A 230686-nucleotide genomic window follows, 5' to 3' on the forward strand; every position below is an offset into this window, starting at 1 on the left:
CCAGAGCCAAAAACCAGACCGTTGCGCCAATCCCTCAGCGCGCCCGCCTAAACCTCAACCTCAGATGCCCCCAGTCTCTCCTGAGCGTCCCCGCCGCTCCCGCAGCGCCCCACCGCCTCACCAGCGCCGGTGAAGGGGTATTTACGGATTAGGTCTGGAACCTGCAACCCCCATTTTGAAAAAACTTTGAATTTCCAGGTAGAAACTTATTTATCTTAACAAAAACAACAGACTAACTTCAAAAATCGCATCGAAAACCCACCAAACAGAGCGTCACAGTAGAGGATGGATACCTCTTTCACAGGAATCGTACCCAATGCTTGGTAGGCGTTCATGACTGGCAAAGAAAACGCCGCCCAAGTTTCCCTGGGCGGCGTCGTTTTGTGAGTGGTGGTCGTCTTAATTATTTCAGGTCGAACCGGTCCGCGTTCATCACCTTGGTCCAAGCGGACACAAAGTCGGTGGTGAACTTGGCTTCGGCCCCGGCCTGACCATAGACCTCGGCCAGCGCCCGCAGTTGCGAGTTCGAGCCAAAGACCAGATCGACACGGGTCCCGGTCCACTTGACCTCACCGCTGGCGCGGTCGCGGCCTTCATAGACGCCCTTGCCTGCGGGCTTCCATTCGGTGCTCATGTCCAACAAGTTGGTGAAGAAGTCGGTGCTGAGCGTACCGACCCGGTCTGTGAACACGCCATGCTTGGTATCGCCGAAATTGGCGCCAATCACGCGCAGCCCACCAACCAGTGCGGTCATTTCAGGCGCGGACAAGGTTAATAGTTGCGCTTTGTCGACCAGCAACTCTTCGGGTGAAACGGTATAGTCACCTTTCAGATAGTTGCGGAAGCCATCAGCGATGGGCTCCATCACCGCAAAGCTATCGACATCCGTCTGGTCCTGCGACGCATCAGTGCGGCCCGGAGTAAACGGAACCTCGACATCCTGACCGCCAGCCTTGGCCGCCTGTTCGATACCTACGGCGCCGGCCAGAACGATCACATCCGCCAGCGAGACCTTTTTGCCGCCCGACTGCGCATCGTTGAACGCGGCCTGAACACCCTCGAGCGCGGACAGCGCCTTGGACAATTTCATCGGCTCGTTCACATCCCAGTCTTTCTGCGGCGCAAGACGGATACGGGCACCATTGGCACCGCCACGCTTGTCCGACCCGCGGAAGGTCGAGGCCGAGGCCCAAGCGGTCGAAACCAGTTCCGACACCGACAGACCGGTTGCCGCGATCTTGGCTTTCAGGTTCGCCACATCCGCATCATCCACCAGATCATGATCTATGGCGGGGACGTTGTCCTGCCAGATCAGCTCCTCGGTCGGAGCTTCTTCACCGATATAGGCCGCGCGGGGGCCCATGTCGCGGTGGGTCAGCTTGAACCAGGCGCGGGCGAACGCATCTGCGAATTCTTCGGGGTTCTCATGGAAGCGCTTCGAGATCGGGCCATAGATCGGGTCCATGCGCATCGCCATGTCGGCGGTGGTCATCATGGTTTTGACCTTTTTCGACGGGTCATGGGCCTGCGGGGCCATGTCTTCTTCTTTGACGCCGACCGGCTCCCAGATCCATGCGCCCGAGGGGCTTTTGGTCAGGTTCCAGTCATATCCGAACAGCAGGTCGAAATAGCCGTTGTCCCATTGGATCGGGTTCGCGGTCCATGCGCCTTCGATTCCCGAGGTTGTGGTGTCGTCACCTTTGCCCGAGCCAAACTTGTTGATCCAGCCAAAGCCCATTTCCTCGATCGCGGCAGCTTCGGGTTCGGGGCCAACCAGACCGGGATCGCCCGCGCCATGCGCTTTGCCAAAGGTATGACCACCCGCAACCAGAGCCACGGTTTCCTCGTCATTCATCGCCATCCGACCAAAGGTGTCGCGGATGTCACGGCCCGAGGCCAGCACGTTCGGCTCACCATCGGGGCCTTCTGGGTTCACATAGATCAGGCCCATCTGCACAGCGGCCAGCGGGTTTTCCAGATCGCGTTCACCGGAATAGCGGCTGTTCGGGTTGTCGGTGGGGGCCAGCCATTCGGTCTCAGTGCCCCAATAGATGTCTTCCTCGGGGGCCCAGATGTCTTCGCGGCCACCGGCAAAGCCAAAGGTCTTGCCGCCCATGGATTCGATGGCGCAGTTGCCCGCAAGGATCATCAGGTCAGCCCATGAAATCTGGTTGCCGTATTTCTGCTTGATCGGCCACAGAAGACGGCGCGCCTTATCGAGGTTGCCGTTATCCGGCCAGCTGTTCAGCGGGGCAAACCGCTGGTTCCCGGTCGAAGCACCACCCCGGCCATCCGCCGTCCGGTATGTCCCGGCGCTGTGCCACGCCATACGAATGAACAATCCGCCGTAATGACCATAATCCGCTGGCCACCAGTCCTGCGAATCCGTCATCAGCGCATACAGGTCTTCTTTCAGCGCCTTCATGTCCAGTTTCTTGAACTCTTCAGCGTAGTTGAAATCGGCATCCATCGGGTTCGAGGCCGGTCCGTGCTGATGCAGGATCGACAGGTTCAGCTGGTTCGGCCACCAGTCCCGGTTAGACCGGGTTCCTGCGCCGTGCATGACAGGGCATCCGCCTGCTTTGGGGTTATCACTTCCGTCCATGTCGATCTCCATTCCTGGCAAAATTCCGGCGCAGGTGCGCCGCTAAAAACTCGGTCGATCAAGAGCACATATAGATGACACTTTTATCCATCCTAAAAGCATGACGAAAAATCGCGCAGTCGTGATGGGCAGTAGCGACTCGGTAGGTCTTGTCTAGAACCGTTCTAGCAAAGACAATCCATGCGAATAAGTTTTGTTTATGGATGATTGTGATAACTAAAAGCTATCACAATTCAATCATTCCGCGCGCATCAGAGACGTCAGCCCGACCCGGTAGTCTGGATAAAGCAGCTTTACCCCCAACTCATCCTTGATCCTGTCGTTTCTGACCCGCTTGTTCTCGTTGTAAAAACTGCGGGCCATCGGGGTTAGGTCGGCCTTGTCAAAAGGAACGGCGGGGGGCAGAGGCAATCCCTGCAACTCAGCCGCATAGGCAATGACATCCTGTGGTGGAACCGGTTCATCATCGCAGACATTATATATGGCGCCGGGATTTGGCGCGGCCATCGACGCCGCCAATACCTGCGCGATATCGGCCACGTGAATGCGCGAAAAGACCTGACCCGGCTTTATGATCCGCCGCATCCCAACGCGTTTCAGCTTGGAGAACGGACCGCGACCGGGGCCATAGATCCCCGCCAGCCGGAAAATATGCGTGGGCAGACCCGGAATGGTCAGCCATTGCTGTTCCGCCTGCACCCGCCATCTGCCCCTTTGGGCCGTGGGTGTTGCAGGGGTAGTCTCATCTACCCAATCACCCTGATGATCGCCGTAGACGGCTGTGGTCGACAAGTAACCGACCCATTTGAACTGCGCAGCGCGCTCGGAGACTTCGTCCTTCAAGGCCGCCAGAACCGGGTCACCTTCGGCATTGGGCGCTGTCGAAATCAGCAGATGCGTCACCCCGTCCAAATCAACTTGCTGTCCGGGCCAAACAACCGGCTCTGCCCGCGAGGCCCGCAGGGTTGGTGATTGCGCGGGGTCACGGGTGGTTCCGACGATGCGCCAGCCGGCAGGAGCCAAAAGCCGCGACAATTCCTGAGCGGAATAGCCATGGCCGAATGAATAGAGAAAACCAGTCATGCCGCCATTGATGATCCCCAAATCAGCCGGATGCAAGCGCGGGCGACGGGATACTTGATTCGAATCCCACAATGGGCCTTTCTTTTAGGCATGAGCGATAAAACCCCTGATCTGCATGCGGCCTATGCGCTGGAAACGCCGGACGACAACCGGCGGCTTTATGCGGAATGGGCCGGGGATTATGACACAGGCTTTGCCACGCGTGAGGATTATCAGCTCCACATCCACACGGCGCGCGCCTTTGTAGGGGCGGGAGGACAGGGCCCGGTGCTGGATGTGGGCGCTGGGACCGGTCTGTGCGGTGATGTCCTGGTCGGGCTGGGCGTCGGTCCCATCGACGCCACCGATATCAGCGCCCAGATGCTGGATCAGGCCATGCGCAAAGACATCTACCGCGATGCAATCGAGGCCGACCTGAACGAGGGCATCCCTGTGCCGCGCGAAAGCTACTCGGGCATCGTGTCATCGGGCACCTTCACCCACGGCCACCTCGGCCCCGAGGCGCTGTTGCCCTTGCTGCGCGTCGCGCGCCACGGTGCGCAATTCGCCCTGTCGATCAACGCCCAACATTATGAGGCACTTGGCTTTGCCGAGGCGCTTCACAAGCTGTCTCAGGGACAGATCAGAAACCTGTCTCTGCCCGAAGTACGTATCTATGGCGACCTCGCCGTTGGTCCCAACAAGGACGACACGGCGCTCATCGCCTTGTTCGAGCGGATTTAGCGCCCTTTCCAGACCGGGTCGCGTTTCTCGGCAAAGGCGCAAGCGCCTTCCAGATTGTCCTCGGACCCATACAGAACATCCACGGTCGGCAATTGCCGCCGTGTGATCCGGTTCATAATGTCCTGAAACTTTGAATCCTCGGCCTCGCGCACGATCTCTTTGATCGCGGCGTAGACCAGGGGCGGCCCGCTGGCCAATAAACGCGCCAGTTCCCAAGCGCGGTCCATTAATTGATCACCGCGCACAATCTCGTTGATCAAGCCCCATGCCTTGGCCTCGCCCGGATCGAACCAGCGTCCGGTCAGCAGCAGTTCCATCGCGATATGATAGGGGATGCGTTTGGGCAGTTTGACACTGGCGGCATCCGCAACGGTGCCGGATCGGATTTCGGGCAGGGCAAAGCTGGCGTGATCTGCGGCGATGATCATGTCCGCGCTCAGCGCCAGTTCCAGCCCGCCACCGCAGGCAATACCGTTCACGGCGGCAATCACCGGCTTGTTCATATCGCGCAGCTCTTGCAACCCGCCGAAGCCGCCCACGCCATAATCGCCATCCACCGCGTCGCCATCCGCCGCAGCCTTCAGATCCCAGCCGGGGCAAAAGAACTTGTCGCCGCCGCCGGTGATGATTGCCACGCGCAGGTCCGGATCATCGCGGAAATCCCGAAAGACCTCGCCCATCACCCGACTGGTCGCCAGATCAATCGCATTCGCTTTGGGACGGTCCAGAGTGACCTGCAATATCGCGCCCTCGCGCTGGGTTTTGATCGGGTTCATGTGCGTACCTTTCGGATCAGAGCATCCACCGCCACAGCACCTTTAGGGCCGCAGATAAGCGGATTGATTTCAACTTCGCTGACATGAGTTGCATTGGCAATAACATAGGCCTGAACAGCCTCGACCGTGTCCAAAATCGCGTTCATGTCAGCTGCGGGTTTGCCGCGATAGCCAGCCAACAACGGCGCACAGGCCAGCCTGCCCAGCGCCTTTTCAACTACATTCCGAGGCGACGGGATCAGCAGAGACACCGAGTCCCGTAGGATTTCCGTCAATACCCCGCCCGCGCCTAAGGTCAGAACATATCCATGGGCCGGATCGCAGGTTACACCGACCAGCAACTCTGCCACGCCTTCGGCGGCCATTTCCTCGATCAGAACCTCAGAGGTGCCGATCTGGGCCGCGACGGCCCGTAGATCGCCCGCGCTGACCCCTAACTGAACCGCCCCGTGGTCCGACTTATGGGCCAGTCCAACGCCCTTGACGGCGAAAGGGCCCGCCATGTCACCTGCACAGGCGGCATCGGCCTGCATCACCCGCCTTTTCGGAGTGGGCACGCCGAAGGCTGCAAGCTGGTCCTTGGACTCCGCCTCGGTCAGCGTGACGTTTGGATTGGCAGTACTGGGAAGGACCACCGGATCAGAGTCCTGACCTGCAGACCGCGCCGCCGCTTCGACAGCCGACAGTGCCTCATGCAGCCCAGCGAAGGGAATAACCCCGCCATCCATCAGTCGCTGCGCGACGTCCTCGGGCATCAACTCGGGCAGAGTTGCGGTCACTGCAAAGGGCCGCCCGGTTTGTGCCACGCAATTCAACGCGGCCTGCGTTGCACAGGTCCAATCGGTTTGATCAGTGTGCGGATAGTCCACAATGGCCATAGTCAGAGCCTGTTCTGGCCCCATCATCGCCGACCAGGCGCGCGTCATCGCCTGCGTGTCGCGCCAGATATAGGTGTGGTAGTCCAGCGGGTTCGCCAGCGCCACCATCGGCCCCAATGCCGCGCGCAGATCGGTGCGTTGCGTATCCGTCAACGGCGGAAAGTGCAGATCACGCCCCTCGGCCATATCGGCGGCCAGACTGGCCTCGCCCCCCGAGCAGCTGATCGTACCCAGCCCGTTGCTGTCCAGACGCCCAGCAACATGCAACAGCTTGAGGCATTCCAGAAAGCTGGGGATGTCATCCAAGCGGGCAATCCCCAACCGATCCAGAAACGCCTGAGCACCCGCGTCCTGCCCCGCCAGCGAGGCCGTATGCGAAATCGTTGCCGCCTGGGCATGGACCGACCGGCCCATCTTCAGCGCAACAATCGGGACACCGCGCTGACGAGCCTTTTTAGCCAGCGCCTCCCATTTGCGCAGATCGCCAAACCCTTCGATATGCACGCCGATGGCCGTAATGCGGTCGTCATCCAACAACGCCGAGGCAATCTGGGCCTGATGCGTCTGCGCCTGATTTCCACAGGTCAGCATGAAGGCCAACGGCAAAGCGCGGCGCTGCATGGTCATGTTGATGGCAATGTTCGAGCTTTGCGTCAGGATCGCCACCCCGCGATCCACAGGCCGCATGCCGTGCTGATCAGGCCAGACAGCCACACGATCCAGGCCATTGACGAAACCGTAACAATTCGGCCCAAAAATCGGCATGTCCCCTGCGGCGGCGATCAACTGATCCTGAAGGCCCGCGCCTGAATGGTCTTCAGCCTGTGCCTCGGTATAGCCCGAAGCGAAACAGACCGCACCGCCCGTCCCCATCGCAGACAGAATCCTGACAGCCTCAATTGTGGCGTGGCGGTTGATGCCGACAAAGGCCATGTCGGGCACATCAGGCAACGACTCGAGTGTCGGGTAAGCACTTTCCCCCGCGACATCAGTTGCTTTGGGGTGCACAGGCCAAATTTCGCCCTCGAATCCAAACTTGCGTGCCTGCTCGATAACAGACGTACACCACGCGCCACCGCCGATCACGGCGATGGTCTTTGGGTTCAGCGCTCGGGCCAGCGCTGTCGTCATGCGCCCAGCGCCCGCAAGAGATCGCGGCTGATGATGTGGCGCTGAATCTCGCTGGTGCCGTCCCAGATGCGTTCGACACGCGCGTCACGCCAGAATCGCTCCAGCGGGTAGTCATCCATCAGACCCATCCCGCCATGCACCTGAATCGCCGCATCCGTCACCCGGGCCAGCATTTCCGAGGCGTACAGTTTGGCCGAGGCAATCTCGCGGTTGGCGGGCAGCCCCTTGTCCAGACGATCGGCGGCTGCAAGGGTCAGCAGATCGGCGGCATCAATCTCGGTGATCATGTCTGCAATCTGGAATGAGACGCCCTGAAACTTGCCGATCTTCTGGCCGAATTGCTCACGCGTGGCGGCATAGTCCAGCGCATAGTCGAACGCTCGGCGCGCACGCCCAACCGACATTGCGGCAACGGTGATCCGGGTGGCGTAAAGCCAGGTGTTCATCACCTCGAACCCGCCATCGACCTCGCCCAGAACCTGTGCATCCGGCAAGCGGCAATCGTCGAAGTCCAGCACCATGTTCTTGTAGCCGCGATGGCTGACCGACTTGTACCCATCCCGGATTGTGAAGCCGGGTGTGCCGCGATCGACCAGAAAGGCAGTGATGCGTTTCTTGGGACCTTTCGGCGTCTGATCTTCGCCGGTTGCGATGAAGACAATGATGAAATCCGCATGTTCCGCGCCCGAGATGAAATGCTTGGTGCCATTGACCACCCAGTCGCCCCCATCGCGCACGGCGGCGCATTTCATCCCCCGCACGTCCGAGCCCGCACCCGGTTCAGTCATCGCCAGCGCGTCCATTTTTTCACCCCGGACGGCAGGCATCAGGTAACGGTCGACCTGATCGCCCTCGCACGCCATCAGGATGTTTTGCGGACGTCCGAAGAAATGGTTCAGCGCCATCGATCCCCGGCCCAGTTCGCGTTCGACCAGTGCAAATTCCAGATGGTTCAGCCCGGCACAGCCGACGCTTTCGGGGAAGTTGCAGGCATAAAAGCCCAACTCGATCGTCTTGCGTTTGATCTCGGCGGCGATCTCGTGCGGAACCTCGCCGGTGCGCTCGACCAGCTCTTCATGCGGGTAGATTTCGTTTTCGACAAAGCTGCGAACGGTCGCGGCGATCATCTCTTGTTCGTCGGACAGGCCATATTGCATCTGGGGTCTCCACATCTGGGGTTGCGGATATCCTGACGTGGCTTGCCAATCTGAATATGCAAAAATAGACCTATATCATGCAAAAATGGATCAAATCCCCCGCTGCGCCGCAGCAATTCGGAGTGCTTCTGTTCGACGGCTTTTCCAACCACTGCCTTGCGAATGCGGTCGAACCCTTGCGGGCGGCGAATTCCATCGCGGGGCGCAAGCTGTATGACTGGCAATTTCTGTCACTGGATCGCGCTCCCGTCACGTCATCTTCGGGGCTGCAAGTCGCACCGCACGACATCTTGCAGAATGCACGCGGCGATACTTTACTGGTCATGCCCTCTTACGGGTATCGGGCCCATGGCGGGTGGCGGACGCTGGCGGGGTTGCGGTCCGCAGCGAGGCGCTACAGCATACTGGCCGGGCTGGATACCGGAAGCTGGTTGTTGGCGTTGGCCGGATTACTGGACGGGCACCGCGCCACAATCCATTGGGAGGAGCTGGACGGTTTCACCGAACGATTCCCCGAAATTGACGCACAGCGCGAACGCTACGTGATCGACGGCGACCGCATTACCTGTTCTGGTGCGATGGCGGCGTTTGATCTGGTGTTGCACCTGATTGGGCAAGATCACGGGCAGGCTTTGGCGCTGGAGGTCGCGCAGCTTTTCATGACTCGCGATTCCGCCAGGTCTCATTCCGGCGGGGCGGGTGCGACCAGCAGCTATGTGAACAAAGCGCTGGCCCTGATGCAGGAACATCTGGAAATGCCTTTGCCTATCCCCGAGATCGCCCGCCGGGTTGGACGATCGCAAAAGGCGCTGTCCGTGCGAATGCAAACCGAACTGGGCGCAGGCCCCGCACAGGTCTATCGCCGCCTGCGCCTGAACCTGGCCCGGAAACTGGCAGCCGAGACCGACCTGACTATCGCCGAGATCGCCCTGCGCGCAGGCTATGACGACCCAAGCGCCCTGACCCGAGCCTTTCGGACCGAGTTCGGGACCACCCCGCGCGCAATGCGATCCGGCTAGGTATACATCTGCTTTTTATAGGCCCGCGTCCGCGTCGTCGCCTCGGCAGACCCGTCGTGATAGGTGCCAAACCACTTGTCGAAGGGGATTTCCGAGGTGCCGTAGTTGCACTCGAAATACCGGTGATGAAGCTGGTGGAAAAAGTCCCCCGCACGGGCCGCTTCAGTTTCTCCGGCTTTCAGCTTTTCAAACCCTGAATGGGACAGAACCGGGCTGATCTGCTGAAAATACGTGTGAAACAGAAGATGCAGAGGGTGGGACGGCACGATCAGATGGATGAAATAGGTCGTGAAATACAGCAGGTTTTCATACCAATGGTTCGATATCCCCGACCACGGGCCGATATTGACGTTGCGATGATGCACGGCGTGGACGTGTTTATAGAGCTTTGGGTGATGCTCCAGCCGATGCACCCAATAGAAATGCAGGCCAGACCACATCGGGATGAACAACATCCAGACGATAAACCAAATCGGCGCGCTGGCCCAAGTGACTGTCGGCACATATCCGTTGGCCATCGCCCAATAGATCACCCATTGATACACGGTTGCCACGGTCATGGCGCTGCCCAGCGTCCACCAGATATTGTCCCAGACCTGATTGCGGAAGGTGAAATTGCCGTTGTCTCTGGTCAGGTCGCGACGGTCGAACTTTTTGTACATGCCCTGCCCCTTGCGCATGTAAAGCCACCAATGCAGCCCGCCCGCCACCAAGATCTGAGGCACCATGTTCAGCAGCCAAATGCGGAACATCCACCCCGGAGCAAAGCTCTTCATTGACTCTAACCCAGGGAAAAAAACGACATAGGCAATGACCGCCAGCCCCATACACAGGGTCAGTGAGGAAATCTGCAACCAAGCTCCACTGTACCACTTCAGCACAGAGGCGGGGCGCGGAGGCCACGCGAACAGCGGGTTCAAACCCACAGGGCCTTCGGGGTGATAGTACCAGCGGGCGGCTTCGGGGTCTTGTGCAGAATCAGTCATGGCAATTCCCTTTAGCTGGCGTAATCCGAACCCTCTGCATCCAGCAGAGCCTTGATTTCCCGCAGATGCGCCTCGGCCTGATCGGGGTAGTCGTCCAGTTCCCGCGCGGTCTTTTCCGCAATCTCATCGGACAAGACACGCAGGGGCTGGCCGGTCTGCAGCGCGCGGATATAGGTCTCGGCCGCACGCTCGAAGTAATAGAGGCGATTGAACGCATCCGCCGGATCGCTGCCCGTCACCAACACGCCATGGTTGCCCATGATCATGACCTTCTTCTTCGGGTCCGACAGCATTGCGGCGCAGCGCTCACCTTCGCTTTCAAAGGCCAGCCCGCCGAATTCCTGGTCCACCACATAGCGGTTGTAGAAGGTGGCAGTGTTCTGGTCGATCGGCGGTAGAGTGCTGTCGGCCAACGAGGCCAGAACGGTTGCAAAGATCGAATGCACATGCATCACACAGCGCGCATGCGGGCAATGGCGGTGGATCGAGCCATGCAGACCCCAAGCGGTCGGGTCGGGCGCGCCGGGCTGATCCATAACGTCGGGATCATTGGCATCCAGCAGCAGAAGGTTCGACGCCTTGATCCGTGCGAAATGCATCTGATTGGCGTTCATCAGGAACTGCGTTCCGCCCTCGTTGACCGCCAAACTGAAGTGGTTGGCCACGGCCTCGTGCATGTTCAGGCGTTCAGTCCAGCGGAAGGTAGCAGCCAGGTCGACCCGCTCGGGCCAGTGGTCGATATTGGGACGCAATTCGGTGACGGTCATGGCGGGCTCCTCCATCTGGTTTCTCAAGAAGGTGGCGACGCAAGGCAGATTTGACCAACGAAAAATTCTCACCTATTCCATAAGCTGAACTAATGGTGAGATTATGCCAATGCAGACATCGCTTCCTCCGCTGGGTTGGCTGCGTACGTTCGAGGCCGCCGCGCGACACTTGTCGTTCACCGGTGCGGCGCGTGATCTGAACATGACGCAAAGCGCGGTCAGTCAGCAGATAAAATCGCTTGAGGGTTATCTGGGCCAACCTCTGTTTCTGCGCCGTCCTCGCGCGCTAGAGCTGACCGAGGCCGGAATCACCTATCTGCCCGTGGTGCGTGAGGCGTTTCGCACGCTGGTGCGTGGCACGCAGGCCGTCACCGGCGCGCAGCAGAACGCGGTTCAGGTTCAAAGCAACATCACTTTTGCCGTGAACTGGTTGGGACCGCGCCTGCCCCGGTTCCGGGCTGCGCACCCGGATGTGCAATTGAACATCTTCACCGAACTCTGGGAGCCGCGCGAAATGGCCGAGGGCGCTGCGGTCGAAATCCGCTATTCCCTGCGCCCGTCCGACACGGTGCGCACCGAGTTACTGCGCACCGATCACTATTACCCGGTCTGCGCGCCGGGCTATGAAGTGCGGCTGGAAGATATTCAGGAACAACCCCTGTTTGATTGCTCTAACCTGTTGTCGAATTGGCAGAATTGGATCACGGAACAGGGTCTAAATTGGGAAAATTCACCCATAACCTATTCAACAACCTATCTGGTTAGCCTGTCTGTTGCGATGGCCGGGGGTGGGTATTGCCTGACCCATGACACCATAGCTCGCGACCTGATCGAGCGCGGACAACTGGTGGCTCCGTTTGAGTATCGTGCGGAGATGCCCGAGGCTTATTACCTGCTACTGTCGCCTCAGGCCGAGGAAACGCCGGGTGCCGTCCTGTTCGCCGATTGGGTAAGGCGGGAAATTGCCCGCGATCTGGCGGGGTAGGCGCTCCCGCCCATCGTCAGGGGCGCTTTCGCGCCCCCTCCGTTGGTTGGGCCGGGCAGCGCTGACGCGCTGCGTGACGGTTTGATGATAGATGTTCGGCAGGGGTTGCACCTTCGGACACATTCAGAAAAGTTGAGCCATGGAATATACGCCTTTCCCAAGTTGGCCCGATACCGCCCCCCGATTGATCGCTGTTGCCGCTGGACGTGATCCAGCCGACATGGTCGTGCGCGGCGGGATCTGGGTGAACGTACACACGCGCGAAGCGCTGCCGGATCATGACATCGCGATCGCAGACGGGCGCATCGCCTATGTGGGACTGGATGCCTCGCATTGCATCGGCCCAAAGACGCAGATCATCGAGGCCAATGGGCGCTATATGCTGCCGGGTCTGTGCGACGCGCATATGCATATCGAATCAGGGATGCTGACCCCGGCGGAGTTTGCCCGCGCGGTGATGCCTCATGGTACGACGTCAATGTTCACCGACCCGCATGAGATTGCCAATGTGCTGGGACTGGATGGCGTGCGGATGATGCATGACGAGGCGATGATGCAACCGGTCAACATCTTCACCCAGATGCCCTCTTGCGCGCCGTCGGCCCCAGGGCTTGAAACAACGGGCTATGAGATCACCCCCGAAGACGTGGCCGAGGCTATGAAATGGCCCGGCATCATCGGGTTGGGTGAGATGATGAATTTCCCCGGTGTGATTCACGGCGACCCTAAGATGCTGGCCGAGATCGCGGCGACTCAGAATGCGGGCAAAACCGTGGGAGGACACTATGCATCGCCCGATTTAGGGCCTGATTTTGCGGCTTATGTTGCCGGCGGCCCCGCTGACGACCACGAGGGAACTTGCGAAGCCGACGCCATAGCTCGGGTGCGGCAGGGGATGCGGTCTATGATGCGGCTGGGCTCGGCCTGGTATGACGTGGAAAGACAGATCACGGCGGTGACCGAGAAAGGGTTAGACCCGCGCGGCTTTATTCTGTGCACGGATGATTGCCACTCGGGCACATTGGTAAATGAGGGGCATATGAACCGCGTGGTGCGCCACGCGATTGCCTGCGGATGTGACCCGCTGATCGCACTGCAAATGGCGACGATCAACACAGCCACCCATTTCGGGCTGGAACGCGAGATCGGGTCAATCACACCGGGCCGGCGGGCGGATATTATCCTCAGTTCTGATTTGCGCGAGCTTCCAATTGAGGTGGTGATCGCCCGCGGCCAGATCGTCGCCGAAAATGGCGCGATCACCGTGGACTGCCCACATCTGAACTGGCCGGACAGCGCGCGAAATACGGTGCATCTGGGCCATGTGCTGGCTGATACGGATTTTGAAATCAAAGCCCCCGAGGGCGCCAACCGTGTGCGGGCCAACGTGATCGGTGTGGTGGAAAATCAGGCCCCGACCAAGGCGTTGAAGGCGGAATTACCCATCATCGGTGGGCTGGTCGAGGGCGAAGGCGACGTTTGCCAGATCGCGTTGGTCGAACGCCACCGCGCGACCGGTGGGGTCACGAACGCGTTTGTCTCGGGTTTTGGGTATCAGGGGCGCATGGCCATGGCGTCAACCGTAGCGCATGACAGCCACCACATGATCGTGGTGGGGACCGACCGCGAACAGATGGCACTGGCGGCGAACCGTCTGGCCGAGGTGGGCGGCGGTATCACCCTGTTCCGCGACGGCGAGGAATTGGCGCTGGTGGAACTGCCCATCGCTGGCCTGATGTCCGACAGTCCCGCCGCCGATGTGGCCGCCAAGGCGGACCGGATGGTTCAGGCGATGCAGGACTGTGGCTGTCAGTTGAACAACGCGTATATGCAGCACTCGCTGCTGGCCCTCGTCGTGATCCCCGAACTGCGGATTTCCGACCTTGGGCTGGTGGATGTGCGGAAATTTGAAAAGATCGACCTTTTGGAACCCCTCGCATGACAATAATAAGAACACCCGACGTCCCAAGCCCCGAGAAGTTCACCGACCCTGCCGCCGCTGTGGCGCGTTTGGAAGAGCTGTACGAAAAGGCCACAAGTTTTCTATGTGAAAACTTCGCCAAAGCGATGGAGGCAGGCACTCCGACCGAGCGATTCAGAGCCTATTACCCAGAGATTCGAATCAAAACGACCTCATACGCGCATGTGGACAGCCGTCTGAGCTTTGGTCACGTCTCGGAACCCGGCACCCATGCCACCACGGTCACACGGCCCGATCTATTCCGGGCCTATCTGACCCAACAAATTGCCCTGCTGATCAAAAACCATGACCAACCAGTGACGATTGGTGCCTCGGATACACCCATCCCGGTGCATTTCGCCGTGGCCAATAACCCTGACCTTGTGGTGCCGCATCAGGGCGCGGCGGGGTTCACCCTGCGCGATGTGTTCGACGTGCCCGACCTGACGACCACCAATGACGATATCGTCAACGGGGTGCATGACCACGAAACCGAGATTGGCCCGCTGGCGCTGTTCACCGCCCAGCGCGTGGATTATTCGCTGGCCCGTCTGGCGCATTACACTGCCACCGATCCCAGCCATTTCCAAAACCATGTGCTGTTCACCAACTACCAGTTCTACGTGTCCGAGTTCGAGAACTACGCCCGCGAACAACTGGCCGACCCGGAAAGCGGCTATACCAGCTTTGTGTCGACCGGGAATGCGCAGATCACCTCGGCCGATGGCGTTTTGGAGCAGCCTCTGAAGCTGCCTCAGATGCCGACCTACCACCTGAAACGCGCCGATGGGTCGGGGATCACGTTGGTCAATATCGGGGTGGGGCCATCCAACGCAAAAACCGCGACCGACCATATCGCAGTTCTGCGGCCGCATGCGTGGCTGATGGTTGGCCATTGCGCCGGCTTGCGCAACACGCAGGCGCTGGGGGATTTCGTGCTAGCCCATGCCTATCTACGTGAAGACAAGGTGCTGGACGATGACCTGCCCGTCTGGGTGCCGATCCCGCCCCTAGCCGAAGTGCAGGTAGCGTTGGAACGCGCCGTGGCCGAAGTGACAGAACTGGACGGCTACGAGCTAAAGCGCGTCATGCGCACCGGCACCGTCGCCTCGGTCGACAACCGCAACTGGGAACTGCGCGACCAGTCCGGCCCGGTGCAGCGCCTCAGCCAGTCTCGCGCGATTGCGCTGGATATGGAAAGCGCCACGATCGCCGCCAATGGATATCGGTTCCGGGTGCCCTATGGCACTTTGCTCTGTGTCTCGGACAAACCGCTGCACGGGGAATTGAAGCTTCCGGGCATGGCCTCGGACTTCTATACCACACAGGTCAGCCGCCATTTGGCGATCGGAATTCGCGCGATGGAACACCTGCGAGGCATGCCGCTTGAGCGTCTGCACAGCCGGAAATTGCGTTCTTTTGACGAAACAGCCTTTCTCTGAAGCAAAAAAGCAACGTTTTCCCCCTATTTTTAGGGTTTTTCGCGCTACTATTCGTTGTGTTCAGCCACAATATCCCGTTACAGTTACGCGGTGAGGCCCAAGACATCGGGCACGTTAAGGAGACCAAGAAATGGCAAAGCCTATGACAAAGACTCAGCTGGTTGCTGCTCTCGCTGAGGAAATGGGGACTGACAAGAAAGCCGCGAACGCCGCGCTGGAGGCCATGACCGGCCTGATCACACGCGAAGTTTCGGCCGGCGGCGCAGTGACCCTGCCCGGCGTTGGCAAAATCTACTGCCGCGAACGCCCCGAGCGCATGGTGCGCAACCCCGCCACCGGCGAGCAGTTCAAGAAAGAGGCCGACAAGGTGGTTAAAATGACCATTGCGAAGGCACTGAAGGACAGCGTCAACGGCTGATCTCAGCTGTCGCAAACATACGATCAAGGGCCGCCGTTTGGGGGCCCTTTTTCTTGGGGATCAGTGCAAACTTAATAGCACTTCCAGATCACGACGGCTGAGCCGGTTCATCAAGGCCCGATCGTCTGCAGACAGTTTTGCTTCCTTACGAATATACGTTTCAAGGTACGTCGCGATCTCACTGGTTGGGCGATAGTACAGATCAGGCGAAGATTGGCTGAGTTCATCCACAAGCCGAAACAGCAGCTTTTTCTGCCGCTCCGAATCCAGGTCTTTTCGCTTCTCTTGCAACATAACGGGCTTCGCCTTTGTTGTGGTCACTTATGATCTAGCGGGCCGAAAAGTAACTCCAACTCCGGTAAGAATAAAATTGTGCGCCCCGCGTGTGGTGCCCTTATGAGATTCCTAGTTACTACGGCCAGACGGTACATCTTGCGACCCTTACTGATTTAAGGAACAGTGCGCGAAACCAACAAAGGGGATGGGCGATGGATCTGCGCGCCATGGCCATGGGGCTGACATTTGCACTGATCTGGTCGTCGGCCTTTACTTCGGCGCGGATCATCGTGATGGACGCATCACCGCTGTTTTCGCTGGCATTGCGCTTTTTGATTTCCGGGTTGATCGGCGTCGCCATTGCGCGCGCAATGGGACAGAGCTGGCGGCTGACGCCGCAACAATGGTACGCGACCATCCTGTTTGGAATCTGCCAAAATGCCCTGTATTTGGGTCTGAATTTCTACGCAATGCAAACGATTGAGGCGTCGGTTGCCGCCATCATCGCCTCGACCATGCCGCTGCTGGTGGCACTGGCAAGCTGGCTCTTTCTGGGTGATCGACTGCGACCGCTAGGCGTGATTGGCCTGCTCGCCGGGTTTGCTGGCGTCGCTCTGATCATGAGCAGCCGCATCAGCGCGGGCGTTGATATGGTCGGCGTGACGCTCTGCGGTGTTGGGGCCTTGGCGCTGACCTTCGCCACCTTGGCGGTGCGGGGGGCGACCTCAGGCGGGAATTTCATGATGGTCGTGGGTTTGCAGATGCTGGTTGGTTCAGCCGTTCTGTTCGTCGCGGCTCCCCTGTTCGAGGTGATCCATATCCACCTCACCGTTCCGCTGGTGCTGGCTTTCACCTACACAACCCTGTTCCCCGGCTTGTTGGCCACGCTGATATGGTTCCTTCTGCTGGATCGGATCGGGGCGACTCGTGCAGCCACCTTCCATTTCCTCAACCCCGTATTCGGCGTGACCATCGCCGCGATTCTTCTTGGTGAGAAACTGGGCCCGCTGGATGCTGTCGGCGTTTTGATCACCACCGCTGGAATCCTGGCGGTGCAACTGTCGCGACAGCCTGCTCAGGGCAGCAAAGCCTCGACCTGAGACAGCACTGGCCGGGAATCGGGGCGCGTGGTCGCGCCATAGGTCGCTATAACTTCGCCTTCGGGATCCAGAAGGATTTTGTTGAAGTTCCAACTGGGCTCAAATCCTGTCTGCGCCGCAACCTGTTGATAGAAAGGATGCGCTTTTGCGCCTCGAACCGGGGTGATGTCGGTCATCGGCAGGGTCAGGTTATAGTTGAAATCGCAAAATTCCTTGACCTCTTCCGCCGATCCCAATTCCTGATTGAAGGAATCCGACGGTACCGCCAGCACGACCAGTCCGCGCGGACCATAGTCTTCGTGGACCTGCTGCAGCGCGTTGTATTGCCCAGTAAAGCCGCAATGCGAGGCCGTGTTCACCACCAAAACCGGCTGCCCGCGCCAGTCCGCGATCGACAGGGTACCGCCGTCGATGGACGGAAACTCTCCGCTCAACGGCGCAGCCTGCACGGTGCGCCCGGTCAGAATCAAAGCGGTCAACAGCAAGATGCGGAACATGGTGAACCCTCCTCTAACCAAGTATACGCGCCAAATCGTCCCCCGGATCAACGCACGAGGGCGCGAGGCGCATGAAACAGGCTTTGATTTCTGCGCCCCAACCCCCAAATAATGGTGCAACTCAACCGACCGGAGGATCCATGACCCAATACACCAAATCCCCCGAGGCCATCGCTGCCCTCTCGCCCGAAGAATACCATGTCACGCAGAACAGCGGGACCGAGCGTCCGGGCACCGGCAAGCTGCTGAACAACAAGGAACCGGGGATTTATGTGGATATCGTCTCGGGCGAGCCGCTGTTCGCTTCGACTCACAAATACGAATCCGGCTGCGGCTGGCCTAGTTTCACCAAGCCCATCGTGCATGAACATGTAGAAGAGTTCCGGGATACCACCCACGGCATGATTCGCACCGAGGTGCGTTCAAAACACGGCGACAGCCATCTAGGCCACGTCTTCCCCGACGGCCCGCGTGAACATGGCGGGCTGCGCTATTGCATCAACTCAGCCTCCTTGCGGTTTGTCCATCGCGATGACATGGAGGCCGAAGGCTATGCCGACTATCTGATCCATGTGGAGGAAATCCAATGACCGAAGAACGCGCTGTCCTAGCAGGAGGTTGTTTCTGGGGAATGCAGGACCTGATCCGCAAGCTACCGGGCGTGTCCCGCACCAGTGTCGGCTATACTGGCGGCGATGTCCCCAACGCCACCTATCGCAACCACGGCACCCATGCCGAAGGGATCGAGATTTTCTTTGACCCCACGCAGATCAGCTATCGTGACCTGCTGGAGTTCTTTTTTCAGATCCACGATCCGACTACGGTAAACCGTCAGGGCAATGACCGCGGGATGAGCTATCGTTCGGCCATCTACTACGTCGATGACGCACAGAAACAGGTGGCGTTGGACACGATTGCCGATGTGAACGCCAGCGGTTTGTGGCCCGGCAAGGTCGTGACCGAGTTGGAGCCCGTCGGTGATTTCTGGGACGCCGAGCCCGAGCATCAGGACTATCTGGAGCGTATCCCCAACGGCTATACCTGCCATTTCCCGCGCCCCGATTGGGTTCTGCCCAAACGCGACGCGGCGGAATAAGCGATCAGCCGGCGGCGACCCTTGGGCGGCCGCTGGCTTCGACCGTGATCATGGCCTCGACAAAGACCTCCTGCGCCTCGACGCGGGCTGTGCGGATGTCGCGGTCAACGATCACGCGGATATCCTCGGCCCCGGCGTCGCGTACCGCGCCCTCAGCCTCGGATCGCAGTACGGATTCTAGCAGCGACAACGCCGCCTCGGAATCGTTGAAATCCTGCGGTCCGTCCTCAAGATGCACCCGGAACTTGCCCTCGGAAGGCGACGTGACCGTCCCCGCCCGGCGCAAGGTCAGGCGACCGACGACCGCGCCGATGGCATTCGCCACGCCAGTATGTTCGGGCAAGATCATCTTGCAATGCAAACGGTCCCCCACCGCCGGGTAATAGCTGGGGGCCGAGGCACCCAGCCCGATCACATCCACATTCAGCGCCGCATCCAAAGCCAGCAGGCCCCGGTGTCGGGCCAAGCCCTTGCGCGTTAGAATGTGCCGAGCCAGATCCGTCGGGGGAATGCCAAAATCCTCGACTTCTTCGGCAAAAGCAGTCTCTAACAAAGTCAAAGACGTTTGTTCCGTCAACTGATCCACGATCATCTGCGCCAAAACCTCGGGGTTTTTCGCCAGCACATCGCCTGACCCAACCCGTTTGCGCGACACCAATTCCAGCGCCTTGCATGCTGCCTCGGCATCCCAGGCGTCCAGCCGCCCCAGAACGTGGCTGGCATCCGACGGCGTCACGCCCGAGACCTGAACGATCCCGCGATCCACCAGCCGCGTCAGGGCGCCATTCTCCATCCGTGTGCGCAATAGGTCGCTCAGCGGCAAAACCTGATCGCCAAGACGGTCCAATAACACCTCTTCCCGTGCACCCAGCCCTTCGGCGTGGATACCGGGCACGCGGCGGGCAAACCGCGTGTCATGTTCACCTACCGTGGTCGCGCGCAGTTGCTTGTCCAACTCAGCATGCACCACATCCGGGGCCTCGGCCGCGATCAGCGACACTGGCAATACCCTACGCGGCCCAAGGACCACGCCGCCTCCCAGCCCCTCGGTCACCACATGGACCTGACTGTCGCCGCCCAGACCATGGGTGCGCATCGCTACCGCCTCGACCATGGTGCGAAAGCCACCGACGCGCGCACCATTGGGATCAATTGCGGGCTTACTGTCGCGGATCACGGCGATGTCCGTGGTCGTCCCGCCAATATCCGACACCAGCGCATTCTCGGCCCCCGTCAACCAACTGGCCCCTACGATCGAGGCCGCAGGCCCGCTGAGGATCGTCTCAATCGGGCGTTCTCGCGCTTGCTCGGCGCTCATCAACGCGCCGTCGCCGCGGACCACCATCATCGGCGCGGTAATTCCCAACGTCAGTAACTGATCCTGCGCCCGTCCGATCAGCCGATCAATCATCCCGATCAGCCGTGCATTTAATACCGCCGTCACTGCCCGTTTCGGCCCGTTTAACTTGGCCGACAGGTGATGAGAACATGTGACCGGAGCCCCTGTCCGCTCGGCTATAATCCGCGCCGCTTCCAGCTCATGCGCAGGGTTGCGCGTGGCAAACTGCGCGGCCACGGCAAAGCCGGATATGCCTTTATGAGAGTCTAAAAACGTTTCCAACGCGGCTACATCCAGCGGAGCAGCCTCACCCCCCGCATGGCTATGACCCCCGGCAATCACCAGTGCCGGATCACCCTTCAACGCGTCGCGCAACCCGTGCCGATCCAGATCGCCCTCTTTGAACCCGATATAGACCAACGCCACGCGCCCGCCCTGCCCCTCGACCAGAGCATTGGTGGCCAAAGTGGTCGACAAAGATGCCATCGAGATCTGCTCGGGGCCAACCGCCGCCTGTTCCAACACAGCCGAAATCGCTTTGCCCACGCCGATTGCCAAGTCTGCCCGCGTGGTCAGCGACTTGGCCGAGGCGATCACCTCAGCTTCATCCCGGATCAGCACCGCATCCGTATAGGTTCCGCCCGTATCAACCCCCAAAGCCAGCGCCATCGGGTTCTCCTTCCTGTTCGCTAAATTGGGTGTAGCGGTTTGGACCGACACGTCCAGCCTGTTTGCGGCACTTAGGGCAGTTGTTGTACCGCCCAGCGCGCGGCATCAGCCACGGCTGGATCAGGATCATCCACCAACCCCTGCGCCACCGGCTTCAACGCGGGCAAACCGGAATTCCCAATCGCATACAGCACGTTGCGCGCAAACCGATCCCGCCCGATCCGTTTTATGGGCGAGCCCGAGAACTTGACCCGAAACGCCGCATCATCCAACCCCGCCAGTTCAGCCAGAGGCGGGGCAACCAAATCATCCCGCGCCGCATAGCGAATATCGCTGGCCGCCACGGCAAACTTGTTCCACGGACAGGCCGCCAGACAATCATCGCATCCGTAAATCCGATTGCCCAACATGCCGCGCAACTCTTCGTCCACCGGCCCCTTATGTTCGATGGTCAGATAGGAAATACACCGCCGCGCATCCAACTTGTACGGCGCAGGAAACGCATCCGTTGGACAGGCATCCAAACAAGCGCGACACGATCCGCAATGATCCACCTCGGCCATATCCGCAGACAGGTCCAATGTGGTGAAAACAGAGCCTATAAAGGTCCAATTTCCCCAATCGCGGCTGACCAGATTGGTGTGCTTCCCCTGCCAACCCAACCCCGCCGCATGGCCCAGGGCCTTCTCAGGCACCGGCGCGGTATCCACGAACACCTTCACCTCGCCGCCACCTTCGGCAATCAACCACCGCGCCAACCGCTTGAGGCGTTTTTTCACCAGATCATGGTAATCCTTGTTCTGCGCATAGACCGAAATCGCACCCCGATCGGGATGGCCCAAAACCTCGGTCGGATCATGTTCAGGCGTATAGCTCTCGGCCAGCATGATCACCGACCGCGCCTCGGGCCACAAAGCCGACGGATCGCCCCGCCAATGGGTCCGTTCGGCCATCCACCCCATCTGTCCGTGATACCCGGAATCCAAAAACGCCTGCAACCGCGCGGGCACTTCCGGCACATCCCACGGCCGACAAATCCGACAGGACACAAACCCCTCACTCAATGCCTGAGCGACCACCTTGTCCTTTAAATCCGATCCGCTCTTCATCTGGCTAAAATATCCTCGGGGGGAATCGCGCCCCGGCGCGATGCGGGGCAGACAGCCCCCCTGCCACCCTATCAGAAATCCAGATCCGCGTAATGCGGCGGAGGCCGAAACCCCGGCACCTGATCCGCCAGTATAGACCGAAACGCAGGCCGAGATTTGATCTTGGCGTACCAATCCTTAACCGCCGCCGAACGGTTCCAATCCACGTCCGAGATATAGTCCAGCGCCGACAAATGCGCCGCGGCCGCGAAATCGGCCAATGTCATCTGGTCGCCCGCCAACCAACGCCGGTGATCTAGCAGCCATGCCATGTAGTCCAGATGATACTTGATGGCCTTGGCGCCCTCTTTGACATTCTTGCTGTCCGGGTATCCCTGGCCGGTCATCTTCTTGTTGACCCGCTCGTACAACAGTTTCGATGTCACCTCGTGATGAAACTTGTCGTCAAACCAGCCGACTAGCCGCCGGACTTCATACCGGGCTTCCGGTGTTTTCGGCATCAAAGCGGGCTCGGGGCGCGTTTCCTCGATGTACTCGCAAATGGCGCTGCTTTCCGCCATGACATGCCCGTCCAACCGCAAAACCGGAACTTTACCCGCCGGATTGCGGCGCAGGAAATCCGGGTCTTGCTCCCAGTATTTCTCTTCGACCAGTTCGACCTCAATCTTCTTTTCCGCCAGTGACAGACGGACCTTGCGGCAGTACGGGGACAGGGGAACGTGAAACAGACGCGCCATGAGCTTCCAATCGAACCAGTGAATACCCCTCAGCTTTAGCCCCGAGAGGGTTCGGTTTTCAATCCTCGAAACAATCCGCGCGACCATCTGCGCGGATGGTGGCCGCCCCGTCCAGAATCGCAGCCGCTCGTCTGCGGGTGCGTACCGACGGGTCGGTTACCGACCGATTTCGCGGGGATGGCAGGATCGCCGCAATCCGCGCCGCCTGAACCGAGGACAGTTTGGACGCCGGAACGTTGAAATTACGCTGTGCCGCTGCCTCAACCCCGAATACGCCATTTCCGGTCTCGGCGACGTTCAAATAGACTTCAAGAATACGTTGTTTGCTCCAGAAAATTTCGACGACCGGCGTCATCGAAGTTTCAAGCGCCTTGCGCACCCAGCTGCGCCCTTGCCACAAAAAGACATTCTTCACCACTTGCTGCGTAATCGTCGACGCACCTCGGGCACCACCCCCTTCAATCGCGTCACGAATAGCTTCGACATCAAACCCCCAATGGCGGCAGAAATTGGCGTCCTCAGCCGCTACGACTGACCGCGCCATGATCGGCGAAATCTGTTCGATGGGAACCCAGTCACGCTCGACCTTGCCCAATCTGCGCCATTCGGACCAGATCGTATGGGTCACCGGAGGGTTGACTACCGAATAGAGTGCAATCAGCGCTACGACAAACGTGGCAATCGCCAATAGCCCACGCGTGACCCAGCGGCGAATCCGCATCACGAAGTTGGGTTTGGCTTTTGACGCCTTCTTTTTCTTACCGCTTGTCTTGCGGACTGCTTTCTTTGCCATGCCACAGCTATACGACGTGTAGGTCTTGTTTGAAATGTCTGTTGTAGAGGTCCCGGCATAAGAAAACCCGCGTACCGTGGTGGTACGCGGGTTTTGCAATTTGACTGATTGGCGGCTTATTCTGCCGGAACGGCTTCTATCTCATTGGTCAGAGGATGGCCGAGCTTGTTCAGCATCTCTTTCGGGCAGACCTGCAGGAAATTGGCCTTTTCCACATCCCAATGTTGCAGGATATCAGCGGCCTTGCGGCTGAAGGTCTCAGACTGATGAGTTTCGATCAGCGTTTTCAGCTGGTCTTCCCAATGGTCCACCGTAACCGGGCAGGTCACCAGCGTTTCCATGTTCATCAGAGCCTGTGCCTTGCCTTCGGGATCGTACAGGTACGCCATGCCGCCGGTCATGCCCGCGCCAAAGTTGGCACCAATGTCGCCCAGAATCACGGCGACACCGCCGGTCATGTATTCGCACCCGTTCGAGCCACAGCCCTCGATCACCACTTTGGCGCCCGAGTTCCGAACCGCGAACCGTTCGCCTGCGCGGCCTGCTGCGAACAGGTGGCCATCGGTGGCGCCATACAGAACAGTATTGCCGATGATCGTGTTGTCATCTGCCTTAAGCGGGCTGACCTGCGGTGGGCGCACAACGATCATGCCACCGGAAAGGCCCTTGCCAACATAGTCGTTAGCATCGCCAGACACTTCCAGCTTGAGCCCCGGAGCCGCAAACGCCCCCAGCGACTGACCGGCCGAGCCCTGCAATTTCACATGCAGGTGGTCGTCCTGGAACGTGTTCCGCATCCCGAAATTCTGCACGATATGGCTGGACACCCGAGTACCAACCGTCCGGTGCGTGTTCTGAATCGCGTAGGACAGCTGCATCTTCTCGCCGTCTTTCAGGAACCGCGCCGCATCGCGCACGATCTCGGCATCCAGTGTATCGGGCACTGCGTTGCGATCCTTGTCGCGGTTATAGACGATGTCATGTGCGCCATCGACGGTAATCAGCAGCGGATTCAGGTCCAGATCGTCCAGATGCGCCGAACCCCGGCTAACCTGCGCCAGCAGATCGGCCCGGCCGATGATTTCGTCAATCGAGCGCGCACCGAGGCTAGCCAGCAGTTCGCGCACTTCCTGAGCGTAGAAGGTGATCAGATTGACGACCTTGTCGGCATTGCCGGTGAATTTGGCGCGCAGGGATTCGTCCTGCGTACACACACCAACCGGGCAGGTGTTCGACTGGCACTGACGTACCATGATACAGCCCATCGCGATCAGGGCAGCGGTGCCGATGCCGTATTCCTCGGCCCCCATCATCGCAGCCATCACGATATCGCGCCCGGTGCGCAGCCCGCCATCGGTCCGCAGAGTCACGCGATCTCGCAGGTTGTTCATCGCCAGAACCTGATGCGCCTCGGTCAGGCCCATCTCCCACGGAAGACCGGCGTATTTGATCGAAGTTGCAGGCGACGCGCCCGTGCCGCCATTGTGACCCGAAATAAGGATAATATCGGCTTTCGCCTTGGCCACACCGGCGGCAATCGTGCCCACGCCCGAGGACGCAACCAGCTTGACCGTCACCTTACAGCGCGGGTTGATCTGTTTCAGGTCATAGATCAGCTGCGCCAGATCCTCGATCGAGTAGATGTCGTGGTGCGGCGGCGGCGATATCAGGGTCACGCCTTTGGTCGAATGGCGCAGACGCGCGATCAGGTCGGTGACCTTCATGCCCGGCAGCTGACCACCTTCGCCGGGTTTCGCACCCTGGGCGACCTTGATCTCAAGCTCCTCACACTGGTTCAGGTATTCGGCTGTCACACCAAACCGGCCCGAGGCCACCTGTTTGATCTTGGCAGACGGGTTGTCGCCATTGGGCTCGGGCACGAAATGCGCCGGATCTTCGCCACCTTCACCCGAGTCAGATTTCGCGCCAATCCGGTTCATCGCCACATTCAGCGTTTTGTGCGCCTCGGGGCTCAGCGCACCCAGCGACATGCCCGGCGTGACAAAGCGCTTGCGGATCGAGGTGATCGACTCGACCTCTTCAATCGGCACCGGTTTGCCCAGCGGTTTGAAATCCATCAGATCGCGCAGGTGGATCGGCGGGTTCGACTGCATCTTGGCCGAGTATTGCTTCCACAGCTCGTAAGATGCGCGGTTACAGGCCATCTGCATCATGTGCATCGAGGTCGCTTCCCACGCGTGGGTCTCACCCGATTTGCGCGCCTTGTAGAAACCACCGATCGGAAGCACGTCCAGACCGCTGTCCCAGCCCTTGGCATGGATTTCCTCGGCCTTGGTCTGAATACCGGTCACACCGATACCGGAAATCCGGCTGGTCATGCCGGGGAAATACTCAGCCACCATCGCACGGCTAAGGCCCACGGCCTCAAAGTTCAAACCGCCGCGATAGGAGGAGATCACCGAAATACCCATCTTGGCCATGATCTTCAGCAGGCCTTGGTCGATTGCCTCCCGATACCGTGCGACGTTTTCGGTCAGCGTGCCATCCAGCAAGCCGCGATCAATGCGGTCGGCCAGCGAATCCTCAGCCAGATAAGCGTTCACGACGGTCGCGCCGCAGCCAATCAGAACCGCAAAATAATGCGGATCAACGCATTCGGCCGAGCGCACGTTCAGCGAACAGAAGGTCCGCAGCCCCTGACGGGTCAGATGCGAGTGCACCGCGCTGGTCGCGAGAATCATCGGCATCGCCACGCGACCTGCGCCCGAACCCATGTCGGACAGCACCAGATGCCCCGCGCCCGAGCGCACGGCCTCTTCTGCCTCGGCTCTAACACGGGTCAAAGCGGCGCTTAACGCGCCCCGACCGGGTTCAAAGCTACAATCTATTTCCGCCAGCGGCGAACCGAGATTTTCTACCAGCTTGTCCCATTGGGTGTTGCCGACAAAGGGGCTGTCCAGCGTGATGATCTCGGTCTGGCTGCTGTCTTCGTCCAGCACGTTTTTCAGGTTACCGAACCGGGTTTTCAGCGACATGACGCGGTATTCGCGCAGACTGTCGATCGGCGGGTTAGTCACCTGGCTAAAGTTCTGGCGGAAGAAATGGCTGAGCGGGCGGTATTGCTTGGACAAAACCGCCGATGGCGTGTCATCGCCCATCGAGGCCAGGGACTCTTTGCCGTCTTCAGCCATGGGGGCAAGGATTTGCTCCAGCTCTTCAACAGAATAACCGGCTGCGATCTGGCGCCTGCGCAGTTCCTCTCCGCTGAACTTCGCGGTTTCGGTCACGCCTGACAGGCTTTCATTCAGATCGTTGATCTTGCCAACCCATTCGCCAAAGGGCAGGGCACGGGCCAGTTTGTCCTTGATCTGCGTGTCGCGGTACAGCTTGCCACGCTTCATATCCACGGCCAGCATCTGACCCGGACCCAGCGCGCCTTTTTCCGTCACCGATGCCTCATCAATCGGCACCATCCCGGCCTCCGACCCGGCGATAACCAATCCATCACCCGTCACAACGTAGCGCATCGGGCGCAAACCATTCCGGTCGAGCCCGGCGCAGACCCAACGGCCATCTGTCATGGCCAACGCGGCAGGGCCGTCCCATGGCTCCATCACCGAGTTGCAGTAGGAATACATGTCGCGCCATGCCTGCGGCAGCTCAACCGCCTGCTTGGACCAGCTCTCTGGCACCAGCATGGTTTTTGCCATCGGAGCAGACCGGCCTGCACGCACCAGAACCTCGAAAACCGAGTCTAATGCGGCCGAATCCGACGATCCACCTGCGATGATCGGCTTGATATCCTCGGCATAGTCACCAAAGGTCGAGGACGCCATGCGAATCTCATGGCTCTTCATCCAGTTGATGTTGCCCTTCAGCGTGTTGATCTCACCATTGTGCGCCAGCATGCGGAAGGGCTGGGCCAGCCACCACTGCGGGAAAGTATTGGTCGAATAGCGCTGGTGATAAATCGCAAAGGCGGATTCGAAACGCTCGTCAATCAAGTCGGGATAGAAAACCGCTACCTGCTCGGCCAGCATCATTCCTTTATAGATAATCGAACGGCACGACAGCGACGCCAGATACAGGCCGGAAATTCCTGCCGCCAACGCCGCCTTTTCGATCCGGCGACGGATCACGTAGAGCTCGCGCTCAAAAGTGTCTTCGTCCACACCTTTGGAGTTCGAGATCAGGATCTGCTCGATTTCGGGCCGGGTCGCATTGGCCTTTTCACCCAGGCAGGTCACATCGACCGGCACGTGACGCCAGCCATAGATGTAGTAACCCATGCGCAGCACTTCGGTTTCCACGATGGTTCGGCACTGTTCCTGCGCACCAAAGTCCGTACGGGGCAAGAAGACCTGACCGACCGCGATCAGCTCATCCAGATTGGGTTCGTGGCCGGTGCGGCGGATCTGATCATAGAAGAAGGGTACAGGGATCTGCACATGGATACCCGCGCCATCTCCGGTCTTGCCATCGGCATCCACAGCGCCCCGGTGCCAGATCGCCTTGAGCGCATCAATCCCCGCGTCGACCACCTTGCGCGACGGCTTACCGTCGACAGACACGACAAGGCCGACACCGCAGGATGAATGTTCTTCCTCCTCGGTATAGAGACCGTTTTCGGCCATCCACTGACGTTTGGCTTCTTCGGCGCGCACCCAATCGGCATCGTATTTGGTCATTGGCTGTCTCCTTCTTCCGAGGGGGCGTACATGGCCTCGACCTCGGCTTTGGTCATTTGCTTGCGTTCACCTGCGAACGCGTATCCTTCGGGCTTTTTGTCGAAGTAAAGTTCAAGTTTCAGCGCGTGGCCTGTATCCTGAAACAGGCCTGCCGCGATTTGCGTGTGTCCGTGCATTTCACCTGGAAGCGTGATCCGGTACCACAGCGCCGAGCCGCAGTCAGCGCAGAAGGCGCGCTCGGCCCAATCGGACGAGGTGAAGGTCTTGACCGGCCCAAGCGCGGCGTAGCCTTCTTCGGCCTGAAAAGTAACCAGCATCGAACTTGTCCAGCGTCGGCATTGGTCGCAATGGCACGCGCCCAGCGCATCGCGCGCGGGCGTAGCGGTCACCGTGACCGCGCCACACATGCATTGGCCTTGCAACTCGGGCATTTCGAGGCTCCTGATCGCTGGGTTTATTCGGCTGCAACCGCAGCCTTGGTGTTGAACCGGTCAATGATTGCATCGGCGCAATCGCGCCCGTCGCGGATCGCCCACACGACCAGAGAGGCCCCACGCACGATGTCACCGATGGCATAGACGCCGTCCATCTCGGTCTCGCCGGTCTGGAAGGCCGCCTTGACGGTACCCCAGCGTGTCACGGGCAGGTCGGGCTGGCCGAACAGGCTGGGCAGGTCTTCGGGCTCAAATCCCAGCGCCTTGATCACCAGATCGGCGTCTTCGACATAGTCCGCGCCTTCGATCACCTCGGGGGCCTGACGGCCGGTTGCGTCGGGCTGGCCCAAGCGCATCTTCTGCACCATCACACCTGTGACGTTGTCGTCGCCGGTAAAGCCCTTGGGCGCGCTGAGCCACTCAAACACCACGCCTTCTTCTTCGGCGTTCTGAGTCTCGCGCTGCGAACCAGGCATGTTCGCGCGGTCGCGGCGATACAGGCATTTGACCGATGTCGCCCCTTGACGGATCGAGGTTCGCACACAGTCCATCGCGGTGTCGCCGCCGCCAATTACGACAACCTTTTTGCCAGCCGCGTTCAGGCGACCATTGTCGAAGTCTTCAACCGCGTCGCCGAAGCTTTTGCGGTTCGAGGCCGTCAGGAAGTCAATCGCCTTCTCGATCCCGGCCAAACCGCTGCCCGGCATGGACAGGTCACGCGACTTGTAAACGCCAGTGGCGATGATCACTGCGTCGTGCTTCCCACGAATTTCTTCGAATTTCGTGGCGTCGACGTCGCAATTCAGTTCAAATGTCACGCCACCATCTGCCAGCAGATCGTTGCGACGCTGCACGATGTCCTTTTCCAGTTTGAAACCCGGAATACCATACATCAACAAACCACCGGCGCGGTCATAGCGGTCATAGACCGTTACCTGAATACCGGCGCGGCGCAGCATGTCGGCAGCCGCCAGACCACCAGGACCCGCACCGATGATGCCGACGCTTTCGCTGCGCTCGGTGCCCGGAACAACGGGCTTAACCCAACCTTTGTCCCATGCGGTATCGGTGATGTATTTCTCGATCGTACCAATGGTCACGGTGCCATGGCCGGACTGTTCAATCACGCAATTGCCTTCACACAGACGGTCCTGCGGGCAGATACGGCCACAGATCTCGGGGAAGGTGTTGGTAGCCTGACTGGTCTGATAGGCCTCTTCCAAGCGCCCGGTTGCGGTCAGGCGCAGCCAATCGGGGATGTTGTTGTGCAGCGGGCAGTGGGACTGACAATAAGGCACACCGCATTGGCTGCAGCGGCTGGCCTGCTCTTCCGCCTTGGCCGAGGCGAATTCGGCGTAAATCTCGTCAAAGTCTTCCTTGCGCGTGTCTGCGGCACGCTTTTCGGGCATGGCGCGATCGACTTGCACAAATTTCAGCATCGGTTGCTTGGCCACGGGTCAGACTCCATGAATTGGCTTGGTCGAGCTTCCATAAAAGATGCAAGATCAGATGAAAAGTCATAAATGCTGACCTATTTAGTAATTTCCAAAGCAAAATTTCCAATGATGTCCAAAAACTTTGAAAAAATAGATCCGATTCGGACCTATAAGTGTCCTTTCCTTTTCAACGCAGCACTTATACCCATGAATCGCATAAAACACGTGGCAATGGCACGGGCAGGTTCATGAGTCTTTTTCAGCTGATTCTTGTGGCAATCATTCAGGGCGTCACCGAATTCCTGCCGATCTCATCCTCGGGCCACCTGATTCTTCTGCCCAGCCTGACCGGCCTGCAAGATCAGGGTTTGGCCATAGACGTAGCGGTTCATGTGGGAACTTTGGGTGCCGTGGTCCTGTATTTCTGGCCCGACGTAAAGTCCGCGGCGGCGGGGCTGCCCCGCGCGCTGCGCGGTAAGACGGACACTGAACAAGCGCGACTGGCCTTGGGGCTGATCGTTTCGACCATCCCGACCGTAATCCTTGGGGCGGTCCTGTTTCAAAGCGGACTCAGCCAATCCCTGCGCTCGATGGCGGTAATCGGATGGACCATGCTGGGCTTTGGGCTGTTGCTTTATTGGATGGATCAGAAAGGCCCGCAGACAAAAGAAGCCAAGGACTGGGGACTGAAAGATGCAGCCATCATGGGGCTGTGGCAGATGCTGGCGCTGATCCCCGGCACGTCGCGGTCCGGCATCACAATCACCGGCGCACGGCATCTTGGGTATACGCGGGAAGACGGCGCACGGATCGCAATGCTGATGTCGATCCCGACGATCCTGGCCTCGGGCATCCTGCTGTCGATCGATGTGATCAAAGAGGCCGACCTGCGGCTGGCCATCGACGGCGCCATCGCTGCCCTTTTTGCCTTTGCCGCCGCCTTGCTGGCGCTATCCCTGATGATGCGCCTGCTGCGCAGTGTCAGCTTTACGCCTTACGTGATCTACCGCGTTTGTCTGGGCGTGATCCTGCTGATCATCGCCTACAGCTAATCAGGTGCGCAGATTGTTGGCCGATCTCTGGATCTCGTCATACTGACCCGAGGGGCGGAACTTCCACAGATAGTCCGGAAGAACCGATTCCAGCGTGGCGGGTTCAATCCCCAGATCGGCAAAACCCTTGGCTCCGTCCGACACGACATTGTCGCGCCGCAGGTTCTTTAGCTGATCGCGAGTCAGGATGTTGTTCGGGAACAACTGGAAACTGACGAACTTCACAATATCAAGAACTCCGGCCATGATCCGGGCCAAAAAGAACGGCATCCCCAGAATGATGCGGCGGCGATGGATCACATCAAGCATCTGCTGCATGAGCGCGCGGAAAGATTTCACCTCGGGCCCGCCCAGCTCATAGGTGCCAGCCTTAGCTTGTCCCAAAACGCCCTGCACAGCGGCTTTGGCCACATCATCCACATACACCGGCTGGAATTTCGTCTCAGCGCCCACCAGCGGCAGGAATGGCCCCATGCGGGTCATCCCGGCAAAGCGGTTGAAGAACTGATCCTCGGTCCCGAAAATGACCGAGGGGCGCAAGATCACGGCACCGGGCATATGTTCCTGTACGCCGGCTTCACCCTGTGCCTTTGTCTGCGCATATTCGCTGTCCGAGTCCGCATCCGCGCCGATGGCCGAGATATGGACCATCGTCGCGATCCCCTGCTTGTCCGCAATCCGTGCGATCCGTTCGGCACCTTCGGCCTGAACGGCGTCAAACGCGTTCTTGCCCAGCTCGTTCAGCACACCCACGCAGTTCACCACCGCATCCGCGCCCTGCATAGCCGCTGCGACCGAGGCATCGTCGCGGATATTGCAAAGAATAGGTTCGACCTGCCCGACCACGCCATAGGGTTTGACAAACATCGCCTCGTTCGGACGGCGCACCGCTACCCGAACACGCCACCCTTCGCCTGCCATGCGCCGCGCGACATACCGGCCGACAAACCCAGATCCGCCATAAATCGTGACCAGTTTTGACATAGAAGGGCTCCTGTTTTTAGGTCCAGATCCGATCTACCGCCCAAAAGGTCGCGGAACAAGGCGCAATAACGCCGCGTGCAAGGGAAAAACCCCACCATTCTCAGGGGTGTTCCGTATGCGGTCAAAAAACTTTCAAAAAACTTCCCGAATCCGGTTGACGCCCCTCGCCAGTGGGCTTAAACGCCCCTCCACGACACCTGCCCAGGTGGCGGAATTGGTAGACGCGCTAGCTTCAGGTGCTAGTGTCCGTATGGACGTGGAGGTTCGAGTCCTCTCCTGGGCACCATCTCTGCCGAAAACTCGCTGTTTTGTCCGGACGCAAATGTCCGTTCTTGCAACATGCTGTACCATCAGTCTGTTTCGACGAGCGCTTTCATTTCGCTGTTCCGCTTTTTTGCTTGCTTCTGAACGCGTTGAATAAACGTTGGTAACAGGTTCGGACCTTGTTGCGATCTGTATGACTCACTGGCTTCGTCGCCAATTAGTTCAGCGTATTTTACCCATGTGCGAAAACTGAAAACATCCCTCAGACTGAGAAACGTTTTCGAGTTCGTCTTCCGCAAGGATGTCGGGAGCTTCAAGTTTTTGAAATAGCGCGTCTCTTTCGCAACCCAATCATCTGGTACCTTGAACTCACTGAATGCTTCAGCTTCGTTGAATTTAAAATCCGGGTATTCCTGCACGAACTCGGAGCATCCGTGCGAAATTTTTGTACGAATCCCCTTTACCCCGTTCCGAATTTTGAGGCTTTCGAAAGCTACCATGCAGTCCTTAGCTTCTTCGATGCTCTGGCAATAAATATACCCTTTATAGGGGTATTTGATGCCATCTCTCAGCTCAATCATGCACTTCCTTGCATTGTCGTTCGGCAGATTGAGCAAAAGCAAAAGGAAATAGGTCTGGAACATCTCGTCTAGATTTGAAGGCAAGATTTGCACTTTGTAGCAATCGTGACAAAGCCGCGATATCAACTTGGTTTCTTTGAAGAACTTGATCCTCGTATCGCAGTGCGTTTGTTGGCCTTTGATTGTCATGACCCGGCCCGAAAACGCCTGAGCAATCGGGACGGCAGTAGCCATGCCTGCAGAAGACAAGACAGACATCCAATGATGATAACTTTCGCAAATTTGCGAGCGATCCAGCATGTCCTGACGCCAATCTGGACCTAGGTCTTCATTTATCCGGGCCTGCGTCGCGCCAAAGGTACCGCTTGCATTCTCGGAATTTTCCCAAAGGTCCAAAAGAGTAACGAGACGCCTGATGGCAGGACCGTCTTTGGGATTAATCAAAACCCTGTCTTCAAGCTTCCTGACCTGAGGGCCAATCGACATCCCACACCTCCTGCCTGCGGAAATCTCCTACAGGCATGGTGATCGCCTTGATCCGCATTGCGGTCAACTCATTTGCTCACGGACGCAAACAATAGATCCCCCCAAGCTTAAAAGGTCAGGACACCTCCCGTTCCGCCACGACCTCGGCAAATCCGGTGAAGAACTTGCCCCACAGTTTTTTGGCTGTCCCTGCAATCAAACGGCTGCCCAATCTGGCGGCTCATTTTCTTTTGACTTGATGCAGCGCAGCACTCCTGCAACCTATACGGTATGGTGCCACTGATTTGTTGCGAGTTGTTATGAAATCTTTGATCTATTCTTTGGCCTTGTTGCCGACACTTCTACATGCTGAAACTTTTACCATTGAAACCAATGTTAGCGCCGTGACTGTGTACCCGGAAGGGGCTCAGATCACCAGAACAGGCGCATTCGATGTGCCAGTGGGCCGTCATCGACTGGTTCTGTTGGGCACACCGAAAAGCGACGATGTAGGCCACCAAATCGCGACAATGCAGTTTCGCGCAGATGGATTAAGTCAGACGGCTCTGATCTCACGCTACGCAGACGTGCCCTGGCGCGACTATGTCGGCGAGGCCGTCAAAAAGGTAGAAGAACGTATCGAAGACATAGAATCTCGAATCCAATCGGTCGAGGATCAGGCTGACACCGCCCGATTGAAGGCCCAAGCTGCCGGTCACACGATTGCGTTCCTCACCAATCTGGGGCGTAACGTAGGTTCGGCCGAGTCGGATCCCGAAAACCTGCGCAGCATTGCCCGCATGGTTGGCGACGAAACCCTTGATGCTGAAAACACCGCGCAGGCAGCAGAACTTGAGGCGCGAGAAACTGAAACCCAACTGGCAGAGCTTGAGGCCGAGTTGGAAACGGCGCACGCTGATCTGGCCGCGCTTGTGCCGGAAGCGGATGAACGTATCTTTATCGCCGTAGATGTTATTGCCGAAGAAGATACAAACGGAACACTATCGCTGTCATATCTCAACTATGAAACTGCATCATGGCAACCGGCTTATGTCTTTGATCTGAAAACCGGAAATACCCCGAAGGTGCTGATCAAACGCAGCGTCTTTGTGGCTCAAACGACTGGTGAAGACTGGAACGACATCACCCTGAGCGTTTCCACACTGCAACCCGACGATCAAAGCACTGCGTCTAGGATTCGAACCAAACGCCGCTCTATCCGTGAAAAGCCCAAAACGCTGGAAGAACCGGTCGTAGAGGCCCCGGTTGTGGTCGAAGAAACCGCGAGAAGTTGGAACCCGAGCGCCGCGTCAGTCCAAGGAACGGGCACGACCTATACGCTGCCAGTGCCGATCTCGATTTCCAGTGGATACGGGGCCGCCGAACTGGAACTGGATAGCATGTCTCAACCTGTAGAACTTTTTGCCTTGGCCAACCCCAGCCGGGACGACACGGCCTATCGCACTGCGCGTTTCACGAATCCGTATGCACAAAACCTAATCTCCTCGGAATATGCCAGATGGCATGTCGATGGCGTTCTGGTCGCAATCGATGCCAGCCCCGAAATCGGACCTCGTGAAGAGGTGGAATTGGGATTTGGTCCTCTTTATGCTCTGACTTTGAAGCACCAAATCCTGGGACGGCGCAGTGGTGACGTTGGGTTGATATCACGCTCGAACGAAAGAGTTGAACGCGCTCAAATTCACATCGAGAATCTCTCGGACCAAACTTGGCCCCTACGTCTGCTCGAGAGCGTCCGCTTTTCCGAACAGGATGATCTGAATATCACCTGGAGCGCAAATCCCAGCCCTGCCGAAGAAAATGTCGATAACCGGCGGGGAGTTCTGGCGTGGGAAATGGAGTTGGCCCCCGGACAGGCAGAAACCATTCAAATCGAGACAGAACTAAACTAGCCCGAGGGTATGATCCTACGGTGATTCAATTGCACAAAAAGAGAAGGGCCTGACCGGCCCTTCACATCGCATTGCGCCTATCGAAAATCAAACAACCACGAACTTCTTTTCATGCGGGTCATAGCATTGCAGCCCGCCCTCTCCGATATCGGTCCACAGACCGTGCAGGCTCAGTGATCCGTCCTCGACTGCTGACGCAATGAACGGAAAGGTCAGCAGGTTTTCCAGCGAGGCAACAACCGCATGCCGCTCGAATTGGCGTGCCTGGTCCGTGCTGTCCTCGATATCGGCCACCAGATCGTATTTCGGCTTGAGGATGTCCATCCAGCGCCCGACAAAGCTGTCTTTGGCTTCAAGCTGCGGGGCCTGGCCCTTGCACATGTCGATACAGCCCTGAACGCCGCCACATTGCGAATGGCCCAACACGATCAGATGCGCCACTTTCAGCGCGGTCACGGCGTATTCGATGGCGGCGCTGGTGCCGTGGTGATCTCCGTCCGGGGCGTATGGGGGGACGAGGTTGGCGATGTTACGGTGAATGAAGAAATCGCCCTGATCCGCGCCGAACATCGACGTCACGTGCACCCGGCTGTCGCAACACGAAATAACCATCGCGCGCGGGCGCTGACCCTCGGTTGCGAGGCGCCGGTACCAGACCTGATTTTCGGAATAGGTGGTGGCTTTCCAGCCGTGATACCGTTTGACCAGATAGCTCGGCAGAGGTTTGGCGCGTTCCATTCTTACGTCCTTAGTCTTGTGTCTGACGAGTGCTGTAACCCGAATTCACCGAAAATTCGAGCCATTATCCCGCAGCACTGCAAGGTTTTGCAAAGGAATTTCACGCCACAGTAGGGCCACACCGTGGGGGTGCAAGGAATTGGGGTGAATGTGGTGGAAAAGATAATCACGCTTGAACACAAGGAATCCGTCCGCTTGGACCCGGAGCGTCTGAACGGATTGTGCGGACAGTTGGGGGATCAGAATGCATTGGACGTGTTGTGTCGCACGGTCGAGGAACTGGCCGTGCGCCTGTCAAATTGCGAACGCTACTGGCGGCGGCGCGATTGGGTGAGCTTGCGCAAATGCGCGCGTTCTCTGGTGGCGATTTCCGAACAGGTTGGGATGACCGCTTTGGCGCGCGTAGCAGGGGACGTGGCGCATAATGTTGATGTCGGCGATGCCGTGGCCACGGGGTCAACGCTGTCGCGCCTGATCCGCGTGGGTGAAAAATCGCTGACCGTGATCTGGGACCAGCAGGATCTTTCGGTCTGACGGGGCTTGCGGACGGATCGTGGGTGACTAGGCTGGGCGCAATTCGAACCAGTTGAGATCGCCATGACCCTGTCTTTTGCCCCCGCCTCTGACCCGTCCCTGCCGCTGCATGTGATCGCGCAGTCCGATCTGGAAAGCTGGATTTCGGATCAGCCCGGTTCCGTGGCGACTTGGGTGGAACACAGCGGGTTCACAGCCGGTTTGGGTCAAACGCTATTGATCCCTGATGCAGACGGTGCGCCGTCCATGGCGCTGGCCGGCTACGGCAAACCAGCAGGACGGGCGCGCAAACGGTTCCCACTGGCCGCAGCGGCCGAAGCGTTGCCCAAAGGCACGTATCGCATAGCCTCGGGGGTATCGGATGATGTGCTTGAGACTGAATGCCTGGGATGGTTGCTGACCGGATACAGTTTCGACCGCTATGCCAGCCAATCCACTGCCAAAGCGCGCCTCGTCGCACCGGCTGGTGTGAATCCCGCCCGATTGGAGGTTCTTGCCAAGGCCGAGGCGTTGATCCGCGATTTGGTCAACACCCCCGCCTCGGATATGGGGCCGGATCAGTTGCAGGCCGCATCTGAAGCGCTGGCGCAGGAATTCGGTGCATCCTGTTCGGTGATTGCAGGCGATGATCTGTTGGAACAGAATTTTCCCATGATCCACACGGTGGGCCGTGCCGCCGCGCAGGCGCCTCGGCTGATCGAGATGAACTGGGGCAACGCCGGGCCAAAACTGACTCTGGTCGGTAAGGGTGTCTGTTTCGATACTGGCGGGTTGAACCTGAAGCCCGGTGCCTCGATGGGGTTGATGAAAAAGGATATGGGCGGGGCAGCCAACGTGCTAGGGCTGGCGCGGATGATCATGGCGCTGAACCTGCCGCTGCAACTGCGTGTTCTGATCCCAGCGGTTGAGAATTCGGTGGCTGGGAACGCTTTTCGACCCGGCGATATCCTGACCTCGCGCAAGGGTCTGACGGTCGAGATCAATAATACCGATGCCGAAGGGCGTCTTGTTCTGGCGGACGCGCTGGCGCTAGCGGATGAGGGGAAACCAGACCTTGTTATTTCGATGGCGACGCTGACCGGGGCGGCGCGTGTGGCTGTTGGTGCTGATCTGGCGCCCTTCTACACCGACAGCGACAAGGCTGCCGACGCCTTGACCCACGCGGCGCGCGCAGCAGCCGACCCAGTCTGGCGGATGCCCTTCCATGAGCCTTACGAAGGCATGATCGAACCCGGCATCGCCGATCTGGACAACGCCCCTGCGGGTGGATTTGCCGGGTCGATCACTGCCGCCCTGTTCCTGCGCCGTTTTGCGGTCGACAGTCCCTATATACACTTCGACATCTATTCGTGGCAGCGCAGCAAAGAACCCGGACGCAGCAAGGGCGGGCTGGGTCAAGGCCCACGTGCCCTTTTGACCGCCCTGCCCGAGATGCTGGGCCTATGACCCAACACCGCATCATACAGCCGGTCGTCGATCTGATGCGCAGCCCAGATGGGCCCCGGGATCGGCAACTTTTGTATGGGGATACTGTCGCGGTCACTGATACAGTAGAGGGTTGGAGCCGGATCACATCAGACAAGGACGGTTATCCGGGCTGGGTCCGGTCGGGCCAGCTTGGCCCGGACACCCCCGCAACCCATTGGATTACCGCCCCGGCCACCCATTCTTATACCCAAGCGGATATGAAAAGCCCGGACATCGCGTCACTGAGCTTCGGCGGCAGGATAGCCGCCCGGTCCGAAGTGAACGGGTTTCTGGAAACCGAACTTGGTTTCATTCCCGCCGTTCACGCCAAACCCATCGGCGTCACCCTGACCGACCCAGTCGCCGTGGCCGAGCTGTTTCTGGGCACACCGTATCTGTGGGGCGGCAACAGCCGAAGCGGGCTGGATTGCTCGGGCCTTGTGCAGGCCGGATTGCTGGCCTGCGGGATGCCTTGCCCGGGTGATAGCGGAGATCAAGAGCGCGCGGTCGGGCAAACTCTGCAAGACGGCACCCCGCCTCAACGTGGTGATCTATTGTTCTGGAAGGGCCATGTTGCATGGGTCTATGCCGAGGACATGCTTCTGCACGCCAATGCCTTCCACATGGATGTGACCTTTGAGCCGATGGCGCAGGCCGTTGCGCGGATCAAAGATCAGGGTGACGGACCGGTGACCAGTCACAAAAGGCTCTAATCAAGGTCAACCGAGCGGATCAGCTTGCGTTCTAGAACCCGCAGCACGGTACGCAAATCCTGACCGCGCTTCAGGATGCGGCCATCCATGCCGACCACCGAATACATCCCCTGTTTCTGCCGCAAACGCGGGTGCTTTTCTACCCGGTATATCGGGTGTTCGGCCGTGCGGCGAAAGATCGAAAACACGGCCATATCGCGGAGGTTGGAAATGCCGTAGTCCCGCCATTCTCCGGCGGCGACCATCCGACCATAGACGGACAGGATATGAGACATCTCGTGGCGGTTGAAAGCGACGGGCATCTGGGCCGAGTTACCAGAGAACCGGCTGGGAGGCTGCATGTTCATACTCCAAGCCTTGCCGGAAAACGCGCCTGAATCAAGCCCACGCACGACAGGGTGTGGCAATTTTGAAGCGCCCTAGCGTCTGCGACCCACTTGCCGGCAAATCAAAATGACCGGTAGCAGTCCCACAGCCAGAATGACTAGCGACGGCACCGCAGCCCCCTCAAGCCGTTCGTCCGAGGCCAGCCGATAGGCCTGCACCGCCAGTGTGTCGAAGTTGAACGGGCGCATGATCAGGGTCGCGGGCAGCTCTTTCATCACGTCCACAAACACGATCAGCAGCGCGGTCAGCAGCGATGGTGTCAGAATCGGCAAGTGCACGCGGCGCAACGTGCCCAGCGGGCTTTGCCCCAAGGACCGAGAGGCCGCGTCCATATTGGCGTGGACTGTGCTTTGACCGCCCTCATAGGCACTTAGCGCAGCGGCCAGGAACCGGACCATATAGGCCGCAACCAGCAGCCAGATCGAGCCGGTGACAAGCAACCCGGTCGAGATATCGAAAGTCTGCCGCATCCACGCATCCAGAGCATTGTCGAAACTGGCAAAGGGCACGATCAGTCCGACGGCGATAACTCCGCCGGGCACCGCATAGCCCAGCCGCGCCATATACCCTGTGCTAGAGGATACCCGACCAGGCCGAAGCCGTTGAAAGAACCCAACGCAGATCGCAGCAAAAACCGTCACGACCGCAGCCGTCCCTGCCAAAATCAGCGAGTTTTGAATGAACCCGATATAGCGCCGTGACAGCAGGTTTTGTTCCGATTCCGTCCCCATCTGCACCAGAATGAACACAGGCAGCAGGAACCCCAGCAACACCGGGATGATGCACAGCGTGAACGCCGCTGCCGCCTGCCATCCCTTTAATTGGGCCGAGGGCAGCGCGGCGTGGTTTTTGCCCGCCTGATAATATTTCGCTTTGCCGCGTTGCATCCGTTCAGCCACGGCCATGACCAGCGCAAAACCCAGCAGGCACAAAGCCAGTTGCGCGGCGGCAGCACGGTCTCCGATAGAAAACCAACTCGTGTAAATGCCAGTGGCAAAGGTCTGCACGCCAAAATAGGCGACGGTGCCGAAATCTGCGATGGTCTCCATGATCGCCAGCAACACGCCCCCTGCAATCGCCGGGCGCGCCATTGGCAACGACACGCGCCAGAATGCGCCCCAAGGGCTGTTACCCAGCGCGCGGGCCGCCAGAAAGGCAGTGGCGCTTTGCTGCAAAAAAGCCGCGCGAGCCAGCAGATAGACATACGGGTACAGCACGAGGATCAGCATAACCGCCGCGCCTTCGGTCGAGCGGATCTCGGGGAACCAATAGTCGCGCGGACCCCAGCCGGTCATGTCGCGCAGGGTGGTCTGAACGATACCGGGGTGGTCCAAAATAAACGTATAGGCATAGGCCAGAACATAGGCCGGAAAAGCCAGCGGCAGCACCAGAGCGATTTCCAGAAACCGAACTCCGGGAAAGCGCGTCATCGTTACCAGCCACGCCGCACCGACACCGATGGCAAACGTCCCCATCGCCACCAAAACAACCAGCACCGCAGTGGTCAGCGCATAGCCCGGCAAGACCGTGTCCATCAGGTGCGAGATCGTGTCCGTCCCGCCCGTCACCGCCGCCAGAACAACTGCGAGCATAGGCAGCAGACAGGCCGCCGCCACCAGACAGGCTACTGTCGCCACCAACCGGGTGCCCAACGCGCCGCGATTGCGCGTTCCATGTTCTGAGAATTCGACGTCGGCCATGATCCCGGCTTGTTACTGGCTAAGGCGCAGGTTTCGTCATTAATCGACCAAAACGGTCAGAAACACCAGTGGGCAGGGATACAAATCTGCGGCACATACTGCCGCAGACCTGCTTGGCCTCATTCGTAAACGCGCTGATCCTCGATCACCAACCCGTCCTTGGGCAGCGATCCCGGCGCGACGACCTCGATCGCGCCCTTCAGTTTCAGCAGCTCGACAACCGATTTAGCGTAGGCCATGTCATCGCCACCGGGGCTTTCGATCTGAACGGTCATCATGTCCATCTCACCCTGGCGGGCGGCAATGACGCGGGCTTTGACGATCTCGGCATGTTTATCGACCAGCGCGGCCACCTGTTCGGGGCGCACAAACATACCCTTGATCTTGGTGGTCTGATCGGCGCGGCCCATCCAGCCCTTGATCCGCGCATTCGTGCGTCCGCAAGATGAATGGCCGGGCATGATCGCCGATAGATCGCCCGTCGCGAAACGGATCAGCGGATAGTCGGGGTTCAAAGAGGTCACAACGACCTCACCCACTTCACCCTCTGCCACTGGGGTACCGGTGCCGGGGGTCACGATCTCGACAATGACATGTTCGTCGATGATCATCCCCTCCATGGCGGGGCTTTCGTAGGCGATGTTACCCAGATCGGCGGTCGCATAGCATTGCAGGCACGAGATTCCACGATCCGCGTATTCCTGCCGCAGTGACGGGAACAAGGCCCCGCCGCCTACGACGGCGGTAGTGAACCGAAGCTGGACGCCCATCTCATCCGCCTTGTCCAGTATGACCTTCAGATAGTCCGGCGTCCCGGCATAGGCGGTGCAGCCTACATCACGCGCTGCTGTCACCTGCAACTCGGTCTGGCCGGTGCCTGCGGGCAAAACAGCCGCCCCGACCGCGCGCGCGCCGCTTTCAAAGATCATACCCGCGGGCGTCAGGTGATAGCCAAAGCAATTCTGAACGATATCGCCCGGCCCTACACCAGCAGCGTGCAGGAACCTGCCCATACGCCACCAGTCGGGATCGGTGCTACCCGGTTCATAGATCGGACCCGGAGACTGAAACACATGGTGAAAATGCCGCGCAGGTTTGACCGTGAACCCCCCGAACGGTGGACGCGCAGCCTGCGCCTGCGCCAGATGGGATTTGCGCAGAACCGGTAGTTTGGGCAAGTCCTCAACCGATGTGACACCATCTGTCTCCACATCCGCAAGATGCGTTTGAAAACCGGGGGCAGACAGGGCCCGTGCAAGTTGTTTTTGTAGCGCCTCGGCCTGATCGGCGGCGCGTTTGTCGGCTGATCGGGTTTCGAGTGCGTCGAAATAGGTCATCGCCAGATCCTCCATCCGCTTACAGCCACCTCTTGCGGCGGCGATAGGACCGCACATCGCGGAAGCTTTTGCGGCCCTCATCCGACATACCGAGGTAGAATTCCTTCACATCCGGGTTTTCGCGCAGTTCCGCCGCCGGGCCATCCATCACCACACGACCCGATTCCAAGATGTAGCCGTAATGCGCAAACCGCAGCGCCACGTTGGTGTTCTGTTCGGCCAACAGGAAGGACACACCCTCTTTCTCGTTCAGGTCCTTCACGATTCCGAAAATCTCTTCGACCAGCTGCGGGGCCAGACCCATCGAGGGTTCGTCCAGCAGGATTGTCTCGGGCCGCGACATCAATGCGCGCCCCATGGCGACCATCTGTTGCTCACCGCCCGAAGTATATCCGGCTTGGGATTTGCGGCGTTCGGCCAGCCGTGGGAAATAGGAATAGACAAGCTCAAGGTCTTTCTGGATCGCCGCCGCACCGTCCTTGCGGGTATAGGCACCGGTCAGCAGGTTTTCCTCAACCGTCAGGTGTTCGAAGCAATGGCGGCCTTCCATCACCTGGATGACACCCTTTTCAACCAAATCCGCCGGATCGCTTTCATGCACGCTGGTGCCTCGATACTTGATCGTGCCTTTCGTCACCTCGCCGCGTTCGGAATGCAGCAGGTTCGACACCGCCTTGAGCGTCGTCGTCTTGCCTGCCCCGTTTCCACCCAGCAGCGCGGTAATACCGCCCTTGGGCACGGTCAGGCTCACGCCTTTGAGGACGAGGATCACGTGGTTGTAGATCACCTCGATATTGTTGACCTCAAGCAGGGTTTCGGTCTGCACTTCGGTGTTTTGAGCCGCATCCAGCATCAGCGCGTGTCCTCAAGCCTTGTGTTTAGGTCGGGACGGCGAGAGCCCGCCGTCCCGTGTTTCAGATCACCGGATCAGCAGCGCGAACCGATGTTGTTTTCCGACGCATATGCACCCGAATCCTCGTTGATCAGCGGACCGATCACGTCGCCATCGGTGGCTTTGAACTCGGAAATCAGGCTCCAGGTCTTGTTGGTCGCATCCCACTGGGTCACACCGACCAGAGCGTCGCCGCCGTGGTTTTCACACGAAACCGAGAAGGTCGGGCCAAAGTTTGGCAGGCCCAGTTCGGTCATTTTGGCTTCGGTGATTTCCAGCGCTTCCATGCCGTCGCGCATCATCGCAGGGGTGATGTCAGCGGTGCCGTGGATTTCCTGCGCTTTCTTGGCAGCTTCGGCAGCCAGCATTGCGGCATAAAGACCACGGTTGTACAGAACCGTACCCACCTGATCGCCCGCGCCAGCGGCTTTACCGGCATCGACGACATATTTCTGCAGGTCATCAAAGACCGGGAAATCGGTGCCCACATTGTGGAAGGTCAGCGCCTTGTAGCCATTCGCAGCTTCACCCGCTGGCAGCACGTCGTTTTCCGAGCCCGACCACCAGATGCCGATGAAGTTTTCCATCGGGTAACGGATGTTGGCAGCTTCCTGCACCGCCACCTGGTTCATCACGCCCCAGCCCCACATCAGGACGAAATCGGGACGATCACGGCGGATTTGCAGCCACTGCGACTTCTGCTCCTGACCAGGATGATCCACAGGCAGGGCAACCAGCTCGAACCCGTGCTTGGCAGACAGCTCTTCCAGTGTGCGGATCGGCTCCTTGCCGTAGGCCGAGTTGTGGTAGACCAGCGCGATTTTCTTGCCGCTCAAGTCGCCATTGTTTGTATCCAGCAGGTAGTTGATCGCGCCCGAGGCCCCATCCCAGTAGTTCGCAGGATAGTTGAACGTATGGCTGAACACATCGCCGTTTTTGGCCGAGGTGCGCCCATACCCCATCGTGTGCATCGGAATGCCATCTGCGGTGGTTTTGGGGATCAGCTGATAGGTGATACCAGTCGACAGCGGCTGATACACCAGCGAGCCTTCGCCCTTGGTGGATTCATAGCATTCCACACCTTTTTCGGTGTTATAGCCGGTTTCGCATTCGATCACCTTGGTCGCCACGCCACCAATACCGCCATCGCGTTCATTCAGCAGGGTAAAGTAATCAGCATAGCCATCCGCGAACGGGATACCGCCCGCCGCATAAGGCCCGGTCCGATAGCTGAGCGACGGGAATACGAGGTCGGCCATAACCGGACCTGCCGCCATTGCGGCGCCGAGCGCCATGGTTGCCAGTTTCAATTTCATCGGGTGTCTCCTCCCTTGGTTGGTCCGATGGTGAGTTCGGGCTTTGCACCCGTTATCTGATTGGGCCGGACCGCTTAGTGCGGGAACGGCCAGAGTCTGAGTTTCTCTTTGGCCACGCGCCACAGCTGCGCCAGCCCATGCGGTTCAAGGATCAGGAACATGATGATCAGCGCGCCAACGATGACGAGATTCAAATGAGCCACGATATCGGTGGGCCAGCCCAGCATGTCCGCGCCGACGACCTTCAGGACAACGGGCAACAGCACAAGGAACGCAGCCCCGGCAAAAGATCCAAAGATGGATCCCAGTCCACCGATAATGATCATGAACAGCACCAGGAACGATTTCTGAATACCGAAGACTTCGCCGACCTCGACCGCGCCCAGATAAACCGCAAAGAACAACGCACCCGAAATACCCACAAAGAACGAGCTGACAGCAAAAGCCGTCAGCTTAGCCCGAAGTGGATTCACACCAATGATCTCGGCCGCGATGTCCATGTCCCGGATCGCCATCCATTTACGTCCTGTGGTACCACGCGTCAGGTTGCGAGCGACGACGGCGCAGACCGCTAGGAAGATCAGGCAAAACAGATAGGTTGCCCATGCAGGCGCATTCGGGCCGGTAATGATGATACCAAACACATCGCGTTCCGGCGCATTAATCTGCCCCGAGGCCGAATAGTTGTAGAACCACGGCACCCTGTTGAACAGCCAGACAAGGAAGAACTGCGCCGCCAAAGTCGCCACGGCCAGATAGAACCCTTTGATCCTAAGGCTTGGAAGGCCAAACAGCACACCGACCAACGCGGTGATACCTCCGGCAAGGATGACATGGATGAACATGCTGACATCCGGGAAGGCCGTCATCAGCTTATAGCAAGCATAGGCCCCTACAGCCATGAACCCGCCGGTGCCCAGCGAAACCTGCCCGCAATAGCCCACCAGAATGTTCAGTCCGATCGCCGCAATCGCATAGATCAGAAACGGCAGCAGCAGCGCATTTGCCCAATAGTCGTTGATGATGAACGGGATGATCCCAAACGCCACGGCAAGCACCACATAGTACCGATACCGGTCGAACTTGATCGGGAAGGTCTGGCTGTCATCCACGTAAGAGACTTTGAAATCTCCGGCCTCACGATAGAACATGTCTTACTTTCCCCATTCTTCCTGCGCCCGGTTGCGGGCTGCGGCATCCAGTTGGTTCGATCCCTTGGCATATCCCGTCGCCTCGGACGCACGGACCAGCTTGAGGTAAGCCAGGATGCCCATGACTAGTCCGGCAAAAGCCAGGATCGCTGCGATTGTCACCTGCCCGTCCGTCAGATCATCCGACGTCAGAGCGATATATCCAAAGGCCCAGAACCCGGCCCATGCGATCACGTTGGTGATGGCGAGGAACTTTTGCATCGCTACACCCTCTCGATGATCTTCTCACCGAACAGACCCTGCGGCCGGAACACGAGGAAGATCAGCGCCAGCACATAGGCAAACCAGTTCTCGGTCGCACCGCCCACAAGCGGGCCGATGGCAAATTCGAACAGTTTCTCGCCCACACCGATGATCAACCCTCCGACAATCGCTCCGGGGATCGAGGTGAACCCGCCCAGCATCAGCACCGGCAGCGCCTTGAGCGCGATCAGCGATAGCGAGAACTGCACACCCGATTTCGTACCCCACATGATGCCTGCGACAAGGGCCACGAACCCGGCGACCGACCAAACCATCACCCAGATGAAATTCAGCGAAATCCCCACGGACAGCGCCGCCTGGTGGTCATCGGCCACCGCACGCATCGCCCGGCCCTGCTTGGTGTACTGGCTGAACGCCACCAGCGCCGCCACCAGCAACGCCGCGATAACTGTTGCAACAATGTCCAGATTGTCGATGAAGAAGCCGTAGCCGAAGATGTTGAATGTGCTCTCATCAATCCACAGGTTGATGCCCTGCGGCAGGCCCACATCCAGCGTCTTGATTTCAGAGCCCCACATCAGATCGGCCACACCTTCCAGCAGATAAGCCAGGCCGATCGTCGCCATGAACAGGATGATCGGCTCCTGACCCACCAGATGGCGCATCACAAAGCGCTGCACCGCCCAGGCCAGCAACACCATCACCGCCATGGTCAGAATAATCGCCAGCAGCGCAGGCACGTTCCAGCCAAAATAGTGGATATGCGTGCCGAACATGGCATTGATCAGATGCGCAAACGGCACCTGACCTTTCATGATCCCCACCAGAGTCATTGCCGCAAACAGTGCCATAACCCCTTGGGCATAGTTAAAAATCCCCGATGCCTTGTAAATCAGCACAAAGCCCAGCGCGACCAGCGCATAAAGGACCCCGGCCATCAGGCCATTCAGAATGACCTCCATCGCAAATACCAACTGATCAGGCATGTCCGCCCCCTCTCATGTCTGTCAGATGTCTAGTCATGGCTCACCCCCAGATAGGCGTCGATGACCTCTTGGTTGTTGCGCACCTCATCGGGTGTGCCGTCACCGATCTTGCGGCCATAATCCATCACCACCACGCGGTCACTCAGGTCCATCACAACGCCCATGTCGTGTTCGATCAGCGCGATGGTGGTGCCAAACTCGTCATTCACGTCCAGGATAAAGCGGCTCATGTCCTCTTTCTCTTCAACGTTCATGCCCGCCATCGGCTCATCCAGCAGCAGCAGCTTTGGCTCCGCCGCCAAGGCTCGCGCCAGTTCGACCCGTTTCTTCAGACCGTAGGGCAGGCGGGACACAGGCGTCTTGCGGATGTGTTGGATTTCCAAGAAATCGATAATCTTCTCGACCGCCTCGCGATTTTCCGTCTCTTCCGCCTCGGCTTTGCCCTTCCACCAAGCCTGCTGAAAAATATTGGTCTTCATGAAGCCCAAACGCCCGGTCATCACATTGTCCAAAACGCTCATCCCCTCGAACAGAGCGATGTTCTGGAACGTCCGCGCGATGCCCTGCTGCGCCACCTCAAAGGGTCGCATCTGTGGGCGTTTTGATCCGTGAAACCAAACCTCACCCTCCTGCGGGACATAGAACCCCGAAATCACGTTCAGCATCGAGGACTTGCCCGCCCCGTTCGGTCCGATAATGGCCCGGATCTCACCCTCGCGAATGTCGAACGAGATGTCCTTGATCGCCACCACACCGCCAAAGCGCAGGGTGATGTTCTTCATCTCCATCACCACACCGCCGATCTTGCGGCCGTCTTCGGTGACATATCCTTCGGAACTATCCAGCATCAGATCCTCCCTGAGCTGCGAAAAAACGGGACGGCGGGCGGGGCGATGACCGTCAGGTCGAGCGGCGCTCGAACGGCCCTCATTCCGCCGCCACCTTGTGCGAGGTCGCAGCAACAACCGGCGCGTCCACAATTTCCAGCGTGGCCGAGATCGACCCCTTACGCCCGTCCTCATAGGTTACTTCAGTCGTAGTCGAAACGCTGGATGATCCGTCATAAAGCGCATCAATGATGTCGTGGAACTTCTCCTCGACAAACCCGCGGCGCACCTTTCGGGTCCGGGTCATTTCACCATCATCCGCATCCAACTCTTTGTGCAGGACCACAAAGCGATGCACCTGACAGCCCGACAGCATCTCATCTGCCGCAACCGACTTGTTGACCTCTTCCACATGCGACTTAATCGTCTCTAACACACGGGGATGACTGGTCAGTTCCTGATAGGACCCATAAGCCACATTGTTGCGCTCAGCCCAGTTACCCACCGCTGTCAGGTCGATATTAATAAAGGCCACGCAGCGATCCTTGCCATTACCAAACAGAACAACCTCCAGAATATCGGGATAGAACTTCAGTTTGTTCTCGACATATTTCGGCGCAAACATCGACCCGTCGGCCATTTTGCCCACGTCCTTGGCACGGTCGATGATCCGCAAATGGCCGGACCCTTCCTCGATGAACCCGGCATCCCCGGTTGCCACCCAACCCTCGGCATCCTTGGTCGAGGCGGTCGAATCCGGGTTATTGTAATACTCGACAAACACACCGGGCGAGCGATAGTGAATCTCGCCCTTATCGTCGATCTTCAACTCGACATCCGGCGCAGGAACACCAACCGTATCCGCGCGCACCTCACCGTCCGGCTGTACGGTGATAAAGACGGTGGCTTCGGTCTGACCATAAAGCTGTTTCAGATTGATCCCCAGCGAGCGGTAGAAATCAAAAATCTCAGGCCCAATGGCTTCACCCGCCGTATAGCCGACGCGGAACCGGCCATAACCCAGCGTATCCTTCAACGGACCATAAACCAGCATGTTGCCCAGCGCGTATTTCACCTTGTCGCCAAACCCGACCGGCTTACCATCCAGCAACAGACCGCCCACTTTCTTGGCGTGATCCATGAAGTGTCGGAACATGCGTTGCTTCAGCTTGCCCGCATCCTCCATCCGGATCATCACATTGGTCAGCTGCGTCTCAAACACGCGCGGCGGGGCAAAGAAATAGGTCGGCCCTATCTCGCGCAGGTCGGTCATCATCGTGTCGGCGCTTTCGGGGCAGTTCACGCAGAAGCCGCACCAATAAGCCTGACCGATGGAAAAGATGAAATCGCCCACCCACGCCATCGGCAGGTAGGACAGAATATCTTCGTTGCGGGTCAGATGGTCGAACTCTGCCGAGTTCTTGGCGCTTTCGATCACATTGCGGTTCGACAGCACCACGCCCTTGGGCTTGCCCGTCGTGCCCGAGGTATAGAGCATCACGCAGGTATCGTCATAGGTGATCGCCGCGATGCGTTTGTCCAGTTCTGCATCGAACCGTGCGTGACCGGCGCTGCCCTCGGCCATGATGTCGTCCAGTGCGTTCATCTGGGAGTGGTCGTATTTCCGCATCCCCCGCTTGTCGGTGTAGAGGATATGCTTGACCTGATGCAGCCCCTGCTGAATCTCGATGACCTTGTCGACCTGCTCCTGATCACCGCAGACGACGTATTTCGCGCCGCAATGTTCCAGAACATAGGCCATCTCTTCCGCGACCGAGTCCTGATACAAAGGCACCGGCACCGCGCCCACCATCTGCGCGGCGACCATCGACCAGTAGTGCGCCGGGCGGTTGCGGCCGATGACGGCGATATGGTCGCCCTTCTCGACGCCGATCTCCAGAAATCCCAACGCCAGCTTGCGCACCTCGGCGGCGGTCTCAGCCCAGGACCAGCATTGCCAGATCCCGAATTCCTTTTCCCGGTAGGCCGGGGCATCCCCGAACTGCGTCGCATTGCGATGTAACAGCGCCGGAAGGGAAACCAACCCTTCAGCGCCCGATTGCGTCTGAGCCAATCTTTCTCTCCTCCCCACCCGACCCCTCCCTTGGGTCGGAAATGGCGGGTTCGGGATGGTGCCCGAACGCCAATGCCCCACGAAGGGACAGGCGGAGGATCAGCGGCAAGTTTTGCCTGATGTTTTCTCAATTCTTACGAATTGTAACAGGGGTGGAAGGGTGATGGATTGGATGGATCGCCGGAGCACATCAGTCAAAATGTCGTCACCAAGCCACGATATTTCCGCGCATTTTGATAATGAGCTATTTCAGCGTACCCTGTTTCTTACTGCTTCAGTTGATGGCCAACACGGTTGGCCACAGTTTCGTAGGGGGGAAACACATGTCTATCCGAAAAGCCGCAAGAGAATTCTTTGAGGCCTGCGATACAGGCAAAGGCTGGGACGCCTGCAAAAACTTTTGCCATGAGGGCGCGACGTTTTCAGCACAAGCCGACGCATTGGCCGACGTCACTTCCCTGGAAGGTTACACAGACTGGATGAAAAACCTGCTGACTCCGATCCCGGATGGTCATTATGAGCTCAAATCATTTTCTGTTGATGAAGAGCGTGGAATTGCAAGCATATTTGCCGTGTTCCATGGAACTCATTCCGTAGATGGCCCAGTGCCTGCTACGGGAAAAACTCTGGCCGCGGAATACGTCTATGCCATTGAGTTTGACGGTGACAAAATCAAACACATGACCAAGATATGGAATGATGCGCATTCCTTGAAACAGCTCGGCTGGGCCTAATACTTTAGGATCAGGGGTACAGGTCACAAATCACGCAATTCCGACCACCGCGTGCTCTCTTTTGGCCACAGGGGGCATGCGCCCTGCCGCGACACTACAACCAATCCCGCAGAATCGGGATCAACGGCACATCAGCTGCGGGCATAGGATAGTTCCGCAGATCACTAGCGCGGACCCATTTCAGCGCCTGACCTTCTTTTGATTGTGGTATCCCCTCCCATTTCCGGCAAGCGAACAGCGGCATCAACAGGTGGAAATCGTCATAGCTGTGGCTGGCAAAGGTCAGCGGTGCTAGGCAGGAGGCCCAGGTGTTGATGCCCAGTTCTTCCTCCAGCTCGCGGATCAGGGCGACCTCGGGGGTTTCGCAGGGTTCGACCTTGCCGCCGGGGAATTCCCACAGACCGGCCATGGACTTCCCCTCGGGGCGCTGCGCCAGCAGCACCCGGCCTTCGACGTCGATCAGGGCGACGGCCGACACCAAAACGGTCTTCATGAACGATAATCCGCGTTGATCTCGATATAGCCGTGCGTCAGGTCGCAGGTCCAAACGGTGGATGCGCCTTCATCCAGCCCCAGATCGACCGCGATCACCAGATCCTGACCTTTCATATAGGCGGCAGCGTCTTCCTCGCGGTAGTCGGGGCTGACCCAGCCTTTCTCAGCCACCAGAATATCGCCGAAAGAGATGCTCAGAAGGTCGCGATCCGCAGCCGCTCCGGATTTGCCGATGGCCATGACCACGCGGCCCCAGTTCGGGTCTTCGCCCGCAATCGCCGTTTTCACCAGCGGCGAGTTGGCAATCGCCAACCCATGCACCTTGGCATCCGCGTCCGTGGCTGCTCCGGTCACACGAATTTCTACGAATTTCGTGGCGCCTTCACCGTCGCGCACCACCTGCTGCGCAAGGTCCAGCATCACCGTTTCAAGCGCCTGCGCAAACGCTGCATTGCCTGTGGCATCCACGCCCGAGGCCCCGGTGGCGCAAAGCAGCAGCGTGTCCGAGGTCGAAGTATCGCTGTCCACCGTGATGCAGTTGAAGGTGCGGTCGGTCTGCGCGCCCAGCATCGCTTGTAGCGCCGATTGTTCGACTTGCGCATCGGTGAAGATGTAAACCAGCATCGTCGCCATATCCGGCGCGATCATGCCTGAACCCTTGGCGATCCCAGCAATAGAGACTGTTTTGTCGTCAATCTCGACCTGTGCGCTTGCCCCCTTGGGGAAGGTGTCGGTCGTCATGATCGCCCGCGCGGCGTCTTCAATGGCGTGGCGGCTGAGACCCATTTTAAGCGTCTCAAGCTGCGATACGATGCGACCATGGGGCAGCGGCTCGCCGATCACGCCGGTGGACGATGTAAATACCCGCTCGACCCCGACGCCGGTGGCTTTGGACACGGCCTGCGTCACTTCGGCCACAGAGGTCTGGCCGTAGTGCCCGGTGAATGCATTGGCATTGCCCGAGTTCACCAAAATAGCCGCCGGACCATCGCTGGCCCCACCGATCTTGTCCTGACAATCCAGCACCGGGGCCGCGCGGGTGGCGGAACGCGTGAACACCCCCGCCACCGAGGTACCGGGATCCAGCACCGCCAGCATCACATCGGTGCGGCCCTGGTAGCGCACACCCGCCTCAACAGTGGCAAAGCGCACGCCGTCAATTGCGGGCAGGTCGGGGAATGCCGCCGGAGCCAGAGGCGAAACTTTGGTAATCGTTGCCACGGACGGTTACTCCTGAAGCAGTTCGATCTGACGCAGTGCCTCGGGTCCGACACCCTCGGTCGTGGGGCGCTCGATCTCGGCCTGCTGGGTCAGCTCGTCGATGCGCGCCTGAATGATCTCCTGCTGAAGACCTTGGGACAGTTCGGCGCGGACAGCCTCAATATCCGGGGCTTCGGTTTTGCGCTTGTCGTTCAGGGTGACAACGTGCCAGCCGAACTGAGTTTTCACAGGGTCCGAAACCTGGCCCTTTTCCAGACTGACAACGGCAGCCTCGAAGGCAGGCACCATGCGACCCGGGCCGAACCAACCCAACTCACCCCCATTCGGGCCGGACGGGCCGGTGGATTTCTCGCGCGCCAGTTGCGCGAAATCAGCACCGTCATCAAGCTGAGCCTTGATTTCATTCGCTTCTTCTTCGGTTTCGACCAGAATGTGGCTGGCGTTATATTCATCCGCGCCCTGGAAATCAGCATATTGCGCATCATAGGCGGCCTGGATCGCCTCATCCGTCAGATTTTCCTCGATCAACGCATTCACAGTCTGCACCGCACGCAGAGATCGGGTTTCATTCTCGATGCCCAGTGCGTTCAGCCGGGTCAGCGCGTCCTGCTGTTGGCCCAGCAATTGCTGCTGGATCAACTGATCGACAATCAGATCATAAAGAACATCGTCTTCGATCTGCTGATATTGCTCGGGCAAGGCTGCGGCAGTAGCGATGATGTGACCCAATGTGATCTCTTCCCCGTTCACACGGGCCACGACCGCGCTGGGATCGGGCTGGGTTTCGGCGGCCAGTGGCAGGGCCAGCACGGCAGTCAGGGCCAGCGATGGCAGAAAAGTGAGGCCTTTGGGCATGGATTCATCCTATTTTCTAGCCGCGACGGGGCGCAGCGTTGACACTGTGGAACCTGCCGCTTACATCGCTTTGAAGCCTTGGACAGGGCCGCCTTTCACCCCCCGTATCTATGGGTTGCGCGCAAGGTGGGCAAGCCTGTCGCAACCAAGACAAGAACAGATCCGCTGGAGTGAACATGCTGGGACTCGGAACGCTCGCCAAAAAGGTGTTCGGAACACCGAACGACCGCAAGATCAAGGCGACCCGCCCCCTGATCGACCAGATCAACGCGCTGGAACCCGAGTTCGAGAAATTGTCGGATGACGGTCTGAAGGAAAAGACCGAGGAATTGCGTAAACGGGCGTTGGACGGCGAGAGCCTGGATGACCTGCTGCCCGAAGCCTTTGCCAACGTACGCGAAGGCGCCAAGCGTGCGCTGGGTCTGCGTGCCTTTGACGTGCAGTTGATGGGCGGCGCGTTTCTGCATCAGGGCAACATCTCGGAAATGAAAACGGGTGAGGGCAAGACGCTGGTCGCCACGTTCCCCGCCTATCTGAACGCTCTGACCGGCAAGGGCGTGCATGTGGTCACCGTTAACGAATACCTGGCCAAACGTGACGCCGACTGGATGGGCAAGGTGTTTGGCGCGTTGGGGATGACCACAGGTGTGATCTGGTCCGGCCAGCCGGATGCGGAAAAGAAAGCCGCTTATTCCTGCGACATCACCTATGCCACCAATAATGAGCTGGGCTTCGACTATCTGCGCGACAACATGAAGGCCGATCTGGCAGATATCTATCAGAAATACCACAATTTCGCGATTGTGGACGAGGTCGACTCGATCCTGATTGACGAGGCGCGCACGCCGCTGATCATCTCGGGCCCGTCGCAGGACCGGTCTGACATGTATACTACGATCGACGGGCTGATCCCTTCGTTGCAGGACGACCACTATTCGCTGGACGAGAAATCGCGGAACGTGACCTTCACCGATGAAGGCAACGAGTTTCTTGAAGAACAACTGATCGCAGCCAGACTGATCCCCGAGGGCCATTCGCTGTATGATCCCGAAAGCACCACGGTCGTTCACCACGTGAACCAAGGTCTGCGGGCGCACAAACTGTTCCAGCGCGACAAGGACTATATCGTGCGCGACGGCAATGTCGTTCTGATCGACGAATTCACCGGGCGCATGATGCCGGGTCGCCGTCTGTCGGAAGGTCTGCACCAGGCCATCGAGGCCAAGGAAGGTGTACAGATCCAGCCTGAGAACGTGACGCTGGCCAGCGTGACCTTCCAGAACTATTTCCGCCTTTATGACAAGTTGGGCGGCATGACCGGCACTGCCCTGACCGAGGCCGAAGAATTCCAAGAAATCTATGGCCTGGGCGTGGTCGAGGTTCCGACCAACAAGCCAATTGCACGTGTAGACGAAGATGATCAGGTCTATCGCACTGGTGCCGAGAAATACGGCGCGATGATCGAAGAAACCAAAGAAGCGCAGGAAAAGGGCCAACCAGTTCTGCTGGGCACCACCTCGATCGAGAAATCCGAACTGCTCAGCCAGATGCTGACCAAAGAAGGCATCCAGCACAACGTTCTAAACGCCCGCCAACACGAGCAAGAGGCGCAGATCGTCGCCGATGCGGGCCGTCTGGGCGCAGTCACCATCGCCACCAATATGGCCGGTCGCGGAACCGACATCCAGTTGGGCGGCAATGTGGAAATGAAAGTGCTGAAGGCGCTGGCCGAAAACCCCGAGGCCGACCCCGCCGAACTGCGCGCGGCCGAAGAAGCAACTCACGCCGAGGAAAAAGAAAAGGTTCTGGCCGCTGGTGGTCTGTTTGTTATGGCATCAGAACGCCACGAAAGCCGCCGCATCGATAACCAGCTGCGCGGCCGTTCGGGCCGTCAGGGTGATCCGGGCCGCACAGTATTTTACCTCAGCCTCGAAGACGACCTGATGCGCATCTTTGGCTCGGAACGTCTGGACAAAGTTCTACACACCCTGGGCATGCAAGAGGGCGAGGCCATCGTTCATCCCTGGGTCAACAAATCGCTGGAGCGGGCGCAATCCAAGGTCGAAGGTCGCAACTTTGACATGCGCAAGAACGTTCTGAAATTTGATGACGTGATGAACGACCAGCGGAAAGTGGTGTTCAGCCAACGGCGCGAGATCATGTCTGCCGATGACCTCTCGGACGTAGTGTCGGACATGCGCGAACAGGTCATCGACGATCTGATCGACGAATACATGCCGCCTAAATCCTATGCTGATCAGTGGGACACCGATGGATTGCACGAGGCGATCAAGGACAAGCTGACCATCGACGCGCCCGTACAGGATTGGGCCGCCGAAGAAGGCGTGGATGACGAACAGGTGCGCGAGCGTTTGGTCAAGGCCGCCGACGAGATGATGGCGCAAAAGGCGGCCGCTTTTGGCCCCGAGAACATGCGCAACATCGAAAAGCAGGTTCTGCTGAACACCATCGACAGCAAATGGCGTGAACACCTGCTGACACTGGAGCATCTGCGCTCGGTCGTTGGGTTCCGGGGCTATGCCCAGCGCGATCCGCTGAACGAGTATAAGAACGAAAGCTTCCAGCTGTTTGAAAGCATGTTGGACAGTTTGCGCGAAACCGTGACTCAGCAATTGTCGCGCGTGCGCCCTCTGACCGAGGAAGAACAGCGCGAGATGTTGGCGCAGATGCAGGCCCAACGGGCCCAAGCGCAGCAGGCGGTCGATCAGGCCGCAGGCCAGGCCGAAGCTGTGGCCGAGGCCGAAGCCTCGGGTGATGCGCGACCCGGTTTCGATGAAAACGATCCAAGCACATGGGGCAACCCGTCACGCAACGACAGATGCCCCTGCGGTTCGGGCAAGAAGTTCAAACATTGCCACGGACGCCTGACCTGACATCACCTTAGTTCAGACACAATTAACCCGCGTCACGGCCACATATTGGCCGTGATTGACCCGCAGGGTGCGACTCGCTCCTTCAACTGGGGAGGGTGTTTTGTTTGTAATTAAGAACTACGTGACCACTGGGGGTACCGTTGCCTGTGCCCTGGCCATTGGTTACCTGATGCAGAATGGAACGCCTGCGGAACCTGACGTCCCGCAGACGCAGATCAGTTCTGTCATGGATCACACGGCGATCATCGCAGGGCTGGAGGATATCGTTCTGACCTCCTCGACTCCGACCCACGAAACGCCTGACGACACCACAACCGGACATCGCAAGCTGCACGCCAACGGGTCTGCCCCCTCGGGCCCGACGGACTGCGCTATCGGCGCACGGGCGCGGGCTGTACCCGGTGCTGCAGCGCAACTGACCGTCCTTGCCCCTTGCCACGCGGGCGAACGGATTGATGTGCATCACAGCGGCCTGACCGTCACGCAACAAACAGACGCGACCGGTCGTCTGGAAGTGACAATCCCGGCGCTCAGCGAATATGCGATCTTCCTGATCTCGGTCGGGGATCAGGCGGGCACTGTTGCGACCACACATATCCCCGATATCACCCATTTCGATCGCGTGGCCCTGCACTGGCAAGGCAAAACGGACCTGCAAATCCATGCGCTGGAGTTTGGCGCAAGCTATGGCAGCACCGGCCATGTCTCGGTTGACGCCAAAACACAGGGCGCCGGGCAAGTTGTCCATCTGGGTCAACCCGACCTGAACGACGCGCAGAACGTTCAGGTCTATTCCTACCCTGCAGGGCAATCCGATCAGACCGGCTCGATCGCCCTGTCGGTCGAGGCCGAAGTGACCCGGGCAAATTGCGGCCAGGAACTGCACCTGCAATCGCTGGAACTGCGCGGCGATCAGCGCCTCAGCGCGCGCGACCTGTCCGTCACTCTGCCGGAATGTTCGGAAGCGGGTGAGTTTCTGGTGTTGAATAATTTGCTCGAAGACCTGAAAATCGCGGCAAACTAAAACCGCAGGCGGGCTCGGGCACCTTATGACATTTCTTCGTGTGGCAGCGGCCGCACTGTTTTCATTGGCATCCGCGTTACAGGTGGTTGCGCAGGACATCACCCTGACCTCGCATGACGGCAAGGTCGAGGTGGTCGGCAATCTGCTCGGCTATGACGGTGAGTTCTATCGCATTGACACGCAGTTCGGTGAACTGACCGTGGATGGGTCCGGCGTGACATGCACGGGCCCTGCCTGCCCCAGTCTCACAGATTTCATGGCCGAGATTCACCTATCGGGCGCGTCAGTCATGGCCGAGAACATCCTGCCCGCGCTTTTGGTGGCCTTTGCCCGACACGAAGGGTGGGCCGCGACCCCTCTACATCTGGAGGGCGGGCAATTTGCCTATGAGCTGACTAAACCCAACCGCGCGGCACCGCTGGGTCGGTTCGTATTCACCCCCACAACCACCGACCAGGGGTTTGCCGATCAAGTGTCAGGTTCGGCCGACATCGTCATGGCCCTGCGCGAGGTTCGACCAACCGAGCAAGACAGCGCCATCAAGGCCGGTTTGGGCGATCTGTCCCTGGCCCGGCGGTCCCGCATCGTGGCACTGGACGCGTTGGTGCCGGTGGTGTCACCGGACAATCCGATCCGACAGATATCACCCGCTGATCTAGTCCGCATCTTCACCGGAGAGATCACGAACTGGACCAGCCTGGGCGGACCCGACGCGCCAATTGCCGTGCATCTGCCGGACACCGACCCGTCGCAAGCCTTGCAGGACAGTTTGCTGACACCGGTAAACGCCTCCCTGCCCGCAAGGATCAACCAGCATAACCGCAGCAGCGCTCTGGTTCAGGCAGTTGCACGGGATCCGTTCGCCATCGGCATCGCCAGCCAGGCGGCGGTCGACACGGTCCGCGCGTTGCCCCTGACCGGCGGCTGCGGTCACGCGCTGGCGGCGACCCGACAATCCATCAAGACCGAGGACTACCCCCTCACCTCGCCCATGTTCCTTTACTTGCCCAACCGTCGCCTGCCCCGGATCGCAAGGCAGTTTCTGTCTTTCGCCCAAAGCCCTGAGGCGCAAGTCGCAATCCGAGATGCAGGTTTCGTCGATCAAGCCCCCGAGCTGTTGTCCATCGACCAGCAGGGACATCGCCTGGCCAACGCCGTCGCATCGGGCGGGGCTGAAATTGGGCTGGACGAGCTACAACGCATAGTAGGTACATTGCGCGCCCAATCTCGGCTGTCGCTGTCCTTCCGGTTCGAGACAGGCTCCTCCCGCCCCGACGCGCAATCGCGCGCCAACATCCAGCTTTTGGCTCAGCTGGTGGAATCCGGCCAATTCGACACCCGGCGCCTCACCTTTATCGGCTTCAGCGACGGCGACGGATCGGCACAAGCCAACGCCCGGATCGCCTTGCTGCGTGCCAAAACCGTGCGCAACGCCGTTCTGGCCGCGATTGAGGCTTCGATCTCCGAAAAGGTCGAGCTGAATGTCGACGGTTTTGGCGAAGCCATGCCCATGGCCTGCGACGACACCGAATGGGGTAGAAAGGTCAATCGCAGAGTCGAGGTTTGGGTCCAATAGCCCGGCCCTTCTTCTCGTTCCAAATACGGTGGGGGTGAATTGGCCCCGCGGGCCAAGAGGGGGCAAAGCCCCCTACAAATACCCGTCAGAGCGGAAACTCAGTTCTGTCGATTTCCCGATGATCAGGTGGTCATGCAGGGTCAGGCCCAACGCGACACAGGCATCCTGTATCCGGTTGGTCATGTCGATATCCGACTGCGAGGGCGTCGGATCGCCCGACGGATGGTTATGCACCAGAATAAGCGCCGAGGCGTTCAGTTCCAACGCCCGTTTCGCTACCTCGCGCGGATAAACAGGCACATGATCAACTGTGCCCTTGGCTTGTTCCTCATCTGCGATCAACACGTTCTTACGGTCCAGATAGAACACCCGGAACTGCTCGGTCTCGCGATGGGCCATGGTCGTGTGGCAGTAATCCAGCAGCGCGTCCCAGCCCGAGATCACATGCCGCTGCATTACTCGCGCGCGGGCCATACGATGGGCGCAAGCCTCAAGAATCTTCAGGTCGGTGATGACCGTCTCACCCACACCTTTGATCTGACGCAGCCGTTCTTCGGGCGCGGTCAGCACGCGGTTGAAATCTCCAAACGTATCCATCAGCGCCCGCGCCAACGGTTTCACGTCCTGCCTGGGGATGGACCGGAATAGCACCAACTCCAAAAGCTCGTAATCCGGCATTGCGACGGACCCGCCCGACATGAACCTTTCGCGCAGCCGCTTACGATGGTCTTTGATATAGGAGGGCAATCGACCACTTGGCAGCGGCTGCGCGGGCGCTTCGTCCGTTTCAAACAGCATCGGGGCTTCGGCAAAGGCGTCCTTGGTCATCTTCTCACCCTGACGCCGAATCGGTTTCCAAACCGTTAACGCGCTTCACCTGCCATGCGCGCCGTGGCGCGGCGAATGATAATATGCAACAGGATCGAAAAAACCCCCAAAGTCAGCATCGCGGCAAACATCAGATCGGTCTTGGCGCGCCCATTGGCCAGCAGCATTAGATAGCCCAAGCCTTGAGACGAGCCCACCCACTCGCCAATCACGGCCCCGATGGGCGCATAAACCGCCGCCAGCCGCATCCCCGACGCCAGCGAGGGCAGCGCAGCCGGAATGCGGATATGCCACAACACTGCACGCGGGCTGGCCTGCATGGTGCGTGCAAGGTCCAGATAGCCGGGGGGCGTGCGCATCAATCCGTCAAAAAAGGACGAGGTGATCGGGAAATAGATGATCAGCACCGCCATCGCGACCTTGGACCACAGCCCATAACCCAGCCACAGGGTCAACAACGGGGCCAGAGCAAACACCGGCAGCGCCTGTGTGAAGACTAGCATCGGCTGCACCAACACCCGCGCCGCTCGCGAATTCGCCAGATGCAGCGCGGTGATCACGCCCAGAACCGTGCCGAGGGCGAGCCCGATCACTACCTCTACCGCTGTAATCCACGTATGTTCGGCGATCACCCAGCGGTTCTGCCACCATGTCTCAGCCACCAGTGCCGGACCGGGCAGGATGAATTTCGGCAGGCCCGTTAGGCTGACAATCGCCTGCCAGACGGCCAGCGCGAATACAGTTGCGGCAAGGGCGGACAGGATCTTCATGCAGCCTCTCTCAGCAACCGCAGCAACGCGCCCTGCGTCTCCAATGTTTCCAGATCATCCACATGGCGCGGGGCCGGGGCCGAAGGTGGCTCGCAGGGCGTCAGCCCCTGCGCGGTCATCACCATGATGGATTGACCCAATCGTGCGGCCTCGGCCGGATCGTGCGTCACCAAAAGAACGGTGCGCCCCGCCAGCGCCTCGGCCGCCAGATCCTGCATATCGGCGCGGGTGCGGGCGTCGAGGGCCGAGAACGGCTCATCCAATAACACGATGGGCCGGTCCTCCATCAACGTACGCGCCAAGGCCACGCGCTGACGCTGACCGCCAGACAATTCTCCGGGTTTTTTGTTCAGATGATCCTGCAATCGCATCCGCTCGATCAGACGGTCCCGGCGGGCCAGGTCGGGCTTCTCACCCCTCAACCGCGCGCCCAGCGACACATTCTGCGCCACCGTCGCCCAGGGCAGCAACAGGTCGTCCTGCGCCATATAGGCGACGCGGTTCGCCACAGGCTGCGTGTCGCTTGCGTTGATCCGGCCCTTGAATTCTGCGCCAGTCTCAAGCCCGGCAATCAGGCGCAGGACAGTGGTTTTCCCCACACCCGATCCACCCAGCAGACACGTCCACTGCCCAGCCCCAAGGGTCAGGGCCAACGGCGCGAACAAGGGCGCGCCGTCGATTGTGGCCGAGCCACTGATGGTCAGATCAGGCGCTTGGGTCACGGGGTCAGACCCATTTGCCAGAAGTTGACCTCAAGCTCGGTCGCAGTGCGGAAGGTCTGACACAGTCGATCCCAACGCGGTGAGGCTTCGAAATCTGCCCCAATACGCCCCGTTAGAGCCTGATTCAACAACTCTCCGACCGCTTTGCACGCGCCTTGGTAGTCTTCACCGGCATAGGTGTTGATCCAATCACGATAGGTCTCGGATGTAGCCTCGGCAGCCAGCCGCGCGCCGATCTCACCATAACCCATGACACAGGGCGCAAGGGCCGCCAGCAGGTCCAGCAGATCTCCGCTATACCCGGCCTCTAGCACGAACCGCGTGTATGCAAGATTTTCGGCTCGCTCGGGAGTCGCGAACAGCTCCTCCTGCGATATCCCAGCAGCCTCGCAGACGCCGATATGCAGCTGCATTTCTTCAGCGACCAGAGCGTTCACTGTTCCCACAGCGGTCAACATCTCAGAATGCGTTTCTGATTTCACCACCGCCAAAGCCCAGGCGCGGCTAAAATGGATCAGGAACACGTAATCCTGCCGCAGATAGTGCAGGAACGCCTCACGCGGCAGCGTGCCGTCCTTTATGCCTTCGACGAAGGCGTGGCGGGTATAATCCCGCCACGGCCCTTGCGCCGCGTCACGCATCAGCGCGAAGGCTTTGCCGTAGCCGCTCATTGCGCGGTCACGTCAATGGTGATGTCACTAACCGGGTTGATGCTGTCGATCATGCCGCTGTCTTTCAGGAACGCCTCGAACCGTGCGTACCGACCAGCGTCAAAACCAGCCGGACGCAGCGCGAAACGGGGCAGAGTGTCGACCCATGCACGGGCGTTCAGCTCATCCTGCAGCTCGGGCGAGGTGGCCGCGAAAATCTCCCAGCTTCTTTCGGGGTTGTTGACGATATACTGCGTGGCTTTCTCGGTCGCGGCCAGAAAACGCGCGATCATGTCGGCATCCATGGTTTCGGGGTTGGCCACATAGATCAGCTCATCATAGGGCGGTACGCCTTCTTCCTCGATGAAAAAGCAGCGGCCCGCGACACCTTCGATATCCATCTGGTTCAGTTCGAAATTGCGGAACGCACCGATCACCGCATCCACCTGCCCGGTCATCAGCGACGGCGAAAGCGAGAAGTTCACATTGATCATTTCGATATCGTCCAGCGCCACACCATGGGCATTCAGCATGGCGGTCAGAATGGCCTCTTCCACGCCCGCGACCGAGAAGCCGATCTTTTTACCCTTGAGGTCGGCCAAAGATTTAATCGGACCGTCTTCCAACACCAGAAGGCAGTTCAGCGGGGTCGCAACCAGCGTGCCCACGCGTTTCAGCGGCAGCCCTTCGTGGATTTGCAGGTGCAGCTGCGGCTGGTAGGACACCGCCAGTTCAGCTTGACCTGCTGCCACCAGACGCGGCGGGGCAGAAGGATCGGCGGGCGGGACGATTTCAACCTCAAGCCCCTGCTCGGCGAAATAGCCATTTTCCTGTGCCACGATGATCGGGCCGTGATCAGGGTTGATGAACCAGTCCAGCAGGACGGTCATCTTGTCCTCGGCCCAGGCTGGCGCAGCGGCCAGCAGAGCGATGGCGGTGATCAGCTTTTTCATGTCTCGCGTTTCCTTTTCGCTTACGAGGTCGAGGCCGCGACGAGGACAATCTCGCCCGGCCAATCCGGTTGAATCTGTTCGGCAGCACGCCATGCGCGCAGACCGGTTGTACAGCACAAGGCTAGTCTTTTACCTTTATTAGGGTCTAATTCTTGCAATTTATCAGGCGCAATGCGCTGCGCGTTCGGATGCGCTGGGATCGCCGCCTCAGCCTCATCGCGCAGCTCAATGATTTGATCTTCAGCACCGAGTTGACCGACTGAGACGAACCGAAAACAGCTATTGGGTTCGGGCGCGTTGTCGAACCGGAAGGTGCTGGTACGCAGGGTACGGGCGTCGTATTGAACCATCTGCCCCAAAGGCGAGGGCGCAATCCCAAGGATCAGGTTCAGCGCCATCTGCGTCTGCATCGCGCCAATTGTTCCAACGACCGGACCCAAAACGCCCGCCGTGGCGCAGCTCGCTCCGCTATCGGGCGCGTCAGGGAACACCGCGCGCAGCGAGGGCGCCCCTCCGCAGAACCCACCAACATAGCCCGACAGCCCCAGCACCGAGGCGCTGATCAACGGTTTCCCCTGCGCTAAACAAGTATCGGACAGAATATAGCTGGCCGCATAGCTGTCAGCACAATCCAGGATCACATCCGCTTGCGCGGCCATATTGGGCGCATTTGCACTTGTTAAAGCATGTTCTAGCGCCTCAACTTCGATCTCATCGTTTAAGGCCCGACACCTCTCGGCGGCCACTTTGGCCTTGAGTCGCCCACAATCCGCCTGCGCGAACAGAGTCTGGCGATGCAGGTTGGACAGATCAACTGTATCCCTATCCATCACCGTGATCCGCCCTACCCCAGCCCCAGCCAACAATGGCAAGACCGGCGCAGCCAGCCCTCCGGCCCCCACAACCAGCACATGCGCCGAGGACAGACGCGCCTGCCCTTCTGCGCCTACCTCGGTCAGGATGGTTTGGCGGGCATAACGGCTCATCGGGTGGCCTCGATCCATTCGCGCACGCGCGCTTCGGGGTCAGTGTTCAGGGTGATATCTGTGACGACCGAGACGATATCAGCCCCCGCCTGCAGAACACCCGACGCGCGCTCGACGCTCATCCCGCCGATCCCGACCAGAGGGATATCGCCCACCCGCGCCTTCCATTCGGTGACGCGCGGCAGACCCTGCTGATGCCATTTCATCTTTTTCAGGATGGTCGGATAAACCGGCCCCAGCGCCACATAATCCGGGGCCATCGCCAGAACACGTTCCAACTCGTCATCGTCATGGGTCGACACGCCCAGCTTCAGCCCAGCCTTGCGGATAGCTTTCAGATCGGCATCGTCCAGATCCTCCTGCCCCAGGTGAATCCAATTACATCCGGCCTCAATCGCGGCCTGCCAATAGTCGTTCACCACCAGAACCGCGCCATGCTGGCGGCACAGATCGCGTGACTGCGCAATCTGTTCGTGCACCACCGCATCGGGTTGATCCTTGGCGCGCAGCTGCACCAGTTTCACGCCCAAAGGCAGCATCCGCCGCAGCCAGTTCGAGTGATCAAAGATCGGGTAAAAGCGGTCGAGGATCATGACAGAAACGCCTTTCCGATCACGGGGGTCGAGGCTTCGGCCATATCGCGCGCCTCGATCGGGTCGGCTTGATGGGCCAGTTGCCCGGCCTCAATCGCCTGCATCATGGCCCGCGCCATCGCCGGCGGATCACCCGCGCGCGCCACGGCGGTGTTCAGCAGTACCGCGTCATAGCCCAGCTCCATCGCGCGCGAGGCGTGGCTGGGCAAGCCAATGCCCGCGTCAATCACCAACGGCACATCCGGGAATTCCGCCCGCATCGCCCGCAAAGCGTATTCGTTGTTCAGCCCGCGCCCCGACCCGATCGGCGCGCCCCAGGGCATCAGCACCTCGCACCCTGCAGCCAGCAGACGTTCACCCACGATCAGATCGTCGGTGGTGTAGGGGAAGACGTGAAACCCTTCCTCGGTCAGGATGCGGGCAGCCTCAACCAGTTGGAACACATCCGGCTGCAGACTATCCGTGTGCCCGATCAGTTCCAGCTTGATCCATTTGGTGTCGAACACCTCACGCGCCATCTGTGCAGTAGTCACAGCCTCTTTAACCGTATGGCACCCGGCAGTGTTCGGCAGGATCAGCACGCCGAGGTCCTGGATCATCTGCCAAAAGGTCTGACCCGCCCCGGATTCGCGCCGCAACGACACGGTGGCCACCCCGGCCCCGCTTTCCCGAAACGCCTGCTCCAGAATGGCCGGGCTTGGATATTGTGCAGTGCCCAGCATCAGGGGGTTGGGCAATTCGGTACCGTAAAACGTCTTCATCCTCAGCCCCCCTGCATCGGTGCGACGACCTCGACCCGGTCGCCATCCGCCAGTTCGTGCGCGATGCGCAGGCTTGATGGTACGAATTCCTCGTTCACCGCCGTTGCGACCCGGCCCGAGAATCCGCATTCAACCAACATTTCAGCCAGCGTCAGAGCCGTTATTTCTCGGGTCTCGCCATTAAGCACGATCTTCATCGACCATCTCCGAATGTTTGTTCTCAAGTGCCAGATCGGCCACACCCCGCACCAAAGCCGGGGCCAGCAGATAGCCGTGGCGATACAGGCCGTTGGCGTAGATCGTGTGGCCCAAGCGCCGGATACGCGGCAGGTTGTCCGGGAAAGCAGGACGTAGATCGACACCAATCTCCAGAACCTCGGCCTCACCGAAGGCCGGGTTCAGCGCATAGGCTGCACTGAGCAACTCCAGCATGGAGCGCGCGGTGATCCGACTGCTGTCCTCAGACTCGATCATCGTTGCGCCCAGCATGTAAACGCCATCTCCGCGCGGTACGATGTAGAGCGGCATCCGCGGATGCAACAGCCGCACCGGGCGGGTCAGGTGGATATCCGGGCAGCGGATCACCAGCATCTCACCCTTCACGCCGCGCAGATCATGCAAAACCTCGCGTGCATGTAACCCTCGGCAGTCTATCGCGTTTTCCAGACGGGGCGGGGCGAGTTTCCGGTGAAATTCAACCCCTTGACCCTGCAACTGCCGATAGAGGTCCTGCAGCGCTTGCCGAGGGTCCAGATGCGCCTCATCCGGGAAGAACAAAGCTTTGGAGAAGCCATGCAGATCAGGCTCTAATTCTTGAATTTGGGTCTGATCAACATCTGCGAATGCCTGGGTCCTGCGCGCAAACCGCCGCAAATCCGGCAGATCGCGCGGATTGGCTACGACCAGAGTTCCGCGCCGCTGCACCTGTGTACGCGCGGCCCACCAGTCCAACGCGGTCTTTCCCAATCGCAGCACCGGCTCTTCGGCATTTTCATATTCGCACCATGGGGCCAGCATCCCGCCAGCCCACCACGAACACCCATGCGCACCGGGCGGGCCGCCGGGATCATAGACCTGCACCTTGGCGCCGCGCGACACCATCTCGCTGGCCACGGCCAATCCGGCAACACCGGCACCTATGACCGACCAGATCGTCACGCAGGCCAAACCTCATGAAAATGATGAACCGGGCCGTGGCCCTGCCCAATATCCAATGCATCCGCCTTGGCAATCGCACCTTGCAAATAGTCATGAGCCTGGGCAACCGCGTCCGGGATCGTCAGACCCTTAGCTAATCCGGCCGCAATAGACGAGGACAAGGTGCACCCGGTGCCATGCGTGTTTCTGGTTTGGCGGCGCGGTGCGGTGAACTCGGCGATCAGCCCTGTCGAACTGACCAGAAGATCATGGCAAATCTCGCCTTGCCCATGCCCCCCTTTCATCAGAACAGTTTGCGCCCCATACCCACATAGGGCGCGACCTTGTTCAACCATCTCCTTAGGGCTTTGTGCATCAGAAGACCCCAGCAAACACGCAGCCTCGGGCAAATTCGGAGTCAAGACCGAGGCGCGAGGCACCAACACATCCCTAAGCGTTTGAACAGCATCCTCGGCAAGCAAAGCGTCGCCGGATTTGGCGATCATCACAGGGTCTAACACAATCGGGCCGTCGAATTCGGCGATGCTGCCGGCCACAGTGTGGATAATGTCTGGCGTTGCGAGCATTCCGATCTTGATGGCACCCACGTCCAAGTCCGTCAGAACCGCTTCGATCTGCGCCGAAATCACATCCAGCGGGATGCCATGAACCGCCGTAACCGCCCTGGTATTTTGCGCCGTCACTGCCGTTATCACACTGGCGCCGTATACGCCAAGCGCCGACATGGCCTTGAGGTCAGCTTGAATTCCAGCCCCACCGCCGCTGTCCGAACCGGCAATCGTCAATGCAATAGCGGCCATATCGTTGCTCCAAATTCTTGGGGCAATCGCGGCGTAGAAACCGTCTATAGTTTGACGACCGTTCCCTCCGCCGGAATTGCCCGGATCAGGTTCGATGGGTTGATGCGAAAGCACCTCTCAGCCCCTTCTAGGAGGCACCCCAACGGTTGGCGCGGAACATCTCAGGCGCGCAAGAAATAATCAAGAGGATTCTGCGAGGCTCTGCCTCGCGCTCCGGGATATTTACGGCCAGATGAAGAGCGGATCCCACTTTACCTGGCCAAAAGTATACCGGGGGAGTCGCCTGGAACAGGCGGCGGGGGCAGGGCCCCCTATTCGACTTTTCAGCCCTTCATTCCGTCCCAGAAAGACTTGACGGATGAGAAAAAGCTTTTGGACTCTGGGTGGTTATCTTCACCCAAGTCGTCGAACTCCTTCAACAGTTCTTTCTGACGGCTAGTCAGGTTCACTGGCGTTTCCACTGCAAGTTCAATAAACATGTCGCCTACACCGCCGCCGCGCAAAGCGGGCATACCCTTACCGCGCAAGCGCATCTGACGACCTGACTGACTGCCCGCCGGGATTTGCACGCGACCGCGGCCACCGTCGATGGTGGGAACTTCGATCGAACCGCCCAACGCTGCTTTGGCCATGCTGACTGGCACGCGGCAATAGAGGTTTACGCTGTCTCGTTCGAACAGTTTATGGTCCGACACTTCGACGAAGATGTACAGATCACCCGGAGGGCCGCCGCGCATTCCGGCCTCACCCTCGCCCGCCAGACGTATACGGGTACCCGTTTCCACCCCGGCGGGGATGTTGACGGATAGCGCGCGCTCTTTTTCCACGCGACCCGCACCGCCACAGGATTTACAGGGGTTCTTGATGATCTGGCCCAGACCCGAGCAAGTCGGGCAGGTGCGTTCCACAGTAAAGAAACCCTGCTGTGCCCGAACTTTGCCCATACCCGAGCAGGTCGGGCAGGTTGTCGGTTCTACACCACCTTCGGCACCCGAACCGTCACAGGCTGAACAGGCCACAGCGGCCGGCACGTTAATGGTTTTTTGCAGACCTGAGAACGCCTCTTCTAGCGTGACGCGCAGGTTGTAGCGCAGGTCCGAGCCGCGGGCGGCGCGACGTCCACCGCCTCCGCCACGTTGGCCACCCATGAAATCGCCGAACAGATCGTCGAACACGTCCGAGAAGGCGCTGGAAAAATCGCCCTGACCGAAGCCGCCGCCAGGACGGCCACCACCGCCCATGCCATTTTCAAACGCGGCGTGGCCAAAGCGATCATAGGCCGCCTTTTTGTCAGCATCGCGCAGCACGTCATAAGCCTCATTTGCTTCTTTGAACTGCGCTTCGGCATCCGGGTTGTCTTTGTTGCGGTCCGGATGCAATTCCTTGGCTTTCTTGCGAAAACCTTTTTTGATCTCATCCGCCGATGCGCCCTTGGCTACGCCGAGCACATCGTAATAGTCGCGTTTTGACATCAGTATGTCCTTCTGCCTCAACGTAAATAGGCCGGCCCGGAGAACGGACCGGCCCGCATTGGCCCGGTGAGCCGTTAGTTACGTTTGTCGTCGTCCAGATCTTCGAACTCGGCGTCGACAATGTCATCCTCGCCCGGCGCTGCATCGGCTGCGGCCGGTTCTTCTTCGCCTTCCTCGGACTGCGCCTTGTAGATGGCTTCGCCCAACTTCATCGCGGCTTCGGTGACGTTCTGGATGCCAGACTTGATCTTGTCGGCATTCTCGGTTTCCAGCTCGTCCTTCAGCGCGGCAATCGCCAGCTCGATCGCTTCGATAGTGGTCGGGTCGACCTTGTCGGCATGCTCTTCCATCGACTTTTCGGTCGAGTGTATGAGGCTTTCCGCTTGGTTCTTGGCGTCGACCAGCTCGCGGCGTTCCTTGTCGGCCTCGGCGTTTTCCTCGGCGTCCTTGACCATCTTCTCGATATCCGCGTCCGACAGACCGCCCGAGGCTTGGATGGTGATCTTCTGCTCTTTGCCGGTACCTTTGTCCTTGGCCGAAACCGAGACAATGCCGTTTGCGTCGATGTCAAACGTCACCTCGATCTGAGGCATACCGCGCGGTGCGGGCGGGATATCCTCGAGGTTGAACTGACCAAGGATCTTGTTGTCCGCAGCCATTTCACGCTCACCCTGGAACACGCGGATGGTCACGGCGTTCTGGTTGTCCTCGGCGGTCGAGAAGACCTGAGACTTTTTGGTCGGAATGGTCGTGTTGCGATCGATCAGACGGGTGAACACGCCACCCAGCGTTTCAATACCCAGCGACAGCGGTGTCACGTCCAGCAAAACCACGTCCTTGACGTCGCCTTGCAGAACACCGGCTTGGATAGCGGCGCCCATAGCAACAACTTCGTCCGGGTTCACGCCTTTGTGCGGCTCTTTACCAAAGAATTTGGTGACCTCTTCGATCACTTTCGGCATCCGGGTCATACCACCGACCAGAACAACCTCGTCCACATCGCTGGCCGACAGACCGGCGTCTTTCAGAGCGGCCGCACAGGGCTTCATCGACTTTTTGATCAGGTCGCCCACCAGCGATTCAAGCTTGGCGCGGGTCAGTTTCATGACCATGTGCAGCGGTTGACCGTTGGCACCCATCGAGATGAAAGGCTGGTTGATTTCGGTCTGCGAGGTCGAGGACAGCTCGATCTTGGCTTTTTCGGCGGCTTCCTTCAGACGCTGCAGAGCCATCTTGTCCTGAGACAGATCGACACCGTGTTCCTTTTTGAACTCATCCGCCAGGTAGTTGACGATGCGCATGTCAAAGTCTTCACCACCCAGGAAGGTGTCACCGTTGGTCGATTTAACCTCGAACAGGCCGTCGTCGATTTCCAGAATGGTCACGTCGAAGGTACCACCACCAAGGTCATAAACCGCGATGGTTTGCGTTTCTTCCTTGTCCAGACCATAGGCCAGAGCAGCCGCTGTCGGTTCGTTGATGATCCGCAGCACTTCCAGACCGGCGATTTTGCCGGCGTCTTTGGTGGCCTGACGCTGAGCATCGTTGAAGTATGCCGGAACAGTGATAACCGCTTGCGTGACTTCCTCACCCAGATAGCTTTCTGCGGTTTCCTTCATCTTGCCCAGAGTGAAGGCCGAGATCTGGCTTGGGGAGTACTTTTCGCCGCGAGCTTCAACCCACGCGTCGCCGTTGCCACCATTCACGATAGCATATGGCACCATTTTCTTATCTTTTTCGACTTCGGCATCATCCACACGACGACCGATCAGGCGCTTGACGCCAAAGATCGTGTTGTCGGGGTTGGTGACCGCCTGACGTTTTGCAGGCTGACCGACCAGTCGCTCATCTTCGGTGAAGGCGACGATCGAGGGCGTGGTCCGCGCCCCTTCGGCGTTTTCGATGACCTTCGGCTGCGAGCCGTCCATGATAGCCACGCACGAGTTGGTGGTTCCGAGGTCAATCCCGATTACTTTACTCATATGTTCGATCCCTTTCTCTTCAAGGCGATGTCCCGAGGCCGGGACCCGTTATGGCATCCCTGCCTCGATCTCAATTGCGCAATGGCCCTACACCATCACGCGTCCCGGCGTATATAAGGGCGAGACCAAAAGCCTGCAAGCGGTGTAAATCGCAGGTTTTCGGGAATCTGGGGCCTTTTTTGCAACGTTTCGGCAAGGATTGAGGAATCTTCGATGACGCGGCTGCTTTTGCGCGATTTCGATATCAGAAAAGCCTATCTGGATGTGGCAGCGCAGACCGCGCTGATAGACCTGTTGCGCCCGATTCTGAAATCTGCACCCCTGTTCCGCCCGACGACGCCATCGGGCAAAGAGATGTCGGTAAGAATGACCTCGGCCGGGGCGCTGGGATGGGTGTCGGACCGGGCGGGGTACCGGTATCAGGATCACCATCCCAAGGGGGTGGCATGGCCCGCGATCCCCGATCTGATCCTTGAAATCTGGCACGCCCTCGCCAGCGTCGAGCGCGACCCAGATTGCTGCCTGATCAACTATTATGGCGAGGGCACCCGCATGGGACTGCATCAGGACAAGGATGAAGCTGACTTTTCCTGGCCAGTCCTGTCAATCTCGCTGGGCGATGATGCTTTGTTCCGCATCGGCAACACCACCCGTGGCGGCAAGACCGAGTCGATCTGGCTGAACTCGGGCGATGTGGTGATCATGGGCGGCCCCGCGCGCCTGACCTATCACGGGGTGGACCGTATCCGGTTCGGATCATCCAAACTGTTGCCCAAGGGTGGTCGGATCAATCTGACGTTGCGCGTGGCGACCTAGCTGCGCGCCCCCCAGCTTTTCGACACGTGCTGACGGGTGAAGAAAATGCCCAGCAAACCGATCAAAAGCAGGATAATGCCTACCCAAAGCGCGTATTCCCAGCTGGTCTGGCGCGGGAAATAGTTGCGAAACACGAACCCGCGGCATTGGTCAATGACGTGAAACAGCGGGTTCCAGATAAACATGGTCAAAGTGAACCCACCCAGACTGTTGGCCACAAACATCTTGCCAGAAAAGATCATATTGATCCGACGGTAGACGACGGACGAAATGGACACAAATGTCGGAAGCCAGGGCTTGAGCGCCATAAACAGGACGCCAACTGCGCTGCCGGTAAACCAGGCCAGCACAAGCATATAGAACGCGCCACCCGGATCCTGAATTTCAAGCGGTTCGATGGCAACGTGATACATGAACAGGATGACCAGGATCGAAACCAGTTGCGTGTAGAACGTCCCGAACGCCGCTGCCAGAAGCGACACCATCATGTTCATTGGCGAATGCAGCATCATTGGGTTGTTTCCGGTCGCAACCCCGGCCACGCCGCTTACGGATTTCACGTGCGTCAGGAACAGAAACACCCCAGACAGCAAGAACAGGATCGAATTGCCGCGAATCTTGGACAAGCCGGTTACCCTTCCGACCAGCGTCATGATCAGATAAAACACCGTCACCAGTGCAAGAATCTGGACGATATTCATGATCACCGCCAGCACCGCGTTCGATCGTTGCGAACGAATGCTGCGCACCACCGAATGAAACACCAGTTCCGAGGTGGTGAAGGCACCACCCAAAAGCGTCCGGTTTCGCTTAAAGTAATACACCTGCGCGGTCTTTCCTGCTTTATTGCCAGCAATCTGGCACGAAATTCTTGCTGTTCCGTAACCGGGACATCATAAGGCCGTCAGGATTTTCAATCAACAAATCACAGGAACGGAGCCTTTTTGTGACCTACGACGCCCTCATCCCCGTCATTCGACGTTTGGCACTGGAAGCCGGTGACAAGATCATGGAGATCTATAACTCGGATGATTTCGACGTGAAGGTCAAATCTGATGCCAGCCCTGTAACCGAAGCGGATGAGGCTGCGGACGCTCTTATCTCGGCCGGCCTGCGCGCAGCCTTCCCCGATATCCTGCTGGTGACCGAGGAACAGGCGGCCTCGCACTCTGAGAAAGGCGACACGTTCCTGATCGTGGACCCGCTGGACGGCACCAAAGAGTTCATCAACCGTCGCGGGGATTTCACAGTGAACATTGCGCTGGTGGAAAATGGCGTACCGACGCGCGGGGTGGTTTACGCCCCGGCCAAGGAACGCATGTTCTATACTCAGCCCGATGGACAATCAGTTGAGGAAACCGGCGCTCTGGACAAGGATATCGTGGGCGACGTGACGCCGATACTCGTCTCTAAACCAAACAATTCGGCGCTTTTGATCGTGGCCTCCAAGTCGCACCGCGATCAGGCAACCGAGGATTACATCAACAAGTATCAAGTGCGCGACAGCAAAAGCGCGGGTTCATCGCTCAAATTCTGTCTGGTCGCAACCGGTGAGGCCGATCTGTACCCTCGCGTTGGCCGCACAATGGAATGGGACACAGCCGCAGGTCACGCAGTTCTGGCTGGTGCCGGCGGCAAGGTGGTGCGCTTCGACAACCACGAACCGCTGAGCTATGGCAAGGACGGCTATGCAAATCCGTTCTTCATCGCCTACGCTCCGGGTGTTGAGTTGAAGGAAGCCTGATGTCCGTTCTGATCACCATTCCCGCCCGCTATGCCTCGTCCCGCTATCCGGGCAAACCGCTGGTGCCTCTGACCGGGGCAAGCGGCAAGGCGATGACGCTGATTGAACGGTCGTGGCGTGCGGCCTGTTCAGTGTCGGGCGTGGACAAGGTAGTTGTCGCCACCGATGACGACCGTATCCGCGAGGCGGCCGAAGGGTTTGGGGCCGAGGTGGTGATGACTTCAGACACCTGCCAGAATGGCACCGAACGCTGCGCTGAAACCCATGCCAATCTGGGCGCGGGCTATGATATCGTGGTGAACCTTCAGGGCGACGCGCCACTGACACCGCATTGGTTTGTGGAAGACCTGATCGCGGGTCTGCGCGCCGCACCCGAGGCCGGTGTGGCCACGCCTGTTCTTCGCTGCGATGGCGATGCGCTCAACAGCCTGCTGAATGACCGCAAACACGGCCGGGTAGGCGGCACCACTGCTGTTTTCGCCGCCGATCACAGCGCTTTGTATTTCTCAAAAGAGGTCGTGCCCTACACAGCGCAGACCTATGCGGGTGAGGACGACACCCCGGTGTTCCACCATGTTGGCGTCTACGCCTATCGCCCTGACGCTCTGGCCGCCTACCCCACATGGCCCGTTGGCCCGTTGGAGCAGTTAGAAGGTCTGGAACAACTGCGCTTTATGGAGAATGGTCGCAAAGTCCTGTGCGTCGAAGTCGAATCCAAGGGTCGCCAGTTCTGGGAGTTGAACAACCCCCAGGACGTACCCAAGCTGGAACAGATGATGGCCGACATGGGATTGGAATAACCCATGAGCCTTGATGCGGAGCTGCATCCTTCCACAATGCTGAAAAAGACTGCCTGATGACCAATATTCTTGTAACCGGCGGCGCCGGATATATCGGGTCCCACGCCTGCAAGGCGCTGAAACAAGCCGGATACACGCCCGTCACCTATGACAATCTGATCACCGGCTGGCAGGATGCGGTGAAATTCGGACCGTTTGTACAGGGCGATCTGCTGGACCGTACCCGGCTGGATGAGGTCTTCGCCAAATACAAACCCGCCGCCGTCATGCATTTCGCAGCCCTCAGCCAGGTGGGTGAAGCGATGTCGGAGCCCGGAAAATACTGGACCAATAACGTCACCGGCTCGCTCAATCTGATCGAAGCCACGGTCGCTGCGGGCTGCGAAAATTTCGTATTCTCATCGACCTGCGCGACCTATGGCGAGCACGACAATGTGGTTCTGGACGAAGATACGCCGCAATTGCCGCTGAACGCCTACGGGGCTTCGAAACGCGCGATCGAAGATATTTTGCGCGATTTTGATGCAGCGCATGTGCTGAACCACGTGATTTTCCGCTATTTCAACGTAGCAGGTGCGGACCCCGAGGGCGAAGTGGGCGAATATCACCGTCCCGAGACTCATCTGATCCCCCTGATGCTGGACGCCATAGACGGCAAGCGCGACGGGTTGACCGTGTTCGGCACCGACTACGACACACCCGACGGCACCTGTATCCGCGACTATGTGCATGTCTGCGATCTGGTCGATGCGCATGTGCTGGGCCTGAACTGGCTGGAGCAAGGCAAGGGCAGCCGCGTGTTCAATCTGGGCACCGGGACGGGTTTTTCAGTGATGGAGGTCATCGGCCATTCCAAAGCGGTCACCAACCGTGATGTGCCCTACTCCATCGGTCCGCGTCGGGCGGGGGATTGCACCAAGCTTGTATCCGGCTCGGTTCGCGCCGGGGCTGAACTGGGCTGGACGCCAAAAAACTCAACGTTAGAGACGATGATTGCAGATGCATGGCGCTGGCAACAAAACGGGCATTACGAGAAATGAGGGCGCGGTGACCGCTGCCACCAACCCTCTTCCGCCTGTCTCTTGGGCGCAGAAATACCGGTTGCGCCTGAAACGTCGGCGGCTTTTGTGGCGCGCGTTCCGCAGCCGACATGACCTGACATGCCTGAGGGACCGGACCAGCGACATTCGTCCCAATGCCATTCTGTCCTTCACCACCCTGCGCAATGAACGCAATCGGTTGCCGTGGTTTTTCAACCATTACCGTGCGTTGGGCGTTGATCATTTTCTGGTCGTCGACAATGACAGCGACGATGGTTCAACCGAGTATCTCCAAAGCCAACCCGACGTTTCGCTTTGGCAAACCACGGCCAGCTATCGTGCGTCACGTTTTGGTCTGGATTGGCTGACATGGTTGCAGATGCGATATGGTCACGGCCATTGGACGCTGATGGTCGATGCAGATGAGCTGTTAGTTTATCCCGACCACGACACTCATCCTTTGCCGGACCTCACGGCATGGCTGGACCGCACCGGGCGAAACGCATTTGGTGCCTTGATGCTGGACCTCTACCCCGACACGCCCCTTGGGACACAGGGCTATGACCCCAACTCCGACCCGACCGAAGTTCTGAACTGGTTCGACACTGGGCCCTATCGGGGGCAAAGGCAGGCTCCGTTGGGGAACCTCTGGGTTCAAGGGGGCGCGCGGGAACGGATGTTCTTTGCCGAAACGCCGCAAAAGTCACCCACATTGAACAAAATCCCGCTGATCCGCTGGTCGCGACGCTATGCATATGTGAATTCGTGTCATTCCGCCCTGCCGCGCAGGCTGAACGCAGCCTATGACGGACCGGGCGACAACGCGCCCTCTGGGGCTTTGCTGCATACCAAATTCCTACCCGAAGTGGTTGAGAAATCAGGTGTCGAAAAGACTCGCCGACAGCATTTCCACGACCCCGATCAATTCAACACGTATTACGACGGCATTCTTAATCGTCCCACCATATGGACGCCCAACTCGGCCCGTTACAAAGGCTGGAGACAGCTTCAGCAGCTTGGCCTGATGGGAAAAATTGAGTGGAAATCCGCCGCGCGGGCTAACGACTTGTAAATGCGTTGCTTTGATAGATGGAAAGATGGCATAACGCGGCAATGCTCCGGCACCACTCTGGTTGATCCAGGCCCCGGAGATGCTCGCGTAAAGTAAAAGGTTGGGCCGTCACGTGAGCCTGTTGGATTCGTATCGCATGAGATTGCGGCGCAAGCGCCGCCTTTTGCGTTGCCTGCGCAAGCGGCGCGAACTGACGCCTGTCATGGACCAGACTAACAAGATCAGCCGCCGCGATATTCTGCTGGTCAGCGTCGTGCGGAACGAGAAAATTCGCCTGCCGTATTTCCTGGACTATTACCGAAAGCTAGGGGTCGATCACTTTCTGTTCGTCGACAATGACAGCGAGGACGGAACCGGTGCGTTTCTGGCCAATCAACCCGATGTCTCGCTTTGGTCAACTGATGCCAGCTATCGGCGGGCAACCTTTGGCATCGACTGGTCCAACTACCTGCTGCGGAAATACGCCCACGGTCATTGGGTACTGACAGTCGACCCGGACGAGTTCTTTATCTACCCGTTCTGCGACACGCGCCCCATCCGCGCTTTAACCGATTGGTTGAACGGATGTGCCGTGCGCAGTTTCGGCACCATGCTGGTCGATATGTACCCACGCGGACCCGTGGATGATGAACCTTACCGCGAGGGTCAGGACCCGTTCGAAATCGCCCGTTGGTTCGACGCGGGCAATTACATGATCACCAAGAACCCCGAGTATGGGAACCTGTGGATACAGGGCGGCCCCCGCGCACGCACGTTTTTTCGCGACACACCGGAAAAAGCCCCCGCGTTAAACAAGATCCCGCTTGTGAAATGGGACCGGCGCTATGTCTATGTCAGCTCGACCCATTCCCTGCTGCCGCGCGGGTTGAATCAGGTCTATGACGAATGGGGGGGCGAGAAAGCCAGCGGCGCCCTGCTGCACGCCAAGCTGATCGATACGTTGGGTGCCAAAGCGCTGGAAGAAATGCAGCGCGGCCAGCACTACCGCAAGTCCGGCGAATACCGCGCCTATGCTGAAGGGCTGGAGGATCAGACCGTGTTCTGGTGCGACTGGTCCGAGAAATACATCAACTGGCGGCAGCTTGAGATTCTGGGCCTGATGTCCAAGGGGAACTGGGCATGAGCCTTGGGGTTGTCATGCTGGTCCACACTGCCTTCAACCGGGCCGAACAGGTTGCCCGCCATTGGGCCGCCGCCGGATGCCCTGTTGTCATTCACGTGGATCGCAAAGTGCCCGACCCCACATGCGCTGCGTTCAGAGCCGCTTGTAAAGATGAACCCCTGATCCGCTTTTCAGACCGGTCCACCTGCCATTGGGGTGGCTGGGGAATTGTGCAAGCCACGCAATCAGCGTCCGAGATGATGTTGAACGCTTTTCCCGATGTGCATCACGTTTTTCTGTCCTCCGGCGCGTGTCTGCCTCTGCGCCCAGTTGCCGAACTCATCGACTACCTTGCACAGCGGCCCCGCGTCGATTTCATCGAAAGCGCCACGACCGCAGATGTCAGTTGGACAATTGGCGGGCTGGATCAGGAACGGTTCACCCTGCGGTTTCCGTTTTCCTGGCGCAAGCATCGCAAATTGTTTGATGTCCATGTGAAGCTCCAACGCGCGCTCGGTCTGCGCCGACGAATTCCAGACGGTCTTGTACCACATATGGGCAGCCAATGGTGGTGCCTGACCCGTCAGACACTGTCCGCCATTCTGCAAGACCCCAAACGCAAGACCTATGACCGCTATTTCAGTCGGGTCTGGATACCGGATGAAAGCTATTTCCAGACGCTGGCCCGAATGTATTCGACACATATTGAAAGCCGGTCTCTGACTCTGTCGAAATTCGATTTTCAGGGTCGTCCGCATATTTTCTATGACGACCATCTACAATTGCTGCGCCGGTCCGACTGTTTTGTTGCCCGCAAAATCTGGTGCGAGGCTGATCGTCTGTACCAAAGTTTTCTGACGGATCAATCCGGCGCGTTGGAACGGGCAGAGCCCAACCCCGGCAAGATTGACCGAGTCTTTTCCAAAGCGGTCGAACGTCGGACCCGCGGCCGGGACGGGCTGTACATGCAAAGCCGCTTCCCCCGCCATGGCAGCGAAAATGGCCTGACCTGTTTCCCCTATTCTGTGTTTCAGGGCTTTGCCGAGTTGTTCGAAGATTTTGCGCCCTGGCTGACGGATTGTACTGGAACGCGTGTCCACGGACATCTGTTCGACCCTGAGCGGGCCGAATTTGTGGATGGGGCATCTGTCATCAACGGTGCCTTAAGCGATTGCGCCACTTTGCGCGACTATAATCCTACTGCATTCGTTTCAAACCTGATCTGGAACACGCGGGGTGAACGGCAATGTTTTCAGTTCAGCCCACGCGACACGCAAAAGATCAACTGGTTCTTTGCCCGCGACCGAAATGCCCAAATCTCGGCCATCACTGGGGCCTGGGCGATCCCCTTGTTCCAGTCCAACCGGGACTTCGCCGACATTCGGGCCGAGGCGGCGCGGCTTCAGCAAATCGAGACCAAACAGCTCGAGGTTCTGAACTCGGTTTGGACCAAGGCACGGGTCAAGACCTGGACCTTGGCCGAGTTCGTGGAATCGCCGATGGAAGCACTACAAACCGTGATTGATGAGATTGGTACACAACCCCACGGCCACTTGACCAAAGCCCCCACCATGGTGGATCTCAGCGGATTTGGGCAATTCCTGCAAAATCTGAAAAACCAGGGCATGCACCCCTATCTGATGGGCGATTTTCCGGCAGATGACGTGTTTGGCACCAAACTCCGCGCGTTTCCGAAACCCTATCTGGTACAATAGCGCGCAATGGCCAAAACCTTCGACTATTTTGTCATTCTCGCCGCCATGCGCACCGGTTCGAACCTTTTGGAAGCAAACCTGAATGCGCTGGACGGTGTGACCAGCCACGGAGAGGCGTTCAACCCGCATTTCATCGGGCGCATCAAAAAGGACGATCTGTTAGGAATCACGTTGGATGAACGCGATGCGGACCCGCTGTCCCTGCTGGACGCCATCCGGTCGGACGACGGTCTGAACGGGTTTCGGTTTTTCGACGGTCACGACAATCGTGTGTTAGAGCCTGTTTTGACCGATCCGCGCTGCGCCAAGATTATTCTGACGCGCAATCCTTTGGACAGCTATGTTTCGCTTAAGATCGCGCGGGAAACCAAGCAATGGCAGCTCAAGAACATAAAGCGGCGGCGCGAAGCGCAGGTTGGTTTTGACGCGGCCGAGTTCGAACGGTTTCTGGATCAACACCACGCCTTCCAAACCTCGATCCTACACCAGATGCAAGCCACCGGTCAGACCCCCTTCTACCTTGCCTATGAGGATCTGCGGCGGCTGGACAGTTTGAACGGCCTGGCCGCATGGTTGGGGGTTGAGGCGCGGTTGGATGCATTGGACGACACGCTCAAACCGCAAAACCCGGAACCGGCGCGCTCCAAAGTGACAAACCCTGATGAGATGGAGCGCGCGCTGCCCACTCTGGACCGGTTCAACCTGCATCGCACGCCGAATTTCGAGCCCCGGCGCGGTCCGGCTGTTGCGACCTATGTGGCCGCCCCGCAAACGCCGCTGATGTATCTGCCTGTGCGCGGTGGGCTGGAAGGGCCGATCACGCAATGGCTGGCGGATCTGGATGGCGTGCCGCAGGATGATCTGACCACGGGCCAGAACAGGCGACAAGCACGGAACTGGCTGCAATCACATCCCGGACACCGCAAATTCACGGTGCTGCGCCACCCTTTGGCGCGGGCTCATACGGCCTATTGCCGCTATATCCTCAGCACCGAACCGGGCGCTTATCTGAAAATTCGCAACATGCTGCGCAATCGGTTCAAACTGCCAATCCCCGGTCAATTGCGCGACGGCAATTATCCGATCGAGCAGCACCATCAGGCTTTTTGCGAATTCCTGACCTTTCTCCGCCAGAATCTGGCCGGTCAGACTCCGGTGCGCGTTGACGGGGTCTGGTGCAGCCAGGCACAAGTGCTGGAGGGGATGGCGGGTTTCACGCCCCCTGATCTGATCCTACGCGAAGAAGACGTCACCACTGCCCTGCCCGAGTTGGCGCGCCGTTTCGGCCATGAGGCCCCCCCGACTCCAACGGCCGTAGTGCGCGATGCGCCTTACGACCTGTCAGACATTTGTGACGAAAAAATCGAGGCGCTGGCGGCCGAAACCTACCAGCGCGACTATATGCAATTCGGATTTGATCGGTGGAAACCGGTTACGCGCGCAAGGTGATGATCGTGCCGCGGTTTACCATCGCGTAGATCTCTTCAATCTCTTCATTCTTGACGGCGATGCAGCCTGCCGTCCAATCGGGCGTTTTCTTGGCGCGTTTGCGTTCAGCCCGTCTGTTCGGTTGGCCGTGGATAAAGATATCCCCACCCGGATCAACCCCGGCGGCTTTGGCCTGCGCAACATCGTTGGAATTGGGATACGAGATTCCCAACGACAAGTGATATCGGCTGTTGGGGTTGCGGCGGTCAATCAGATAGGTGCCCTCGGGGGTGCGCCCATCGCCGCGCTTGGTCTTGGTCCCTTCGGGGGCGAATCCAAGATCTACATTATATTCCTTGAGGACGTGTTCGTTGTGCAGAAGATACAACTTCCGCGCGCCCTTGTTGATGACCAAAGATGTTACTTCGGGTCCATCATAAGTTAGAAAACGTGGGCTGGCCGAGGCACAGGCCGAAAGGCCTACCGCTGCCACAGCACCCAATCCAAATGCTCGACGATCCATATTTCACTGCCTGCTACTTATTTTTTTCCGAAATTATGCCATAAAACACAAAAACTGAAATCACTTTTTGCTGTTCGCCCGCTCGGCCAGGCGTCGTTCGATATTTTCCAGCCGTTCCAGCACCTCGTCCCGATAGGCATCGGTTTTCACTTCATCCTCGGCATGGTGCGCGTCCTGCATCGAGTTCACGATCAGACCAACCAGCAGGTTCACCACTGCAAAGGTCGTGACCATGATGAAGGGAACAAAGAACAGCCATGCATAGGGATAAACCTGCATCACTGGGCGGACGATCCCCATAGACCAACTTTCCAGCGTCATGATCTGAAACAGTGTATAGGCCGACAGACCCAGATCGCCGAACCAGTCGGGAAAGCTGCCCGAGAACAGCTTGGTCGAGATCACAGCCCCGATATAGAACAGTATCGCCATCAGCAAAAATACGCTGGCCATGCCCGGCAGCGCCGAGATAAAGCCTTCGACGACCCGACGCAGGCGCGGCGCGACCGAGATCACGCGTAACACTCGCAGAATTCGCAATGCCCGCAACACAGACAATGCGCCGGCACTGGGGACAAGAGCTATGCCCACAATGATAAAATCAAAGATATTCCAGCCGCTTGTGAAGAACCGACGCCCGGTCGCGACCAGTTTCATCGCGATCTCGGCCACAAAGATCGCAAGACAAAGCTTATCCAGAGTCACGATCAAAGGGCCCGCAGCCTCCATCAACGTCTCGGAGGTTTCCATGCCCAAGAGAGCGGCGTTAAACAGGATGACACCGGTGATGAATTTGCCGAAAATCGGCGCTTCTATAATGGTCAGCAGACGCTGATTGATGCCCATTCGGGATCTCCAGTGCGATTAGGGGTTCAGAGCGAACCGGGCGGCAAGTTCGGTGTGGGACGACCACCGAAATTGGTCAACCACCTGTACCCATTCAAGGGTGTAGCCTGCGTTAACCAGCGTCTTTGCGTCGCGGGCAAAGGTGACCGGGTTGCACGAAACATAGGCAATCACCGGCGGTTTGGCCTGCGCCAGCTCGGCAGTTTGTGCCTCTGCCCCGGCGCGGGGCGGGTCCAGCACCACGGCGTCATAGGGTTTCAGCTCGTCCGGCATCAGCGGGCGGCGGAACAGATCGCGCGCCTCGGTCGTGACTTTTTTCAACCTCTGTGCCCGGCGCCACCCCTGATCCAACGCGTCGGTCATCGCAGACTCGCCCTCAACTGCATAAACTTCGGCAGTTTGCGCCAGAGGCAGCGAGAAGGTTCCGCATCCTGCAAACAGATCGACAACCCGCTTTGCCCCCTGCGTGGCCTGCAAAACTGCCTGTAACAGAGCCTGTTCGCCCTCTTTCGTCGCCTGCAAAAACGCACCAGGCGGCGGTACAACCGCAGCTCCGCCAAAGCGCTGAACCGGGGCGTGGCGCATCGCGATAACCTCGCCCTCCCAACTGAGGCGGGCAAGCCCGTGTTTCTCGGTCGCTTGCGCAAGGGCCAGTTCCAACGGGCCATCCAGCGGCTTGCCGCCTTTGACCGCAACGTCCAGTCCGCCTTCGGACAAGGTGAGCGTCACCGCCAGCACGCCTTTACGACTGCCACCCAACAGAGCCAGCGCCTCGGCCACGGGAATGGCAGCGATCAGGGCCGGGTCCAGCAGGTGACAATCGGGGATCTCGGTGATGGTATCAGACGCGCGTCCATGGAACCCGGCAAGCGTGCCTTTCTTCGTCCGCCGAACGGCAATCGTTGCACGGCGACGCGAACGTTCCGGCGAGGTGTGAATGGGCCGCATCGGGGCATCGAGCCCCTGCGCGGCCAGCGCGTTGCGCACCACCGCCACTTTCCAGTCAGCGACAAAATCATCCGCCGCGTGCTGCAATTGACAGCCACCGCAGGTCTTATAGTGGCGACACGGTGCCTTCACGCGTTGGTCCGAGGGGGTTTCGACCCGGATATCAGTCAAAACCTGCCCTTTAAGCGTGCCGCTGACCACCTCACCCGGAAGGGTTCGGGTGGCATAAACGGGACCGTCGGCTATCCCGTCGCCCTGATGGCCAAGGCGGTTTATGGTGAATGTCTGAGTCATGCGGGCCTGATACCGGTGCTTTGCGCACAACAAAAGCCCTTTGGGCGCTATTCCGCCGCTTCGGCCTGAATGAATCCACCCGACTGGCGGTGCCAGAACCGCGCATAAAGCCCACTTTGATCCAGCAGCGCGTCATGCGTGCCGGATTCGACGATGCGGCCCTGATCCAGAACCACGATCCGGTCCATCTCGCTGAGGGTGGACAGGCGGTGGGCAATGGCCAGAACGGTTTTGCCTTCCATCACGCGGTGCAAGGCTGTCTGGATCGACGCCTCAACCTCGGAATCCAGCGCCGAGGTCGCCTCATCCAGCACCAAAATTGGGGCGTCTTTGAGGATTGCGCGGGCCAAAGCGATGCGCTGACGCTGTCCACCCGACAGCTTTACGCCCCGCTCACCCAGATGCGCGTCATAGCCGGTGCGACCGTGAGCATCTTGCAGGGACAGGATGAATTCATGCGCCTCGGCCTTTTTTGCGGCGGCAATCATCTGATCCTCTGAAGCATCGGGGCGGCCGTACAGAATATTGTCACGCGCCGAGCGATTGAACATCGCGGTTTCCTGCGTGACCATGCCGATCTGACGGCGCAGGCTGTCCTGCGTCACCTGTGACACGTCCTGCCCATCAATGCGAATAGCGCCTTTTTCCCCGTCATAGAGCCGCAATAGCAGCGAGACGAGCGTCGATTTACCTGCGCCAGAGGCCCCAACGATCCCCAGTTTTTCGCCGGGGTGAATGACCAAATCCACATCCGATACGCCGCCGATATCACGACCATAGGCAAAGCTAACGTGGTCGAAGGCGATCTGACCCTGACCCACTTTCAGTTCCTTTGCGGCAGGTGCATCCTCGACCCGGTCACGTTTGGCCAGGGTTTTCATGCCATTTTCGACCTCGCCGATATTGGCGTAAAGACCCATCAGGGTGAAACTGACCCAGCCGGTCATCTGCGAAATGCGGATCGAGACTGCGCCCGCCGCAACGATATCACCCGCCGTCGCAATGTCGCTGCGCCACAGCAACAAGGTCGCGCCCATCAGCAAGACCGGCAGAACACCTGCCAGCACCATCAGGATGAACCGGAAAGCGGCGGACAGGCTGCCGAACTCCAGAGATCTTTCGCGTAGATCGACCATAGCTGTACGCGCGGCCTGATCTTCGAACGCGGAATGGGCGAACAGCTTGACCGTCTTGATATTGGTGATCGTATCCACCACCTGCCCCGACACCATCGCCCGCGCCCCGGCCCGCGCGCCCGAGCGCAACCGGATTCGCGGCAGGTACCAGCGGATCAAAAGGAAGTAGACGATGAGCCAGCCGATAAAAGGCATCATCACCAGTGGATGAATCGATCCTAACAAAAGCAAAGAACCCACAAGCGAGGCCAGCGCAAAGACAATCGCACTGATCGTCTCGGACACGACCGAGGCCATCGCGTTCGAGGTCTGCATCTGTTTCTGCGCAATCCGTCCGGCGAAATCATCATCGAAATAGGTGACGGATTGGCCCAGAGTCCAGCGGTTCAGCTTCGCCAACACCAAGGGCGTGATATTGGGCATCACGACATAGTTGTTCGACAGGGCCGACATGCCGAAAAACACAGGGCGCAGCAGCATGAAGAACGCGGCACCGCCAAGGATGACCCACAGATTGCTGCCGCTCAGAAAACCCTCGGGACCGCCTTGGGTCGCCACGTCTATGACGCGTCCCAAGATCCAGGCAGTTCCGGCTTCCATCGCACCTGCCGACGCCGAGAAGAACGCGGCAACAAAGATCATCGGCCAGGCGCCCGACAGGCTCCAGCGAATGAACGCCCCCAGCGTTTGCGGCGGGGGCGTTTCGGTGGATTTGAACGGGTGTATGAGGTCAGCAACCCTCATTCCGCGGCCTCCGGGTTCAGAAAGCCGCCGGATTGCCGCGCCCAGAACTGAGCATACAGTCCGCCCTGCGACAGTAGCTCTGCATGGCCACCCTGCTCGACGATCTTGCCGCCATCCATGACCAGAATACGGTCCATGCGGGCGATCGTGCTAAGACGGTGAGCAATGGCGATCACGGTTTTTCCCTGCATCATGCCGTAGAGCGTTTCCTGGATTGAGGCTTCGACCTCGGAATCTAGGGCGGACGTCGCCTCATCCAACAGCAAAATCGGCGCATCTTTCAGAATGACTCGCGCCAACGTCACCCGTTGCCGTTGGCCACCAGACAGTTTCACGCCACGCTCACCCACATGCGCGTCATAACCCGTGCGCCCCTGCGGGTCTTGCAGATCAAGGATGAACTCATGCGCTTCGGCTTGCTTGGCGGCGGCGATCATTTGCTCCTTTGTCGCTCCGGGGCGGCCATAGAGGATGTTGTCCCGAACCGAGCGGTGCAGCAACGCGCTGTCCTGCTGCACCATGCCGATATGGCTGCGCAAACTGTTCTGCGTGACCTGTGCGATGTTCTGATCGTCAATCAGGATCGCGCCCTGTTCGACATCATAAAACCGCAAAAGCAACTTGACCAACGTCGACTTACCGGCTCCGGACCGCCCGATCAGACCGATCTTTTCACCAGGCTGAATTTTCAGGTTGATGTGATCCAGCCCTCCGGTCTCGCGCCCATAGTGATGCGACAGATCGCGGATGTCGATCTGACCGTGGATCAACTGCAAAGGCTGTGCGTCCGGTGCATCGAGCAGGTCGATGGGTTGAGCAATCGTCTCCATCCCTTCGGCCACAACACCCAGCTCCCGAAAGAAGCTGGTCAACGCCCACATGATCCAGCCGGTCATCGCATTCAGCCGCAAGGTCAGCGCCGTCGCCGCCGCGACCACCCCGACCGAGGCGCTGCCCTGCATCCAAAGCGCAATGGCCCAGCCGACCACGCTGACGATCAGCAGCCCATTCAGCGCAACCAGGACAGCATCCATGATGGTGAAAATCCGCATCTCGATCTGGAACGTGCGACGCGTTTCCTCGATCGCTTCGCGGGCATAGCCCAGCTCTTGCGCGTCATGGGCAAACATTTTGACCGAATGGATGTTGGTATAGCTGTCCACCACCCGCCCTGTCACTTCGGACCGCGCATCCGAGGCCGCCTTGGACGCGGGCCCCACCCGCGCAACCGTCCATCGTACTAGCAGCGCATAGAGCGTAAACCAGATCAGCAACGGCAATAACAGGCGCGGATCGGCGGCCATCAACAGGATCGCCGCACCCACCAGATACGCAAGCGAGAAAGAGATCGCGTCAAACACCTGAAACACCGCCTCACCCGCGGCGGGAGGCGTCTGCATGATGCGGTTGGCGATACGGCCGGCGAAATCATTTTCGAACCATTTCACCGACTGGCGCATCACATGATTATGGGCACGCCATCTAAAAATAGTCCCTACATTGGGCAAAATTGCATTGTTCAGCAGCAATACATCCACCACATGCAACAGCGGACGCAGCAGCAGAACGAAGATGGCCATCAGAATCAACTCGGTGCCATGGGCTTTCCAGACTTCGGCCGGAGAGCCGGACAACAGGTCCACAACGCGGCCCATGTAGTAGATCAGCCCAACTTCGACCGCAGCCACAATGATCGAGATCAGCGCCGCCCAGACAAACAGCCCATAGAAGGGCCTGGTATATTCCAGCATGAACGGCCACAGCCGCGTGGGCGGCGTGTTGGTTTCCGTGTAGGCGGCAAAAGGGTCAACAAGGTTTTCGAAATAGCGAAACATGAAGCGTGCTCCAGATTGAGCAGATAATAGGTCGTGCGAAGAAAGATGGCGCCAGAACACCACCCTTACGGGTCAACGTGTCCCGGCTTTAGCCGAACCAGATCCCGTAATACATTCGCATCCCTCCATTCATGTGACAGGCGCACGTAAGCACAAAGAATCCAAATTGTCATCCCTTTTTGAGACTTTGGCTTAGCTTCCCAGCAGTTCTTCGCGGGTGAGGGCAAACCCGGACGCAATCCACCGCGTCTCAAGCTCTGCCAGTTTTTTGCCCAGCGCGGGGCCGGTGAAATCCGGGATCAGATCGGTCGCTTGAACTGGGAAATCGGCGGCAGCCCCTTTTCGCAGATCAGCGCGCATGTCTTCTGACCAAGGCTGTTCCAGAAGAGCGCAGCGCAGCAAAGCTTCGTGCAGACCATCCTCTTCGCCGTCGCGAAAGCCCAACTCGGCAATGGATGCGGTGCCGCTGGCCTCATCCCGCATCCGGGTCAAGCGTTGAAGCTGGGTTTTGCTCAGGCGCAGGGTCTTGGCGATCTCAGGCGAGGCAATGGCGGCCAGACGGCGGATCGGTTCGGGATCAACCCCCGCCTGTTCTTCTAATGCAATCAAAGGAGCAAGCGCGCGGTCATCCGCCCCTGGCAGGATTTGAGACAGAGCCCCCGCCTGCCGCATCGCCGCGACCGAAGGCGCAGGATCCGGCGCACCCAATAGTTTCAACAGTTCAGCGCCAACGCGTTCGCGAGACAGGGCGGCAAGCCCATCCAGATTGGACGCAATCGCGGCCAGTGCATCGGGGTCAAACCCCGCCTCAGCGTCGCCATACCACGCATGAAACCGGAAATAGCGCAGCGACCGCAGGTAGTCTTCGCGAATGCGGTGTTCTGCCGTGCCTATGAACCGCACCCGTCGCGCCTGCAAATCGCCCAACCCGTTCAACGGGTCCAAAACCGAGCCGTCAGGCTGGGCGTAAAGCGCGTTCATGGTGAAATCGCGGCGGGCCGCGTCCTCTTCCACGTGATCGGAAAAGGCCACTACGGCCCGGCGACCGTCGGTTTCCACGTCACGGCGAAAGGTCGTGATCTCATGCGGGATGCCATCGCTGACGACAGTGATGGTGCCATGATCAATCCCGGTGGGGATCGCTTTCAGACCAGCACCCTGCGCCAGTTCCATCACGCGTTCAGGCCGCGCATCCGTGGCGATGTCGATATCCGAGACCGGAGCCCCCAGCAGCGCATTGCGCACGCAACCACCCACAAACAAGGATTGCGCGCCCGCATTCACCAGCGCCGCGCAAACTGTTTGCGTCGCCGGGTTTGACACCCAATCTTCGGTGATCACCGTCATTCGCTCATCCGTGCAGCCAAACCTCGCAGCATTCGGGCCGTCGCGCCCCAGATATAGTAGGGACCATAGGGCACCGTAAAATAATACCGTTTCTGACCCCGCCACCGGCGCGATTCAACGAGATAGTTTTCAGGGTTCAGCACATGCGCAAGCGGGACCGAGAAAACCTCGTCCACCTCACCAGGTTCAGATACAAACTGGACCCTGTCATGCAAGATTGCCACGACCGGCGTGACCGTGAAGGACGTCACCGTCTCATGCATGGGCAGATGGCCCAGAATTTCCGGCAGATCCTCGGGCAAGCCAATCTCTTCACGGGCCTCGCGCAGGGCGGTGGCGGTGACATCCACATCCCCCTCATCCTGCTTACCGCCTGGAAAAGCGATCTGCCCCGGATGATGTTTCAGGGCCGAGGAACGTTTCGTCAGGATCAGGCGCGGCGTGCCATCGGCGATGGAAATCGGAACCAGAACTCCGGCCGGTCGCAGCTTGCGCCCTTCGGGCAGAACCGTGTCGGGGTTCAGGTCAAAATCGCTTGACCCGTTGCCGGGACGGCGCAGGGCCGCCCGCAGTTGATCTGTCAGTTCAGGCGTCGTCAGCATCGAAACCAACAGTGCTGGGATCCAGCACGTAATGCGCTCCGCAGAACTGGCAATCCGCGGACACGTCACCCTCGGGCGTGGTCATCTTTTCGATGTCCTTGGCCGAATAGATCGACAGGCTTTGCCGCACACGGTCTTCGGAGCAGGTGCAGCCGAACTGCACCGGCTGCGCATCGTAAACACGCGGCTGTTCCTCGTGAAACAGGCGGATCAGCAGGTCGGTCGGCGCAATGGACGGTCCTATTAGCTCAAGATCGTCCACCGTATCCAACAGGATGTTGACGCGGCCCCAGTTTTCGCCCTCTTCCCCGTCCACCAGATCATTGGCGGTCAGAATCTCGCCCGCGCCCTGACCCGAAGCCGCAAAAGGCGAGGCTTTGGGCATGTGCTGCAACATCACCCCGCCCGCGCGCCAATGCTCACCGACGCCCGGTTCGGTCGATTTCCCAAAACTCAGCGAGAACCGCGTCGGCAACTGTTCGGACTGTGCGAAATAAGCTTCGGCACAGGCGCTGAGTGAGCCACCGGCCAGCGGCGTAATGCCCTGATAGGGCTGCGTACCCTCGCCCTGGTCGATGAGGATGGCGAAATACCCCTCGCCAACCTGATCAAACGGCGCGGCATCGGTCAGCTTATCATGGTCGAAACTGGCATAGGCGCGGATGCGGGCCGGTTCACCCTCGGCCTGCGGGGCATAGTAATCGGTTGCAATCATGCGCACCGCCCCCTTGGATTGCACCTGCAAAGACAGCTTCCAGCGCAGCGAAACCGTCTGACCGATCAATGCGGTTAGCAGGGCCATCTCGGCCACCAAAGCCTCGACCTTTTCAGGGTAGTCATGCTGCTTCAGGATGCCGTCCAGCACCCCGTCCAACCGCGCTACGCGGCCACGCATATCGGATACATCGAGTTGAAAGGGCAGGACGGTGTCGTCCCACGCGATTTTGGTTCCAAGAGACATGGGGTTTCCTTACACGCCATAGATTGGCATACCGCCAGCATATAGGTCGAAGATTTCGGGTTGTAAGGGGCCATACATGATCAGACGGTTCGGTGAAACCCCGCAAGCAGGGCGCAAATACACGCAGCGGGTAGGAGTTTACGCCTTATTGCCGCGCGGGCAGCAGCTTTTGCTGACCTGTCAGTTGGAACCGGGCCCCGATCTGCAACTTCCGGGCGGCGGTATCGATCCCGGCGAATCACCCATCACCGCGCTGCATCGCGAAGTGGCCGAGGAAACCGGCTGGCTGATCGCCGCGCCCCGGCGCGTCGGTGCCTTCCGGCGCTTTACTTATATGCCGGAATACGACCTGTGGGCCGAAAAGGTCTGCCTGATCTACCGCGCCCGCCCGGTGCGGCGCATCGGCCTCCCGACCGAGCCGTTTCACGAAGCGCTTTGGATGGAGGCCACAGATGCAGCCCAAATGTTGGGAAATGACGGGGATCGTCACTTTGCCACGCAATATCTGCTGGATCTCTAGTTCCCGTTATATTCGAAGAATACGGCCGAGACGTCATCATCCATGCCCTTCCCCGGTGCCATGGATTGCGTCAACCGCCAGAACATGTCGTCCAGAAACTCGGTCCCGCTGCGACCCGGCACGCAGTCGGTTGCCAGGCGCCGCAGCCCGTCTTCGTCTAGCAGAGAGCCATCGGCCAAGCTGCATTCGGTGAACCCATCTGAATAAAGCAGCAGCTTGTCGCCCGGTTCCATATAGATTTCGATCCGCTCAAAAGACACGTCTGACAGCAATCCGATCGGTAAACCGCCTTCGCCCAGAAACTCGGTCCCACCGTTCTGGCGCAACAACAGTGGATGCGGATGGCCAGCCTGTACCATTTTGACATGCCCGTTGCGCAAATCGACAATGGCATAGACCATGGTGAAATATTCCTCGACCCCTGCATCCGCCATTAAACGGGAATTGAGCGTTTCGGCCACGTCTTCAGGCGGTAAAAGCGCAAAGAACTTGTCAAAGCGCCGCTCCATCGCGACGTTTTGGTCAAAATGCTGGCTGGACAGGTATCCGCCCAGACGCGCGGTCATCATCGCCGAAGTGATCCCGTGGCCCGAGACATCTATGCTATAAAATCCCACGCGATTCACGCCCGGTGAGAACATGCCGACAAGGTCGCCCCCGATGTGACCGCAGGGCTTCAACAACATGCTGACACGCGACCTACCGAATTCCCGCGACAATTCGGGCACCAGAGATTCCTGGATCTTGCGCGCCTGCATCAGGTCCTTGTCGATTGCATCATGGGCCATACGCAATTCGCTGAGCGCCGTCTCGATCATCCGGTTCTTTTCGGACAGCTCACGTTGCATATCTAAAATGCGCGCACCGGCCGAGATACGAGCCCGCAGTTCATCCGCCTCAAGTGGTTTGATCAGAAAGTCATCCGCACCCGCGTCCAGACCCCGCGCTACCTCCTGTTTTTCGCTTTTCGAAGTCAGCAGGATGAAATAGCTGTACTGGTCACTTTCCAGCGCCCGAAACGCCCGACAAAATTCCAGCCCGCTCATCCCCGGCATGACCCAATCGCTGAGTACCAGATCGGGCAGATCCTGCGCACAAACCTCAATCGCGGCATCGCCACTGTCAGCTTCGAGAACATCGAAGCCCCATTTTTTCAGCGACGCCACCAGGATTCGGCGCTGCAGGCGACTGTCGTCAACGACAAGCACCGTTCGGATGCCGCCAAACCCCAGCTCTGCCCTGGTTTCTGCCTGATTGACCTCTGCCACCTGAATCCTCTGCCCTGCGGTGCCACTCCTTGCGCGGCAACCCTAGCGCGCGGCTGTTTAATATCCGGTGAAGGTGAGATTTTCGCGGAATTTAACCGGGTTTTTACCGATCCCGATTTATCAATCTCATGTCGCCGAAAACGTGGAGATTTGGTTATGATCGACTGGCCCAGGGTCAGACAGTTGCGGGATGAGGTCGGCTCAGGTGAATTCGACGAGGTTGTCGCGATTTTCCTGGACGAAGTGCAAGAGGCACTTACCCGCCTGCGCGCCGACACCAACCGCAGTGGGTTCGAACAAAATCTACATTTTCTGAAGGGTGCCGCGCTAAGCCTTGGTTTCAAATCACTGGCAAAGCTCTGTCAGGACGGAGAGAGGCATTCTGCGCAAGGACAATCTCAGATGGTAGACATAGCGCAGGTATTCGCGGTGTTTGAAACTTCGCGTATAGAGTTCAAGTCCGGTTTAGATCGTTTGTAGAGGCTACAGCTTAATTGGGAATTCTTCTGGGAAGCGGAATTTTCTAAAGGTGACGTCCTCCCGCCGATCGTGGGTGAAATAACCGTCATCCAGTGTCTTCAATGTTCGAAGCGCATCTCTCCGACACATCTCCACACACTCTTCCATGGGAAATTCTGGGGATCGCTTCACATCGCGGGCCAGACGTGTGTGGCGGTACATTCGCCGCCGCCAACCGACAATACCAACAGATTGACCGGGCGTCACTGGAATTGAGACGCCGTCTGCTGTCGCGTCGTCGACCAACGGCACTCGCTCATCTTCGCGGCGCTGAACTTCCTGCAAGTTTCCATAGTGAAAATGCAAATTGAACAAACCGGGCAGCAGGTCGAAGCTGTCATTCATCACACCATGCCCGCCAGTCCCAAAAGAAACCCGCCGTTGGACGACAGACGGTTTGGAATGTGGAACCTCCAAAAGACAAAACTTGTCGCTCGAAAACAGTGTTTCCTGATCACTGCCCTGCGTTGCCACCAGATTGAACCCCACCGCCCCGGCCACATTTTCCTGGAAGTCGAACTTGTAATCCAACAGTGCAGACCCGTCCGCCGTTACCAGCAATTCGTCGCAATCTGCCACGATCACCCGGTCATAGAACTGCGTCAGCATGGCAGAAAAATCCGACAACATACGCCAGCGGGCGTAGTCAAAGCTTTGATGCAGCCCATCGCGCAAAATGGCGATGACGTTACAGCCCTGCCCGATCCGATCAATTTCGGGATCAGCGCCGTGCGACAGGATATACACGTTTTCGGGGCCAAGCTGAGTTGTGTAGTAGGCGACCCATTTCTCAAGGTACCAATAGTCGCGCCATACCATCGTCACTGCTGCAAGCGGCTTCATCTGTGCACTTTCCGGTCCTGTTCACCTGAACGTGCCTAGGCGAAAACCAGAAGGCAAACAAGGCGGTCGGCGCGCTTGCAATCAGATCACGAACTGCGCCAGCGTTTCGTCCTCGGTGATATCGGTATAGGTGAACCCAGCCTCGTCCAGATGCGCAAACAAGCGGGCGAAATTCTCGGGCTTGCGCGTTTCGATCCCTATCAGGACCGAGCCGAAATTGCGGGCCGATTTCTTCATATATTCGAACCGGGCGATGTCATCCTCAGGACCGAGGATGTTGAGGAATTCCTTCAACGCGCCGGGCCGCTGCGGCAATCGCAGGATGAAGTATTTCTTGACTCCCGAATACCGCTGCGCCCGTTCCTTGACCTCGGGCAGGCGTTCGAAATCGAAATTGCCACCGGATGTCACGCAAACAACGGTCTTGCCGCGAATAAAGCTTTGAATGTCGCCCAGCGCCTCGATCGCCAATGCACCTGCGGGTTCCAGCACGATGCCCTCGACATTTAGCATCTCGATCATGGTGGTACAGATGCGGTCTTCGGACAGGACATGTACGTCGGACAGGTGGCGGTCTTTCAGCAGAGCAAAAGGTTTCGCCCCGATCTTGCCCACTGCCGCGCCGTCGACGAAATTGTCCACATGGTCCAGCGCCACCGGATGCCCCGCCGCCATCGCCGCGTGCAGGCAGGCCCCGCCTTTGGGTTCCACAAACAGACAGTGGGTGCGATCCCCGAACCACGTCGCCACGCCCGAGGACATACCACCCCCGCCCACCGGCAGGATTACATGGTTTGGTAGATGACCCAACTGTTCCTCGATCTCAACCGCCAAGGATGCCTGCCCTTCGATCACATCCTCATCGTCGAAGGGCGACAGGAAATGCCCACCCTGATCGGCGCACCACGCTTGTGCCGCGGCCAGAGTGTCATCGAAATAGTCGCCGGTCAGGTGGATCTCGATATTGTCGCCACCAAAGATTCGGGTTTTCTGGATTTTCTGCTGCGGAGTCGTCACTGGCATGAAGATCACACCGCGCACGTTCAGGTGTTTGCACATATAGGCCACACCCTGCGCGTGATTTCCCGCGCTGGCGCAGACGAACAGGTCTTGTTCTTGTTGCTTGCGCATCGCATTGAACGCGCCCCGGATTTTGTACGACCGTACGGGGCTGAGGTCTTCACGCTTTAGCCAGATATCTGCACCGTAACGGTCAGACAGATGGGCATTCCGCTGCAACGGCGTTGCCGGAAAGACTGAGCGCATCGCCTGTTCGGCAGCGCGGGCGCGGGTCATGAAATCACTCATGACCCGTTCAGTGGCTTATCCCAGCCGAAAGGGCAAGGAATACATATGTGTACGTAGCTTCAGCGCAGCTCGCGTCCTTCGGCAAACACACCGAACAGTGTGGTCAGGATACTGACATTGATCATTGGCAGAACCAATGCGCCGAAAAACAATGCCAGGAAGGCACCCAAGACCGGCACAATAGCCAGTGCTGAAATGACAAGCTGTATCAGAAACTGGAAAACTGCCGCTGCGATCACAATAACGACGATCGCGCCACTGGACCCTACGGTTTTGGCCCACGCCTCACCCAGCGTTAGAGGTTGCCCTATCGCAGCAGCGGGAAGAATGATGGAAAGGCGATAGAAGCAAATGAACAGAAACACAGAAAAAACCGCCACAAGCACCAAGGATAACACGCTGGCTCCGACGGTGGCGGCAACAAGGCTTACCGGCACAAAAGCCAGCGTCATCACCAAACCGATCAGTAATACGCGCCCCAGATAGGCAAGAATTCTGTCGAACCGGAATGTCGGGAAAAGACCCCGAGGGTATTCCTCAAGCAGTATGAACCGGTGCCACGACACTGCGATCCAGAACATCGTCACGATGAAAATAACCGCCAAGCAAAGGAAAAACAGTACAACCGAGCCAGACGGTTCAGTCGCATCGGCATCCAATTGATCCAATGGGACATCCAGCACAAAAAAACAAGCCGATCAAAAGCGCGGTCGCCACGATGGCCGGACCAAGTGTGATCTGCAAAACCTGTTTGAGATTTCCAAAAACCATTCGCACTGAGTGCATAAAAATCTGCCAACCCAACATCGTAAAATCTGTCCCTTCAACCAATTCGTGTTTTATGTGCGAATGTTTCACCCGAAATCAGGCAGCCCGTCAACGCAGATAACTTGCCCCGCGCGGCAAAACCCGTTAGGGGCCAGTCGTTCTACGCATAAAGGGAAGTCAGATGTCCGCGCCCAAGAAAGTTGTTCTGGCCTATTCCGGTGGCCTTGATACCTCGATCATTCTGAAATGGTTGCAGACCGAATATGGTTGTGAGGTCGTCACCTTCACCGCCGATCTGGGTCAGGGTGAAGAGTTGGAACCAGCTCGCCAAAAGGCCGAGATGCTGGGGATCAGCCCCGAGAACATCTTTATTGAGGATATTCGCGAAGAGTTCGTCCGTGATTTCGTCTTCCCCATGTTCCGCGCCAATGCCCAGTATGAGGGTCTGTACCTGCTGGGCACGTCGATTGCGCGGCCTCTGATCTCGAAGCGTCTGGTTGAGATCGCTGCCGAAACCGGGGCCGACGCCGTGGCGCATGGCGCGACCGGCAAGGGCAACGATCAGGTGCGGTTCGAATTGGCTGCTTACGCTCTGAACCCAGAAATCAAGGTGATCGCACCTTGGCGTGAATGGGATCTGACCAGCCGGACCCGTCTGATCGAGTGGGCCGAAGCGCATCAGATTCCGATCGCCAAAGACAAACGTGGCGAGGCTCCGTTCTCGGTCGATGCGAACCTGCTGCACACCTCGTCCGAGGGCAAGGTTCTGGAAGACCCCGCCGATATGGCGCCCGACTATGTCTATCAGCGCACAGTTCATCCCGAAGACGCCCCGAACGAGCCCGAGTTCATCGAAATCGGCTTTGAAAAAGGCGACGCGGTCAGCATCAATGGCGAGGCGATGAGCCCGGCTACCATCCTGACCAAGCTGAACGAATATGGCGGCAAGCACGGCATTGGCCGTCTGGATCTGGTCGAAGGCCGGTTCGTTGGTATGAAATCGCGCGGCATCTACGAAACGCCAGGCGGCACAATCCTGCTGGAAGCGCACCGTGGTATCGAATCCATCACCATGGACCGGGGCGCGATGCACCTGAAAGACCAGCTGATGCCGCAATATGCCGAGCTGATCTATAACGGCTTCTGGTACTCACCCGAGCGTGAGATGCTGCAGGCCGCCATCGACAAGAGCCAGGAACATGTCACCGGCACCGTCCGCGTGAAACTGTACAAAGGTCTGGCCTCGACCGTGGGCCGCTGGTCGGATCACTCGCTGTATTCCGAGGCGCACGTGACGTTCGAGGAAGATGCCGGTGCCTATGATCAAACCGACGCGGCGGGCTTTATCCAGTTGAACGCGCTACGCCTCAAGCTGCTGGCCGCGCGCGACAAGCGTCTATCGAAGTAACCAAGACCGATCTTTGATGAAACCCGGTGCCCGAAACGGCGCCGGGTTTTCTTGTGCCATTACTGCCGCGTCAGTTCCCGTTGGGTCACCCTTGCCTGACGTCGCGCATTCCCTTTACGCAAAGGTCAACCGAGGAGGAACACCATGTTGCAAGAGATCGCGGACGGCATTCAAAAAGGCCTGACCGGCAAAAGCTTTGACGGCTCGTTGAAGTTCGATTGCGGAGAGGACGGGGTCATCGTTCTGGCCGACAATCAAGCTACCACGCAGGATCAGGATACCGACTGTACGATCCGCATTTCCAGAGACAATCTGACCAAGCTGCTAACCGGGAAACTGAACCCGATGACAGGCGTCGCGTTGGGCAAGCTCAAGATTTCGGGAAATATGGGCGTGGCGATGAAGCTGGGACAGTTGCTGGGATAAACTCGTCTCACCACCGCGTGACAAACCATGTCAGCGGATTGCATGAGACGAAAAGAGAGGGCAGCTTTGATCTCAGAAGGAGACCTGCCATGACTCGCATCGCTTATCTCGACTACGTCAAACCGACGCTTCTTTTTGCTTTGATTACGATCGCAGCTTTGCTGCGTGCAGCCCCCGCGCCCGCTGCGGGGACCGAAACCCTGACCGTTGCCGGAGGGTGTTTCTGGTGTGTTGAATCTGATTTCGAATCCGTCCCCGGCGTGCTCGAAGCGGTTTCGGGCTTTACAGGCGGTCAGGTGGCCAACCCCACTTATGATCAGGTGTCCAAAGGTGGCTCGGGCCATTATGAGGCCGTGCAGATCACGTTCGATCCGGCTCGCGTTTCCCGTGAAACCCTGCTGAACCTGTTCTTCCGCTCGGTCGACCCCACGGATGCTGGCGGTCAATTCTGTGACCGAGGTGACAGCTATCGCACTGCGATTTTCGTCTCCAACGCAGGCGAAAAAGCCAAGGCCGAAGCTGCCAAAGCCGACGCCCAACGCGCCTTGGGCCAGACGGTCGTAACGCCGATCCTGCAAGAAGGCGCGTTTTATCCGGCAGAGGAATACCATCAGGACTACTACAAGGGCGACAAGCTGGTCTTCACCCGGTTCGGCCCAAAGCGTCAGAAGAACGCCTATAAGGCCTACCGCAAAGCCTGCGGCCGCGATGCCCGCGTTAAACAGCTTTGGGGTGGCGACGCACCCTTTGCCGGGTCTTAATCGAACCGCGCCTCCCGGACCTCTTTGAGGTCCGGTATTACATCCGCCGTACCGTGCCGCGTGACCATCAGGGCCGCGGCACGATTTGCTTGGGTGATCGCCTGCGCCATTGGCATCCCGCGATCCATCCCGGCCAGAACATACCCCGTAAATGTATCGCCCGCACCCGTAGTATCCACGGCATGCACCTTGTGGGCCGGAAAATCCGAGACCTCTCCACGGTGATAGTACCGCGCGCCCTCTGCACCCAGTGTGACAATCACATGTTCAATCTGAAGGTCAGTTACAGATTGACCGGTGGCCTCACGCAGCTGCTCGGCCTCGACCGCGTTGAGGATCAGGAAATCCAGAAATGGCAGCACCGCCTGTACCGAATCCGCCTGAAACGGGGCAGCGGCGTAACAGACCGTCAGACCCAACTCGCGGCCCATCTTTGCAGCCTCAACCTGCATGTTGGTTTCGTTCTGCATCACCAGCAAGTCGCCCTTTGACGCCGATGACAGCGCCTGCCCCAGCTGATCCTGAGAGATCGCGTGGTTCGAACCCTGGAACAGGATGATATTGTTCTCACCCTCGGAATCCACAGCGATGATCGCATGGCCCGTGGGCACATCCACCTGCGCGATATAACGGGTATCAACGCCATATTCCGTCAGCCGATCCCGTGCCCAGCGCCCGTCGAAACCGACGGCCCCGATATGCGCAATCCGCGCCCCTGCTCTGGCCGAAGCCACGGACATGTTTGCGCCCTTGCCGCCCAGAAACCGGTCCAGCCGATTGGCCGACAGCGTTTCCCCCGGTCCGGGAAGGTGCGGCACATCATAGATCATGTCCGCATTGATCGAGCCGAGGTTCCAGATCGTCATGGTTTGCCCGAAATGTCACACGAGGCCAGAATGGCCATGTTCAGGATGTCATTCGCCGTCGAGACAGTCGAACAGATTTGAATCGGCTTGTCGATCCCAGACAGGATCGGGCCAATCACGGTCGCGCCGCCCATCTCCTGCATCAGCTTGGTCGAGATCGAGGCCGAGTGCCGCGCGGGCACGATCAGGATATTGGCTGGGCCGGTCAAACGCTGGAACGGATAGCCCGCCTGTTGATCCACATTCAGGGCCACATCCACGGTCATCTCACCTTCGTATTCGAAATCGACGCCGCGCTGATCCAGAACCGCAGGCGCACGGTGCATCTTTTCGGCGCGTTCCGACACCGGATAGCCAAAGGTCGAGAAACTGACGAAGGCAACGCGCGGTTCAAGCCCCATATGGCGCGCAACGGCGGCTGAGCGTTCGGCAATATTTGCCAGATCATTCTCATCCGGCCATTCATGGACCAGCGTATCGCCGATCAGAACAATCCGCCCCTTGTGCAAAAGGGCCGTCACACCCGCAGCTCCGTGCGCGGCGTCGGCGTCAAACACATGGTTGATCCGGTCCAGCACATGCGCCGACTTGCGCGTCGCCCCCGTGACCAGACCATCGCCATGGCCATGGGCCAGCATCAGCGAAGAAAACACATGCCGGTCGCGCGCGGCCAAACGGTGAATATCCTTACGGTCGAACCCTTTGCGTTGCAGGCGCTGATAAAGAAAATTCGAGTAGGTCTCGAGATGGTTGGTATTGGCAGCATTCACAACCTCCAACTCGCGCACGGCATCGCCCAGACCAGCCTCTTCCAGCTTTTGCTTCACGTCATCGGGGCGCCCCACAACCAGTGCCTTGCCAAAGCCTGACCGCTGATATGTCACAGCGGCACGCAGCACGCGAGGGTCGTCGCCTTCGGCAAAGATCATCCGGCTTTGCGCGGCGCGGGCACGGGCGTTCAGACCACGTAGGATGCTGGCGGTCGGATCCATGCGGGATTTCAGGCTCAGTTCATAGGCGTCCATGTCGATGATCGGACGCCGCGCTGCGCCGGTATCCATCCCGGCCTTGGCAACGGCAGGCGGAATGCGGTGGATCAGACGCGGGTCGAACGGCGTCGGTATGATGTAATCGCGCCCGAATGTCAGCGATTTACCATAGGCCATTGCCACCTCATCCGGCACATCCTCACGCGCCAGATTGGCCAGCGCATGGGCGCAAGCGATCTTCATCTCGTCATTGATGGCACGGGCGTGGATATCCAGCGCACCGCGGAACAGGTAGGGAAAGCCCAACACGTTATTCACCTGGTTGGGGTAATCGCTGCGTCCTGTGGCGACGATGGCATCGACGCGGACCTCATGCGCTTCTTCCGGGGTGATCTCGGGGTCGGGGTTTGCCATAGCGAAGATGACAGGGTTGTCGGCCATCGAGGCAACCATATCCTGCGTCACCGCGCCTTTGACCGAAACGCCCAGGAAGACGTCTGCGCCCTTCATCGCCTCTTCGAGCGTGCGCAGGTCCGTGGTGATCGCATGGGCCGATTTCCACTGGTTCATCCCCTCGGTCCGGCCTTGGTAAATCACGCCCTTGGTGTCGCAAACGATGCAGTTCTCATGCCGAGCGCCCATGGATTTGAGCAGCTCAATACAGGCGATCCCCGCCGCACCTGCCCCGTTCAGAACGATCTTCACATCCTCAATCTTTTTGCCCGAGATATGTAGCGCATTCAGCAGACCCGCTGCACAGATCACCGCAGTCCCGTGCTGGTCATCGTGAAAGACGGGGATATCCATCTCTTCCTTCAGGCGCTGTTCGATGATGAAGCATTCCGGCGCCTTGATGTCTTCAAGGTTGATGCCGCCGAAGGTCGGCCCCATCAGTTTCACCGCACGGCAGAATTCATCCGGGTCCTCGGTGTCCAGCTCGATATCGATCGAGTTCACATCGGCGAAGCGTTTGAACAGAACGGCCTTGCCTTCCATCACCGGCTTACCGCCCAGTGCACCAAGGTTCCCAAGGCCCAGAACTGCCGTCCCGTTCGAGATCACAGCCACCAGATTGCCCTTGTTGGTATAGTCATAGGCCGTCTCTGGCGCGGCGGCGATGGCCTCACAAGGGACCGCGACACCGGGACTGTAGGCCAGCGACAGATCGCGCTGCGTGGTCATGGGAACGGTGGCCTGCACCTCCCACTTGCCGGGGGTGGGGTCGAGGTGAAAGGCCAGTGCCTCTGCTTCGGTGATCTTCGTTTTGGGCATCTTTTAGGTCGTTTCCATGACTTCGGGGCTTATGCGTCATAGCGCAGGCGGGGCTGCGCCTCAACGACAATACGTTTTCACCTTTCGTCACGGTTGGGGGATTTGTAAGGTCGCGACCGGAAGACGCCAAAAGGGGGCCGCTTTTGTCCACAGTCACGCCGATGATGGCGCAATATCTTGAGATCAAAGAGGCCCATTCAGACGCTCTGCTGTTTTATCGCATGGGCGATTTCTACGAGATGTTTTTCGAGGATGCGGTAAACGCCGCCGAGGCATTGGATATCGCTTTGACCAAACGCGGCAAGCACAACGGGGACGACATCCCGATGTGCGGCGTGCCGGTTCATGCCGCCGAGGGCTATCTGCTAACTCTGATCCGCAAAGGCTTTCGCGTGGCCGTATGCGAACAGATGGAAAGCCCGGCTGAAGCGAAGAAAAGAGGCTCTAAATCAGTGGTTCGACGCGATGTCGTACGTCTGGTGACACCCGGCACGCTGACCGAGGACGCCCTGCTTGAGGCCCGCCGCCACAACTTTCTGGCCGCTTACGCCGAGGTCCGGGATGAGGCCGCTTTGGCTTGGGCCGACATTTCCACCGGAGCGTTTCACGTGATGCCTTTGACATCCGTTCGGCTCAGCCCCGAATTGGCGCGGCTGGCCCCGTCCGAGTTGATCGTGGGCGACGGGATGGAACAGGCGCTGAACGAGACGGTCCGTGATCTGGGCATTTCGCTTACCCCCATCGGGCGCGCCAGTTTCGACAGTACAGCTGCGGAAAAACGCATATGTGGGCTGTTTCACGTAGGTGCCTTGGATGCGTTCGGTAGTTTTGGCCGGGCCGAGGTGTCCGCCATGGGAGCGCTGATCGATTATCTTGAGATCACCCAAAAGGGCAAATTGCCCTTGCTGCAAACACCGCTTAAGGAATCCGAGGACCGCGTTGTGCAGATCGACGCCGCCACGCGCCGCAATCTGGAACTGACCCGATCCCTGTCCGGGGGTCGCGCCGGATCACTGTTGTCCGCGGTGGACCGCACAGTGACGCCCGGCGGCGCGCGCCTGCTGGAACAACGCCTGTCCAGCCCGTCCCGCAATCTGGACGTGATCCATGCGCGGCTTGATGCGGTGACTTACGCCGCAGAAGACAGCCTAATCTCCTCGGACCTGCGCGAGGCGCTGCGCAAAACCCCCGATCTGGACCGCGCTCTGTCACGCCTGTCGCTGGACCGAGGCGGGCCGCGCGATCTCGCTGCCATCCGCAATGGCCTGACTCAAGCCGCCGCGATTGCCGAAATCTGCCAGACGCAGGATCTGCCCGTTCTGCTCTCGACCGCATTGCAAAACCTTGTGGGGTTCGACGACCTGCTGAACCTGCTGGATGAGGCTTTGGTCGCCGAACCACCCCTTCTGGCTCGTGACGGCGGTTTCATCGCCCCCGGTTTCGACGCAGAACTGGACGATGCCCGCACCCTGCGCGATGAAGGTCGATCCGTCATCGCTGGATTCCAGCAGAAATACGCGGAACATACCGGCATCATGTCGCTGAAAATCAAGCACAACAACGTGCTGGGCTATTTTATCGAAACAACGGCCACACATGCCGAAAAAATGCTGAACCCGCCGTTCTCTGAGACCTATATCCACCGCCAGACCACCGCGAACCAAGTACGGTTCACTACGGTCGAACTGTCCGAGATCGAAACCCGCATCCTAAACGCCGGAAACATGGCGCTTGAGATTGAAAAACGGCTCTATCAAAGGCTATCTTGCGATGTTCTGACCCTCGCCGCCCGTCTCAACCAAGCTGCCCGAGGGCTGGCGGAACTGGACCTGACCACCGCGCTCGCCGATCTAGCGCGGGGTGAAAACTGGTGCCGCCCACAGGTCGACAGCTCGCGCGCGTTCTACGTGCAAGGCGGTCGCCATCCGGTCGTGGAACACGCGCTGCGCCAGCAATCGGGTGATGCTTTCATCGCCAATGACTGCGATCTGAGCGCCGATCAGGGGGCCGCGATCTGGCTGCTGACCGGTCCCAACATGGCCGGTAAGTCAACCTTCTTGCGCCAAAACGCGCTGATCGCCCTGCTGGCCCAAATGGGCAGCTATGTCCCAGCAGAACAGACCCATCTCGGCGTGGTCAGCCAACTGTTCAGCCGGGTCGGAGCCTCCGACGATCTGGCCCGCGGCCGCTCGACCTTTATGGTCGAAATGGTCGAAACCGCCGCCATCCTCAATCAAGCCGACGACCGCGCGCTGGTCATTCTGGATGAAATTGGCCGCGGCACCGCCACTTATGACGGCCTCTCGATCGCCTGGGCCACGCTGGAGCACTTGCACGCCGCCAACCAATGCCGCGCGCTGTTTGCCACCCACTACCACGAACTCACAGCACTGGCCGGAAAACTCGAAGGCGTCGACAACGCCACCGTCGCTGTCAAGGAATGGGAGGGCGAGGTGATCTTCCTGCATGAGGTCCACAAAGGCGCCGCCGACCGCTCCTATGGCGTGCAGGTCGCACAGCTGGCGGGCCTCCCAGCATCTGTCGTCGATCGCGCCCGAACCGTCCTTGAACAACTGGAAAAAACCGAACGCGAAGGCGGCAAGCAAAAAGCGCTGATTGACGACCTACCACTTTTCTCAGCTGCTCCACCACCTCCACCACACACGCCGAAACCCTCGCCGGTCTCAGACATGCTGCAAGATATCCTGCCGGACGAACTCACTCCACGCGAAGCACTCGACCTGATCTACAAACTAAAAGAGGCGGCCAAAAACTGACCGCCCCTTCTTCTGTTCAAAAATACCTCCGCCGGAGGCTTGGCTTCGCAGAAGCCAATCAGCTCGCAGGTGTCGACGACACTCCAACCTGCGCCGGACGCAGCAAACGGTCATGTAGCATGAATCCTTCAGCTGAGACCTGAATGATGTCGCCCGCCTTGGTGCCAGGCACCGGGGCTTCGAACATCGCCTCATGCATGTTTGGATCAAACCGATCCCCAACTTCCGGCGTGATCACCACAATCCCATGTTTTTGGAATACGTCCTTCAGTGCGCGCATGGTAAGTTCCACGCCTTCTATCAAACCAGCAGCCACTTCTTTCTGCTCATCGGTCGCAGCCTCAAGCGCGCGTTTCATGTTATCGTAAACCGGCAGCATGTCACGGGCCAGCTTTGACCCACCATACTGTTCCGCATCGCGACGGGCCTTGTCGCCACGTTTCCGCGCGTTCTCTGCATCCGCCAGGGCGCGCATGAACTTGTCCTTGAACGCATCTCGCTCGGCGCGCAACGCGTCGATCTCAAGCTCTTCTTCGCTAATCTCAACAAGGTCCTCGGCCAGCTCTTCCGCTTCGGCCATTGCGATATCGTCCAGAAAATCTTCGTTTTTGGGCTCTGCCATCTCTTACCCTCTAGCTCCGGTCGGAAATCAGCTTGCCGACCAGTTGCGCCGTATAATCCACGATCGGCACGATCCGTCCATAGTTCAGTCGCGTGGGTCCAATAACCCCGACCGCACCGATTATCTTACGATCAGCGTTCATATATGGAGACACCACCAAAGAGGAACCCGAAAGTGAGAAAAGTTTGTTCTCAGAGCCGATAAAAATGCGCACACCCTCGCCATCTTCGGTCAATTCAAGGAATTCAGCGATGTCACGCTTACGTTCCAGATCGTCAAACAGGGTGCGAATGCGGTCCAGCTCTTCAACTTCGCCCGAATCCGCCAGCAGATTCGCCCGCCCCCGCACGATCAACCGGGCCGAGTCGCCTCCGTCCCCGTCCCAGGCCGCGATTCCGCTTTCGACCATGTCACGCGCCAGAACATCAATTTCCTGTTTACGCGCGTCGATCTGAGACAGCATCTGCTTGCGCACTTCGCTAATCGTGCGGCCCTCAATCAGCGCGTTCAGGAAATTCGCCGCCTCGCGCATGGAACTCGGCGTCTGCCCCGGCGGCGGAGTGAACAGGCGGTTTTCCACGTGCCCGTCCGAAAACACCAGCACCACCAAAGCGCGGTCATGGCCCAGCGAGACAAACTCGATATGCTTGATCTCGGCCTCATGCTTGGGCGTCAGCACCAGTGACGCACCTTGTGTCACGTGTGACAAAGCCGATCCCACCCGGTCCAGCATACCGCCCACATCACCCGTGTTAGAGCCTAATGTCTCATTCAGCTTCTGCCGATCGTCGGCGCCCAGATCGCCAACCTCAAGCAACCCGTCAACAAACATTCGCAGCCCCTGCTGCGTCGGAATCCGCCCTGCGCTTACATGAGGGCTGTCCAGCAGGCCCAGAAACTCCAGATCCTGCATCACATTGCGCACCGTCGCGGCGCTGACTTTCTCCGACAAGGTGCGGGTCAGGGTGCGGCTGCCCACCGGCTCGCCGCTCTCCAAATAGCTTTCGACGATCAACCGGAACACTTCGCGCGAGCGGTCGTTCATCTCATTCAGAATTTTACTTGCTTCGCTCATCGGCGGCCCCCTGCTGGGTCGTCATTAAATCGCAGGTAAATGAAAGGTCAATCGGGGTTGCATCGTAACGCCACGGGGCGGTATCCCAAAGCCAGCAAACAAAGGAAATTCCATGCGACCCTCAGGACGTAATCTAGACGAAATGCGCGCTGTTTCCATCGAGACAGGTTTCACCAAACATGCCGAAGGGTCTTGCCTGATCAAGATGGGCGACACCCATGTGCTGTGTACCGCCACGATCGAGGACCGCGTGCCGCCCTTTATCAAGGGCTCGGGCCTTGGCTGGGTGACTGCCGAATACGGTATGCTGCCCCGCGCGACCAACACGCGGATGCGGCGTGAGGCGGCCTCAGGCAAGCAAGGCGGTCGCACCGTGGAAATCCAGCGCCTGATTGGCCGCGCCCTGCGCGCCGGTGTCGACCGGGTGGCGCTGGGTGAACGACAGATCACTGTCGACTGCGATGTCATTCAGGCCGATGGCGGCACCCGCTGCGCCTCGATCACCGGCGGTTGGGTCGCACTGCGTCTGGCGGTGAACAAGCTGATGAAAACGGGCGATGTGATTTCCGATCCTCTGGTCGATCCTGTCGCCGCCGTGTCTTGTGGCATCTATGCCGGTCAGCCGGTGCTGGATCTGGACTACCCCGAAGACAGCGAAGCCGGTGTGGATGGCAACTTCATCATGACCGGCTCGGGCAAGCTGATCGAAGTACAGATGAGCGCCGAAGGCTCGGTCTTTAGCCGCGCGCAGATGGATCAGCTGATGGATCTGGCCGAGAAAGGCGTCGGCGAACTGGCAGCCGCACAAAAAGCCGCCACCGCATGACCCGCAAGTTCGACAGCGACAGGCTGCTGGTCGCCACGCACAACAGAGGCAAGCTTGAGGAGATGGCGCATCTTCTTGAGCCCTTTGGCGTGACCGTGATCGGCGCGGGCGAGATGAACCTGCCCGAACCGAAAGAGACAGAGGATACCTTTGTCGGCAATGCCCGGATCAAGGCGCATGCCGCGGCCAAAGCGACCGGCCTGCCTGCTCTGTCGGACGATTCCGGGATCACCATCGACGCGCTGAACGGCGCACCCGGCGTCTACACTGCCGATTGGGCCGAAACTGGCAATGGCCGGGATTTCCTGATGGCGATGACCCGCGCTCATAATGAATTGGAAGCCAAAAACGCCCCCCATCCTCGTACCGCGCAATTCCGCAGCACGCTGGTTCTGGCCTGGCCCGACGGTCATGACGAAGTGTTCGAGGGCATCGCCCCCGGTCATCTGGTCTGGCCCATTCGCGGCGAAGGCGGTTTTGGCTATGACCCGATGTTTGTCCCCGACGGCTATGACATTACTTTTGCGCAGATGGATCGCTGGGAAAAGAACAAGATCAGCCATCGCGGCCGCGCGGTGGAGATGTTCGTGAAGGGCTGCTTTGGCGGATGATTGGCGCAACGGGGGCTTTGGCCTGTACGTGCATTGGCCCTTTTGCGAGGCCAAATGCCCCTATTGCGATTTCAACAGCCATGTTTCCCGTAATATTGATCAAAAACAATGGCTTGAGGCGTATCTGACCGAGCTGCGCCGCTCGGCCACCGAAACGCCCGATCGCATCCTGAACACGATCTTCTTCGGTGGCGGCACCCCATCTCTGATGGATCCCGACACCGTCGCCGCTGTGATTGATGAGGCCCGCGCCCTGTGGCGGCCCGCCAATGACATGGAAATCACGCTTGAGGCCAATCCCGGCTCGGTCGAGGCTGGGCGCTTCGCTGCCTATCGTGATGCCGGCGTGAACCGGATCTCGATGGGGGTACAAGCGCTGAACGATGAAGATCTGCGTCGTCTGGGCCGTATCCACACAGTGGCCGAGGCCCACGCCGCCTTTGATATCGCCCGTAATTGCTTTGACCGCGTCAGTTTCGACCTGATCTATGCCCGCCAGCATCAAACGTTGGACGATTGGCGCGCGGAACTAACCGAAGCCCTGTCGATGGCCGTTGATCATCTGTCACTGTACCAACTGACGATCGAGGAAGGCACCGCCTTTGGCGACCGTTACGCGGTGGGCAAACTGCGCGGCCTGCCCGAGGATGACCACGCCGCTGACATGTACCTCGCCACGCAGGAGATTTGTGAGGCCCACGGCCTGCCCGCCTATGAAGTGTCAAACCACGCCCGACCAGGCGCGGAGTCGCGGCACAATCTGATCTATTGGAACTACGGGGATTATGTGGGCATCGGACCCGGTGCACATGGGCGCATCACGGTTCATAACACCAAATACGCCACTGAAACCTACTTGTCGCCAACCGCGTGGTTGACTGCTGCCCTCAAGGGATCGGGTGAAAAGGAACGCACCGCGCTCAGTCCGCAAGATCAGGCAAATGAATACCTTATAATGGGTCTACGTATTTCTGATGGTCTAGATATAGATCGCTACAGTGCATTATCATCGTATGAGCTGCCACATGGCAAACTCAACGATCTGAGTGAAATCGGTATGGTCGAGGTGCAAGGCCGTCAGCTTAGGGCCACCAAAAACGGACGCGCAGTATTGAATGCCGTTATCCGGGAATTGCTGGGGTAGCATGCAGTATCTTTGGGCTACTCTGGGATTGATTTGCGTGGCGCTTGCAGTCATCGGTGTCGTGCTGCCACTGCTACCGACCGTCCCGTTCCTGCTGTTGGCCGCCTTCTTCTTCGCGCGCTCATCGTCCCGTTTGCATAATTGGCTGATCACACATCGCACGTTCGGCCCAATGATTATTGATTGGCAAAGCTCCGGCGCCATTCGTGCAAGTGCAAAAAAAGCGGCAACCGTGTCGATTGCCGCCGTTTTTGGAATTTCAGTCCTGATTTCTGTACCGGGGTACGTTCTTGCAATCCAGGCGGTCGTTTTGGGCGCTGTGCTAACCTTTATCTGGACCCGCCCTAACGGCTGAGCTTGGCGCAAAGATCGTCAAGTTGATCCAGGTTTTCATAGGTCAACACAACCTGCCCCGTCTCGGTCCCCGCTTTGTGGTTGATGACAACCTTCATCGCCAGAATGGCCGACAGATCTTTTTCCAACGCCCGCGTATCCGCATCCTTCCCGGCATCCAGATTACGCGCCCGAGGAACCGGTTTTGCTTCATTCGGCTGCTGTTGTTTCTTGACCAACGCCTCGGTCGCGCGGACCGAAAGGCCATCGCGGATCACAATTTTCGCCAGCTCTGTCGGGTTTTCGGCAGTAATCAACGCCCGCGCATGGCCGCCGGACAGCTTTCCCTCGACCACGAAATGCTGCACATCCATTGGCAATGACAGCAATCGCAGCAGGTTTGCGATATGGCTCCGGCTTTTACCCAGAGCCTCGGCCATTTTTTCCTGCGTATGGCCAAAGCGGTCCATAAGCTGTTTGTAACCCGCGGCCTCTTCTACTGCGTTCAAATCAGCACGCTGGATATTCTCAATAATCGCGACTTCCAGCACCTCGGTGTCATCGAAATCCCGCACAATAACTGGAATATCATGCAGTTGCGCCATCTGCGCAGCGCGCCAGCGCCGCTCACCAGCGACAATCTCATAATCACCTTCCGAGATTTCACGCACGATCAAAGGTTGGATAATGCCCTTTTCCTTGACCGAAGCCGCCAGTTCATCCAGTTGCTCTCGTGAAAAAGTACGGCGCGGCTGGTTCGGATTGGCGTGCAGTTTTTCAATCGGGACTTTCATGTCCGGGCGGCGTGGTTCGGACATGACGCGGCCTTCGGTTTCCTGCGTTACATCCGCCATCAATGCAGACAATCCGCGCCCCAACCCCCGAGGTTTCGATTTCTTTGCTGCCACTGTGACCTCCTACCGCCATTCAGGCGGCTTTTTTATTCTTATACATGACCTCGCGCGCCAAGTGTCGGTACGCCATCGCCCCTAAGGACCCAGAATCATATTGCAGAACTGGCAAAGCGTAAGACGGAGCCTCGCTGACCCGAACATTTCTGGGTATCTTGGTTTTAAATACCATCTCACCCAGATTGTCACGCGCGTCTTTTTCGACCTGACGGGACAAGTTGTTGCGGTTGTCATACATAGTCAGCACAACACCTTCGATTCTGAGGTCGGGGTTTGCGGTTTGCCGAACCTCGCGAATAGTCAGCATAAGCTGCGATAGGCCCTCAAGCGCAAAGAACTCACTTTGCAGCGGAACCAGCACAGAATGCGCCGCAACCATTGCGTTGACGGTTAAAAGGTTCAGCGAAGGCGGGCAATCGATCAGAACAAAGTCAAACCCAAACTTGTCGATAGCGGTTTGACGCAATGCGTCATGAAGCAGATAGCTGCGTTTTTCGTTGGAAATAAGTTCGATATCAGCTGAGCTCAAATCTACAGTCGCCGGGATAACAAAAAGCCCGCCAATTTCTGTTTCCTGAACGACCGCCTCCAGCGGTGCATCATCCAGGATCAGATCATATGTCGTCCAATCCCGGTCTTCGACACCTAAACCGGTGGACGCGTTGCCCTGCGGGTCCAAATCGACCACGAGAACTTTGCATCCAGCTTCTGCCAGGCCCGCAGCGAGGTTGATCGCAGTTGTTGTCTTTCCAACACCGCCCTTCTGATTAGCTACCGCAATTATCCGAGGGCCAGAAGGACGAGACAAATCAACCACGAGAAACTCCTTTTATCTTAAGGATAACGGCTTGGGGCTCGGTTAAACTTTTAATCGGCTCGGCATCGAAATTCCATTCCTCCTGCGCGTCCGACAGTTCTTTTTTCCACTTCGCGCCTTTCGGCAACAGGGCTGTCCCAGATTCGCCTAAATGCCTGTCGCAAAACGATAATAAGACCCTTAATTCTGCAAGCGCGCGGGCTGACAAAACATCGGCATTCAAGGGGTCAACGGATTCAATTCGTTTGGAAATTACCCGGCAATTCGTGCTGCATTCACGCGCCACATTTCGCAGAAATGCTGATTTTCTTTGATCGCTCTCCACCAGTGTGAACGAGGCGTCCGGATATTCTTCCATAGCCAGAATCGCACAGACCATACCTGGAAATCCGCCCCCACTACCCAGATCAACCCAAGAATTGAAGCTGTCGGCGCAGCGATAAACTTGCACAGAATCCTTGATGTGCCGCTCCCATATGTCCTCCAGGCTGTTCCTCGAGACAAGATTTATGCTTTGATTCCACTTTTTGACCAAATCCACATAAGTGGTCAGCCGGGAAAATGTTTCACGTGAAACATTCAAGTCGTCCCTCATATCTTTCGCACTTTCTGGTCGCGGCGAAGTCTGGCCAAAACCAATGTCAGAGCTGCAGGCGTAACGCCTTCGACGCGACTAGCCTGACCGATATTCTCCGGCTTTGCTCGGGACAGCTTTTGTTTCATCTCTGACGACAGGCCTTCCAGGGCAAAAAAATCGAAACCCCTAGGAATTTCATAAGCTTCATCCCGGCGCATTGCTTCGACGTCTCTTTTCTGCCGCTCAATATAGTTCGCGTACAGCGCGTCACGCTCCACTTGTTGGCGGATATCAGGGTCAACGGCTTCCGAGCCCGAAATTAGTGGGATCAAATCCGAGTAATTGACTTTGGGAAACGCCAGAATCGCCATGCCATCTCGACGATTGCCGTCGTTATTAACCGAAATTCCTGCCGCGTTTATCTCTTTCGGCGTATATTTCCGCTTATTTAGCAACGACTTTGCCGCCGTTAACTTCTTCATCTTCTCGGAAAACACTTCTTCCCGTTTAGGTGTTACGCACCCCAGCTTAATTCCGACCGGCGTTAACCTCTGGTCTGCATTGTCTGCTCGCAATGACAGGCGAAACTCAGCACGAGACGTGAACATCCGGTAAGGCTCCGCGACTCCCTTGGTGGTAAGGTCGTCAATCATTACCCCTATGTAACTGTCTGCACGTGTAAAATGAACAGGTTCTCTATCCAAGGTGGCCAGGGCGGCATTTAGTCCCGCTACCAAGCCCTGAGCAGCCGCCTCCTCATACCCAGTGGTTCCATTAATTTGACCTGCCAAATATAAACCTGGCACAGATGGCAGAGACAGCGAGGAAGTTAACACACGGGGATCCACGTAATCATATTCGATCGCGTATCCTGGTTGCAGAATCTTGGCTTTTTCCAAGCCCTTAATAGACTGGACATATTCGCGCTGAATGCCCTGCGGCAACGAAGTTGAGATTCCATTTGGATATATTGTGTGATCATTGACCCCTTCCGGCTCCAGAAATATCTGGTGGGAGTCCTTTTCGGCAAATCGAACAATCTTATCTTCAATTGAAGGACAGTACCGCGGGCCAACGCCATCAATATGGCCGCCATACATTGCTGAACGCGCCAAGTTCTTTTCGATTATCTCGTGTGTTTGGGCATTCGTATGTGTAATACCACACGAGATTTGGGGAGCTACAACCGAACTGGACAAAAAAGAGAACAGGCTTGGTTCATCGTCTCCGTCTTGACGCTCTAGATCTGACCAATCAATCGTTCGTCCGTCCAATCTTGGCGGAGTGCCCGTTTTCAAACGACCAAGTGGTAACTCAAAGCTATCTAATCTTTCTGCCAATCGAACCGACGGTCTGTCGCCCATTCGTCCGCCCGGTTTGGCCTCATCCCCAATATGGATCACACCACGCAGAAACGTCCCGGATGTTAAGATCACTGCTTTTGCTCGGATTTCTGAGTCGTCCGCCAATCGGATACCGGCAACACGATCGGCGACGATCAGGAAATCAGTCACTTCACCGACAATAACGCTCAACCCTTGTTGAGCTTGAGTTTCTTTTTGCATTGCCGCCCGGTACAAAGTCCGGTCTGCCTGCGTTCGGGGACCTTGCACCGCGGGCCCCTTGCGACGATTTAGCAACCGAAACTGAATTCCGGCCCGATCTGCGACGCGCCCCATAACGCCGTCCATGGCATCGATTTCGCGTACTAAGTGGCCTTTGCCCAGCCCTCCGATTGCTGGGTTGCATGACATGACACCAATGTCGGCGGCTGACAAAGTCACCAACGCGGTATTCACACCCATCCGTGCGGCGGCGTGGGCTGCCTCGGTTCCTGCGTGGCCCGCGCCGATGACGATGACATCAAAATCCGAATGTTTCACGTGAAACACTCCTTACTTGCCCAAGCAGAAACTCGAGAATATTTCGTCCAACAAGTCTTCAACCCCGATCCTCCCAACCAGAGATTCCAACGTTCTGATAGCTGTGCGCATTTCTTCGGCAGCGATATCATACAGGTCTGGGCCTGATTCCAGAACCGAGATTGCCGCGTTCAAGGCCTGTTGCGCATTGATCAGCGCAACACGGTGCCTTTCTCGTGTCGCAATACCAGATGTCGTGGTTCGCGATGACAAAATACGCGATATACGGGCAACAAGTGCATCCACTCCGTGGCCTGTTTTCCCAGAAATGCCATTTTCACCCTCATCTCGAAGGTCGGATTTAGGGAAAACTTGGATATCTTCGGACTGAAACTGCACATCCAATTCGGACGGGTCAGCTGTCAGAAACACTCGCATATCCGCAGCCTCCGCCCGTTTCTTTGCCAACGCAATCCCCAATGATTCCACATGATCTTCGGTTTCGCGCAATCCGGCCGTGTCCAACAGTGTTACCGGCAAACCGTCCAAGTCCATCCGCACTTCGATCACATCGCGTGTAGTTCCGGCATATTCCGATGTTATCGCGGCTTCTCGCCCGGCCAGCGCATTCAGCAAAGTAGACTTTCCAGCATTGGGCAAGCCGACAATAGCAACTTCAAATCCTGTGCGAATACGTTCAGCAATCTTGACGCCTTCGGCTTCACGCATCAGGTCGGACATGACACCTTCAACTAAGGCCCGAACTTCAGGCGTGACATCGGTTGGCACCTCTTCATCCGCAAAATCGATCACGGCCTCAAGCAGGGACGCAGCACGGATCAGGTCGCGACGCCAACGCTCGGCAAGCTGCCCCAGACCCCCAGCTAGAATAGTCTGCGCCTGCTTGCGTTGCGCTTCAGTTTCCGCGTCGATCAAATCGGCAAGACCTTCGACCTGAGTCAGATCCATCTTGCCGTTTTCCAACGCGCGACGGGTGAATTCTCCGGGTTCAGCCAGGCGCAAACCATCGGTATCGGACAAACACCGCATCACAGCATTCACCGACGCAGTGCTACCATGAATTTGAAGCTCTGCGACGTCCTCACCGGTGAAACTGGCCGGAGCCCGGAACGTCAGCACCAACCCGTTATCCAGACGAGATCCATCCGGCCCGCGTAGCGTGCGTAAATTCATACCGCGCGCGGGAAGTTCCCCGCCCGTCAGATCCCTGACCGCCGAGTGCGCTAAAGGACCAGAGAGGCGTATAACCGCCACCCCTGCTTTGCCTTGCGCGCTGGCCAAGGCGAATATCGTATCCATTCGAAGGCCTCGCGTCCGTTAAGACCTGTGTCAGGTGTTCATTGAATCGAAGAACTCGCCATTCGTCTTCGTCTGTTTCAGCTTGGACAGCAGGAACTCGATCGCGTCGGTCGTCCCCATCGGGTTGAGGATGCGGCGCAGAACAAATGTTTTGGCCAGATCACCCTTGTCGACCAGCAGATCCTCTTTCCGGGTGCCCGATTTGAGGATGTCAATCGCCGGGAACACACGCTTGTCGGCGATTTTGCGGTCCAACACGATTTCCGAGTTACCCGTGCCTTTGAATTCTTCAAAGATCACCTCGTCCATCCTGCTGCCGGTGTCGATCAGCGCGGTGGCGATGATGGTCAGCGAACCGCCCTCTTCGATATTCCGCGCCGCACCGAAGAACCGTTTGGGTCGTTGCAGTGCATTCGCATCCACACCACCGGTCAGAACTTTACCCGAGGATGGCACCACGGTGTTAAACGCCCTACCAAGTCTTGTGATTGAGTCGAGAAGAATAACAACATCTCGTTTATGCTCGACCAAACGCTTGGCCTTTTCGATCACCATTTCCGACACGGCCACGTGGCGCGTTGCAGGTTCATCAAAGGTCGAGGACACGACCTCACCCTTCACCGAGCGCTGCATGTCCGTCACCTCTTCGGGGCGTTCGTCGATCAGAAGGACGATCAGGTAGCATTCGGGGTGGTTCTGTTCGATCGAGTGCGCGATGTTCTGAAGGATCACCGTCTTACCCGTCCGCGGAGGCGCCACGATCAGCGACCGCTGTCCTTTACCAATTGGCGCAACAAGGTCGATCACGCGAGCGGACTTGTCTTTGATGGTGGGATCTTCGATCTCCATCTTCAGACGTTCGTCTGGGTACAAAGGTGTCAGGTTGTCGAACAGGATCTTGTGCTTAGCTTTCTCGGGGTCTTCAAAGTTGATCTTTGTGACCTTAGTCAGCGCAAAATACCGTTCGTTGTCATCGGGCGCCTTGATTTCACCTTCAACGGTGTCGCCAGTGCGCAGCGAATGCAGGCGGATCATGTCAGGCGAGACATAAATGTCGTCAGGACCCGGCAGATAGTTTGCCTCGGGCGAACGCAGGAAGCCAAAGCCGTCTTGCAGCACTTCCAGCACGCCATCGCCGCCAACGGTCCAGCCTTCATCCGCGCGTTCGCGCAGGATCTGGAACATCATCTCGCCCTTTCGCATGGTCGAGGCGTTTTCGATCTCCAGCTCTTCGGCCATCGCCAGAAGGTCTTTGGGGCTTTTGGCTTTCAGATCGGCCAGATTCAGGGATTCATTGGACATGATACAAACCTTCACCGCTGTCAGCGCGGCACGAAGTGGAATTTCAGTACGGAAGATACGCCGCCCGGACGGGCGTGTTGACCCCTACATAAGCGTGACCTTTGTTGGAGTCAAACTGCCCTTTTATTTCCTAAGTAGTTTGTGCCCTCAGAACTTCAGAACGACCGCCAGGACAATGATAACCATCAAAACCGTCGGAACCTCGTTCATCATGCGGTACTGCCGCCCAGTGAGCTTATTTCGCCCCTCTATGAAGTCCTTGCGCCGCGCCATCAGCCAATGATGGAACCAGGTCATCCCGATCACCGCGACCCCCTTGGCCCAGGGCCAGGCCCAGTCCCAGCCAACAATGCCGGGCGTGAAGACCATGATCAGCCCGCAGACCCACGCCACGACCATCGCTGGGCGCATGATCACGCGCAGCAGCTTCTCTTCCATTTCAAAGAAGATATCCTGCGCTCCGTCGACCGCTTGAGCCTTTTCTACGTGATAGACGAACAAGCGGGGCAGATAGAACAACCCTGCCATCCATGAGATCACGGCCATGATGTGAACCGACTTTACCCACGGGTAGATTGCGAAAAGAAGGTCGGTCATGCTGGCTCCGAAGGTTTCCCGGAACCCTCCCTAATAAAAAAATAAGAAAAGAAAAAGGATGATGGTTTTGTAGGGCGGTCCAAATCCGTGGATTACTTTTTTACACATATGTTTTCCCCAAGTGGACAGAATCCGGTTCTGGGCGGTTGATTCTGTTGAGAGAAAGTTTTTCCTATTAATATCAATTATTTATACTTTTCTTGAATATGAATCACTGGGGATAAGTCTTCGGGTATGTTTGGAAAACCCCGGTTTTCCCGTTTGTCGACTTATCCTTGTCCCTACTGGATAGTATTCGGGCGAATCCGGGATGTTTGACGCGAAAATCGTGGGCTTGCGTGTCAACAGGAAAGCCATACAAACCATCCCGGAACCGTTAACGATTTGCTCAGGGGGTTTTCCACATGTCTGTCCCCATCATTCTGGCCTCTGGCTCGTCCATCCGGGCGGAGTTGTTGCGCAATGCGCAGGTGCCGTTCAGCGTGCAAACCGCGCGCGTCGATGAAGACACAGCTAAACGCGCCCTTCTGGCTGAAGGCGCCTCGCCCCGCGATATTGCAGATGCTCTGGCCGAGATGAAGGCCCGCAAGGTCAGCGACAAACATCCCGGCGCGATGGTGTTGGGATGCGATCAAGTGCTGGACTTCGACGGTCAGCTTTTATCGAAACCACAAACGCCTGACGACGCGCTGGCGCAGCTTAGGGCCATGCGGGGGAAACGGCATATGCTGCTATCGGCGGCCGTGATCTATCAGGATGGCGAGCCGATCTGGCGGCATGTGGGTCAGGTTCGCTTGCGGATGCGGATGAGCTCGGACGCATATCTGCGGGGCTACGTGGATCGAAACTGGGACAGTATCCGTCACGCCGTTGGGGCCTATAAGCTGGAAGAGGAAGGTGTGCGCCTGTTCGCCACCATTGACGGAGACTATTTTAACGTCTTGGGTATGCCCTTATTGGAGCTGTTGAATTTTCTGGCCGTCAAAGGGGTGATTGATCAATGAGCAAGGCAAAGATTCCTCTGGCCGGGGTGATCGGGCACCCAGTGGCGCATTCGAAATCGCCTCAGTTGCATGGGCATTGGTTAAAGACCTATGGGTTGTCGGGTCACTACGTGCCGATGGATGTGTCCCCGGACGATTTACAGGATGTGTTGCGCGCTTTGCCCAAGGCTGGGTTCGTGGGAACCAATGTCACCGTTCCACACAAAGAGGCTGCGCTACGTCTGGCCGATGAAGTCTCGGACCGGGCGCGAAAGATCGGCGCGGCGAATACGCTGGTGTTTCAGGACGATGGCCGGATTCACGCAGACAACACCGATGGCTATGGATTCCTTGAGAACCTGCGCAGTGGCGCGCCGGATTGGTCCCCGACGGACGGACCTGCGGTTGTGTTCGGGGCAGGCGGTGCCGCGCGAGCGGTGCTTCAGGCTTTGGTCGAGGCAGATGTGCCCGAGATTTTGCTGACCAACCGTACCCGGGAGCGGGCCGAGACATTGCGAGATGAATTTGGGCCCAGCATCACGGTTGTCGATTGGGTTCAGGCCGGAAATGTGATCGAGGATGCCGAATTGGTGGTCAACACCAGCTCTTTGGGGATGCAGGGACAGCCCGAGCTGCGCGTGCCGCTGGACGGGTTGCAACCCGGTGCGGTTGTGACGGACTTGGTTTATGCGCCGTTGAAAACCCATCTGCTGAAAACCGCCGAAGAGGCCGGCTGCACCACCGTCGATGGTTTGGGCATGTTGCTGCACCAGGCTGTGCCGGGTTTCGAAAGCTGGTTCGGTGTCCGCCCTGAAGTCAATGTAGACCTGCGCGCGGCTGTTTTGTCATGAGTTTCGCGCTTGGCCTGACGGGCTCGATCGGAATGGGCAAAAGCACCGCAGCGCAAATGTTTGTCGATGAAGGCTGCGCGTTATGGGATGCAGATGCAGCAGTACATAGACTCTATTCAAGGGGCGGAGCTGCCGTTGAACCGATGCAAGCCGCTTTTCCCGCCGCAATCGTTGACGACGCGGTCAGCCGCGATGCGCTGAAACAGATCATCACAAATGACCCGGCTGCGCTCAAGCAGATCGAAGGCATCGTGCACCCCTTGGTTGCCGCGGACCGCGCTGCGTTTCGGGCGAACGCTACGGCGGATATTCTGGTTTTCGACATTCCCTTGCTATTCGAAACCGGTGGAGATGAAGCGATGGATGCCGTGGCTTGCGTGTCGATCCCGAAGGGTGAACAAAAACGCCGCGTTATGGCGCGCGGCACGATGACCGAGGCGCAGTTCGAGCAGATCCGCGCCAAACAGATGCCGAATGACGAAAAATGCGCACGATCTGATTTCGTGATCGTGACGGACAGTCTGGACCATGCCCGCGCGCAGGTGCAGGATGTGGTCAGGCAGATACGGGCGGGTTTGGCAGATGCGTGAAATTGTACTGGATACCGAAACCACGGGGTTCGATCCCGAAAGTGGCGACCGCATCGTGGAAATCGGCGCGGTCGAGCTTTGGAACCACGTGGCCACGGGCGAGACCTATCACGTCTATATCAACCCCGAACGTTCGATGCCGGAAGAGGCGTTTGGCGTTCACGGTATCGGCCCGGACCTGCTGGAAACTCCGCGACCACCGGAAAAAGGTGAAGTAACACTGAAGGACAAGCCGGTTTTTGCCAAGGTCGGTCAGGGATTTCGCGACTTCATCAAGGATTCGAAACTGGTCATCCACAACGCCTCGTTCGACATGAAGTTCCTGAACGCCGAGTTGAAATGGATGGGCCTGCCGCAGATTCCGATGGATCAGGCGCTCGATACGCTGGCCATCGCGCGCAAACGCTTTCCGGGTTCACCCGCCTCGTTGGATGCGCTGTGCCGGCGGTTCAATATCGACAACTCGAACCGAACGCTGCACGGGGCGCTGCTGGACTCTGAGATTCTGGCCGAGGTCTATCTGGAGCTGATTGGTGGACGGCAGCCGGATTTCGGCCTTTCGACTGTCGCCTCTGCGGCAGGTGCGGGCGGCGAAGAGTGGCGACCCACGGCACGACCGACACCCTTGGCGTCAAAGATCACCGATGAAGAACGCACAGCACATGAAACATTTGTGGAAAAACTGGGCGAAAACGCCCTGTGGACCCGCGCCTGAGGGATTATCCGGCGCGGGTCGAATAGGTTAGGCTTCGGCTTTTTGTGCCTCGGCCTGACGACGCATCAACTCGTTGCGGTACAGGGCGACAAAGTCGATATTGTCCAGGTTCACCGGCGGATAACCACCGTCGCGGGTTACGTCGCTGACGATGCGGCGCAGGAACGGGAACAACATCCGCGGGCATTCGATCATCAGGAACGGATGCAGTTGGTCATCGGCCACACCTTCAACGTGGAACAGGCCGCAATAATCCAGCTCGCACAGGAACAGGATATCTTCCATGCCCTTGGCTTTGGATTTGAGGTTCAGTTTGACCGAAACCTCATACTGATGCTCAGTCGGGCGCTTCTTTGCATCAAGATTGACCTGAACGGAAATCTCGGGCTGCACGTCGCCGGATACGCCCTTTTGGGCCATCACGTTTTCAAACGACAGATCACGAATGAATTGTCCCAGAACGCGCATCTGGATCTGCGGTGCCGCCTGGGCTGCGGCGGCTGTGTTTTCTTTGGCGTCTTCTTCGGCCATTTATCTACTCCGAAACTAAAATTTGCCTTTGCTTAGCAAGTTGGGCGCGGCACCTCAATGCAGGTCACGGACCTTCGACCCATTTCGATGGTTTTGATGGGTCACGGCGGGGGTGAACCTCGGTGTATTCCCCGTCGATCACGTCGTCTTGCGGTGCAGGGTCAGGACCGGTGCGGAACTGCGCGCCACCACCCATCTGAAACTGGGTGATGGTTACCCTGGACTTAAGAAAATTGAAAACGGCCACCCGAACTCCGGGAATAAGCAAAGCAAAACCAATGGCATCGGTGAAAAACCCCGGTGTCAGCAGCAATACGCCAGACAAGAGGATCATAGCGCCATGGGCCAGCGGTTCGGTCGGGTCGTCCAGTTCGGCAAAGGATCGCTGCAGATTGGCCAATGCCATGCGACCTTGTGTCCGTACCAAAGCCGTGCCCAACACAGCCGTCAGAACGACAATCGCAAGCGTTGGCCACAGACCGATCAGGCCGCCGACCTGAATGAACAGGCCGATCTCGATGATCGGGACCAGCAAAAAAGCGAGGAACAGATACATGTGTGTTATCCTTTAACCAGGCCCGGGCAGTAGACTTGTCCCGAACTGTCACCTACATAGTGGCAAGAGGCTGCGTATACAAAGTCGCAGTCCGATAAAGAGGATGAAATGAACGAACCGATGATCCAGTTGCTGGTCCTGGCCGGAATTGCCGTTTTCCTGATCCTGCGCCTGAAAAGCGTGCTGGGGACGCGTGAGGGTTTTGAAAAGCCCCCCGTTCAGCAGCAGCCAGACGGGCAGAATTCGCGCCGTGACTTCGAGGTGATCGAAGGCGGCCCGGATCACGACATCACCGACCACGTTGCCGAAGACAGCGAACAGGCCCAGACCCTGACCGCTATGAAGCGGGTTGAGCCCAGCTTTTCGGTGTCCGAGTTTGTTCAAGGCGCGCGCGGCGCGTATGAGATGATCGTGATGGGGTTCGAAAAGGGCAATCTGGACGAAATCCAGCCCTTCCTGTCCGAAGAGGTGTTTGACACTTTCGTCGATGTCGTTGCAGCGCGTGAGGATCAGGGCCTGACGATTGAAGCTGAATTCATTGGGGTGCGAGAAACCGCGCTGGCCGATGTAAAGTTCGACAAGGACACCAATGAGGCCGAGATTACCATGCGCTTTGTGGGTGAGCTGACCTCGGTCGTGCGGGATCGCGGTGGTGATATCATCGAAGGCAACCCCAACACCGTCAAACGCCAAAAGGACAGCTGGACCTTTGCCCGCGTGATGGGCAGCGACGATCCGAACTGGCTGCTTGTTGCCACGGACGCATGATTGCTGCGCTTCGGTCGTTTTTGCTGGGGGCTGTGATGGCAACCTCTGCCAGCGCCGAAGCGACGCGTTCCATTCTGTCGTTTGACGATCTGGATGGCTGGGCCGCCGATGACCACGGGGCGGCCCTTTCAGTTTTTCTGAACACGTGTGGCGATCTGGATGACCCGGATTGGCGCGCACTCTGCAGTGTCGCGCAGACCTATGAAGCCGATGCCGCCCGATCTTTCTTTGAGCTGTTCTTCCGCCCCGTTCTGGTCGAAGACGGCAAGGACGCGTTGTTCACCGGGTATTTTGAGCCAGAATTGGACGGATCGCGCACCCGATCGGATCGGTTCCGATATCCGCTGTACAAAATGCCGCCCGAGGCGCGTGGGGCTGGGCAATGGCTGTCACGTCGGGACCTGTTGACCAGCGATGTTTTGCAAGGTCGCGGACTTGAGATCGCTTGGGTCGATGACCCGGTCGAGCTTTTCTTTCTGCAAATCCAGGGCTCGGGCCGTATCCGCCTGCCGGATGGCGGCGCATTGCGGGTGGGTTATGGGGGCGCAAACGGGCATCCCTACCGCTCAATCGGGTCGGAGTTGATCCGAAAGGGAGCGTTAGCCGCCCATCAGGTCAGTGCGCAGATGATCAAGACATGGGTGCGCAAGAACCCCGAGGCCGGGGCCGAGCTGCTGTTTCACAACCCCTCATACGTGTTCTTCCGCGAAGTCACCCGCATCGCGCCCGAGCTTGGGCCTTTGGGCGCCATGAACCGATCCGTCACCACGATGCGCAGCATTGCAGCCGATCCGGGCTTCACGCCGTTGGGCGCGCCGGTTTGGGTTGAGAAGGACGGCAAGAACCCATTGCGACGGTTGATGATCGCGCAGGATACCGGTTCGGCTATCAAGGGCGCGCAGAGGGCTGATATTTTCTTTGGTACTGGTGATGAAGCGGGCCGCGCCGCGGGGCGTTTGAAAGACCCCGGACGCATGATCGTTTTACTGCCGATCCAACGCGCCTATGCACTGGCACCGGATTCGTTCTGATGGCACGGCGCAAACTCACCTCGGACGAAATCGAACTATGGCGAAAGGTCGCCAAACAGGCCGAGCGGATGCACCCCGAGATCCCGCAAACGGTGCATCCGACCACCCTGCCGAAACCGAAGCCCACCAAAACGCCAAAAGCGCGGATCGACACGTTTGAGCTTGGCCAGACCGCACCTTCTAAACCATCGCGCCATGCGCTGAAACCCTCTATTGCGGAAAGCCTGCGCGCTAGCCCGGTGCAGATGGACAACAAAGCGTTTGGTCGGATGAAGCGTGGCAAGCTCAAGCCCGAAGGCAAGCTGGACCTGCACGGAATGCGCGTGGATACGGCCCATCCGGCGTTGGTGCGCTTTGTTCTGACCGCCCAAGCGCAAGGTAAACGTCTGGTTCTGGTCGTCACCGGAAAAGGCAAGGACCGGGACGAGCCCGGCCCCATCCCCACCCCGCGCGGCGTATTGCGCAACCAAGTGCCGCATTGGCTGAGCATTCCGCCGCTGGCGCAGGCCGTGCTGCAAGTAACCCCTGCCCATATCAGTCATGGTGGCGACGGGGCGTATTACGTTTACCTGCGGCGTATCCGTTAAAAACTGCGCGCGGCGCGGGTGATCCCGATCCAGACCAACGCGCTGGCTGCGACGAAGAACGCTCCTATCCACAGGAATTGCTGATCCAGCGCGACGCGATGGTCGATCAACACTCCGGTCAGTCCCGGCCCGATGGCCGAGCCCAAGACCATCACGGCGGTTGCCATGGCCTTGATCGCACCGATGTGGCGGGTGCCATAGAACTCGGCCCAGAACGCGCTGGGCAGTGTGCTATTGGCCCCCACGGTCAAGGCCAGAAAAACCAACGCCAAACTGGCCCCCACCAACCCTGTCACAAACGAGACAAGGGCAAACCCGATCGCCATGGGCAATAGGAAATAAGGCATCATCCGCGCGGTGCCCCATTTGTCCAAAGCCCAGCCGGTTGCAAACATCGCCAGCAGGGACACAGCGGTGTAGATCGGGAACAATGCAACCAGTTCGATATGCTGCCAGCCCTTGATCTCGGCCAGATGCACCTGATGAAAGAAAAACGCGGTGATGAAGGCGGATGGTCCCAGCAATGCTGGAGCCATAAACCAGAAAAGTGGACTAAGTAGAGCCTGTTTTCGCGTCCAATGGCGCCCTTTCATCCCGGTTGAGGAATGCTCAGACGCCAGGCTTTGCGGCGTGCGTTCCTGTCGCAGCAAACGCACCAGAACCGGGATCCCTAACAGCACCATTCCAGCTGAAATCACCCAAAGTATCCGCCAATCCAGCACTGCCATCGCGGCGACGTAAATGACCGGCAGCAGCGCCTCGCCGACCGAGAACCCGACCGAGGCAATGGACAGCGCTTTGCCCCGCGTGGCGGTGAACCAGCGTGTCATTGCCACCAGGGCCAGATGCACAGACATCCCCTGCCCGAACAGGCGCAACAGAAAGATGATGATGGGTAAAAGGAACAGCCATGCGTTCAGCGCCATCGCCATCGCGGCCAAGGCCAGACCGACCAGGACAACCGGCCCCAGAACGCGCACGCGAAACATATCGGTCAGCGCCCCGGCCCAGATCATGACCACGGCCGACACTGTCGTGCCCAGCGAATAAAGACCGCCCCACGCCCCATGGCTCAGGCCATACGCGGCGCGGATTTCGCCGGAAAAGATCGAGATGAAGAAGGTTTGCCCAAAGCTGGACAGAAATGTCAGCAAAAACCCCGCGCCCAGCCATGCTGCGTTGTCGCGCAGAAACCCGCCGGGCCGAGGCGACATCACGGGGCGCTTACCTGTGCCTGTCCGGTTTCGGTCAGAACGATCTCGGTCGCGCCGGTTGGGTTGCGCACATTGGCCGGGGCGATGACATCAAGCCCCCGCGCTTCGGTTCCAAATGTGTCACTGACCCGCCGGGCCGATGCGATGATTGCCAGCAACGCTGGCGAGGTCGCGGCCACGAAATGCGAGGATTGCGCATCGTCATTGAAAGCGGTCGTGTCCAGAATGTTGATCTTGTATTCAGACAGCGCCTCGGCCGAACTGATATTGCCCAGACGCTCACCCTTGGTGGTGCCGCGCAGCCGGGCCGAGATATTCAGCAACTTGTCCTTTTGCGAGGTGATGACGATGAACGGATCCGGCGGTGTCTTGATCACATCCATCTGCGAGCGGAACAGATCCACGTCCAGATCCGGTGAAATCAGCACCACGCCTTCCAGATTGCGACTGGCCCAGCCTGGTTCGCGCAATTCGGCCTGTCGCATCATCTCCATCGTCAAGGCAGTGCCCATGGAGTGCGCCACCAGAACCACGCGTTTGACTCCCATGGTTTTCAAGTGGCGGACGGTCTGCTCCAACCCGTCGCGGGCAAACAGCATACTGTCCAGATCATAGGCATAGCCATATCCGGTCGCCTGGCTGGGCCAGGAATAAACCATTGTGGCACCGGGAATATTCAGATCGTGTCTAAGCTGCGCGGCGCGAAACGTAGTTTCGGACTGTGTTGTGTTGTAGCCGTGAATGAAGATCGACACCTCATCCACGTTGCCCAACCGGGCTTTCAGATCGCCGGGCCCTTGTAACTCATCCACGGCTGCCATCACGAACTGCTTTTCGGGGTTTGGATTGGCGTAAGAGAAATCCAACGTTCCGGGTGTGTGATTGGGCGGGATCGAGACGGTCATTTCCAGAAACTGCAACCCATCTCCCCGCTTGAACCCGTAAGAACCATCAGCCTCGCGCGCGCGGGTTGTGGTGGCGTAGATGGTTTGGGGTGTGCCCACATCCAAAGCCGACGGCACCGTTTCCGAGATGGTACGGTCGACGCAGGCGGTCAGAAGAGATGCAATCAAAAAAATGGAAATATAGCGCAGCACGAAAATAGCCCTCGAGGGTTTGCGCGTAGGCTAACGAATTCCTGCCGCGGGTCCAAGCGCGACGGGTTCAACCAAGCAGCGAAAATCGGCCAGTGTCTGTTACAGGACGTATCGGCTGAGGTCGGTGGATTTGGTCAGCTCACCCAGATTGTCATCCACGAACTGCGCGTTCACAGTGATTTCCGCCCCGGCCTGATCGGGTGCAGTGAACGAGAGTTCTTCGAACACACGCTCCATCACCGTATAAAGCCGCCGCGCGCCGATGTTTTCGACGCTTTGGTTCACATCTGCCGCGATCTTGGCCAAAGCGGCGATGCCGTCATCGGTAAAGCTGACCGCAACCTCTTCAGTACCCATCAGCGCAGTGTATTGGCGGGTCAAGGCGTTGTCGGTCTCGGTCAGGATGCGGACGAAATCCTCTTCGGTGAGCGCTCGTAGTTCCACCCGGATCGGCAGACGCCCCTGCAATTCCGGCAACAGATCCGAGGGTTTGGCGATGTGAAACGCGCCAGACGCGATGAACAGGATGTGGTCGGTTTTCACCGGACCATGTTTGGTGGATACGGTGGTGCCTTCGATCAGGGGCAGCAGGTCGCGCTGCACCCCCTCGCGACTGACATCGCCACCGCGCGCTTCCGCGCGCGCGCAGACCTTGTCGATCTCATCCAGAAACACGATGCCGTTCTGTTCAACCGATTCCAAAGCCACGCGGTTGACCGTTTCATCGTCCAGCAGCTTGTCGGCTTCTTCCCCGATCAGCGTGTCATAGCTTTCGGCCACAGTCATGCGTTTCTTGACGGTGCGCCCGCCGAACGCTTTGCCGAATATATCGCCCAGATTCATCATCCCCATCTGGCTGCCGGGTTGGCCGGGCACGTCAAACATCGGCATTGGGTTTGAACTGTCGGCCAGTTCCAGCTCGATCACCGTATCGTCCAGCTCCCCGGCTTTCAGCTTTTTGCGGAACATCTCCCGCGTGCCCTCGCGGGCGTCTTCCCCAGCGATGGCTGTGATCACGCGATCCTCGGCGGCCTGATAGGCGCGCGCTTTCACGTCCTCGCGCATGTATTCGCGGGTCTGGATGATCGCTGCATCGGCCAGATCGCGGATGATCTGTTCCACGTCGCGGCCGACGTATCCGACCTCGGTGAACTTTGTGGCTTCGACCTTGATAAAGGGTGCGCGGGCGAGTTTTGCCAGACGGCGGCTGATCTCGGTCTTGCCGACACCGGTGGGGCCGATCATCAGGATGTTCTTGGGGTAGACCTCATCGCGGATATCATCAGCCAGCTGCTTGCGCCGCCAGCGGTTGCGCAGCGCCACGGCCACCGCGCGTTTGGCATCTTTCTGGCCGATAATGAAACGGTCCAGTTCCGAGACAATCTCGCGCGGGGTCAGGTCGGTCACGGGTTGGGTCCTTTCGATCAGCGGTTTGGCTTACGTAGTCACCGCACAGGCGAAAACAACTGCGGCAGCGTTGGTTAGCAATGCGCCTGCCGGTTTGCAATTGCTTTCCATAGGTGAAACGTTTGTGCTCTGATACAATCATTTCAATATGTTGAGGGTCAGGAGCGCGCGAATGACGAAAATTGCCAAGATCACCCTGTTGTTCGTGGTGTTTGTGGACCTAATCGGACAAGGTTTGGTCTTTCCCATCATCAACTCATTGATCATGGAGACGAAATCCGGCTTCCTTCCCGACAGCACGCCGATGGGGCAGCGGCATTTCTACTATGGGCTGGTGATCGGGTGTTTCTTTTTGTCGTGGTTTCTGGGGGTGGTTTATGTCTCCAAAGTCTCGGATTCCATTGGGCGCAAGAACGCGCTTCTGGTCTGTCTGGCCGGGGCCTTGGCGGGCTATGCGCTGACGATTGCGTCGCTTTACCTCAACAGCCTTCTGCTGCTGATCATCGGGCGGTCAATCACCGGGTTTACGGCTGGCAACCAGCCCATCGCGCAGGCGGCGATGATTGATGGCAGCACGGATGCCGCCGATCGCGACCGAAACATGGGCTATATCGTGACCGGTGTCAGCTTTGGTCTGGTCGGTGGGCCCATCATAGGCGCCGTCCTGTCTGATACGGCCCTGCTGGGCAGCGTGGCCACCCTTAAAACGCCGTTCTATGGCGCGTTTGCTCTGGTCCTGATCGCCATTTTCCTAGTGATCACCTTCTTCAAGGACACCCGCACCGAACGTGAACCCTTTGTCTTTCGCCCGCGTGATATCACCGATAGCCTGTTCGCTGTGCGCGGGCATCCGATGGTTCTGAAAATCCTGCCGGTCTATTCCTTCTTCATGATCGCCAATGTCACCTTTTACGTTTTTGTCGACAACTACCTGACCAGCCGGTTCGGCTATGGCGTGATCGGCGGCAGTATGGCGATGGTTGTGATCGGCTTTGCACTGGCTTTTTCCAGCACCTTCCTGGTGAAACCCGCGCAGGAAAGGTTCAGTAAGCACAAGATCATTTATGTCTCGCTGATCACGATGGTAATCTGCGGGCTGGCCTTTGCCTTCAGTCCCATCGGATGGCTGAGCTACGTGCCTGTGTTCTTCTTCTATTTCTTCTTCGGCGTTTCCTACCCGACGCTACTGGGCCTGTTTTCCGCAAGTGTCAGCGAAACCGATCAGGGCTGGGTCATGGGCGTGACGACAGCCGTCTTCTGCCTGGCCGGAGGGGTCATGTCCCTGATCGGCGGCGGATTGATGAGCATCGATATCCGCGTGCCCTACTACATCGTCATCCTTGCGGCGATACTGGGCCTGATCGGCATGCACCGCCGCTGGAAAGGGAAGGAGATTAAGGTTTTATTGGCCTGAGATTTCCTCGACCGTCAGATTGCCGTTGGTGTAGACGCAGATATCGGCGGCAATCGCCATGGCCTCGCGTGCGACGGTTTCGGCGGGTTTGTCGCTGTCCATCATCGCGCGGGCGGCGGCCAAAGCGAAATTGCCGCCCGATCCGATGGCGGCGACGTTGTGTTCGGGCTCCAGCACATCCCCTGCCCCGGTGATCACCAACAGGTCTTTGCCGTCGGTCACGATCAGCATCGCCTCAAGCTTTTGCAGGTATTTGTCGGTACGCCAATCCTTAGCTAGCTCGACCGAGGCGCGGGCCAACTGACCCGGTGTGGCCTCAAGCTTGGCTTCCAGCCGCTCGAGCAGAGTGAATGCGTCGGCGGTTGATCCGGCGAACCCTGCGACGACCTCAAACCCACCGGGGGACAGGCGGCGCACCTTGCGGGCGGTGCCCTTGATCACCGTCTGGCCCAGGCTGACCTGACCATCCCCGGCAATCACCACCTGGCCGCCTTTCTTGACGCCAATAATTGTCGTGCCATGCCAACCGGGAAAATCGCTGTCTGCCATTGGGGCCTCCGTTCTTCACTGGCCCCCTATATGGGCCGGGCGTGCGTTCAGCGCAACTCTTCTCAAACTGCTCAAAAGATATGCACTAATTGCAATTCGGGGTTACCAGACTAGCAATTGTGAGACTCGGGTATTGGTCCTACATGAGCCTCACAACCGACAAGAGGTCGGCTGTTTCAGTTAAAAGGAATGCGCAAATGGCAACCACCGCAAATATCCATGCGCCGCTCGGAGCAGCTACCATCCTGCATGTAGTGGACGCATTTTTCGGAACCTACGAAAAAGCACTAGCGTGGAATGAATCCCGCAAGACCCGCAAGCTTTTGTCGAACCTCAGCGACGCCCAACTGGACGATGTTGGCCTGTGCCGTGCGGATATCGCAAAGCTCTGATCTTTGCACCGATCACACCGTCAAGATGAGCCGCTCAGCCCCTGAGCGGCTTTTTCTTTGCGCATCCGTTTCTTTGGCTACCCATGAAAAAAGGCGCCCCGAACGAGGCGCCTTTGAATTCCGTTCGAAACCCGGATCAGATCGAGTCTTCGATCCAGCTTTGCAGCGCGGCTTTCGGTGCCGCGCCAGCACGGTTCGACACAACCTGACCGTCCTTGAAGATGAACAGCGCAGGAATACCGCGGACGCCCATTGCAGCAGCCGAGTTGGGGTTGCTGTCCACGTCCACCTTGGCGATTTTCACCTTGCCGCCATATTCCGACGCCAATTCTTCCAGCGCGGGGCCAATCTGCTTACAGGGGCCACACCATTCGGCCCAGAAATCGACAACAACAGGGATGTCGGAATTCTTGACTTCGGCGTCAAAGGTTTCGTCGGTTACGGCTACGGTCGACATATTCTGTCTCCTGAATGGGGTAAACTCGGGAACAGAACGTAGGGGCGCGACTTGGCAAGGTCAAGATATGTGGGCGCGTGTCAGTGCATCCGTCACAATATCGTGTGGCAACCACATAAGCTGCGCGGTACGCGTCCACAGGATCGCGGTTTTGATATTCCGACCGGGATAGATCTGCGCCAGCGCGTGCGCATAAGCTCCCATCTGCCGCAACAACCCATCAGGGCAGGTTTCGGGGCTGTTTGGTACGCTCATATTTGTTTTGAAATCAATGATCTGCACCTCGGTATCCGAGATGATCAACCGGTCGATGACCCCATGCAAACGCCGCCCGTTCAGCGTGGCCGTCACCGGAACCTCGGCCAGCGTGTCCGGCGCAAAGACTGGGCGCAGATGATCTGCGGTCAGGGCGGTTTTGGCCTCGGCCAACAGCTCGGACCTGTCTGCGTCGGACATATCCGGTAGAATGCGCGCGCAAAGCTGTGGCCAGTTTTCCGGCGGAGTCGACGGCAAATGCTCCAGCAGCAGATGCAGGCGCGTGCCGCGCAGCTTTGCGGCCTCTTCATCTTGCCCCGCATCTCCGAACAACGCCTTTGGCCCACCCAAATCTGATGGGCTGAGAATGTCCGGTTCAACCTCAGGCGCGTCCGGGTTCGAGCGGAACATATCGGGCAAGATCTGCTCTGCTGCACGGGTGTCTTTGTGTTCGGTTTCTGGCAATCCGTCCCAGTCCCCATGCGCCAATCGCAGGATCTCCGTGCCTTCGATGGCAACAGCCCCTGCCCGTTTCATGGCAGCCTGCACCATTTGATACCAGCTGGTTCCATCCGTTCCGACATCTCCCGCTGCGGCCACGATCAACCACTTCTCCGCCCGTGTTAGAGCCACATAGAGTAGGCGCAACCGTTCATTCTCTTCCCGTTCCCGAGCCTGCGCCCGCGCGCGGGCAATCAGGCTGGGTGAGGCATCGGCTGGTAATTTCCAGGCAGGAACACCGTCGCCCACCATAATCTCGGCATCGCGCGGGGCCTGTCGTTTGCCCGTATCTGGCAGGATCACGATGGGCGCCTCCAGCCCTTTCGAGCCATGCACCGTCATGACGCGGATCATATTGCCGACGCCGCTCATCTGTCGTTTGATTTCCAGATCGTCGGTCTGCATCCAGACAAGGAATCCGGTCAGACTGGGAATATCCGTGCGCTCATAGGCCAGCGCCTGCGACAGCAGCGCATTGATGCCATCCTCGGCCTCGGCCCCCAGACGACCCAGCAATTTGCGCCGCCCGTCATGGCGCGTCAGGATGCGTTCGATCAGGTCATAGGGGCGCAGAAAGTCGATCTGGCCGCGCAAATCGTTGAGAACCTCAAGCGTTTCAGGAAAGTCATCCGCGCGATGGCGCAAAGCCGCCCATAGAAATTGTTCCTGCCGCCGATGGGCCAGATCAAAGAGCTGTTGCTCGCTCCACCCGAATAGCGGAGATTTCAGCACGGTCGCCAGCGAAAGGCTGTCCTCGGGCGTGGCCAGAAAGCTCAGCAAGGCGGCAAGGTCTTTCACCGCCAGCTCTGCGCCGACCTTCAGCCGGTCCGCCCCTGCGATGGGCAGGTGCAGGGATTTGCAGGCGCGGATGATCTCGGCAAACAGGTCGGATCGGCGCTGCACGAGGATCAGGAAATCGCCCGGCTGCACCCTGCGGCGCACGAATGTGCCGGGGATGTCGCCATCCTCGGGGATGGTTTCGCCCGAGTCGATCATCGTTTTGATGGACTGCGCAACCTGCTCAGCCAAAATAACAGTGTGATGGCGCGCGCCAGGTCGGTCGACCGGGTCGGTCCAGTCGGCATCCTCATCCGCTTCGACCTTTTCCACCACGGGCCAAAGATCCACCCGGCCAGGCAAGTCCGCTTTAAAAGCCCGGTGCTGGCTTTCTTTGTGAAACCCGGCCTCGGTCCGGTTTTCGAACAAGATATCGACCAGAGACAAGATCGCACTGGAGGACCGGAAGGAATAATCCAACGTCGAATCCCACAGTTTAGAGCCTGATTCTTTCAGCCGCCGCCCAAACTCTCGCTGCATGCGATCGAACGCGGCAGGGTCCGCGCCCTGAAAGGAATAGATCGACTGTTTCTTGTCGCCGACCACAAAGATCGTGCGCTCGACCCCGGACCGGGCCCCTTCCCCGCTGGTGAATTCCTGCGCCAGTTTCTCGACGACATCCCATTGGTCGGGGCTGGTGTCCTGCGCCTCGTCCACCAGAATATGGTCGATGCCGCCGTCCAGCCGATACAGCACCCATTCGGCCACCGCTGGGTCGTTCAGAACTTGCCGCGCACGCAGGATCAGATCGTCGAAATCCAGCCAGCCGCGCAACTGTTTGCGACGCTCATATTCCGGCAGGAAGGCGGAGGCAAACCGGTGCAACACATGGGTCTTGCGCGCGGCGACCAGCGCCAACCTCTGTTCGCGCGCGTCCTCGATGCGCAACATCAGCGACTCAAGCTGTGGCATTCGGTCGGCCAAAGCGCCTTCGCGCAGGGCCTTGGTCGGAAAGCTGTTGATCTTGGCCGAAAACGGTTCCTTGGCGGACTTGCCCGTCAGGAAAACGCCTTCGAGGATTGGCAGGCTGTCCAATCGCGGCTCGGTAAAGGCGGCCAGTTTTGCGGCAGCCTTGGCGTTGTTGCCGCCGCTCTCGGACAGTGCCGGCAGGATCGAGCGGATCAGATCGACCTCACCTCCCAGAAAGACCTTGCTCAACAATGCGTCTTCGTCAAACCCGTCGGGCAGGTCAAATTTGCCCAGAATGTCGCCCCAGCCCAGCGCGTTTGCGAAAAGGTTCCGTTTCTGGGTCACGGCGGCTGTCAGAGCGTCAAATCCAGAGTCGGTTACAAACCGGGCCACATCCTCGATCAGTCCGGCCTGCGGTCCCGTGGCGAAATCTTCGACGATTTCCTCACGAAGTAAGGCGGCGGCGCGGTCTTCCATCTCAGAGAATTGCGGGCTGACCTCGGCCTCAAGCGGAAATCGGCGCAGCAACGCCGCGCAGAACGAATGGATCGTCTGGATCTTCAACCCACCGGGCGTTTCGATGGCGCGGGCAAACAAAGTACGCGCCTGCGCCAGGCGATCCGGGTCGATCATTCCCGCCACGCCCAGATCGGTCAGCTGCCTGCGCAACGGGTCATCACCCAGCATCGCCCATTCGCCAAGGCGCTTGAATAGGCGGTTCTGCATCTCGCTGGCGGCAGCTTTGGTGTAGGTCAGGCACAAGATGTGCTGCGGCTGCACGCCGTCCAACAAAAGCCTCGCCACCCGGTCGGTCAGAACCCGCGTCTTGCCCGAACCCGCATTCGCGGCCAACCAGGTCGAGGCATCAGGCCGCGCTGCCTGCACCTGCCGTTCGGTGGCGTCGTTGCGGGCGCTCATGACAGATCCTCGGGCTTGGTCTCGGCGGTTCGGTCCCACTCGCCAAAACGGGCAAGGTGATCGTAGTCCCCGATATCCGTATCCTTGTGCAACATTCGCCGTGACGAGAAACCCTGATCAGGCTTTAAATAGGCAGAAATAAGTTCTTTTAATTCAGCCAGCACCTTGTCTGTCGGCTCCTTCGCCAAGGGCGCGGGCACCTCTTTGTAGCTTCCGCCCATGCCGATAAACACCGCCTCGGCCACGGGCAGAGGGTCAAACCCTTCGATCCCGCCCTGCTCGGCCATGGCGGCTTCGATCAACAATTGCTTGTCGAACTTGGCTTGCTGACTTTCGGTGGGCGCAGTCCCGGTTTTATAGTCGATCAACCGCACAGCGCCGCGCGTGTTCAGGTCGATCCGGTCGGCCCGACCAACGATCGTGACATCCAACGGGGCGAGGACAAGTTTCATTGCCGCTTCGAACGCCACCGGCCCGCCATCGCCCCTGCGCGCGGTTTCAGCAGTCAGAAAATCGTCGGCAATACGCTCCAAACGCGCCAGCCACAATTTGCGTGCGGTTGGCCAGGCGACATGCTGGTCCAAGAGCATCTCGGCACGTTTCAGAAAGTTCTCACGGTTCAGCAGGGCTGTGTCCAAAACGCTGTCTTTCACGAAATGTTCGAGGATTTCATGAATCACGATCCCGCGCAGCAAGGCATCCGGTGCTTGCACTAATGGGTCCAGAGGTTTCAGCCGCAGTACATGTTTCGCATAAATAGCGTAAGGATCGCGGATCAGGCGTTTGATCTCGGTGACGCTCAAGCGACGAGGCCGCGACGCGACGGGCGGGCGCGGTGAGGGGCGCGCTGCCGCTTTGATCTCAGGTGCATGCTCCAGCTGTTCCGACCAACGCAACCATTGGCCGCCCCGGTCGCGCATCTTGGTAAGCGCCGAGCGTCCGCCCTGATCCGGCAAGCCCTGCAGCAGATTGGTCAACCGGTTCAACCAGCGCGACGGCACAGTTTCGGCGTCGTCCGAGCGGGTGGCGCGGGTCAACCAGACCTCGGGCGCGCCGATGGCCTGCTGGAAATCGTGTGCCGACAGCCCGATCCGCCGTTCCGGCAGCAACAAACCGACCTTGTCACGCATCTGCCGGTTCAACCAAGGGTCCGGGGCTGGGGCCTCGGGCCAGCTGCCCTCGTTCAAACCGCCCAGGATCAGAAGATCAGCCCCCTGAACCCGCGCCTCAAGCGTCCCCCAGATCATGATCCGGGGATGCGGCGCGTCACGGTCGCGAACCTCTTCCCCTGCCAGCAGCGCACCCAACAGATCGGCGAAATCATGCGCCGTCATCTGGCCGCCATGGCCGGACTCATCCTCAAGCGCAGTCAGAACGGCCAGTGCTTTTTGACCTGCGTTCTTGTCCCAAAGCGGACCGCTTTCGCCGGAGCTGCCGGTCGAGATCGCCTCGGCCAGACGACGCAAACGAGTGACCCATTCGGACAACGGCAATTCGCCCGAGATCTGTTGATCGCAGAAATGCTGGATCAACCATTGGACCCAACCCTCAGACACTTCTTTGCGGATCGCAAAGGCGGTCAGGCTGGGCCCGTCTGGAAAAGGAGGACCATGGCGACGCAAATCCAATTCCAGATCGCGGGTGTGCAGCAGATGCGATCCGCGCTCGTCGCCACCGTGGCATAGAGGATGTTTGAGCAGCGTCAAAAGCGCCTCACCATCCAGCCGCCGGGCAAACAGGCCCGCGACATGGCGCAGGAACCGGCCGGGCGGGGACAGTTGCAAAGGCAGACCCGCACTGTCGTCGGGTGTGATGTTCCAACGATCCAGAGCAGCGCTGACCTGTCGGGTCAACATCCGGTCGGGCGTGATCAGCGCCGCAGTTTGACCCGTTTCTGCCGCCTGTCGCAGCCGAAGCGCGATGGCCAAGGCTTCGCTGCGCGGAGATTGCGCCTCAACCAGGGTCAGGTCTGCGGTGGCCTCGGTCAAATCCGTCAGTTGTGGACCTTCGGTCATCCACGCATCCGTTATTGGCGCTGGGCGCAATGCCAGTGACACCAACCGATTGCGCGCGGCTGAGGGCGGGGCGTCCGACGTCCAGTGTTCAATCTGATCGGGCCGCAGATCCAACATCGTCATCAGTTTGCGGAACCGGTATTGCGGGTGATCTTCCGAGGTCAGCGCCTCGTCCAGCCGGGTCCAGACGGCGTCGGGTTGGTCAAAATCGTATCCGGGCAGAATCAACGCGCCTTGCGGCAGGCGGGCGATTGCCTCCATCAGCATCAGCGTCGTCCCGCGTGACCCGGTTGAGCCCGCCAGAATGACCGGATGCTGCGGCGGTTCTGCCTGCCAGCGCGCGATCAGGTTTTCGACGACGCGACGTTGGCGCGCCTGTGCGTCCAGTGCATTTTCGCCAGTTTCCACGAACCTGTCGGCAATACCGATAAACGCCTGAGCGCGGGCCCAATGGCCAGACATGTCGCTGACATCCAACTGCCGGATCGCCTCGGGGGAAACGCCTTCGCCCTGCATCTCGTCAATCAAGGCGGCCAGGCTGTCGGACAGATCAAACAGCGAGGACCGCGCCGCCAGATCGGGCTGTTGTTCCAGCAGTTTCGAAACCAGTTGAGTCAGTTCCAACCGTCGTCTCAGTGCTGGAATCGCGGGCGGAATCTGCGCAAGATTAATGCTTTCGCCCAGATCCGTGACCAGCGAAAGTCGCGGTAGCAAGCACGCGGGCCCTTTATCGAACAGGTCGCGAACCCGTCGCGCCATCCGCCGCGTGTTGACGACAAGTTGTACGCGAGCCAGCGCCTCGGGCGGTAGGCCGGTGCCGCGTGAGTGCAATCCCGCCACCAGCGCCTTGGGAAAATCCGAACCCGGTGGAACGGCAAAAACGCGCGGAGCCGTGGAGGGGTCAAACATCGGCAATCAACCCTTCGGCCAGCGCGATACCCTCTGGATGGCCTACATCGCACCATCGGCCAGGATAGGTCAGTGAAAACAGACGGTTGTCGCTGTGCATCCGGTCCCACAGCAGGTTCAGGGAAAAGGATGTCTGAGGGATATCCATCAGACCTTCAGTTTTCAAAATCTGCGCCCCGCCATAGATCAATCCGGGCCCGCGCGAGATGCGCCCATCCGCATCTGCGGTGAAATCTCCAGTGCCGGTGTAGCCCAAGGTTTGTGCCACAGGTACGCACATCAACAGCGCGTCCATTCGATCTGGGTCCCATGCCTTACGCAAAAGTGTTAACGGATTTGGGCCGGACCAGATTGCATCGGGATTCAGAGTGAACACCGGCTCCGGCCCCAGCATCGGCAGAGCGGCGCGCAATCCGCCCCCTGTTTCAAGGATGTCGTCTGTTTCGTAAGTCAGCGTCACACCTTTCGGTGCCAAATGCGCCTCAAGCTGCTCGGGCAGATAGTGCAGGTTGGCGACGATCCGCTGAGGGTTGATCGCATCAACCAGCTCTAGTGCATGGTCGATCAGAGGCCGACCCGAAACTTCGATCAGCGGTTTGGGTCTATCTTTGGTCAGCGCGCCCATACGGGTCCCGAACCCGGCGGCGAATACCATCACAGCGTCGGGTGATTGCGTCATTTCTGTCGTAGCCTGTTCAGGTTTTCTTCGGTGGGCGCGGGCAGGGCGCTGCGCAGCAGATCAGCCACGCCGACCAGCGCGGGATGCTCTAGATCGCGCATTAAATGCGCCCATGTGGCCGGGATCAGGTCCACGTATTGGGGCTTGCCGTATTCCGTGGCCAGTCGGGCAAAACCACCCAGGATACGTAGGTTTCTTTGCGCCCCCAGCACCGTATAAGCGGCGCGGAAGTCATGATCGTTCACTCCGGTCTGCGAGATATAGTGATCAATCATACGCATCTCGGTTCCCAAGGATACGTCGCGACGAATGTCTTGCAACAAGGACACAAGATCATAAGCCGGATGCCCCAGCATCGCGGTTTGAAAATCCAGCAGGCCCACGCGTTTTACCCCGTTTCGATCGGGCAGCCAAATCAGATTCTCGGCGTGGTAATCGCGCTGGACCACGACCTTTGGTCCCGATGTTTCCTGGTGCAGGATGTCGGCAAAGCGATGCTCAAACCGACTACGCGCGTCTTGATCATGCGCGCCAAGAATGGCTTGCGCGTATTTGGTGAAGGACAGCGCCGACAACTCGGCCATCAGCGAGGGACCGTAAGACGGCAGGGACAGTGTTGGTGCCGCGTGCAGTGTGATCAGAACGTCCGTAGCAGCCTGATAGAGCTCCCGTTCCATCTCAGGGCGGGTTTCTAGGACACGCGCGAATAGGTCATCGCCCAAATCTTCCAACAGAAGGAACCCGAACTCGGTGTCCTCAGCGTAGATCTCGGGCGCGCTTAGCCCGGTCGCGCGCAGGTGGTGCGCCATCCGCACAAACGCTTCGACCGGTTCGGCTTGACCGGGGGGGGAATCCATCAGCACGGCCGTTGCCCCTGTTTCGGGATTGGTAAGCCGCTCGTACCTGCGGTTCGAGGCATCCCCGGCCAAGGGCGCGCGCAGGGCATTCGCCCAAGGTGTCTGCGCGATCAGCGCTTCGGCTAGAATGGCGCGGTTTGTCATGTGATCGCCTCCGGCAATTCAGCCCAGCGCGGGTCCGACCAACTGATCGTCAGATGGCGTTTTTCTAGTGTATCAGGGTCTGTTTCAAACTTTAGCGTCAGAGCTGAGGCCGGTCTCAACGGCCCCAGTTTGTTTGGCCATTCGATCAGGCTGATCGCGGTTTCGAATGCGTCGGTCAGACCCAGTTCCTCGACCTCTTCCAGTGCGCTTAGCCGGTAGAGGTCGCAGTGCCAAATCTCGCCCAAGGAGGTGTCATAGACCTGCACAAGCGTGAAGGTGGGCGAGGGGACATCTTCGGGGTGGGTCATCACGGATTGGATCAGACTGCGCGCGAAATGTGTCTTGCCGCTGCCGATCTCGCCGTCCAGCAACAGAACGTCGCCGGGGCGCAGCACGCGGCCCAGTAAAACCGCCAATCGGGCGGTTTCCTCGGGCGAATTCAGGGTGATTACATGGGGCGCGCTTGTCATGGCGCCACAATGGCCTTGCGCCCGGTTGGCTGCAACCCGGTTCAGGCGCTGATCTGGTGAATATCCTGACTTATCATCGCGTCCGCATCCGGTGAAAACCGCACGATCGTCGCGCCGTTCTGCATCGGGCACAAGGTGCAGATCAGGCGCGTGCCATTACGCAATCGCAGGTCCGCGGACCACTCGGATCGGTTTTCGCGCATGGCTACGAAATCTCGGATTTCGCCAAGGACCGGCGTTGCCAGGCATTGATCCTGCCAGCCCCGTGTCACATCAAGGATCGAGTCCGGCTCGAACCCGCTGTCGTCGGTTTCACCCCACAATTCCTGATAGGCGTAATTGGTGAAAGCTAGGGTTCCATCCGCACCAAACACAGCGATTGCATCCGCCAGCTTGTCCAGAATGGATTGCATCAGGTCCATCTCGGACCGGAAGCGGCGGGTCAGGGTGATCTCGGCCGTGATGTCCTCGAACAGAAAGGCTACGGCACCGTCAGGGTGTGGGCGGCCGCTGACCGAATAGACCGAGCCCGAGGGCAGGGACCATGTTTCTTGATAATTCCCGTCTTCGGCCGCTTCGAGAAGATCGTTCATCTGGCTGCGCCAACCGCGGTAATTTTTGGGTTCGGGCATCATGTGCTGATCGCGCAGCCGGTCGAAAAAGCTGGACAGGCTAGGTCGACAACTGAGGAAATCGGGCGGCAGGGCGGTCAGGTCGATCAGGGCGGGGTTGAACAGGGCCAACTGACGGTTTCGGTCGAAAATGGCCAGTCCGATGGACAGCTGTGCGAACGTCTTGGTCATCGTCTGCACAAATTTGCGCTGGGCGGTTTCGGCGTCGACGATGGCATTGATATCGACTGCATAGCACAAATGCCCCTCGGGGTGATCGGACAGCGTCAGATCGAACCAAAGCTTGCTGTCGCTACCCTCGGTCGAGATCGAAACGCGCGACTTTCCTGACGGTTTTGCGTCGTCTTCAAGGCCCGGAAAGAGCGGTGCGGTCAGGTCCGTATCCTGCCCGCGCACTTTGCGTACCAATGCAATATAGGCCGCATTGCACCAGCGCACATTGGATTGGCGATCCAACAGCCATACTGGATAGGGCGCCCGTTCCATTGCCAACCGGATCGGATCATTGCTGTCCCGATGCGCGATTGATGTGCACCCACCGCTGTCGCGTAATTGAACCCGTACAATCCCATCGATCCATTCGCACAGGACATCGCGTTCTACCGTGCAATCAATCGCGGGGATCACCATGTTGCCTTCGTGCCGGATACGTTCGGGCGTTTCGGGGAACGAGGGGAAATCCCGCTGCAACAGACGGCGCAGGTCCGGCCAGTCGCGCAGGTCGTCAAACCCCTCAAGCGCGATGTCCGAATGGCTGATCAAACGATCCCCATCAAACAGAAACACCGCATCGAACAGCGACGAGGGCGAGGACAGGCCGAAATTGTCGCCCCTGTGCCTGCGACGTGGCAGCAGCCACTGCACCGCGAGACTGGCAGAAACCAGACCGATAACAGCCAGAATGATCCAGTCCACCATGAGTTCCTCGCAGGGTTGCTCGTGGCGTCGGATAATGGGTTGCAATGGTTAACAGGGTCTTAACTCAGACCTCAATGCGCTGATTGGCACCGGATGGCACAGGGGTGTCGCCGGTCTGGGCATCCAGCAATTTGCGGGGCCATGTGACCCTGACGATTGCCCCCCGGTGATCGGGATTATCGGAATAGGTCTGATAGGGGTCCGAGCCATTGGCAAAGTCCAGCTCGGCCCCGGTCCGTTCCAGCAGCGTTTTGGCAATGAACAGACCCAGCCCCATACCTTCATATTCCGGGCGCGCGCGCTGGTCCGTCTCGGCGCGGCGGCGGCGCATGAACGGGTCACCGATACGGCCGATCATCTGTGAAGGATACCCGCGCCCGTCATCCATGATGTGGACGGTAATCTGATCGGCGGTCCACTCGGCCTCGACCCAAACATTGGCGCGGGCGAAATCCACAGCGTTCTGGATCAGGTTGCGCAGCCCGTGGATGATCTCGGGCTTACGCAGGATCGAGGGTTGTTGCACATCGCCGTCATCGGCGGGCCCTTCCAGGAAATGAACGCTCTTGCCTCGGTTGATATGCGGCTCAGCGGCTTCATGCACCACGGTGGATAGCGGGGCTTGCCGCAAATGCAGGTCGTCCTTGCCTGCCCGACCCATGTCACGCAGGATATCGCGGCACCGGTTGGCCTGTTCGCGGATCAGGGCGGCGTCTTCCTTCAGGTCGGGGCGGTCGTCCAGTTCCTCATAGAGTTCAGAGCTGGTCAGCTTGATCGTGGCCAGCGGCGTGCCCAACTCATGCGCGGCGGCGGCGACCACGCCGCCCAGATCAGTCAGCTTCTGTTCCCGCGCCAGCGCCATGTGGGTAGCGGACAACGCGTCAGACATGGATTGCACCTCAGAGCTGACCCGATGGGAATAGGCCCCCAGAAAGACGATGGCGATCACGATGGCGGCCCAGTTGCCGAACAGCAGGATGTCGGGGATATCCAGATCCATGCCCACATCCGTGCGTAGCGGCACATGAAACTCGGCCAGCAGGGTGGTCAGCGCGATGGCCACACCGCCAATGATCAGGGTCGAACGCGTGCTCATCACGCTGGCCGAGATCGTGACCGGCCCCACCAACAACAAGGCAAACGGATTGTTCAGCCCGCCCGTCAGATACAAAAGGATGGTCAGTTGCAGCAGGTCGAACAGCACCATCAGGAAGTTTTCGAACTCGGACAGGCGCTTGTTGCGAGGAAAAACAAGGATCGCCGTCAGGTTTCCCATGACCGAAACACCGATCGCCAGATAACACAGCATCACGTCAAGCTGCACACCATAGGTCTGTTGCGCGACGGTGATGGCGGTGATCTGGCCGATGATGGCCACCCAGCGCAACAGGATCAGTGTGCGCAGCCTGATCCAGCTGCTGCGTTCCTGTCCACGCCAGAATGTGATGTTGGAATTGGCCATGGGTCCATTTTGTCCTGTTGCATCGGCTGACCATCTTGATAGGTGTCCGGGCCGAAACGATCAACAACCCCTCTGATCTTTAGGATTGATGCCATGGTCCGCCTTTACGCCATTCTCGCTGCTATTGTTCTAGCCATAGGTCTGGGGGCTATGTGGTTGCTGACGCGCGGAGCCGGTTCGGACGACAAGTTCGCGCAATGCCGGTCCAGCCAGATCGCAGGCGGCACCGCCGCCATTGGTGGACCGTTCGAGCTGATCAACGGCGAAGGTCAAACCGTGACCGATACCGACGTGATCACCGAACCCACGCTGGTCTATTTCGGCTACACCTTCTGCCCCGATGTCTGCCCCTTCGATATGTCCCGCAATGCCGAGGCCGTGGATATTTTGGAAACCCGCGGCCAGTCGGTGACGCCGCTGTTCATCTCGATCGACCCTGATCGCGACACGCCCGAAGTTGTGGCTGACTATGCTTTCAACCTGGGTGGAAAGACCATCGCTCTGACCGGTTCGGCCGAACAGGTCAAGGCTGCGAGCCAAGCTTACAAGACCTATTACAAGGCCCATGACAAAAGCGACGAATACTATCTGGTCGATCATTCCACCTTTACTTATCTGGTCACCCCTCAGGACGGGTTTATCGAGTTTTTCAACCGGAATGACACAGCCCAGCAGATGGCGGATAAGGTCGGGTGCTTCCTGGACAAGATCTAGGACTTAATGGCCTGTTTGACCTTTGCCTTGGCGCTGCTATTACTCAGTACCAAGCCAACGGCGTGAAATAGCGGAAAGAATAGAATATGGCGGACAGCTCTGACCTGGATATCGGCCCGGATAAATCCCTGCTTCTGGTGGATGATGACGAGCCCTTTCTGAGACGTCTGGCCAAGGCCATGGAAAAGCGCGGTTTCGAGGTTGAGACCGCAGGCTCGGTCGCCGCAGGACGGGCCATTTCCACCGCCCGCCCACCTGCCTACGCGGTTGTGGATTTGCGGCTTGAGGATGGCAACGGGCTGGACGTGGTCGAAGTGCTGCGTGAAAAGCGCCCCGACAGCCGGGTCGTGGTTCTGACCGGCTATGGCGCTATTGCTACTGCCGTGGCCGCCGTAAAGATTGGCGCGACCGACTACCTGTCGAAACCCGCCGATGCCACCGACATCACCAATGCGCTGCTGACCAAAGATGACGAGCTGCCGCCGCCCCCGGAAAACCCTATGAGCGCCGACCGCGTACGTTGGGAGCATATCCAGAGGGTCTATGAACTGTGTGACCGGAACGTCTCGGAAACCGCGAGGCGGCTGAACATGCACCGCCGGACGTTGCAGCGAATTTTGGCGAAGCGCAGCCCGCGGTGAAGCGGATTTTTTTTGAATGTCATTCAGCTTCAAGTGTAAAACTTGCGGCGAGAGACATGAAGGTCTTCCGAGTTTCGGGCCCGAGGCTCCACTAAGCTACGCGGTTTTGGATGAAGAAGACCAAAAATCACGCGCCGAGCTTGGCACTGATGATTGCATCATTGATGATCAATACTATTTTGTTCGGGGTAGGTTGCAGCTCCCTATCATAGGACAAACTGAACCCTTTGTATGGTTGGTCTGGTGTTCATTAAGCCTAGACAGTTATGCGCAATGGCGAGAAATGTTTGGTGAAAAAAAGCGAGCGCATGTTGGCCAATTTTTTGGTTGGTTGAATGTTCAGCTCCCCTTTTATGAGGACACTTTGAATTTTGCTACTTCTGTTCAATTGGTTGACGCTGGATCCCGACCGCTCGTCATAGTTCAGGAAGCAGACAACCAGCTATACTTCGATCAGCGTGACGGGCTGTCCCAGGCAAAGGTGGAAATGATGGTCCACGACCTTTTGCATCCGGAACTGTAATTTTCAGAAACCTCATGTCACAGCTTCGTGACTTGCACCTCTGCGCCCTGAGACCAAGTGTTCGCTTCTGGAAAACACTTAACAAGACAGGAACTTCATAGATGATCGGCTATGTGACCATCGGCGTCTCGGATATGGAACGCGCGAAGAAATTCTATACGGAACTGCTTTCGGATCGCGGCGCAAAGGTGGTCAACGATGTAGGGCGCATCGCGTTTATCGGAACCAAACCCGGAGAGGCGATGTTGGCCGTCTGCGAGCCCTACGACGGAAATGAATGCTCTGTTGGCAATGGCGTCATGATCTCGTTTGCCGCCGAATCCGAGGATGAGATCAAAACGCTCTATAATAAAGCCCTCAGCCTTGGTGCAACCGATGAAGGCGCGCCGGGTGTCCGTGTGCCGGGTCGGTTCACTGGCGCTTATGTGCGAGACCACGACGGCAACAAAATCTGCTTTTATATGTTTGCTTAAAGCTGTGCCAAGAGGGCGGCGTGTCTGTCCGTGTAAGCACGCCGTACCTCGATCGGGGGGCGCAGAACGATGTTCAGCCCCTCCATCGCGGTCTTGTCGGGGTGTCCAAAAAACTTCGTCGCCTCGGCCTCGGAAAAGCCTGCGATCTGCGTGGCCTCCATCCAGGCGCTGATCTTGTCGGCCTTTTTTATCTGACGCTTCACCGTTTTCGGCATGGCGGCGGGCAGGCCGAACCGAATGTGGATCGCCGCGGCCAACCGGTCATCCAGCGCGCCATAGTCGGGACCGACGGCGGATTTGACTGGAGAAATCATATCTCCAATCACGTATTCGGGGGCGTCATGTAACAAAGCAGCCAACCGCCATTTGACCGGAGCCTTCGGGGCGATGCGGCCATAGAGTTCTTCGACCAGCAGCGAATGTTCGGCCACGGAATAAGCAAAATCCCCCGCCGTCTGACCGTTCCAGCGCGCCACAAAGGCCAGTCCATGGGCGATATCTTCGATCTCGATATCCACCGGGGTCGGATCCAGCAGATCCAACCTGCGGCCAGACAGCATCCTCTGCCATGCGCGGGGTTGTGTTGCCATTATACCATGCCTTGTCCGAACAGCCGCGATTGCGCCGCAATTTTGTGGTATGGTTTACCTGTCAAGATCACCAGCTGCCAACTTTTTCTTGAGCATTCGTGCTTTGAACAAGTGCGCGGTGATACCGACATGAAGTACCGAGGGGGGCGCATGCTTCTCCCGGTGTGCCCCTCTCGATTGAAACCAGAATCGAAAGGAGCTTGTTATGTTCAAGCGTTTGTTTGGAATTGCACTGGCCTTTGGCATGGCCGCCACTGCCCCTCCGGCGTTTGCCCAGCAGCAAAGTTGTGCGCAGCGTGACCACGTGATCGCCAAGCTACAAGACAGCTATTCGGAACAGCTGGCGTTTGGCGGATTGCAGAAATCACGCGGCGGGCAATCGGTGATGGAGGTTTGGACCTCACGGGAAACGGGAAGCTATACCGTTTTGGTGACCCATGCGAACGGCCTGAGTTGTATCGTCGCCGTTGGCACCGATTTTTTCGAAGCGATCCCCAAGATCAAGGTAGAAGGCACGCCTAGCTAAGTTTGGCGCATAAAATCCCGTTTCCGGCCATCTGCGTTGCCACGTCCCCAAAGGGATGCTAGGGGCAACCCGGACCAAGATTTACCGGAATGGAGTACCTGATGGCCGGGGACTATATCGTCAAAGACATTTCATTGGCCGGGTTCGGCCGCAAAGAGCTGGATATTGCCGAAACCGAGATGCCGGGGCTGATGTCCCTGCGTGCGGAATATGGCGAAAGCAAGCCGCTAAGCGGTGCGCGGATCGTCGGCTCTCTGCACATGACCATCCAAACCGCTGTTCTGATCGAAACGCTGGTGGCGCTGGGCGCGGATGTGCGCTGGGCGTCGTGCAACATCTTCTCGACCCAAGACCATGCTGCCGCTGCGATTGCCGAGGCCGGTATCCCCGTCTTCGCCATCAAAGGCCAGACGCTGGAAGAACATTGGGATTATCTGGATAAGTCCTTCCTGTTCGACGAAGGCCCGAACATGATCCTGGACGATGGCGGCGACGCGACGCTGTACATCCTGCTGGGCGCGCGTGCCGAAGCGGGCGAAGACATCATCCCCGTTCCGGGTTCGGAAGAGGAAGAGGTGATCAAGAAGCAGATCGCCAAGCGCATGGCCGCAAGTCCGGGCTGGTTCACCAAGATGCGCGATCAGATCCAGGGTGTGTCTGAGGAAACCACCACCGGCGTGAACCGCCTGTATCAACTGGTCAAAGACGGCCACCTGCCGTTCCCGGCAATCAACGTCAATGACTCGGTCACCAAATCGAAGTTTGACAACAAATATGGCTGTAAGGAATCGCTGGTTGACGGTATCCGCCGCGCTACCGACACCATGATGGCCGGCAAGGTTGCCGTCGTCTGCGGCTATGGCGACGTAGGCAAAGGGTCGGCCGCCTCACTGCGCGGTGCCGGTGCCCGGGTGAAAGTCACTGAGGTTGATCCGATCTGCGCGCTACAGGCCGCGATGGACGGGTTCGAGGTGACACTGCTGGAAGACGAAGTTTCCAGCGCGGATATCTTCATCACCACCACCGGCAACAAGGATGTGATCCGCATCGAGCATATGCGCGAGATGAAGGATATGGCCATCGTCGGCAACATTGGCCACTTCGACAACGAAATTCAGGTGGCCAGCCTGAAGAACCACAAGTGGACCAACATCAAAGAACAGGTGGACATGATCGAGATGCCCTCGGGCAATCGTCTGATCCTGCTGTCCGAAGGCCGGTTGCTGAACCTCGGCAACGCCACGGGCCACCCCTCGTTCGTGATGTCGGCGTCCTTCACCAACCAGGTTCTGGCGCAGATCGAGCTGTTTACCAAGGGTGATGAGTACGAAAACAAGGTCTATATCCTGCCAAAGCATCTGGATGAAAAAGTCGCGCGTCTGCATCTGGACCGGATCGGCGTGAAGCTGACCCAGATGGATAGCGAACAGGCGGCCTATATCGGCGTGAAACCCGAAGGTCCCTATAAGCCCGAGCACTACCGCTATTGATCGCGGATCGGATATGACGAAACGCACAGGACGCCGCCGGTTCACGCAACTGGCGGCGTCTTTCTTTTCCATCATCGTATTTCTATTTCTTGTTGGCTCTGCCGGATTCCTTCTGGTGACACACCCGAAGTCACCCTTGCCTGACCATTGGAACCCCCTGCGCGATCTGTCGATTACGGCCCCGGTTACTCTGGTTACGCGGTTTCAGTTGAACCGTGCTCTGGCGGATGGGGCGCAATGCAAGGCGGTACTGTCTGCGGACGAAGTGGCGTTTGCTGAGATGGAGGATTTGGTCGTCGATCAGAATTGCGGGATCAGCGGACGGGGCCTTCTGTCGCGCGTTGTTACCGCAGATGTCCGAGGGGTCGAAACGCGCTGTACCACAGCTCTGCGTCTTGCCATGTGGGAACATCACGTGGTTCAGCCTGCTGCGCGGGACATTTTGGGTACTGAGGCGCGTGCTCTGCGGCACCTGGGCAGCTATAACTGCCGCCGGATGCGGACCGCGCAGGGGCAGGACAGCCGATGGAGCAGTCATGCAACTGCAGATTCCATTGATATCGTGGGGGTCGATCTGGCCGATGGACGCACACTAAACCTGTTGCGCGACTGGCCAACTGAAGGGCCCGAATCCGAATTCCTACGCCAGATCGGGCAGGGCGCTTGTGATTGGTTCCGGGTGGTGCTGAGCCCCAATTTCAACAAGCTGCACGCGGACCACTTCCATTTGCAGGGGCCGGGCTGGGGCTATTGCAGATAATCCGGCCCCGAGAACCGGGGCCGGAGATTGGCTTAACGTCCGCTGACCGCATCAGCCAGCGATTTGAACCGAACGATCTTGTAGATACCCTTCGAGGCATCCTCGCCATTGTTCAGTACGGGCGAGCGGTGCAGCTCGTTAATCGTGGCATAGACATACCCGTCAGCACCGATCGAAAATCCGTCAGGCCACGGCAATTCATCGTCCGACTGGAACAGCACTTCATAGCTGCCATCCGGCTTGGTGACGCCCAGCGCATTGTCGGTCATCGCAGTGATATAGACATTGCCGCCGGTATCCACGGTCGACCCATCCGAAATCGGCTTGTCGCCATAGCGTTCAACCTTGGCCTCTAGATCGGCATCTGACAGGCTTTCATCCAGCAGCGCGGCGGTGGGGATGCGGTACATCGCACTTGCCGTCATTGGGGCGAAATAGACCCATGTGTTGGTCGGATCGACTGTGATCGGGTTGATGCCAATCTTGGCCGGATTGCCGCCCAGCGTGATCTCGCGCCCGTCAATCACCATCGGCGTATCCTCGGGGATCGTGTATTGCGACCCCTCCAGAACGCGCCGCGCGCGTCCGGTCTCCAGATCAACAACGATAATGGCCGAGTTCTGACCGTCACCGGTATCCGAGATATAGATAGCCCCGTGATCGCGGTCTACAGCCAGATCATTCAGGAATGAGGTCGGCCGCGCCACAGGCGCACCGATATAATGGATCGCGTGCAAGGTTTCGGTTTTGGTGTCCCAGCCGACGACGCGCCCGGTCTGGTTTTCTCCCTGACCATCCAGCATCCAAAGGATACCATCTCGATCCGCACGCAGGCCCAAAACGCCGTTCAACCCATCCGCATCGTCGTTGGGTGCGCGGGCCCAGTCTTCGGTCGGGTAAGGCTTGGTGGAGCCATCAGGCATCACCTCAACCACGCGCAATTCAGGGCCGTAGAATTCATGCACCGACATGAACATGCGCCCATCTGGGCCAATGGCCAAATTGCCCGGAGGCATGGCCTTTTCAAACTCAAGATAAGTTTCCAACTCGGCTGCTGCGGCGGGCAGGGCCAGCGCAAGCGCGCATGTGGCTGCGTAAAGTGATTTCATCAGGTCCTCCTCTGGTCGTGATCCAGCAGATACCATTTGAAATTTTCCGCGATAACTGGCTCAATCTTGAAACCAGCGTTAGGAAATTTCGAATGTATCATGTGAATGACCTACTGACCTTTGTCTCGGTCGCAAAAACCGGCGGCGTCGGGTCTGCGGCCAAGGCGCAGGGGATCTCGGCAGCGACGGTCAGCCATCGCATCACGAAACTTGAGGAGGTTCTGAACCTCAAACTCTTTCACCGCAACAGCCGCAAAGTACAACTGACTGATGAGGGGTTGATCTTTCTGGATCGGATCGAACCGCTTTTGGCCGATCTGCGCGAGGCCGAACTGGATGCCGGCAGCGGCAGCGGAGCATTGCGCGGGCATTTGCGCGTCACGCTTTCCCCGTGGATTCTGTCGCGCTTCATTATGCCGGTGATGGGCTCGTTTCAGGCCGAAAACCCGGACCTGACGGTCGAGTTTCTGGCCGTTGACCGCTATGTCTCGCTGGTGGACGAAGGGATCGACTGTGCGATCCGGGTTGGGCGGCTGGCCGATAGCACGCTAAAGGCGCGCAAACTCAGCGACAATGACCGGATCATCTGTGCTTCGCCCTCGTTTTGCGACACGCATGGCACGCCGCAGTCGGTCGAGGACCTGCGCGTGATGCGCTGGGCGTGCCTGCCGTGGCAGACGCGGTTGGATATAACGGATGGACATAGCGCCACGCAATTCACGATCCCCCGGGGTATTGCCGTGTCGAACTCGGACATGCTGACCGAGGCAGCGGTGCAGGGGCTGGGTCTGGCTGTCAAATCCCGACTGGCGGTTCAGCGAGAACTGGAAAGCGGTGCCTTGATCGAGGTTCTGCCCCGGTGCTTGCGATCCCCCGATGCGCCGATTTCCTTCGTGCATGCGGGCAGCGCCACCGCCGGGCGCAAGGTGCGGGCGTTCTCGGAATTGGCAAGCCGCGCCTTCCATTAAAGCGCTGCGGGGGGAAACCCGCTAAATTTCCCCTTTGTGGCCTGCATCCGACATATTAACCTATCTGCACGTGTTTCAAGGTTTCACACAACAGCGGCCCTGCCGCCTTACCGGAGAGTTATTCATGGGAAAACGCGACGAGTTGATCGCCAAATATGCCGAAGATCTGAAATCCAAATGCGGTATGGATGCCGATATGGATCTGTTGACCAAGGTCACGATTGGCTGCGGCCCGGCGATTTACGATGCAGATGCCTCGACCGTGGCGGCAACGCAGGACGGTGAGATCGAGACGGTCAAGAACAATTTCCTGATCAAGAAACTGGGCCTGTCGGACGGCCCTGCGCTGGACGAGGCAATTCAGTCGGTGCTGGAGACCTATGGCCAGTCCGAGCGTAACAAATACCGCGCGGTCGTCTACTACATGCTGACCAAGCATTTCGGCAAAGAGTCGGTCTACGGCTGATGACAAACGCGCCCGTCCCTGTGACGGGCGTTTTCAATTTTAGGTACTTGGTGTTTGTATGCGCGGCTGCAAACGGCTAATGTCTGGATGTGACCAGGACGGTCAGAACCAACAGATTTCTATACGCGTGTGGTGAGTCGGGAGCACGCGGGGTAGGGAAGGTTCTGCATCGTCGGAACCTTCCCTTTATTATTCTGCCTGCGACTATTCGGCCGGGGTCTGCCCCAGATCGCAGATCACCTGCCATTCGGCATCTGTGACCGGTTGAACCGACAGGCGCGAGTTCTTGACCAGCACCATCGCGCCCAATCGTTCGTCGGCCTTGATCTGGTCCAGCGTGACCGGCGTTGCAAAGGGCCGAACCGCTTTGATATCCACACATTCCCAGCGTTCGTCATCGGTGGTGCTGTCGGGATGGGCGGCGGCGCAGACCTCGACAATGCCGACGATCGCCTTGTCCTTTTGCGAGTGGTAAAAGAACCCCCGGTCGCCCACTTCCATCTGACGCATGAAATTGCGCGCCTGATAGTTGCGCACGCCGTCCCATTCCTCGCCTGCGTCCCCTTTGGCGACCTGCTGGTCCCAGCTCCAGGTCGAGGGTTCGGACTTGAACAGCCAATATGCCATCAGCCGACGACCTTCTTCCAGGCAATCAGATCGACGGACTGGAACAACCCCGCCTTGGCATAGGGATCATTGTCAGCCCAGCTTTGGGCGGCAGCCATGTCTTCCACCTCAAGGATGATCAGCGAGCCTATCATTGCGTCGCCATCCAACAGGGGTCCAGCCTGTGCAACGACACCGGTTTCTTCGATGTAAGCCAGGTGGTCGGCGCGATTGTCCAGCCGGGTTTGCAATGCGCCGTCCTTGTCACGGGCGATCAGAGCGATGAGCATATTATTCCTCCTTCAGGGGTCTGTTGAGCAGGGTTTCGATGGCTTGCATGACGCTGTAGGTGCCGTGGCTAAGATCTGCCACCGTGGCGCTGATGGGCATGTCCAGACCTTCGGTTTTCGCGATATCCGACATCGCGCGGGCGGTGGCGACACCTTCGACCGTGGTGGTACTGTCAAATGGCTGTTTTCGACCTAAACAAAGGCCAAATCGGTAATTTCTGGACAGTTCAGATGAGCAGGTCAATACCAGATCGCCCAGTCCAGACAGGCCCATCAAGGTCTCGGACCGCGCGCCACGCATCAGGGCAAAACGCTGCATTTCAGCAAATCCCCGCGTCATCAGCGCAGCGCGGGCGCTGTCGCCCAAACCGGCTCCGATCGCTGCTCCGCAAGCGATGGCCATGACGTTTTTCAACGCACCGCCCAGCTCCGCCCCGATCAGATCTGTGGTGCGGTACAGGCGCAGGTTCGCCGTGGTCAGGTCATGCTGTAGCTCATGCGCATCCTCAGCGCAGGCCAGCGTCAGCGCGGTGGGCAATCCGCGTGCGATATCATCGGCAAAGCTCGGGCCGGTCAGCAGGGCAGGGCGCGCGTCGGGAATGGTCTGGCGGATGACCGAGATCGGACCCAGCCCTGTGGACAGTTCAATCCCCTTGCAGCAAGCCACCAGCGTTTTCCCGGTCAGAACCTCGGCGTGATCCTCTAACGCGCCACGCAGTTTCTGCATCGGAACCGAGACCAGCAATATCTGGCTTTCCGCAGCCTGCGTGATGTCAGAGGTTACAGTGATCGCATCTGGCAAAGCCACACCCGGCAGTCGTGCCGCGTTTTCACGCGTAGTGAGCATCGCCCGCGCCTGTCCCGAGTCCCGCGCCCACAGCGTCACCGGCCCGTTCCCCGCCAATGAGATCGCCAGCGCTGTGCCAAACGCGCCCGAACCCAGAACGGACACGCTCATGCCTTGGCCCCTTTCTTGCCGCTGCCCAGCATGGTGGGGCTGGTCTGGTCCAGGGGCCAGCGGGGTCGCGCGGTCAGGTCCAACCCGTCGCGCGCGCCGGTGCGAAACCGCTCGATCCCTGCATAGGCGATCATGGCGGCGTTGTCGGTGCACAGGGCCAGTGGCGGTGCGGTGAAACGCGCGCCTTTCTCAACACAAACAGCCTCTAACGCGGAGCGAATGGCTGAATTTGCTGCGACGCCTCCGGCCACGGCAATCACCGGCTCCGCGGGGTTTTCGTCCAAATACAGATCCATCGCGCGGCGGGTTTTCTCGGCCAGTGTATCCACGATGGCTTGCTGAAATCCGGCGCAAAGGTCGGCGCGGTCCTGACGGGTCAGCCCACCTTTCTCGGCCACGACCTGATCGCGCATCCGCATCAGTGCAGTCTTCAGGCCCGAAAAAGACAGATCACATCCGGGGCGGTCCAACAAAGGCCGCGGAAAGCGGAACCGTTTGGGATCACCTGCGCGGGCCTCGGTTTCTACCGAAGGGCCACCCGGTTGCGGCAGTCCCAACAGGCGGGCGGTTTTGTCGAACGCCTCACCCGGCGCGTCGTCGATCGTGCCGCCCAAACGGGTAAAGCGGTCCGGCCCGTGGGCGATCAGGCATTGGCAATGCCCGCCCGAAACCAGCAGCATTAGGTAAGGAAACGCGATCCCGTCGGTCAGGCGCGGCGTCAGCGCGTGGCCTGCCAGATGGTTCACCCCGATCAAAGGCAACCCGGTTGCCGCACTGATCCCCTTTGCGCACATGACGCCGGACATGACGCCTCCGATCAGGCCCGGCCCAGCGGTGACTGCGACGGCATCCATGTCGGACAGGCCCAGCCCGGCATCCGCCAGTGCCTGCACGACGCAGGTATCCAACTTCTCGGCATGGGCACGGGCGGCAATCTCGGGCACGACGCCGCCAAAGGCGCTATGCAGCTCGGTTTGGCCATGCACGACAGACGACAAAACCTCGGCCCCGTTTTCGCCATGGCGCACAACGGCGGCGGCTGTGTCGTCACAGCTGCTTTCCAACCCGAGGACAGTAAGTGTTTGCACCATTGGCCTGATCCGTTACACCTTGGTTGCCAAGCGGGGTATCACCCTGCGCGGATGCAAACAATCCCAAGGCCCAAGGCGCCGAACGTTGTATTTGTTGATGACCCGCCCGCGCGCGGCCTCTGAAAGGTTCGTCGCGCAGCTTCCGACCCGCGTCAGGTCTCGGGTGCAGGTCATCTATTCCCCGATTCTGGAAATCAAACCCCTGCCGGTGAGCACGGATATGCGCGGCGTGCAGGGTCTGATCTTTACCTCGGCCAATGCGGTGAACGCGGCGGCCTCAATGGGGGTTGATCGGTCGCTGCCGGCTTTTTGCGTCGGACCGGCGACAACCGGGACGGCCAAGGGCGTCGGATGGGACGCGCAATTGGTGGGCCAGACCGCCGAGGAGTTAATCGCAGCCCTTTTGCAAACCCGCCCGCTCAGTCCGCTACTGCACCTGCGCGGCGAGCACAGCCGGGGCAATATTGCCGAGCGGCTGACCGAATCCGGCCTGACCGTGCGCGAACAGCCCGTTTACCAGCAAAACCTGTTACCGCTGACACCGGAGGCGACTGCCGCAGCAAACGGCAAATCCGCTGTTTTGGCTCCGATATTTTCGCCCAGAACGGCGCGACATTTTGCCGACATCTGGCGCGGTTCTGCCCCGCTTTGGGTGGCTGCCATCAGCCAGGCCACCGCCGAACCCCTTTGTTCTTTGCCCTATGCGCGGTTGAAGGTCGCGAAAGAGCCGACACCAAAGAAAATGCGTAAGGCCGTTAAAAAACTTGTGAAACATGCGTTGCGGGTTGAGGGCGACGTGGCCACCGACTAACTTAACTGGGTCTGTTGTTCCAAGCATTTCGGATTCGATAAGGGGAATATTGCGGTGGCTGGTAAGAAGAAGTCCAATCAAAAACCGGTGGATGACCCCAAGTTGGAGGAGGCGGTCGATGCTGTTTCCGTATCTGACGAAGCATCGGTTGACGAGGTCGCAGCGCTAGACGAGGCCCCTTCCGAAGCCGAAGCCGAAGCCGAAGCCGAAGCCGAAGCCGAAGCCGAAGCCGAAGCCGAAGCCGAAGCCGAAGCCGAAGCCAACCTTGAACGCTTCAAGGAAAAGATGGCTGATCGTAAGGCGGAAAAACAGAGCGGCTTTATGCCCGCTGTGATCGGTGGGGCCGTCGCCGCAGCGATTGGTTTTGCGGCGGGAAGCGCGGGTATGTTCGGTAGCGGTGACACCGATGCTGTAGCCACGATCGAGGCCAAGCTGGCCGATCAGGCCAACCAGATCGAAGCTTTGACCAAATCTCTGGAAGATGCGCCGGATGTATCGGCAAAGATCGACGCGTTGACTGGGCAGATTGCGCCGATCACGGCGGATCTTGATGGGGTGAAATCCAGCCTTGATGGCCTGGCCGGGCAGATCGACCCGTTGACCAAACGGCTGACCGATTTGGAAAGCGGGGCCTTGACCCAAGGCGCTACGCCCGAGGCGACAGCTGCTTTTGAGGCCGAGTTGAAAAAGCTGCAAGACTCGCTGGCTGCGCAACGGGCTGAGGTTGAAAAGATGGTTTCGGACGCGCAGGCGCTTGAAATGAAAGCCTCGGCGGAGGCACTGGCAGCGGCCAATGCCGCGATCTTGTCAAAACTGCACGGTCAGTTGAATGCGGGTCAACCCTATGGCGATTTGTTGTCCGAACTGTCGGCCGGAGGGGTTGATATTCCCGATGCTTTGTCGGCGTCGGCAGATAAAGGCGTGGCGGCAGTTGCAACCCTGAATGAAACCTTTGCACCTGCGGCGCGCGCTGCTTTGGCTGATGCGCGTGACGCGGATAAGGGAACGGGGATTGTCGCTTTCCTCCAACGTCAGACTGGAGCGCGTTCTGTGACGCCGCAGGATGGTGACGATCCCGATGCGATCCTGTCGCGCGCGCAGGCGGCGCTGTCAGGTGGTGACGTCGCGGGGGCGTTGAGCGAAATTCAATCCCTGCCTGATGCGGCCCGTGCCGCGTTGGCCGAATGGGAACAGGCGGCGCAGGCACGGGTTTCTGCCGTGGATGCCGCAGATGCGCTTTCCTCTGGCGCGAACTCGAACTGAAGGACCTGCCATGCTGTGGTCACTGTTAAAAATCCTAGTTTTTGTTGCCATTGTCGGCCTGCTGGCCGTTGGGGCCGGGTTCCTGATGGAAAGCAGCGGTGGTATTCAGATCACCGCTGGCGGCACGGAATACACGTTGGGGCCGTTGCAATCGGTCATTGCTCTGGGTGTGCTGGTCCTTGCGATCTGGCTTTTCTTCAAATTGCTGACTCTGCTGGTCGCCACGCTGAAATTTCTCAACGGTGATGAAACGGCCCTGTCGCGTTATTTCGACCGCAGCCGCGAGCAGCGCGGCTATCAGGCGTTGGCCGATGGGCTTATGGCGCTGGCCTCGGGCGAGGGGCGGATTGCCATGTCCAAAGCCGCCAAGGCGGAAAAACTGCTGAACAAGCCTGAACTAACCAATCTGCTGGTGGCACAGGCGGCCGAGATGAATGGTGACACCAAGAAAGCCTCGGATACCTATAAGAAACTGGTGACGAACAACGCCACCCGGTTTGTGGGCGTGCGTGGTATCTTGAAGCAGAAACTGGCCGAGGGTGATGACGATACCGCCCGGAAGCTGGCCGAAAAGGCGCTGGCAATCAAACCGCGCCACGCCGAAACACAAGACATCCTGTTGGGGCTGCAAACCAAGTCGCAGGATTGGGCAGGCGCGCGTTCGACTCTAACGGCCAAGCTCAAGGCTGGTCATCTGCCGCGTGACGTGTTCAAACGCCGTGATGCAGTGCTGGCTCTGTCCGAAGCCAAGGGCATTCTGGAAGAAGGTGCCACGGTCGAACAGCAAGAACACGCGATCGAGGCCAACCGCTTGTCGCCTGATCTGGTTCCTGCCGCTGCGATGGCCGCGCGGGCCTATATCGAAAAGGGTAAGCCGCGCGCCGCGACCAAGATCCTGAAAAAAGCGTGGGAGGTGCAGTCGCATCCCGATCTGGCCCATGCCTTTGCGGAAATCGCGCCGGATGAAACGCCGGATGCGCGGATCAAGCGGTTCACCGCCCTGACTCGTATCCACCCGGAAAACCCTGAAACGCGCCTGATCCTGGCCGAGTTGAACATCCTGGCCGAGGATTTCCCCGAAGCTCGCCGTGCGCTGGGCGATGTGGTCGAAAAACAAGCCGATGCCCGTGCCTATACGCTGATGGCGGCGATTGAACGGGGCGAGGGCGCCTCGGACGCGGTGGTGCAGGGATGGCTGGCCAAGGCGCTGAACGCGCCGCGCGGGCCGCAATGGGTCTGCGACAACTGCCATGATATCCAGCCCGAATGGGCGCCGGTCTGTCAGAACTGCCACAGCTTTGACACGCTGAGCTGGCAAACTCCGCAAACGCCCGAGATCGCCTCGGCGACCGGTGTTCACATGCTGCCCCTGATCGTTGGCGCGCTTGAAGACAAGGTCGAGCCGGAGGTTGAAGAGCCGGAAGAAGAAGTTGCGCCCGACGTGATCGAAATGGAGGCCGAACCCGTGCGCCCCGATGTCGAGCCTGCGATCGAAGAGAAGGTCTGAGGACTCGGATCAACGGACACTTTGGAACCTTGATGCCACTTACGTGTCGCTGGGCAAGTACGTCCAGCGATACTTTGGCGGGGTCGGTCCCTTGTTTCGGCCACCCTGCTGAGACTGTTCCAACGCATGTGCAAGAATGCCGACAGAACGGGACAGGCAAAACAGGCCACGCGCCAATGGCGCGTCAAAACCAAGCTCGGCATAGATCACCGCTGTGGCTCCGTCGATATTCATCGGAACGGGTTTGCCTTTGCGCTGCGCCAATTCGCCTTCGATGTCGATCGCGACAGATTTGTAGCGCCCATCACAGGCACCTGCCTCAATCGCTTCGTCCACAAGGCTCATTAAACGTGGTGCGCGTGGATCCGTTGGGGTGTGAAAGCGGTGGCCGAATCCGGGCAGAATTTTCCCTTGCGCGGCAATCCAGTCATCCAGCGCCGGGCCAACGGCGGATGGGTGAGCGTTGACGAACTGATACAGGGTCACCGCTTGCTCGCCAGCACCGCCGTGGATGTCCCCTAGCATGTTCACCGCGCTTGCTATGGCATTGTTGAGCGGCAGTCCACACGTTACTGCCATGCGGGCCGTAGCGATCGAAGGGGCTTGCGGCCCGTGATCCACGGCAGCAACCAAGGCGGCCTCGAACAATTTCAACTGCGCGGTGGATGGCCTGTCTCCGCGCACCATGAACCAGATCATTTCCGCGAAACCAAGGTTGCCGATAAGGTCCTGAATAGGTGTGCCCCGCAGGTCTATTCGTCCGGGTTCCATGTCGATGATGGATGTTGACCACCAGTCAGCGACATCGCTCATATGATCCCCTCCTTCGTCAACGCATTTATTTCGTCGTGGCTCAGACCAAGCTCAGACCAGATCACAGCATTATCTGCCCCCAAGTCCGGCGGGACGGTCCGGGGCATTCTGCGTTGACCATCCATCATAACAGGGCTGCCGGTCAGTTTCAGCTCCTCGCTGTGGGACGGCAAAGATCCAATCAATCCGCGGCCTGTAAGCTGTTCGTCGGCCAGCGCTTCGGGCACGGTCATCACCTGCCCGGTTGGCACGCCAATCGCGTTCAACTCGCGAACCCATTCCCGGGAGGGTCGGGTGCGCAGCGTGGCTTCAAGATCATCCCTTAGGGTATGGCGGTTCCTCTTGCGATCTTCACGCGAGGCATAGTCAGGGTTGCCCAGCAAATCTTCCCGTCCAAGGTGTCGAGCAAGCGCCTGCCATTGTTCGTCACGATTGGCCGCGATGTTGATCGGGTTATCCGCAGTGGCAAAGGTTCCTGACGGGGCGGATGTGGTGTTTTCGTTGCCATGCGCTGCCGGTGTGACATCCCCGATCAGGTAGTTCGACACCACCCAGCCCATGGTGGAGATCACCGCCTCGGACATTGCGATATCCAGAAACGTGCCGCGTGGTCTGGCGTTCAGGGCCGCACTGATCGCAAAAGCGGCCGTTAGCCCCCCGACGGTATCGGCCAGCGGGTAGCCGACGCGATAGGGCGCTGTATCGGCTGCTCCGGTGATCGACATGACACCGCTGATACCCTGAACGATTTGGTCGTAGGCCGGGTCTTTTTTGCGAGGACCGTCCTGCCCAAAACCGCTGATTGCACAATAGATCAGGCTGGCATTTTCAGCGCGCAGAACGTCATAGCCAAGGCCAAGCCGGTCCATTACACCGGGCCGGAAATTTTCGACCAGCACGTCGGCGGTTTGAACCAGCTTCTTCAGCAAGTCTTTGCCCTTTGCGGGCTTCATATCCAGCGTGACGGATTTCTTATCCGCGTTCTGGGCGAGAAAACTGATGCCCATCCCGGCTTTGTTGCGGTCTGGGTCTGCGCCCAACACCCGAGCAAGGTCGCCGCCCTCAGGCCGTTCGACCTTGATCACTTCGGCCCCCATCAGGGCAAGCTGATAGCAACAATACGGGCCCGCTAGAACGTTCGTCAGGTCAAGAACCCGTATTCCTGCCAGAGGCTCAGTCGCCATCGGCGATACCGGCAGCCCGTGCCCGTGCGCGACGCGCGCGATAGCTGGGCAGCAACACCAACAGCGCGGCGATAACCAGCAGGCCCAGCGTCATGGGGCGTTCCCAGATAAACCCGATCCCGTCATAGAGCTGCATGGACCTTGCAAAGTTGTCTTCCATCATTCCGCCAAGGATGAACCCGATCAGAAGCGGGGCCAGCGGATAATCGGCAAATTTCAAAGCCGTGGCACAGACGCCGAACCCAACAAGGATCAACAGCTCCGTTGCATTGTTCTGTCCGATGTAAGCGCCCATCAACGTAAAGAACAGAATGAACGGTATCAGGTAGTTGCGCGGAACGGATAGTACCTTTGCGATGTAGGGGATCAGCGGCAGGTTCAGGATCAACAGAACAAGGTTTCCGATAAACATGGACATGATCACAGCCCAGAAGATCTGAGGCTCATCCAGCATTAGACGCGGACCGGGTGTCACGTTCAGAGCGATTAGCGCGCCCAGCAGGATCGCCGTGGTGCCGGAACCTGGAATGCCCAAAGTCAGCAGTGGAACGAATGATCCGGTGCAGGCCGCGTTGTTAGCTGTTTCCGGGGCTGCCAGACCCTTGATCGAGCCTTTGCCAAATTCTTCTTGTTCCTCTTTCGGAGCGATGTTGCGTTCAACGGCGTAGCCGAGGAAACTGGCGATCGTCGCACCGGCGCCAGGAAGAACGCCGATGAAGAAACCTTGTACGGATTGCCGTCCCACAACTGGTGCAATTGCCTTGGCTTCTTCCTTGGTGATGCGCAGGTCCTTGATCTCGCCATCATCACCTTTCAGATCTTTTGGCTTCAGGACCAGAAACAGCGCTTCGGGCAAGGCAAACATGGCCATGGCCAGTGTGATGAAGCCGAAGCCCGATTGCAGGTCCATGATTCCCATGGTGAACCGAGGCAGGTTGAACAACGCGCCCTCACCAACGGTAGCCATGATCAGCCCCAGTACCGTCATGATGACAGCTTTGGCGACTTGACCGCTTCCGGCGAAGGCAGCGATGGCTGAAAGACCAACGACCATAAGGGCGAAATACTCGGCCGAGTGGAACAGCAGCGCAACAGAAGACAAAGCCGGTGCAAACACCATAAGCAGGACGGCACCCAGCGTGCCGCCGGCAAAACTGGCGATCGCAGCGATTGTCAGCGCCTTGCCTGCTTTGCCTTGTCGTGCCATCGGATAGCCATCGAAACTTGAAGCTACCGTACCCGCGACTCCGGGTGCATTCAGCAGAATCGAGGATGTCGATCCTCCAAAGATCGCTCCGTAATACACCCCAGCCAAAAGGATCAGTGCGGCGGATGGGTCGCCCATCGAGATTGCAACCGGGATCATGATGGCGATGATCGACATTGGTCCAAGACCGGGCAACATCCCGATGAATGTGCCGATCAGACACCCAGCGATGACCATCAGTAGGTTTTGGATTGAGAATGCCGTTTGCAGGCCGATCAGAAGTCCTTCAAGCATGTCAGCCTCCGAAAATGCCCGGCAGCGGGCGCATGTAAATGCCAAGAACTTCCTGAACCAGATACCAGACGGCCCCCGTTGCGATGAATGCAACAGGCAGCATGATATGCCACTTGCGCTCACCCAGAATGAAAGAGCCAAGTATCAGGAATGCCGACGTCGAAATCAGAAAGCCCACGGGTCGCAGGCAAAGGGCATAAATGACCATCAAAGCCAGCAGCATCAGCGCCTGATCCAGATGGTAGTCACCCAGCCGGCGATAATCGATGTCGGCTTCCTTGATCTCGGACTTTTCAAAGCCCAGCAGGATAATTGTCGTCGTGATGATACCCAGAATGGACAGCACTTTGGGGAAGGTGCTTGGCCAGATGGGATTTCTTTGCATGAAGGGGGGGAGGCTACCGTCCATCGTGAACCAGGCGGCGTAGCCATATGTTAAACAAACACCCAGCAGAACGAGCGCGATCCAGCGATCCAACGCCATGATGCCCCCTCCTTTTTTGTTGTATTTGGGGAAGGCAGAGCGGCGGTCCGCTCTGCCGATTTTTAGTTAGAGGAAGCCCAGCTTCTTCATCAGATCACCGATCTGCTGTTCCTGCTGCTCAAGGAACGTCTGGAAGTCAGCTCCCGAGTTGTGGATGTTGACCCAACCGTTACGCGCCCGAACTTCTTCCCATTCAGGAGTGTCGTACATCTTGGCGATTGCGTCTTGATATGCCGCCAGCTTGTCTTCCGGCAGGCCGGGTGCTGCGAAGAAACCGCGCCAGTTGACGAAGGTGGTATCAATACCCTGTTCCTTCATGGTCATCGCATCAGGAGCAGCGTCGACGCGTTCTTCCGATGTGACGCCGATGATTTTGACTTCGCCCGCGTTCGACAGGTCAACTGCTTCTGAGAAACCGGTCGACAGAGCCGCGATTTCACCGGACAGAAGCGCCGCCATGGCTTTACCGCCTGCGTCATACGGAATGTACTTCACGCCCAGAGCGTCTTTTCCAGCGGCTTCCATGACCATGGCTGCAACCAAGTGATCCATGCCGCCCGGTACCGAGCCACCACCAATTGCTGTGGCCGAGGGATCAGCGTCAAAAGCTGCCAACAGATCGTCCATCGAGTTGATCGGGCTGTCTTTGCCTACGACGATCGCCGCATAGTCACCAATGGTGCCTGAAACCAGAGTCAGGTCGCGGAAGTTATGCGGGAAAACACCGGTCAGCGAACGGATCACGATGGGAGTTGAGTTCACCATCAATGTACCGTGATTGCTGTCAGCGTTTTCAATCAGAAAGCCGATGGCCTTACCGCCGCCACCACCTGACATGTTCTCATAGGATGCAGTGCCAACAAGACCCGCATTCGTAAGGGCTTCACCCGTGCCGCGGGCAGTTCCGTCCCAACCGCCACCGGCACCACCGGGGATCAGAAAGTGGATGCTGTCCACGACTTGATCTTCGGCCAACGTCGGGCCGGTCAGGCCGATTGCGGCCACAGCTGCGATTAGGGCGCGACGGCCCAGTTTAATCGTTGTCATGATTTCCTCCCGTTTGACAACCGGCCGCATGGCGGCTCAGATTGGATGGTACAAAAACACACCAACCTGACATCAACCTGTCACGCGGCAAAATACTGAAAAAGCCTGATGAAATTTCTACTTGTCGAAGACAACCTGGACCTCGCGAACGCGGTCAGTTCGCGCATGCGACTGGACGGTCATGTCATTGATCACGCAGCGAATTTGGAGGACGCAACCGCCTTTGTCGAAACCGAAGAATATGACCTGATCCTGCTGGATATCATGCTTCCTGATGGGGACGGGCGAGACTTTCTGAAACGGCACCGGGCAAGTCGACTGGATACACCCGTGATCGTTTTAACCGCGCGCAGTCAGGTTTCGGATCGAATCGGTTCACTTGATCTGGGGGCGGATGACTACGTGACCAAACCGTTTGATCATGCCGAGCTTGAGGCCCGTTGTCGCGCGGTTCTGCGGCGTAAATCCGGCAGCGCGAAGTCCACGATCGAGATCGGCGGTGTCGTGTTTGATCCGGTGGCCGGACATTTGACCGTGGCCGGAGAAACGCTTTCGCTGCGAAATCGGGAACTGCGCATGATGGAGTTATTCATCAGCGCGCCTGGTCATGTATTCTCGAAACAGAAGCTGGCCGACCGGTTGTTCTCTTACGACGACAGCGTTTCGGACAACGCGATCGAGGTCTATGTGGGGCGGCTCCGCAAACATCTTGAAAAGTCGGACTTAAAGATAACGACCTTGCGCGGTCTGGGATACAGGCTGGATCATGACCGCTAATCCAACCGTTTCCGGGTCACTGCGCAACAGGCTAGTGCTGGCCTTGATTGGTGGCGCGGCGGTTCTGGCAGTCTTGTTGTTCCTTGCAGTCAGGAACTATGCGGCTCAGGTAGCGCAGCAGGGACAGGACAACATCCTCGAAGCATCCGTTACATCAATTCTTGATGCCGCCGCGCTGAGGGACGGGGTGCTTGAAGTGGATATTCCCTACGCGGCCTTTTCGATGTTGACCACCCCGTCAGATGACCGGGTGTTTTATGCCATTTATCAGGACGGTGCGTTTTTATCGGGATACGAAGATCTTCTTTTGGCAGGGGCGTCCGGACAAAGTGATTGGTTATTCACGTCGGGCGAACTGCGTGGGGAACGCATTCGCCAGGTCAGCGCAAGTCGAACGCTTGTCGGGTTGGGGAGGCAGACGGAAATTGCAATCGTGCTGGGTCAGACGCAGGATGCGCTTTCGCAGACTTTGGACCAGATTTCGCGCAATGCCGCATTTCTGGGTCTTGGCTTCTTTCTTTTGACTGCCGCGCTTTCTTTCTGGATCACATCGACCACTATCGGCCAACTAAACCGACTGACAACCTCGGTCACAAGACGGGGGCCGCAGGATTTGAGTCCCTTCAAGAAGCCGGTGCCCCGGGAAATGGCGCCGCTGGTCTTGTCCCTGAACTCACTGATGGGGCGCTTGGATCAATCGCTCAGCCAGTCAGAGGATTTTATTGCCGAAGCGGCCCACCGTGTCCGCACGCCGTTGGCGACTGTACGGTCCTATGCCGAGGCAACTCTGCATAGAGTTGAAAAGAAAGAAAACCGAGAGGCGCTCCGTGCGATGGTTCGGGCGATAGATGAAAGTTCGCGCGCTGCGGGACAGTTATTGGATCATGCCATGATCACCTTCCGCGCCGATCATCTTGAGAGGGAAGATGTCGATTTAGTTGAACTGATCCGGGAACTTGTACAGCGTTTGACGCCGATTGCGGAAATGAAGGAACTTTCGCTTTCTCTGAGAGGCGATACTAAGGTTCTCTATTCCGGCGACCCCATTCTGATTCAGAATGCAGTCCGCAACATGATCGACAATGCACTAAAATACGCGCCTGCTGACAGCGTGGTCGAGATCGAAGTTACCGCCACACCTGAAGTTGCAGTCAAAGTGAGCGACTCGGGCCCGGGCTTTCCAGCAGAAGAGATTGAACAGCTGACGCGCAGGTTCGAACGCGGCAAGAATGCAGCTGGGACGATTGGATCAGGTTTGGGTTTGACCATTGCCCAGGATGTGGCGACGGCCCATGGCGGAACCTTGGTTTTGAATAATAAGCCTACGGGGGGAGCATGCGTAGTCTTGTCACTTTAGTTTTTCTTGCGTTCCCCTGTTTTCTTTGGGCGCAGGATTGGGAAGACCAGTTGGTTTTCAATGATGGCGCAGAAGGCGCGCACCTACGTATCATCTCGAGCACTGACACAGTTCTCTTCGCGCCATTGATAGAAGGCTTTGTTGCGCGCAATCCCTCAATAAGTGTCGAATACTTCGTTTCGGGCACGGCGGATATCGACCGACGCGTTCGCGCGTCGCCGGACGCTTTCGACATTGTGGTATCCAGCGCAATGGATCTGCAACTGAAGTTGGCGAATGATGGCTTTGCGCTGGCGCTTAAGGATATCGAGGCTCCGCACTGGACGCAGTGGCACCAAAGCTTGTTTGCATTCACGACCGAACCTGCTGCTATCGTCATCAATCGCGAAGCGTTTGAAGGTCAGGACATTCCGCACACCCGGCAGAGTTTGATCGAGGCGCTGCGCGAGCGACCGGAGGAATTTCGCGGCAAGGTCGGCACATACGATGTACGTGAATCCGGGTTGGGTTATCTTTTCGCTACGCAAGATGCGCGCGCCTCGGAAACCTATTGGCGGCTAATGGAGGTCATGGGTGGTCTTGATGTGCGACTGTATTGCTGTTCGGGAGAAATGATAAACGATCTGGCAGATGGAAAAATTCTGGTAGCCTACAATGTTCTTGGAAGTTACGCAGCTGTCCGCGCCGAGCGCAAGGATGCGCTTGAAGTGATTTTTCCGACAGATTTTCAAACAACGATGATGCGGACAGCGTTAGTGTCTGAAGAAACACAGGAGCCGGACGCAGCCGAAGCGTTTATCAACTACTTGATTACTGAAAAGCCAGTAGCACAGGACAGCCCGTCTTCGCTTCCTCCACTGGTGTTGCAGAACGGCGCAACAGACCGAGAAACAATAGGATTAAACCCGTCACTGCTGACATTTTTGGATGACCTAAAGCGAAAAAAGTTCCTGTCAGCGTGGGAAAACGCGGTCATTCAATAGCAAAAGGACCACTAGCTTTACGTCGGTAGCGATTGGTTCAGTGTCGGGGCGGTCAGCGAAACCCAACCTATACAGAGATGGCCACAATAGTGGACCAGTAAACTGATATTCGCCGTCTACAGCCAATTGTCCCAATCAAATCCGTTTGCTAACGTCGCCCTCGCGTCGGGGAGGGCGTGCAGACCAAGATGCTGGACTATTCGCATAACGCCTGGCTTGTGGCGGCCTCACTGGCCGTGGCGCTGATGGCAGGCTTTACCGGCCTTTACCTGACCCATGGCGCGTCCAAGCTGGACGACCAGAAGCGCAAGATCATAGTGGCGCTGGCAGCGGTGGTTCTGGGCGGCGGCATCTGGTCGATGCATTTCGTGGCCATGCTGGGGCTGCAACTGCCAATCCTGTTCTACTATGACGCGCTGATCACGCTGATCTCGGCCCTTGTGGCGATCCTGATGGTCGGGCTGGCGCTACTGTTGTTGCATTTCCGGCCACGTTCGGTGCAGACGATCATTGGCGCAGGCGTGATCGTCGGGCTGGGCATCGTGGTGATGCACTATATCGGAATGGCTGGGATGGAACTGTGTCGCCCGGTCTACAACGCGTGGGACGTGCTGTTGTCGACGCTGGCCTCGGTCGTGCTGTCGGTCGTGGCGATCTGGGTGGCCTATGACAACCGCACGCAGCGTAACATCTTGCTGGGAACGGCCTGTTTCGGTCTGGCCGTATTTACCATGCATTTTGTGGCCACCGGCCTGACGGATTTCACGGCCAGCGACAGCGCGGGGGGGGCCGGTCCGGCGCTTAACAATCAGGTGCTGGCGATGGGTGTGACGGTGGCCGTGTTCTTGATCTGCGGTGCATTCCTATTGACCGGCGTTAGCTTTCTTGAACCTGCCGCAGTTGTGGAGCCTGCTCCACTCAGCCCCGAACCCGCGACTCTGCGGGCGGGCATCCCGTTTGAGCGCGAGGGCCAGACCTTTTTCGCCGCCCCGACCGAGATCGCCGCAATCCGGGCCGAGGGGCATTACACCGTTCTTTATATCGGGGCCGAGAAATTGTTTTGCCCCTGGTCCATAACCGAGGCCGAAACCCGCCTGATCCCCGATGGCTTTTTGCGTGCCCATCGCAGCTATCTGGTGAACCCCAAACATGTCTCGGGGTTCGAACGTCACAAGGACAATGGCACGTGTTATTTCGACGGTGTGGATGCGTTGACTAAGGTGCCGGTCAGCCGGTCGCGCCTGTCCGACATTCGCGACGCGCTGGGTCTCTGATCGCAACTCGTGCAGCCTATTCGCGTTTCGTGAAACAAGCTACGCGCCCCGTTCCCCTTGGCTGGAACCCCTGATGTGACCGTTCTTTTCTGAGTGCAGGTACCCCAAGGCATATTGCTTCGGACCCAGGGAGGAAAATTATGATACCAGCCGGTTTTGAGTATCACCGGCCAGGCGACATCGCCTCGGCCATCGGCATTCTACAAGAACACGGAGACGAGGCGCGCGTGATCGCGGGCGGGCACAGCCTGATCCCGATGATGAAGCTGCGCATGGCCGAGATGGGCCATCTGGTCGATCTTCAGGCCATTGAAGAACTCAAGGGCATTGAGGTCGGGTCCGACACCGTCACCTTGGGTGCGATGGTCACGCAGCACGAGTTGATCACTCATGACGGCCTTGCCGCTGCCATTCCGCTGATCCGCGAGGCCGCATTGCAGATCGCTGATCCGCAGGTGCGCTATGTGGGCACTGTGGGTGGAAATGTGGCCAATGGGGATCCGGGCAATGACATGCCGGGGTTGATGCAATGTCTGAATGCCACGTTTGATCTGTCCGGTCCCGATGGCAATCGCAGCGTCGCCGCGCGTGAGTTTTACGAGGCCGCGTATTTCACCGCCCGCGAGGATGAGGAAATCCTGACCCGTATCTCGATCCCGGTGCCCAGCGCGGGAGTCGGTCAGGCGTATGAAAAGCAAAAGCGCAAGATTGGCGACTATGCCACGGCTGCGGCTGCTGTGATGGTGGGTAACGGAACGGCCTCGGTCGCGATGACCAATCTGGCTGACACGCCTGTGTGGTCCGAAAGCGCAAGTGCTGCACTGGCAGATGGCGATGTGAATGGCTGCGTTGCCGCGATGCTGGATGCGATCGAGCCCGTGGCCGACAATCGCGGCCCCGTCGAATTCAAGAAACATGTGGCAGGCGTCATGCTGCGCCGCGCCATCGACCGCGCCCAAAACCGCGCGGGTTGAGGGGAGGAGAACCCATGTCAAAAATGCACGTCAAACTCACCGTGAACGGCAAAGAGGTCGAAGGTCTGGCCGAGCCACGCACGCTGTTGATCCACTTCCTGCGGGAAGATCTGAAAATCACCGGCCCTCACATCGGGTGCGAAACCAGCCACTGCGGCGCTTGCACCGTTGATATCGATGGCAAGTCCGTCAAGTCCTGCACCACCTTCGTGGCGCAGGTGAACGGCGCCGATATCACAACAGTCGAAGGACTTACCAACGACGATGGCAGCCTTGGCGTATTGCAGGAGATGTTCCGCGAACACCACGGCCTGCAATGCGGTTTCTGCACGCCGGGCATGATCACCCGCGCGCATCGCCTATTGCAGGAAAACCCGAATCCGTCCGAGGAAGAAATTCGTTTCGGTATGGCTGGGAACCTCTGCCGTTGCACTGGCTATCAGAACATCGTCAAGGCCATCTCGGCCTCGGCTGACATGCTCAATGCACAGAAGGAAGCGGCGGAATGAACGATCAGACACTAACCCCCGCAGAACGCGCCGCCAACCTCAAAGGGATGGGCAGCTCGCGCAAACGCGTCGAGGATGTGCGCTTTACCCAAGGCAAGGGCAATTATGTCGATGACATCAAGCTGGACGGGATGCTGTTCGGCGACTTTGTGCGCTCGCCCTACGCACACGCCCGCGTTGTCAGCGTGAACAAAGAGGCAGCGCTGGCGCTGCCCGGCGTGATCGCTGTGCTGACCGCCGAAGACTTGTCGCCGCTGGGCCTGCATTGGATGCCGACACTGGCAGGCGATAAACAGATGGTGCTGGCCGATGGCAAAGTGCTGTTCCAAGGTCAGGAGGTCGCTTTCGTTGTGGCCGAGGATCGCTATATCGCGGCGGATGCTGCGGAACTGGTCGAGGTTGAATACGAGGAACTTCCTGTTCTGACCGACCCGTTCGAGGCGCTGAAATCCGATGTGGTCCTGCGTGAAGACCTTGAGGGTCAGACCGAAGGTGCGCACGGGCCGCGCAATCATCACAACCACATCTTCACCTGGGAACAGGGCGACAAAGACGTGACCGAGGCTATTCTGGCCGAGGCCGATGTGGTGGCTGAAGAGATGGTCTATTACCACCGGACCCATCCGTGTCCGCTGGAGACCTGCGGGTCCGTGGCCAGCATGGACAAGGTGACCGGCAAGCTGACTCTCTACGGTACGTTCCAAGCCCCGCACGCGATCCGTACGGTGGTGTCGCTGATCTCGGGCATTGCCGAGCACAATATTCGCGTGATCAGCCCCGATATCGGTGGTGGCTTTGGTAACAAAGTTGGGGCCTATGCGGGCTATGTCTGTTCGGTCGTGGCGTCCATCGTGACCGGCAAGCCGGTGAAGTGGGTCGAGGACCGGATGGAGAATCTGATGTCCACCGCCTTTGCCCGCGACTACTGGATGCAGGGCAAAATCGCGGCAACGAAGGACGGTAAGATCACCGGTCTGTGGTGTCACACGACGGCGGATCACGGCGGCTTTGATGCCTGTGCGGACCCGACCAAATTCCCGGCAGGGTTCATGAATATCTGCACCGGTTCCTATGACATCCCGACCGCCTATCTGGCCGTGGATGGGGTCTATACCAACAAGGCTCCGGGCGGGGTGGCCTATCGCTGTTCCTTCCGCGTGACCGAGGCTGCCTACTTCATCGAACGGATGATCGAGGTTCTGGCCATCAAGCTGAACATGGACGCGGCCGAACTGCGCCGGATCAACTTCATCAAGGCCGATCAGTTCCCCTATCAGTCCGCACTGGGCTGGGAATATGACTCGGGCGACTATCACACCGCTTGGGACAAGGCGCTGAAAGCGGTGGATTACGAAGGTCTGCGGGCCGAACAGGCGCAGCGGGTTGAGGAGTTCAAAGCCGGTAAGACTCGCAAACTGCTGGGCATTGGTCTGACGCATTTCACGGAAATCGTTGGGGCCGGACCGGTGAAGAACTGCGATATCCTCGGGCTTGGCATGTTCGACAGTTGCGAAATCCGCATCCACCCAACGGGCTCTGCCATCGCACGGCTGGGGACGATCTCTCAGGGCCAGGGTCACGCCACGACCTTTGCGCAGATCATCGCCAGTGAGATCGGGTTGCCAGCCGATGACATCACGCTGGAGGAAGGCGACACCGACACCGCGCCCTATGGTCTGGGGACTTACGGGTCTCGGTCCACTCCTGTGGCCGGTGCGGCAACGGCAATGGCCGCGCGCAAAATCCGTGCCAAGGCGCAGATGATTGCGGCCTATCTGCTGGAGGTCCACGACGACGATGTCGAATGGGATGTGGACCGGTTTGCGGTCAAAGGTGCGCCCGAGCGGTTCAAGACCATGAAGGAAATCGCCTTTGCTGCCTATAATCAGGCGATCCCTGGCTTGGAGCCAGGTCTTGAGGCTGTGAGCTACTATGACCCGCCGAATATGACCTACCCGTTCGGGGCCTATATCTGCGTCATGGAGATTGATGTGGACACCGGCGAATGGGACGTTCGGAAGTTCTATGCGCTGGACGATTGCGGCACGCGGATCAACCCGATGATCATCGACGGGCAAGTTCATGGTGGCGTGACCGAAGCGTTGGCCATCGCGATGGGGCAGGAGATTGCCTATGACGAGATGGGCAATGTGAAAACCGGCACGCTGATGGACTTCTTCCTGCCGACCGCGTGGGAGACGCCGAACTATATCACCGACTACACGGTGACGCCTTCCCCGCATCATCCGATTGGTGCGAAGGGCGTGGGTGAGAGCCCTAATGTGGGTGGTGTGCCCTGTTTCTCGAACGCGGTGCACGATGCGTTCCGGCCCTTCGGGTTGGTGCAAAGTCATATGCCGCACGACCATTGGCGGATCTGGAAGATTGCCAATGGGTTGGGGATGCATGGGTGATTAGGTTCGGATCGGCTTGGCCGATCCGATCAAACGGAGGGGGCCAACCCCCTCCGAACCTCCCCCGGAATATTTTTAGCCAGATGAAGAATGGATCCTGGTTTTGACTTTGAGTTATGTGCAGAACGGATTGGCCACGCAAGGCTATGTTGCTGATGATCGGTTGGCGATGGCACTGCATCTGGCGCAGGTTTTGGGGCGGCCCTTGTTGTTGGAAGGCCCTGCCGGGGTGGGTAAGACCGAGGTGGCCAAAGCGATGGCGGCTTGGCGGGATGCCAAATTGATCCGCTTGCAGTGCTATGAAGGGCTGGATGCCAGTCACGCGATTTATGAGTGGAATTATCAGCGGCAACTGTTGGCGATCCGGGCGTCGGAGGCGCAGGGAGGGGTTGGCGAGGCGCAGTTGTTTTCCGATGCGTATCTGCTGAAACGACCTTTGTTAGAGGCTATTTCTCAGGATATTCCTCCGGTTTTGTTGATTGATGAGATTGATCGGGCGGATGAGGAATTCGAAGCTTATTTGCTGGAAATCCTCTCCGACTTTCAAATCACCATCCCCGAGCTTGGGACAGTCGAGGCAAAGACTCGGCCCATTGTGATCCTGACCGCCAACGGGACACGGGATTTGTCGGATGCTCTGCGGCGGCGGTGTCTTTACAGTTTCCTCGATTACCCCTCGAAAGAGGTTGAAATGGCGATCCTTCGGGCGCGAATGCCCGAGGTAGAAGGCGTGCTGGCGCGGCAGATCATTGGGGTCGTACAGGCGTTGCGCAAAGAAGATTTGGAAAAGACGCCCGGCATTGCAGAGATGTTGGATTGGGCTGCGGCGCTGTCAGGTTTGGGCGTCAACGACATGGCGCAATCGCGCGACGCTGTGCAGGCAACGCTTGTGTGCTTGTTGAAAACCGCCGCCGACTATGACGCCGCTCCGCCCGAGGTGATGGACCGGTTGATCGGGAAGGTGGCGTGATGCAGGTCACGCGGTTTCCTTCTCGGGCCGATGGGTTGGCAGATCGGATGTCTGGCTTCATTACGCATTTGCGATCGAACGGATTGCGGGTTGGTCCGGCTGAGACAGGCGATGCATTGGCCGCCTTGACCGCGGTACGCGCGACGGATGCGCGGCAGGCAAGGCGGGCTCTGTGCGTTTTGTTGACGGGGGATGCTGAGGATTGGCGTCGGTTCGACGATCTGTTTGATGCCTATTGGTTCAACACCGGCAAACAGCGGGGCGGTGTGGCGGAAACCAGCCATGTGCGGGTGCAGTCGGCAAAACCGATGATCTGGCAGCAGGAAACGCAAACGGAAACCGAGGCTGGAAATGGCTCGGATCAGGATGGGTCGCCGGATTCGGGTGACGGTGAAGCAGAAGGCAAAGACGGCCAGCTCGTCGCAACGCGCACCACCAATCTATCGCGCAGGGATTTGCGGGAGCTGATGGATGAACAGGCTCTGATGGAGGCCGAAAAGGCTGCAATGACTTTGGCACGCGCCATTCGGGATCGACGCTCGCGTCGGCGGAAACGGGCATTGCGCGGGCCAGCACTGGACATGAGACGGATCCAGCGCGCCAGCCTGGCGCGTGGGGGTGAGCCGATGGACCTGTACCGACGGGCGAAACCGCCGCGTCCTATGCGGATCGTGGCGCTGTGTGATGTCAGCGGGTCGATGACTGTGTATTCGCGGGTGTTTTTGGCTTTTCTCAAAGGCCTGATCGGCAGTGGGACCGAAGCGGATGCCTATCTGTTTCACACGCGTCTGATGCGGGTGACGGACGCCTTGCGCGATCACGACTCGATCCGTGCGGCTGGGCGGTTGTCCTTGATGGCCGAGGGGTTTGGCGGCGGCACCGATATTTCAGGGAGCCTAGAGAGCTTTCTGAACGGCTATGGCGCGCGTGCTTTGAACGGGCGGACCATCGTGCTGATCCTGTCAGACGGCTATTGCAGTTCCGACCCGCAAGCGCTGGGCGCAGTCCTGGCGCGCATCCGGCGCAAGGTCCGGCGGATCGTTTGGCTGAATCCGCTGAAGGGATGGAAAGACTACCAACCCATCGCAGCGGCGATGCAGGCAGCGGAACCCCATTTGGACGCGCATTTGCCTGCCAACACGCTCGAGGCGCTGGCAGCGCTTGAGCCGCAGTTTCGCAAGTTGTGAAAGGAGTCTGATATGGCAAATTTCGACATATTCGACACGATCGAAACCCTGCGCCAAACCGGTGAGCCGTTCTGTGTCGCTACGGTGTTGCGGACAGCGGATGCGACCTCGGCCAAGGCGGGGGGCAAGGCGGCCATTACCCGCGACGGGCGAATTTTGGGCCATCTGGGTGGTGCCTGTGTGCAGCGCGCGGTGCGCAGTTCAGCGACACAAGCGCTGACCAGCGGTGCGCCGCAGATGATCCGCGTGAAACCCTCGGACAAGGTGGTCGATATGACGGACCCGGATGGCGTGCAAACCTTCAAAAGCGGTTGCCCCTCGGGCGGGACGGTGGATTTGCTGGTTGAACCGTATCAGCACGCGCCAAGATTAGTGATCTTTGGCACCTCGTTGATTGCCAAGGCGCTGGGCGAACACGGGACGCTGGCTGGGTTTCGGGTGACGAGCAGCACGCCCGAGACGGTCGAAGACTTGGGTATCGAGGCGCGCGACTTTGTTGTCGTGGCCTCGCAAGGTCAAGGAGACGGCGCAGCCCTTGGGGCCGCGCTGAACACGCAAGCCGCGCGGGTGTCGATGGTGGCCAGCCGCCGCAAAGCTGAAACACTCACGGAAAAGCTGATTGGACAGGGTTTGGACCCAGCCCGCGCGGCGCGTCTGAAATCCCCAGCCGGGCTGGACATTCATGCCATTGATCCACACGAAATTGCCCTGTCGATCCTGGCCGAGATCGTGATGTGGCGGAACACGGATAATTCGACGGAGGTCACTGAAGATGAAAAACTGGCTTAAAAGTCTGTGGCCTGCGCGCCCGAAACAAACACCGGAACAGGCGACGGAAACCGCCCTTCTGGTTTTTCCGAAATGCTGTTGAACAAAGGAAACATGAATGGAACTGAGTGACGAAATCCGCATCGCCGCCCCGCGCGACGTGGTCTACAAGGCGCTGAATACGCCCGATATTTTGCAGGAGTGCATTCCGGGTTGTGAAGAGCTGATCCAGAACTCGCCCGAGGATCTTGAGGCCAAGGTGGTTCTGAAAATCGGTCCGGTCAAAGCCAAGTTTGCCGGCCAAGTAACGCTGGATAATTCCAACGCCCCCGGCGGGTTTTCCCTGACCGGTGAAGGCAAAGGCGGTGCCGCCGGGTTCGCCAAGGGCGGTGCCGAGGTCACGTTGACCGAGGACGGGGCTGAGACAATTCTGTCCTACACCGCGAAGGTCGATGTCGGCGGCAAGATCGCCCAACTTGGCAGCCGTCTGATTGCAGGAACGGCCAAAAAGCTGTCGGGCAAGTTCTTCACCCGATTTGGCGAAATCGTAGCGGAACAGGCTGTGTCCTGATCATTTTTTCGGGTCGGTTTCCGGACTGGCCCGAATTTTACTGTGCGAATTGATCCCGCGCAAAAAGCTTTGTTCTTTGCGCACATGGTGCAAGTCGCTAAGTTAGCTTTGTGTTTTATGTGCAAAGTTAAGCAATTTGGCGGCGAAAATGATTGATGAAAATGACCCTTCGGGGGGATTCCTATGTCTGGATTTCTACGACTTGGAACAACAAGTCCGGCGTAACTCCGATGACGCGGAGGGAATATGAGCGGCATTGGCTGTCTGCCCAACCTAATGAGGTCAAAGAAAAGTATCGCGCACGGCTCGACGGGACTTTTGAAAAGGTTCGAAAAGGAGGGAAGCTGACTGAGGCCGAGGTTGGCGATGTCTGGTACTATGGCTCGCAGGACGGCAATCCGGCACCGAGTTTCATGAACGGAGGCGGCCTGCCGGTGCTGTCAAACTCGGCCAAAACGGTTCTGGAACAGTTCGAACTGGGTGAAACCTATTTCCACTTGATCAGATTGCAGGCTCCGGCCGGCCATGCGACCACGGACGAGCCATACTACATCCTTAATGTGTGCAACAAATGGTCGATGGGGAACTACGAGGCGTTGGGGCCGTTAGGAGACAGAACAGCTCCTCTAAGTAACCGTTCCGGAGTAGTTTTTCGTCCTCGAATTGGACGGGAACATGAGCTTGTAGTTGCTCCAGAAGCTTTGGGTGGTCCCGACATCTGGATCGATCCGAAAGTTCCCGAACTCCTGTTCCTCTCGGAACGTCTCGTCTCAGCTTTGAAGGCAGCCGGAGTCGATGACGGTTGGGGTTTAGTCCGCTGCCCTGTTGGGGTTCTGTGACGCAAACGGTGCGTCGGAACAAAAAACCCCGCTGCATCGACAGCGGGGTTTCTCTGTGACAGCAGACTGACCTTAGCCCTTTTTCAGAACCTCACGGCCCAGCAACTCAGCGATCTGCACCGCATTCAGGGCTGCGCCTTTGCGCAGGTTATCGGACACGCACCACAGGTTGATGCCGTTCTCGATTGTCGAATCCTGACGGATGCGGCTGATGAAGGTGGCGAAGTCACCCGCGCATTCGATGGGCGAGACGTAGCCGCCGGGTTCGCGCTTGTCGATCACCATGATGCCCGGTGCCTCGCGCAGGATGTCGCGAGCTTCGTCTTCGTCAAGGAATTCCTCGAACTCGATGTTCACGGCCTCGGAGTGGCCGACAAAGACCGGAACGCGGACGCAGGTGGCTGTGACCTTGATCGACGGATCGACGATCTTTTTGGTCTCGACCACCATCTTCCACTCTTCCTTGGTCGAGCCGTCTTCCATGAAGACGTCGATCTGCGGGATGACGTTGAAGGCGATCTGCTTCTGGAACTTCTTGGGTTCCACCTCGGTTGTGGGGTTATAGACCGCTTTGGTCTGATCCCACAGCTCATCCATGCCCTCTTTGCCCGCGCCCGAGACCGACTGATAGGTCGAGACGACAACGCGCTTGATCTTGGCGCGGTCATGCAGCGGCTTCAGCGCGACAACCATCTGAGCGGTCGAGCAGTTGGGGTTGGCGATGATGTTCTTATTTTTATAGTCGTGGATCGCCTGCGGGTTACATTCCGGCACGATCAGCGGAATGTCGGGGTCGTAGCGATAGAGCGACGAGTTATCGATCACCACACAACCCGCCGCAGCCGCCTTGGGCGCGTAGACTTTGGTTGCGTCCGAGCCGATGGCAAACAGAGCCATGTCCCAGCCGGTGAAGTCGAAGGTATCGATGTCCTGGGTGGTTAGTGTCTTGTCGCCAAAGCTTACTTCGGTGCCCAGCGAACGACGGCTTGCCAACACGGCAAGTTCATCGACCGGGAACTGGCGTTCTGCCAGGATGTTCAGCATTTCGCGGCCCACGTTACCCGTGGCGCCGGCGACAACGACGCGATAGCCCATTTCATGTCTCCAAAGTTAAGGACGCGCGTTCATAGCTGCGTTGCGGCAAAGAAAAAAGGGTTTTCGGGTCAGATTCCGCCCGATGACACCGATTTGACGCGGCGCATCGCCTCAGGTGTCGGTCAAAAGCCGTTCGTAAAGGGCGACAAGGGTCTTTGCTTCGCGATGGATGTCGAAATTCTGCTCGACATGGGTACGGGCGGCGCGGCCGGATTGCGCAAGGGAATCGCGGTTTTCCAGCATCCGGGCGGCGGCATCGGCCAAGGCCGGGATATCGCCGGGCTCCACAACATGGCCCAATGACGGATCGGTGACGATCTCAGAGAACGCACCGACATCGGTGGCCACGACGGGTACGCCACAGGCCATCGCCTCTAGCGGGGTCAGGCCGAAGCCTTCCCACCGCTGGGGCGCGATGAAGAGGTCCAGAACCTGATACCATTCGGCGATCTGGTCGACTGTGACCTCGGGCATGAAGAGGATGCGGTCGGACAGGCCCGCCACCGCGACCTTGTCTTTCAATTCGGACAGAAAGGTGGTGTGTTGTTCCGTAGCGCGGCCCATGACGATGCCATGCACATCGTCAAAGCGGCCACACAGATCGATCATTGCATCCACAAAGGCGTCAGTGCCCTTCTGGTGGCGGATGCGGCCATAGCAGCCCAGCAGCAACCCATCAGGCAGGCCCAGCCGGGCGCGAACGGCTGCTTTATCCTCGGGCGGGGTAAAATCCTGCAGGTTGATGCCATGCATGATCACCTGTGCGTCCCGCTCCAGATACCCGGCGGTTTTGCGCGAGGTGGCGACCACGGCGTCCATCTTGTCGATCAGCCATTTGGTATAGCCCGTATGCGCCCGCTGCGACGCGCTGGTGAACAGCAGTTTCAGTCGCAACCGCAGGATGTTGCGCAGGAACAGACCCAACAGCATCTCGGTATTGCGGCGGGCGTGCCAGACGCGCAGGGTTTTGCGCGACAGAAAGGGCAGGCGGCCAAGCGGGATATGCGGGATATCGGCAGGCAGGCCCGGACCAGTGGCTGCAATGTCGATCCATTGCACCTGCAACGGCACCAACCGCGCAATCGTTGCCGTCACGCCCGAAAGCCTGCGTTTGAGATTGGGGGCAATGACGCGTGGGTCAGACATGGGCTCTCCTGACGGGTTAGCGTCAGTCGACGCTGTCCCGGCTGAATAGATAGATCACGCAGCCAATGGCAAGCGAGATGGCAAAAAAGCCGAATATCGCTGTGTAGGGTGCAGAGGGGCTGATGTCTACCGTGGCTGCATGGACGCGGCCGGTGACGAATTGGGCAAGGCCGACGCCTCCGATCCCGAACAGGTTCAACAGGGTCACGCCTCGGCCCACTAGGTGTGGAGGGACAAAGGCACGGCCGTGGGCCATGATGACAGGAAAGCTGGCCCCGGTGAACCCGATGACCGAGATCAGTACCACCGATAGCCAGACCGCATTGTCGATCCACAGACACAACAGGGTCAGGGCGACCACGCCCAGCGCGTTGCCGCCAAAGATCACCCATTTCCGCGTCCCCAATATCCGGTCAAGCGGCCCATAAGCGAAGGTGCCCGCAATCATCGACGCGCCCATGATCAGAGTGGCGGTTCCGATCTGTGTGGTGCTGAGGGCGAAGATATCACTCAGATATGGTCCGGCCCAAAGGCCGCGGGTCGCAGCCGACGGCGCATAGGCCACCAACATCAGGGGCAAGATTGCCCAGAGCGCCGGCTGCTTCAGCAGATCCAGAACCGATCCCTTTTGGTCGGTTTCAACGCGTTTGGGATCGCGAACTGTGAACAGGATACCGATGGCGATCACGCCCGAAAACAGGGCCAAAGTGACCATCGTGGCGCGCCAACCCATCAGCTCAACGGCCAGCGCAGTGGGGTAGGAGGCGACCAAATTGCCAACCGACCCAACACCCAGCATCAGGGCGGCCAGCGTGGCAAAACGGGCCGGAGGGTATTCACGGGCGAAGATAAAGTACGAGGCCATCAGGATCGGCGAGCATCCCACTCCGATCAGCCCCATGGCCACGGCGACATGAAAAGGCGTGCTGGCCACGGCAAAGATCAGTGCGCCGCCTGCGCCACCGACCAGCAACAAAACGGTCGAGGTCAGCCGCGGCCCGACCCGATCCAGCGCCCAGCCAACCGGGAGTTGCATGGCGGCAAAGACCAGAAACCAAAGGCCCGAGGCAAAAGCGAGGTCCTCTGGCGTGGCGCCGATATCACGACCCAGATCGACGCTGAGTACGGCCAAAAAGGCACGAAAAAACTGGCTGAGCACATAGCCCAGACACAACACGACCAAACCTGCCTTCATGAAATGCCCCTTTTGCCATCATCTGACCGGACATGCTTGGCACGGGACACCGCTGCGCACAAGCACGTGTGTCTTGACGATTTCGCGGGACTTGGGCCGCATTCGGGCTATGTTAAATCATGATTTGAGACCGAGGTATTCATGAAAGACGCCCAGGCCGCCTTCTATGACAGCCTACCCCTTTTGCGCGATTTTTCACGGCTGACCGATCCCGCGCAGTTCTCGGCGCTGCCTGATGATTGGGTTGTGGGGGTTGCGGACATTGTCGACTCGACGGCTGAGATCGCCAAAGGCCGCTATAAGACGGTGAATATGGTTGGCGCGGCTGTGATTTCGGCCATGATCAACGCCATGAAAGGCGCCGAGTTTCCCTATGTGTTTGGCGGCGACGGGGCCGGATTCGCCGTGCCCGCAAGTGCGATGGATGATGCGCGGCAAGCACTGGCAGACCTGCGCCGCTGGGCCGAGGATGAGTTTGGGATCAAGTTGCGCGCTGCGTTGACGACGGTCGCCGAAATCCGGCAGGCGGGGAAAGAGTTGCGCGTCGCCCGCTATGCCCCGTCCAGCGGGGTGGATTACGCCATGTTCTCGGGCGGCGGGCTGGCCTGGGCCGAGACGCAGATGAAATCCGGGTCCTCTTCCGTCGACCCGTCCGGGCCGGGCGCGCTGCCCGATTTGAACGGCTTGTCCTGTCGATGGTCGAATGTACGGTCGCAGAACGGGCAGATCGTGTCTTTGGTGGTCGAACCCACGGCGCAGGCTACCGAGAGCGATTTTGCCGATCTGGCGCAATCGGTGCTGCGTGCCTCGGAAGAGTTGGAACGGGCGGGCCATCCCGTCCCGGTCGGGGGACCGCCAATGCGCTGGCCACCTCCGGGTTTGGATCTGGACGCGCATGTTTCACGGGCTGGGCGGAATGTAGCTGTGCAAAAGCTGCTTCTGTTGGTCCAAAACCTGCTGATCGCGCTTTTGTTCCGGCGCGGCAAGCCGCTGGGAAATTTCGAGCCTGTCCACTATCGCAACATGGTCAGCAGCAACGCGGATTTTCGCAAGTTTGATGACGGGCTGAAAATGACGCTGGATTGCGACCCGGCCACGCTGGCGCAAATTCGCACTATGCTGGAGCAGGCGCGCGGGCAGGGAAAGATCAAATACGGCCTGCATGCGCAGGATGAGGCGATGATGACCTGTTTTGTGCCGTCGGCCACCCGCGACGACCACGTGCATTTCGTGGATGGTGCTTCGGGCGGCTATGCACAGGCGACGGCTGCGATGCAGGGCTGAAGGGTTACTTCGCTTTCCACTTGGCTGAAAGCGCCCGCGCGGCTTGCGTCAGTAGCATCACGTCTATGCCAACCGCCTGAAACTGCGCGCCCATGTCCTGAAATGCCTGAGACGACTCGTCCGTAACTCCCAGAATCCCCGGGGCTTTGCCTGCTGCACGCGTTCGCGCAATCGCATCCGCAATCGCCGCCCGCACCTCGGGCGCGGCACTGTTGCCCTGATAGCCCATGTCGGTGGACAGATCGGCTGGGCCAATAAAGACCCCATCAATACCGTCGACCTTCAGAATATCGTCCAAGGCGGCCAGACCCGCGCGGTTTTCAACCTGAACCAGCAGGCAGATCTGGGCATCTGCAGTGGGAATGTAGTCCGGGATCGTCCCATACATCGTCGCGCGCGAGGCCATGGCACCGACGCCGCGCAGGCCCTCGGGTGGATAGCGGCAGGCGCGTACCAGGTCCCGTGCCTGTTCGGCGCTTTCGACCATCGGCACGAGAATTGTTTGCGTCCCCGCATCCAGCACCATTTTGATCAAGGCTGCATCCCCAACCGGAACACGAACCACAGGATGGGTGGGGCTGGCAGACAGGGCCATCAACTGATCCCGGATGGACCGGATATCGTTGGGCGCGTGCTCGCCATCGATGACCAGCCAGTCGAACCCGGCGCTTCCCATGATCTCGGCGGTGACGGCCTCGGCAAAACTGGTCCAGCAGCCGATCAACCTTTCGCCGTTAATGAGAGCCTGTTTGAACGAATTTGTCGGAGCGGGCATGATCAATCCTTAGGTCAGAGAGCGGGCGATTTCGGTGATGACGTCATAGGCCATAGATACATCATCTTCGGTTGTTTCAAACTGTCCGGCTTGGAACCGGATGGCCAGATTGCCGTCCACTCGGGTTTGGGTCAGATAAATACGACCGTCGTCATTGATGGCGTTTACAAGCCGCAGGTTCAGATCGTCCAGATCAACCGCACCGTCCGGGGCATAACGAAAGGTCCATAGCGACCACATCGGTTTCGTGGTGATTTCGAAATCCGGCTCGGTGGCCAGACGGTCATGCAAGTCCACAGACCAGTTTACATGATTGCGCAGTCGGGTGCGCAACCCCTCAAGCCCATAGGCGCGGATCACGAACCAAAGCTTCAGCGCCCGGAATCGCCGCCCCAAAGGCACCGACCATTCCGAATAGTTGATGATCCCGTCCTTGCCGTGGGTTTTCAGAAATTCTGGGCTGATCGCCAAGGTCTGCACCAGATCTTCGGGGTTCTTCAGAAAATGCGCGCAGCAGTCGAATTGGACGCCCAGCCATTTATGCGGGTTGAACACGATGCTATCGGCGCGCTCGACCCCCTGCCAATAGTGGCGGTATTCCGGGCAGATCATCGCCGACCCCGCCCACGCCGCATCTACATGGGTGTAGAGCCCGTATTTGGCGGCGACCTTCAGGCATTCTTCGACCGGGTCGGTACCGCCGACACTGGTGCCGCCAACCGACAGAATGACCCCCGCCGGATGCAAACCGGAGTCTAAATCAGATTGAATCGCCTGTTCCAACGCCACAGGATCCATGCCGCGCCAGTCACCTTTGGTCAGGACGCGCACCAAATTCTGCTGCCCGATCCCTGCGACCCAGATCGCCCGGTCAATCGAGGTATGCACCTCGGCCGAGCAATAAACGCGCAAGGGTTTCTGTGCAAACAGCCCCTGTTGATTGCCCTGCCACGACAGGGCCTTTTCGCGCATGGTCAGCACCGCAGCCAGCGTCGCGGATGAGGCGGAGTCCTGGATCACGCCGGCGAACCCTGTGGGCAGGTCCAGCGCGTGACGCAGCCATTCCATCATCCGCGTTTCCATCTCGGTCGCCGCGGGTGAAGTCTGCCACAGCATGCATTGCGCTGCGATCGCGCTGGTCAGAAACTCGGCCAGCACCGAGGGCGGAGAAGTGTTCGCGTTGAAATATGCGAAAAACCGGGGATGTTGCCAATGTGTGATGCCCGGCATGACGATCTGTTCAAAGTCCTGAAAGATGTCCTCGATAGGCTGCGCTTGCTCGGGCGGAAGTTCTGGCAAGGCATTCAGGATGTCGCCTGGCTCGGTCTGCGCGCGTACTGGCTTATCTTTGACGGTTTGGTGATAGTCCTGCGCCCATCTGGCGGCTTTCTCGCCCCACTCTGCAAAGGAATCCCAATCCATGTCCTGCCCCATGTGATGTATCATCTTTGGGTTTTCGTCGGAAAACCCGCCATGCCAGTGGTGGCTATCGGGCGAAAAAGGTCAATCCAAATCGCCGAAAAAAGGGTTGCGAACTTTTCGTCGAGAGTGGAGTTTGCAAATAAATTCAATCATCTTAATTATTGAGTTTGGTTGCAGTTTTTGGGAATTTCGTTCAAGATTTCATATGTCCAGAGATCTGCCACTGACTTCCCGCTCTTTGCCGATTGCGCTGCTTCGGGCGCGTGAAAGGGTCATGGGGCCGATCCGTCGCATGTTGGCGGATGTCGGCGTGACCGAGCAACAATGGCGTGTGTTGCGTGTTCTCAAGGAAGATGGCCCGCAAGAACCAACCCATATCGCCGAGCGAGCCTGTCTTCTTCTGCCCAGCCTGACCCGCATCCTGCAGAAGCTTGAGGCCAAAGGGCTGATCCGTCGACACGTGCACCCTGTCGACAAACGCCGCCAGATTGTAGAGATCACGGCTGCTGGGGATAAGATCATCCAGGACAATATCAACCTCATCCTGCAAGAGGCAGAAGGCATTCGCATCCAACTTGGCCCCGAGCGCCATGAGGCTTTGCTGGACTTGTTGAACGACCTGCACGATCTGAAATCCTGACCTCAAAAAACGCAGTCCCGCCAGAGGTATGGGGGGCGCCCTCTGGCGGGGTTGGCCAGACCAAGACTGGACTGCGTGTCTGGCCCACAAGCAGATGCCCCGGGACGATCCGGGCGATCGGCTTGTGTTTCGGATAACCTGCCAACCTAGAATAAGGTGTACGTACGGTCCTGAGACCCTTGGGTGAGTAGCCTCTGACCGAGGCGATCCGAAACTAGTCTACCGCAAATGTGTTAGTGCGGTGATCTTGTGTTGCGCGAGACCCGCCCATCCCATAGCGCGGCGCTCAGGCGCATCGTATTGATGTCATGCGTTTATACGCATAATCTAGCCTATCTCGGCGGATTTCCAAGATGTGAAACCGGATTGTGAACCGGGTTGAGTTGACGGCAGTCATCTGCTTGCCCTGCGCGTGGGGTCGCCTAATATGCCCGAAACCCAACAGACCCGAGACTCATATGGCCGATACTTTGTTTTCCCTGCCCAAGCCGGTTGTTATACCGGTTCAGGGGCTTTCCACCCCCTATCCTGTTGGCCGGATATTCTGCGTTGGGCGCAATTATGCCGCCCATGCCGCAGAGATGGGCCATGAAGTGGATCGTGAGGCACCGTTCTATTTCACCAAATCCGCGGCAAACGCGATCCTGACGGGCGCAACCGTGCCATATCCACCGGGAACTGAGAATTTCCATCATGAGATGGAATTGGCGGTCGCCATTGGCGCGCCCGTGTTTCAAGCGTCGAAATCCCAAGCGACCGAGGCGGTCTATGCCTATGGATGCGCGCTGGATATGACGCGGCGTGACCTGCAAATCCGGGAGCGGAACAAGCAGCGCCCTTGGGATTTGGGCAAGGACCTAGAAAACGGCTCGGTGTTTGCCCCTCTGACCCGCGCCACGAACTGGTCGCCCAGCGATGACAAGCGGATCCATCTGAACGTCAACGGCGAAACCCGTCAGGATGCCACACTGCATGAGCTGATCTGGAAGATCGACGAGATCATCAGCCATCTTTCCGGTTACTACCATCTGCGCCCAGGTGATTTGATCATGACCGGAACACCGGCAGGGGTAGGACCAGTTCAGGCAGGCGACGTGCTGGAGGGCGGCATTGACGGGCTGCATCCAATCCGCCTAACGCTAACTGAGGCAGATTAGATCCTAAACAGGGTCTTTCAGCCATTTACCGACAAACTCGATCCGCGTCAGACCGGTAAATCTGCGCACTCTGTCCAACTCGGCCTCAAGGCGTCGGGTGCGCGCATCCGTCCAACGCACGCCACGTTCCGGCCACAGCGCGGTGACGCGCAGGACATCCTGATCCCGATGAGCTTTCATATCGATCCGACCCACCATCTTGTCCCCTTCAAGCAGGGGAAAGACGTAATAGCCATATTTGCGTTTGGGGGCAGGCACGAAAACCTCGATCCGATAGTGAAAATCAAACAGTCGCTCAGCCCTGTTGCGATCCCGCAATATAGGATCAAACGGGCTGAGAACCCGCATCCGACCAGGGGCCGGGGGCAGGTTTGTTGGATCGGGCCATTCTGGCCGTGTTATCACTTTGCGCGCGCGCCCGTCGGCGCAAGTGACTTCGATTTCCTCGGCATGGCCTTTGATTAGAGCGTGTTTGACCCATTCCCGAGCCTCAGACGCGCTGACCGTATCCCAGAATGCAGCCAGTTCCCCGGATGTTGCAAAGCCCAATCGGTCCAGCGCAGCGTTGCACAACCAGTCGACGGTCTGCTCTGCGTCACAAGGCAGGTTGCCAGGGCAAAGATGGGTTTCGATCACCCGCTCAGTCAGATCATAGCGCTTCTGAAACCCATGACGGCCCACAACGGCCAGTGCGCCGGACCGCCACAGGAATTCCAGCGCCGTTTTCGAGGGGTGCCAGTCCCACCATCCGCCCGAGCCTTTTTTCTCGTCCTTGCCGACATCCGAGGACGAAACTGGCCCGTGGTCGCGGATATGGGTCAGCACCGATTCAAACTGTTGCTCGAACCCATCCCGCCGCCAGTTCTTCCAGCGCGATTTCAACAGGGCTGCGTCGCGCTGAAACCGCAGGTGCCAATGGGGGTAGAACGCCATCGGAATTACGGCGGCGTCATGGGTCCAGTGTTCAAATAGGACACGATCTTGTTCATACAGCCGACTGAGGTTGCGCGCCCGATAGCTGGGTCTGCGCGAGAACAGGATCATATCATGGGCCCGTGCGACGGTGTTGATGCTGTCCAGTTGCACAAAGCCTAGACGCTGGATCAACTCCAATAGGTCCGCACCCTTGGCATTGCCCGAGGGCCGTTCCAGCAACGCGTGCCGATCCATGAACAGCGCCCGCGCTGCGCGGTTGTCCAGCCGTCGCAACGCCATGGTGTTAGCGCCGCTTCAGAGTGTCGCCAAAGCTGATTTTGGGGGTCAGGGTCACGCGGTTTTCGATCTCGGCTTCCGGGTCGGCCAGTTGCGTCGCTATGATTTCGGCAGCCTTGCGCCCGATCTCAAGCCGGCAGGCGTCCATCGTAGCTAGCTTGCGCGGCAGGCCCTGCAACAGCTCGACATTGTTGAACCCAGCCAGCCCGATCTGTCCTGGCACGTCGATGCCCTGATCCAGCAGGTATAGCAACCCGCCCGCGCCGATCATGTCGTTGGAATAGTACAGAAAATCCAGCTCGGGTGAGCGTTCCAGCATCGTTTGCGTCATCTCGCGGCCCTTGGCCAGAGCCGAACCACCTGAATAGAACTCGCGGTCTTCAATCTCGATTCCGTTCTTGCCCAGCACTTCAGTGAAGCCTTCGAACCGTTTGCGGGCGCGGTGGTCCAGCGGCATCTTGGTGCCCATAAAGCCGATATGTTCATACCCCGCCTTCAGGATCGCCTGCGCCATCTCGCGCCCTGCACGCCGATGGGAAATACCCACCATCGCATCTACGGGCTTACCGTCGGTATCCATGATTTCAACAACCGGAATCCCCGCAGAATCCAACATCGCGCGGGCCGCTTCAGTATGTTCCAGCCCTGCAATGATCACGCCCGAAGGTCGCCACGAGAGCATCTCGTACAGTACTTTTTCCTCTTTCTCAGGCAGATAATCCGTGACGCCGACAACAGGCTGCAACTCGGTATCTTCCAGCACCTGGTTGATCCCGGTCAGCACCTCGGGGAAGACCATGTTCGACAGCGACGGGATGATGACTGCCACCAGATTCACCCGGCTCGACGCCAGCGCGCCCGCGATCTTGTTGGGGACGTACCCCAGCTCTTTCGCCGCAGCCAGAACGCGGGTGCGGGTGGCATCGGACACATCGCCCCGGTTGCGCAGAACCCGGCTGACCGTCATCTCGGACACCCCCGACGCCTCTGAGACATCACGAAGGGTAAGCGGGCGTTTTGTTTCTGTTGTCACGAGGGCACCTGCGTCGTTGTTTTGAGGAATGGTAGCGTGAACAGGGCGCAATTTACAACTGCCCATCAAAGCCCATGACAACCCCGAAAAACCAAGCTAGAGAGAGGCTTGCGCGGCCCCGTGGCTCAACTGGATAGAGCAGCCCCCTCCTAAGGGGCAGGTTGCAGGTTCGAATCCTGCCGGGGTCGCCAGCCAGTCTTATGAACGAACATACCTCTCGCTTTGGATGATTTCGCGTGATGAGCGAGCATTGAAAAACCTTCGGAGACTGCAGTGTAACCGGACTTAGCGGCCGCGATTGCCAGGCATGATTTGGAGGCCAGCTGCTTTTTTGGCGAGCCAGTTCATGCGTCTTTCGATCAAGATGGCTCCACACCAGAATCTGTCGCCCAACTAGGCTAAAGGCCGGTCTTTTTGCCAACAATTGAACCGAACTGCCAAATTGGACCTGATCAGAAATCGACAGCACTGAATGGTTACAAAGCGTTTAGACAAAATCGCGATAACTTGTCCGCAAAAGGCACATTTACGCCCCAGGCCACACGTCAAGACGACGATGTCCCTCCTTAGCACTGTTCCCAACTACCAACGGGAATGGAGTGCGGCTAATGCAATTTCTGAGTTTGAGGCTCTGCAAATGGAAGAGACGGTTTGCAGGTTATGTGATGGGGCTTTCTGTCCTGTCATGCGTGCTTGCAGTGCCTGGCGCCGGATACTCGGAACAACCTTTGGTGGTTGGCAGTGATCGAGGCGGTTTCTTGCATGATCGTTTGGTCGAATTGGAGAACCTTCAAAGAAATGGCATACGTGTCGAGCTGCGCGGGCGGATCTGTTATTCGACCTGTACGATGTTTCTTGGCCTGCCAGGGACATGTGTAACACCGGACACAATATTTGGATTTCATGGTCCGTCGCGTCATGGCCAGCCGCTCAGTGCCTCAGATTTTCAGTATTTCAGCGAAGTGATGGCGGAGTTCTACCCCGAGCCCATCAAGACTTGGTTCATGGAAACAGGACGAAACCGAATTCGCGGCGTACACAAAATCAAGGGTGCAGAGCTTATTCGATTGGGTGTTCTTGCTTGCCGCACGGCGTAGCGTCGCGCTTGTCTTCAAACCTCTAGATAGGTATGAGTGTATTGTGTGAGCACAATCATAGCGTGTGCTTTGACGGGTAGCCTTGCATAGGAAATTAGTCTGGTTGATTTCGGGACTCCTTCATCGAATTCATGGGGGCAAAGCGTGCAGAGCTCCTGCGCCGACAAAGCCGATTTGCGTCATAGGGGATGTCCATGGCTGCTTCGGGCTTTTGGAAAAGCTCTTGTCCCAAGTACCGCATGACGCCCAGATCATTCTGGTTGGAGATTACATTGACCGAGGCGAACACAGCTCGGAGGTTTTGCGGATGATGCAAGCCTGCCCCGAATTTATGTGTTTGATGGGAAATCATGAGCAAATGCTACTGCGTTTCCTGGCCGATCCGAAGAAACACGGTCGTCAGTGGCTACGAAATGGGGGCTTGCAGACACTGGCGTCGTTTCGCATCCCAGCCGCTCGGCCAGAAATGACCTCCGACGAACTGACCAAGTGTCGGGATAGTTTGCGGCGCGCTATGGGTGATGAACTTGTTGGCTGGATCGCAGATTTGAAGACCAGTTTCCATAGTGGGAATATCTTTATCTCGCATGCTGGGGCAGACCCCACATGTCGGCTTGACCAGCAATCTGAGCACGACCTGCTTTGGGGCAACAAACATTTTCAGACCAAAGACAGGAAAGACGGTCAGTGGGTTGTCCATGGCCATACAATCGTGAGTCGCGCTGCGGTTCGGGGCGGCCGAATTGCTGTCGACACGGGCGCGTTCGCGACCGGCGTGCTCAGCGCAGTCTATCTGGACGGTTCTGAGCCAGAGTTTCTGACGGCGCTTGGTTAGTATTGGTTGTTTTTGCAACACTGAATAAAACAATCTAAGGCAGAATTAATCGAAATATTGTTTCGCAAAAAGAGAGCGAATTAAACCTGAGATAACTAGGTATTTCGAGCGATTCATGTGCACCCTTCGGATCCCATTTTACGGCGTTCTGCAAACTGGACGTCGGCTGCACCCTTCAGGAGATGACTTGGGCCTCATGGCATTGCGGGGTGGTGGCAACACGGGCTTACAAATCAGGCCCGCAGTGACAGCGGAGTGTTGGGCAGATTGAAAGTTGCCATCGTACATTATTGGCTAGTGGGAATGCGCGGCGGTGAAAAAGTCTTGGAGGCGCTGCTGGATCTATTTCCGGGCGCAGTGATTGTGACTCATGTCTATGACCGCGAAAAGGTCAGCGCCAAGGTCAGAAAACACGAGGTGCGAGAGACCTTTATCGGGCGCTTGCCCGGTGCGCGAAAGCACTATCAGAAATACCTGCCCCTTATGCCTCTGGCGCTTGAACAGATGGACATGCAGGAATTTGATCTGATTCTGTCCAGCGAATCCGGTCCGGCAAAGGGGATCGTGCCGCGCCCCGATGCGTTGCATGTCTGCTATTGTCATTCACCGATGCGCTATATTTGGGATCACTATCACAGCTATCGGCAACAGGCGGGGGGTGTTGCTCGGATGGCGATGCCCTTCCTAGCGCATAGGCTGCGCGTTTGGGATGTCACGACTGCTGCTCGCGTGGATCGTTTCGTGGCCAATTCGTCCTTCATTCGTGACCGAATCCAAACCTATTATCGGCGCGAAGCAGAGGTTATTTTTCCTCCGGTCGAGACGCAGGCGTTTCAGATATCGAACCATGTTGAAAACCGCTACCTGCTTGCAGGTGAGATGGTTTCTTACAAACGGGCCGATCTGGCGATTGATGCGTTCAACGCCTCTGGCCGTAAACTGGTGGTTGTTGGTGATGGTGAGATGCGCGGCGTGTTGGAAAAGAAATCCTGCCCCAATATCACTTTTCTTGGCCGGGTTGATAATGCCGAGCTAAAGCGTCAATTCGCCACCTGTCGCGCGCTGATTTTCCCCGGTGAGGAGGACTTTGGCATAGTTCCGGTCGAAGTGATGGCCAGCGGACGACCGGTGATCGCATATGGGCGCGGTGGGGCATTGGACACCGTCATCGAGGGTGTCAGCGGTGTTTTGTTTCATGAACAGACCGCCGAAGCCCTAAACCTGGCCATCGACCGGTTCGAGAAGAACCCGGATTTGGTGAAGGATCCAGCGACGATCAGGGCGTTGGCGGATACATTCGATGTTGAGGTCTTCAAGCAAAAGATATGGGCACTAATCGCTGACGCGCGGGCAAACGCCTGACGCGGACGCAACGCACGCAGGACTTGTAGGTCATTAAGCGGTTTTTCCTAACGTGCCGCTGATTGACACACAGACAGCGAGTCCTGACCCATGACCACCAATCCTTTCGTAAACCGAGTATCCAGCCTGTCCGGTCCTGCCCGAGATATTGCACCCGTGACGCCTTCGGATACTGCGGACCTGCCAGATGTGGCGATCGGGCTATACGTTGAATCGGGCGGGACGATTGTGTTGACGACTGTTCGCGGGGAAATCCGCACGGTGCAGGTTCTGGACTTTTCGATCCTGCCAGTGGGCGTCAGCCGTGTTCATGCCACGGGCACAACGGCCAGTGGAATCCATGCAATGGTGCTGGCATGAAGCTGACCCGCGACCTTTCTGTAACGTCGCACCCTGCGCGCCGGGTATCTGGCCCAGCCCTGTCACTTGATTTCGAGCGGCAGGAGTACCGGCGGTTCGGGCGCCCCATCGCGTTGAGCGAGGCGATGACCTTCGCGCGTGCCTCTTCGGCCCGGCAGGCCGGGGCCTCGGGCATGATCGAGACGGTGGGCGATGACGTATTGCGGCGAGATCATGTGGTCGGAACCGGAGCGTTCCGGGGGGCCTTGTTCGAAGGTCAGGCCACCAATCTGCTGCACTATTCAGATGACTTTACCCAATCCTACTGGAACGGATATGCGCGTAAGCCCAGTTTCGTCGGCGGGCAGCTTGCGCCGGACGGGACGGCTTCGGCCCAGACGTGGAATTGCGCGAATACCACGGGCGGCCCGGACCTGAACCGAGGTGGGGTACTTATCCCCTTTCCTGGGGCGTCGGGCATGGCGACGGTCAGTATCTGGTTGCGTGCCAGCGTACCTTTGACCATGCGGTTCGGGCAGTCGGACAAGACATCAAAAACGATTAACGTCACGACCCAATGGCAACGGTTCAGTCACACGGATCTGTTGCCCAACAATCAGAACCGGATCTTTATCCTGTATGAGGCCATCAACAGCGATATTGACCTCTTTATCTGGGGCGCGCAGGCAGAAACCGGCAACACACTGACAAGCAATATCGCCACAAACGGGGCCAAGGTCACGCGCGCAGCCGATCAAGCTGGGTTGACCGGTTTGACCGGAGCGTTTGAGGTCACTGTCACATACGAGGATGACAGTCAGGACGTGATGACCAATCAGACCGTCACCGACGGCTGGTGGCCCGTGCTGACGCAGCCCAGAGTCAAGTCCATCGTGCTGAGCTGATGGGGCCTGCATCCACCTGAAATGCCGTGGAGCTGTGTTTGGCTTACGGCATTTCGGCATTCAAAAAACAACTTAAGATTGTTTCTCGCCAAGCGAGCGGATAGGTTTGCATATGGTCTTTTGGGTTCGGCAATAAGGCGGTCCTCCTGCGATGTTCTTTCTGGCTTGGATGCTGATATGCGCCGCGCTGGGGCTGTTCTTTTGGGTGGCCCTGTCGTTGCGGTCAGCTCCGATTGTGCTGAGCCTGATGTTCTTCGCTCTGATCTATTGCATCCGTCCTGCAATGATCATGCTTGGGGCAAATCTGGTGAATCCTGCGCTGTTCAATGACTCGGCCGAGCTGGGTGCTTTCGCGTTGATCTACGCGTTCTTGTATCTGTCTGCGGCGCTGGTCACGGTTGTGATCTTGAGTGCTGCGCGTCCCGGATTCGGTGCCGGTCTGTTTCCCGCAATGTCGTCACGCGTCGATACCGTTTCGGCGCTTGTGGCTATTCTTCTGACCATCGTTGCAATGGGTATCGGCGCACAGCTATTTCTGAAATTCGGGTCGCTTCAAGCAATCCTTTTTGCAGCGAAGATCACAAAAGACCTGGCGGGCACTTTTGGGCTTAGGTCCCTTGTCGGGCTGGGAGCATTCTTTTCTTCGGTCGCCTTGTTGATCAGTTTGCGCGACAGGCGTATCGGCAAAACGGTCTTATTCAGCCTCTGTTTTGGTATCAATCTGTTTGTCTTTTCCCTGTGGGGCACTCGGCTGGAAGCGTTCGTACTGCTGTCCGGTACACTGCTGGTCTTGACCTCGCGCGCGGGGCAGATCGACCTGTGGGGTATCGTGAAATTCTCGGTCTGGGGGTTTTGCCTGCTGTTTGGTGCGACAGTGTTGTACATCTACCGCCTTGCGCAATTGTCCGGCAGTTGGGAGGTCGCCTTTTCCCGCGATTTGACCACGACGACCGCGGTGTCCATGCATATGACGCGGTTCGATTCCCTGATGCTGGTGGTGCAGGATTTTACTTCGGGGCTTCACACGCGGGTCGGAGAAGACTTCTACAACGGTCTGATCATGGTCATCCCGCGCGCTCTGTGGCCAGACAAGCCTTCGCAACTGTTGATCGGCCAGTGGTTCCGGCAATGGTATGAGCCGAACGCGGTCAACGGTTGGACGGTCGGGGGACCGGGCGAGTATCTGGTGAACTTCGGGTTGTCGGGTGTCATTCTAGGCGGGATCGTGTTTGGCGTGATGCTGACAGTGATCCATTCGGGCTATCGCAAGATGGGTGCGGATCAGCCCTTGTCGGTCATGCTGTCGGTTGTGTTGGTGCTGATCGTGGTGCCCGAAGGCTCGCCCATTCAACTACTGCCAAGGGTTGTACTGTGGTGTATACCGATTTGGCTGGTTGTTTGGGCGGCAAGAATGCGGCTCAGAGCTCCGGTTGCAAGCGTTCCAAAAGTGCCGTTTCCCGGTCGCTGATGGCTTGGGCCAGAGCTGCGCGCAGTTCAACCTCGCGGGCGCTTTGGCCGGGCTTGTGCGGGGTTGTGTTGAGCCTTCGGTACACTCGGCGCGCTGTCTCATACAGAGCGCCTTTGGGCAGTTTGCCCCGGATCGCCGTGTTCAAAGATTGCAGCAACCGGTTACGGACAAAATAGGTTTCGTTCGACCCGTCAAAGAACAGCGGCACATTCGTTTCAAGCCCCAACCGCCCAAACAACACAGCCACAGTATTTGCAGGGTCGGACAACATATTGCGCATCTCAAGATGGATGACGCGTTCCGGCCCCAGATCCCGCCGCCACAAGGCCAACCAATAGCCGAACGCGGCCCAGTTCAGAGCGTTGCGCAGGTGATCCTGAGGAAAATGGCTGGATGCACGCCCGTCCAAAACCATCTCGAAAAATAACTCGATCGAAATTGAGGCGTCGATATAGCTCTTGTTGTTCGAGAAGTAGTGATAGGTCGAGGTGATCTGATCCACCGGGTCACGTGTGATGAAGATGACCGGCGGCCGGTGCGCCATCGCGGCGATGGCTTTACGAGCGGTTTCATGATGCGCATAGGCAGGTGTTGAATCCAGCCACAACGCATTGTCGGGCGCATCGGGAAACAGCGCAGCATATCCCGCAAGACCCTGGGTCAAAACGCTGTGTTCGGGTCGAAAAAAGTGGCTGTCGCGATCGTAGAGGAACTCCAGCTCTTTGCGCACACCGCCCGAGATTTGCGGATGCTGAACTAACCAGTCATGCAGCGAACTGGTGGCGCATTTGGTGAAGCCACAGATGAACAGATCGGGCAGGCGGTGGGGGCGCTCAGTCATCGCGGGTCTCCTTCGGCAGACCGGTGGCGCGATACAGCAGGTCCTCGTAGGCGTCGATCATCCGCGTCGTGCGAAACGGGGCAAGATTGGGTTCAGGGTCTTGCATGCGTGTCGCGCGCACCCGGTCGGGATTTTGGGCAAGGTCGTTGAAAATCGCTGAGAGCGTCGGGGCGTCGATTTGTTCGGGGATCAGGCCGCGATGGGGTGGGATCAGTTCCGGTATGCCGCCATTTGGGCTGCCGACCACGAACAAGCCGCGCGCCATGGCCTCGATCACGGTGCGCCCAAAAGGTTCGGCCCAAAGCGCAGGCAGAAAAAGCACGTCGAGCCTGTCGAGAAATGCGATGGCCTCCTGTCGACCGGTCAGACAGATCCCGGCCGCAGCGGGGTCATCCGGCAGGGCGATGCCCTGATTGTCCCCGGCCAGAAGCAATCGGTGCCCGTTCTGCGCGAGGTCAGTGTTTTGCCATGCGGTGATCAGCTCGGCCACGCCTTTGCTGGGGTGAAGGCGGCCCAGATAACCAAAGGTCAGGGGCGTGCCCGCATCCGGCGCAGGTGCGCGCGGTGCTTGCAGAAATCTGTCCGGCACCGCATTGTAGATGACGGTTGGCGCATATCCCAGCATGGTTTCGTAAATCCGCGCCACGTGATTGGAAATCGCCACGACGTGTTTTTGTCGTCGCAGGATCAACCGGCGCAGGCCAGTGGCGTAGAAACACGGGCTGAGGGTGGAATTGCAGCCTGCGCCGCCATGCTCCATCGTGCCAAAGGCGCAAAACCAGCCGTAGTCGCGGATGACCGGGACACAGGCGGTGCGGGTCAGCAGACAAGCCAGCATGAAAGCCGACCCATGTCCGGCAGGGTTATTCATCAGCACCACATCTGGACAGTTGCGCCGCAGCCATTGCAGAGAGCGCAGGAACAGGACGGGGTCTATTTCGCTGCGCAAGATCCAGGCCATGCGGGTGGCAAAGTGGCGCGCGCCATGCAGGGGGCTTTTGCCGATCGGCAGGCCCTGAACGACTTCAATGGGGATGTTATCGACATGATCCGGATATGGGCGCGACCCGTCCGAGACCACAACCCGCACGTCATGCCTGCGTGCCTTTAAGCTGCGCGCGATGTCCAGTGCTGATCGCTCGGACCCGCCCAGCTCGTTGGGGGCATAGTTAAAACACTGAATGGCGATCTTCATGAGAGCTGCCCTTGACGCATGAGACCCAGAACCGAAGGGTCAATGCCCATCTCGCGCCGGGTGTATCTTACGGCCTCAAGGTTCCAGCCAGCGACGGACAGAGCCAGACACAGCGCGGCTCCTACCGGGCCGAAGGCCCAGATCATTGGGATCATCGCCGCCATTGCTATCAAGTTCATCCGCGCCAGCAGCCGAAAGGCCGCTCGGTCATGGCTCGTAAGCTCAAGCAGGACCGAGGTCGGTCCGGTCAGCGCATTCACCGCATAGGAACCTGCCACGATTAACAGAACATTGTAGCCGGTTTCGAACCCGGTTCCGAACAAAGACAACAGCCAGACACCAAACAGGATCAGCCCGAGGAAGATCAGCAAGGCCGACCCCCCAGCGATGGCGGCGACGGTAGCGCATGTGCGTTGCAACGCACGGGTTTTGCCGTCGTGATGCAGGCGCGAGATTGTGGGTGAGACGACCATATTGGCGGCCAGCAGTACAAGGTTCATCAACAACGCTATCCGCAGCGCGGCAAAGGTTGGTCCGGTGTCCGCCGGGCTCAGCATCAATCCCAGCAAAACCACGACAAGGTTCGGGGCGGCGATTTGCAGGACAGATACACCCCAAAGACCCCACATGCGTGGCTGCCATGTGGCCCGGTCATAGGCAGCTGGAGCCAGAAAAAGAGCCTTGGGCTGTGTCGCCGGATGCAGATGGACCTGAACCAGAACCGTCGCCACAAGCAGCGCGGTCAGCAACCAGGTGATCTGCGCAGCACTGTTCTGCCCCGGCCAGAACAGGATAACGGGGATCGCCGAAAAGATCACAATCCCGCGCCAGATCACATCCCGCGGCGCTAGGGCCAAGCTCATCCGGTCATAGGCACGCAGGACAAAGGCAAAATATTCCGCCCAGGCCATGGCCAGTGCGAGTACCCCCGTGGCCGCAATGAAAGGCCATCCAAGCTCGGGTCGCATCCAAATAAAGGCTGGGGCCGACAGGACCGCCAAAGCCACGGTACCTAGCGTGATGATCCAGAACCCATCGCGAATCCGACCCGTTGCAAGCCTGTTCTGACCTTGCGCTGCGTAGATCGAGACATAGCGCAGGCTCAGCATCCGTTGTCCGAAACTGCCCGCCACCGCCAGCAATACCGCCAGCGAAAATCCAAAACCGAAGGTGCCATAAGTCGAGGCATTCAACGCCTGTGCCAAGACTAGAAACAAGGCAAATTGCAGGCCTGCGGCCCCAACCTTGATGACAAGGGCGGCAAGCCCGCCTTTCATTAGACGCTGTCTTATGGAGTTGGACTTGTTTGGCATCGGCAGATTAATGTGAGCCCCTAGCTTCCCACCGCCACAATCGGCGCGGTGATCAGAGACGGAGTGATCTGGTCGATCGTGCGGCCCCAACGCGTAACCGGGTTTTCGGCGATGAAGATGATATCGTTGCGGCGTAGTTCAAATCGAGCGGCCAGCGTTAAATGCGCGGCGTTGCGGATGTCCAGATGCCAGGCCGTCACCGCGCCGAATTCGCGGATATCTTCGGACGCGCGCAGCACATAAACCTCAGACGCGTCCCCGGTTTTCTTGGCGATCCCGCCGCCCGTGTCAAACAGCGCGTCCGCCAGCGTGGCCGTGCGCCCGAAGGGCAGGGCATAGCGGCCCTGATTGCGGACCTCACCGCTGAGATAGACATAGTCCCGGTCCACCGCGTCCAGCTCGATGGTTTGCAGGAACGTGTCGCGCCGTTCGTTCAAATCGTCCCGGCGCAGGGTGACGGCGGTCGACAGTTCCTGCAGCGCGGTTTGGCGCCCTTCCAGCACCGTTTCGCGCAGCTGGATTTGCTGCGCAAAATACCGCTCGGCCCGGTCCAGATCGTAATCTGTATCCACAAAGACCGAGTCATCAGCGATCAGGGTCAGGTTCTGCAAATCCGGGCGCGCATAGAGGTCCTCAAGCGGGATCTGGTACATCTGCCCGTTGCGGTAGACGCGGACCGAGCTGTTGTCGATATCGCTGACCTTGACCGACCCGGCGGCAGAGAGCGCCTCGCCCAGCGTTAGTTGCGTCAGGGTGATGGGCTGCACGCCGGGCTGTCCGACCGCCCCCCCGACCGAGACGCGGCGGGCGTTGAACTCGGCAATTTCCAGGCTGAACGTGGGGTCGATCTGGTTTTCGACAAGGCGCTGGAACAGCACGGCTTCGGCCTCGTCCACGGTCAGACCTTCTAGGCGCACGCGGCCGACATCGGGGATGTTGATCGCTCCGTCATCCTGCACCGTATAGCCGTTGCGGCTGTTTTGGGCGGCCAGCAGGCCAGATAGTTCTTCGGCTGTCCCCTGGGTCGAGGGGGTCGACAGCACCAGCACATCCCCGGTGCCGATCGTATAGGGCCCCGGCGTGACATCGGGCGGCGGGTCCAGCCGCAACCCGCTGCGCGACCCATCCTGAGTTGAGGGGGCATCGGGCAGCGGACCCAGTCCCCGCTGGCTGGTGCCCGCGCCGGACCCCGCCGAAGTTCGAAACACCGATGGCAGGGTTTTGGGCGCATAAGGTGCGCGATTGGCGACCATCACGGTTTCCGGTGTCACCGGCACCACCCGCACCTTGCCGCTGTCTGACACACCCGCCGTAACCGATGGGCTGCGGTAGATCGTCGAACAGCCTGAGATCAGGCCGCCCACGGCCAGCGCAAGGACGAAAAGTGGAATTCGGCGCATGGATAGCCTCCTGTCCTGTATGATTCTAGCTCGCATCCGGCACCGCCTTCATGAACAGGTTGCCGAGGAAATCGCCGGTCCATTGAGAGGACTGGACGATGGTTTGGCTGCCATTTCGCAGCCAATATGTATTGGTGAAACTCTGCGCGGTGCCAAAGCACTGTTCTTGCCACTTGAGCGTGGCCAACGGATTTCCCTGCTGCACGATGGTATCCGGCCCCAGCGCTATGATCCGGCAGTCATAGGCGTGCAGCTCGGTCTCATCATTGCCATTGAGAAAGCTGTGAAACCGCTCGGCGCGCCCCTCCTGCCCACTCAGGATCAACCCGGCGCTTTGCCGAATGTCCGACCCAGCCATGCCAGAGCCGAACCCTTTGGTCGAGGTCAGCAAACCCTGTTCCAGCGTGATGGTCGCCCCATCCGCCGTCAGCCAGGTTTGCATATCGTTTCGCGTTGTCTCCAACAGCATCACGCCGCTCAGGTCGCGCGACGGAAAGGCGACCTCCAATCGGGATGGGATCGGGCGTTGTGCGGCCAATGCATCGGCGCGGGGGTGAAAGCGGGGCGCATCGGGACGCAGCGCGCCGCGCAACAGGTCGAACTCATCCCGCGCCTCGCCACAGGCGGCCAGCGAGAGGGCAAGACAGAGGAGCGCGAAAACTCTCATCGCCAGAACCTCCCCCAGCCGCGGGACAATTCCTGCGCCCGCGCCTCGCGGGTGACGCCATACAGCCGGTTGCGCACGTTCAGCCGCGCGCCACCGTCGCGCAGGACGGGGCGGATGGTTTGTCTGATCTTGTTGCGCGACGGGCGACCCGTCAGCCATGAGATCGGGATCTCAAGCCGAACGCCCTTGTCGAATGAGCCTTCGCCGAACTCCTCGAACCCTACGGTGGTCAGGGTAAAGAACGCGCCAACCGTGAACCCGTTGGTAAATTCCCGATCCAACGAGAACGTCGCGCCATAGTCCCCCGCCAGATACCGGCCCGCGTCGATCTGGGCATGATAGTCCCCCGGCAAGTCGAAATAGGCCGAGACATGACCTGTGGCGACGGAATAATCCTGAAAGCCGAACAGCACGTCAAAATCGCGCTGCGCCACGTAATTCGCTTCGACCCCCAGAGCGAGGCGGCTGTTGGTCGGGTACCACAGAAGCTCGGCCGACGCCCCGCCAAACATGGTCTCCAGATAACCCAGCGTTGTGCGGGCGTAGAAATCGGTGCGCGGTCGCCACAGGTATTCGGCGGTCATATGCTCAACCCGCAGGTTGGATTCACGGGCATAGATCGCCCAGTCCGACCGAACACGTTGCAGGGTGGAATCCGAGACGCGCGTGCTGTCATCAAGCGTGCTCAGAACAGGTTGGCGCAGCCCGGTGGACAGGGTCAGGCCCGGCCTCAGCGTATAGTCCAACCCCAAAGCGGCACCGATTTCATATCGCAATGGGTCGTCGGGATCGAAGAAGGAAAAGTTCAGGTAAGGCCCGAACCGATAGTAAAAATGCGGATAGGCGTCGCGCAGTACGCCGCCTTGCAGGATGGGGATAGTGTCCGAAATCTCGGCCCGCGCGAGGCTGCGCCATGCGTTGTCCGGGTCATGCTCCAATTCGTACAGATCGTTGCGGTCCACCTGCACTGCACCCAGTGGCACGCCGTTGGACATCAGCGCAATGTTGAAGGTCTGCGTCTGCGGCGGCTCGGTATTGGCCAGAACCCGAGCGGTGCGGCCCAAGGCCTGCGCCGCCTGTCCATAGGTTCCGTTCTCGACCCCGACCGTGACGACATCGCGGTCCTGCGACAGGTAGACCAGCCGCAGCCCCTCGCGGTCCAGCGCGGCGCGGATGTCCTCTTGGCTGTCACCGGGTGCGCGCAATGGCGGGGGCGAGGCCCCTTGTCCCCCCGGCGCGGGCGTCTGCCTCGGGTCGATGAAATAGCTATAGGTCAGCCCCAGCGTGGTTCCGTACAGCACCGAAGTGGTCAGTTGCGATCCGTTCCGAAACCGATACCGTGCGCCGATGTTGAACGGGGTGCGGATGTCGAACCCGATCCGGTCGCACTCCTCATCATAAAGATCGGGGGAGTATTCTGCCAAAAAGGTTAGCCGGTCGCTATATTGCCAACTGCCCCCGGCGAACAGGGCGGCGTCGCCCTGAAACCAGTTGCCGAAGTCCAGACGTCCGGTCTCCGAAATATCACCTGCGCGCGGATCGCTGCGCTCGTCAAAGCGGCTGCTGATCAGACCCAGCGGGTTGGCAAAGCTGCCACGTCCGGCCAGACGCCCCCAGCCGATGCCTCCGGTCAGCTTGAACCGGTCGCGGATCGTTTTGGTCGCAACGATATATTCCGTGGCATAAAGCCCGGTCCCGCCGAAATCCCGCAATCCCAGCACGATGGCGGGCGCTTGGCGGCTTTCTTCGCGCAGGCGGAAATGGATGTCGAAGCTGCGGTCATAGCGATCACCGCGCTCTCCATCAAAGCCTTTCAGGACAGCGTAGCGGAAGCTGCCATGAACCCAGGGTAGCATCTGAAATGTCATGGTTGCACGCGCAGTGTCCCGAAAAGCGGATGCGGAAAAGACCAGCGCACCATCATCGAACATCTCGGCTGTGGGCAACTCGATCAGGCCCGGCGTTCCGTATGTGGACACGGTCTGCGCCTGTACCATGACTGCCAGAGTTGCGCCGATCACAGCCATCGCGATTGTCCAGCCTCGTATTCCCGTTTGGTTCGTCACGTCACCTTGTCACTTCAAACTTTCCGAGCGATCCCGACACAGGAATGTGGATTGTAGCCAGCACCAAGTAATACTCACCCTATAGGAGAAATACAGTTTTGAATTCCCGGTAGCTGAATTTCCTTTGGGATGAAAGCTCGGTAATTAGGTCGAAAATTCTGGGGCGTATTTCATTTGCCACTGAAAGTCATTCAATTTATTGAAATACAAGTTGATTTTTTTAATACATTGTTCACCATTGACGCTATACAGACAGTGTAATTTCTCAGGTGTGGTATCGGCGGCACAGGTTTCGCTTCAGGAGCTTTCGGATGTTCAGAACTTCAGCATTGGTTCTTTTTCTATCAACCACAGGTGTAGTTGCTCAACAGGCAGAAAACACCGACGCCACGGAAGACGTCGAGGATACAGTCACAGCCGCCGAAGCCGCTGAAGAGGCGGGTGTAACGGGCTTTGTCCCTCTGGTCGCCCCTGCGCTGGGTGCTGCTGCTGCCGCTGTGGGTTTGGCGGCTGCCGGGGGTGGGTCGTCGACCACAACGACCAGCACGGTCAGCACCAACTGATCCTTGACCCCGCCAAAAATGGCGCGCCTAGTTGCTATAGTAGGATGCGCCGTAGCGGCCATAGGCATAGCCATATTGCTTGGCGCTGCGCATATTGATCTGCCCCAAAACGATCCCCGTCAGGCGTTGATTGTCCATGTGGAACAGCCGAATGGCCTCGGTCACATCCTGTTCGGCTGTGGCATTCCACTTGATGGTCAGCAAAACGGCATCGGCGTTGCGCGCGATCAGACGGGCATCTGACACCAGCAGCGTGGGCGGCGTGTCGATCAGGATGACATCATAGAGCTTGCGCATATCTTCCAGAAACTGTCGGAAGCGATCCGAGGCGAACAGATCCGCCGCATTGGTCGCTGTTTTCTGACCTGCCAGGATATCGCACCCGATCAGCGGGTCTTGAAAGATTGCATCCGTGGCCGCAACATCTCCGGCCAGGACCGAAACGATCCCGGTATTCGGCACATCGCGCAATTGGTCGGTCATGGTCAGGCGGCGGATATCTCCCTCGACCAACAGGACTTTTTTACCAATCCCGACAAAGTTCTGCGCCAATGCCATGGTGTTGGTGGTTTTGCCTTCGCCAGGCAGCGATGACGTCATGACAATAACCTGCGGCGGGCGATCCACGTTGGACAACATCAGAGAGGTTCGCAGATTGCGCACCGCCTCAGCCGTTGCCGAGGCAGGCTTGGCGGCGAGATAGCCCAGTACCTTGCGCCGGTCACGGGCTGGAAAGGTCGGGATTTGACCCAGAACGCTGTAGCCGGTCTTGCGCTCAACCTCGTGCGCTGAACGATACCCTTTTCTCCGCGCCTCCAGCACAAAGACAATGGCGGTACCCAGGATCAGACCAAGGATTGCGGCCAAAACCAGCATCAGCGGTTTTCTCGGGCGCGACGGGTCCGTCGGAATAACGGCGCGCGAGATTTGGCGACTGTCAGCCTTCTGTATCCCCTCCTGCGCCGAGGTCTCCTTAAGACGGGTCAGGAAATACTCGTACAGCAGACGAACAGCCTCGGCCTCTCGGGTGAGTTGCTGTAATGCGATGAGGTCCGCATTCTGCTGAGTGATCTGTTCGGACAGGTCTTGCGCAGATTGGGTCAAAGCCTGCGCCTGTTGCGCGGCGCGCCGGGCCTCAAGCGCGGTGCGGGCCACAAGACGTTCGAAGGCTGTGTCGAACTCAGTCGTTTGGCCACCCGCCAATTGCGCAAACAACCGGTCCAGTTGCGGATCACCCGCCTCCTGCGCCTGTTCCGCGCGGGTGGTCGCGGCGGTCAGGCGATCAAACCTTGCCTGCGCCGCGATTTGCGCAGCCGCAGCGGTTTCGGCCCGGTCACGCAAATCCTTGAGCTGGACTTCCTGAAGCTGCAACGCCTCGGCAGATACCAAAGCAGTTGACGTGTCAAAGGCACTCAACTTGGCCTCTGACGCTTCCAATTCCTGCTGCAACTCAGCCACTCGGTCGGTCAGCCAGGCGGTGGCCTGCTCGGTCGCTGCGAATTTTACTTCGATCTGGTCGCGCACATAAAGGTCAACGATCGTATCCGCGATCAGGGCTGATTTGCGGGCCGATTCAGTCTCGACCGTCACGCGGAACACAAGGCTTTGAGGCAGGTTTCGGATCGAAGTTTTCTGCAACAGCGCGGTGATCACGCTATCGCGGTTGATTTGGGCGCTGATTTCATAAGGCAAAGGCGCGGGCTGCGGTGACAGGCCTAAACCTGCCTTGATCTTGTCCCTCAGCGTTTCAGGCAGCAGGGCAGCGTTGAATTCCGGATCGGAGGTCAGGTCCAGCCTGTCGACGACCTTGCCAATCAGTCCACGGGATCTGAGAACCTCAAGCTCGGAATTCACCTCGGTCGACTCGCCGGACAAACCGCCGACAACAGACTGGAGGTCGACAATGCTCTGCTGTTGCGTCTCAAGCATCACAACGGCGCTGGACCGGTACATCGGCACCGCCGCGAAGATCAGGTAGGCGAGCGTTGCCATCACAGTCAGCGCTGTGGCGGCGGCGATCACCCATTTCCCGCACCAAAGGGTTGCGAAAAGGGCGCTCAGGTCAACGACCTCGCCATCAAATGGGTCAGCGCCCGTGGGCCGCGGAGCGGTCAGGGGCGGGTTTGGAACAGTGAATTGCTTCATCAGAGTTTGGTCGTCTGCTCGAAATGCATTCTATGCGCGTTTTAGGAACCATATAGACACGTAAGGGTAGAATAAACCCTGACAGTGCGTTTATCGTCCCGTTCGCATGACCACGGCTGAGACTGTTCGGAAAAGGATGCTGATATCTTTTCGAAAACTGCGCTGAGCCAGATAGGCCACGTCCATCGCGATCCGTGCGTCATAGCTGACATCATTGCGCCCCGAAACTTGCCACAGCCCTGTAATGCCCGGTTTCTGCGCCACATAGGCCGAAGCGGCGGCGCCGTATTTCACCAACTCGACGGTGACGACTGGGCGTGGGCCGACAAAGCTCATCTCGCCTTTCAGGACGTTCCAGATTTGCGGCAACTCATCCAGACTGGTCCGGCGTAGAAGATGACCCAGCCGGTTGATGCGTGGATCATGGGTGAGTTTGCGGTCTCTTTCCCATTCAATCGCAGCCTGCGGGTTGGCCTGAAGATAAGCACGTAGTTGTGCCTCGGCATCGACGCACATGGTTCGGATCTTCCAGCATTTGAACAACGTTCCGTTCTTGCCAACGCGTTTTTGCCCAAAGAAACCTGGACCGCCCTCGCAGCGCATCAAGGCCCAAAGGACCAGAACGACCGGCGTTACAACTGGCAGCAGTAGCAGCGCAAGGCAGATATCAAAAGCGCGTTTGCCCAACCCGGAATAGATCCCCGATGGTGTATCAGGCGGGACGGATGAGGGGGCCGCGGCATCCTCGGCAACTGTTGCTGCGCCAAAATCCAGCATTCAAAAAAATCCCGGTTCCCAAATGTTGAGATACAACTTTTAGGTGTAGAAAGCGAAAATTAGTTAATGAAAGGTTGATAAGAGCTGAGTGCAGCAAATTTTTGTTGACCAACTTGCAGAAAACTCGATGGCGCAGGCGTATACGCAAAGCAGCCTGATCAAACGTGGGTTTTTAGCATGGAGGAAGGCACGAGACCGAGATGTCAGGCCTTGGGCAGTGGCAGACAGCCCGGCAGGCCCGCAGGGAGCACCAGGCGAGCGCCCATATTATATAGGGATTTTACAAATCCCTCGCTTTCTGACGCGACGGTCAGGCTGAAGGGCGAGGCCGCAAGGACCGAGACGTCGCCGGGCAGCGCCTCAAGCATCTGCGTTTTGGGCAGGACAACCACATAGGCCGGGGCGTCGTCTGTCAGCAAAGCCACAACAACAAGCGTGGACAGCCACCCCAGAAACATCAGCGGCAGGGCAATCAGAACCGCCCTAATAGTCATGGATATGTTCCAGTGCCAGGCCTGACCCCGGAAGTTGGCGCAGACGTTCGGCCAGATCGGACACTTTGACGACGATCAGATGTCGGTGGTCGCCGAACCCTTGGCGAGGCGCGCTGTAGATCGCGTCTGCCCGCGTGGGCTGATCCGAAATTGCGGTAAACAGGATGTCGTCATTGCCTGCGATCTCGACCACGTTCACACCGTCACCGGCCATCTGCACCAGCAGATTGGTCAGGGCGCGGTAGCGTGGCGTCTCGATCTCAATCCCTTCAGGGCGCTGGGCGATGACTTGCATGTCGGGATAGGCGGGCAACTCGCCCTCTGACGTGACGATCATGCGAAGGGTCAGCTCATCCTGACCGACCTGCTCAACGGCCTGTTCAATCACCCCGGCATAGCCACCCTTGGTGGTGTATTCCAGACCCAGAGCTATTGCGCGTTCAGTGTCGCGGATCGAGCCGCTGGACTGGTCAATCAAGCTTTGGGCATCGTCGTCAAAGCGCCACTTGTACCATGGCACCTGTTGCAGGAATTCAGCGTAATCTGATGCCTGCTGCGCCGACAGTTCATCCAGCGGAGCCCGTTCCGGGCCGCGCAGGGCGGTAAACAGGCGGCCGACTGTCTCTTCATACAGTGCCTTCAACGCCAGTTCCGCCGTGAAACTGGCCCCGATCACATAGATCGTCTGCTTGGTCTCACCGTCAATCTCGCCATGGGCAGCGGCTGTTTCGGTCAGCGCGCAGAGCGAGCTCCAGAACCCCGTGATCCCTTGCCAGAAGCCGTAGTCATGCGGGTCGCCTTGGCGCAGAACCTCGGCATAATCCTCATAAGCGTGGACAATGTGCCACTCAGGATAGGTCATCAGGCTGCGGGTTTCGGGGCGGTGATGCTCGGCCGGTAGCAGGGCGTCGTAGGGTTGCGCCTGCGCGGTACCCTTGCAGCTTGTTTCGACATAGATGATCGGTGCGGCCAAGCCGATCCCGACCAGCACCAACAGCAGAACCAGCCTGCGCAGCCATCTCAGCAGAAATCTCATGCCGTCCTCCGTGCGTCACGCAGACCGGCCCAGGCGGCCACCCCTCCCAGCGCCAGATGCGGCAGGTTTGCCAGCACGCGTCCGAGGGACAGGTTCATCCCGGCTGAGTTGTTCGTGAAGATCCCCAGATCCAGATAGCCGTAGCCAGTGAAGAACCCGAAAACTCCGTCGCCCAGATAGGCCAGCCCGAACAGGATCAGAAAGGTGCGCGCAGCGCGATGGGACCAAAGCCCGGCAATCAGCGCCCAGAAGGCCGACGCCACATGCAGCGCGTCGTCATAGATATCCAGGGCAAAGATGCCAAAAGCCAGACCGTTTTCATCCGTCAGACCGGGTATGTAATTCAGCGACGCGGCAATCATCAGTGCCACAAAATACCCCATACAGAGTTTTTGAAGATTGGTCATAGCTGCCCCAAATAGCTGTCCCAAAGGTTGTTTCTTAACACCAGTTGCGGATCTAACGCGCGTTTGGCCTGCGCAAACTCTCGCGCGCGCGAATAGGCGGCGGTCAGTTGATCCAGCCGCGCGTGCGGGCGGTAGGGCAGGTAATAAGCCCCGCCGATCGCGGTGATCCGGTTGATCAGCTCTTGCGTCATACGGGCCATGTCGGCCTCGGCGCGGTCGGTCATCTCCTGACTGAAGGACATAACCGCAGCGATGCGTGGTTCCGAGGCGAAGGACAGAACCGCCTGATCGTCTTGCGCCACATAGCGCAGGGTCACGTTCAGAAACTCCTGATACGAGGCCGGGATCACCTCGCGGCAGGCGGTCAGGAAATCGTCAAAGGCGTCGAAGCCCACGAAATATTCGTGCAGGATATCGGTGCGGTCCGGGTTGCGGTCGTCCAGCGTGACAACCGGTTCGTTGATCAGGGAATTCCGCGTTGCCTCACCCCCGCCCAAGGCTGGGCCTAGCGTGGTTTCGTTCCACCAGCGAAAGGACTTGAACGCCTCGTTGCCTAGCTGCGCGCGGTAGAGACGACTGGCGGCATGCGACATCCATCCCGAGCCGGATGCCGGCGGCAGGTCCGATTGATCCTCGGTCTCGCGGTAGGTGATCAGCAAGGCTTTTTCAAAGAAGGACGCCCTTTCGACATTGAGCCTGCCATAGGCCATCGTCACAGCCGGGTCAGCCACGGCCTGGCGGAAAGCGTTGGCAAAGGCGCTGGCTTCCATCAATTTGAAAGTAGGTGATAGCCGTGTATTAGAGACCATTTCGACTTCTAGATCGACGATGATGCCGATCAGCCCATAGCCTCCCATGCCCAGATTGAACAGGTCGGCGTTTTCCGTGGGCGAGCATGTCACAAGCTCTCCGTCCGGTAGGATCATGCGCAGGGATCGCACGGTTGCGCCCATTGGTCCGAACGGAACCGGCCAGCCATGGGCGTTGACGGAATAGGTCGCAGCAACGCCGAAGTCGTGGTTCGATTGCATCACCTTGGGCGACCATCCTGCAGGGTCCAACGCCGCAATGACCTGAGACCAGCGTGCCCCGGCATGGGCGCGGTATGTCTGCGCTGCGCTGTCAATCTCGACCGAGCCGTTGTCAAAGGTGATCGCTGTGCCATCGCGCGGGATGGCTTGCGCCCCCATCGAATGGCGCGCGGCGCCGACATTCACCGGGCGGCCCTCGGCCTGTGCCTGCGCCAGTTCCTGACGGATGGCCGTGATCAGGGCTTCATCAGCATTCTCGGTCATCACCAGATGCTTGTGTACCGGCGTCGGTGACAATCCGCTGGCGTCATTCAGGATCGTGGCATCCGACACGGCAGGCGTGTAGCGGGTGCCGTCATAAACGGGCAGGTCTGGTCCCAACCAACGAGACAATCCCCAGCCCGCCACTCCACCGGCGGCGAAAAGTGCGGCGCGTCTGGTGAAAATCGTCATACGTCTTCCTTTGATAGCGTCGGCCCGGGCATGGCCTTCAGCACGTCAATTAATGCGGTTTGAAACTGCTCTGGGTCCTCGATTTGCGGGATGTGACCTACATCGGGCAAGACGATCAGCGGTGCTTCGGATAGCAGCGCGTGCAAGGCGTGGGCTTGCGCGACCGGGGTCACGGTATCTTCCGCGCCCCAGATCAATGCGACCGGCAGGTCGAGCGTACGCCAGCTTTCTGCCCGTGTGCTGCGCGCGTTCTGCGGCGGCACAAGCAGGTGCGGCAACCAGTCCGCAACGGCCTTGGTATATCCTTCGCGGGCCATTGGATTGCGCAATATCGAGACGATTTCAGGCGTTGCAGCCAGTTTCACATGCAAAAACGCGCGAAGGAAATGGCGCGTTAGCAGTGGATTAGAGACTGTTGTGGCGGCTATACCCTGTCGCAGCAGCCCATTTCGCAGGTAAATGGGCTCAGAAGTTGGAGATTCATGCGCCTCAAGCGCAATCGCCCCACAAACTATGACCAACCCGGACACCAAATCGGGGCGCAGCATAACAGCCTCGGCCACGGGCCCTGCGCCGATAGAATGCGCGACGGCGATCGGAGGGCTGTCCAGCTCTTCGAGAAGGGCGATAATGCGTTCGGCCTGACGCGTCCGACTGTAGTCCTCATCCTGTGCTGGTTCCGACCAGCCGAAAGGCGGCATGTCAAAGGCGATCGCGCGAAACCCGGCGTCGGACATGTGGGAAAGCGTGGGTCGCCACAAACCCGACCACGCCGCTGTTCCATGTGCAAACAGAACCGGCGGCGCCGAAGGGTCGCCGACGTCCAAAGCAAAGATCGCACCCTCAGAGGTTTCGATCATCCGGCCTGTGTCATCAGGCAAGTGGCCCACCGGAACAGTCTCACGGTTGCTGGCTGCCACCCAAAACCCGGTCAGCACAACAGTGACAAGCAACAGAGCTGAAAAAATGAACCTGAAAAATACCTTCATTGCCCGGATAGTTGTGCGCGCCAGACGGAAATGCAACCGCCGGAAATCCTTACCGGGCAAGGGTGCTGCAATTCGGACGCACAGCAGAATCCGGGTGATGACACTGCATTCAGCGCTCTAAACTTGACCAAGCGGTCAACTAATTTCTATACAAAACAGTCTCTAATCAATGGGAAAACCAAGAGTCGAGATAAACATTTCAGTTGGCTCACAATCTAGTGTTGCAACTGTGAAAATGATCTGGATGATCAGGACCACCAAGGCCGCGACAACGGCCTGCCGTCTGGGATGGCGGCGCTAACAATAAACGGGGAGATTATAATGATCCTAAGAAATCTGATGATTGCCGCCAGTGCGACCGCAATGATGGCGGCAGGTGCATCGGCTGAAACTCTGCGCTGGGCGCGCGCGGGTGACGCGCTGACGTTGGACCCGCATTCGCAAAACGAAGGTCCGTCGCACACCATTCGCCACCAGATGTATGAGCCGCTGATCATCCGCGACGTGACCGGCGCGTTTGAACCCGCGCTAGCGACCGAGTGGGGGCCCAAGGCCGATGATCCGAACGTCTGGGTCTTCAAGCTGCGCGAAGGTGTGAAATTCCACGATGGTTCTGATTTCAACGCAGAAGACGTTGTATTCAGCTTTGAGCGCGCCAAGCAGCCGAATTCCGACATGAAAGAGCTGATCGGCTCGATCACCGAAGTGCGCGCGGTCGATGACTATACGATCGAGATGGTCACAGATGGTCCGAACCCGATCCTGCCGTCGAACCTGACCAACCTGTTCATTCTGGACAAAGGCTGGGCCGAGGCCAATGACACCGTCAATGTGCAGGATTTTGAGGGCGGCGAGATTACCTATGCCACCACCAACGCCAACGGCACGGGGCCATATAAGCTGCAAAGCCGCGAGCCTGACGTGAAAACCGTGATGGTGCGCAACGATGACTATTGGGGCATCGACCAGTTCCCGATGGAAGTGACCGAGATCATCTATACCCCGATCCAGAACGCTGCAACGCGTGTGGCCGCGATGCTGTCGGGTGAAGTGAACTTCCTTCAGGATATGCCGGTGCAGGATATTGAGCGCGTCAACAGTGCCGATGGCCTGATGGTCAAGCAGGCGCCGCAGAACCGTGTGATCTTCTTTGGTATGAACCAGGGCGCAGATGACATCGAAGCGGATAACGTGGACGGCAAGAACCCATTGGCCGATGTGCGTGTGCGTCAGGCCATGTCGATGGCGATCAACCGCGATGCGATCAAGCAGGTCGTGATGCGCGGCCAGTCGCAGCCTGCGGGCATGATCGCACCGCCCTTTGTCAACGGTTGGACTGCTGATATGGACGGCGAATCCTCGACCGACCTGGAAAAAGCCAAGGCCCTGATGGCCGAGGCAGGCTATGGCGACGGTTTCTCGCTGCGGCTGGACTGCCCGAATGACCGCTACATCAACGATGAGGCGATCTGTCAGGCGGCTGTCGGTATGCTGGGTCAGATCGGCGTGACTGTGAATCTGGACGCCAAGCCCAAGGCACAGCATTTCCCGCTGATCACCGACAGCAAGACCGACTTCTACATGCTGGGTTGGGGCGTGCCGACATATGACTCGGAATACATCTTCAACTTCCTGGTCCATGGTCGCGAGGACGATATCGGAACGTGGAACGGCACCGGCTATCAGGACGATGCGCTGGATGCGAAGATCAAGTCGCTGGCCTCGAACACCGATCTTGATGCGCGGAACGCTGACATCGCCGACATCTGGCGCGTGGTGCAGGACGAAGCGCTGTACATCCCGATCCACCACCAGGTTCTGAACTGGGGTATGGCTGATGGCGTGGGCATCGAAGTGGATGCGGAAGACCAGCCGAAAGTCAAATACTTCACCATGAACTAAATCGGTTCGATTGCGAACAAGGCAGGGCGCGGATTTCGCGCCCTGTTTTTTGTTTCGCCCTGAGATTTCCTTGCGTGCAAGCGAAAAACCAAGAAAACTCAGGCGCAGAGAACAGGGAGAGATAAAAATGATCCTTAGAAACAGTGCCATTGGCCTGGCCCTGCTGGCTGCGACCAGTGTTCAGGCGGCCGAGTTCAAATGGGCCTCGACCACCGATCCGCAGACCATGGACCCGCACGCCGTCAACTCGGCCCCGGTTCTGGGTTTTCTCAACAATGTCTACGAAGGGCTAGTGCGCCGCGGCAAAGACATGACGGTCGAACCCGCGCTGGCCGTAAGCTGGGAGCCGATCGGAGAGGGTGAAGGCTGGCGATTCAAGCTGCGTGAGGACGTGACCTTTCACGACGGCAGCACCTTCGATGCGCAAGACGTGCTGTTCAGCTATCAGCGGGCCTCAGGCGAGGCGGCGGATACGCGCAGCTGGTTTGCGCCGGTCAGTGAGGTGATCATAGTCGATGACTATACGGTCGATATCATGACCTCGGCGCCGAACCCGCTGTTCCCGTCCTCGATCGCCAACTGGATGATCATGGATCAAGGCTGGACCGAGGCGAATGACGCCTTGGTGCCTGACAAGGAAACCGGCAACTACGCCACGATCAATGCCAATGGCACCGGTGCATTCAAGGTGACGGCCCGCGAACCGGGGCTTAAGACCGTGTTAGAGCCGCATGGCGTTTGGTGGGGTGAGGTTGAACACAACATTACTCGCGCCGAATTCAACCCGATCCAGAACCCAGCGACTGCCGTTGCGGCGCTGCTGTCGGGTGATGTGGACATGATCAATCCTGTCCCGATCCAAGACGTTGCACGCCTGAAGGAAAACGCCGATGTGGACGTCATTCAGGGGATCGAGGCGCGCGTGATCATGCTGGGTTTCGATCATGAAGCCGAGACGCTGAAATACACCGATGACGCGGGCAAACCGAACCCTTTCCGTGATGCGCGGGTCCGTCAGGCGGTGGCGCAGGCGATCAATGTGGATGCAATTCTGGCCACGATCATGCGCGGCAATGCCGAAGCCGCCTCGCAACTGGTAAGCCCGGCTATGAGCGGCTATTCCGCCGCCAATGCAGATCGCCCCGCCTTTGATGTCGAAGGTGCCAAGGCGCTTCTGGCCGAGGCGGGCTACGGGGATGGGTTCTCGTTCGGGTTGAAGTGCCCCAATGACCGTTATCTGAATGACGAACCGGTCTGTCAGGCTGTCGTCACCATGCTGGCGCAGATTGGGATCACGGCGGAACTGGATGCCATGCCCGTCCGCAACTACTGGCCAGAGCTGCGCGAGGATAACTACGACATGTATATGCTGGGCTGGAGCCCCGGCACATTCGACGCCGAACATCCCGTTCGCTTTCTGGTAGCCACGCCGAACGAGGAAAAGAAGCTGGGCAGCTGGAATTTCGGCGGCTACTCGAACGAACGGGTGGATGAACTGTTGCCGATGATCCAATCCGAGCTAGACGCGACGAAGCGTCAGGCCATGCTGGATGAGGTGACGGCCATCTATCAGGATGATCATGTCTATGTGCCGATGTATGTGCAGCCTCTGGTTTGGGGGACCGGCAGTAATATCGACCTGACGCAACGCCCGGATAACTTCTTCATCTTGCGTTGGGTTACGGTGAACTGACCGCATGGGCGTTATGATTGCCGGGGTCTACCATGTGGACGACCCCGCCCCCGACACATCGCTTGACGGCGCATACCGTCGTCAAGCGTCGACCATCCGCAACGCTCTGCCAAACGGTCCTTATGAGCCGGGGCGGTTCCACCTGTATGCCGCGTGGAATTGCCCTTGGGCGCATCGGGTCCTGCTGACGCGCGCCGTTAAGGGATTGGAGGAGTTGATCACCGTCGCCTATGCCCGCCCGCGCCGCACGCCGGACGGTTGGGTGTACGACACCGATGGTGACTATGCCGATCCTCTGTTCGGTGTCACCGCGTTGCATCAAGCCTATGCAAAGGTTGATCCTGCTTATACTGGGCGCATCACCGTGCCTTTGTTGTGGGATCGCGCCGAAAACCTCGCGGTGTCGAATGAATCCGCGGATCTCGTGCGCATGCTTGGCACGTTGGAAGGCTATGGCCCCAATCTGGCCCCGCCAGAAAAGCTGGATCAGATCAACGCCTGGAACGATAAAATCTATCCGCGCCTGAACAATGGCGTCTATCGCGCCGGGTTTGCCCGCACGCAAGAGGCGTACGAGGCCGGATTCCGCGATGTCTTCACCATGCTGGACGAGATCGAGACCCATCTGGCTACCAACCGGTACCTGTGCGGCGACGAGCTGACCGAGGCCGACCTGCGCCTGTTCGCGACACTGGCGCGGTTCGATGTGGCCTATCACTATGCCTTCCGCTGCAATTTGCGGCGTCTGGTGGACTATCCGCATCTGTGGGGCTATGCGCGGGATTTGTATTCTCGACCGGAGATTGCCCGGACAGTGAAGCCCGATATCTACAAGGCCGGGTATTTCTCACCCTCCGAGCTGCGAAACCCGCTGGGGATCGTGCCATTGGGGCCACATATAAACTGGGCTGAGCCACAGGATCGGGTCAGCTTGTCCTCTGCGACATCTTGACCATTTGGACAGGGCGTGCGTAGAGAGGCAGATCAACGGGGAAACTAAATGTTCGCATATATCGTTCGAAGGATGTTCCAATCCGTGATCGTGCTTTTGGTCGTGGGTCTGGTCGCTTTTTCCATGTTCCGATTTGTCGGCGATCCGATCGACAACATGCTGGGGCAAGAGCGCACCCAGGCCGATATCGACCGGCTGAGGGGCGAGCTTGGGTTGGATAAACCCTTCCCGGTCCAGTATTTCAAGTTCCTGCAAGGGGCCGTTCAGGGCAATTTTGGCGTCTCTTACCGCCAGGGTCGTCCGGTTTCGACCATCATCGCAGAACGTGCACCCGCAACGCTGGAACTGGCCTTTGTGTCAGGTTTTCTGGCCATCACAATGGGTATTGCTCTGGGCGTCTTCACAGCGATCCGACGACAAGGGATCGCGGCGAATGTGATTATGACCGTCAGTTTGATTGGGGTTTCGTTGCCGACCTTCCTGATCGGGATTTTGCTGATCTATATCTTCTCGGTCGAACTTGACCTTCTTCCCAGCTTCGGGAGGGGCGAAACCGTTATGATTGGGAACTGGTCTACGGGCTTTTTGACGTCGTCGGGCCTTAAGGCGTTGATCCTGCCTGCGATCACGCTGGGCCTGTATCAGATGACACTGATCATGCGGCTTGTGCGGTCCGAGATGCTGGAAGTTTTGCGCGCCGACTACGTTCGTTTTGCCCGTGCCCGCGGATTGTCGGACCGGGTGATCAACTTCCGTCACGCGCTGAAGAACACACTGGTGCCGGTGATCACCATTACCGGTTTGCAACTGGGTTCGATCATTGCCTTCGCCATCATCACCGAGACGGTGTTCCAATGGCCGGGCGTCGGTCTGCTGTTCATCAACGCGATCCAGTTCGTCGATATCCCCGTCATGGCCGCCTATCTGATGCTGATTTCGGTCATGTTCGTGACGATCAACCTGATTGTCGATCTTCTTTACTATGCTATTGACCCGCGCCTGCGTGTCGACGCGAGGGCCACATGACCGATATTCTCGATACCCCCAAAGCGCCGGAAAAGTCGCGGTTCGCCAAGTTCTGGGACGGCGACTTCGCATGGTCCTTTCGGCATTCACCTGTGGCTATTGTCGCGACTCTGGTTGTCGCCATACTTGTGCTTTCGGCGATCTTTGCGCCGCTGATCGCGCCCTATAATCCGTTCGATCCGTCCTCACTGAACCTGATGAACGGGTTTACGCCGCCCGGAACACCCAACGCCTTTACACAGGAAACCTTTCTGCTGGGCACCGACGATCAAGGGCGCGACGTATTCTCGACCATCCTGTACGGGATGCGCGTTTCCCTGTTCGTGGGCGCATCTGCCGTGCTGCTGGCTTTGATCATCGGCATCGTTCTTGGGCTGGTTGCGGCTTATTTCGGCGGCTGGATTGAAACGCTGATCATGCGGGTTGCCGATGTGCAGCTGACCTTCCCGGCCATTCTGGTGGCTATGCTGATCTTTGGTATCGCTAAAGGCGTCACCCCGCCGGAATACCGCGATGAGATGGCGATCTACGTCCTGATCGTTGCCATTGCGCTGTCTGACTGGGTCCAGTTCGCCCGCGTGGTGCGCGGCGCGGCGTTGGTCGAGAAAAACAAGGAATACGTCCAGGCCGCCCGCCTGATCGGTCGTGGGTCCTTCCCGATCATGTTCCGCCACATCCTGCCCAATGTACTCAGCCCAGTTCTTGTGATCGCCACGATCTCGCTGGCTTTGGCGATCATTGCCGAGGCGACACTCAGCTTCCTCGGCGTGGGCGCCCCACCGACCCAGCCTTCTCTGGGGACACTGATCCGCATCGGGCAGGGTTTCCTGTTCTCGGGTGAGTGGTGGATTCTGTTCTTCCCGGCCTGCACCCTTCTCGCGTTGGCCTTGTCTGTGAACCTGCTGGGTGACTGGCTGCGCGACGCGCTAAACCCCAAGCTGCGGTGATTTCATGAGCCTTCTGACAATCAATGACCTGACGGTCGAATTCCCGACCCGCCGCAAACTGTTCACTGCCGTGGACCATGTGGACCTGTCGGTTGAGCCCGGCGAAATCCACGGGCTTGTGGGTGAATCCGGGGCCGGTAAATCCACAATCGGAGCCGCCATTATGGGTCTGCTCGACCGACCCGGCCGTATCGCCAGCGGTACGATCAAGCTGAGCGGTGACCAGATCAGCGGTATCGACGCCGAGGCGATGCGTGGGCTGCGCGGCAAAAAGATCTCGATGATCTTTCAGGACCCGCTGACCTCGCTGAACCCGCTGTTCACCGTGCGCGAGCAACTGGTCGAGACCATTCAGGCGCATCTGGGTGGTTCAGATAGTGAGGCCAACAAACGCGCCCGCGATCTGATTGACCGTGTAGGTATCCCTGACCCCGATACACGGCTGGACCAGTACCCGCACCAGTTCTCGGGCGGGATGCGGCAGCGTGTGGTGATTGCTTTGGCGTTGTGTACCGAGCCCGACGTGATCATCGCGGATGAACCGACGACAGCCTTGGATGTGTCCGTTCAAGCGCAGATTCTGGACCTGATCAAAGAGCTGGCGACCGAGCGGCAGGTAGGGGTTATCCTAATTACCCACGACATGGGCGTGATTGCCGACACCACCGACAAGGTGACGGTGATGTATGCGGGTAAGGTGGTCGAAAGCGGCCCTACGTCTCAGGTCATGGGCCAGCCGACCCACGAATACACCAAGTCCCTGATCGCCGCCGTACCGCGCCCAACACTCAAACTGCATCGCTTTCCGCAAATCAGCTATGGCGGGCGCGAGACCCGCTTTGCGATCGAAGACATGGCCCGCCACTGGCCCAAAGTGGACAATGACACCAGCAAACCGGTGTTTGAGATCCGCAACCTGACCAAGAAGTTCCTGCAAAAGCGAGGGCTTCTGCCGTGGGACCGCACCTATTTCACCGCTGTGGACGATGTCAGCTTTGACATCCGCGCGGGCGAGGTGTTTGGCGTCGTGGGGGAGTCCGGCTCGGGCAAGTCCACCGTCGCGCGGATGATTGCGGGGCTCTATCCGGTTGATGGCGGCACGATCTCATTCGAAGGGCAGACAGTCAGCGATCTGACCAACAAAGCCGCGCTGGATGCGTATCGCAAGAACATCCAGATGATCTTTCAAGACCCCTATTCCTCTCTCAACCCCCGGATGCGCGTGGATGAAATCGTGGCAGAGCCGATCCGCCATCACAAGCTGATGGACGGGGCTGATATCAAGCGCCGCGTGGATGAGCTGTTGGATCAGGTTGGGCTGGGTCATGAGGCCGGGCTGAAATACCCGCATGAATTCTCGGGCGGTCAGCGTCAGCGGATTTCCATTGCCCGCGCACTTGCCACGCAGCCCCGCTTTTTGATCTGTGACGAACCGACCAGCGCGCTGGACGTGTCAATTCAGGCCCAAATCCTGAACATCCTGAAGGATTTGCAGGAGCATCTGGGTCTGACCTTGCTGTTCATCAGTCACGATTTGCCAGTTGTGCGCCAGATGTGCGACCGGGTGGCCGTGATGAAACAGGGCAAGGTGGTCGAGCTGCAAGAGACCAACGACCTGTTCGCCAATCCACAGACCGAATATGCGAGCGAGCTGTTGCGGTTGATGCCCAAACTGGACGATCTGTCCACGGAAGGGTTGAACGCCGAAACCTAACTCTCGCAATCCGTGCAAATATGCGAAAATAAACATTAAATTCGTTAACCATTGCAGACTCGGGCGTGTCTGCCGTGCTAGTCTCACCTTTGGAGTTGGGGGCTTCAGAGGGGCGACATGTCTCAGGACCTTAGGGACTGGCTAAGCGCGCTTGGATTGTCTGACTATGCGCAAGCCTTTTTGGATAACAAAATTGATTTCGCCATTTTGCCCGATCTGACGGGCGAAGACTTGATCGAAATCGGAGTGACCGCAGTCGGTGATCGCCGACGGCTTCTGCGTGCGATTTCGGAACTGGACGTGGCCGAAATGGTCTCGGCCTACACGCCGCAGGCCCCGCTCGAGCCTGCCAAGCGGCAAGTCACCGTCATGTTCGCGGACCTGACCGGATTCACGCGCCTGTCCAGCGAGTTGGATGCAGAAGACATGCACGCGCTGCTGAACGAGTTCTTTCACAAGGTCGATCACGTGGTCGAGAAATACGGCGGGCGGATCGACAAACACATCGGCGATGCGGTCATGGCCGTATTTGGCGCGCCGATCTCGCACACCAATGACACCGAACGGGCGGCGCGGGCGGCGTTGGAAATTCACGCGGTCCTTCCCAGCCTGACGCGGCCTTTGACCTGCCATATCGGCATCGCCTCGGGGCAGGTGATCGCCAGCACGACCGGCAGCGAAGCGCATACCGAATACACGGTGACGGGCGATGGGGTGAACCTGGCCTCGCGCGTGACCGATATGGCGGGGGTTGGCGAGACGCTGGTGTCCCACGACATTCAGCGCGCGCTGGGGCCCTTGTTCGTGGGCGAGTCGATGGGCGAGAAGGCGATCAAGGGTCTGAATGACCCGGTCGAGCTGTGGCGGCTGGAGCGTCTGGCACAAAACATCCGGTCGCGCCGTCACCGCTTTGTCGGGCGCGAGCGCGAGATGTCCATCTTCGAGGCCACATTTGACCGGTGCAAGCGCCACGGCAAGGGCGAGGTGCATATCATTCTGGGCGAACCCGGTATCGGCAAAACACATTTGTCGGAACAGGTGGCCGAGCTGGCCAGTGGGCTGTCTTATTCCACGCATACAGGCGTCGTGATGGATTTCGGCGCGCGCGAGGGGCATTCCGCCATTCAATCCGTCGCGCGGAGCATTCTGGGATTAGAGCCTAGCGCCGATGCCGCCACCAGCGCCGACGCTGCCAAGCGGGCAGTTGCGAAAGGGTGGGTGTCGCCCTCCAATGCCGCGCATCTGAATGCCTTGCTTGAGCTGGAACAGGACCCCGGTCTGGCGGAAGTTTATGCCGTGATGGACAACGCCACGCGCCTGCGCGGGCGGCGTAGTGTGATCGATGAGTTGATCGCCGGGCGCAGCCGAGACAACCCGCTATTGATCCAGATCGAGGATATCCACTGGGCCGCGCCAGATATCCTGACCGCTTGCGCGCATATGGCGGCGACGACGCGTGACTTGCCCTGTGTACTATTGATGACAAGCCGCGTTGAAGGCGACCCGATCGACCGGGAATGGCAGATGGGCACGGAGGGTGCCTTGATCTCCAAGCTGGAACTGGCGCCGATGGGAGATGATCAGGCGCGGCAATTGGTCGAGGAATTCACCGGAATAGACCCTGAATTGCTGGAGGCCTGCGTAGAACGGGCCGGTGGCAACCCGCTGTTTCTTGAGCAGCTTCTGCGCAATATCGACGTGCTGAAACGCGAATCCGTGCCCGGCAGCATACAGGGCATCGTTCAGTCGCGGTTGGATTCACTGGACCGCAAGAACCGGGCGGCAATTCAGGCGGCCTCGGTCCTGGGGCAGCGGTTCTCGCCCGAGGTGCTGAATTTCGTGCTGGGTGAGGGGCATCTGGATGTGTCCACCCTGATCCGCTCGGCCCTGATCCGCGAGGCGGGGCAGGATCTGATGTTTGCCCATGCTCTGATCCGCGACGGGTCTTACGCCACGCTGGTCAAATCCGAACGTGCGCGGCTGCATCGGCAGGCAGCAAAATGGTTCGAGGATCGCGACGCCACCCTACGCGCGCAACATCTGGACCGCGCCGGGGCAAATAACGCTGCGCAAGCCTATCTTGAGGCTGCGGACAAGCTGATCCAGGCCTTCCAGTTCGACGATGCCAGCCCGCTGATCGAACGGGCACTGGAACTGCCTGCACCGGCCGGAGTGCGGTTTGATCTGCTTTGCGCGCGGGGGGAGATACACCGCCTACAGGGCTTGTCTGATGAGGCCCTGCGCGAGTTTCATGAGGCCGCATCGCTGGCCGATACCGACGAACAGACCTGCCGCGCCCATATCGGGTTGGCGCAGGCCGCGCGTCAGGCCAGCCGGTATACCGAGGCTTTGGAAAGTCTGGCGACAGCTGAGGCCGCCGCCGAGCGCTGTGGCTCGGATCGGGACATCGCCCAGATCAACTATGTGCGCGGCAATGTCTATTTCCCGCTGGGGCAGGTCGACAAGGCGCTGGCCAGCAATGAAACGGCTCTAACACTGGCGCGCAAGCTGGATTCGGTACGACTTGAGGTTGGTGCGCTCAGCGGTTTTGGCGATGCCAATTTCATGAGCGCCACGATGCAGACGGCGGTCGGGTTCTATACGCAGGCAGTAGAGCGGGCGCGTGAGAAGGGCCTTGTTCGGGACCTTGCGGCGAACCTGCACAACCTCAGCGTTGCGCGCAGCTATTCCGGCGATGTGGCGCAGGGCAAGATGGACGCGCAAGAAGCCATCGAGGTGTCGCAAAAGTATTTTGCCTTTGTGCCGGAATGCGTGGCTCAAACCTGTCTTGGCGTGGCGCATACCTTTCTGGGTGAGCTGGATCAGGCGTCCGAGGCCTTCTCGGTTTCCGCGGAGATTGCCAATCGGGTCGGGGCCAAACGGCTTGAGGCGCAGGCGCTAGAGCATCTGGCCCGCACACAGGTTTATACCGGGCAACTGGATCAGGCCCGGAAGACGGGCCAGCATGCGGTCGAGATCGCGCTGGAACACGGTCGAAACTTTGTGGGCCCCAAGGCGCTTTCGGCACTGGCCATGGCCGAGCCGGACGCTGATGCGCAGGATCGTCATCTGAAACTGGGGGCCGAGATCATCGCCGAGGGCTGCGTCGGCCACAGCCACCTGCATTTCTACACCGATGCCAGCGCGGTGATGTTGAACCGGCAGGAATGGGACCGGGCCACGGCCTATGCCGATGCCCTGGCCGCCTTCACCGCGAAAGAGCCGTTGCCAATGGTGGACCTGTCCATTCAGCAAACCAAAACGCTGGCGGAATGCGGTGCGTGGGGCATTCCGCTAACCGCACATGAAGGGCTGGAGGCCCTGCGCGCCGGGTTCCGCGACATGGGCATCACGCAGACGCTGGTCGGGCGGCTGGACGATTAGGTAAGGGGTTGAATGAGTATCGAACGCAAAGTCTGGCGCATCTCAGGTGTATTGACGGTTCTGTTGTCCGTTTTGCTGATCGTACTTTGGAACGCGCTGAACCATTTCGAAGGCGATCCGACGCAATTGCCCGATCAGGCTTCGGTCGAGGATTATCTGAAAGACCTTGAGACCGTGCCCGAATATCGCGTTAAAACCGGGATATTCATCAAGTCCTTTGTCTTTACCGGTGCCAGCGACGTTCATGTGACCGGCTATGTTTGGCAGCACTACAAGGATGGCGTGCATGATGCGATCAAACCGGCCAAGGACGATGTCGGGTTTGTTTTGCCCGATGCCTCGGACGCGGCCAGCGGGACGATTGAAGAGGCGTATCGCATTGATCAGGGCGACGAAGAGCTGATTGGCTGGTATTTTGAACAGACCCTAAGACAGAGTTTCGATTACACCAGCTATCCGTTCGACCACAAAACCGTCTGGGTGCGGTTCTGGCCCGCCAGTTTCGACACTGCCGTGGCGCTAATCCCCGATTTCGACGCCTATCCCGCCACAGGGCCCAGGGATATTTTCGGCATCGACAAGCGCATCGTCATGGGCACGTGGGAGCGTGAGAATACCTATTTCGATTATCGCCTGTCCGATCTGGGCACCACGATGGGCCTGAAGGATATCGACTTTCAGACCAACCTGCCCGAGCTGCATTATAACTTTGTCATCAAGCGCAATTTCGGCAACGCGTTCATCGTGCATATGATACCGCTGATCGTGGTGACGATGCTGCTGTTTGGCGCGGTGATGACCGTGACCCGTCGCCCCGAATTGGTCGAGAGGCATGATTTCAGTACCTCCAGCGTGATCGGTACCTGCTCGGTTCTGTTCTTCGTGATCCTGCTGGCCCATGTGCAACTACGCGAAGGCTTTGCCGGTTCGCCGGTGATCTACATGGAGTCGTTCTTTTTCCTGATGTATTTCCTGCTGCTGGCCGTGTCGGTGAACACCTATCTGTTTGCGTCCGAGGCCGTGCCATCCCTGCGGTTCATTCACTACAAGGACAACCTGATCCCCAAGGCCGCGTTCTGGCCCTTTGTTCTGCTGTGCATGGTGGCGATCACGGCCTACAACCTCAGCCTCAAGGCGGACCCCGAGGATGAGGCCGTGATCGAGATGCTTAACTAGGGGGCGTAAAACCCGGCTTTGGCGTGCCGGTCGCCATATCCAGCGTGTATTCCGCCACCACCCCGGCAGACCCATCGGCCCATTGGTCCAGATATTTGGTCGGATGCGCGATCACATAGACATAGGCGGGTTTCTTCACCCCATCCAGCAGCACATTGATCCGCTTGCGGACATAGACATTCTCGGGCGAGCCGGGACCGTGATACCCTTCGAGCTTGTCCAGATCCTTCAACCCCGAGGATGACACGCGATAAACCTCGCCCTGGATCGGTTCGCCTCGGCCTTTCTGATCGACCAGCGTGGCCATCCGGTGCAGATAGCCGCAATTGGGATTGTCGCAATGGGGTTCGTGCGGAACGATCAGTGGCATCCGTTGCCGCGTCACCGCCTGCCCGACGAAATCATCCAGCACTTCGGCATGGGCGTCGTGGTTGGGGAAGCCTTTCTTCAGCGACCCGTAGGTGAAATACAGATAAGTCCGCTCGCGGTCGTCGATCAGATCGTCTTCGTCCACCTCTTCGGGGGCGATGACCGTGTGCGCATTGGCCCAATCGTCCAGCATCGCCGCAATCTCGGGCTTTACCTTCCGCACGTCCCTTGCGTTCTTGGGATCGCGCAGGAAATTGATGCAGGAACTGGCGTCGATCCCCGGCGCGCCCAGTAGAACCTTCACCATCTTGGCCGAGTTGTTCATTACCGCCACATGTAGGCTGGTAAAGCCGTGATCGTTGGTGGCGTTGACGTCGATCCCGCGATCTATCAGCTCTTGCGCTGCTTCAAGGTCGGGCTTGCCAAGGTCTTGCCCGTTCTCGTGCAACTCGCCCTCACCACCGGCCGCATAGTGCAGCAGCGTGTCGCCATTGCTGTCATCGACGATGTCTATCCCAGCCATGCCTCGGTCGATGGCATCAAAGACGCGCCCCCATTGGGCGAACTCGTCCGAGGCCGCGGCCTCCTGCGCCCATTTGCAGATATTGTGCTCCTGATCGGCTAGTTCTTCGAAGGCTTCGTCCAGGACCTCCATGATCTGATCCGGGGTGGCCATCATGCCGATCCCCATCATGCCGTTCGAAAGCCGTCCCCGGCGCGGTCCGACGATATCGACCCCCAGATCCCGCAGCTTTTCGACATTGTTCTGGGTTGTGACATTGTTCCACATATTAGTGTTGCAAGCAGGGCAGAGGATCACCGGCTTGTTCCGGTACTGCCACGCCACAAAGACCGAGGTCAGCAGATTGTCAGCAATACCATTAGCGATCTTGCCCATCGTGTTGCACGTCACCGGCGCCACGATCACGCAATCTGCCCAGTCGCACAGAGCCAGATGCGAGGCCCTAAGGGGCATTCCGAACTCGGTATAGCGGAAATTCCACTCATCATCGTCGCGGTAGTAATCATGATGCGAGATGTAATCCTCGATCGTTTTGGGGCGCATGGTTCTGGGGCCGTCTGTTTCGTCCTCGACCTCGATATCGCGAAAGAATTTCTCGGCCGAGACGGATGGGATCAGCTTGACGTTATGGCCAGCATCCTTGATCCGTTTGACCAGATCCGGCACCTTATCCGCCGCCGAGGACCCGCAGGCACACAGCAGTACATTGCGCTTTTCGCTGGGCGCATCGGTCAGCCCGCCTTTGGGATAGCCGAAGATATTCTTGTCGAGGCTGGGGGATTCATGGCGCAGCAACACCGGCAGCCCGGCATCTTTGACGCTTTGCTGAAAACTGCCATCCAGAACAACATCGACGATATCCTTGCGCCGCCCCAGACATTCGCCCTGAAAGAACAGGTAGGGCGCGGTTTCCTTGCCGGTCATCATCGTCAATTGCCGCCGCATCTTCATCACGTTGGCCCCGTGGCCTTCGATGTCGATTAGACGGGCGGTGGTGATGCCAATATTGGCCAGCATACTGCGCAGCATATAGGACCACGGGTCCTCATCCGCGTAGAACAGGACGATCGGATTCTCGCGTACGATCCGTTCCACATCAGTGGGGTCCTCGGGCGGCTCGTGTTCCTCGATCACCAGCATCGCAGGGTTTGACAGGTCGCGTAGGCCGCGGAACAGATGCCCGCGCGGCGCTTGCCAGACTTGCGAGGTCGCTGGGCTCATATCCACCACGGTCACCAGATCGGTTGCCTCATCATAGGCGATGCACAGGCACCAGAATTCTTCCAGCAGCGCGGTCTCGCGATACACATTCGCAGGGGGGCGGATCACTTCGAACCCCAGCACGCGGTTGAAGTCGATATTGATCATCAAATGCCGGTCTTTTTCGATGTTCAGACTATGCAATTGAGCGCGAAACCACTCTTCCGGCGTTGGGTTCCCCTTTCCGGGGTGTTCGGCAAAGCTGCGGAAAGTGCTGCCCAAATGCACATCGGGGGATTGTCCCAGATAGCGCTGCGCCAGCAAGTGCATTTCCTTGGCCGTGGACACCCGGTTGAGTTTGTCGGTCAGATTGGTCTGCGTGGCGATCAACAGCTTGTCTTCATCCACCTGTTCATCCCCGAGGATGTTGAGGCTTTCCGCCAGAACCCCCAGCGAGTTCATGTTCGGGCTGGCCCGCCGGAACAGGTTGCGGCGTTTCTTGGGGTCTTTCGCCAGATATTCGGTGCTATCCACATAGTTGCAATCCTGTTGCAGCGTTTGCAGCGTTGTCTTCACCGCCTCGAGCGCCGAGAACCGCAAAATCCCCCGCGACCGCATCGAGGTTCCGTCGCGGTCGGACATGCCCGCCCATAGTCGGTCAATCGTCGTGACCCAAAGCTTGCCGTATTTCTCGGGGTGGACATCCATCATATGCACCAGACCGGTGCTGGGGTTGCATTTGGCGATGATCGCAAAATGCCCGCCCGGCATGTTCTGCTTGCCATGGGCCACGCCGACCTGAAAATTGGCCACCAGAATGTCGTTGTCGCCGCCCACCCGGTTGGATTCATCAATCGCCTGCAACAGCAATTCGACCGAAGTTGTGGCCTCATCCATGAAATAGGCCTGAACCTGTATCTTCTCACGCAGGTCCTGCGTGTTGATGAACGTGCAGGCGACGTCGTAAAGCTCGCCTAGGGAAATCCCGTCATTGACCACAAAGGATGTGGGCAAGGCGCATTCGCGGAAGATGTCGTTGACCTCGTAGCTGAACCCCAACGCCGACATGCTCAGCGCTGCGGCTGTCACGCTGCAACAGTTGATGGGTTGCTGAAAGTTGTGCAGATGCACGCTGACCAGATCCCCGAATAGGGTGTCGTAACAGTGTTTGCGGATATCAAGCGGGATTTCCAGCCATTGGCTGCTGGACAAATAGGCCAGCTTGGTCCCCGCCGTGGCCAGCGCCTGAAGGCTGACGGGGATATCGAAAATCTCAAGATGTTCTTCATAGAAATAGTCACCGGCGTCAGCGGTGGCCAAAACCACCTCATCCTGCTGCAACTGGACCAGACCGGACAGGACCACATACAAGCCTTCGGGTGGCAGGATGGTGTCGGCTTCAACCTCGAAGGACTCGAAATGCGGTTTGATGGGTTTGTCTTCCGATGCGGACAGGATCGCATAGATCACTGACCAGTCGGATTCGGATGGATTGAATGTACGGAAATTCTCAATCGGATCTTTAGGCACGCCTGTTCCCCCCTGAACGTTGGCTTATATGCATGTCAGGACCGATGTCGGGATCAATTAGGACACGTGCATCGGTCCGGTAATTGGACGCAATGCGTTTCCCGACAGGGTCAGGGCCACGCGTGACGCGGAATTGGCGCGGACAAAATGGCCCAATAACCTGCACCTTACCTTAGGTTAGGTGGAAAATCACGGAAGTATTTGGATAGTTGCATATCTACTCGGTTTTCGTGCGATCCTTCTAAAAGACGAAAAAACCGGCATTGTGACGGACCATTTGGCTGTTTCGTCAAGATTGCCCCTGCGGATCGAACAACCGCGCCTTCATACTTTTCCAAAACGTTTGAGGAGGCGCGCTATGAGCTGGAATATCTGTGTCATCGGAGCAGGCAAAATCGGTCAGATGATCGCCGCCCTGCTGAAATCGTCGTCCAATTATTCGGTCACCGTGGCCGACCGCGATCTGTCGGCCCTGTCGGTGCTGAACCGGCAAGGTATCTTGACCCGGCAGATCGACGTCGGTGATGAAACGCAATTGGCGCAAGGGTTGGCGGGGTTCGATGCCGTGATCTCGGCTGCGCCTTTCTTTCTGACCCCGCAGATCGCCAAGGCGGCCAAAGCGGCAGGGGCGCATTACTTTGACTTGACCGAGGATGTGGCGGCCACCAATGCCGTGCGCGAACTGGCCGCGGGCAGCGAAACCGCCTTCATGCCGCAATGCGGTCTGGCACCCGGTTTTGTCGGCATCGCCGGGGCTGCACTGGCGGCCGAGTTCGACACGCTGGACAGTTTGCATATGCGGGTGGGGGCGTTGCCTCTGTTCCCGACCAATGCGTTGAAATACAACCTCACATGGTCCACCGACGGGTTGATCAACGAGTATTGCAACCCTTGCGATGCCATCGTGAATGGTGAGCGGGTCAAGACCGCGCCGCTGGAAGATTACGAACTGCTGGGCCATGACGGGGTGGAATATGAGTGTTTTAACACCTCGGGTGGCTTGGGCACTTTGCCCGAAACGCTGGAGGGCAAGGCGCGCGCGGTGTCCTATCGGTCGATCCGGTATCCTGGCCATTGCGATATTCTGAAACTGCTGCTCAAGGATCTGGGGCTGGAACGCCGGCGAGATCTGCTCAAGGATATTTTCGAGACCGCCCTTCCGCGTACGGATCAGGACGTGGTGCTGGTTTATTGCACCGCCAAAGGCATGATCGGCGGAAGCTTGCGCGAGAAATCCCTGATCAACAAAAGCTATGCCCGCAAGATCAACGGACAGGTCTGGAGCGCCATTCAAGTCACAACTGCCGCAGGCGTACTGGGCGTGGTCGATCTGATGCGCACCGGTGCGCTGCCTGCCAAGGGCTTTGTCCGGCAGGAACAAGTGGCCCTGTCCGATTTCCTGAACACCGAATTTGGCCAGCTTTACCGCGCTGGCGATGCAACCCAACAAAACAAGGCGGCCTGAGATATGAAAGACATCGTGATGACTGCGCAAACCATCCTTGCCAATCTGGACCTGACAGCGGCTGAGCTGACCGGCGGCTCGCTGGCCGTGCGCTCGCCCATCGACGGCAGCCTGCTGGCCGAGGTGCATGAAACCCCGGCGGGCGACATGGAGACTGTGTTTGCCAATGCCAAGACTGCGTTCAAAGCCTGGCGCACCTTCCCCGCGCCGCGCCGGGGAGAACTGATCCGCCTGCTGGGCGAGGAACTGCGCGCCGCCAAGGACGATCTGGGCGCGCTGGTCAGTTGGGAGGCGGGCAAGATCACCTCCGAAGGGCTGGGCGAAGTGCAAGAGATGATCGACATCTGCGACTTTGCCGTGGGCCTGTCGCGGCAACTATACGGTCTGACCATCGCATCCGAGCGCCCCGGCCACCGGATGATGGAGACATGGCACCCGGCGGGTCCGGTCGGCGTGATCTCGGCCTTCAACTTCCCGGTTGCGGTTTGGTCGTGGAACGCGGCGATCGCGCTGGTTTGCGGCGATACAGTGATCTGGAAACCGTCCGAAAAGACACCTCTGACCGCGATGGCCTGCCAGAAGATCTTTGAACGTGCACTGGCCCGTTTCGGCGATGCGCCCGACCATCTGCTGCAAACCCTGATCGGCGGTGCCACGCTGGGTGAGGCGCTGGTGGCCAGTGAGGATGTTCCAGTGATCTCGGCGACCGGTTCTACCCGCATGGGTCGCGCGGTGGCGCCTTTGGTGGCATCCCGCTTTGGCAAGTGCATTCTGGAACTGGGCGGCAATAACGCGATGATCGTTGGCCCTTCGGCCGATCTGGAAATGGCGGTGCGCGCAATTGTCTTCTCAGCCGTGGGAACTGCCGGTCAACGCTGCACCACGCTGCGCCGCCTGATCGTACATAACTCAATCCGCGAGGAACTGGTGGGTCGCTTGAAAAAGGCCTATGCCGGTCTGCCCATCGGCAACCCGCTGACCGAGGGCACGCTGATTGGCCCGCTGGTCGATGAGGCCTCGGGCGCCGCCATGACCGCAGCGTTGGACGCGGCCAAAGCCGAAGGGGGCACCGTGTTCGGCGGTCAGCGCGTCACCGAAGGCGTGCCGGATGGCGTCTATATGCAGCCCGCCATTGTTGAGATGCCCGGCCAGACGGCCACCGTAAAGACCGAGACCTTTGCGCCGATCCTCTATGTGATGGGCTACGACGATTTTGATAACGCCATCGAGATCCAGAACGATGTGCCGCAAGGCCTGTCGTCTTGCGTGTTCACCTTGAACATGCGCGAGGCCGAGCAGTTCCTGACCGCAGCTGGATCAGATTGCGGTATTGCCAACGTCAATATCGGTCCGTCTGGGGCCGAGATTGGCGGAGCCTTTGGCGGAGAAAAAGAAACCGGCGGCGGGCGTGAAAGCGGATCGGACGCGTGGAAGGCCTATATGCGACGCCAGACCAATACGGTGAATTACTCGGCCGAACTGCCGCTGGCGCAGGGTGTGAAATTCGACATCTGATCGTTGTCCCGGCGGCCTTTTTGGAGTGTCGCCGGGATTAATCTGCAAACAGGTAGTCCAGACGCAGAATGCATTCCGCAATGTCCGTCGTGGCGTTCAAAAACCCGGCAACAGCCACCGCATTCTCGTCTTTTGTATTGGTTTCACGAATGCGGAAATAATCGTCCGAGGCAGCTGCGCGGATCATTTCGGATTCGTAGGCCAGCGAATGGCGCAGAGTGGGGATCAGGGGCGCGACCGTCTGTTCGTGGCTTTGCGCGCCTGCCAAACCGACCCGACGGGCGTGCCCGATCAAGTAATCGTCGGAATACTCGCACTCGACCTCAAGCACATGGGTACGCGCTTGATCGGCGCAGAAGTCCTGAACGATGTCCAGATTGGCTGGGTCAACACACAGAACCAGCCTGTCAGTGTCGAAACTGTCGAACAGCATACCCACAACCGCCCTCCTGTGGCGAGAGCGTTTCAGCAAAGTGGTCTCGATCCCGCCCAGATCAGGTAACGCAGTGTCTTGTTCGTTGAACAGATATTCGACGCAGGCCATGTCAGTTTCCGAGGCGATCTGATCAATCAACCGCTTGGCCACGTGCCACTTTTTGCACACCACCAGGTACAGGTCACGATCCGGACCCAGCGTATTGGCGGCCTCCCAGAACCTTTGGCCGTGGCGGCGTCCGACCCGGCCACGCCCGGTCAGGAAGCCGTAGAGATTGCGCCCCTCATCCGAGATCTGAAACTCCACCCCCTCAGCCGCGTAGAGCGCGCCAAGCCGGTCCTTCAGCTCATGCGCCTCGGGGCTAATTTTGCGGGCAAACAGGTAATCCTGCCCCAGCAACATGTCATAGTGGTCGTTGTAGAACGTGACCGGCATCCCGTAGTCCGAAAACATCAGGAAAGTGGGCGTTCTGTTCTCGATCTCGTCGCGGGGAACCAGGTGGCGGACGAGGGTCTGAAAGAAGGTCTCATCCGGAATCCATGTGGTCGAGAAGAACCGTTTCACGTCCGGCCGCTGGCGCAGGAATTCCAGGATCATCTCAATCGTGCGGCGGCGCAGGCACCACCATTGACTGCCGATCATCACTTGGATGTCTGCCGGAACATCGCGGGTCAGGCCAAAGCGTTTCTGCAATTCGTATGAGGTGTAGAACGACCAGCTTTGCGTGCGTTCGTTGAAGAAATGACGATAGATCAGCCGGTCTTCCTTCATCCCGGTCTTGATCCAGTTGCTGTCAAAGAAATCGTGACTTTCAACAAAGTCGTGGTCGCGTTCGTCCAGAAAGTTGTGCGTGTACTCGGCCGTCTTGATCGCCATGCAATCGCCCGAGACCATGTAGAAATGCGTGACGCGCGGAAAGGCTGTAACGGCGGCTTCGATCGCATTGAGGGTGGCTTGAACCAACGACCATTCCCCCCAGCCGCATTTGATGCGCTTTTTGGCAAAGGTGACGTTCGGGTTGCCCTTTAACGCTTCTTGAATGCGCTGAAAGGCGTCCTTGCTGGCGCGCGCGTCGAAATGGATCGCCATGCAATCGCCTGCGGCCGTCAGTTGTTCAGCCTGCGCGATGATCGCATCAGGGTCTTTGTGGCACAGCAAAATATAGGCAATCTTTGCCATTTGTTTCACAATTTCCGTTTCTGCCCGTTTGCAACCGTGATACTGAGGATGAGCGATTGAATAAACAGAATATTTTTGGTTCTCTGATTTGAAAATGCGGACAAGATTTCAAGGTTCTGATCCGCGCAGGAGGCATAGCAGATGGGTTTTCCCGGTACATGGATGACCGAGAGTGAAAGCATGGTGTACCGGGTGGTGCCGAAATGTGCCTGCTCGACCATTGGCCAGATCATGTACTACTCGGATCATGGCCGCTTCTTTGACGGTGATATCCATGACGCCAAGGATGGGATGCACAAATGGGCCTTTGATGGCAGTAAGGGGCCGATTTCGGACAATGTAAGGTCTCATGGCTCTTATGCGTTCACATGCGTGCGCAATCCGTACACGCGGATTCTCAGCTCGTTTTTTGACAAGATCTGTGGGATTCAGCGCAACGGAAAACGGTATCGCGGAAATCTGGTGCCGACGTTGATCTATAATTACGGGATCGAGGTTGGCGGGGATGACGGCAAGGGTGAGTTCGACCAGATCGCCAGCTTCCGCCGGTTTCTGTTGTTCGCGCGTGACACGATCCGTTGGCGCAGACCGATGGACCCCGATATTCACTGGTCGGCCATGTCAGGCCATGTCTCGACCTTTATCGTCAACGGCGGGCGATATGACCGGATTTTCTGGACCGAAGCGTTCAATGACGGGATGCAGGATGTCCTGAACCATCTGGACACGCCGCACGATGTGGACCTGTCCCAGATCCCGCGCTTCAACGAATCCGAGGGCCACGGCCCCAAGCGCGCCCATCCGGTCGAGGATTACTTCGATGATCTGTCGATGCATCTGGTCTACGAAATCTACAAACAGGATTTCGAGCTGTTCAAATACGATTTCGAGAACCCGGTCAACAAGATGCCAATCGGCGAGATTGATCTGGACGAGGTCCACGCCAAACTTGGCGATTGAAGAGCAATACGATGCATCTGTTTAGAACATGATTTGCACGTGAGTGCCTGCATTGAGCCCAGAGCAGAAGTTGCGAAAGATGTGTTTTTCGACCAGTTGATTGGCTCTGGCAACAAACAAACTGATTGACCCAAGTCAAAGAGACACTTTGCGCTGCTCAATAACTTAATCAGAAAATGTCTGGGTAAGCCTTTCCCTAAAGTCTTAGATTTCAACACTATCTAGGAGCAGATGTATGCGTTTTCTGAGAAGTGGTACCATCGCGGTCTTTGTCCCGGCATTCGTATGCGCGACGGCCTCTTATACACAAGCAGACACAGTGGTTAGTCACATCAAAACTATGCGGGATTATGACCTGGTGGAAATCGATGGAAAGCCGCCAATACGCCCCCTCAGGTTCTACATTGGCGAGAACTCCGCATTCGCAATTTGTGGTCATTGTCTTTGTGCTACAGGCGTTATGAAAGGTCGCTATCCCAAGTTAAGGATCAAACCAACTTCTGCTTCGCCAGCATGCGCCTGGGGTTCTCCTGGAATTGATGCGGATTCACCCATGGTGCAAAAGTTTCTCAGTATGAAACAGGTTAGTTCGGAAGAAAGCAGCTTGGTATTCGTTGACGGTAAAGGTGGCGAAATGCGCTTTGAACTGGGAGGAGCGAACCTGAGCCCGCCATAACATGCTGAATGGCCGATTTGTCCGCACAACAGAACAAAAACGGCCTACCGGATAAGTAGGCCATTTATGTTGAACGGCGTCTAACTCAGACCTGACGCACAGCCCCTTTGGCCGCGCTTGTGGTCAGCTTGGCGTAGGCTTTCAGCGCCGTGGAGACTTTGCGTTTGCGCGGGGCGGCAGGTTCCCAGCCTTTTTCATCCTGCTCAGCGCGGCGGGTGGCTAGTTCTTCGTCCGAGACCGCCAGATGGATCGAGCGTTTGGGGATGTCGATCTCGATCTTGTCACCCTGGCGCACCAGACCGATAACGCCGCCCTCGGCCGCTTCGGGCGAGACATGGCCGATCGACAGGCCCGACGTGCCGCCCGAGAACCGCCCGTCGGTCAGCAGCGCGCAGGCTTTGCCCAGACCTTTGGATTTTAGATACGAGGTCGGGTAGAGCATTTCCTGCATCCCCGGCCCACCGCGCGGACCTTCGTAGCGGATGACGACCACGTCGCCCTCTTTCACCTTGCCGGTCAGGATGTCGTTCACCGCCTGATCCTGGCTTTCGCAAACATAGGCCGAGCCGGTAAAGGTCAGGCTGGCCGGGTCCACACCGGCGGTTTTCACAATACAGCCGTCGCGCGCGATATTGCCGAACAGAACGGCCAGACCGCCATCTTGGCTAAACGCGTGTTCCTTGGACCGGATCACGCCGCCCTCGCGGTCGGTGTCCAGCTCTTTGTATCGGTTCGACTGGCTGAAGGCCTGCGTGGTGCGCACGCCGCCCGGCGCGGCTTTGAACAGGTCTTGCGCCTTGGGGTTGTTGGCGACCTTGATGTCCCAGTTGGCAATCGCCTCGCCCATGGTGCCGGAATGTACGGTGCTGCACCCCTCGTGCAGCAGACCGGCGCGGCTGAGTTCGCCGAGGATTGAGAATATGCCACCGGCGCGGTGGACGTCCTCCATATGCACGTTCTCAGTATTGGGCGCGACCTTGCACAGGCACGGCACTTTACGGCTGAGCCGATCCATGTCGGACATATCGAAATCCACGCCGCCCTCATGCGCGATGGCCAGCAGGTGCAGCACGGTGTTGGTCGAGCCGCCCATGGCGATGTCCAGCGACATGGCGTTCTCGAACGCGTCAAACGTGGCGATTTCGCGGGGCAGGAAGCCCTTTTCGTCCAGATCATAGTGGCGCTTGGTGATCTCGACGATGCGGCGGCCTGCTTCAAGGAACAGCTCTTTGCGATCCGAATGGGTGGCTAGCGTCGAGCCATTGCCCGGCAGGGCCAGACCCAGCGCTTCGGCCAGACAGTTCATCGAGTTTGCAGTGAACATGCCCGAGCATGACCCGCAGGTGGGGCAGGCGTTTTCCTCGATATGCTGAACTTGTTCGTCGGTGAACGTGTCATCAGCGGCAGCAACCATTGCATCCACAAGGTCGATCTTTTTGGCGTCCAGATCGGCGATGTCGATCTTGCCCGCCTCCATCGGCCCGCCCGAAACAAAGATCGCAGGGATGTTCAGGCGCATGGCGGCCATCAGCATACCGGGCGTGATCTTGTCACAGTTCGAGATGCAGACCATCGCATCGGCGCAGTGCGCGTTGACCATGTATTCCACCGAATCCGCGATAACCTCGCGCGAGGGCAGCGAATACAGCATCCCGTCATGGCCCATGGCGATGCCGTCATCCACAGCGATCGTGTTGAACTCTTTGGCGACGCCACCGGCCTTTTCAACCTCGCGCGCGACCATCTGGCCAAGGTCTTTCAGGTGAACGTGACCTGGCACAAATTGCGTGAACGAGTTGACGATGGCGATGATCGGTTTGCCGAAATCGTCATCCCCCATACCTGTTGCGCGCCACAGGCCGCGGGCTCCGGCCATGTTACGGCCATGGGTAGAGGTTCTGGATCGGTAGAGTGGCATGACGCTGTTTCCCTATTGCCTCGGGTTGCATGTCTTGGGGTTCGTACGTTATAGCGCACGTATCACATGTGCGCTATAACGCACAAGAGGATTCGAAAGACGAACGACATGGCACCGGATGAAATAACGCTGAAACTGCGGGATGTGCGCGCGGCCTCGGGGCTGAGCCTGTCGAAGGTGGCCGAGATGACAGGCGTCAGCAAAGCCATGCTGGGCCAGATCGAGCGTGGTGAGTCCAGCCCGACCATCGCAACCCTATGGAAGATCGCCAAAGGGTTTCAGCTGCCGCTCAGCGCGTTGATCGGATCGTCCGTTCTGCGTGACCCGGCGGATGCCAGCCTGTTCCGAACCGTGACTTTCCCCGGCAGCATCGAGGTCAAGATTGTCTTTCCTTATGACCCCGCCCTGGGAGCCGAGACCTTTCACGTTGATCTTGCCCCAAACCAAAGCCACGAATCCGCCGCTCACGCCGCAGGGGTGACCGAAGAGGTGTTCGTTCTGAATGGATCGCTTGAAATTCTGCGCGATGGCGAATGGGTGCCTTTGCGGGCCGGGCAGGGGCTGCGTTTTGCCGCCGACTTGCCGCATGGCTATCGCGCCGGGCCCGAGGGGGCCGCGTTTTTGAATATGCATCACTACGCGCGGGTCGCATCCGTCTGAAGGTCTTAGAAAAGGGGCTCTAATGGCAGATTTCATCACCTCACTCACGCTGGCGGATGCCATCGGGTCTTTCGGGGCGCTTGTCGTTGTGGCCGCGTATTTTGCCACTCAGATGCGGATGATGAATTCAGACGATCTGGCCTTCCCGATCCTGAACCTCGCCGGGTCCATCCTGATCGCGTATTCCCTGCTCGAGAATTTCAAGCTCGCCTCTATGCTGATCGAGACATTCTGGATCCTGATCAGCCTGATCGGTATTGTGCAGTTTTTCCGCCTGCGCCGCACAAGGTAGCTGTTCTGCCGCCCATCCAGCCTTGAACCCGCATCCGCGCGCGTATAGGGAAAACGCAAGCGCTCGCAGCGGAGGCCCAGATGCAGGACGATCCGAAAACCCTCGTTTCCACCGAATGGCTTGCAGCCCATATGAAAGACCCCGATCTGCGGGTTTTGGACGGGTCGTGGTACCTGCCGCAACAGCAGCGCGACGCCAAGGCTGAATATGATGCGGCCCATATCCCCGGTGCGCGGTTCTTTGATATCGACGAGATATCGGATGCGCGGTCCGACCTGCCGCACATGGCTCCTCCGGTCGAGAAATTCATGTCGCGGATGCGGGCGATGGGTGTCGGCGACGGGCATCAGGTCGTGGTCTATGACGGCGCAGGCCTGATGTCGGCGGCACGGGTCTGGTGGCTGTTCCGCCTGATGGGGCAAGAGAACGTGGCCGTTCTGGACGGCGGCTTTCCCAAATGGCAGGCCGAGGGTCGCGAGATCGAGGATTTGCCTCCTGTGATCCGGGACCGTCACATGACAGTGCGCGTGCAGAACCATCTGGTGCGGGATGTGACGCAGGTCTCGGCCGCAGCCAAGCTGAACGATCACGAAATCATCGACGCCCGCGCGGCCGCCCGCTTTGCAGGCACCGCGCCCGAACCGCGCGAGGGGCTGCGCTCGGGCCATATCCCGGGTTCGCACAACGTACCTTTTGGCGAATTATTGAACAAAAACGGCACTATGAAATCGCCCGAGGAGTGCCGCGCCGTGTTCGAGGCCGCAGGCGTTGATCTGACAAAACCCGCGATCACCACTTGCGGGTCGGGCGTGACCGCCGCGATCCTTAGCCTGGCGCTGGAACGCTTGGGCAAGAAAGACCATTCGCTTTATGACGGCTCCT

Annotated in this window: 211 protein-coding genes, 2 tRNA genes, 1 pseudogene and 1 riboswitch (1 of these 215 cut by a window edge); of the genes and pseudogenes, 96 read left to right on the plus strand and 118 right to left on the minus strand. The window is 58.6% G+C overall.

Annotated features, from left to right (window positions below; translation table 11 throughout):
* Window positions 1-403 precede the first annotated feature (403 nt).
* A complete protein-coding gene (katG, locus tag AC2FJ6_RS14515) occupies window positions 404-2605 on the minus strand; it encodes a catalase/peroxidase HPI (protein WP_496669399.1) in 2202 nt (733 codons plus the stop codon).
* Between the two features lie 237 nt (window positions 2606-2842).
* Entirely contained in the window at window positions 2843-3688 is an 846-nt protein-coding gene (locus tag AC2FJ6_RS14520) for an SDR family oxidoreductase (protein WP_496669401.1), read from the minus strand.
* A 90-nt stretch (window positions 3689-3778) separates the two neighbouring features.
* Between AC2FJ6_RS14520 and AC2FJ6_RS14525 the strand changes: the two genes are divergently transcribed.
* On the plus strand, window positions 3779-4411 hold the full coding sequence (locus AC2FJ6_RS14525; RefSeq protein ID WP_496669403.1) for a class I SAM-dependent DNA methyltransferase: 633 nt from the start codon (window positions 3779-3781) through the stop codon (window positions 4409-4411).
* Here AC2FJ6_RS14525 and AC2FJ6_RS14530 read toward each other — a convergent pair.
* Genes AC2FJ6_RS14530 through AC2FJ6_RS14540 form a run of 3 tightly spaced genes read right to left on the minus strand, consistent with a single transcriptional unit; the run spans window position 4408 to window position 8353 of the window.
* A complete protein-coding gene (locus AC2FJ6_RS14530) occupies window positions 4408-5187 on the minus strand; it encodes a carnitinyl-CoA dehydratase (RefSeq protein WP_496669405.1) in 780 nt (259 codons plus the stop codon). The two genes, AC2FJ6_RS14525 and AC2FJ6_RS14530, sit on opposite strands and share 4 nt — an antisense overlap.
* A complete protein-coding gene (locus AC2FJ6_RS14535; protein WP_496669407.1) occupies window positions 5184-7196 on the minus strand; it encodes an acetate--CoA ligase family protein in 2013 nt (670 codons plus the stop codon). The genes AC2FJ6_RS14530 and AC2FJ6_RS14535 overlap by 4 nt, the downstream gene beginning before the upstream one ends.
* The gene (locus AC2FJ6_RS14540) at window positions 7193-8353 is read right to left on the minus strand and encodes an acyl-CoA dehydrogenase family protein (RefSeq protein WP_170355736.1); all 1161 of its coding nucleotides are present in this window, start codon (window positions 8351-8353) and stop codon (window positions 7193-7195) included. The genes AC2FJ6_RS14535 and AC2FJ6_RS14540 overlap by 4 nt, the downstream gene beginning before the upstream one ends.
* 77 nt (window positions 8354-8430) lie before the next feature.
* Here AC2FJ6_RS14540 and AC2FJ6_RS14545 point away from each other — a divergent pair, with 77 nt between their 5' ends.
* On the plus strand, window positions 8431-9372 hold the full coding sequence (locus AC2FJ6_RS14545; protein WP_170771536.1) for a GlxA family transcriptional regulator: 942 nt from the start codon (window positions 8431-8433) through the stop codon (window positions 9370-9372).
* On the opposite strand, the gene AC2FJ6_RS14550 is transcribed toward AC2FJ6_RS14545, so the two are convergent.
* Window positions 9369-10358 carry a sterol desaturase family protein gene (locus AC2FJ6_RS14550; RefSeq protein ID WP_170771534.1) on the minus strand — a complete coding sequence of 330 codons (990 nt, stop codon included), beginning with the start codon at window positions 10356-10358 and terminating at the stop codon, window positions 9369-9371. The genes AC2FJ6_RS14545 and AC2FJ6_RS14550 overlap by 4 nt on opposite strands.
* An 11-nt stretch (window positions 10359-10369) precedes the next feature.
* Window positions 10370-11125 (minus strand): class II aldolase and adducin N-terminal domain-containing protein, encoded by a 756-nt coding sequence (locus AC2FJ6_RS14555; RefSeq protein WP_170771532.1) that lies wholly within the window; start codon window positions 11123-11125, stop codon window positions 10370-10372.
* Between the two features lie 109 nt (window positions 11126-11234).
* Between AC2FJ6_RS14555 and AC2FJ6_RS14560 the strand changes: the two genes are divergently transcribed.
* From AC2FJ6_RS14560 to AC2FJ6_RS14575, 4 genes are all read left to right on the plus strand, one after another.
* Window positions 11235-12110 carry a LysR family transcriptional regulator gene (locus AC2FJ6_RS14560; protein ID WP_170771530.1) on the plus strand — a complete coding sequence of 292 codons (876 nt, stop codon included), beginning with the start codon at window positions 11235-11237 and terminating at the stop codon, window positions 12108-12110.
* Window positions 12111-12249: 139 nt separating this feature from the next.
* Window positions 12250-14052 carry an adenine deaminase gene (gene ade / locus AC2FJ6_RS14565; RefSeq protein ID WP_170771528.1) on the plus strand — a complete coding sequence of 601 codons (1803 nt, stop codon included), beginning with the start codon at window positions 12250-12252 and terminating at the stop codon, window positions 14050-14052.
* Window positions 14049-15512, plus strand: coding sequence for an AMP nucleosidase (locus AC2FJ6_RS14570; RefSeq protein WP_170771526.1), 1464 nt, complete (start codon window positions 14049-14051; stop codon window positions 15510-15512). The genes ade and AC2FJ6_RS14570 overlap by 4 nt, the downstream gene beginning before the upstream one ends.
* A gap of 130 nt (window positions 15513-15642) precedes the next feature.
* Window positions 15643-15930 (plus strand): HU family DNA-binding protein, encoded by a 288-nt coding sequence (locus AC2FJ6_RS14575; RefSeq protein WP_039533371.1) that lies wholly within the window; start codon window positions 15643-15645, stop codon window positions 15928-15930.
* A gap of 60 nt (window positions 15931-15990) precedes the next feature.
* On the opposite strand, the gene AC2FJ6_RS14580 is transcribed toward AC2FJ6_RS14575, so the two are convergent.
* Window positions 15991-16224: a hypothetical protein gene (locus AC2FJ6_RS14580; RefSeq protein ID WP_170355542.1), complete on the minus strand. Its 234-nt coding sequence runs from the start codon at window positions 16222-16224 to the stop codon at window positions 15991-15993.
* 194 nt (window positions 16225-16418) lie between these two features.
* On the opposite strand from AC2FJ6_RS14580, the gene AC2FJ6_RS14585 reads away from it, so the two are divergent.
* Complete coding sequence (locus tag AC2FJ6_RS14585; protein ID WP_496669409.1) at window positions 16419-17306, plus strand: DMT family transporter; 888 nt, start codon at window positions 16419-16421, stop codon at window positions 17304-17306.
* Here AC2FJ6_RS14585 and AC2FJ6_RS14590 read toward each other — a convergent pair.
* A complete protein-coding gene (locus AC2FJ6_RS14590) occupies window positions 17282-17803 on the minus strand; it encodes a glutathione peroxidase (protein ID WP_496669411.1) in 522 nt (173 codons plus the stop codon). The genes AC2FJ6_RS14585 and AC2FJ6_RS14590 overlap by 25 nt on opposite strands.
* Window positions 17804-17943: 140 nt before the next feature.
* Here AC2FJ6_RS14590 and msrB point away from each other — a divergent pair, with 140 nt between their 5' ends.
* Complete coding sequence (gene msrB / locus AC2FJ6_RS14595; RefSeq protein ID WP_170786053.1) at window positions 17944-18393, plus strand: peptide-methionine (R)-S-oxide reductase MsrB; 450 nt, start codon at window positions 17944-17946, stop codon at window positions 18391-18393.
* On the plus strand, window positions 18390-18899 hold the full coding sequence (msrA, locus tag AC2FJ6_RS14600; RefSeq protein ID WP_170771516.1) for a peptide-methionine (S)-S-oxide reductase MsrA: 510 nt from the start codon (window positions 18390-18392) through the stop codon (window positions 18897-18899). Before msrB ends, msrA (AC2FJ6_RS14600) begins: the two co-directional genes overlap by 4 nt.
* Before the next feature lie 4 nt (window positions 18900-18903).
* Here msrA (AC2FJ6_RS14600) and AC2FJ6_RS14605 read toward each other — a convergent pair whose 3' ends face one another.
* The 7 genes from AC2FJ6_RS14605 to AC2FJ6_RS14635 form a co-directional block, all read right to left on the minus strand.
* The gene (locus AC2FJ6_RS14605) at window positions 18904-20907 is read right to left on the minus strand and encodes a hydantoinase/oxoprolinase family protein (RefSeq protein ID WP_170771514.1); all 2004 of its coding nucleotides are present in this window, start codon (window positions 20905-20907) and stop codon (window positions 18904-18906) included.
* Window positions 20908-20978: 71 nt separating this feature from the next.
* The gene (gene queG / locus AC2FJ6_RS14610; RefSeq protein WP_170771513.1) at window positions 20979-22016 is read right to left on the minus strand and encodes a tRNA epoxyqueuosine(34) reductase QueG; all 1038 of its coding nucleotides are present in this window, start codon (window positions 22014-22016) and stop codon (window positions 20979-20981) included.
* Window positions 22017-22087: 71 nt separating this feature from the next.
* Window positions 22088-22753, minus strand: a complete 666-nt coding sequence (fzlA, locus tag AC2FJ6_RS14615; protein ID WP_170771511.1) for an FtsZ-binding protein FzlA — start codon at window positions 22751-22753, stop codon at window positions 22088-22090.
* Window positions 22754-22811: 58 nt separating this feature from the next.
* Complete coding sequence (gene mtgA, locus AC2FJ6_RS14620; RefSeq protein WP_170771509.1) at window positions 22812-23546, minus strand: monofunctional biosynthetic peptidoglycan transglycosylase; 735 nt, start codon at window positions 23544-23546, stop codon at window positions 22812-22814.
* Window positions 23547-23662: 116 nt separating this feature from the next.
* A complete protein-coding gene (gene gltB, locus AC2FJ6_RS14625) occupies window positions 23663-28195 on the minus strand; it encodes a glutamate synthase large subunit (protein ID WP_496669413.1) in 4533 nt (1510 codons plus the stop codon).
* Window positions 28192-28626, minus strand: a complete 435-nt coding sequence (locus AC2FJ6_RS14630) for a GFA family protein (RefSeq protein WP_496669415.1) — start codon at window positions 28624-28626, stop codon at window positions 28192-28194. Before AC2FJ6_RS14630 ends, gltB begins: the two co-directional genes overlap by 4 nt.
* A 23-nt stretch (window positions 28627-28649) precedes the next feature.
* On the minus strand, window positions 28650-30083 hold the full coding sequence (locus tag AC2FJ6_RS14635; RefSeq protein ID WP_170771502.1) for an NAD(P)-dependent oxidoreductase: 1434 nt from the start codon (window positions 30081-30083) through the stop codon (window positions 28650-28652).
* A 230-nt stretch (window positions 30084-30313) separates the two neighbouring features.
* Between AC2FJ6_RS14635 and AC2FJ6_RS14640 the strand changes: the two genes are divergently transcribed.
* Window positions 30314-31117, plus strand: a complete 804-nt coding sequence (locus AC2FJ6_RS14640) for an undecaprenyl-diphosphate phosphatase (RefSeq protein ID WP_170771500.1) — start codon at window positions 30314-30316, stop codon at window positions 31115-31117.
* On the opposite strand, the gene AC2FJ6_RS14645 is transcribed toward AC2FJ6_RS14640, so the two are convergent.
* Window positions 31118-32101: a complex I NDUFA9 subunit family protein gene (locus AC2FJ6_RS14645; protein ID WP_170771498.1), complete on the minus strand. Its 984-nt coding sequence runs from the start codon at window positions 32099-32101 to the stop codon at window positions 31118-31120.
* Between the two features lie 199 nt (window positions 32102-32300).
* Here AC2FJ6_RS14645 and AC2FJ6_RS14650 point away from each other — a divergent pair.
* Window positions 32301-32387: transfer RNA gene (locus AC2FJ6_RS14650), tRNA-Leu, on the plus strand.
* A 64-nt stretch (window positions 32388-32451) separates the two neighbouring features.
* On the opposite strand, the gene AC2FJ6_RS14655 is transcribed toward AC2FJ6_RS14650, so the two are convergent.
* Window positions 32452-33432, minus strand: a complete 981-nt coding sequence (locus AC2FJ6_RS14655) for a hypothetical protein (RefSeq protein WP_496669417.1) — start codon at window positions 33430-33432, stop codon at window positions 32452-32454.
* Window positions 33433-33547: 115 nt separating this feature from the next.
* A pseudogene (locus AC2FJ6_RS14660) lies at window positions 33548-33649 on the minus strand (carbon monoxide dehydrogenase); the annotation flags it as partial.
* Between the two features lie 82 nt (window positions 33650-33731).
* On the opposite strand from AC2FJ6_RS14660, the gene AC2FJ6_RS14665 reads away from it, so the two are divergent.
* Window positions 33732-35324, plus strand: a complete 1593-nt coding sequence (locus AC2FJ6_RS14665; RefSeq protein ID WP_496669419.1) for a DUF4139 domain-containing protein — start codon at window positions 33732-33734, stop codon at window positions 35322-35324.
* A gap of 87 nt (window positions 35325-35411) precedes the next feature.
* Here the strand turns inward: AC2FJ6_RS14665 and AC2FJ6_RS14670 are convergent, their stop codons facing one another.
* Window positions 35412-36062 (minus strand): carbonic anhydrase, encoded by a 651-nt coding sequence (locus tag AC2FJ6_RS14670; RefSeq protein ID WP_170771492.1) that lies wholly within the window; start codon window positions 36060-36062, stop codon window positions 35412-35414.
* Between the two features lie 144 nt (window positions 36063-36206).
* On the opposite strand from AC2FJ6_RS14670, the gene AC2FJ6_RS14675 reads away from it, so the two are divergent.
* The 3 genes from AC2FJ6_RS14675 (at window position 36207) to AC2FJ6_RS14685 (ending at window position 38776) form a co-directional block, all read left to right on the plus strand.
* Window positions 36207-36596: a hypothetical protein gene (locus tag AC2FJ6_RS14675; protein ID WP_170771590.1), complete on the plus strand. Its 390-nt coding sequence runs from the start codon at window positions 36207-36209 to the stop codon at window positions 36594-36596.
* 63 nt (window positions 36597-36659) lie between these two features.
* Complete coding sequence (locus AC2FJ6_RS14680; RefSeq protein WP_496669421.1) at window positions 36660-38042, plus strand: leucyl aminopeptidase family protein; 1383 nt, start codon at window positions 36660-36662, stop codon at window positions 38040-38042.
* Window positions 38039-38776 carry a C40 family peptidase gene (locus AC2FJ6_RS14685; protein ID WP_496669423.1) on the plus strand — a complete coding sequence of 246 codons (738 nt, stop codon included), beginning with the start codon at window positions 38039-38041 and terminating at the stop codon, window positions 38774-38776. Before AC2FJ6_RS14680 ends, AC2FJ6_RS14685 begins: the two co-directional genes overlap by 4 nt.
* Here AC2FJ6_RS14685 and AC2FJ6_RS14690 read toward each other — a convergent pair.
* The 10 genes from AC2FJ6_RS14690 to AC2FJ6_RS14735 form a co-directional block, all read right to left on the minus strand.
* Window positions 38773-39123 carry a DUF2794 domain-containing protein gene (locus AC2FJ6_RS14690; RefSeq protein WP_170771486.1) on the minus strand — a complete coding sequence of 117 codons (351 nt, stop codon included), beginning with the start codon at window positions 39121-39123 and terminating at the stop codon, window positions 38773-38775. The genes AC2FJ6_RS14685 and AC2FJ6_RS14690 overlap by 4 nt on opposite strands.
* Window positions 39124-39195: 72 nt before the next feature.
* A complete protein-coding gene (locus AC2FJ6_RS14695) occupies window positions 39196-40863 on the minus strand; it encodes an ABC transporter permease (RefSeq protein ID WP_170771484.1) in 1668 nt (555 codons plus the stop codon).
* A gap of 119 nt (window positions 40864-40982) precedes the next feature.
* Window positions 40983-42200, minus strand: a complete 1218-nt coding sequence (locus AC2FJ6_RS14700; protein WP_170771465.1) for a phenylacetate--CoA ligase family protein — start codon at window positions 42198-42200, stop codon at window positions 40983-40985.
* A gap of 19 nt (window positions 42201-42219) precedes the next feature.
* On the minus strand, window positions 42220-43053 hold the full coding sequence (locus AC2FJ6_RS14705) for an ABC transporter ATP-binding protein (protein ID WP_170771463.1): 834 nt from the start codon (window positions 43051-43053) through the stop codon (window positions 42220-42222).
* A 74-nt stretch (window positions 43054-43127) separates the two neighbouring features.
* Window positions 43128-44408: an ABC transporter substrate-binding protein gene (locus tag AC2FJ6_RS14710; protein ID WP_170771461.1), complete on the minus strand. Its 1281-nt coding sequence runs from the start codon at window positions 44406-44408 to the stop codon at window positions 43128-43130.
* A 74-nt stretch (window positions 44409-44482) separates the two neighbouring features.
* The gene (locus AC2FJ6_RS14715) at window positions 44483-45559 is read right to left on the minus strand and encodes a branched-chain amino acid ABC transporter permease (protein WP_170771459.1); all 1077 of its coding nucleotides are present in this window, start codon (window positions 45557-45559) and stop codon (window positions 44483-44485) included.
* Between the two features lie 3 nt (window positions 45560-45562).
* On the minus strand, window positions 45563-45820 hold the full coding sequence (locus AC2FJ6_RS14720; protein WP_170771457.1) for a hypothetical protein: 258 nt from the start codon (window positions 45818-45820) through the stop codon (window positions 45563-45565).
* 2 nt (window positions 45821-45822) lie between these two features.
* A complete protein-coding gene (locus AC2FJ6_RS14725) occupies window positions 45823-46809 on the minus strand; it encodes a branched-chain amino acid ABC transporter permease (RefSeq protein ID WP_170771455.1) in 987 nt (328 codons plus the stop codon).
* A gap of 29 nt (window positions 46810-46838) precedes the next feature.
* Window positions 46839-47657: an ABC transporter ATP-binding protein gene (locus tag AC2FJ6_RS14730; RefSeq protein ID WP_170771453.1), complete on the minus strand. Its 819-nt coding sequence runs from the start codon at window positions 47655-47657 to the stop codon at window positions 46839-46841.
* A gap of 79 nt (window positions 47658-47736) precedes the next feature.
* Complete coding sequence (locus AC2FJ6_RS14735) at window positions 47737-49710, minus strand: AMP-binding protein (RefSeq protein WP_170771451.1); 1974 nt, start codon at window positions 49708-49710, stop codon at window positions 47737-47739.
* A 323-nt stretch (window positions 49711-50033) separates the two neighbouring features.
* Between AC2FJ6_RS14735 and AC2FJ6_RS14740 the strand changes: the two genes are divergently transcribed.
* On the plus strand, window positions 50034-50444 hold the full coding sequence (locus AC2FJ6_RS14740) for an ester cyclase (RefSeq protein WP_170771449.1): 411 nt from the start codon (window positions 50034-50036) through the stop codon (window positions 50442-50444).
* 94 nt (window positions 50445-50538) lie between these two features.
* Here the strand turns inward: AC2FJ6_RS14740 and AC2FJ6_RS14745 are convergent, their stop codons facing one another.
* The 3 genes from AC2FJ6_RS14745 to AC2FJ6_RS14755 are packed head-to-tail and all read right to left on the minus strand — an operon-like array spanning window position 50539 to window position 53015.
* Entirely contained in the window at window positions 50539-50937 is a 399-nt protein-coding gene (locus AC2FJ6_RS14745; RefSeq protein WP_170771448.1) for a (deoxy)nucleoside triphosphate pyrophosphohydrolase, read from the minus strand.
* Window positions 50934-52160 carry a bifunctional glutamate N-acetyltransferase/amino-acid acetyltransferase ArgJ gene (gene argJ / locus AC2FJ6_RS14750; RefSeq protein ID WP_170771445.1) on the minus strand — a complete coding sequence of 409 codons (1227 nt, stop codon included), beginning with the start codon at window positions 52158-52160 and terminating at the stop codon, window positions 50934-50936. The genes AC2FJ6_RS14745 and argJ overlap by 4 nt, the downstream gene beginning before the upstream one ends.
* A gap of 6 nt (window positions 52161-52166) precedes the next feature.
* Window positions 52167-53015 carry a peptidylprolyl isomerase gene (locus AC2FJ6_RS14755; RefSeq protein ID WP_170771443.1) on the minus strand — a complete coding sequence of 283 codons (849 nt, stop codon included), beginning with the start codon at window positions 53013-53015 and terminating at the stop codon, window positions 52167-52169.
* A 176-nt stretch (window positions 53016-53191) separates the two neighbouring features.
* On the opposite strand from AC2FJ6_RS14755, the gene secA reads away from it, so the two are divergent.
* The 3 genes from secA (at window position 53192) to AC2FJ6_RS14770 (ending at window position 58509) form a co-directional block, all read left to right on the plus strand.
* Window positions 53192-55909 carry a preprotein translocase subunit SecA gene (gene secA, locus AC2FJ6_RS14760; RefSeq protein ID WP_170771441.1) on the plus strand — a complete coding sequence of 906 codons (2718 nt, stop codon included), beginning with the start codon at window positions 53192-53194 and terminating at the stop codon, window positions 55907-55909.
* Window positions 55910-56009: 100 nt separating this feature from the next.
* Entirely contained in the window at window positions 56010-56933 is a 924-nt protein-coding gene (locus AC2FJ6_RS14765; RefSeq protein ID WP_170771439.1) for a hypothetical protein, read from the plus strand.
* A 25-nt stretch (window positions 56934-56958) separates the two neighbouring features.
* Window positions 56959-58509: a substrate-binding domain-containing protein gene (locus AC2FJ6_RS14770; RefSeq protein WP_496669425.1), complete on the plus strand. Its 1551-nt coding sequence runs from the start codon at window positions 56959-56961 to the stop codon at window positions 58507-58509.
* 72 nt (window positions 58510-58581) lie between these two features.
* On the opposite strand, the gene radC is transcribed toward AC2FJ6_RS14770, so the two are convergent.
* The 13 genes from radC to dnaK all read right to left on the minus strand — a co-directional run bounded on the left by radC (window position 58582) and on the right by dnaK (window position 70184).
* On the minus strand, window positions 58582-59337 hold the full coding sequence (gene radC / locus AC2FJ6_RS14775) for a RadC family protein (RefSeq protein WP_170771435.1): 756 nt from the start codon (window positions 59335-59337) through the stop codon (window positions 58582-58584).
* A gap of 35 nt (window positions 59338-59372) precedes the next feature.
* Window positions 59373-60107 (minus strand): ABC transporter permease, encoded by a 735-nt coding sequence (locus tag AC2FJ6_RS14780; RefSeq protein WP_170771433.1) that lies wholly within the window; start codon window positions 60105-60107, stop codon window positions 59373-59375.
* Entirely contained in the window at window positions 60104-60829 is a 726-nt protein-coding gene (locus tag AC2FJ6_RS14785; protein ID WP_170771432.1) for an ABC transporter ATP-binding protein, read from the minus strand. Before AC2FJ6_RS14785 ends, AC2FJ6_RS14780 begins: the two co-directional genes overlap by 4 nt.
* Window positions 60826-61500, minus strand: coding sequence for a thiaminase II (tenA, locus tag AC2FJ6_RS14790; RefSeq protein ID WP_237217312.1), 675 nt, complete (start codon window positions 61498-61500; stop codon window positions 60826-60828). Before tenA ends, AC2FJ6_RS14785 begins: the two co-directional genes overlap by 4 nt.
* Window positions 61497-62432: an ABC transporter substrate-binding protein gene (locus tag AC2FJ6_RS14795; RefSeq protein ID WP_170771430.1), complete on the minus strand. Its 936-nt coding sequence runs from the start codon at window positions 62430-62432 to the stop codon at window positions 61497-61499. The genes tenA and AC2FJ6_RS14795 overlap by 4 nt, the downstream gene beginning before the upstream one ends.
* A 20-nt stretch (window positions 62433-62452) precedes the next feature.
* Complete coding sequence (locus AC2FJ6_RS14800; protein ID WP_170771428.1) at window positions 62453-63418, minus strand: HesA/MoeB/ThiF family protein; 966 nt, start codon at window positions 63416-63418, stop codon at window positions 62453-62455.
* On the minus strand, window positions 63415-64011 hold the full coding sequence (locus AC2FJ6_RS14805; protein WP_170771426.1) for a thiamine phosphate synthase: 597 nt from the start codon (window positions 64009-64011) through the stop codon (window positions 63415-63417). The genes AC2FJ6_RS14800 and AC2FJ6_RS14805 overlap by 4 nt, the downstream gene beginning before the upstream one ends.
* Window positions 64008-64772: a thiazole synthase gene (locus AC2FJ6_RS14810; protein WP_170771424.1), complete on the minus strand. Its 765-nt coding sequence runs from the start codon at window positions 64770-64772 to the stop codon at window positions 64008-64010. Before AC2FJ6_RS14810 ends, AC2FJ6_RS14805 begins: the two co-directional genes overlap by 4 nt.
* A 2-nt stretch (window positions 64773-64774) precedes the next feature.
* On the minus strand, window positions 64775-64969 hold the full coding sequence (gene thiS / locus AC2FJ6_RS14815; protein WP_170771422.1) for a sulfur carrier protein ThiS: 195 nt from the start codon (window positions 64967-64969) through the stop codon (window positions 64775-64777).
* On the minus strand, window positions 64953-65930 hold the full coding sequence (locus tag AC2FJ6_RS14820; RefSeq protein WP_170771420.1) for an FAD-dependent oxidoreductase: 978 nt from the start codon (window positions 65928-65930) through the stop codon (window positions 64953-64955). Before AC2FJ6_RS14820 ends, thiS begins: the two co-directional genes overlap by 17 nt.
* A complete protein-coding gene (gene thiD, locus AC2FJ6_RS14825) occupies window positions 65927-66730 on the minus strand; it encodes a bifunctional hydroxymethylpyrimidine kinase/phosphomethylpyrimidine kinase (protein WP_170771417.1) in 804 nt (267 codons plus the stop codon). The genes AC2FJ6_RS14820 and thiD overlap by 4 nt, the downstream gene beginning before the upstream one ends.
* A gap of 45 nt (window positions 66731-66775) precedes the next feature.
* Window positions 66776-66882: riboswitch (TPP riboswitch) on the minus strand.
* Window positions 66883-67053: 171 nt separating this feature from the next.
* Window positions 67054-68202 carry a molecular chaperone DnaJ gene (dnaJ, locus tag AC2FJ6_RS14830; protein ID WP_170771415.1) on the minus strand — a complete coding sequence of 383 codons (1149 nt, stop codon included), beginning with the start codon at window positions 68200-68202 and terminating at the stop codon, window positions 67054-67056.
* A gap of 74 nt (window positions 68203-68276) precedes the next feature.
* Complete coding sequence (gene dnaK / locus AC2FJ6_RS14835) at window positions 68277-70184, minus strand: molecular chaperone DnaK (RefSeq protein WP_170771413.1); 1908 nt, start codon at window positions 70182-70184, stop codon at window positions 68277-68279.
* A 213-nt stretch (window positions 70185-70397) separates the two neighbouring features.
* Between dnaK and AC2FJ6_RS14840 the strand changes: the two genes are divergently transcribed.
* A complete protein-coding gene (locus AC2FJ6_RS14840; RefSeq protein ID WP_496669427.1) occupies window positions 70398-71000 on the plus strand; it encodes an alpha-ketoglutarate-dependent dioxygenase AlkB family protein in 603 nt (200 codons plus the stop codon).
* On the opposite strand, the gene AC2FJ6_RS14845 is transcribed toward AC2FJ6_RS14840, so the two are convergent.
* The gene (locus tag AC2FJ6_RS14845) at window positions 70997-71824 is read right to left on the minus strand and encodes an ABC transporter permease (RefSeq protein WP_170786131.1); all 828 of its coding nucleotides are present in this window, start codon (window positions 71822-71824) and stop codon (window positions 70997-70999) included. The two genes, AC2FJ6_RS14840 and AC2FJ6_RS14845, sit on opposite strands and share 4 nt — an antisense overlap.
* Window positions 71825-71946: 122 nt before the next feature.
* Between AC2FJ6_RS14845 and cysQ the strand changes: the two genes are divergently transcribed.
* The 7 genes from cysQ to AC2FJ6_RS14880 all read left to right on the plus strand — a co-directional run bounded on the left by cysQ (window position 71947) and on the right by AC2FJ6_RS14880 (window position 79922).
* Entirely contained in the window at window positions 71947-72744 is a 798-nt protein-coding gene (gene cysQ / locus AC2FJ6_RS14850) for a 3'(2'),5'-bisphosphate nucleotidase CysQ (protein ID WP_496669429.1), read from the plus strand.
* Window positions 72744-73544: a 3-deoxy-manno-octulosonate cytidylyltransferase gene (locus tag AC2FJ6_RS14855; protein ID WP_496669432.1), complete on the plus strand. Its 801-nt coding sequence runs from the start codon at window positions 72744-72746 to the stop codon at window positions 73542-73544. The genes cysQ and AC2FJ6_RS14855 overlap by 1 nt, the downstream gene beginning before the upstream one ends.
* 56 nt (window positions 73545-73600) lie before the next feature.
* On the plus strand, window positions 73601-74584 hold the full coding sequence (gene galE / locus AC2FJ6_RS14860) for a UDP-glucose 4-epimerase GalE (RefSeq protein ID WP_170771403.1): 984 nt from the start codon (window positions 73601-73603) through the stop codon (window positions 74582-74584).
* A gap of 7 nt (window positions 74585-74591) precedes the next feature.
* Complete coding sequence (locus tag AC2FJ6_RS14865; protein ID WP_331252096.1) at window positions 74592-75656, plus strand: glycosyltransferase family 2 protein; 1065 nt, start codon at window positions 74592-74594, stop codon at window positions 75654-75656.
* Window positions 75657-75792: 136 nt separating this feature from the next.
* Window positions 75793-76779 (plus strand): glycosyltransferase family 2 protein, encoded by a 987-nt coding sequence (locus AC2FJ6_RS14870; RefSeq protein WP_170771586.1) that lies wholly within the window; start codon window positions 75793-75795, stop codon window positions 76777-76779.
* The gene (locus tag AC2FJ6_RS14875; RefSeq protein WP_170771399.1) at window positions 76776-78473 is read left to right on the plus strand and encodes a DUF5927 domain-containing protein; all 1698 of its coding nucleotides are present in this window, start codon (window positions 76776-76778) and stop codon (window positions 78471-78473) included. The genes AC2FJ6_RS14870 and AC2FJ6_RS14875 overlap by 4 nt, the downstream gene beginning before the upstream one ends.
* A gap of 6 nt (window positions 78474-78479) precedes the next feature.
* Complete coding sequence (locus AC2FJ6_RS14880; RefSeq protein ID WP_170771397.1) at window positions 78480-79922, plus strand: nodulation protein NodH; 1443 nt, start codon at window positions 78480-78482, stop codon at window positions 79920-79922.
* Here AC2FJ6_RS14880 and AC2FJ6_RS14885 read toward each other — a convergent pair.
* From AC2FJ6_RS14885 to hslO, 8 genes are all read right to left on the minus strand, one after another.
* A complete protein-coding gene (locus AC2FJ6_RS14885) occupies window positions 79906-80424 on the minus strand; it encodes a L,D-transpeptidase family protein (RefSeq protein WP_170771395.1) in 519 nt (172 codons plus the stop codon). The two genes, AC2FJ6_RS14880 and AC2FJ6_RS14885, sit on opposite strands and share 17 nt — an antisense overlap.
* Window positions 80425-80484: 60 nt before the next feature.
* Window positions 80485-81270, minus strand: a complete 786-nt coding sequence (locus tag AC2FJ6_RS14890; protein WP_170771393.1) for an ion transporter — start codon at window positions 81268-81270, stop codon at window positions 80485-80487.
* Between the two features lie 18 nt (window positions 81271-81288).
* Window positions 81289-82512 carry a class I SAM-dependent RNA methyltransferase gene (locus AC2FJ6_RS14895; protein WP_170771391.1) on the minus strand — a complete coding sequence of 408 codons (1224 nt, stop codon included), beginning with the start codon at window positions 82510-82512 and terminating at the stop codon, window positions 81289-81291.
* 47 nt (window positions 82513-82559) lie between these two features.
* Window positions 82560-84392, minus strand: coding sequence for an ABC transporter ATP-binding protein (locus tag AC2FJ6_RS14900; protein ID WP_170771389.1), 1833 nt, complete (start codon window positions 84390-84392; stop codon window positions 82560-82562).
* Complete coding sequence (locus AC2FJ6_RS14905; RefSeq protein ID WP_170771387.1) at window positions 84389-86227, minus strand: ABC transporter ATP-binding protein; 1839 nt, start codon at window positions 86225-86227, stop codon at window positions 84389-84391. Before AC2FJ6_RS14905 ends, AC2FJ6_RS14900 begins: the two co-directional genes overlap by 4 nt.
* Window positions 86228-86419: 192 nt before the next feature.
* Window positions 86420-87574: a CCA tRNA nucleotidyltransferase gene (locus tag AC2FJ6_RS14910; protein ID WP_170771385.1), complete on the minus strand. Its 1155-nt coding sequence runs from the start codon at window positions 87572-87574 to the stop codon at window positions 86420-86422.
* Window positions 87571-88176, minus strand: a complete 606-nt coding sequence (locus AC2FJ6_RS14915; RefSeq protein WP_170771383.1) for a CoA pyrophosphatase — start codon at window positions 88174-88176, stop codon at window positions 87571-87573. The genes AC2FJ6_RS14910 and AC2FJ6_RS14915 overlap by 4 nt, the downstream gene beginning before the upstream one ends.
* On the minus strand, window positions 88160-89137 hold the full coding sequence (hslO, locus tag AC2FJ6_RS14920) for an Hsp33 family molecular chaperone HslO (RefSeq protein ID WP_170771381.1): 978 nt from the start codon (window positions 89135-89137) through the stop codon (window positions 88160-88162). Before hslO ends, AC2FJ6_RS14915 begins: the two co-directional genes overlap by 17 nt.
* 76 nt (window positions 89138-89213) lie before the next feature.
* On the opposite strand from hslO, the gene AC2FJ6_RS14925 reads away from it, so the two are divergent.
* Window positions 89214-89657 (plus strand): NUDIX hydrolase, encoded by a 444-nt coding sequence (locus AC2FJ6_RS14925; protein WP_170771379.1) that lies wholly within the window; start codon window positions 89214-89216, stop codon window positions 89655-89657.
* Here AC2FJ6_RS14925 and AC2FJ6_RS14930 read toward each other — a convergent pair.
* Window positions 89654-90925: a PP2C family protein-serine/threonine phosphatase gene (locus AC2FJ6_RS14930; RefSeq protein WP_170771377.1), complete on the minus strand. Its 1272-nt coding sequence runs from the start codon at window positions 90923-90925 to the stop codon at window positions 89654-89656. The genes AC2FJ6_RS14925 and AC2FJ6_RS14930 overlap by 4 nt on opposite strands.
* Window positions 90926-91081: 156 nt before the next feature.
* Here AC2FJ6_RS14930 and AC2FJ6_RS14935 point away from each other — a divergent pair, with 156 nt between their 5' ends.
* On the plus strand, window positions 91082-91405 hold the full coding sequence (locus tag AC2FJ6_RS14935) for an Hpt domain-containing protein (RefSeq protein ID WP_170771375.1): 324 nt from the start codon (window positions 91082-91084) through the stop codon (window positions 91403-91405).
* Window positions 91406-91408: 3 nt separating this feature from the next.
* Here the strand turns inward: AC2FJ6_RS14935 and AC2FJ6_RS14940 are convergent, their stop codons facing one another.
* The 3 genes from AC2FJ6_RS14940 to AC2FJ6_RS14950 form a co-directional block, all read right to left on the minus strand.
* Complete coding sequence (locus tag AC2FJ6_RS14940; protein WP_496669434.1) at window positions 91409-92287, minus strand: glycosyltransferase family protein; 879 nt, start codon at window positions 92285-92287, stop codon at window positions 91409-91411.
* Window positions 92288-92368: 81 nt separating this feature from the next.
* Window positions 92369-93595: a threonine ammonia-lyase IlvA gene (gene ilvA / locus AC2FJ6_RS14945; protein ID WP_170771372.1), complete on the minus strand. Its 1227-nt coding sequence runs from the start codon at window positions 93593-93595 to the stop codon at window positions 92369-92371.
* A 59-nt stretch (window positions 93596-93654) separates the two neighbouring features.
* A complete protein-coding gene (locus AC2FJ6_RS14950) occupies window positions 93655-94263 on the minus strand; it encodes a hypothetical protein (RefSeq protein ID WP_237217307.1) in 609 nt (202 codons plus the stop codon).
* 281 nt (window positions 94264-94544) lie between these two features.
* Here AC2FJ6_RS14950 and AC2FJ6_RS14955 point away from each other — a divergent pair, with 281 nt between their 5' ends.
* From AC2FJ6_RS14955 to msrA (AC2FJ6_RS14965), 3 genes are all read left to right on the plus strand, one after another.
* Window positions 94545-95771, plus strand: coding sequence for an argininosuccinate synthase (locus AC2FJ6_RS14955; RefSeq protein WP_170771370.1), 1227 nt, complete (start codon window positions 94545-94547; stop codon window positions 95769-95771).
* Window positions 95772-95915: 144 nt separating this feature from the next.
* Window positions 95916-96197, plus strand: a complete 282-nt coding sequence (locus AC2FJ6_RS14960) for an SCP2 sterol-binding domain-containing protein (RefSeq protein WP_170771368.1) — start codon at window positions 95916-95918, stop codon at window positions 96195-96197.
* Window positions 96198-96286: 89 nt separating this feature from the next.
* Window positions 96287-96958 (plus strand): peptide-methionine (S)-S-oxide reductase MsrA, encoded by a 672-nt coding sequence (gene msrA, locus AC2FJ6_RS14965; RefSeq protein WP_170771366.1) that lies wholly within the window; start codon window positions 96287-96289, stop codon window positions 96956-96958.
* Here the strand turns inward: msrA (AC2FJ6_RS14965) and AC2FJ6_RS14970 are convergent.
* Window positions 96955-97824: a ribokinase gene (locus tag AC2FJ6_RS14970; RefSeq protein ID WP_170771364.1), complete on the minus strand. Its 870-nt coding sequence runs from the start codon at window positions 97822-97824 to the stop codon at window positions 96955-96957. The genes msrA (AC2FJ6_RS14965) and AC2FJ6_RS14970 overlap by 4 nt on opposite strands.
* Window positions 97821-100085 carry an NADP-dependent malic enzyme gene (locus AC2FJ6_RS14975; RefSeq protein WP_170771362.1) on the minus strand — a complete coding sequence of 755 codons (2265 nt, stop codon included), beginning with the start codon at window positions 100083-100085 and terminating at the stop codon, window positions 97821-97823. The genes AC2FJ6_RS14970 and AC2FJ6_RS14975 overlap by 4 nt, the downstream gene beginning before the upstream one ends.
* 161 nt (window positions 100086-100246) lie before the next feature.
* Here AC2FJ6_RS14975 and mutS point away from each other — a divergent pair, with 161 nt between their 5' ends.
* Complete coding sequence (mutS, locus tag AC2FJ6_RS14980; RefSeq protein ID WP_496669513.1) at window positions 100247-102862, plus strand: DNA mismatch repair protein MutS; 2616 nt, start codon at window positions 100247-100249, stop codon at window positions 102860-102862.
* A 58-nt stretch (window positions 102863-102920) separates the two neighbouring features.
* On the opposite strand, the gene AC2FJ6_RS14985 is transcribed toward mutS, so the two are convergent.
* A complete protein-coding gene (locus tag AC2FJ6_RS14985; RefSeq protein WP_170771360.1) occupies window positions 102921-103484 on the minus strand; it encodes a nucleotide exchange factor GrpE in 564 nt (187 codons plus the stop codon).
* 10 nt (window positions 103485-103494) lie between these two features.
* A complete protein-coding gene (hrcA, locus tag AC2FJ6_RS14990; RefSeq protein ID WP_170771358.1) occupies window positions 103495-104559 on the minus strand; it encodes a heat-inducible transcriptional repressor HrcA in 1065 nt (354 codons plus the stop codon).
* Between the two features lie 112 nt (window positions 104560-104671).
* Between hrcA and rph the strand changes: the two genes are divergently transcribed.
* Genes rph through AC2FJ6_RS15010 form a run of 4 tightly spaced genes read left to right on the plus strand, consistent with a single transcriptional unit; the run spans window position 104672 to window position 107495 of the window.
* Entirely contained in the window at window positions 104672-105385 is a 714-nt protein-coding gene (gene rph / locus AC2FJ6_RS14995; RefSeq protein ID WP_480505393.1) for a ribonuclease PH, read from the plus strand.
* Window positions 105382-105996 (plus strand): RdgB/HAM1 family non-canonical purine NTP pyrophosphatase, encoded by a 615-nt coding sequence (gene rdgB, locus AC2FJ6_RS15000; RefSeq protein ID WP_496669436.1) that lies wholly within the window; start codon window positions 105382-105384, stop codon window positions 105994-105996. Before rph ends, rdgB begins: the two co-directional genes overlap by 4 nt.
* Entirely contained in the window at window positions 105986-107140 is a 1155-nt protein-coding gene (gene hemW / locus AC2FJ6_RS15005) for a radical SAM family heme chaperone HemW (RefSeq protein WP_170786177.1), read from the plus strand. Before rdgB ends, hemW begins: the two co-directional genes overlap by 11 nt.
* Window position 107141: 1 nt before the next feature.
* Window positions 107142-107495, plus strand: a complete 354-nt coding sequence (locus AC2FJ6_RS15010; RefSeq protein ID WP_170771350.1) for a YbaN family protein — start codon at window positions 107142-107144, stop codon at window positions 107493-107495.
* Here AC2FJ6_RS15010 and AC2FJ6_RS15015 read toward each other — a convergent pair.
* The 7 genes from AC2FJ6_RS15015 to AC2FJ6_RS15045 all read right to left on the minus strand — a co-directional run bounded on the left by AC2FJ6_RS15015 (window position 107485) and on the right by AC2FJ6_RS15045 (window position 114859).
* Entirely contained in the window at window positions 107485-108381 is an 897-nt protein-coding gene (locus tag AC2FJ6_RS15015; protein WP_170771347.1) for a ParB/RepB/Spo0J family partition protein, read from the minus strand. The genes AC2FJ6_RS15010 and AC2FJ6_RS15015 overlap by 11 nt on opposite strands.
* Before the next feature lie 19 nt (window positions 108382-108400).
* Window positions 108401-109201 (minus strand): ParA family protein, encoded by an 801-nt coding sequence (locus AC2FJ6_RS15020; RefSeq protein WP_170771345.1) that lies wholly within the window; start codon window positions 109199-109201, stop codon window positions 108401-108403.
* Window positions 109194-109796 (minus strand): 16S rRNA (guanine(527)-N(7))-methyltransferase RsmG, encoded by a 603-nt coding sequence (rsmG, locus tag AC2FJ6_RS15025; RefSeq protein WP_170771343.1) that lies wholly within the window; start codon window positions 109794-109796, stop codon window positions 109194-109196. The genes AC2FJ6_RS15020 and rsmG overlap by 8 nt, the downstream gene beginning before the upstream one ends.
* Complete coding sequence (gene mnmG / locus AC2FJ6_RS15030) at window positions 109793-111661, minus strand: tRNA uridine-5-carboxymethylaminomethyl(34) synthesis enzyme MnmG (RefSeq protein WP_170771341.1); 1869 nt, start codon at window positions 111659-111661, stop codon at window positions 109793-109795. The genes rsmG and mnmG overlap by 4 nt, the downstream gene beginning before the upstream one ends.
* A 12-nt stretch (window positions 111662-111673) precedes the next feature.
* Window positions 111674-112960, minus strand: a complete 1287-nt coding sequence (mnmE, locus tag AC2FJ6_RS15035; RefSeq protein WP_496669438.1) for a tRNA uridine-5-carboxymethylaminomethyl(34) synthesis GTPase MnmE — start codon at window positions 112958-112960, stop codon at window positions 111674-111676.
* A gap of 30 nt (window positions 112961-112990) precedes the next feature.
* The gene (gene rho, locus AC2FJ6_RS15040; RefSeq protein ID WP_170771337.1) at window positions 112991-114262 is read right to left on the minus strand and encodes a transcription termination factor Rho; all 1272 of its coding nucleotides are present in this window, start codon (window positions 114260-114262) and stop codon (window positions 112991-112993) included.
* A 147-nt stretch (window positions 114263-114409) separates the two neighbouring features.
* Complete coding sequence (locus AC2FJ6_RS15045) at window positions 114410-114859, minus strand: CopD family protein (RefSeq protein WP_170771335.1); 450 nt, start codon at window positions 114857-114859, stop codon at window positions 114410-114412.
* Between the two features lie 404 nt (window positions 114860-115263).
* Here AC2FJ6_RS15045 and AC2FJ6_RS15050 point away from each other — a divergent pair, with 404 nt between their 5' ends.
* From AC2FJ6_RS15050 to dnaQ, 4 genes are read left to right on the plus strand one after another with little or no spacing between them, the layout of a single operon-like run.
* Window positions 115264-115863, plus strand: coding sequence for a Maf family protein (locus AC2FJ6_RS15050; protein ID WP_170771333.1), 600 nt, complete (start codon window positions 115264-115266; stop codon window positions 115861-115863).
* A complete protein-coding gene (locus tag AC2FJ6_RS15055) occupies window positions 115860-116693 on the plus strand; it encodes a shikimate dehydrogenase (RefSeq protein WP_170771331.1) in 834 nt (277 codons plus the stop codon). The genes AC2FJ6_RS15050 and AC2FJ6_RS15055 overlap by 4 nt, the downstream gene beginning before the upstream one ends.
* A complete protein-coding gene (gene coaE / locus AC2FJ6_RS15060; protein WP_496669440.1) occupies window positions 116690-117283 on the plus strand; it encodes a dephospho-CoA kinase in 594 nt (197 codons plus the stop codon). Before AC2FJ6_RS15055 ends, coaE begins: the two co-directional genes overlap by 4 nt.
* A complete protein-coding gene (dnaQ, locus tag AC2FJ6_RS15065; protein WP_170771327.1) occupies window positions 117276-117998 on the plus strand; it encodes a DNA polymerase III subunit epsilon in 723 nt (240 codons plus the stop codon). The genes coaE and dnaQ overlap by 8 nt, the downstream gene beginning before the upstream one ends.
* Before the next feature lie 27 nt (window positions 117999-118025).
* On the opposite strand, the gene secB is transcribed toward dnaQ, so the two are convergent.
* A complete protein-coding gene (gene secB / locus AC2FJ6_RS15070) occupies window positions 118026-118529 on the minus strand; it encodes a protein-export chaperone SecB (RefSeq protein WP_170771325.1) in 504 nt (167 codons plus the stop codon).
* 64 nt (window positions 118530-118593) lie between these two features.
* Window positions 118594-119085 (minus strand): FxsA family protein, encoded by a 492-nt coding sequence (locus tag AC2FJ6_RS15075; protein WP_170771323.1) that lies wholly within the window; start codon window positions 119083-119085, stop codon window positions 118594-118596.
* A gap of 108 nt (window positions 119086-119193) precedes the next feature.
* On the opposite strand from AC2FJ6_RS15075, the gene AC2FJ6_RS15080 reads away from it, so the two are divergent.
* From AC2FJ6_RS15080 to AC2FJ6_RS15090, 3 genes are read left to right on the plus strand one after another with little or no spacing between them, the layout of a single operon-like run.
* Window positions 119194-119853 (plus strand): Tim44/TimA family putative adaptor protein, encoded by a 660-nt coding sequence (locus AC2FJ6_RS15080; RefSeq protein ID WP_170771321.1) that lies wholly within the window; start codon window positions 119194-119196, stop codon window positions 119851-119853.
* Complete coding sequence (mltA, locus tag AC2FJ6_RS15085) at window positions 119850-120884, plus strand: murein transglycosylase A (protein ID WP_170771319.1); 1035 nt, start codon at window positions 119850-119852, stop codon at window positions 120882-120884. The genes AC2FJ6_RS15080 and mltA overlap by 4 nt, the downstream gene beginning before the upstream one ends.
* A complete protein-coding gene (locus AC2FJ6_RS15090; protein WP_170771317.1) occupies window positions 120884-121471 on the plus strand; it encodes a Smr/MutS family protein in 588 nt (195 codons plus the stop codon). The genes mltA and AC2FJ6_RS15090 overlap by 1 nt, the downstream gene beginning before the upstream one ends.
* On the opposite strand, the gene AC2FJ6_RS15095 is transcribed toward AC2FJ6_RS15090, so the two are convergent.
* From AC2FJ6_RS15095 to hslU, 3 genes are all read right to left on the minus strand, one after another.
* Window positions 121468-122685, minus strand: coding sequence for an MFS transporter (locus tag AC2FJ6_RS15095; RefSeq protein ID WP_496669442.1), 1218 nt, complete (start codon window positions 122683-122685; stop codon window positions 121468-121470). The genes AC2FJ6_RS15090 and AC2FJ6_RS15095 overlap by 4 nt on opposite strands.
* Window positions 122685-123782 carry an alpha/beta hydrolase gene (locus AC2FJ6_RS15100; RefSeq protein WP_496669444.1) on the minus strand — a complete coding sequence of 366 codons (1098 nt, stop codon included), beginning with the start codon at window positions 123780-123782 and terminating at the stop codon, window positions 122685-122687. The genes AC2FJ6_RS15095 and AC2FJ6_RS15100 overlap by 1 nt, the downstream gene beginning before the upstream one ends.
* A gap of 99 nt (window positions 123783-123881) precedes the next feature.
* Window positions 123882-125189 carry an ATP-dependent protease ATPase subunit HslU gene (gene hslU, locus AC2FJ6_RS15105; RefSeq protein ID WP_170771311.1) on the minus strand — a complete coding sequence of 436 codons (1308 nt, stop codon included), beginning with the start codon at window positions 125187-125189 and terminating at the stop codon, window positions 123882-123884.
* 172 nt (window positions 125190-125361) lie between these two features.
* On the opposite strand from hslU, the gene AC2FJ6_RS15110 reads away from it, so the two are divergent.
* A complete protein-coding gene (locus tag AC2FJ6_RS15110; RefSeq protein WP_496669447.1) occupies window positions 125362-126603 on the plus strand; it encodes an MFS transporter in 1242 nt (413 codons plus the stop codon).
* On the opposite strand, the gene hslV is transcribed toward AC2FJ6_RS15110, so the two are convergent.
* On the minus strand, window positions 126592-127152 hold the full coding sequence (hslV, locus tag AC2FJ6_RS15115; RefSeq protein ID WP_170771306.1) for an ATP-dependent protease subunit HslV: 561 nt from the start codon (window positions 127150-127152) through the stop codon (window positions 126592-126594). The two genes, AC2FJ6_RS15110 and hslV, sit on opposite strands and share 12 nt — an antisense overlap.
* 197 nt (window positions 127153-127349) lie before the next feature.
* Here hslV and AC2FJ6_RS15120 point away from each other — a divergent pair, with 197 nt between their 5' ends.
* Complete coding sequence (locus AC2FJ6_RS15120; protein ID WP_170771304.1) at window positions 127350-127544, plus strand: DUF1127 domain-containing protein; 195 nt, start codon at window positions 127350-127352, stop codon at window positions 127542-127544.
* A 136-nt stretch (window positions 127545-127680) separates the two neighbouring features.
* Here the strand turns inward: AC2FJ6_RS15120 and trxA are convergent, their stop codons facing one another.
* From trxA to regB, 8 genes are all read right to left on the minus strand, one after another.
* Window positions 127681-128001 (minus strand): thioredoxin, encoded by a 321-nt coding sequence (gene trxA / locus AC2FJ6_RS15125; RefSeq protein WP_170771302.1) that lies wholly within the window; start codon window positions 127999-128001, stop codon window positions 127681-127683.
* A 60-nt stretch (window positions 128002-128061) separates the two neighbouring features.
* Window positions 128062-131421, minus strand: coding sequence for a double-strand break repair helicase AddA (gene addA / locus AC2FJ6_RS15130; protein ID WP_496669449.1), 3360 nt, complete (start codon window positions 131419-131421; stop codon window positions 128062-128064).
* The gene (addB, locus tag AC2FJ6_RS15135; RefSeq protein WP_170771298.1) at window positions 131418-134345 is read right to left on the minus strand and encodes a double-strand break repair protein AddB; all 2928 of its coding nucleotides are present in this window, start codon (window positions 134343-134345) and stop codon (window positions 131418-131420) included. The genes addA and addB overlap by 4 nt, the downstream gene beginning before the upstream one ends.
* A complete protein-coding gene (locus AC2FJ6_RS15140; protein WP_170771296.1) occupies window positions 134338-135024 on the minus strand; it encodes a nucleotidyltransferase family protein in 687 nt (228 codons plus the stop codon). Before AC2FJ6_RS15140 ends, addB begins: the two co-directional genes overlap by 8 nt.
* On the minus strand, window positions 135021-136025 hold the full coding sequence (locus AC2FJ6_RS15145) for an aminoglycoside phosphotransferase family protein (RefSeq protein ID WP_170771294.1): 1005 nt from the start codon (window positions 136023-136025) through the stop codon (window positions 135021-135023). Before AC2FJ6_RS15145 ends, AC2FJ6_RS15140 begins: the two co-directional genes overlap by 4 nt.
* Entirely contained in the window at window positions 136022-136495 is a 474-nt protein-coding gene (gene tsaE / locus AC2FJ6_RS15150; protein WP_170771291.1) for a tRNA (adenosine(37)-N6)-threonylcarbamoyltransferase complex ATPase subunit type 1 TsaE, read from the minus strand. The genes AC2FJ6_RS15145 and tsaE overlap by 4 nt, the downstream gene beginning before the upstream one ends.
* A 41-nt stretch (window positions 136496-136536) precedes the next feature.
* Window positions 136537-138045, minus strand: coding sequence for a PAS-domain containing protein (locus AC2FJ6_RS15155; protein WP_170786215.1), 1509 nt, complete (start codon window positions 138043-138045; stop codon window positions 136537-136539).
* Between the two features lie 64 nt (window positions 138046-138109).
* Window positions 138110-139507: a sensor histidine kinase RegB gene (regB, locus tag AC2FJ6_RS15160; RefSeq protein ID WP_170790184.1), complete on the minus strand. Its 1398-nt coding sequence runs from the start codon at window positions 139505-139507 to the stop codon at window positions 138110-138112.
* A 93-nt stretch (window positions 139508-139600) separates the two neighbouring features.
* Here regB and AC2FJ6_RS15165 point away from each other — a divergent pair, with 93 nt between their 5' ends.
* The 4 genes from AC2FJ6_RS15165 to AC2FJ6_RS15180 all read left to right on the plus strand — a co-directional run bounded on the left by AC2FJ6_RS15165 (window position 139601) and on the right by AC2FJ6_RS15180 (window position 141858).
* Window positions 139601-140221 (plus strand): SCO family protein, encoded by a 621-nt coding sequence (locus tag AC2FJ6_RS15165; RefSeq protein ID WP_480859459.1) that lies wholly within the window; start codon window positions 139601-139603, stop codon window positions 140219-140221.
* A gap of 86 nt (window positions 140222-140307) precedes the next feature.
* Window positions 140308-140862, plus strand: coding sequence for an ActR/PrrA/RegA family redox response regulator transcription factor (locus AC2FJ6_RS15170; protein ID WP_170771283.1), 555 nt, complete (start codon window positions 140308-140310; stop codon window positions 140860-140862).
* Window positions 140863-140878: 16 nt separating this feature from the next.
* Window positions 140879-141385: a DUF2199 domain-containing protein gene (locus AC2FJ6_RS15175; RefSeq protein WP_170771281.1), complete on the plus strand. Its 507-nt coding sequence runs from the start codon at window positions 140879-140881 to the stop codon at window positions 141383-141385.
* A 101-nt stretch (window positions 141386-141486) separates the two neighbouring features.
* Window positions 141487-141858, plus strand: coding sequence for a VOC family protein (locus AC2FJ6_RS15180; RefSeq protein ID WP_170771279.1), 372 nt, complete (start codon window positions 141487-141489; stop codon window positions 141856-141858).
* Here AC2FJ6_RS15180 and AC2FJ6_RS15185 read toward each other — a convergent pair.
* On the minus strand, window positions 141855-142448 hold the full coding sequence (locus AC2FJ6_RS15185; RefSeq protein ID WP_170771277.1) for an HD domain-containing protein: 594 nt from the start codon (window positions 142446-142448) through the stop codon (window positions 141855-141857). The genes AC2FJ6_RS15180 and AC2FJ6_RS15185 overlap by 4 nt on opposite strands.
* A 205-nt stretch (window positions 142449-142653) precedes the next feature.
* Here AC2FJ6_RS15185 and AC2FJ6_RS15190 point away from each other — a divergent pair, with 205 nt between their 5' ends.
* The 3 genes from AC2FJ6_RS15190 (at window position 142654) to AC2FJ6_RS15200 (ending at window position 145224) form a co-directional block, all read left to right on the plus strand.
* Entirely contained in the window at window positions 142654-142974 is a 321-nt protein-coding gene (locus AC2FJ6_RS15190; RefSeq protein ID WP_170771275.1) for a hypothetical protein, read from the plus strand.
* A 101-nt stretch (window positions 142975-143075) separates the two neighbouring features.
* Window positions 143076-144464 (plus strand): adenosylhomocysteinase, encoded by a 1389-nt coding sequence (gene ahcY / locus AC2FJ6_RS15195; RefSeq protein ID WP_170771582.1) that lies wholly within the window; start codon window positions 143076-143078, stop codon window positions 144462-144464.
* A gap of 13 nt (window positions 144465-144477) precedes the next feature.
* Window positions 144478-145224, plus strand: a complete 747-nt coding sequence (locus tag AC2FJ6_RS15200) for an extensin-like domain-containing protein (RefSeq protein WP_170790180.1) — start codon at window positions 144478-144480, stop codon at window positions 145222-145224.
* Between the two features lie 32 nt (window positions 145225-145256).
* Here the strand turns inward: AC2FJ6_RS15200 and AC2FJ6_RS15205 are convergent, their stop codons facing one another.
* Entirely contained in the window at window positions 145257-146333 is a 1077-nt protein-coding gene (locus AC2FJ6_RS15205; RefSeq protein WP_214646791.1) for an L-dopachrome tautomerase-related protein, read from the minus strand.
* A gap of 92 nt (window positions 146334-146425) precedes the next feature.
* Between AC2FJ6_RS15205 and AC2FJ6_RS15210 the strand changes: the two genes are divergently transcribed.
* A complete protein-coding gene (locus tag AC2FJ6_RS15210) occupies window positions 146426-147301 on the plus strand; it encodes a LysR family transcriptional regulator (protein ID WP_170771268.1) in 876 nt (291 codons plus the stop codon).
* 124 nt (window positions 147302-147425) lie between these two features.
* Window positions 147426-147767, plus strand: coding sequence for a DUF2853 family protein (locus AC2FJ6_RS15215; RefSeq protein ID WP_170771266.1), 342 nt, complete (start codon window positions 147426-147428; stop codon window positions 147765-147767).
* A 204-nt stretch (window positions 147768-147971) separates the two neighbouring features.
* Here the strand turns inward: AC2FJ6_RS15215 and AC2FJ6_RS15220 are convergent, their stop codons facing one another.
* From AC2FJ6_RS15220 to tsaD, 4 genes are read right to left on the minus strand one after another with little or no spacing between them, the layout of a single operon-like run.
* Window positions 147972-148394: an EVE domain-containing protein gene (locus tag AC2FJ6_RS15220; protein ID WP_170771264.1), complete on the minus strand. Its 423-nt coding sequence runs from the start codon at window positions 148392-148394 to the stop codon at window positions 147972-147974.
* Window positions 148394-148663 (minus strand): YciI family protein, encoded by a 270-nt coding sequence (locus tag AC2FJ6_RS15225; protein WP_170771262.1) that lies wholly within the window; start codon window positions 148661-148663, stop codon window positions 148394-148396. The genes AC2FJ6_RS15220 and AC2FJ6_RS15225 overlap by 1 nt, the downstream gene beginning before the upstream one ends.
* Window position 148664: 1 nt before the next feature.
* Window positions 148665-149621: an NAD(P)H-dependent glycerol-3-phosphate dehydrogenase gene (locus AC2FJ6_RS15230; protein WP_170771260.1), complete on the minus strand. Its 957-nt coding sequence runs from the start codon at window positions 149619-149621 to the stop codon at window positions 148665-148667.
* On the minus strand, window positions 149618-150712 hold the full coding sequence (gene tsaD, locus AC2FJ6_RS15235) for a tRNA (adenosine(37)-N6)-threonylcarbamoyltransferase complex transferase subunit TsaD (protein WP_496669451.1): 1095 nt from the start codon (window positions 150710-150712) through the stop codon (window positions 149618-149620). The genes AC2FJ6_RS15230 and tsaD overlap by 4 nt, the downstream gene beginning before the upstream one ends.
* 85 nt (window positions 150713-150797) lie before the next feature.
* Between tsaD and AC2FJ6_RS15240 the strand changes: the two genes are divergently transcribed.
* Genes AC2FJ6_RS15240 through AC2FJ6_RS15250 form a run of 3 tightly spaced genes read left to right on the plus strand, consistent with a single transcriptional unit; the run spans window position 150798 to window position 154293 of the window.
* Entirely contained in the window at window positions 150798-151523 is a 726-nt protein-coding gene (locus tag AC2FJ6_RS15240) for a uroporphyrinogen-III synthase (RefSeq protein WP_496669454.1), read from the plus strand.
* A gap of 54 nt (window positions 151524-151577) precedes the next feature.
* Window positions 151578-152786 (plus strand): COG4223 family protein, encoded by a 1209-nt coding sequence (locus AC2FJ6_RS15245; protein WP_496669456.1) that lies wholly within the window; start codon window positions 151578-151580, stop codon window positions 152784-152786.
* Between the two features lie 10 nt (window positions 152787-152796).
* On the plus strand, window positions 152797-154293 hold the full coding sequence (locus AC2FJ6_RS15250; RefSeq protein ID WP_496669458.1) for a heme biosynthesis protein HemY: 1497 nt from the start codon (window positions 152797-152799) through the stop codon (window positions 154291-154293).
* Window positions 154294-154332: 39 nt separating this feature from the next.
* On the opposite strand, the gene AC2FJ6_RS15255 is transcribed toward AC2FJ6_RS15250, so the two are convergent.
* The 5 genes from AC2FJ6_RS15255 to AC2FJ6_RS15275 all read right to left on the minus strand — a co-directional run bounded on the left by AC2FJ6_RS15255 (window position 154333) and on the right by AC2FJ6_RS15275 (window position 159322).
* A complete protein-coding gene (locus AC2FJ6_RS15255) occupies window positions 154333-155106 on the minus strand; it encodes a citryl-CoA lyase (protein ID WP_170771252.1) in 774 nt (257 codons plus the stop codon).
* Entirely contained in the window at window positions 155103-156290 is a 1188-nt protein-coding gene (locus AC2FJ6_RS15260) for a CaiB/BaiF CoA transferase family protein (protein ID WP_170771250.1), read from the minus strand. Before AC2FJ6_RS15260 ends, AC2FJ6_RS15255 begins: the two co-directional genes overlap by 4 nt.
* A complete protein-coding gene (locus tag AC2FJ6_RS15265; RefSeq protein ID WP_170355570.1) occupies window positions 156280-157791 on the minus strand; it encodes a tripartite tricarboxylate transporter permease in 1512 nt (503 codons plus the stop codon). The genes AC2FJ6_RS15260 and AC2FJ6_RS15265 overlap by 11 nt, the downstream gene beginning before the upstream one ends.
* Before the next feature lies 1 nt (window position 157792).
* Window positions 157793-158275, minus strand: coding sequence for a tripartite tricarboxylate transporter TctB family protein (locus AC2FJ6_RS15270; RefSeq protein WP_170771248.1), 483 nt, complete (start codon window positions 158273-158275; stop codon window positions 157793-157795).
* Between the two features lie 66 nt (window positions 158276-158341).
* Window positions 158342-159322 carry a Bug family tripartite tricarboxylate transporter substrate binding protein gene (locus AC2FJ6_RS15275; protein WP_170355568.1) on the minus strand — a complete coding sequence of 327 codons (981 nt, stop codon included), beginning with the start codon at window positions 159320-159322 and terminating at the stop codon, window positions 158342-158344.
* A 108-nt stretch (window positions 159323-159430) separates the two neighbouring features.
* Between AC2FJ6_RS15275 and AC2FJ6_RS15280 the strand changes: the two genes are divergently transcribed.
* The 12 genes from AC2FJ6_RS15280 to AC2FJ6_RS15335 all read left to right on the plus strand — a co-directional run bounded on the left by AC2FJ6_RS15280 (window position 159431) and on the right by AC2FJ6_RS15335 (window position 171945).
* Entirely contained in the window at window positions 159431-160099 is a 669-nt protein-coding gene (locus AC2FJ6_RS15280) for a response regulator transcription factor (RefSeq protein WP_170771245.1), read from the plus strand.
* Window positions 160089-161456 carry a sensor histidine kinase gene (locus tag AC2FJ6_RS15285; RefSeq protein ID WP_170786248.1) on the plus strand — a complete coding sequence of 456 codons (1368 nt, stop codon included), beginning with the start codon at window positions 160089-160091 and terminating at the stop codon, window positions 161454-161456. The genes AC2FJ6_RS15280 and AC2FJ6_RS15285 overlap by 11 nt, the downstream gene beginning before the upstream one ends.
* A complete protein-coding gene (locus AC2FJ6_RS15290) occupies window positions 161435-162439 on the plus strand; it encodes an ABC transporter substrate-binding protein (protein WP_170771241.1) in 1005 nt (334 codons plus the stop codon). The genes AC2FJ6_RS15285 and AC2FJ6_RS15290 overlap by 22 nt, the downstream gene beginning before the upstream one ends.
* Window positions 162440-162627: 188 nt before the next feature.
* Window positions 162628-163713, plus strand: coding sequence for an MHYT domain-containing protein (locus AC2FJ6_RS15295; RefSeq protein ID WP_170771578.1), 1086 nt, complete (start codon window positions 162628-162630; stop codon window positions 163711-163713).
* A 140-nt stretch (window positions 163714-163853) separates the two neighbouring features.
* Window positions 163854-164687: an FAD binding domain-containing protein gene (locus AC2FJ6_RS15300; protein ID WP_170771238.1), complete on the plus strand. Its 834-nt coding sequence runs from the start codon at window positions 163854-163856 to the stop codon at window positions 164685-164687.
* A 14-nt stretch (window positions 164688-164701) separates the two neighbouring features.
* A complete protein-coding gene (locus AC2FJ6_RS15305) occupies window positions 164702-165196 on the plus strand; it encodes a (2Fe-2S)-binding protein (RefSeq protein WP_170771236.1) in 495 nt (164 codons plus the stop codon).
* Complete coding sequence (locus tag AC2FJ6_RS15310) at window positions 165193-167610, plus strand: aerobic carbon-monoxide dehydrogenase large subunit (protein ID WP_496669460.1); 2418 nt, start codon at window positions 165193-165195, stop codon at window positions 167608-167610. Before AC2FJ6_RS15305 ends, AC2FJ6_RS15310 begins: the two co-directional genes overlap by 4 nt.
* A gap of 103 nt (window positions 167611-167713) precedes the next feature.
* On the plus strand, window positions 167714-168580 hold the full coding sequence (locus tag AC2FJ6_RS15315) for an AAA family ATPase (protein WP_496669462.1): 867 nt from the start codon (window positions 167714-167716) through the stop codon (window positions 168578-168580).
* Window positions 168580-169767, plus strand: a complete 1188-nt coding sequence (locus AC2FJ6_RS15320; RefSeq protein WP_496669464.1) for a vWA domain-containing protein — start codon at window positions 168580-168582, stop codon at window positions 169765-169767. Before AC2FJ6_RS15315 ends, AC2FJ6_RS15320 begins: the two co-directional genes overlap by 1 nt.
* A gap of 12 nt (window positions 169768-169779) precedes the next feature.
* Window positions 169780-170556, plus strand: coding sequence for an XdhC family protein (locus tag AC2FJ6_RS15325; RefSeq protein ID WP_480876390.1), 777 nt, complete (start codon window positions 169780-169782; stop codon window positions 170554-170556).
* A gap of 97 nt (window positions 170557-170653) precedes the next feature.
* The gene (locus AC2FJ6_RS15330; RefSeq protein WP_480876388.1) at window positions 170654-171106 is read left to right on the plus strand and encodes an SRPBCC family protein; all 453 of its coding nucleotides are present in this window, start codon (window positions 170654-170656) and stop codon (window positions 171104-171106) included.
* 155 nt (window positions 171107-171261) lie between these two features.
* Complete coding sequence (locus AC2FJ6_RS15335) at window positions 171262-171945, plus strand: imm11 family protein (protein WP_480876386.1); 684 nt, start codon at window positions 171262-171264, stop codon at window positions 171943-171945.
* Between the two features lie 72 nt (window positions 171946-172017).
* On the opposite strand, the gene AC2FJ6_RS15340 is transcribed toward AC2FJ6_RS15335, so the two are convergent.
* From AC2FJ6_RS15340 to AC2FJ6_RS15350, 3 genes are all read right to left on the minus strand, one after another.
* Window positions 172018-173040, minus strand: a complete 1023-nt coding sequence (locus AC2FJ6_RS15340; protein WP_170771216.1) for an aspartate-semialdehyde dehydrogenase — start codon at window positions 173038-173040, stop codon at window positions 172018-172020.
* 111 nt (window positions 173041-173151) lie between these two features.
* Entirely contained in the window at window positions 173152-174186 is a 1035-nt protein-coding gene (locus AC2FJ6_RS15345) for a glycosyltransferase family 4 protein (RefSeq protein WP_170771214.1), read from the minus strand.
* A gap of 22 nt (window positions 174187-174208) precedes the next feature.
* The gene (locus AC2FJ6_RS15350) at window positions 174209-175381 is read right to left on the minus strand and encodes an MFS transporter (protein WP_170771211.1); all 1173 of its coding nucleotides are present in this window, start codon (window positions 175379-175381) and stop codon (window positions 174209-174211) included.
* A 141-nt stretch (window positions 175382-175522) separates the two neighbouring features.
* On the opposite strand from AC2FJ6_RS15350, the gene AC2FJ6_RS15355 reads away from it, so the two are divergent.
* Window positions 175523-176665: a DUF3095 domain-containing protein gene (locus AC2FJ6_RS15355; protein WP_170771209.1), complete on the plus strand. Its 1143-nt coding sequence runs from the start codon at window positions 175523-175525 to the stop codon at window positions 176663-176665.
* Window positions 176666-176669: 4 nt separating this feature from the next.
* Here the strand turns inward: AC2FJ6_RS15355 and AC2FJ6_RS15360 are convergent, their stop codons facing one another.
* Together AC2FJ6_RS15360 and AC2FJ6_RS15365 are read right to left on the minus strand one after the other, a co-directional pair.
* Window positions 176670-177440, minus strand: a complete 771-nt coding sequence (locus AC2FJ6_RS15360) for an HpcH/HpaI aldolase family protein (RefSeq protein WP_170771206.1) — start codon at window positions 177438-177440, stop codon at window positions 176670-176672.
* A 9-nt stretch (window positions 177441-177449) separates the two neighbouring features.
* Window positions 177450-178862, minus strand: coding sequence for a pyridoxal phosphate-dependent decarboxylase family protein (locus AC2FJ6_RS15365; protein WP_170771576.1), 1413 nt, complete (start codon window positions 178860-178862; stop codon window positions 177450-177452).
* 205 nt (window positions 178863-179067) lie between these two features.
* Here AC2FJ6_RS15365 and hpaR point away from each other — a divergent pair, with 205 nt between their 5' ends.
* Together hpaR and AC2FJ6_RS15375 are read left to right on the plus strand one after the other, a co-directional pair.
* Window positions 179068-179502: a homoprotocatechuate degradation operon regulator HpaR gene (gene hpaR / locus AC2FJ6_RS15370; RefSeq protein WP_170771204.1), complete on the plus strand. Its 435-nt coding sequence runs from the start codon at window positions 179068-179070 to the stop codon at window positions 179500-179502.
* Window positions 179503-179960: 458 nt separating this feature from the next.
* Window positions 179961-180659, plus strand: coding sequence for a fumarylacetoacetate hydrolase family protein (locus AC2FJ6_RS15375; protein ID WP_170771202.1), 699 nt, complete (start codon window positions 179961-179963; stop codon window positions 180657-180659).
* A gap of 3 nt (window positions 180660-180662) precedes the next feature.
* On the opposite strand, the gene AC2FJ6_RS15380 is transcribed toward AC2FJ6_RS15375, so the two are convergent.
* Both AC2FJ6_RS15380 and AC2FJ6_RS15385 read right to left on the minus strand, forming a co-directional pair.
* Window positions 180663-181874, minus strand: coding sequence for a winged helix-turn-helix domain-containing protein (locus AC2FJ6_RS15380; RefSeq protein ID WP_170771198.1), 1212 nt, complete (start codon window positions 181872-181874; stop codon window positions 180663-180665).
* Window positions 181875-181878: 4 nt separating this feature from the next.
* Window positions 181879-182904 (minus strand): LacI family DNA-binding transcriptional regulator, encoded by a 1026-nt coding sequence (locus AC2FJ6_RS15385; RefSeq protein ID WP_170771195.1) that lies wholly within the window; start codon window positions 182902-182904, stop codon window positions 181879-181881.
* A gap of 114 nt (window positions 182905-183018) precedes the next feature.
* Between AC2FJ6_RS15385 and AC2FJ6_RS15390 the strand changes: the two genes are divergently transcribed.
* The 7 genes from AC2FJ6_RS15390 to AC2FJ6_RS15420 all read left to right on the plus strand — a co-directional run bounded on the left by AC2FJ6_RS15390 (window position 183019) and on the right by AC2FJ6_RS15420 (window position 188910).
* Window positions 183019-183095 (plus strand) — tRNA-Arg (locus AC2FJ6_RS15390).
* Window positions 183096-183512: 417 nt separating this feature from the next.
* The gene (locus AC2FJ6_RS15395) at window positions 183513-184001 is read left to right on the plus strand and encodes a hypothetical protein (protein WP_480876375.1); all 489 of its coding nucleotides are present in this window, start codon (window positions 183513-183515) and stop codon (window positions 183999-184001) included.
* A gap of 103 nt (window positions 184002-184104) precedes the next feature.
* Window positions 184105-184836: a metallophosphoesterase gene (locus AC2FJ6_RS15400; RefSeq protein WP_496669468.1), complete on the plus strand. Its 732-nt coding sequence runs from the start codon at window positions 184105-184107 to the stop codon at window positions 184834-184836.
* 267 nt (window positions 184837-185103) lie between these two features.
* Entirely contained in the window at window positions 185104-186198 is a 1095-nt protein-coding gene (locus tag AC2FJ6_RS15405) for a glycosyltransferase (protein WP_480876371.1), read from the plus strand.
* Window positions 186199-186288: 90 nt separating this feature from the next.
* A complete protein-coding gene (locus AC2FJ6_RS15410; RefSeq protein ID WP_170771188.1) occupies window positions 186289-186558 on the plus strand; it encodes a spike base protein, RCAP_Rcc01079 family in 270 nt (89 codons plus the stop codon).
* Complete coding sequence (locus AC2FJ6_RS15415; protein ID WP_170771185.1) at window positions 186555-187442, plus strand: phage head spike fiber domain-containing protein; 888 nt, start codon at window positions 186555-186557, stop codon at window positions 187440-187442. Before AC2FJ6_RS15410 ends, AC2FJ6_RS15415 begins: the two co-directional genes overlap by 4 nt.
* Before the next feature lie 151 nt (window positions 187443-187593).
* Window positions 187594-188910 (plus strand): hypothetical protein, encoded by a 1317-nt coding sequence (locus AC2FJ6_RS15420; RefSeq protein ID WP_170771182.1) that lies wholly within the window; start codon window positions 187594-187596, stop codon window positions 188908-188910.
* Here the strand turns inward: AC2FJ6_RS15420 and AC2FJ6_RS15425 are convergent.
* Genes AC2FJ6_RS15425 through AC2FJ6_RS15450 form a run of 6 tightly spaced genes read right to left on the minus strand, consistent with a single transcriptional unit; the run spans window position 188861 to window position 196353 of the window.
* A complete protein-coding gene (locus AC2FJ6_RS15425) occupies window positions 188861-189751 on the minus strand; it encodes a sulfotransferase (protein ID WP_170771180.1) in 891 nt (296 codons plus the stop codon). The two genes, AC2FJ6_RS15420 and AC2FJ6_RS15425, sit on opposite strands and share 50 nt — an antisense overlap.
* Window positions 189744-190946 carry a glycosyltransferase gene (locus AC2FJ6_RS15430; RefSeq protein ID WP_170771177.1) on the minus strand — a complete coding sequence of 401 codons (1203 nt, stop codon included), beginning with the start codon at window positions 190944-190946 and terminating at the stop codon, window positions 189744-189746. Before AC2FJ6_RS15430 ends, AC2FJ6_RS15425 begins: the two co-directional genes overlap by 8 nt.
* Window positions 190943-192223 carry a lipopolysaccharide biosynthesis protein gene (locus tag AC2FJ6_RS15435; RefSeq protein WP_170771175.1) on the minus strand — a complete coding sequence of 427 codons (1281 nt, stop codon included), beginning with the start codon at window positions 192221-192223 and terminating at the stop codon, window positions 190943-190945. Before AC2FJ6_RS15435 ends, AC2FJ6_RS15430 begins: the two co-directional genes overlap by 4 nt.
* Window positions 192224-192279: 56 nt before the next feature.
* A complete protein-coding gene (locus AC2FJ6_RS15440; protein WP_170771172.1) occupies window positions 192280-193659 on the minus strand; it encodes a polysaccharide biosynthesis/export family protein in 1380 nt (459 codons plus the stop codon).
* 25 nt (window positions 193660-193684) lie between these two features.
* Window positions 193685-194326: a YjbF family lipoprotein gene (locus tag AC2FJ6_RS15445; RefSeq protein ID WP_170771170.1), complete on the minus strand. Its 642-nt coding sequence runs from the start codon at window positions 194324-194326 to the stop codon at window positions 193685-193687.
* Window positions 194323-196353, minus strand: a complete 2031-nt coding sequence (locus tag AC2FJ6_RS15450; RefSeq protein WP_170771167.1) for a YjbH domain-containing protein — start codon at window positions 196351-196353, stop codon at window positions 194323-194325. Before AC2FJ6_RS15450 ends, AC2FJ6_RS15445 begins: the two co-directional genes overlap by 4 nt.
* Window positions 196354-196703: 350 nt before the next feature.
* Here AC2FJ6_RS15450 and AC2FJ6_RS15455 point away from each other — a divergent pair, with 350 nt between their 5' ends.
* On the plus strand, window positions 196704-196955 hold the full coding sequence (locus AC2FJ6_RS15455) for a hypothetical protein (protein WP_170771165.1): 252 nt from the start codon (window positions 196704-196706) through the stop codon (window positions 196953-196955).
* A gap of 27 nt (window positions 196956-196982) precedes the next feature.
* Here AC2FJ6_RS15455 and AC2FJ6_RS15460 read toward each other — a convergent pair whose 3' ends face one another.
* From AC2FJ6_RS15460 to AC2FJ6_RS15490, 7 genes are all read right to left on the minus strand, one after another.
* Window positions 196983-199100, minus strand: a complete 2118-nt coding sequence (locus AC2FJ6_RS15460; RefSeq protein WP_170771162.1) for a GumC family protein — start codon at window positions 199098-199100, stop codon at window positions 196983-196985.
* Between the two features lie 90 nt (window positions 199101-199190).
* Complete coding sequence (locus AC2FJ6_RS15465; protein WP_170771160.1) at window positions 199191-199877, minus strand: sugar transferase; 687 nt, start codon at window positions 199875-199877, stop codon at window positions 199191-199193.
* A gap of 203 nt (window positions 199878-200080) precedes the next feature.
* A complete protein-coding gene (locus AC2FJ6_RS15470) occupies window positions 200081-200371 on the minus strand; it encodes a hypothetical protein (RefSeq protein ID WP_170771156.1) in 291 nt (96 codons plus the stop codon).
* Complete coding sequence (locus AC2FJ6_RS15475; protein WP_170771153.1) at window positions 200361-201407, minus strand: hypothetical protein; 1047 nt, start codon at window positions 201405-201407, stop codon at window positions 200361-200363. The genes AC2FJ6_RS15470 and AC2FJ6_RS15475 overlap by 11 nt, the downstream gene beginning before the upstream one ends.
* Window positions 201404-201814 carry a hypothetical protein gene (locus tag AC2FJ6_RS15480; protein ID WP_480876348.1) on the minus strand — a complete coding sequence of 137 codons (411 nt, stop codon included), beginning with the start codon at window positions 201812-201814 and terminating at the stop codon, window positions 201404-201406. Before AC2FJ6_RS15480 ends, AC2FJ6_RS15475 begins: the two co-directional genes overlap by 4 nt.
* Window positions 201811-203298 carry an FAD-binding oxidoreductase gene (locus AC2FJ6_RS15485; protein ID WP_496669471.1) on the minus strand — a complete coding sequence of 496 codons (1488 nt, stop codon included), beginning with the start codon at window positions 203296-203298 and terminating at the stop codon, window positions 201811-201813. The genes AC2FJ6_RS15480 and AC2FJ6_RS15485 overlap by 4 nt, the downstream gene beginning before the upstream one ends.
* Complete coding sequence (locus AC2FJ6_RS15490) at window positions 203295-204179, minus strand: alpha/beta fold hydrolase (protein WP_496669473.1); 885 nt, start codon at window positions 204177-204179, stop codon at window positions 203295-203297. Before AC2FJ6_RS15490 ends, AC2FJ6_RS15485 begins: the two co-directional genes overlap by 4 nt.
* 429 nt (window positions 204180-204608) lie before the next feature.
* Between AC2FJ6_RS15490 and AC2FJ6_RS15495 the strand changes: the two genes are divergently transcribed.
* The 8 genes from AC2FJ6_RS15495 to AC2FJ6_RS15530 all read left to right on the plus strand — a co-directional run bounded on the left by AC2FJ6_RS15495 (window position 204609) and on the right by AC2FJ6_RS15530 (window position 217081).
* Window positions 204609-206189 carry an ABC transporter substrate-binding protein gene (locus tag AC2FJ6_RS15495; protein ID WP_170771143.1) on the plus strand — a complete coding sequence of 527 codons (1581 nt, stop codon included), beginning with the start codon at window positions 204609-204611 and terminating at the stop codon, window positions 206187-206189.
* A 127-nt stretch (window positions 206190-206316) separates the two neighbouring features.
* Complete coding sequence (locus AC2FJ6_RS15500) at window positions 206317-207882, plus strand: ABC transporter substrate-binding protein (protein WP_170771141.1); 1566 nt, start codon at window positions 206317-206319, stop codon at window positions 207880-207882.
* Window positions 207883-207886: 4 nt separating this feature from the next.
* On the plus strand, window positions 207887-208834 hold the full coding sequence (locus AC2FJ6_RS15505; RefSeq protein WP_170771139.1) for a glutathione S-transferase family protein: 948 nt from the start codon (window positions 207887-207889) through the stop codon (window positions 208832-208834).
* Between the two features lie 48 nt (window positions 208835-208882).
* A complete protein-coding gene (locus AC2FJ6_RS15510) occupies window positions 208883-209860 on the plus strand; it encodes an ABC transporter permease (protein WP_170353866.1) in 978 nt (325 codons plus the stop codon).
* Complete coding sequence (locus AC2FJ6_RS15515) at window positions 209857-210807, plus strand: ABC transporter permease (protein WP_170353864.1); 951 nt, start codon at window positions 209857-209859, stop codon at window positions 210805-210807. The genes AC2FJ6_RS15510 and AC2FJ6_RS15515 overlap by 4 nt, the downstream gene beginning before the upstream one ends.
* 4 nt (window positions 210808-210811) lie before the next feature.
* The gene (locus AC2FJ6_RS15520) at window positions 210812-212521 is read left to right on the plus strand and encodes an ABC transporter ATP-binding protein (protein ID WP_480876338.1); all 1710 of its coding nucleotides are present in this window, start codon (window positions 210812-210814) and stop codon (window positions 212519-212521) included.
* A gap of 117 nt (window positions 212522-212638) precedes the next feature.
* On the plus strand, window positions 212639-215905 hold the full coding sequence (locus AC2FJ6_RS15525) for an adenylate/guanylate cyclase domain-containing protein (protein WP_496669475.1): 3267 nt from the start codon (window positions 212639-212641) through the stop codon (window positions 215903-215905).
* 12 nt (window positions 215906-215917) lie between these two features.
* Window positions 215918-217081, plus strand: a complete 1164-nt coding sequence (locus AC2FJ6_RS15530) for a hypothetical protein (protein WP_170771131.1) — start codon at window positions 215918-215920, stop codon at window positions 217079-217081.
* Here AC2FJ6_RS15530 and AC2FJ6_RS15535 read toward each other — a convergent pair.
* Window positions 217074-220703 carry a flavoprotein gene (locus tag AC2FJ6_RS15535; protein WP_170771128.1) on the minus strand — a complete coding sequence of 1210 codons (3630 nt, stop codon included), beginning with the start codon at window positions 220701-220703 and terminating at the stop codon, window positions 217074-217076. The genes AC2FJ6_RS15530 and AC2FJ6_RS15535 overlap by 8 nt on opposite strands.
* 358 nt (window positions 220704-221061) lie before the next feature.
* Between AC2FJ6_RS15535 and AC2FJ6_RS15540 the strand changes: the two genes are divergently transcribed.
* Together AC2FJ6_RS15540 and amaB are read left to right on the plus strand one after the other, a co-directional pair.
* Window positions 221062-222168 (plus strand): saccharopine dehydrogenase family protein, encoded by a 1107-nt coding sequence (locus tag AC2FJ6_RS15540; protein WP_496669477.1) that lies wholly within the window; start codon window positions 221062-221064, stop codon window positions 222166-222168.
* An 18-nt stretch (window positions 222169-222186) separates the two neighbouring features.
* Window positions 222187-223683, plus strand: coding sequence for an L-piperidine-6-carboxylate dehydrogenase (gene amaB, locus AC2FJ6_RS15545; RefSeq protein WP_170771572.1), 1497 nt, complete (start codon window positions 222187-222189; stop codon window positions 223681-223683).
* 37 nt (window positions 223684-223720) lie between these two features.
* Here amaB and AC2FJ6_RS15550 read toward each other — a convergent pair whose 3' ends face one another.
* Window positions 223721-225298 carry a DUF5928 domain-containing protein gene (locus AC2FJ6_RS15550; protein ID WP_170771123.1) on the minus strand — a complete coding sequence of 526 codons (1578 nt, stop codon included), beginning with the start codon at window positions 225296-225298 and terminating at the stop codon, window positions 223721-223723.
* 141 nt (window positions 225299-225439) lie between these two features.
* On the opposite strand from AC2FJ6_RS15550, the gene AC2FJ6_RS15555 reads away from it, so the two are divergent.
* Window positions 225440-226258: a sulfotransferase family protein gene (locus tag AC2FJ6_RS15555; RefSeq protein WP_170771121.1), complete on the plus strand. Its 819-nt coding sequence runs from the start codon at window positions 225440-225442 to the stop codon at window positions 226256-226258.
* 235 nt (window positions 226259-226493) lie between these two features.
* Window positions 226494-226934 carry a hypothetical protein gene (locus tag AC2FJ6_RS15560; protein ID WP_170771117.1) on the plus strand — a complete coding sequence of 147 codons (441 nt, stop codon included), beginning with the start codon at window positions 226494-226496 and terminating at the stop codon, window positions 226932-226934.
* An 85-nt stretch (window positions 226935-227019) separates the two neighbouring features.
* Here the strand turns inward: AC2FJ6_RS15560 and ilvD are convergent, their stop codons facing one another.
* Window positions 227020-228852 carry a dihydroxy-acid dehydratase gene (gene ilvD, locus AC2FJ6_RS15565; protein ID WP_170771115.1) on the minus strand — a complete coding sequence of 611 codons (1833 nt, stop codon included), beginning with the start codon at window positions 228850-228852 and terminating at the stop codon, window positions 227020-227022.
* A 108-nt stretch (window positions 228853-228960) separates the two neighbouring features.
* Between ilvD and AC2FJ6_RS15570 the strand changes: the two genes are divergently transcribed.
* The 3 genes from AC2FJ6_RS15570 to sseA all read left to right on the plus strand — a co-directional run.
* On the plus strand, window positions 228961-229512 hold the full coding sequence (locus AC2FJ6_RS15570; protein ID WP_170771112.1) for a helix-turn-helix domain-containing protein: 552 nt from the start codon (window positions 228961-228963) through the stop codon (window positions 229510-229512).
* A 22-nt stretch (window positions 229513-229534) separates the two neighbouring features.
* Window positions 229535-229804: a CBU_0592 family membrane protein gene (locus AC2FJ6_RS15575; RefSeq protein WP_170771110.1), complete on the plus strand. Its 270-nt coding sequence runs from the start codon at window positions 229535-229537 to the stop codon at window positions 229802-229804.
* Window positions 229805-229884: 80 nt separating this feature from the next.
* On the plus strand, window positions 229885-230686 hold the 5' portion of the coding sequence (sseA, locus tag AC2FJ6_RS15580; RefSeq protein ID WP_170771107.1) for a 3-mercaptopyruvate sulfurtransferase. Its footprint extends 53 nt past the window's final position; the window shows 802 of its 855 coding nt (coding positions 1-802); the start codon lies at window positions 229885-229887; the stop codon falls past the right edge of the window.

It is taken from the genome of Ruegeria sp. CDSA089, assembly GCF_059612205.1.

Coding starts and splice junctions, on each gene's coding strand:
- katG (WP_496669399.1), bottom strand. CDS start 2,605: ATGGACGGAAGTGATAACCCCAAAGCAGGCGGATGCCCTGTCATGCAC.
- AC2FJ6_RS14520 (WP_496669401.1), bottom strand. CDS start 3,688: ATGACTGGTTTTCTCTATTCATTCGGCCATGGCTATTCCGCTCAGGAA.
- AC2FJ6_RS14525 (WP_496669403.1), top strand. CDS start 3,779: ATGAGCGATAAAACCCCTGATCTGCATGCGGCCTATGCGCTGGAAACG.
- AC2FJ6_RS14530 (WP_496669405.1), bottom strand. CDS start 5,187: ATGAACCCGATCAAAACCCAGCGCGAGGGCGCGATATTGCAGGTCACT.
- AC2FJ6_RS14535 (WP_496669407.1), bottom strand. CDS start 7,196: ATGACGACAGCGCTGGCCCGAGCGCTGAACCCAAAGACCATCGCCGTG.
- AC2FJ6_RS14540 (WP_170355736.1), bottom strand. CDS start 8,353: ATGCAATATGGCCTGTCCGACGAACAAGAGATGATCGCCGCGACCGTT.
- AC2FJ6_RS14545 (WP_170771536.1), top strand. CDS start 8,431: ATGCAAAAATGGATCAAATCCCCCGCTGCGCCGCAGCAATTCGGAGTG.
- AC2FJ6_RS14550 (WP_170771534.1), bottom strand. CDS start 10,358: ATGACTGATTCTGCACAAGACCCCGAAGCCGCCCGCTGGTACTATCAC.
- AC2FJ6_RS14555 (WP_170771532.1), bottom strand. CDS start 11,125: ATGACCGTCACCGAATTGCGTCCCAATATCGACCACTGGCCCGAGCGG.
- AC2FJ6_RS14560 (WP_170771530.1), top strand. CDS start 11,235: ATGCAGACATCGCTTCCTCCGCTGGGTTGGCTGCGTACGTTCGAGGCC.
- ade (WP_170771528.1), top strand. CDS start 12,250: ATGGAATATACGCCTTTCCCAAGTTGGCCCGATACCGCCCCCCGATTG.
- AC2FJ6_RS14570 (WP_170771526.1), top strand. CDS start 14,049: ATGACAATAATAAGAACACCCGACGTCCCAAGCCCCGAGAAGTTCACC.
- AC2FJ6_RS14575 (WP_039533371.1), top strand. CDS start 15,643: ATGGCAAAGCCTATGACAAAGACTCAGCTGGTTGCTGCTCTCGCTGAG.
- AC2FJ6_RS14580 (WP_170355542.1), bottom strand. CDS start 16,224: ATGTTGCAAGAGAAGCGAAAAGACCTGGATTCGGAGCGGCAGAAAAAG.
- AC2FJ6_RS14585 (WP_496669409.1), top strand. CDS start 16,419: ATGGATCTGCGCGCCATGGCCATGGGGCTGACATTTGCACTGATCTGG.
- AC2FJ6_RS14590 (WP_496669411.1), bottom strand. CDS start 17,803: ATGTTCCGCATCTTGCTGTTGACCGCTTTGATTCTGACCGGGCGCACC.
- msrB (WP_170786053.1), top strand. CDS start 17,944: ATGACCCAATACACCAAATCCCCCGAGGCCATCGCTGCCCTCTCGCCC.
- msrA (WP_170771516.1), top strand. CDS start 18,390: ATGACCGAAGAACGCGCTGTCCTAGCAGGAGGTTGTTTCTGGGGAATG.
- AC2FJ6_RS14605 (WP_170771514.1), bottom strand. CDS start 20,907: ATGGCGCTGGCTTTGGGGGTTGATACGGGCGGAACCTATACGGATGCG.
- queG (WP_170771513.1), bottom strand. CDS start 22,016: ATGAAGAGCGGATCGGATTTAAAGGACAAGGTGGTCGCTCAGGCATTG.
- fzlA (WP_170771511.1), bottom strand. CDS start 22,753: ATGGCGCGTCTGTTTCACGTTCCCCTGTCCCCGTACTGCCGCAAGGTC.
- mtgA (WP_170771509.1), bottom strand. CDS start 23,546: ATGGCAAAGAAAGCAGTCCGCAAGACAAGCGGTAAGAAAAAGAAGGCG.
- gltB (WP_496669413.1), bottom strand. CDS start 28,195: ATGACCAAATACGATGCCGATTGGGTGCGCGCCGAAGAAGCCAAACGT.
- AC2FJ6_RS14630 (WP_496669415.1), bottom strand. CDS start 28,626: ATGCCCGAGTTGCAAGGCCAATGCATGTGTGGCGCGGTCACGGTGACC.
- AC2FJ6_RS14640 (WP_170771500.1), top strand. CDS start 30,314: ATGAGTCTTTTTCAGCTGATTCTTGTGGCAATCATTCAGGGCGTCACC.
- AC2FJ6_RS14645 (WP_170771498.1), bottom strand. CDS start 32,101: ATGTCAAAACTGGTCACGATTTATGGCGGATCTGGGTTTGTCGGCCGG.
- AC2FJ6_RS14655 (WP_496669417.1), bottom strand. CDS start 33,432: ATGTCGATTGGCCCTCAGGTCAGGAAGCTTGAAGACAGGGTTTTGATT.
- AC2FJ6_RS14665 (WP_496669419.1), top strand. CDS start 33,732: ATGAAATCTTTGATCTATTCTTTGGCCTTGTTGCCGACACTTCTACAT.
- AC2FJ6_RS14670 (WP_170771492.1), bottom strand. CDS start 36,062: ATGGAACGCGCCAAACCTCTGCCGAGCTATCTGGTCAAACGGTATCAC.
- AC2FJ6_RS14680 (WP_496669421.1), top strand. CDS start 36,660: ATGACCCTGTCTTTTGCCCCCGCCTCTGACCCGTCCCTGCCGCTGCAT.
- AC2FJ6_RS14685 (WP_496669423.1), top strand. CDS start 38,039: ATGACCCAACACCGCATCATACAGCCGGTCGTCGATCTGATGCGCAGC.
- AC2FJ6_RS14690 (WP_170771486.1), bottom strand. CDS start 39,123: ATGAACATGCAGCCTCCCAGCCGGTTCTCTGGTAACTCGGCCCAGATG.
- AC2FJ6_RS14695 (WP_170771484.1), bottom strand. CDS start 40,863: ATGGCCGACGTCGAATTCTCAGAACATGGAACGCGCAATCGCGGCGCG.
- AC2FJ6_RS14700 (WP_170771465.1), bottom strand. CDS start 42,200: ATGACCTATTTCGACGCACTCGAAACCCGATCAGCCGACAAACGCGCC.
- AC2FJ6_RS14705 (WP_170771463.1), bottom strand. CDS start 43,053: ATGCTGGATGCGGCTCAAAACACCGAAGTGCAGACCGAAACCCTGCTT.
- AC2FJ6_RS14710 (WP_170771461.1), bottom strand. CDS start 44,408: ATGAAATTGAAACTGGCAACCATGGCGCTCGGCGCCGCAATGGCGGCA.
- AC2FJ6_RS14715 (WP_170771459.1), bottom strand. CDS start 45,559: ATGTTCTATCGTGAGGCCGGAGATTTCAAAGTCTCTTACGTGGATGAC.
- AC2FJ6_RS14720 (WP_170771457.1), bottom strand. CDS start 45,820: ATGCAAAAGTTCCTCGCCATCACCAACGTGATCGCATGGGCCGGGTTC.
- AC2FJ6_RS14725 (WP_170771455.1), bottom strand. CDS start 46,809: ATGCCTGATCAGTTGGTATTTGCGATGGAGGTCATTCTGAATGGCCTG.
- AC2FJ6_RS14730 (WP_170771453.1), bottom strand. CDS start 47,657: ATGCTGGATAGTTCCGAAGGATATGTCACCGAAGACGGCCGCAAGATC.
- AC2FJ6_RS14740 (WP_170771449.1), top strand. CDS start 50,034: ATGTCTATCCGAAAAGCCGCAAGAGAATTCTTTGAGGCCTGCGATACA.
- AC2FJ6_RS14745 (WP_170771448.1), bottom strand. CDS start 50,937: ATGAAGACCGTTTTGGTGTCGGCCGTCGCCCTGATCGACGTCGAAGGC.
- AC2FJ6_RS14755 (WP_170771443.1), bottom strand. CDS start 53,015: ATGCCCAAAGGCCTCACTTTTCTGCCATCGCTGGCCCTGACTGCCGTG.
- secA (WP_170771441.1), top strand. CDS start 53,192: ATGCTGGGACTCGGAACGCTCGCCAAAAAGGTGTTCGGAACACCGAAC.
- AC2FJ6_RS14770 (WP_496669425.1), top strand. CDS start 56,959: ATGACATTTCTTCGTGTGGCAGCGGCCGCACTGTTTTCATTGGCATCC.
- radC (WP_170771435.1), bottom strand. CDS start 59,337: ATGACCAAGGACGCCTTTGCCGAAGCCCCGATGCTGTTTGAAACGGAC.
- AC2FJ6_RS14780 (WP_170771433.1), bottom strand. CDS start 60,107: ATGAAGATCCTGTCCGCCCTTGCCGCAACTGTATTCGCGCTGGCCGTC.
- tenA (WP_237217312.1), bottom strand. CDS start 61,500: ATGAGCGGCTACGGCAAAGCCTTCGCGCTGATGCGTGACGCGGCGCAA.
- AC2FJ6_RS14795 (WP_170771430.1), bottom strand. CDS start 62,432: ATGAAAAAGCTGATCACCGCCATCGCTCTGCTGGCCGCTGCGCCAGCC.
- AC2FJ6_RS14800 (WP_170771428.1), bottom strand. CDS start 63,418: ATGAGCCGTTATGCCCGCCAAACCATCCTGACCGAGGTAGGCGCAGAA.
- AC2FJ6_RS14805 (WP_170771426.1), bottom strand. CDS start 64,011: ATGATCCTCGACCGCTTTTACCCGATCTTTGATCACTCGAACTGGCTG.
- AC2FJ6_RS14810 (WP_170771424.1), bottom strand. CDS start 64,772: ATGAAGACGTTTTACGGTACCGAATTGCCCAACCCCCTGATGCTGGGC.
- thiS (WP_170771422.1), bottom strand. CDS start 64,969: ATGAAGATCGTGCTTAATGGCGAGACCCGAGAAATAACGGCTCTGACG.
- thiD (WP_170771417.1), bottom strand. CDS start 66,730: ATGGCCGCTATTGCATTGACGATTGCCGGTTCGGACAGCGGCGGTGGG.
- dnaJ (WP_170771415.1), bottom strand. CDS start 68,202: ATGTCAAAACGCGACTATTACGATGTGCTCGGCGTAGCCAAGGGCGCA.
- dnaK (WP_170771413.1), bottom strand. CDS start 70,184: ATGAGTAAAGTAATCGGGATTGACCTCGGAACCACCAACTCGTGCGTG.
- AC2FJ6_RS14840 (WP_496669427.1), top strand. CDS start 70,398: ATGACGCGGCTGCTTTTGCGCGATTTCGATATCAGAAAAGCCTATCTG.
- AC2FJ6_RS14855 (WP_496669432.1), top strand. CDS start 72,744: ATGTCCGTTCTGATCACCATTCCCGCCCGCTATGCCTCGTCCCGCTAT.
- galE (WP_170771403.1), top strand. CDS start 73,601: ATGACCAATATTCTTGTAACCGGCGGCGCCGGATATATCGGGTCCCAC.
- AC2FJ6_RS14870 (WP_170771586.1), top strand. CDS start 75,793: ATGAGATTGCGGCGCAAGCGCCGCCTTTTGCGTTGCCTGCGCAAGCGG.
- AC2FJ6_RS14875 (WP_170771399.1), top strand. CDS start 76,776: ATGAGCCTTGGGGTTGTCATGCTGGTCCACACTGCCTTCAACCGGGCC.
- AC2FJ6_RS14880 (WP_170771397.1), top strand. CDS start 78,480: ATGGCCAAAACCTTCGACTATTTTGTCATTCTCGCCGCCATGCGCACC.
- AC2FJ6_RS14885 (WP_170771395.1), bottom strand. CDS start 80,424: ATGGATCGTCGAGCATTTGGATTGGGTGCTGTGGCAGCGGTAGGCCTT.
- AC2FJ6_RS14890 (WP_170771393.1), bottom strand. CDS start 81,270: ATGGGCATCAATCAGCGTCTGCTGACCATTATAGAAGCGCCGATTTTC.
- AC2FJ6_RS14895 (WP_170771391.1), bottom strand. CDS start 82,512: ATGACTCAGACATTCACCATAAACCGCCTTGGCCATCAGGGCGACGGG.
- AC2FJ6_RS14900 (WP_170771389.1), bottom strand. CDS start 84,392: ATGAGGGTTGCTGACCTCATACACCCGTTCAAATCCACCGAAACGCCC.
- AC2FJ6_RS14905 (WP_170771387.1), bottom strand. CDS start 86,227: ATGTTTCGCTATTTCGAAAACCTTGTTGACCCTTTTGCCGCCTACACG.
- AC2FJ6_RS14910 (WP_170771385.1), bottom strand. CDS start 87,574: ATGACGGTGATCACCGAAGATTGGGTGTCAAACCCGGCGACGCAAACA.
- AC2FJ6_RS14915 (WP_170771383.1), bottom strand. CDS start 88,176: ATGCTGACGACGCCTGAACTGACAGATCAACTGCGGGCGGCCCTGCGC.
- hslO (WP_170771381.1), bottom strand. CDS start 89,137: ATGTCTCTTGGAACCAAAATCGCGTGGGACGACACCGTCCTGCCCTTT.
- AC2FJ6_RS14925 (WP_170771379.1), top strand. CDS start 89,214: ATGATCAGACGGTTCGGTGAAACCCCGCAAGCAGGGCGCAAATACACG.
- AC2FJ6_RS14935 (WP_170771375.1), top strand. CDS start 91,082: ATGATCGACTGGCCCAGGGTCAGACAGTTGCGGGATGAGGTCGGCTCA.
- AC2FJ6_RS14940 (WP_496669434.1), bottom strand. CDS start 92,287: ATGAAGCCGCTTGCAGCAGTGACGATGGTATGGCGCGACTATTGGTAC.
- ilvA (WP_170771372.1), bottom strand. CDS start 93,595: ATGAGTGATTTCATGACCCGCGCCCGCGCTGCCGAACAGGCGATGCGC.
- AC2FJ6_RS14955 (WP_170771370.1), top strand. CDS start 94,545: ATGTCCGCGCCCAAGAAAGTTGTTCTGGCCTATTCCGGTGGCCTTGAT.
- AC2FJ6_RS14960 (WP_170771368.1), top strand. CDS start 95,916: ATGTTGCAAGAGATCGCGGACGGCATTCAAAAAGGCCTGACCGGCAAA.
- msrA (WP_170771366.1), top strand. CDS start 96,287: ATGACTCGCATCGCTTATCTCGACTACGTCAAACCGACGCTTCTTTTT.
- AC2FJ6_RS14970 (WP_170771364.1), bottom strand. CDS start 97,824: ATGACGATCTGGAACCTCGGCTCGATCAATGCGGACATGATCTATGAT.
- AC2FJ6_RS14975 (WP_170771362.1), bottom strand. CDS start 100,085: ATGCCCAAAACGAAGATCACCGAAGCAGAGGCACTGGCCTTTCACCTC.
- mutS (WP_496669513.1), top strand. CDS start 100,247: ATGATGGCGCAATATCTTGAGATCAAAGAGGCCCATTCAGACGCTCTG.
- AC2FJ6_RS14985 (WP_170771360.1), bottom strand. CDS start 103,484: ATGGCAGAGCCCAAAAACGAAGATTTTCTGGACGATATCGCAATGGCC.
- hrcA (WP_170771358.1), bottom strand. CDS start 104,559: ATGAGCGAAGCAAGTAAAATTCTGAATGAGATGAACGACCGCTCGCGC.
- rph (WP_480505393.1), top strand. CDS start 104,672: ATGCGACCCTCAGGACGTAATCTAGACGAAATGCGCGCTGTTTCCATC.
- rdgB (WP_496669436.1), top strand. CDS start 105,382: ATGACCCGCAAGTTCGACAGCGACAGGCTGCTGGTCGCCACGCACAAC.
- AC2FJ6_RS15010 (WP_170771350.1), top strand. CDS start 107,142: ATGCAGTATCTTTGGGCTACTCTGGGATTGATTTGCGTGGCGCTTGCA.
- rsmG (WP_170771343.1), bottom strand. CDS start 109,796: ATGAGGGACGACTTGAATGTTTCACGTGAAACATTTTCCCGGCTGACC.
- mnmE (WP_496669438.1), bottom strand. CDS start 112,960: ATGGATACGATATTCGCCTTGGCCAGCGCGCAAGGCAAAGCAGGGGTG.
- rho (WP_170771337.1), bottom strand. CDS start 114,262: ATGTCCAATGAATCCCTGAATCTGGCCGATCTGAAAGCCAAAAGCCCC.
- AC2FJ6_RS15045 (WP_170771335.1), bottom strand. CDS start 114,859: ATGACCGACCTTCTTTTCGCAATCTACCCGTGGGTAAAGTCGGTTCAC.
- AC2FJ6_RS15050 (WP_170771333.1), top strand. CDS start 115,264: ATGTCTGTCCCCATCATTCTGGCCTCTGGCTCGTCCATCCGGGCGGAG.
- AC2FJ6_RS15055 (WP_170771331.1), top strand. CDS start 115,860: ATGAGCAAGGCAAAGATTCCTCTGGCCGGGGTGATCGGGCACCCAGTG.
- coaE (WP_496669440.1), top strand. CDS start 116,690: ATGAGTTTCGCGCTTGGCCTGACGGGCTCGATCGGAATGGGCAAAAGC.
- dnaQ (WP_170771327.1), top strand. CDS start 117,276: ATGCGTGAAATTGTACTGGATACCGAAACCACGGGGTTCGATCCCGAA.
- secB (WP_170771325.1), bottom strand. CDS start 118,529: ATGGCCGAAGAAGACGCCAAAGAAAACACAGCCGCCGCAGCCCAGGCG.
- AC2FJ6_RS15075 (WP_170771323.1), bottom strand. CDS start 119,085: ATGTATCTGTTCCTCGCTTTTTTGCTGGTCCCGATCATCGAGATCGGC.
- AC2FJ6_RS15080 (WP_170771321.1), top strand. CDS start 119,194: ATGAACGAACCGATGATCCAGTTGCTGGTCCTGGCCGGAATTGCCGTT.
- mltA (WP_170771319.1), top strand. CDS start 119,850: ATGATTGCTGCGCTTCGGTCGTTTTTGCTGGGGGCTGTGATGGCAACC.
- AC2FJ6_RS15090 (WP_170771317.1), top strand. CDS start 120,884: ATGGCACGGCGCAAACTCACCTCGGACGAAATCGAACTATGGCGAAAG.
- AC2FJ6_RS15095 (WP_496669442.1), bottom strand. CDS start 122,685: ATGTCGCCTCGGCCCGGCGGGTTTCTGCGCGACAACGCAGCATGGCTG.
- AC2FJ6_RS15110 (WP_496669447.1), top strand. CDS start 125,362: ATGACGAAAATTGCCAAGATCACCCTGTTGTTCGTGGTGTTTGTGGAC.
- hslV (WP_170771306.1), bottom strand. CDS start 127,152: ATGGCAGACAGCGATTTTCCCGGTTGGCATGGCACGACAATTATTGGC.
- AC2FJ6_RS15120 (WP_170771304.1), top strand. CDS start 127,350: ATGGCAACCACCGCAAATATCCATGCGCCGCTCGGAGCAGCTACCATC.
- trxA (WP_170771302.1), bottom strand. CDS start 128,001: ATGTCGACCGTAGCCGTAACCGACGAAACCTTTGACGCCGAAGTCAAG.
- addA (WP_496669449.1), bottom strand. CDS start 131,421: ATGAGCGCCCGCAACGACGCCACCGAACGGCAGGTGCAGGCAGCGCGG.
- addB (WP_170771298.1), bottom strand. CDS start 134,345: ATGTTTGACCCCTCCACGGCTCCGCGCGTTTTTGCCGTTCCACCGGGT.
- AC2FJ6_RS15140 (WP_170771296.1), bottom strand. CDS start 135,024: ATGACGCAATCACCCGACGCTGTGATGGTATTCGCCGCCGGGTTCGGG.
- AC2FJ6_RS15145 (WP_170771294.1), bottom strand. CDS start 136,025: ATGACAAACCGCGCCATTCTAGCCGAAGCGCTGATCGCGCAGACACCT.
- tsaE (WP_170771291.1), bottom strand. CDS start 136,495: ATGACAAGCGCGCCCCATGTAATCACCCTGAATTCGCCCGAGGAAACC.
- AC2FJ6_RS15155 (WP_170786215.1), bottom strand. CDS start 138,045: ATGGTGGACTGGATCATTCTGGCTGTTATCGGTCTGGTTTCTGCCAGT.
- regB (WP_170790184.1), bottom strand. CDS start 139,507: ATGGCCAATTCCAACATCACATTCTGGCGTGGACAGGAACGCAGCAGC.
- AC2FJ6_RS15165 (WP_480859459.1), top strand. CDS start 139,601: ATGGTCCGCCTTTACGCCATTCTCGCTGCTATTGTTCTAGCCATAGGT.
- AC2FJ6_RS15170 (WP_170771283.1), top strand. CDS start 140,308: ATGGCGGACAGCTCTGACCTGGATATCGGCCCGGATAAATCCCTGCTT.
- AC2FJ6_RS15175 (WP_170771281.1), top strand. CDS start 140,879: ATGTCATTCAGCTTCAAGTGTAAAACTTGCGGCGAGAGACATGAAGGT.
- AC2FJ6_RS15180 (WP_170771279.1), top strand. CDS start 141,487: ATGATCGGCTATGTGACCATCGGCGTCTCGGATATGGAACGCGCGAAG.
- AC2FJ6_RS15185 (WP_170771277.1), bottom strand. CDS start 142,448: ATGGCAACACAACCCCGCGCATGGCAGAGGATGCTGTCTGGCCGCAGG.
- AC2FJ6_RS15190 (WP_170771275.1), top strand. CDS start 142,654: ATGTTCAAGCGTTTGTTTGGAATTGCACTGGCCTTTGGCATGGCCGCC.
- ahcY (WP_170771582.1), top strand. CDS start 143,076: ATGGCCGGGGACTATATCGTCAAAGACATTTCATTGGCCGGGTTCGGC.
- AC2FJ6_RS15200 (WP_170790180.1), top strand. CDS start 144,478: ATGACGAAACGCACAGGACGCCGCCGGTTCACGCAACTGGCGGCGTCT.
- AC2FJ6_RS15205 (WP_214646791.1), bottom strand. CDS start 146,333: ATGAAATCACTTTACGCAGCCACATGCGCGCTTGCGCTGGCCCTGCCC.
- AC2FJ6_RS15210 (WP_170771268.1), top strand. CDS start 146,426: ATGTATCATGTGAATGACCTACTGACCTTTGTCTCGGTCGCAAAAACC.
- AC2FJ6_RS15215 (WP_170771266.1), top strand. CDS start 147,426: ATGGGAAAACGCGACGAGTTGATCGCCAAATATGCCGAAGATCTGAAA.
- AC2FJ6_RS15220 (WP_170771264.1), bottom strand. CDS start 148,394: ATGGCATATTGGCTGTTCAAGTCCGAACCCTCGACCTGGAGCTGGGAC.
- AC2FJ6_RS15225 (WP_170771262.1), bottom strand. CDS start 148,663: ATGCTCATCGCTCTGATCGCCCGTGACAAGGACGGCGCATTGCAAACC.
- AC2FJ6_RS15230 (WP_170771260.1), bottom strand. CDS start 149,621: ATGAGCGTGTCCGTTCTGGGTTCGGGCGCGTTTGGCACAGCGCTGGCG.
- tsaD (WP_496669451.1), bottom strand. CDS start 150,712: ATGGTGCAAACACTTACTGTCCTCGGGTTGGAAAGCAGCTGTGACGAC.
- AC2FJ6_RS15250 (WP_496669458.1), top strand. CDS start 152,797: ATGCTGTGGTCACTGTTAAAAATCCTAGTTTTTGTTGCCATTGTCGGC.
- AC2FJ6_RS15255 (WP_170771252.1), bottom strand. CDS start 155,106: ATGAGCGATGTCGCTGACTGGTGGTCAACATCCATCATCGACATGGAA.
- AC2FJ6_RS15260 (WP_170771250.1), bottom strand. CDS start 156,290: ATGGCGACTGAGCCTCTGGCAGGAATACGGGTTCTTGACCTGACGAAC.
- AC2FJ6_RS15265 (WP_170355570.1), bottom strand. CDS start 157,791: ATGCTTGAAGGACTTCTGATCGGCCTGCAAACGGCATTCTCAATCCAA.
- AC2FJ6_RS15270 (WP_170771248.1), bottom strand. CDS start 158,275: ATGGCGTTGGATCGCTGGATCGCGCTCGTTCTGCTGGGTGTTTGTTTA.
- AC2FJ6_RS15275 (WP_170355568.1), bottom strand. CDS start 159,322: ATGACAACGATTAAACTGGGCCGTCGCGCCCTAATCGCAGCTGTGGCC.
- AC2FJ6_RS15280 (WP_170771245.1), top strand. CDS start 159,431: ATGAAATTTCTACTTGTCGAAGACAACCTGGACCTCGCGAACGCGGTC.
- AC2FJ6_RS15285 (WP_170786248.1), top strand. CDS start 160,089: ATGACCGCTAATCCAACCGTTTCCGGGTCACTGCGCAACAGGCTAGTG.
- AC2FJ6_RS15290 (WP_170771241.1), top strand. CDS start 161,435: ATGCGTAGTCTTGTCACTTTAGTTTTTCTTGCGTTCCCCTGTTTTCTT.
- AC2FJ6_RS15295 (WP_170771578.1), top strand. CDS start 162,628: ATGCTGGACTATTCGCATAACGCCTGGCTTGTGGCGGCCTCACTGGCC.
- AC2FJ6_RS15300 (WP_170771238.1), top strand. CDS start 163,854: ATGATACCAGCCGGTTTTGAGTATCACCGGCCAGGCGACATCGCCTCG.
- AC2FJ6_RS15305 (WP_170771236.1), top strand. CDS start 164,702: ATGTCAAAAATGCACGTCAAACTCACCGTGAACGGCAAAGAGGTCGAA.
- AC2FJ6_RS15310 (WP_496669460.1), top strand. CDS start 165,193: ATGAACGATCAGACACTAACCCCCGCAGAACGCGCCGCCAACCTCAAA.
- AC2FJ6_RS15320 (WP_496669464.1), top strand. CDS start 168,580: ATGCAGGTCACGCGGTTTCCTTCTCGGGCCGATGGGTTGGCAGATCGG.
- AC2FJ6_RS15325 (WP_480876390.1), top strand. CDS start 169,780: ATGGCAAATTTCGACATATTCGACACGATCGAAACCCTGCGCCAAACC.
- AC2FJ6_RS15330 (WP_480876388.1), top strand. CDS start 170,654: ATGGAACTGAGTGACGAAATCCGCATCGCCGCCCCGCGCGACGTGGTC.
- AC2FJ6_RS15335 (WP_480876386.1), top strand. CDS start 171,262: ATGAAAATGACCCTTCGGGGGGATTCCTATGTCTGGATTTCTACGACT.
- AC2FJ6_RS15340 (WP_170771216.1), bottom strand. CDS start 173,040: ATGGGCTATCGCGTCGTTGTCGCCGGCGCCACGGGTAACGTGGGCCGC.
- AC2FJ6_RS15345 (WP_170771214.1), bottom strand. CDS start 174,186: ATGTCTGACCCACGCGTCATTGCCCCCAATCTCAAACGCAGGCTTTCG.
- AC2FJ6_RS15350 (WP_170771211.1), bottom strand. CDS start 175,381: ATGAAGGCAGGTTTGGTCGTGTTGTGTCTGGGCTATGTGCTCAGCCAG.
- AC2FJ6_RS15355 (WP_170771209.1), top strand. CDS start 175,523: ATGAAAGACGCCCAGGCCGCCTTCTATGACAGCCTACCCCTTTTGCGC.
- AC2FJ6_RS15360 (WP_170771206.1), bottom strand. CDS start 177,440: ATGCCCGCTCCGACAAATTCGTTCAAACAGGCTCTCATTAACGGCGAA.
- AC2FJ6_RS15365 (WP_170771576.1), bottom strand. CDS start 178,862: ATGGATTGGGATTCCTTTGCAGAGTGGGGCGAGAAAGCCGCCAGATGG.
- hpaR (WP_170771204.1), top strand. CDS start 179,068: ATGTCCAGAGATCTGCCACTGACTTCCCGCTCTTTGCCGATTGCGCTG.
- AC2FJ6_RS15375 (WP_170771202.1), top strand. CDS start 179,961: ATGGCCGATACTTTGTTTTCCCTGCCCAAGCCGGTTGTTATACCGGTT.
- AC2FJ6_RS15380 (WP_170771198.1), bottom strand. CDS start 181,874: ATGGCGTTGCGACGGCTGGACAACCGCGCAGCGCGGGCGCTGTTCATG.
- AC2FJ6_RS15395 (WP_480876375.1), top strand. CDS start 183,513: ATGCAATTTCTGAGTTTGAGGCTCTGCAAATGGAAGAGACGGTTTGCA.
- AC2FJ6_RS15410 (WP_170771188.1), top strand. CDS start 186,289: ATGACCACCAATCCTTTCGTAAACCGAGTATCCAGCCTGTCCGGTCCT.
- AC2FJ6_RS15415 (WP_170771185.1), top strand. CDS start 186,555: ATGAAGCTGACCCGCGACCTTTCTGTAACGTCGCACCCTGCGCGCCGG.
- AC2FJ6_RS15420 (WP_170771182.1), top strand. CDS start 187,594: ATGTTCTTTCTGGCTTGGATGCTGATATGCGCCGCGCTGGGGCTGTTC.
- AC2FJ6_RS15425 (WP_170771180.1), bottom strand. CDS start 189,751: ATGACTGAGCGCCCCCACCGCCTGCCCGATCTGTTCATCTGTGGCTTC.
- AC2FJ6_RS15430 (WP_170771177.1), bottom strand. CDS start 190,946: ATGAAGATCGCCATTCAGTGTTTTAACTATGCCCCCAACGAGCTGGGC.
- AC2FJ6_RS15435 (WP_170771175.1), bottom strand. CDS start 192,223: ATGAAAGGCGGGCTTGCCGCCCTTGTCATCAAGGTTGGGGCCGCAGGC.
- AC2FJ6_RS15440 (WP_170771172.1), bottom strand. CDS start 193,659: ATGCGCCGAATTCCACTTTTCGTCCTTGCGCTGGCCGTGGGCGGCCTG.
- AC2FJ6_RS15445 (WP_170771170.1), bottom strand. CDS start 194,326: ATGAGAGTTTTCGCGCTCCTCTGTCTTGCCCTCTCGCTGGCCGCCTGT.
- AC2FJ6_RS15450 (WP_170771167.1), bottom strand. CDS start 196,353: ATGGCTGTGATCGGCGCAACTCTGGCAGTCATGGTACAGGCGCAGACC.
- AC2FJ6_RS15455 (WP_170771165.1), top strand. CDS start 196,704: ATGTTCAGAACTTCAGCATTGGTTCTTTTTCTATCAACCACAGGTGTA.
- AC2FJ6_RS15460 (WP_170771162.1), bottom strand. CDS start 199,100: ATGAAGCAATTCACTGTTCCAAACCCGCCCCTGACCGCTCCGCGGCCC.
- AC2FJ6_RS15465 (WP_170771160.1), bottom strand. CDS start 199,877: ATGCTGGATTTTGGCGCAGCAACAGTTGCCGAGGATGCCGCGGCCCCC.
- AC2FJ6_RS15470 (WP_170771156.1), bottom strand. CDS start 200,371: ATGACTATTAGGGCGGTTCTGATTGCCCTGCCGCTGATGTTTCTGGGG.
- AC2FJ6_RS15475 (WP_170771153.1), bottom strand. CDS start 201,407: ATGAGATTTCTGCTGAGATGGCTGCGCAGGCTGGTTCTGCTGTTGGTG.
- AC2FJ6_RS15480 (WP_480876348.1), bottom strand. CDS start 201,814: ATGACCAATCTTCAAAAACTCTGTATGGGGTATTTTGTGGCACTGATG.
- AC2FJ6_RS15485 (WP_496669471.1), bottom strand. CDS start 203,298: ATGACGATTTTCACCAGACGCGCCGCACTTTTCGCCGCCGGTGGAGTG.
- AC2FJ6_RS15495 (WP_170771143.1), top strand. CDS start 204,609: ATGATCCTAAGAAATCTGATGATTGCCGCCAGTGCGACCGCAATGATG.
- AC2FJ6_RS15500 (WP_170771141.1), top strand. CDS start 206,317: ATGATCCTTAGAAACAGTGCCATTGGCCTGGCCCTGCTGGCTGCGACC.
- AC2FJ6_RS15505 (WP_170771139.1), top strand. CDS start 207,887: ATGGGCGTTATGATTGCCGGGGTCTACCATGTGGACGACCCCGCCCCC.
- AC2FJ6_RS15510 (WP_170353866.1), top strand. CDS start 208,883: ATGTTCGCATATATCGTTCGAAGGATGTTCCAATCCGTGATCGTGCTT.
- AC2FJ6_RS15515 (WP_170353864.1), top strand. CDS start 209,857: ATGACCGATATTCTCGATACCCCCAAAGCGCCGGAAAAGTCGCGGTTC.
- AC2FJ6_RS15520 (WP_480876338.1), top strand. CDS start 210,812: ATGAGCCTTCTGACAATCAATGACCTGACGGTCGAATTCCCGACCCGC.
- AC2FJ6_RS15525 (WP_496669475.1), top strand. CDS start 212,639: ATGTCTCAGGACCTTAGGGACTGGCTAAGCGCGCTTGGATTGTCTGAC.
- AC2FJ6_RS15530 (WP_170771131.1), top strand. CDS start 215,918: ATGAGTATCGAACGCAAAGTCTGGCGCATCTCAGGTGTATTGACGGTT.
- AC2FJ6_RS15540 (WP_496669477.1), top strand. CDS start 221,062: ATGAGCTGGAATATCTGTGTCATCGGAGCAGGCAAAATCGGTCAGATG.
- amaB (WP_170771572.1), top strand. CDS start 222,187: ATGACTGCGCAAACCATCCTTGCCAATCTGGACCTGACAGCGGCTGAG.
- AC2FJ6_RS15550 (WP_170771123.1), bottom strand. CDS start 225,298: ATGGCAAAGATTGCCTATATTTTGCTGTGCCACAAAGACCCTGATGCG.
- AC2FJ6_RS15555 (WP_170771121.1), top strand. CDS start 225,440: ATGGGTTTTCCCGGTACATGGATGACCGAGAGTGAAAGCATGGTGTAC.
- AC2FJ6_RS15560 (WP_170771117.1), top strand. CDS start 226,494: ATGCGTTTTCTGAGAAGTGGTACCATCGCGGTCTTTGTCCCGGCATTC.
- ilvD (WP_170771115.1), bottom strand. CDS start 228,852: ATGCCACTCTACCGATCCAGAACCTCTACCCATGGCCGTAACATGGCC.
- AC2FJ6_RS15570 (WP_170771112.1), top strand. CDS start 228,961: ATGGCACCGGATGAAATAACGCTGAAACTGCGGGATGTGCGCGCGGCC.
- AC2FJ6_RS15575 (WP_170771110.1), top strand. CDS start 229,535: ATGGCAGATTTCATCACCTCACTCACGCTGGCGGATGCCATCGGGTCT.